This is a genomic window from Segetibacter aerophilus (assembly GCF_007991655.1).
GTDB lineage: Bacteria > Bacteroidota > Bacteroidia > Chitinophagales > Chitinophagaceae > Segetibacter > Segetibacter aerophilus.
This window is the reverse complement of record NZ_BJYT01000002.1, coordinates 288,358-519,043: the sequence shown is the minus strand read 5'-3', so window position 1 is coordinate 519,043 and position 230,686 is coordinate 288,358. Positions and strand designations below refer to the sequence as shown.

213 protein-coding genes (2 of these 213 running past the window's edge) are annotated in these 230,686 nt (G+C 40.2%); 114 read left to right on the top strand and 99 right to left on the bottom strand.

Annotation, left to right across the window (positions count from 1 at the left end):
• From SAE01_RS05725 to SAE01_RS05690, 8 genes are all read left to right on the top strand, one after another.
• Positions 1-282: the 3' portion of a DoxX-related protein gene (locus tag SAE01_RS05725; protein WP_147202693.1), read on the top strand. It extends 102 nt beyond the left edge of the window; only the last 282 of its 384 coding nucleotides appear in the window; the start codon falls outside the window, past its left edge; it ends in the stop codon at positions 280-282.
• Positions 283-589: 307 nt separating this feature from the next.
• On the top strand, positions 590-2,014 hold the full coding sequence (gene miaB / locus SAE01_RS05720) for a tRNA (N6-isopentenyl adenosine(37)-C2)-methylthiotransferase MiaB (RefSeq protein WP_147202692.1): 1,425 nt from the start codon (positions 590-592) through the stop codon (positions 2,012-2,014).
• Between the two features lie 145 nt (positions 2,015-2,159).
• Complete coding sequence (locus SAE01_RS05715; protein WP_147202691.1) at positions 2,160-3,437, top strand: sigma-54 interaction domain-containing protein; 1,278 nt, start codon at positions 2,160-2,162, stop codon at positions 3,435-3,437.
• A 176-nt stretch (positions 3,438-3,613) separates the two neighbouring features.
• Entirely contained in the window at positions 3,614-4,150 is a 537-nt protein-coding gene (lptE, locus tag SAE01_RS05710; RefSeq protein WP_147202690.1) for an LPS assembly lipoprotein LptE, read from the top strand.
• 19 nt (positions 4,151-4,169) lie between these two features.
• Entirely contained in the window at positions 4,170-5,285 is a 1,116-nt protein-coding gene (locus SAE01_RS05705; RefSeq protein WP_147202689.1) for a DUF8458 domain-containing protein, read from the top strand.
• A 1-nt stretch (position 5,286) separates the two neighbouring features.
• Positions 5,287-5,640 (top strand): preprotein translocase subunit SecG, encoded by a 354-nt coding sequence (gene secG / locus SAE01_RS05700; protein WP_147202688.1) that lies wholly within the window; start codon positions 5,287-5,289, stop codon positions 5,638-5,640.
• 80 nt (positions 5,641-5,720) lie between these two features.
• On the top strand, positions 5,721-6,767 hold the full coding sequence (gene mltG, locus SAE01_RS05695; RefSeq protein WP_170234086.1) for an endolytic transglycosylase MltG: 1,047 nt from the start codon (positions 5,721-5,723) through the stop codon (positions 6,765-6,767).
• The gene (locus SAE01_RS05690; protein ID WP_170234085.1) at positions 6,764-7,732 is read left to right on the top strand and encodes a YihY/virulence factor BrkB family protein; all 969 of its coding nucleotides are present in this window, start codon (positions 6,764-6,766) and stop codon (positions 7,730-7,732) included. The genes mltG and SAE01_RS05690 overlap by 4 nt, the downstream gene beginning before the upstream one ends.
• A gap of 84 nt (positions 7,733-7,816) precedes the next feature.
• Here the strand turns inward: SAE01_RS05690 and SAE01_RS05685 are convergent, their stop codons facing one another.
• Positions 7,817-8,905 carry an App1 family protein phosphatidate phosphatase gene (locus tag SAE01_RS05685; RefSeq protein WP_147202685.1) on the bottom strand — a complete coding sequence of 363 codons (1,089 nt, stop codon included), beginning with the start codon at positions 8,903-8,905 and terminating at the stop codon, positions 7,817-7,819.
• Positions 8,906-8,934: 29 nt separating this feature from the next.
• Here SAE01_RS05685 and SAE01_RS05680 point away from each other — a divergent pair, with 29 nt between their 5' ends.
• Positions 8,935-9,822: a diacylglycerol/lipid kinase family protein gene (locus SAE01_RS05680; RefSeq protein WP_147202684.1), complete on the top strand. Its 888-nt coding sequence runs from the start codon at positions 8,935-8,937 to the stop codon at positions 9,820-9,822.
• A gap of 158 nt (positions 9,823-9,980) precedes the next feature.
• Positions 9,981-10,733 carry a YdcF family protein gene (locus SAE01_RS05675; protein WP_147202683.1) on the top strand — a complete coding sequence of 251 codons (753 nt, stop codon included), beginning with the start codon at positions 9,981-9,983 and terminating at the stop codon, positions 10,731-10,733.
• Positions 10,734-10,807: 74 nt separating this feature from the next.
• On the opposite strand, the gene SAE01_RS05670 is transcribed toward SAE01_RS05675, so the two are convergent.
• Both SAE01_RS05670 and SAE01_RS05665 read right to left on the bottom strand, forming a co-directional pair.
• The gene (locus SAE01_RS05670; RefSeq protein WP_246113167.1) at positions 10,808-11,251 is read right to left on the bottom strand and encodes an acyl-CoA thioesterase; all 444 of its coding nucleotides are present in this window, start codon (positions 11,249-11,251) and stop codon (positions 10,808-10,810) included.
• A gap of 9 nt (positions 11,252-11,260) precedes the next feature.
• On the bottom strand, positions 11,261-12,289 hold the full coding sequence (locus tag SAE01_RS05665; protein ID WP_147202681.1) for a potassium channel family protein: 1,029 nt from the start codon (positions 12,287-12,289) through the stop codon (positions 11,261-11,263).
• Positions 12,290-12,376: 87 nt separating this feature from the next.
• Between SAE01_RS05665 and bamJ the strand changes: the two genes are divergently transcribed.
• From bamJ to SAE01_RS05630, 7 genes are all read left to right on the top strand, one after another.
• Complete coding sequence (gene bamJ, locus SAE01_RS05660) at positions 12,377-12,811, top strand: BamJ family beta-barrel-assembly machinery protein (RefSeq protein ID WP_147202680.1); 435 nt, start codon at positions 12,377-12,379, stop codon at positions 12,809-12,811.
• 34 nt (positions 12,812-12,845) lie between these two features.
• The gene (locus tag SAE01_RS05655) at positions 12,846-13,331 is read left to right on the top strand and encodes a hypothetical protein (RefSeq protein WP_147202679.1); all 486 of its coding nucleotides are present in this window, start codon (positions 12,846-12,848) and stop codon (positions 13,329-13,331) included.
• Positions 13,332-13,363: 32 nt separating this feature from the next.
• Positions 13,364-14,305, top strand: coding sequence for an SMP-30/gluconolactonase/LRE family protein (locus SAE01_RS05650; RefSeq protein ID WP_218029098.1), 942 nt, complete (start codon positions 13,364-13,366; stop codon positions 14,303-14,305).
• 44 nt (positions 14,306-14,349) lie between these two features.
• The gene (locus tag SAE01_RS05645) at positions 14,350-14,910 is read left to right on the top strand and encodes a DUF1003 domain-containing protein (RefSeq protein WP_147202678.1); all 561 of its coding nucleotides are present in this window, start codon (positions 14,350-14,352) and stop codon (positions 14,908-14,910) included.
• A 67-nt stretch (positions 14,911-14,977) separates the two neighbouring features.
• The gene (locus tag SAE01_RS05640) at positions 14,978-15,676 is read left to right on the top strand and encodes a Mut7-C RNAse domain-containing protein (RefSeq protein ID WP_218029097.1); all 699 of its coding nucleotides are present in this window, start codon (positions 14,978-14,980) and stop codon (positions 15,674-15,676) included.
• A gap of 180 nt (positions 15,677-15,856) precedes the next feature.
• Positions 15,857-16,396, top strand: a complete 540-nt coding sequence (locus SAE01_RS05635; protein WP_147202677.1) for a hypothetical protein — start codon at positions 15,857-15,859, stop codon at positions 16,394-16,396.
• 92 nt (positions 16,397-16,488) lie between these two features.
• On the top strand, positions 16,489-17,376 hold the full coding sequence (locus SAE01_RS05630) for a 3-hydroxybutyryl-CoA dehydrogenase (RefSeq protein ID WP_147202676.1): 888 nt from the start codon (positions 16,489-16,491) through the stop codon (positions 17,374-17,376).
• A gap of 72 nt (positions 17,377-17,448) precedes the next feature.
• Here SAE01_RS05630 and SAE01_RS05625 read toward each other — a convergent pair whose 3' ends face one another.
• Both SAE01_RS05625 and ribD read right to left on the bottom strand, forming a co-directional pair.
• Positions 17,449-18,087: an IMPACT family protein gene (locus tag SAE01_RS05625; protein WP_246113166.1), complete on the bottom strand. Its 639-nt coding sequence runs from the start codon at positions 18,085-18,087 to the stop codon at positions 17,449-17,451.
• Positions 18,088-18,092: 5 nt separating this feature from the next.
• Positions 18,093-19,145: a bifunctional diaminohydroxyphosphoribosylaminopyrimidine deaminase/5-amino-6-(5-phosphoribosylamino)uracil reductase RibD gene (gene ribD, locus SAE01_RS05620; RefSeq protein WP_147202675.1), complete on the bottom strand. Its 1,053-nt coding sequence runs from the start codon at positions 19,143-19,145 to the stop codon at positions 18,093-18,095.
• A gap of 47 nt (positions 19,146-19,192) precedes the next feature.
• On the opposite strand from ribD, the gene prmC reads away from it, so the two are divergent.
• On the top strand, positions 19,193-20,053 hold the full coding sequence (gene prmC / locus SAE01_RS05615) for a peptide chain release factor N(5)-glutamine methyltransferase (protein ID WP_147202674.1): 861 nt from the start codon (positions 19,193-19,195) through the stop codon (positions 20,051-20,053).
• A gap of 24 nt (positions 20,054-20,077) precedes the next feature.
• Here prmC and SAE01_RS05610 read toward each other — a convergent pair whose 3' ends face one another.
• The 5 genes from SAE01_RS05610 to pepT form a co-directional block, all read right to left on the bottom strand.
• Positions 20,078-20,485, bottom strand: coding sequence for an ExbD/TolR family protein (locus tag SAE01_RS05610; RefSeq protein WP_147202673.1), 408 nt, complete (start codon positions 20,483-20,485; stop codon positions 20,078-20,080).
• Between the two features lie 197 nt (positions 20,486-20,682).
• Positions 20,683-21,381, bottom strand: coding sequence for a MotA/TolQ/ExbB proton channel family protein (locus SAE01_RS05605; protein WP_147202672.1), 699 nt, complete (start codon positions 21,379-21,381; stop codon positions 20,683-20,685).
• Positions 21,382-21,741: 360 nt separating this feature from the next.
• Positions 21,742-22,671 (bottom strand): SPFH domain-containing protein, encoded by a 930-nt coding sequence (locus tag SAE01_RS05600; RefSeq protein ID WP_147202671.1) that lies wholly within the window; start codon positions 22,669-22,671, stop codon positions 21,742-21,744.
• A gap of 135 nt (positions 22,672-22,806) precedes the next feature.
• Positions 22,807-23,373, bottom strand: a complete 567-nt coding sequence (locus tag SAE01_RS05595; protein WP_147202670.1) for a Uma2 family endonuclease — start codon at positions 23,371-23,373, stop codon at positions 22,807-22,809.
• A 43-nt stretch (positions 23,374-23,416) separates the two neighbouring features.
• Positions 23,417-24,664: a peptidase T gene (gene pepT, locus SAE01_RS05590; RefSeq protein WP_147202669.1), complete on the bottom strand. Its 1,248-nt coding sequence runs from the start codon at positions 24,662-24,664 to the stop codon at positions 23,417-23,419.
• 314 nt (positions 24,665-24,978) lie between these two features.
• On the opposite strand from pepT, the gene SAE01_RS05585 reads away from it, so the two are divergent.
• Both SAE01_RS05585 and SAE01_RS05580 read left to right on the top strand, forming a co-directional pair.
• Positions 24,979-25,845, top strand: a complete 867-nt coding sequence (locus SAE01_RS05585) for a CPBP family intramembrane glutamic endopeptidase (protein ID WP_147202668.1) — start codon at positions 24,979-24,981, stop codon at positions 25,843-25,845.
• A gap of 53 nt (positions 25,846-25,898) precedes the next feature.
• The gene (locus SAE01_RS05580; RefSeq protein WP_147202667.1) at positions 25,899-26,459 is read left to right on the top strand and encodes a hypothetical protein; all 561 of its coding nucleotides are present in this window, start codon (positions 25,899-25,901) and stop codon (positions 26,457-26,459) included.
• Between the two features lie 163 nt (positions 26,460-26,622).
• Here the strand turns inward: SAE01_RS05580 and SAE01_RS05575 are convergent, their stop codons facing one another.
• Positions 26,623-27,081: an FKBP-type peptidyl-prolyl cis-trans isomerase gene (locus tag SAE01_RS05575; RefSeq protein ID WP_147202666.1), complete on the bottom strand. Its 459-nt coding sequence runs from the start codon at positions 27,079-27,081 to the stop codon at positions 26,623-26,625.
• Between the two features lie 183 nt (positions 27,082-27,264).
• On the opposite strand from SAE01_RS05575, the gene SAE01_RS05570 reads away from it, so the two are divergent.
• The 4 genes from SAE01_RS05570 to SAE01_RS05555 all read left to right on the top strand — a co-directional run bounded on the left by SAE01_RS05570 (position 27,265) and on the right by SAE01_RS05555 (position 37,107).
• Complete coding sequence (locus SAE01_RS05570; RefSeq protein ID WP_147202665.1) at positions 27,265-28,590, top strand: exo-beta-N-acetylmuramidase NamZ family protein; 1,326 nt, start codon at positions 27,265-27,267, stop codon at positions 28,588-28,590.
• Positions 28,591-28,649: 59 nt separating this feature from the next.
• Positions 28,650-29,621 (top strand): methionyl-tRNA formyltransferase, encoded by a 972-nt coding sequence (gene fmt, locus SAE01_RS05565; RefSeq protein ID WP_246113164.1) that lies wholly within the window; start codon positions 28,650-28,652, stop codon positions 29,619-29,621.
• A gap of 288 nt (positions 29,622-29,909) precedes the next feature.
• Positions 29,910-32,108: an SdrD B-like domain-containing protein gene (locus tag SAE01_RS05560; protein ID WP_147202664.1), complete on the top strand. Its 2,199-nt coding sequence runs from the start codon at positions 29,910-29,912 to the stop codon at positions 32,106-32,108.
• Positions 32,109-32,556: 448 nt separating this feature from the next.
• Positions 32,557-37,107, top strand: coding sequence for an SdrD B-like domain-containing protein (locus SAE01_RS05555; protein ID WP_147202663.1), 4,551 nt, complete (start codon positions 32,557-32,559; stop codon positions 37,105-37,107).
• Between the two features lie 103 nt (positions 37,108-37,210).
• Here SAE01_RS05555 and hxpB read toward each other — a convergent pair whose 3' ends face one another.
• A complete protein-coding gene (gene hxpB, locus SAE01_RS05550) occupies positions 37,211-37,867 on the bottom strand; it encodes a hexitol phosphatase HxpB (RefSeq protein WP_147202662.1) in 657 nt (218 codons plus the stop codon).
• Between the two features lie 90 nt (positions 37,868-37,957).
• Positions 37,958-38,680: an SIMPL domain-containing protein gene (locus SAE01_RS05545; RefSeq protein WP_147202661.1), complete on the bottom strand. Its 723-nt coding sequence runs from the start codon at positions 38,678-38,680 to the stop codon at positions 37,958-37,960.
• 130 nt (positions 38,681-38,810) lie between these two features.
• On the opposite strand from SAE01_RS05545, the gene SAE01_RS05540 reads away from it, so the two are divergent.
• Positions 38,811-39,581 carry a lysophospholipid acyltransferase family protein gene (locus SAE01_RS05540; protein ID WP_147202660.1) on the top strand — a complete coding sequence of 257 codons (771 nt, stop codon included), beginning with the start codon at positions 38,811-38,813 and terminating at the stop codon, positions 39,579-39,581.
• Between the two features lie 52 nt (positions 39,582-39,633).
• Here SAE01_RS05540 and SAE01_RS05535 read toward each other — a convergent pair whose 3' ends face one another.
• Positions 39,634-40,149, bottom strand: a complete 516-nt coding sequence (locus SAE01_RS05535; protein WP_147202659.1) for an acyl-CoA thioesterase — start codon at positions 40,147-40,149, stop codon at positions 39,634-39,636.
• Positions 40,150-40,489: 340 nt separating this feature from the next.
• Between SAE01_RS05535 and SAE01_RS05530 the strand changes: the two genes are divergently transcribed.
• The 6 genes from SAE01_RS05530 to SAE01_RS05505 all read left to right on the top strand — a co-directional run bounded on the left by SAE01_RS05530 (position 40,490) and on the right by SAE01_RS05505 (position 46,721).
• The gene (locus SAE01_RS05530; RefSeq protein WP_147202658.1) at positions 40,490-41,677 is read left to right on the top strand and encodes a proline dehydrogenase family protein; all 1,188 of its coding nucleotides are present in this window, start codon (positions 40,490-40,492) and stop codon (positions 41,675-41,677) included.
• A gap of 162 nt (positions 41,678-41,839) precedes the next feature.
• Positions 41,840-42,661 (top strand): thymidylate synthase, encoded by an 822-nt coding sequence (locus SAE01_RS05525; protein ID WP_147202657.1) that lies wholly within the window; start codon positions 41,840-41,842, stop codon positions 42,659-42,661.
• Between the two features lie 124 nt (positions 42,662-42,785).
• Positions 42,786-43,277 (top strand): dihydrofolate reductase, encoded by a 492-nt coding sequence (locus SAE01_RS05520; RefSeq protein ID WP_147202656.1) that lies wholly within the window; start codon positions 42,786-42,788, stop codon positions 43,275-43,277.
• 73 nt (positions 43,278-43,350) lie between these two features.
• Positions 43,351-44,148 carry an O-methyltransferase gene (locus tag SAE01_RS05515; RefSeq protein ID WP_147202655.1) on the top strand — a complete coding sequence of 266 codons (798 nt, stop codon included), beginning with the start codon at positions 43,351-43,353 and terminating at the stop codon, positions 44,146-44,148.
• Positions 44,149-44,229: 81 nt separating this feature from the next.
• Positions 44,230-45,597 carry a methyltransferase RsmF C-terminal domain-like protein gene (locus SAE01_RS05510; RefSeq protein WP_147202654.1) on the top strand — a complete coding sequence of 456 codons (1,368 nt, stop codon included), beginning with the start codon at positions 44,230-44,232 and terminating at the stop codon, positions 45,595-45,597.
• Positions 45,598-45,647: 50 nt separating this feature from the next.
• On the top strand, positions 45,648-46,721 hold the full coding sequence (locus SAE01_RS05505; protein WP_170234083.1) for a LysM peptidoglycan-binding domain-containing protein: 1,074 nt from the start codon (positions 45,648-45,650) through the stop codon (positions 46,719-46,721).
• Positions 46,722-46,790: 69 nt separating this feature from the next.
• On the opposite strand, the gene SAE01_RS05500 is transcribed toward SAE01_RS05505, so the two are convergent.
• Both SAE01_RS05500 and SAE01_RS05495 read right to left on the bottom strand, forming a co-directional pair.
• Positions 46,791-47,483, bottom strand: coding sequence for a cell division ATP-binding protein FtsE (locus tag SAE01_RS05500; RefSeq protein WP_147202652.1), 693 nt, complete (start codon positions 47,481-47,483; stop codon positions 46,791-46,793).
• A gap of 254 nt (positions 47,484-47,737) precedes the next feature.
• Positions 47,738-48,907: an AIR synthase-related protein gene (locus tag SAE01_RS05495; protein ID WP_147202651.1), complete on the bottom strand. Its 1,170-nt coding sequence runs from the start codon at positions 48,905-48,907 to the stop codon at positions 47,738-47,740.
• A gap of 165 nt (positions 48,908-49,072) precedes the next feature.
• Between SAE01_RS05495 and SAE01_RS05490 the strand changes: the two genes are divergently transcribed.
• Entirely contained in the window at positions 49,073-50,011 is a 939-nt protein-coding gene (locus SAE01_RS05490) for a bifunctional riboflavin kinase/FAD synthetase (protein ID WP_147202650.1), read from the top strand.
• Here the strand turns inward: SAE01_RS05490 and SAE01_RS05485 are convergent, their stop codons facing one another.
• The 6 genes from SAE01_RS05485 to SAE01_RS05460 all read right to left on the bottom strand — a co-directional run bounded on the left by SAE01_RS05485 (position 50,012) and on the right by SAE01_RS05460 (position 59,481).
• The gene (locus SAE01_RS05485) at positions 50,012-50,494 is read right to left on the bottom strand and encodes a YkgJ family cysteine cluster protein (protein WP_147202649.1); all 483 of its coding nucleotides are present in this window, start codon (positions 50,492-50,494) and stop codon (positions 50,012-50,014) included.
• Between the two features lie 165 nt (positions 50,495-50,659).
• Positions 50,660-53,065 carry an endopeptidase La gene (gene lon, locus SAE01_RS05480; RefSeq protein ID WP_147202648.1) on the bottom strand — a complete coding sequence of 802 codons (2,406 nt, stop codon included), beginning with the start codon at positions 53,063-53,065 and terminating at the stop codon, positions 50,660-50,662.
• A 175-nt stretch (positions 53,066-53,240) separates the two neighbouring features.
• Entirely contained in the window at positions 53,241-53,825 is a 585-nt protein-coding gene (locus tag SAE01_RS05475) for a porin family protein (RefSeq protein WP_147202647.1), read from the bottom strand.
• 151 nt (positions 53,826-53,976) lie between these two features.
• Positions 53,977-57,519: a S8 family peptidase gene (locus SAE01_RS05470; RefSeq protein ID WP_147202646.1), complete on the bottom strand. Its 3,543-nt coding sequence runs from the start codon at positions 57,517-57,519 to the stop codon at positions 53,977-53,979.
• A gap of 65 nt (positions 57,520-57,584) precedes the next feature.
• Entirely contained in the window at positions 57,585-57,974 is a 390-nt protein-coding gene (locus SAE01_RS05465; RefSeq protein ID WP_147202645.1) for a hypothetical protein, read from the bottom strand.
• A 256-nt stretch (positions 57,975-58,230) separates the two neighbouring features.
• Positions 58,231-59,481, bottom strand: a complete 1,251-nt coding sequence (locus SAE01_RS05460; protein WP_147202644.1) for a metallophosphoesterase — start codon at positions 59,479-59,481, stop codon at positions 58,231-58,233.
• A gap of 243 nt (positions 59,482-59,724) precedes the next feature.
• Here SAE01_RS05460 and SAE01_RS05455 point away from each other — a divergent pair, with 243 nt between their 5' ends.
• The 5 genes from SAE01_RS05455 to dapB all read left to right on the top strand — a co-directional run bounded on the left by SAE01_RS05455 (position 59,725) and on the right by dapB (position 63,818).
• Positions 59,725-60,405, top strand: a complete 681-nt coding sequence (locus tag SAE01_RS05455) for a metal-dependent hydrolase (RefSeq protein ID WP_147202643.1) — start codon at positions 59,725-59,727, stop codon at positions 60,403-60,405.
• Between the two features lie 36 nt (positions 60,406-60,441).
• Positions 60,442-61,242: a ParA family protein gene (locus SAE01_RS05450; RefSeq protein ID WP_147202642.1), complete on the top strand. Its 801-nt coding sequence runs from the start codon at positions 60,442-60,444 to the stop codon at positions 61,240-61,242.
• 204 nt (positions 61,243-61,446) lie between these two features.
• Positions 61,447-62,364, top strand: a complete 918-nt coding sequence (locus SAE01_RS05445; RefSeq protein WP_147202641.1) for a ParB/RepB/Spo0J family partition protein — start codon at positions 61,447-61,449, stop codon at positions 62,362-62,364.
• Between the two features lie 18 nt (positions 62,365-62,382).
• Positions 62,383-63,036 (top strand): DUF5683 domain-containing protein, encoded by a 654-nt coding sequence (locus SAE01_RS05440; RefSeq protein ID WP_147202640.1) that lies wholly within the window; start codon positions 62,383-62,385, stop codon positions 63,034-63,036.
• Positions 63,037-63,098: 62 nt separating this feature from the next.
• On the top strand, positions 63,099-63,818 hold the full coding sequence (gene dapB / locus SAE01_RS05435) for a 4-hydroxy-tetrahydrodipicolinate reductase (protein WP_147202639.1): 720 nt from the start codon (positions 63,099-63,101) through the stop codon (positions 63,816-63,818).
• A 63-nt stretch (positions 63,819-63,881) separates the two neighbouring features.
• Here dapB and SAE01_RS05430 read toward each other — a convergent pair whose 3' ends face one another.
• The 3 genes from SAE01_RS05430 to SAE01_RS05420 all read right to left on the bottom strand — a co-directional run bounded on the left by SAE01_RS05430 (position 63,882) and on the right by SAE01_RS05420 (position 65,786).
• On the bottom strand, positions 63,882-64,853 hold the full coding sequence (locus SAE01_RS05430) for an NAD(P)H-quinone oxidoreductase (RefSeq protein WP_147202638.1): 972 nt from the start codon (positions 64,851-64,853) through the stop codon (positions 63,882-63,884).
• Positions 64,854-64,923: 70 nt separating this feature from the next.
• Positions 64,924-65,163: a hypothetical protein gene (locus SAE01_RS05425; RefSeq protein ID WP_147202637.1), complete on the bottom strand. Its 240-nt coding sequence runs from the start codon at positions 65,161-65,163 to the stop codon at positions 64,924-64,926.
• Between the two features lie 44 nt (positions 65,164-65,207).
• Positions 65,208-65,786: a hypothetical protein gene (locus SAE01_RS05420; protein ID WP_147202636.1), complete on the bottom strand. Its 579-nt coding sequence runs from the start codon at positions 65,784-65,786 to the stop codon at positions 65,208-65,210.
• A 154-nt stretch (positions 65,787-65,940) separates the two neighbouring features.
• Between SAE01_RS05420 and SAE01_RS05415 the strand changes: the two genes are divergently transcribed.
• On the top strand, positions 65,941-67,647 hold the full coding sequence (locus tag SAE01_RS05415) for a M28 family metallopeptidase (protein WP_147202635.1): 1,707 nt from the start codon (positions 65,941-65,943) through the stop codon (positions 67,645-67,647).
• A 29-nt stretch (positions 67,648-67,676) separates the two neighbouring features.
• On the opposite strand, the gene SAE01_RS05410 is transcribed toward SAE01_RS05415, so the two are convergent.
• Positions 67,677-68,318 carry an META domain-containing protein gene (locus tag SAE01_RS05410; RefSeq protein ID WP_170234082.1) on the bottom strand — a complete coding sequence of 214 codons (642 nt, stop codon included), beginning with the start codon at positions 68,316-68,318 and terminating at the stop codon, positions 67,677-67,679.
• 131 nt (positions 68,319-68,449) lie between these two features.
• On the opposite strand from SAE01_RS05410, the gene SAE01_RS05405 reads away from it, so the two are divergent.
• Positions 68,450-69,052 carry an HD domain-containing protein gene (locus SAE01_RS05405; protein WP_147202633.1) on the top strand — a complete coding sequence of 201 codons (603 nt, stop codon included), beginning with the start codon at positions 68,450-68,452 and terminating at the stop codon, positions 69,050-69,052.
• A 28-nt stretch (positions 69,053-69,080) separates the two neighbouring features.
• Here SAE01_RS05405 and SAE01_RS05400 read toward each other — a convergent pair whose 3' ends face one another.
• A complete protein-coding gene (locus SAE01_RS05400; RefSeq protein WP_147202632.1) occupies positions 69,081-69,509 on the bottom strand; it encodes a CBS domain-containing protein in 429 nt (142 codons plus the stop codon).
• Positions 69,510-69,728: 219 nt separating this feature from the next.
• Here SAE01_RS05400 and SAE01_RS05395 point away from each other — a divergent pair, with 219 nt between their 5' ends.
• From SAE01_RS05395 to SAE01_RS05385, 3 genes are all read left to right on the top strand, one after another.
• Entirely contained in the window at positions 69,729-69,941 is a 213-nt protein-coding gene (locus SAE01_RS05395) for a hypothetical protein (protein ID WP_147202631.1), read from the top strand.
• A 99-nt stretch (positions 69,942-70,040) separates the two neighbouring features.
• On the top strand, positions 70,041-70,328 hold the full coding sequence (locus SAE01_RS05390; protein WP_147202630.1) for a hypothetical protein: 288 nt from the start codon (positions 70,041-70,043) through the stop codon (positions 70,326-70,328).
• 560 nt (positions 70,329-70,888) lie between these two features.
• A complete protein-coding gene (locus SAE01_RS05385; RefSeq protein ID WP_147202629.1) occupies positions 70,889-71,131 on the top strand; it encodes a hypothetical protein in 243 nt (80 codons plus the stop codon).
• Between the two features lie 33 nt (positions 71,132-71,164).
• Here SAE01_RS05385 and SAE01_RS05380 read toward each other — a convergent pair whose 3' ends face one another.
• The 4 genes from SAE01_RS05380 to rpsO form a co-directional block, all read right to left on the bottom strand.
• Entirely contained in the window at positions 71,165-72,205 is a 1,041-nt protein-coding gene (locus tag SAE01_RS05380; RefSeq protein WP_147202628.1) for a dienelactone hydrolase family protein, read from the bottom strand.
• A 66-nt stretch (positions 72,206-72,271) separates the two neighbouring features.
• On the bottom strand, positions 72,272-72,442 hold the full coding sequence (locus SAE01_RS24380; protein ID WP_170234081.1) for a hypothetical protein: 171 nt from the start codon (positions 72,440-72,442) through the stop codon (positions 72,272-72,274).
• A 245-nt stretch (positions 72,443-72,687) separates the two neighbouring features.
• Positions 72,688-74,862, bottom strand: a complete 2,175-nt coding sequence (pnp, locus tag SAE01_RS05375; protein ID WP_147202627.1) for a polyribonucleotide nucleotidyltransferase — start codon at positions 74,860-74,862, stop codon at positions 72,688-72,690.
• Between the two features lie 169 nt (positions 74,863-75,031).
• Positions 75,032-75,301 (bottom strand): 30S ribosomal protein S15, encoded by a 270-nt coding sequence (gene rpsO, locus SAE01_RS05370; protein ID WP_147202626.1) that lies wholly within the window; start codon positions 75,299-75,301, stop codon positions 75,032-75,034.
• 198 nt (positions 75,302-75,499) lie between these two features.
• On the opposite strand from rpsO, the gene SAE01_RS05365 reads away from it, so the two are divergent.
• From SAE01_RS05365 to mnmA, 8 genes are all read left to right on the top strand, one after another.
• A complete protein-coding gene (locus SAE01_RS05365) occupies positions 75,500-75,967 on the top strand; it encodes a DoxX family protein (RefSeq protein WP_147202625.1) in 468 nt (155 codons plus the stop codon).
• Between the two features lie 193 nt (positions 75,968-76,160).
• The gene (locus SAE01_RS05360; protein ID WP_246113163.1) at positions 76,161-77,249 is read left to right on the top strand and encodes a glycosyltransferase; all 1,089 of its coding nucleotides are present in this window, start codon (positions 76,161-76,163) and stop codon (positions 77,247-77,249) included.
• A gap of 135 nt (positions 77,250-77,384) precedes the next feature.
• Positions 77,385-78,515 (top strand): glycosyltransferase family protein, encoded by a 1,131-nt coding sequence (locus SAE01_RS05355; RefSeq protein WP_147202624.1) that lies wholly within the window; start codon positions 77,385-77,387, stop codon positions 78,513-78,515.
• 87 nt (positions 78,516-78,602) lie between these two features.
• The gene (locus SAE01_RS05350) at positions 78,603-79,925 is read left to right on the top strand and encodes an MATE family efflux transporter (RefSeq protein ID WP_147202623.1); all 1,323 of its coding nucleotides are present in this window, start codon (positions 78,603-78,605) and stop codon (positions 79,923-79,925) included.
• Between the two features lie 157 nt (positions 79,926-80,082).
• Positions 80,083-80,535 (top strand): Hsp20/alpha crystallin family protein, encoded by a 453-nt coding sequence (locus SAE01_RS05345; RefSeq protein WP_147202622.1) that lies wholly within the window; start codon positions 80,083-80,085, stop codon positions 80,533-80,535.
• 118 nt (positions 80,536-80,653) lie between these two features.
• The gene (locus SAE01_RS05340; RefSeq protein WP_147202621.1) at positions 80,654-81,646 is read left to right on the top strand and encodes a polysaccharide deacetylase family protein; all 993 of its coding nucleotides are present in this window, start codon (positions 80,654-80,656) and stop codon (positions 81,644-81,646) included.
• Positions 81,647-81,859: 213 nt separating this feature from the next.
• Positions 81,860-82,084, top strand: a complete 225-nt coding sequence (locus tag SAE01_RS05335) for a hypothetical protein (protein ID WP_147202620.1) — start codon at positions 81,860-81,862, stop codon at positions 82,082-82,084.
• Between the two features lie 132 nt (positions 82,085-82,216).
• The gene (gene mnmA / locus SAE01_RS05330) at positions 82,217-83,317 is read left to right on the top strand and encodes a tRNA 2-thiouridine(34) synthase MnmA (RefSeq protein WP_147202619.1); all 1,101 of its coding nucleotides are present in this window, start codon (positions 82,217-82,219) and stop codon (positions 83,315-83,317) included.
• Between the two features lie 22 nt (positions 83,318-83,339).
• Here mnmA and bshC read toward each other — a convergent pair whose 3' ends face one another.
• The gene (gene bshC, locus SAE01_RS05325) at positions 83,340-84,944 is read right to left on the bottom strand and encodes a bacillithiol biosynthesis cysteine-adding enzyme BshC (RefSeq protein ID WP_147202618.1); all 1,605 of its coding nucleotides are present in this window, start codon (positions 84,942-84,944) and stop codon (positions 83,340-83,342) included.
• 160 nt (positions 84,945-85,104) lie between these two features.
• Positions 85,105-86,448, bottom strand: coding sequence for a 30S ribosomal protein S12 methylthiotransferase RimO (gene rimO, locus SAE01_RS05320; RefSeq protein WP_147202617.1), 1,344 nt, complete (start codon positions 86,446-86,448; stop codon positions 85,105-85,107).
• Between the two features lie 131 nt (positions 86,449-86,579).
• Here rimO and SAE01_RS05315 point away from each other — a divergent pair, with 131 nt between their 5' ends.
• Both SAE01_RS05315 and SAE01_RS05310 read left to right on the top strand, forming a co-directional pair.
• Positions 86,580-87,323, top strand: a complete 744-nt coding sequence (locus tag SAE01_RS05315) for a nucleotidyltransferase (RefSeq protein WP_147202616.1) — start codon at positions 86,580-86,582, stop codon at positions 87,321-87,323.
• 1 nt (position 87,324) lies between these two features.
• Complete coding sequence (locus tag SAE01_RS05310; RefSeq protein ID WP_147202615.1) at positions 87,325-88,062, top strand: metallophosphoesterase family protein; 738 nt, start codon at positions 87,325-87,327, stop codon at positions 88,060-88,062.
• A gap of 231 nt (positions 88,063-88,293) precedes the next feature.
• On the opposite strand, the gene SAE01_RS05305 is transcribed toward SAE01_RS05310, so the two are convergent.
• The 4 genes from SAE01_RS05305 to SAE01_RS05290 form a co-directional block, all read right to left on the bottom strand.
• Positions 88,294-88,875 (bottom strand): RNA polymerase sigma factor, encoded by a 582-nt coding sequence (locus SAE01_RS05305; RefSeq protein ID WP_147202614.1) that lies wholly within the window; start codon positions 88,873-88,875, stop codon positions 88,294-88,296.
• Positions 88,876-89,227: 352 nt separating this feature from the next.
• Positions 89,228-90,292 (bottom strand): oxygen-dependent tRNA uridine(34) hydroxylase TrhO, encoded by a 1,065-nt coding sequence (gene trhO, locus SAE01_RS05300; RefSeq protein WP_147202613.1) that lies wholly within the window; start codon positions 90,290-90,292, stop codon positions 89,228-89,230.
• Between the two features lie 186 nt (positions 90,293-90,478).
• Positions 90,479-91,420, bottom strand: a complete 942-nt coding sequence (locus SAE01_RS05295) for an NADP-dependent oxidoreductase (protein WP_147202612.1) — start codon at positions 91,418-91,420, stop codon at positions 90,479-90,481.
• A 158-nt stretch (positions 91,421-91,578) separates the two neighbouring features.
• The gene (locus tag SAE01_RS05290; protein WP_262713356.1) at positions 91,579-92,367 is read right to left on the bottom strand and encodes an alpha/beta hydrolase; all 789 of its coding nucleotides are present in this window, start codon (positions 92,365-92,367) and stop codon (positions 91,579-91,581) included.
• 579 nt (positions 92,368-92,946) lie between these two features.
• Here SAE01_RS05290 and SAE01_RS05285 point away from each other — a divergent pair.
• Positions 92,947-93,420, top strand: coding sequence for a hypothetical protein (locus tag SAE01_RS05285; protein ID WP_147202610.1), 474 nt, complete (start codon positions 92,947-92,949; stop codon positions 93,418-93,420).
• 99 nt (positions 93,421-93,519) lie between these two features.
• On the opposite strand, the gene SAE01_RS05280 is transcribed toward SAE01_RS05285, so the two are convergent.
• From SAE01_RS05280 to SAE01_RS05270, 3 genes are all read right to left on the bottom strand, one after another.
• Complete coding sequence (locus SAE01_RS05280; RefSeq protein ID WP_147202609.1) at positions 93,520-94,095, bottom strand: hypothetical protein; 576 nt, start codon at positions 94,093-94,095, stop codon at positions 93,520-93,522.
• A gap of 370 nt (positions 94,096-94,465) precedes the next feature.
• Positions 94,466-97,456, bottom strand: coding sequence for a flagellar hook assembly protein FlgD (locus SAE01_RS05275; protein ID WP_147202608.1), 2,991 nt, complete (start codon positions 97,454-97,456; stop codon positions 94,466-94,468).
• A gap of 366 nt (positions 97,457-97,822) precedes the next feature.
• Complete coding sequence (locus SAE01_RS05270) at positions 97,823-99,649, bottom strand: glycoside hydrolase family 9 protein (RefSeq protein WP_147202607.1); 1,827 nt, start codon at positions 99,647-99,649, stop codon at positions 97,823-97,825.
• Positions 99,650-99,724: 75 nt separating this feature from the next.
• Here SAE01_RS05270 and SAE01_RS05265 point away from each other — a divergent pair, with 75 nt between their 5' ends.
• The 4 genes from SAE01_RS05265 to SAE01_RS05250 all read left to right on the top strand — a co-directional run bounded on the left by SAE01_RS05265 (position 99,725) and on the right by SAE01_RS05250 (position 103,986).
• Positions 99,725-100,708, top strand: a complete 984-nt coding sequence (locus tag SAE01_RS05265) for an aldo/keto reductase (RefSeq protein ID WP_147202606.1) — start codon at positions 99,725-99,727, stop codon at positions 100,706-100,708.
• A gap of 340 nt (positions 100,709-101,048) precedes the next feature.
• The gene (locus SAE01_RS05260; protein ID WP_147202605.1) at positions 101,049-102,401 is read left to right on the top strand and encodes a vanadium-dependent haloperoxidase; all 1,353 of its coding nucleotides are present in this window, start codon (positions 101,049-101,051) and stop codon (positions 102,399-102,401) included.
• 17 nt (positions 102,402-102,418) lie between these two features.
• Positions 102,419-102,829 carry a hypothetical protein gene (locus SAE01_RS05255; RefSeq protein ID WP_147202604.1) on the top strand — a complete coding sequence of 137 codons (411 nt, stop codon included), beginning with the start codon at positions 102,419-102,421 and terminating at the stop codon, positions 102,827-102,829.
• 98 nt (positions 102,830-102,927) lie between these two features.
• The gene (locus tag SAE01_RS05250) at positions 102,928-103,986 is read left to right on the top strand and encodes an SGNH/GDSL hydrolase family protein (protein WP_170234080.1); all 1,059 of its coding nucleotides are present in this window, start codon (positions 102,928-102,930) and stop codon (positions 103,984-103,986) included.
• Between the two features lie 42 nt (positions 103,987-104,028).
• Here SAE01_RS05250 and SAE01_RS05245 read toward each other — a convergent pair whose 3' ends face one another.
• From SAE01_RS05245 to SAE01_RS05230, 4 genes are all read right to left on the bottom strand, one after another.
• A complete protein-coding gene (locus tag SAE01_RS05245; protein ID WP_147202602.1) occupies positions 104,029-104,343 on the bottom strand; it encodes a hypothetical protein in 315 nt (104 codons plus the stop codon).
• 238 nt (positions 104,344-104,581) lie between these two features.
• A complete protein-coding gene (locus SAE01_RS05240) occupies positions 104,582-106,324 on the bottom strand; it encodes a PKD domain-containing protein (RefSeq protein WP_147202601.1) in 1,743 nt (580 codons plus the stop codon).
• Positions 106,325-106,532: 208 nt separating this feature from the next.
• The gene (locus SAE01_RS05235) at positions 106,533-106,721 is read right to left on the bottom strand and encodes a CsbD family protein (protein WP_147202600.1); all 189 of its coding nucleotides are present in this window, start codon (positions 106,719-106,721) and stop codon (positions 106,533-106,535) included.
• 120 nt (positions 106,722-106,841) lie between these two features.
• The gene (locus SAE01_RS05230) at positions 106,842-107,570 is read right to left on the bottom strand and encodes a ribonuclease H-like domain-containing protein (RefSeq protein WP_147202599.1); all 729 of its coding nucleotides are present in this window, start codon (positions 107,568-107,570) and stop codon (positions 106,842-106,844) included.
• Between the two features lie 38 nt (positions 107,571-107,608).
• On the opposite strand from SAE01_RS05230, the gene SAE01_RS05225 reads away from it, so the two are divergent.
• A complete protein-coding gene (locus tag SAE01_RS05225) occupies positions 107,609-108,604 on the top strand; it encodes a DUF8428 domain-containing protein (RefSeq protein WP_147202598.1) in 996 nt (331 codons plus the stop codon).
• A 224-nt stretch (positions 108,605-108,828) separates the two neighbouring features.
• Here the strand turns inward: SAE01_RS05225 and SAE01_RS05220 are convergent, their stop codons facing one another.
• From SAE01_RS05220 to proS, 5 genes are all read right to left on the bottom strand, one after another.
• The gene (locus SAE01_RS05220; protein ID WP_246113162.1) at positions 108,829-112,311 is read right to left on the bottom strand and encodes a DUF8818 domain-containing protein; all 3,483 of its coding nucleotides are present in this window, start codon (positions 112,309-112,311) and stop codon (positions 108,829-108,831) included.
• 211 nt (positions 112,312-112,522) lie between these two features.
• Entirely contained in the window at positions 112,523-112,948 is a 426-nt protein-coding gene (locus tag SAE01_RS05215) for a type II toxin-antitoxin system VapC family toxin (protein ID WP_147202597.1), read from the bottom strand.
• The gene (locus tag SAE01_RS05210) at positions 112,948-113,205 is read right to left on the bottom strand and encodes a DUF6364 family protein (protein WP_147202596.1); all 258 of its coding nucleotides are present in this window, start codon (positions 113,203-113,205) and stop codon (positions 112,948-112,950) included. The genes SAE01_RS05215 and SAE01_RS05210 overlap by 1 nt, the downstream gene beginning before the upstream one ends.
• Before the next feature lie 138 nt (positions 113,206-113,343).
• A complete protein-coding gene (locus SAE01_RS05205; RefSeq protein ID WP_147202595.1) occupies positions 113,344-114,969 on the bottom strand; it encodes an ABC-F family ATP-binding cassette domain-containing protein in 1,626 nt (541 codons plus the stop codon).
• Between the two features lie 239 nt (positions 114,970-115,208).
• Positions 115,209-116,687, bottom strand: a complete 1,479-nt coding sequence (gene proS / locus SAE01_RS05200; RefSeq protein ID WP_147202594.1) for a proline--tRNA ligase — start codon at positions 116,685-116,687, stop codon at positions 115,209-115,211.
• A gap of 141 nt (positions 116,688-116,828) precedes the next feature.
• Between proS and SAE01_RS05195 the strand changes: the two genes are divergently transcribed.
• The 3 genes from SAE01_RS05195 to ypfJ all read left to right on the top strand — a co-directional run bounded on the left by SAE01_RS05195 (position 116,829) and on the right by ypfJ (position 120,293).
• Positions 116,829-117,596, top strand: coding sequence for a hypothetical protein (locus SAE01_RS05195; protein ID WP_147202593.1), 768 nt, complete (start codon positions 116,829-116,831; stop codon positions 117,594-117,596).
• An 88-nt stretch (positions 117,597-117,684) separates the two neighbouring features.
• On the top strand, positions 117,685-119,271 hold the full coding sequence (locus tag SAE01_RS05190) for an OmpP1/FadL family transporter (RefSeq protein WP_147202592.1): 1,587 nt from the start codon (positions 117,685-117,687) through the stop codon (positions 119,269-119,271).
• A 173-nt stretch (positions 119,272-119,444) separates the two neighbouring features.
• A complete protein-coding gene (gene ypfJ / locus SAE01_RS05185; RefSeq protein ID WP_147202591.1) occupies positions 119,445-120,293 on the top strand; it encodes a KPN_02809 family neutral zinc metallopeptidase in 849 nt (282 codons plus the stop codon).
• 39 nt (positions 120,294-120,332) lie between these two features.
• On the opposite strand, the gene SAE01_RS05180 is transcribed toward ypfJ, so the two are convergent.
• From SAE01_RS05180 to SAE01_RS05150, 7 genes are all read right to left on the bottom strand, one after another.
• Positions 120,333-121,505 (bottom strand): THUMP domain-containing class I SAM-dependent RNA methyltransferase, encoded by a 1,173-nt coding sequence (locus SAE01_RS05180; RefSeq protein WP_147202590.1) that lies wholly within the window; start codon positions 121,503-121,505, stop codon positions 120,333-120,335.
• 52 nt (positions 121,506-121,557) lie between these two features.
• Positions 121,558-122,469: a tRNA (adenosine(37)-N6)-dimethylallyltransferase MiaA gene (gene miaA / locus SAE01_RS05175; protein WP_147202589.1), complete on the bottom strand. Its 912-nt coding sequence runs from the start codon at positions 122,467-122,469 to the stop codon at positions 121,558-121,560.
• A 56-nt stretch (positions 122,470-122,525) separates the two neighbouring features.
• Entirely contained in the window at positions 122,526-123,116 is a 591-nt protein-coding gene (locus SAE01_RS05170) for an IS1096 element passenger TnpR family protein (protein WP_147202588.1), read from the bottom strand.
• A gap of 286 nt (positions 123,117-123,402) precedes the next feature.
• Positions 123,403-124,821: a CCA tRNA nucleotidyltransferase gene (locus tag SAE01_RS05165; protein ID WP_147202587.1), complete on the bottom strand. Its 1,419-nt coding sequence runs from the start codon at positions 124,819-124,821 to the stop codon at positions 123,403-123,405.
• 95 nt (positions 124,822-124,916) lie between these two features.
• Positions 124,917-125,129, bottom strand: a complete 213-nt coding sequence (locus SAE01_RS05160; protein ID WP_147202586.1) for a hypothetical protein — start codon at positions 125,127-125,129, stop codon at positions 124,917-124,919.
• 100 nt (positions 125,130-125,229) lie between these two features.
• Positions 125,230-125,799, bottom strand: a complete 570-nt coding sequence (locus SAE01_RS05155; RefSeq protein WP_147202585.1) for an L-threonylcarbamoyladenylate synthase — start codon at positions 125,797-125,799, stop codon at positions 125,230-125,232.
• Positions 125,800-126,951, bottom strand: a complete 1,152-nt coding sequence (locus SAE01_RS05150; RefSeq protein ID WP_147202584.1) for a glycosyltransferase family 4 protein — start codon at positions 126,949-126,951, stop codon at positions 125,800-125,802.
• Positions 126,952-127,135: 184 nt separating this feature from the next.
• Here SAE01_RS05150 and SAE01_RS05145 point away from each other — a divergent pair, with 184 nt between their 5' ends.
• The 3 genes from SAE01_RS05145 to SAE01_RS05135 all read left to right on the top strand — a co-directional run bounded on the left by SAE01_RS05145 (position 127,136) and on the right by SAE01_RS05135 (position 129,679).
• Positions 127,136-127,753, top strand: a complete 618-nt coding sequence (locus SAE01_RS05145) for a TlpA family protein disulfide reductase (RefSeq protein ID WP_147202583.1) — start codon at positions 127,136-127,138, stop codon at positions 127,751-127,753.
• 69 nt (positions 127,754-127,822) lie between these two features.
• Positions 127,823-128,635 carry a 2,3,4,5-tetrahydropyridine-2,6-dicarboxylate N-succinyltransferase gene (locus SAE01_RS05140; RefSeq protein ID WP_147202582.1) on the top strand — a complete coding sequence of 271 codons (813 nt, stop codon included), beginning with the start codon at positions 127,823-127,825 and terminating at the stop codon, positions 128,633-128,635.
• Positions 128,636-128,740: 105 nt separating this feature from the next.
• Complete coding sequence (locus SAE01_RS05135; protein ID WP_147202581.1) at positions 128,741-129,679, top strand: DMT family transporter; 939 nt, start codon at positions 128,741-128,743, stop codon at positions 129,677-129,679.
• Positions 129,680-129,700: 21 nt separating this feature from the next.
• Here the strand turns inward: SAE01_RS05135 and SAE01_RS05130 are convergent, their stop codons facing one another.
• Together SAE01_RS05130 and SAE01_RS05125 are read right to left on the bottom strand one after the other, a co-directional pair.
• Positions 129,701-130,333: a thrombospondin type 3 repeat-containing protein gene (locus tag SAE01_RS05130; RefSeq protein WP_147202580.1), complete on the bottom strand. Its 633-nt coding sequence runs from the start codon at positions 130,331-130,333 to the stop codon at positions 129,701-129,703.
• A 32-nt stretch (positions 130,334-130,365) separates the two neighbouring features.
• Complete coding sequence (locus SAE01_RS05125; RefSeq protein ID WP_147202579.1) at positions 130,366-130,758, bottom strand: septal ring lytic transglycosylase RlpA family protein; 393 nt, start codon at positions 130,756-130,758, stop codon at positions 130,366-130,368.
• A 41-nt stretch (positions 130,759-130,799) separates the two neighbouring features.
• Between SAE01_RS05125 and SAE01_RS05120 the strand changes: the two genes are divergently transcribed.
• From SAE01_RS05120 to SAE01_RS05095, 6 genes are all read left to right on the top strand, one after another.
• The gene (locus SAE01_RS05120) at positions 130,800-131,534 is read left to right on the top strand and encodes a M15 family metallopeptidase (RefSeq protein WP_147202578.1); all 735 of its coding nucleotides are present in this window, start codon (positions 130,800-130,802) and stop codon (positions 131,532-131,534) included.
• Between the two features lie 25 nt (positions 131,535-131,559).
• Positions 131,560-132,285: an EcsC family protein gene (locus SAE01_RS05115; protein ID WP_147202577.1), complete on the top strand. Its 726-nt coding sequence runs from the start codon at positions 131,560-131,562 to the stop codon at positions 132,283-132,285.
• A gap of 68 nt (positions 132,286-132,353) precedes the next feature.
• Complete coding sequence (locus SAE01_RS05110) at positions 132,354-133,982, top strand: acyl-CoA carboxylase subunit beta (RefSeq protein ID WP_147202576.1); 1,629 nt, start codon at positions 132,354-132,356, stop codon at positions 133,980-133,982.
• Between the two features lie 74 nt (positions 133,983-134,056).
• Entirely contained in the window at positions 134,057-134,842 is a 786-nt protein-coding gene (locus SAE01_RS05105; RefSeq protein ID WP_147202575.1) for a PhzF family phenazine biosynthesis protein, read from the top strand.
• Positions 134,843-134,844: 2 nt separating this feature from the next.
• Positions 134,845-135,327, top strand: a complete 483-nt coding sequence (gene rnhA / locus SAE01_RS05100; protein WP_147202574.1) for a ribonuclease HI — start codon at positions 134,845-134,847, stop codon at positions 135,325-135,327.
• Positions 135,328-135,439: 112 nt separating this feature from the next.
• The gene (locus SAE01_RS05095) at positions 135,440-136,090 is read left to right on the top strand and encodes a Dph6-related ATP pyrophosphatase (protein WP_147202573.1); all 651 of its coding nucleotides are present in this window, start codon (positions 135,440-135,442) and stop codon (positions 136,088-136,090) included.
• Between the two features lie 23 nt (positions 136,091-136,113).
• Here the strand turns inward: SAE01_RS05095 and SAE01_RS05090 are convergent, their stop codons facing one another.
• Both SAE01_RS05090 and recQ read right to left on the bottom strand, forming a co-directional pair.
• Positions 136,114-137,499, bottom strand: a complete 1,386-nt coding sequence (locus tag SAE01_RS05090) for a YeiH family protein (protein ID WP_147202572.1) — start codon at positions 137,497-137,499, stop codon at positions 136,114-136,116.
• A gap of 85 nt (positions 137,500-137,584) precedes the next feature.
• Positions 137,585-139,750, bottom strand: a complete 2,166-nt coding sequence (recQ, locus tag SAE01_RS05085) for a DNA helicase RecQ (protein WP_147202571.1) — start codon at positions 139,748-139,750, stop codon at positions 137,585-137,587.
• A 73-nt stretch (positions 139,751-139,823) separates the two neighbouring features.
• Between recQ and SAE01_RS05080 the strand changes: the two genes are divergently transcribed.
• A complete protein-coding gene (locus tag SAE01_RS05080; protein WP_147202570.1) occupies positions 139,824-140,459 on the top strand; it encodes a 5'-methylthioadenosine/adenosylhomocysteine nucleosidase in 636 nt (211 codons plus the stop codon).
• A 100-nt stretch (positions 140,460-140,559) separates the two neighbouring features.
• Here the strand turns inward: SAE01_RS05080 and SAE01_RS05075 are convergent, their stop codons facing one another.
• Positions 140,560-141,537 (bottom strand): LuxE/PaaK family acyltransferase, encoded by a 978-nt coding sequence (locus SAE01_RS05075; protein WP_147202569.1) that lies wholly within the window; start codon positions 141,535-141,537, stop codon positions 140,560-140,562.
• Between the two features lie 52 nt (positions 141,538-141,589).
• Here SAE01_RS05075 and SAE01_RS05070 point away from each other — a divergent pair, with 52 nt between their 5' ends.
• From SAE01_RS05070 to SAE01_RS05050, 5 genes are all read left to right on the top strand, one after another.
• Positions 141,590-142,036 (top strand): hypothetical protein, encoded by a 447-nt coding sequence (locus tag SAE01_RS05070; RefSeq protein ID WP_147202568.1) that lies wholly within the window; start codon positions 141,590-141,592, stop codon positions 142,034-142,036.
• Between the two features lie 165 nt (positions 142,037-142,201).
• Positions 142,202-142,954 carry a UbiA family prenyltransferase gene (locus tag SAE01_RS05065; RefSeq protein WP_147202567.1) on the top strand — a complete coding sequence of 251 codons (753 nt, stop codon included), beginning with the start codon at positions 142,202-142,204 and terminating at the stop codon, positions 142,952-142,954.
• 2 nt (positions 142,955-142,956) lie between these two features.
• Entirely contained in the window at positions 142,957-144,075 is a 1,119-nt protein-coding gene (locus tag SAE01_RS05060; RefSeq protein ID WP_147202566.1) for a M42 family metallopeptidase, read from the top strand.
• A gap of 53 nt (positions 144,076-144,128) precedes the next feature.
• The gene (locus SAE01_RS05055; RefSeq protein ID WP_147202565.1) at positions 144,129-144,647 is read left to right on the top strand and encodes a hypothetical protein; all 519 of its coding nucleotides are present in this window, start codon (positions 144,129-144,131) and stop codon (positions 144,645-144,647) included.
• Between the two features lie 146 nt (positions 144,648-144,793).
• Positions 144,794-145,483 (top strand): hypothetical protein, encoded by a 690-nt coding sequence (locus SAE01_RS05050; RefSeq protein ID WP_147202564.1) that lies wholly within the window; start codon positions 144,794-144,796, stop codon positions 145,481-145,483.
• Between the two features lie 119 nt (positions 145,484-145,602).
• On the opposite strand, the gene SAE01_RS05045 is transcribed toward SAE01_RS05050, so the two are convergent.
• Positions 145,603-147,768: a S9 family peptidase gene (locus SAE01_RS05045; RefSeq protein ID WP_147202563.1), complete on the bottom strand. Its 2,166-nt coding sequence runs from the start codon at positions 147,766-147,768 to the stop codon at positions 145,603-145,605.
• 135 nt (positions 147,769-147,903) lie between these two features.
• Between SAE01_RS05045 and SAE01_RS05040 the strand changes: the two genes are divergently transcribed.
• The 6 genes from SAE01_RS05040 (at position 147,904) to SAE01_RS05015 (ending at position 152,805) form a co-directional block, all read left to right on the top strand.
• Positions 147,904-149,268 (top strand): flavin monoamine oxidase family protein, encoded by a 1,365-nt coding sequence (locus SAE01_RS05040; protein WP_147202562.1) that lies wholly within the window; start codon positions 147,904-147,906, stop codon positions 149,266-149,268.
• A gap of 160 nt (positions 149,269-149,428) precedes the next feature.
• Complete coding sequence (locus tag SAE01_RS05035) at positions 149,429-150,604, top strand: glycoside hydrolase family 1 protein (RefSeq protein ID WP_147202561.1); 1,176 nt, start codon at positions 149,429-149,431, stop codon at positions 150,602-150,604.
• A gap of 39 nt (positions 150,605-150,643) precedes the next feature.
• On the top strand, positions 150,644-151,234 hold the full coding sequence (locus SAE01_RS05030) for a hypothetical protein (protein ID WP_147202560.1): 591 nt from the start codon (positions 150,644-150,646) through the stop codon (positions 151,232-151,234).
• 30 nt (positions 151,235-151,264) lie between these two features.
• Positions 151,265-151,411 carry a twin-arginine translocation signal domain-containing protein gene (locus tag SAE01_RS05025; RefSeq protein WP_147202559.1) on the top strand — a complete coding sequence of 49 codons (147 nt, stop codon included), beginning with the start codon at positions 151,265-151,267 and terminating at the stop codon, positions 151,409-151,411.
• Positions 151,412-151,620: 209 nt separating this feature from the next.
• The gene (locus tag SAE01_RS05020) at positions 151,621-152,376 is read left to right on the top strand and encodes a DUF72 domain-containing protein (RefSeq protein ID WP_147202558.1); all 756 of its coding nucleotides are present in this window, start codon (positions 151,621-151,623) and stop codon (positions 152,374-152,376) included.
• 114 nt (positions 152,377-152,490) lie between these two features.
• Positions 152,491-152,805 carry a hypothetical protein gene (locus SAE01_RS05015; RefSeq protein ID WP_147202557.1) on the top strand — a complete coding sequence of 105 codons (315 nt, stop codon included), beginning with the start codon at positions 152,491-152,493 and terminating at the stop codon, positions 152,803-152,805.
• Between the two features lie 170 nt (positions 152,806-152,975).
• Here the strand turns inward: SAE01_RS05015 and SAE01_RS05010 are convergent, their stop codons facing one another.
• Complete coding sequence (locus SAE01_RS05010) at positions 152,976-154,559, bottom strand: M28 family metallopeptidase (protein WP_147202556.1); 1,584 nt, start codon at positions 154,557-154,559, stop codon at positions 152,976-152,978.
• 180 nt (positions 154,560-154,739) lie between these two features.
• On the opposite strand from SAE01_RS05010, the gene SAE01_RS05005 reads away from it, so the two are divergent.
• Positions 154,740-155,339 (top strand): TMEM175 family protein, encoded by a 600-nt coding sequence (locus SAE01_RS05005; protein WP_147202555.1) that lies wholly within the window; start codon positions 154,740-154,742, stop codon positions 155,337-155,339.
• An 83-nt stretch (positions 155,340-155,422) separates the two neighbouring features.
• On the opposite strand, the gene SAE01_RS05000 is transcribed toward SAE01_RS05005, so the two are convergent.
• The gene (locus SAE01_RS05000; RefSeq protein ID WP_147202554.1) at positions 155,423-155,812 is read right to left on the bottom strand and encodes a hypothetical protein; all 390 of its coding nucleotides are present in this window, start codon (positions 155,810-155,812) and stop codon (positions 155,423-155,425) included.
• 122 nt (positions 155,813-155,934) lie between these two features.
• Here SAE01_RS05000 and SAE01_RS04995 point away from each other — a divergent pair, with 122 nt between their 5' ends.
• The 5 genes from SAE01_RS04995 (at position 155,935) to SAE01_RS04975 (ending at position 159,943) form a co-directional block, all read left to right on the top strand.
• A complete protein-coding gene (locus SAE01_RS04995; protein WP_147202553.1) occupies positions 155,935-156,540 on the top strand; it encodes a phosphatase PAP2 family protein in 606 nt (201 codons plus the stop codon).
• Between the two features lie 2 nt (positions 156,541-156,542).
• Positions 156,543-158,204: an ArnT family glycosyltransferase gene (locus tag SAE01_RS04990; RefSeq protein ID WP_147202552.1), complete on the top strand. Its 1,662-nt coding sequence runs from the start codon at positions 156,543-156,545 to the stop codon at positions 158,202-158,204.
• Between the two features lie 163 nt (positions 158,205-158,367).
• On the top strand, positions 158,368-158,796 hold the full coding sequence (locus SAE01_RS04985) for a DUF1810 domain-containing protein (protein ID WP_147202551.1): 429 nt from the start codon (positions 158,368-158,370) through the stop codon (positions 158,794-158,796).
• A gap of 70 nt (positions 158,797-158,866) precedes the next feature.
• Entirely contained in the window at positions 158,867-159,439 is a 573-nt protein-coding gene (locus SAE01_RS04980) for a DUF1572 domain-containing protein (protein WP_147202550.1), read from the top strand.
• Positions 159,440-159,457: 18 nt separating this feature from the next.
• Positions 159,458-159,943, top strand: a complete 486-nt coding sequence (locus tag SAE01_RS04975) for a hypothetical protein (protein ID WP_147202549.1) — start codon at positions 159,458-159,460, stop codon at positions 159,941-159,943.
• A gap of 216 nt (positions 159,944-160,159) precedes the next feature.
• Here the strand turns inward: SAE01_RS04975 and SAE01_RS04970 are convergent, their stop codons facing one another.
• Entirely contained in the window at positions 160,160-161,656 is a 1,497-nt protein-coding gene (locus SAE01_RS04970) for an NAD(P)/FAD-dependent oxidoreductase (protein ID WP_147202548.1), read from the bottom strand.
• A 65-nt stretch (positions 161,657-161,721) separates the two neighbouring features.
• Between SAE01_RS04970 and SAE01_RS04965 the strand changes: the two genes are divergently transcribed.
• Positions 161,722-163,068 (top strand): hemolysin family protein, encoded by a 1,347-nt coding sequence (locus SAE01_RS04965; RefSeq protein ID WP_246113161.1) that lies wholly within the window; start codon positions 161,722-161,724, stop codon positions 163,066-163,068.
• Between the two features lie 132 nt (positions 163,069-163,200).
• Here the strand turns inward: SAE01_RS04965 and SAE01_RS04960 are convergent, their stop codons facing one another.
• Genes SAE01_RS04960 through SAE01_RS04950 form a run of 3 tightly spaced genes read right to left on the bottom strand, consistent with a single transcriptional unit; the run spans position 163,201 to position 165,005 of the window.
• Complete coding sequence (locus SAE01_RS04960; RefSeq protein ID WP_147202546.1) at positions 163,201-163,737, bottom strand: hypothetical protein; 537 nt, start codon at positions 163,735-163,737, stop codon at positions 163,201-163,203.
• 17 nt (positions 163,738-163,754) lie between these two features.
• Positions 163,755-164,498, bottom strand: coding sequence for an ankyrin repeat domain-containing protein (locus SAE01_RS04955; protein ID WP_147202545.1), 744 nt, complete (start codon positions 164,496-164,498; stop codon positions 163,755-163,757).
• 39 nt (positions 164,499-164,537) lie between these two features.
• On the bottom strand, positions 164,538-165,005 hold the full coding sequence (locus tag SAE01_RS04950; protein WP_147202544.1) for an NUDIX hydrolase: 468 nt from the start codon (positions 165,003-165,005) through the stop codon (positions 164,538-164,540).
• A gap of 421 nt (positions 165,006-165,426) precedes the next feature.
• On the opposite strand from SAE01_RS04950, the gene topA reads away from it, so the two are divergent.
• Positions 165,427-168,009, top strand: a complete 2,583-nt coding sequence (gene topA, locus SAE01_RS04945) for a type I DNA topoisomerase (RefSeq protein ID WP_147202543.1) — start codon at positions 165,427-165,429, stop codon at positions 168,007-168,009.
• Positions 168,010-168,071: 62 nt separating this feature from the next.
• On the opposite strand, the gene SAE01_RS04940 is transcribed toward topA, so the two are convergent.
• The 11 genes from SAE01_RS04940 to trxB form a co-directional block, all read right to left on the bottom strand.
• Positions 168,072-168,713 (bottom strand): HD domain-containing protein, encoded by a 642-nt coding sequence (locus SAE01_RS04940; RefSeq protein WP_147202542.1) that lies wholly within the window; start codon positions 168,711-168,713, stop codon positions 168,072-168,074.
• A gap of 1 nt (position 168,714) precedes the next feature.
• Positions 168,715-170,409, bottom strand: a complete 1,695-nt coding sequence (locus SAE01_RS04935) for an amino acid permease (protein ID WP_147202541.1) — start codon at positions 170,407-170,409, stop codon at positions 168,715-168,717.
• 61 nt (positions 170,410-170,470) lie between these two features.
• Positions 170,471-171,439, bottom strand: coding sequence for a polyprenyl synthetase family protein (locus SAE01_RS04930; protein WP_246113160.1), 969 nt, complete (start codon positions 171,437-171,439; stop codon positions 170,471-170,473).
• 329 nt (positions 171,440-171,768) lie between these two features.
• On the bottom strand, positions 171,769-173,823 hold the full coding sequence (gene rnr, locus SAE01_RS04925) for a ribonuclease R (protein WP_147202540.1): 2,055 nt from the start codon (positions 173,821-173,823) through the stop codon (positions 171,769-171,771).
• Complete coding sequence (gene lpxK, locus SAE01_RS04920) at positions 173,807-174,901, bottom strand: tetraacyldisaccharide 4'-kinase (RefSeq protein ID WP_147202539.1); 1,095 nt, start codon at positions 174,899-174,901, stop codon at positions 173,807-173,809. The genes rnr and lpxK overlap by 17 nt, the downstream gene beginning before the upstream one ends.
• Positions 174,891-175,463, bottom strand: a complete 573-nt coding sequence (locus SAE01_RS04915) for a 5-formyltetrahydrofolate cyclo-ligase (protein WP_147202538.1) — start codon at positions 175,461-175,463, stop codon at positions 174,891-174,893. Before SAE01_RS04915 ends, lpxK begins: the two co-directional genes overlap by 11 nt.
• Before the next feature lie 296 nt (positions 175,464-175,759).
• Positions 175,760-176,335, bottom strand: a complete 576-nt coding sequence (locus SAE01_RS04910) for an RsmD family RNA methyltransferase (RefSeq protein ID WP_147202537.1) — start codon at positions 176,333-176,335, stop codon at positions 175,760-175,762.
• Positions 176,332-177,177: a DUF3822 family protein gene (locus tag SAE01_RS04905; protein WP_147202536.1), complete on the bottom strand. Its 846-nt coding sequence runs from the start codon at positions 177,175-177,177 to the stop codon at positions 176,332-176,334. The genes SAE01_RS04910 and SAE01_RS04905 overlap by 4 nt, the downstream gene beginning before the upstream one ends.
• Before the next feature lie 69 nt (positions 177,178-177,246).
• On the bottom strand, positions 177,247-177,999 hold the full coding sequence (locus SAE01_RS04900) for a tetratricopeptide repeat protein (protein WP_147202535.1): 753 nt from the start codon (positions 177,997-177,999) through the stop codon (positions 177,247-177,249).
• 10 nt (positions 178,000-178,009) lie between these two features.
• Entirely contained in the window at positions 178,010-178,372 is a 363-nt protein-coding gene (locus SAE01_RS04895) for a dihydroneopterin aldolase (protein WP_147202534.1), read from the bottom strand.
• Positions 178,373-178,532: 160 nt separating this feature from the next.
• On the bottom strand, positions 178,533-179,477 hold the full coding sequence (gene trxB, locus SAE01_RS04890; RefSeq protein ID WP_147202533.1) for a thioredoxin-disulfide reductase: 945 nt from the start codon (positions 179,475-179,477) through the stop codon (positions 178,533-178,535).
• Positions 179,478-179,910: 433 nt separating this feature from the next.
• Between trxB and SAE01_RS04885 the strand changes: the two genes are divergently transcribed.
• A complete protein-coding gene (locus SAE01_RS04885; RefSeq protein WP_147202532.1) occupies positions 179,911-180,744 on the top strand; it encodes an OmpA/MotB family protein in 834 nt (277 codons plus the stop codon).
• A 140-nt stretch (positions 180,745-180,884) separates the two neighbouring features.
• Here the strand turns inward: SAE01_RS04885 and SAE01_RS04880 are convergent, their stop codons facing one another.
• Positions 180,885-181,742: a sigma-70 family RNA polymerase sigma factor gene (locus SAE01_RS04880; RefSeq protein ID WP_018615655.1), complete on the bottom strand. Its 858-nt coding sequence runs from the start codon at positions 181,740-181,742 to the stop codon at positions 180,885-180,887.
• Positions 181,743-182,083: 341 nt separating this feature from the next.
• Here SAE01_RS04880 and ltaE point away from each other — a divergent pair, with 341 nt between their 5' ends.
• Complete coding sequence (gene ltaE, locus SAE01_RS04875; protein WP_147202531.1) at positions 182,084-183,097, top strand: low-specificity L-threonine aldolase; 1,014 nt, start codon at positions 182,084-182,086, stop codon at positions 183,095-183,097.
• Positions 183,098-183,141: 44 nt separating this feature from the next.
• Positions 183,142-184,800: a glucose-6-phosphate isomerase gene (pgi, locus tag SAE01_RS04870; RefSeq protein WP_147202530.1), complete on the top strand. Its 1,659-nt coding sequence runs from the start codon at positions 183,142-183,144 to the stop codon at positions 184,798-184,800.
• 156 nt (positions 184,801-184,956) lie between these two features.
• Here the strand turns inward: pgi and SAE01_RS04865 are convergent, their stop codons facing one another.
• Entirely contained in the window at positions 184,957-186,117 is a 1,161-nt protein-coding gene (locus tag SAE01_RS04865) for a prolipoprotein diacylglyceryl transferase (RefSeq protein ID WP_147202529.1), read from the bottom strand.
• 186 nt (positions 186,118-186,303) lie between these two features.
• Positions 186,304-186,717, bottom strand: a complete 414-nt coding sequence (locus tag SAE01_RS04860; RefSeq protein WP_147202528.1) for a BrxA/BrxB family bacilliredoxin — start codon at positions 186,715-186,717, stop codon at positions 186,304-186,306.
• Positions 186,718-186,939: 222 nt separating this feature from the next.
• Here SAE01_RS04860 and SAE01_RS04855 point away from each other — a divergent pair, with 222 nt between their 5' ends.
• The 3 genes from SAE01_RS04855 (at position 186,940) to SAE01_RS04845 (ending at position 189,793) form a co-directional block, all read left to right on the top strand.
• Positions 186,940-187,371, top strand: coding sequence for an Hsp20/alpha crystallin family protein (locus SAE01_RS04855; RefSeq protein WP_147202527.1), 432 nt, complete (start codon positions 186,940-186,942; stop codon positions 187,369-187,371).
• Between the two features lie 177 nt (positions 187,372-187,548).
• Entirely contained in the window at positions 187,549-188,409 is an 861-nt protein-coding gene (locus SAE01_RS04850; protein WP_170234078.1) for a TraB/GumN family protein, read from the top strand.
• Between the two features lie 115 nt (positions 188,410-188,524).
• Entirely contained in the window at positions 188,525-189,793 is a 1,269-nt protein-coding gene (locus SAE01_RS04845) for a hypothetical protein (protein ID WP_147202525.1), read from the top strand.
• Between the two features lie 46 nt (positions 189,794-189,839).
• Here SAE01_RS04845 and SAE01_RS04840 read toward each other — a convergent pair whose 3' ends face one another.
• The 6 genes from SAE01_RS04840 to SAE01_RS04815 all read right to left on the bottom strand — a co-directional run bounded on the left by SAE01_RS04840 (position 189,840) and on the right by SAE01_RS04815 (position 193,916).
• Entirely contained in the window at positions 189,840-190,292 is a 453-nt protein-coding gene (locus SAE01_RS04840; RefSeq protein WP_147202524.1) for a nuclear transport factor 2 family protein, read from the bottom strand.
• A gap of 23 nt (positions 190,293-190,315) precedes the next feature.
• Positions 190,316-190,621 (bottom strand): hypothetical protein, encoded by a 306-nt coding sequence (locus tag SAE01_RS04835; RefSeq protein WP_147202523.1) that lies wholly within the window; start codon positions 190,619-190,621, stop codon positions 190,316-190,318.
• A 279-nt stretch (positions 190,622-190,900) separates the two neighbouring features.
• The gene (locus SAE01_RS04830) at positions 190,901-192,298 is read right to left on the bottom strand and encodes a type III PLP-dependent enzyme domain-containing protein (protein WP_147202522.1); all 1,398 of its coding nucleotides are present in this window, start codon (positions 192,296-192,298) and stop codon (positions 190,901-190,903) included.
• Between the two features lie 136 nt (positions 192,299-192,434).
• The gene (gene rplT, locus SAE01_RS04825) at positions 192,435-192,779 is read right to left on the bottom strand and encodes a 50S ribosomal protein L20 (protein WP_147202521.1); all 345 of its coding nucleotides are present in this window, start codon (positions 192,777-192,779) and stop codon (positions 192,435-192,437) included.
• Between the two features lie 88 nt (positions 192,780-192,867).
• Positions 192,868-193,065 (bottom strand): 50S ribosomal protein L35, encoded by a 198-nt coding sequence (gene rpmI / locus SAE01_RS04820; RefSeq protein WP_147202520.1) that lies wholly within the window; start codon positions 193,063-193,065, stop codon positions 192,868-192,870.
• 206 nt (positions 193,066-193,271) lie between these two features.
• On the bottom strand, positions 193,272-193,916 hold the full coding sequence (locus SAE01_RS04815) for a beta/alpha barrel domain-containing protein (RefSeq protein WP_147202519.1): 645 nt from the start codon (positions 193,914-193,916) through the stop codon (positions 193,272-193,274).
• 468 nt (positions 193,917-194,384) lie between these two features.
• Between SAE01_RS04815 and secDF the strand changes: the two genes are divergently transcribed.
• The 6 genes from secDF to SAE01_RS04785 all read left to right on the top strand — a co-directional run bounded on the left by secDF (position 194,385) and on the right by SAE01_RS04785 (position 204,010).
• Positions 194,385-197,486 carry a protein translocase subunit SecDF gene (gene secDF / locus SAE01_RS04810; RefSeq protein WP_147202518.1) on the top strand — a complete coding sequence of 1,034 codons (3,102 nt, stop codon included), beginning with the start codon at positions 194,385-194,387 and terminating at the stop codon, positions 197,484-197,486.
• Positions 197,487-197,878: 392 nt separating this feature from the next.
• The gene (locus SAE01_RS04805) at positions 197,879-199,015 is read left to right on the top strand and encodes a bile acid:sodium symporter family protein (RefSeq protein WP_147202517.1); all 1,137 of its coding nucleotides are present in this window, start codon (positions 197,879-197,881) and stop codon (positions 199,013-199,015) included.
• Positions 199,016-199,040: 25 nt separating this feature from the next.
• Positions 199,041-199,979: an RraA family protein gene (locus SAE01_RS04800; protein WP_147202516.1), complete on the top strand. Its 939-nt coding sequence runs from the start codon at positions 199,041-199,043 to the stop codon at positions 199,977-199,979.
• A gap of 116 nt (positions 199,980-200,095) precedes the next feature.
• The gene (locus tag SAE01_RS04795) at positions 200,096-201,376 is read left to right on the top strand and encodes a mandelate racemase/muconate lactonizing enzyme family protein (protein WP_147202515.1); all 1,281 of its coding nucleotides are present in this window, start codon (positions 200,096-200,098) and stop codon (positions 201,374-201,376) included.
• A gap of 221 nt (positions 201,377-201,597) precedes the next feature.
• Positions 201,598-202,434, top strand: a complete 837-nt coding sequence (locus SAE01_RS04790; RefSeq protein ID WP_147202514.1) for a fumarylacetoacetate hydrolase family protein — start codon at positions 201,598-201,600, stop codon at positions 202,432-202,434.
• A gap of 1 nt (position 202,435) precedes the next feature.
• Positions 202,436-204,010, top strand: a complete 1,575-nt coding sequence (locus SAE01_RS04785; RefSeq protein WP_147202513.1) for an aldehyde dehydrogenase (NADP(+)) — start codon at positions 202,436-202,438, stop codon at positions 204,008-204,010.
• 144 nt (positions 204,011-204,154) lie between these two features.
• On the opposite strand, the gene SAE01_RS04780 is transcribed toward SAE01_RS04785, so the two are convergent.
• Positions 204,155-204,499 (bottom strand): HesB/IscA family protein, encoded by a 345-nt coding sequence (locus SAE01_RS04780; protein WP_147202512.1) that lies wholly within the window; start codon positions 204,497-204,499, stop codon positions 204,155-204,157.
• Between the two features lie 134 nt (positions 204,500-204,633).
• Between SAE01_RS04780 and SAE01_RS04775 the strand changes: the two genes are divergently transcribed.
• The 4 genes from SAE01_RS04775 to SAE01_RS04760 all read left to right on the top strand — a co-directional run bounded on the left by SAE01_RS04775 (position 204,634) and on the right by SAE01_RS04760 (position 208,915).
• Entirely contained in the window at positions 204,634-205,146 is a 513-nt protein-coding gene (locus SAE01_RS04775) for a DUF7935 family protein (protein WP_147202511.1), read from the top strand.
• Positions 205,147-205,178: 32 nt separating this feature from the next.
• Positions 205,179-206,741 (top strand): acyl-CoA mutase large subunit family protein, encoded by a 1,563-nt coding sequence (locus SAE01_RS04770; RefSeq protein WP_147202510.1) that lies wholly within the window; start codon positions 205,179-205,181, stop codon positions 206,739-206,741.
• Positions 206,742-206,744: 3 nt separating this feature from the next.
• Complete coding sequence (locus SAE01_RS04765) at positions 206,745-207,560, top strand: DUF2971 domain-containing protein (protein WP_147202509.1); 816 nt, start codon at positions 206,745-206,747, stop codon at positions 207,558-207,560.
• 107 nt (positions 207,561-207,667) lie between these two features.
• Positions 207,668-208,915: a hypothetical protein gene (locus tag SAE01_RS04760; RefSeq protein WP_147202508.1), complete on the top strand. Its 1,248-nt coding sequence runs from the start codon at positions 207,668-207,670 to the stop codon at positions 208,913-208,915.
• A gap of 106 nt (positions 208,916-209,021) precedes the next feature.
• Here SAE01_RS04760 and SAE01_RS04755 read toward each other — a convergent pair whose 3' ends face one another.
• The 3 genes from SAE01_RS04755 to SAE01_RS25185 form a co-directional block, all read right to left on the bottom strand.
• Positions 209,022-210,017: a helix-turn-helix domain-containing protein gene (locus tag SAE01_RS04755; RefSeq protein ID WP_147202507.1), complete on the bottom strand. Its 996-nt coding sequence runs from the start codon at positions 210,015-210,017 to the stop codon at positions 209,022-209,024.
• A gap of 211 nt (positions 210,018-210,228) precedes the next feature.
• Positions 210,229-211,218 (bottom strand): helix-turn-helix domain-containing protein, encoded by a 990-nt coding sequence (locus SAE01_RS04750; RefSeq protein ID WP_147202506.1) that lies wholly within the window; start codon positions 211,216-211,218, stop codon positions 210,229-210,231.
• 14 nt (positions 211,219-211,232) lie between these two features.
• Positions 211,233-211,454, bottom strand: coding sequence for a PspC domain-containing protein (locus tag SAE01_RS25185; RefSeq protein ID WP_147202505.1), 222 nt, complete (start codon positions 211,452-211,454; stop codon positions 211,233-211,235).
• 151 nt (positions 211,455-211,605) lie between these two features.
• Between SAE01_RS25185 and SAE01_RS04740 the strand changes: the two genes are divergently transcribed.
• Together SAE01_RS04740 and SAE01_RS04735 are read left to right on the top strand one after the other, a co-directional pair.
• Positions 211,606-213,885 carry an aconitate hydratase gene (locus SAE01_RS04740; RefSeq protein WP_147202504.1) on the top strand — a complete coding sequence of 760 codons (2,280 nt, stop codon included), beginning with the start codon at positions 211,606-211,608 and terminating at the stop codon, positions 213,883-213,885.
• A 219-nt stretch (positions 213,886-214,104) separates the two neighbouring features.
• Positions 214,105-214,770 (top strand): DNA alkylation repair protein, encoded by a 666-nt coding sequence (locus SAE01_RS04735; RefSeq protein ID WP_147202503.1) that lies wholly within the window; start codon positions 214,105-214,107, stop codon positions 214,768-214,770.
• 52 nt (positions 214,771-214,822) lie between these two features.
• Here the strand turns inward: SAE01_RS04735 and SAE01_RS04730 are convergent, their stop codons facing one another.
• Entirely contained in the window at positions 214,823-215,206 is a 384-nt protein-coding gene (locus SAE01_RS04730) for an SET domain-containing protein (RefSeq protein ID WP_147202502.1), read from the bottom strand.
• Between the two features lie 79 nt (positions 215,207-215,285).
• On the opposite strand from SAE01_RS04730, the gene mgtE reads away from it, so the two are divergent.
• Positions 215,286-216,677, top strand: a complete 1,392-nt coding sequence (gene mgtE / locus SAE01_RS04725) for a magnesium transporter (protein ID WP_174834602.1) — start codon at positions 215,286-215,288, stop codon at positions 216,675-216,677.
• A 790-nt stretch (positions 216,678-217,467) separates the two neighbouring features.
• Here mgtE and SAE01_RS04720 read toward each other — a convergent pair.
• The 3 genes from SAE01_RS04720 to SAE01_RS04710 all read right to left on the bottom strand — a co-directional run bounded on the left by SAE01_RS04720 (position 217,468) and on the right by SAE01_RS04710 (position 224,704).
• On the bottom strand, positions 217,468-220,224 hold the full coding sequence (locus tag SAE01_RS04720; protein ID WP_147202501.1) for an outer membrane beta-barrel protein: 2,757 nt from the start codon (positions 220,222-220,224) through the stop codon (positions 217,468-217,470).
• 186 nt (positions 220,225-220,410) lie between these two features.
• Positions 220,411-221,835 (bottom strand): DUF1501 domain-containing protein, encoded by a 1,425-nt coding sequence (locus SAE01_RS04715; RefSeq protein ID WP_147202500.1) that lies wholly within the window; start codon positions 221,833-221,835, stop codon positions 220,411-220,413.
• Positions 221,836-221,998: 163 nt separating this feature from the next.
• On the bottom strand, positions 221,999-224,704 hold the full coding sequence (locus SAE01_RS04710) for a DUF1549 domain-containing protein (RefSeq protein WP_147202499.1): 2,706 nt from the start codon (positions 224,702-224,704) through the stop codon (positions 221,999-222,001).
• A gap of 316 nt (positions 224,705-225,020) precedes the next feature.
• On the opposite strand from SAE01_RS04710, the gene SAE01_RS04705 reads away from it, so the two are divergent.
• A complete protein-coding gene (locus SAE01_RS04705; RefSeq protein ID WP_170234077.1) occupies positions 225,021-225,719 on the top strand; it encodes a DUF4184 family protein in 699 nt (232 codons plus the stop codon).
• A 173-nt stretch (positions 225,720-225,892) separates the two neighbouring features.
• Here SAE01_RS04705 and SAE01_RS04700 read toward each other — a convergent pair whose 3' ends face one another.
• A complete protein-coding gene (locus tag SAE01_RS04700; protein WP_147202497.1) occupies positions 225,893-226,363 on the bottom strand; it encodes a hypothetical protein in 471 nt (156 codons plus the stop codon).
• Between the two features lie 205 nt (positions 226,364-226,568).
• On the opposite strand from SAE01_RS04700, the gene SAE01_RS04695 reads away from it, so the two are divergent.
• Together SAE01_RS04695 and rpe are read left to right on the top strand one after the other, a co-directional pair.
• Complete coding sequence (locus tag SAE01_RS04695; RefSeq protein ID WP_147202496.1) at positions 226,569-227,363, top strand: tetratricopeptide repeat protein; 795 nt, start codon at positions 226,569-226,571, stop codon at positions 227,361-227,363.
• A 119-nt stretch (positions 227,364-227,482) separates the two neighbouring features.
• Entirely contained in the window at positions 227,483-228,133 is a 651-nt protein-coding gene (rpe, locus tag SAE01_RS04690; protein WP_147202495.1) for a ribulose-phosphate 3-epimerase, read from the top strand.
• A gap of 14 nt (positions 228,134-228,147) precedes the next feature.
• Here rpe and SAE01_RS04685 read toward each other — a convergent pair whose 3' ends face one another.
• Positions 228,148-228,597, bottom strand: coding sequence for a DUF4258 domain-containing protein (locus SAE01_RS04685; RefSeq protein ID WP_147202494.1), 450 nt, complete (start codon positions 228,595-228,597; stop codon positions 228,148-228,150).
• A 108-nt stretch (positions 228,598-228,705) separates the two neighbouring features.
• On the opposite strand from SAE01_RS04685, the gene mtaB reads away from it, so the two are divergent.
• On the top strand, positions 228,706-229,977 hold the full coding sequence (gene mtaB, locus SAE01_RS04680) for a tRNA (N(6)-L-threonylcarbamoyladenosine(37)-C(2))-methylthiotransferase MtaB (protein WP_147202493.1): 1,272 nt from the start codon (positions 228,706-228,708) through the stop codon (positions 229,975-229,977).
• A gap of 59 nt (positions 229,978-230,036) precedes the next feature.
• Positions 230,037-230,294: a hypothetical protein gene (locus SAE01_RS04675; RefSeq protein WP_170234076.1), complete on the top strand. Its 258-nt coding sequence runs from the start codon at positions 230,037-230,039 to the stop codon at positions 230,292-230,294.
• Positions 230,295-230,534: 240 nt separating this feature from the next.
• Here SAE01_RS04675 and lipA read toward each other — a convergent pair whose 3' ends face one another.
• On the bottom strand, positions 230,535-230,686 hold the 3' end of the coding sequence (lipA, locus tag SAE01_RS04670; RefSeq protein ID WP_147202491.1) for a lipoyl synthase. The gene runs 784 nt beyond the window's last position; only the last 152 of its 936 coding nucleotides appear in the window; its start codon lies beyond the right edge, outside the window; it ends in the stop codon at positions 230,535-230,537.

Genomic DNA, 230,686 nt, shown 5'->3' with positions numbered 1-230,686 from the left:
TTCGTACCCGACTTTCTACCCGGAAAAAAATTGTTGGTTTACATAGTGGGTTTAGCGTTTATTCTTACCGGGTTTGCTTTCATTGCCCATAAGTTTGTGCAGGCTGCAGGCTATGTTCTCGCTGCATTGCTTGTCATTTTCGTTCTATCAATACATGTTCCCAATTACATTGGTGCCGCTGACGCAGACATGAAAACTATGGCGTTTGTAAATATCTTAAAAGATACTGCTCTTGCCGCCTTTGCCATGTATATAGGGAGTGAGGCAAGAAACCTGGACTAACAAATCCTTACAATAGAATTACTACAAGTCAAACGGAGCGTCGCAACGATGCCGAAGGTATATTTGTTGCCCAACTCCAAACCCTTACAAACCTTATCTTGAGTATAAAGTAGCAGGTTTCTAACAACCTCAATCACCTTTCTATACCTACAAGTAGCATTATTCCTTTTTAGAAAACCGGTCAAAAAACGTTCATAGTAGAAACGTCAAATGTCGATTTACAAAAAGTGAAAATATTAAAATACTTCTCTGCCAAACTGGCATTTTCCCTTAATAATCCTATTTTTGCGGCCTAATTTTTTGTTTCATGGAAACCCTTGAATTAATAGACAAAGTTCATGATGAGGATCGTCAGGGTGAACCTTTTGCTCCAATTGCTATAGAGCCTAATATTTATAAAAAGAAGTTTTATATAGAGAGCTATGGTTGCGCGATGAATTTCGCGGATAGTGAAATTGTTGCTTCAATATTAAGTAACGAAGGTTTTGGGGCGACTAAGAATTTTGAAGAGGCTGATTTGGTTCTGGTCAATACATGTTCTATCAGGGAAAAAGCTGAGGCAACTGTCAGAAAAAGATTGACTGAATTTAAAAAGGCTAAACAGGCAAAGCGCGGAATGCTTGTAGGAATATTGGGGTGCATGGCGGAAAGATTGAAAGGCAAACTGCTTGAAGAGGAAAAACTGGTAGATCTTGTCATTGGCCCTGATGCTTACCGAACCCTGCCTGCTTTGATACAGGATGCAGAATCGGGTCAAAAAGGCGTGAATGTTCTATTAAGCCGCGAAGAAACTTATGGGGACATCGCCCCTATTCGTCTTGATAGCAACGGCGTCAACTCCTTTGTAAGTATTATGCGTGGTTGCAACAATATGTGCAGCTTTTGCGTGGTGCCGTTTACTCGGGGACGTGAACGCAGTCGTGATGCTTTTAGTATTATAAATGAATGCAAGGACTTATTTGACAATGGCTACAGGGAAGTAACGCTTCTCGGGCAAAATGTTGATAGCTACTATTGGGTGGACGAACAGAAAGACATGGTTGTAACTTTTGCGAAACTACTCGAAATGGTTGCCAACATTAGCCCTTTATTACGCGTCCGGTTTAGCACCTCTCATCCGAAAGATATTACAGATGAAGTTCTATTTACAATGGCTAGATACGAGAACATTTGTAAATACATCCATCTACCTGTTCAAAGTGGCAGCACAAGAATGTTGCAGTTGATGAATCGCACCTACACCCGGGAATGGTATATGGCAAAGGTTGATAGAATAAGAGAAATAATGCCTGATTGTAGTATCACCAGCGATATAATTGCCGGCTTTTGCACCGAAACAGAAGAAGATCACCAGGATACACTTTCGATTATCGAGTACAGTAAATATGACATGAGCTATATGTTCTTTTATAGCGAAAGACCCGGAACACTTGCGGCTCGACGCTTCACAGACGACATTCCCTTAGAAGTAAAAAAGAGAAGGCTAAACGAAATTGTAAAGCTTCAAAACAGGTTATCTCAGCACAGCAACTTTGCCGATATCGGTAAAACTTTTAAAGTACTTATCGAAGGCAACTCTAAGAAAAGTGAGAACGACTGGGCTGGCAAGAGCAGTCAAAATAAAGTAGTCGTATTTCCCAAAGCAAGCTATAACGTAAACAAGGGCGACTATGTGAATGTAAAGATAACGAGTGCTACAGGAGCTACGTTACTAGGTGAAATCGTAGAATAAAGATCAGCTGAAATTTTGCCAAAAAAACATACGTTGTTTTTTCTTCTATGCCACTTTAGACTTTTTTCTTCTACAAAGCTTTAAAGCAATTCAACAACTTAACAGGTAAGTATAAGAGAGGAATTTTTTTATTTAAACGGACATAATGGATCTTCAAGTAATTAAAAATAGGTTTGGAATTATAGGAAATAGCGCGGCTTTAAATCATGCATTAAGTGTTGCTGTACAAGTGGCTTCAACGGATTTAAGCGTGCTGATTGTAGGTGAGAGTGGCGTTGGTAAAGAAGCCTTTTCACATATCATCCATGCGCTTTCATCAAGAAAACACAATTCTTTTATAGCTGTTAACTGTGGCGCCATTCCGGAGGGAACTATTGACTCCGAGTTGTTCGGGCACGAAAAAGGATCTTTTACGGGTGCCGTTGATAGTCGCAAAGGCTACTTCGAGACGGTGAGCGGTGGAACTATTTTCCTGGATGAGATTGGCGAAATGCCAATAGGTACACAAGCCCGGCTTCTCCGGGTATTGGAAACGGGCGAATTTATCAGGGTTGGTTCGTCTAAAGTTCAGAAGACCGATGTGAGAGTAATCGCCGCAACGAATCGCGAATTGCTCGAATTTACCCAGACCGGAAAGTTCCGGGAGGATTTGTATTATCGCTTAAGTACCGTGCCTATCAGGGTGCCGGCACTAAGAGACAGGCAGGAAGACATCATCTTATTGTTTAGAAAGTTTGTAATAGACTTTGCCGAAAAGTATAAAACAACCCCGGTACAATTGGATGAAGAGGCAAAAACGCTATTGGTTAACTACCCTTGGAAAGGTAATGTGCGGGAGCTAAAGAACATTGCAGAACAGATTTCTGTATTGACGACAGAAAAATTAATTACTGCGAAACAGCTGAGACAATTTTTGCCGGAGTCAAACATTAACAGGCTTCCCGTTTTAGCAAGCACTTATAATGGCACTTCGCCCGCGCACGAATTTGCTAACGAGCGGGAAATCTTATACAAGCTGTTCTTCGACATGAAGAAGGATGTGACAGAGTTGAAGAAAATGTTTCTCGAAATGCTGCAAAACCCTTCGTCATCAAATGCAGCCGTTGCTTTTGCCCGCGAGTCTTTGCTGCACGATTATAGCCCTGTAAACGGCGATTATCAACAACACCCGCAACATCACCCGCAGCACCAGCAACCTGCTATTCAATCCAACGTTATAAATCATCCGCAGCCGGTAATTTTCGACGATATACATCACCACGAAGAGGTGGAAGAATCTTTGAACATTATGGATAAGGAAAAAGAGTTGATCATTAAAGCTTTGAAAAAGCATAAGGGCAAAAGAAAAGATGCAGCGAGTGATCTTGGCATAAGTGAACGCACCTTGTACCGGAAGTTAAAAGAGTACGACATTGACGAGTGATGTAAGAACCAGTTGCAGCAGTAGAGCGTTGTTCTATTTAGATAGCAGGCATTAATGCTTCTCTCACCTTCGTTGTGTCACTCACTTATACTTTATGTTTTTCATAGCAACGAAGTTTTCTCAAATCCTCTACCTTGACGCCCAGTTTAAACGTTTTTCACACAAGAAATTAGAAAATGAAAATTCAAACTATATACTCTGTCACAGCAGCGAAGCAGAAACTTGTAATTCTTTTTTCATCAATTCTAATAACACTGTTTGCGTCGTGCCACGTATATTCCTTTAAAGATGTAAGCATTCCTCCCGAAGTAAAAACTGTAAAGATTGGCATGATCGAAAACAAAGCAAGGTATGTTGATCCGCAACTTGCGCCGCAGTTAAGAGACAGGGTAGAACAAAAAATTACCGGGCAAACAAGGCTTACAAGAACTAATAACGACGACGCTCACTACCAGATCAGCGGCTACATTTCTGAAAACAATATTACGACTGCAGGTATTTCCAGCCAGCAAGCTGCAACCAACCGTCTTACAATAGGAGTTCATATTGTTTTTCGAAATACACTCACAGCTAAAACAGAGGAATATGATGTGAGTAGAAATTTTGACTTTTCGGCTAACCTAACCCGGCAACAAGCAGAGAACCAGCTTCGTGATGAAATCCTTCGAAATCTAAGCGATGAAATTTTCAACCGCATATTCTCCAATTGGTAGGTAATTGTATTTTCACCGAATGAACAAAACCTCTGAAAAAGTTCTAAACTACCTCACTGGCGCTAATCACTTAGATGCGGTAACAGTTGATGATCTACAAAGACTTGTAGCAGAGAGTCCCTATTTTCCCGTTACGCAGTTTTTATTGGCAAAAAAGCTAAAAGACGAAAACGAGCAAGAGTATTTATTACAGGTTCAAAAGACGGCCTTATATTTCTCGAACCCCTATTGGCTGGAATATCAATTAACGGAGGAAACTGCGGCCGGGGAAAATGTAGAGCAAACCTTACCTGAGAGCCCTATAGAAACGATTGAAACACCTCAGCCTTTAGAATTAGAAAATCAACCAGATCAAGAAATTGCTCCAAATACATTTAAAGTAGCCGAAGGAAATGAAGTATTGGAAGCCCCGACCGAAATACCAGAAAACGCAACTGCTGTAACGGAGGATAAGGTAGATGAAAATATTTCTGAAGAATCTACCACTCTATTTAATGGAACCCAAGCTGCTGAACAAACGGCATCAGTTTTAGAAGAACATCTTTCCCCCGCAACTGAATTGGAAGTCATCGAGCTCGAAGAAGAAATGGCAGGAGTGACTCATGGGACTGATGAATTCACTGAGAAATTTTTAGAGGAAACAGGAAATGGCTTGCAAAAAGATCAAACTGTGGATGATGAGCATGACCGGATGTTTCAAAATATTAAAGCAATGCTCGATGCTTCAAGCGAAGAGGCTGACGCCGATACCAAGAACGCTACCATCGCGATTGACCCATATTACACAATTGACTATTTCGCTTCGCAGGGCATTAAGCTCGAACTCGATCAAAACCCGCAGGATCAATTGGGGCAAAATCTGAAAAAGTTTACCCAATGGTTACGGCACATGAAGAAATTGGGACCTGAAGATGCAACGGAAGCTATCAATCGAACAGAGACTGAAGCAGACATTCAACAGATTGCAGATTCATCAAATACAGTTCGCGAGGTGGTTACAGAGGCTATGGCGTCGGTGCTGGAGAAACAAGGAAAAAAGGATAAAGCGATCGAATTGTATAACAAATTAAGTTTTTTGAATCCCCACAAAAGCGCTTACTTTGCCGACAAAATAAAAAAATTAAAAGGTTTCTGAGATGACAATTTTATTTCTAATTCTAATAGTGCTGGCTAGTGTAATCCTTGGTTTTATCATTTTAGTTCAAAATCCAAAAGGTGGTGGACTTTCAGGAAGTATAGCAGGTTTTAACAACCAGTTTATGGGCGTAAAACAAACGAACGATGTACTTGAAAAAGGAACGTGGATCTTTTCGATACTGATAGCTTTGCTATGCATCTTCTCTACTTTTTTTATGACTAGCAGTGCTGGTAGCAATGACAACGATATCTTAAATAAAATCAACACAAGCCAGGGAACCTCTCCATCAAGGCAAGCTGTACCAACTACACCACAACAAACAGCGCCGCCAGCTTCGAGTCAAACAAAATAAAGGTTAACAACCTCTTTTAATATATTTGCCCTGTCTCAATGTTGACGGGGCTTTTTATTTATTTTAGTTCAGCTTTCGTTATGAAAAAAATCCTCATTCTCCTTTTTATTTTATTTGTTTTGGTAGCAGGAGTTGCTGCGTACATGGTAATGGGAAGCGCAACGGCTTTTAATGAAAACAAGAAATACTTGCTGGTTTACACAGGCAAATCTGATGAAGCCTCGGTGATGAACTATATCAAGGAGCATGACTTGATAAAACACCCGGGATTGTTTGAGCTACTGGCTGGGAAAACAGGCGTTTGGAAACGGTTAAAGCCAGGAAGATTTGAAATAAAAAAAGGTGAAAGCCTTTTGAACATAACAAGAATGCTAAGAAATAACAGGCAAACCGCTGTTAAGCTCGTTATTAATAAACTTAGAACAAAAGGAGATCTTGCCTCAACTATTGCGAAAAATTTCGAAGCTGACTCGAGCGAGGTCAGCGAGTTTATTAATAATCCTGATAGTGCGGCTAAGTTGGAAGTAAATGAGAATACGTTCATGACGATCGTCATACCTAACACTTACACATTGTACTGGAATACTTCACCGAGCAAAATTTTCAGAAGGCTTAAAAGTGAAAGCGAAAGCTTTTGGAAGAAAAATAATCGATTGGATAAAGCTGAAAAATTAGGTTTTACTCCTGATCAAATTTATACCATTGCTTCGATTGTGGAGGAAGAAACCAATCAACAGGATGAGAAGGGAAATGTTGCCAGTGTGTATATAAACAGGTTTAGATCCGGGATGCCTCTTGGTGCAGACCCGACCATTAAATTTGCTTTAAACGATTTTAGCCTGAAAAGAATTTATGAGAAACATCTCCAGGTAGTTTCTCCTTATAATACTTACCGAAACAGGGGACTGCCTCCCGGGCCAATTTGTACCCCTTCATCAAAGACGATTGATGCTGTTTTAAATTCCCCTAAAACAGATTATATGTTCTTTGTCGCCAAAAGTGATTTCTCCGGTCACCATACCTTTAGCACTAACTATGCTGAGCATTTACAACATGCAAAGGAATACCAGAAAGCGCTCGATGAATTGATTTTGAGAAAACAGAATGCTGCCAAAAGTGCGATGTGACAAAGCTTGAACGGATAATAATACAATCGAAACCTGCCTCATTTATTGGCCGTACCAGTAAAAAAATTATTCTTCCAGGTTTTCATGGTGTGCCTTTGTATGATGCTTTTGTTTTTTTTATTGAGCAAATAAAAAAATCAGGACTTAATAACAGGGCAAAGTCTATATCGTTTGACTTTGCGATGGCCATTCCAGCCGTGTTGATATGCATTTTTACACTCATCCCCTATATGCCTATATCAAAGCAGTTTACAAAAGAATTGCTTCGATTAACAAGAAGTATAACGCCTAATCAAAACTCATACAATTTCGTAAATAGCTTTTTGCAGGACTTCCTTAATACGCCGCGCGTAGGTTTAATGTCTTTTGGTTTTGTGCTGGTAATTTTTTACGCTTCCAATGCCATGCTAAGTATCATTCGAACTTTTGACAATGCCATATATCAGCAACACCGTAGAAGAAATTTTATACGCAAAAGAATAAAAGCAATCAGGCTCACCATAGTTGTTTTAGGACTACTAATGGGGACAATCTTATTGCTGATAGGCCAGGGAATTCTATTTGACCATATTATCAAATGGCTAAAACTGAAAGGTTCAGATGTTTTATGGATAGCAATCCTGCGATGGATTTTCACGGTTACACTGTTTTTTTACTCCATTTCGTTTATTTACAAATATGCTCCTTCGGTTAAAAAAAGATGGCCGTTGGTAACTCCCGGGTCTGTTCTTGCAACTTTCCTTATGATCGCTACTACGTATGCATTTTCTTTTTGGGTGAACCATTTCAACAACTACAACAAAGTGTATGGCTCGCTTGGAACAATCTTGATTTTTATGCTCCTTATTTACCTAAACTCATTGATCTTATTGATAGGCTTCGAACTGAATCTAAGCATCACGTTTTTAAAGTCGCATGTAGAAGATAAGAACCAGAAGGAATTGAGAAGAGTTTCGAAAGTGTAATTGTTGAAAAGTGAGATACGGTATAAGAGTGTGACACAACGATGTTGAAGAGGGAGGGTATGCAGGCTAAAAAAATCTTCCTCATTACACTGACACCTGCGACGTAGTATGCTCCTCATTTTTTTGGATCAAACCAATCCGATAAGAATGTTCAATCGCCTCTTTACTATGCACAAAGTGACAAACTTGTACCCCGGCCGCCTCTATCTTTCTAATTTCCTCTTTTACGTTCGTCAGGTTTTTCTCATACACGTGCCGGAGGTATACGCTAATTACACGACCAGGAAAATGCGTAACAATACCGGCATAAATTATAGGGTCTTGCTGAGAGTCATCGCCTAACAACACAAACCTTTGTGTTGGATATGCTTCGAAAATACGTGCGATACGCATAAACTTCGTACTGTGCTTTGTAGCACCTGTCTTCCAAACTTCTGCAAGTCTTTTTATCTGGCTCAAAAGGAAGACACCTTCGGGTAGTTCATTTTTTCGTGTAAACTCTTTTATGAAATCATATAAGTTCCACTCGCTGCTGGAGACATAAAAAAAAGGATTGGGATTGGTGACAGTAGTCTGTGCAAGCGCGAGGAGTTTGTAGTGGCTAACAACGCCTTCAAAAGGTTTGCGGCTGTGAGCGTTCTTGGTGAGCAGCACGTACAAACGCTTCCTTATGTTGGAAGAATGTGAAACCAAAAATGTATCGTCGATATCCGAGATAAACGAGTACTGGTTTACGAAAGGGATGATAACAGAGCCAATACCTGTAGCAAATACTGCATTGGTTTCCTTTGAATAATATTGCACCTGTATCTTATAACTACCGGGAGCCATTGCCGCCTGGTGCTTCCATTCGAAACGAAAGAAACCATCTTTTGCAGTCGTAGTTTCACATACAGTTCCTCCCCACACCATTCGCACATTTGCATCGGCTATCCGAACTACCATAAAGGACCTGAGTAAGGCAAATGTATTCGTCCAAAAATTCTTTCTGTATCTTTTGCGAGGCAAAGGACTTAAACTAAAAACATGGCCAAAGACAATCATTTGTGATACATTTCCGTATCCATGATATACTTTTACCACCGGCTCGTTGGTGAGTCTGAATATATTAAGTAACTTCTTTTCTAATCGATCAAAAAAAGAAATCTTGGCTGTAGGTGGAGCAATTGGCATAATGACTAAACTATGAAAATTAACACAAAATGACTCAAACAACAATAACTACAATCTTGTTTGTTGTCAATCCAATCTCAGGCGGGAAAGACAAAAAAGATCACCAGGACGCCATCGAAAAATACTTCGTGGCACTTCCACATAAAATTGATCTCTTTTTAATAAGCGACAAAAATAATGCGCAGTGTTTGGAGAAACACATTGAGAAGTTTAAACCACAGATAGTAGTTGCTGTCGGCGGTGATGGAACCGTAAGCATGGTTGCCAAAAAAATTATAGGTACAGATATTATTTTGGGGATTGTTCCGGCAGGCTCTGCTAATGGTATGGCGAGAGAATTAAATATTCCCGAAGCTGTCGATCAAGCTTTAAAAATTATAGAAAATGGCCGGGTCAAAAAAGCTGATGCGATCTCGATTAATAATCAACTTTGCCTCCACTTGAGTGATATCGGGTTAAATGCCCGCCTTGTAAAATATTTTGAAGAGGGAAATATGCGGGGCAAACTGGGCTACGCGAAGGTTGCGCTCAGGGTTCTTTTTAATACCCAGAATATTCGTGTGATCATAAAATCAAAAGAGGGCGAGATAAAGAGGGATGCATTTATGGTTGTATTAGCCAATGCAAGTAAGTACGGAACGGGTGCTGTCATTAACCCTAATGGAGATTTATACGATGGTCTTTTTGAAGTCGTAATCATCAAACATATTGGTATTGGAACGCTGTTAAAAAGATGGATCACACCGAAAACGCTTGATCCTAAAAAAATAGAAGTTATACATGCTGAGGCTGTTCGCATACACACAAGTAGAAAAGTACACTTCCAGGTAGATGGCGAATACATAGGCAAAGTGAAAGAAGTGTCGGCCCAAATACTTCCGGGCCAACTAAATATTCTCGTTCCCGAAGAGGGTTAACGATACCACTAAAAATTTTTTTTTACCAACTTCATATTTCTATGGTGCATTCTTGCGTCGCACTCTTATAGATTTCATTCATCGCGCATCATATTTACCACTTAAAGACGTTCTGTGTAGTTGAGCCTAAAACCTTACTTTCTTTTTAAAGCCCCGGAATGTATAACCTCATTTCAAAACTTGCATACTTTCTCATAGCTCCCCAAAACTGGATCATCTTTTTTTTGATTTGGATATTTCTTACAAAATCAAAAACCATTAAAAAAAGGCTTATTGTAACAGTAGTGCTGATGATCTTATTTTTTGGCAATGAGTACATCTATGTCACGTTAGTTAACGCATGGCAGCCAAAGCCGGTAGACCTGGTCAATAGGGCACCGTATGAAGCGGGAATTGTATTAGGCGGCAGTTCGAGTTTTGATAAATATGGGAGAGGCTATTTCAACATGTCTTCGGACCGTTTTATTGAAACGTGCATCTTATATAAAACCGGAAAGATAAAAAGGATCATTGTCAGCGGGGGAAGCAATGGGCCTAACCAGCCGAGAGATGCAGATTTCCAGTACAAGAAAATGATTGAGCTTGGTATTCCTGCTGGCGACATTTTGGTTGAAAATGCTTCAAAGTCTACGTTCGAAAACGCCCTGTTCTCGAAAAGAATTATTGACTCTTTACGTCTACATCCTCCCTTTGTTTTAGTTACTTCAGCTATGCATATTCCAAGGGCAGAAAGAGTTTTTAGGAAAGCAGGACTTTCTGTTATTCCCTTCCCCTGTAATTATTATGTTTTTGAGAGTAAGTTTGATTTTGCCGATTATTTCGTTCCTGCAGTCGGCACCATCTTTAGCTGGAGTACTTATTTGAAAGAGGTAGTTGGGCTTATTGGGTACAGGGTTTTTGGAAAAGTGTAATCCACAGAGCTAGCGGCATTGCTGCGCTTGTGCTACCTACTACCTTATCAATTGAATTACTACTATCGACCATTTCAAGACTTTCTTTCAATTAATCTAAAATCTTCAGCTCTTGGTATTTTATCCATAACCGATATGATAAAGTCAGGTGGGACTGTTAGTTTACGTTTTACAATGTCCATCCAGGCCCCATCAACGGTAACGATTGCTGCAACCGTATCCCCGTTTTTAATTATTTCATGTTGCATTGTCCAGCGACTATAGGTAGCAGTACATTGCTTTAAAACAACATTGATGGAAACCTTGTCTTGAAATTGAATTTCTCTTTTAAATAAACATTCTTCTCTAAACAAGATCGGTCCTAGCTGGTGTTGCATCAATACCTCTGTACTAAGACCTACCTCTGTTAACAAACTCATTCTCACGTACGCACCAAAATCATAATAGGCCGAGTGTTTTACATGAAAATTTGGATCAAGATCACTCCATCTTATTTCTACGGGTTTGCTATAACTCATTATTACTTATCAGTTCGTTTTAGTGATAGTTCTACTAGCCTCCACATTTCCTTTCATCGCCTGTATTTGTTCCTTAGTTCCAAGTATAATTACCTTCATGCCCACCGTTATCGCCGTTGCCTCCGGTGGATTGATCACAAATTTTCCTTCCGCACTTTTCACGCCTAAACAATTTACACCAGTTTTGCGCCAGGCCATTATTTCATGGAGCGATTTATCTTTCAGATCAGTTGGCAATACTTCGTATCCGACTGCTTCAAGATGAATTGACTCTCCATCAGCGCTGGAGAGGTAATCTATAAATTCTATTACATCAGGTTTAGTAACCAGCGTTGCCATGTGCATACCGCCGATTTTATCAGGAAGGATAACATTATCAGCTCCCGCCTTTCTCAGTTTCGGCGCTGAACTCGCATGCGACGCGCGACTGATAATTTGAATTTTGCTGTTAGCTGTGCGTGCTGTTAGCACTATAAACACGTTGTCGGCGTCAGCAGGTAAAGCAGTAATTAATGCCTTAGCCCTTTTTATCCCCGCACGTATCAGCGTTTCATCTTCCGTTGCATTCCCCTTAACATACAGCAGCTTTTTTCCGTGCAAAATATCTTCCTCTATTCGATCAACGTTTATTTCTATCACCACAAACTGCACCTTATGCTGGCACAGCGTGGCGGCCGCCTGTTTTCCATTGCGTCCGTAACCACAAAGAATTACATGGTTCTCCAGACTATTAATTGCTGTATTCATTCGGCGATGTTTAAAGTAAAGATTAATTTCTCCATCTACCACATATCGGGTCAACATTGTAATGGCAAATGCGGTTGTGGTAAGGCTTGACCCAATCAGCAGAATGTTGAATATACGGCCGGCATTGCTTAGGTGATGAACTTCATTATATCCTATTGTACTAATAGTTATAATGGTCATATACAGGGCATCAAGAAAACTATAATTTTCAATATACATGAAGCCCGTTGTACCGATTACAATTACAAATACAATTATAGATGTTAGAAAAATTAATCTTCTAAAATTCACTCACATTAGTTTCAACTAAAATATAACCCCCTTCTCAAACTTCCAACAAAGGTTTTTCGATACATTGCACCCTCTAAAAAATCAACTATGTCACTATTCGATAAACTTAACCAGGCCAAAGGCGACAAGCTTTCTGCTAACTTAAAAGCAGGCGAAGATTTTCTTGAAGAGAATAAGAAAAGAGACGCGGTGCACACTACTGCAAGCGGTCTGCAATATGAAGTCTTAACTGAAGGAAGCGGCCCGAAGCCGAAAGCTACAGACAAAGTAAAATGTCATTATCATGGTACTTTGATAGATGGAACTATTTTCGATAGCTCGGTGCAAAGAGGGCAACCTGCAACTTTCCCTTTAAATATGGTTATTAAAGGATGGACAGAAGCGCTTCAATTAATGTCTGTCGGCAGCAAGTACAGGTTGTTTTTGCATCCTTCCCTTGCTTATGGCGAAAGACAAACCGGCGCTGTTATCGGTCCAAACAGTACTTTAATATTTGACGTTGAGTTGCTCGGAATAGGTTAGCGTTAGTTTGCAGAGATTTTTTAAATTGAGCAGAATGGCCGTAAAAAGATTGATAGTAGTAGCTTGTTATATTTCAACCATTATTGCTTGTAGTGGTCCCCGGCAAGCTACTTCTTCAACTATCGGATTTGTCACTTTGTATAACTATTTATTAAATCCTCAGCAGACGTTTAAGGACGATGTTAGCTATGCCTTCATTCGAAATCAGAATGAATTCGAGAAGATGTTTTACATGACCAAGGCTTCACCCGGAACTGCTGTTGTCCCAGATTTTTCGAGCCAGTCTGTTGTTGCCATCATCTTTAAACCAACCCAAAAAGTTGTTTCTCCATACATACAAAAAGCAGCAATAGCAGGCAACGAACTAAGAATTTATTACTCAATAGCAGACACCTCCGCTGGTAGGACTTATGAACAGACACCGTTCGTCGTAGCAACAGTTCCTAAAAGTAGTAGTATTACTGTTGCTAGCTTTTATAAAGATGGCATTAAAGAAAAGACAATAACGCCTGGCTTATAGGTATCAACCTTTTTACTAGTAAAATTCTTGCAATGAAATATCGCTACCAGTTCTTTTTTCTCCCTTGCATCCTTGCTTCGATGTCTATTTCGATTGATGGTTGGTGTTTTCAAAATTCAGACACCTTGAAAAATAACAAGGAAACAAAGATTGTAGCTGACGGTGCTACACCAAAATTAATTTCAAAACAGTTTTCTTTTACTGAGGGTCCGACAGCAGACAAAAAAGGAGATATTTATTTTACCGACCAACCCAACGATAAAATATGGAAGTACGATACAGAAGGAAACCTCTCCTTATTCATGGATAAGACAGGCCGTTCTAACGGAATGTATTTTGACAAAAAGGGAAATTTGATTTCGTGCGCAGATGAACGAAACGAAATGTGGTCAATAGACCCGCAAAAGAAAGTAACGGTTTTGATGTCTGATTTTAAAGGACAATTACTAAATGGACCGAACGACGTATGGGTTCACCCCAAAGGCGGTCTTTATTTTACCGATCCCTTATACAAACGGCCTTGGTGGACGAGGCCAGGGGAACGTATAGCGGCTGAACGAGTGTATTATCTTCCTAAAAATGCCACCCAGCCCATTCCCGTTGATTCAACTATCAAAAAGCCAAATGGTATAATTGGTTCCCCCAATGGAAAGACTTTGTATGTAGCAGACATTGGTGGCAATAAAACTTATAAATACAAAATTGAAAAAGACGGTTCATTAAGCAACCGGGAGGTTTTCGCCGAACAAGGTTCCGATGGAATGACAATTGATAAAAAAGGAAACATCTATCTCTCAGGCAACGGTGTGACTGTATATGATAAAAACGGAAAGAAAATTGAACACATAGATATTCCTGAAAAATGGTCCGCAAATGTTTGTATCGGCGGAAAAAATAAAGATCAATTGTTCATTACTGCTTCCCAGGCAGTGTACACAGTGCCGTTAAAAGTTAAAGGTGTGGGTTCAAAATGAACACTTTTACGACCGTTTTGTTCCTATAATTAAATTCATATTGTATGGGAGATCAAAATAATAATTCAGATGTCTCAAATAAAGAGATGGCTGGAGTGATGGATCGCAACATTAAGGAGCTAGTAAAACTTAGGCAAAACGAAGAAAAAGAAAAAACCCGCGACGAACATATAGCAGACAAGATTACCGGGTTTACCGGTTCAATGCGTTTTGTATACATCCACCTCATTCTTTTTGGTCTCTATGTAATTTGGAATGCGGGTTTAACAAGCATAAAACCAATTGACCCAGGCTTTACAGGGTTGAGTACAATAGCTTCTGTAGAAGCTATCTTTTTATCAACTTTTGTATTGATCCGCCAAAACCGGATGAATAAGCTGGCCGATAAAAGAGCTAACCTCGACTTACAGGTGAGTCTACTTGCCGAACACGAAATAACAAGGCTGCTGACGCTGGTTTCAGAAATTGGACGAAAATTGAATATTGAAGAAGCGAACAATCACGACTACGACGACCTTACCACAGAAATTACTCCTGAGAAAGTTTTAGATACGATCGACAAACACAAACAAGAGATCGTTAGCCAAAATGGAATAGAGTACTAGGTAGCCTTTCTAACTACGATTATTATTATGGAAAACGCTGCGGTTTTTCGTTTTTACAATTCCCTCAGTGATTTCCTTTCACCTGCTCGTAAACTCCAACATCGAATATTGGTTTAATGGCAGCCCGTCCATTAAAGATGCAATTGAAGCGAACGGAATTCCTCATACGGAAGTAAATGAAATTATTGTCAACGGCGCTCCCGTTGATTTTTCCTACACGCTACGCAGAAATGATCGTGCAGATGTTTTTCCCGTCGTAAATATTGCCAGCCTTTCAACGGACTCTGTTATCCCTCCCCTACCCAATCCTGTTAGTTTTATTGCAGATGTTCACTTGGGTAAACTTGCCCGCGAATTGCGAATGCTCGGCATCGACACCTTTTACGAAAACAATTGGAACGATCAACAAGTAGCGGACATTGCACAAAGGGAAAACTGTGTTGTACTTACCCGGGATATAGGACTACTGAAACACAAGAAAATAAAATGGGGATACTGGCTGAGGTCGCAACTCATACAGGAACAGCTGTCAGAAGTTATTGGCCGCTATAATCTTGCTGAGAGCATCCATCCATTTAAAAGGTGCATTGATTGTAATGGCATTATAGAACCAGTGGAGAAAGAAAATATACTGTTACAACTGCCTCCAAAAACAAAAGAGTATTTCAATGAGTTTTATCAATGCAAGGGCTGCGGAAAAGTGTACTGGAAAGGCTCGCATTACGAAAACATGCTAAAGAAGATAAAGACTTATTATACTGATTAAAGTCTTTTTTTGTAGCCGGCATTTGTTCGTCTTGCTACTTTCGTTGTGTCACTCCCTTGTACATCAAATTGTATAGCAGCTACTTTAAAACTAAAACTTACCTTTTCCGCCAACAGCTTAAATTGTTACTACCGTCTTTATGGTATAGCTATTGCAAATTAAAGAGCAAAGGAGTCAACGATGAAAAATGCGGGTGCTGTTCTACTTATTTTAATGCTGTTTGTAAGCTGTACTTGCAACGAGATTAAGCAAAAGCTTCTGCCGGCATTTAATGTCAATATTCCTGATATAAATCTAACAGTTCCTCCCCTGCCAATTGTAACTGATAAAGAAATTCCTGTTGGTGCACTGAAGACGCATATCAATATGGATAGTACGATCAAGGCAAACACAGCGAATACTTTTGGAGCAGATGCAGTGCATTTTGTAAAAATCAAAAAAATGGTTATTAAAGCTTTAAACGCAGATGAAAGTACCAACCTTTCTAATTTTGAAACCGCCCGCATGCGCATTTATACCGACACAGCTTCAACCGACATTACTACCATAAATTTTCCTGAAACTTATTCTGACTCCATTACAGTTACTCCCGCCAACACCCCCGACATCAGTAACTATCTAAGAGGTTCCGATTTATCGTACAACCTTTTCTGGAAGAACAGGAAACCGACCAAAAAATATTTAAAACTAAACGTCAAGATTAGTATAAGTGTACAGTAGTGTAGGAATTTTTAGATGGTAAAAAAATCCCGTTCAAGAGGTCAATTTTCCTATTTTCAATTTTCAACCTTAAATCATTTAAAGCTTAGATCATGCAAAATATTTCTGTCATAGGCGCCGGCACTATGGGCAACGGCATAGCACACGTATTTGCCCAAAACGGCTTTACTGTAAAATTGATTGATGTATCGCAGGAGCAACTTGAAAAAGCTTTACAGACTATTAGTAAAAACCTCGACAGGCAAATATCAAAAGGCACCCTTACGGAAGAAGCAAAAAAAACTGCTTTAAACAACCTTGCCTCATCAACCTCTATAGCCGAAGGTGTCAAAGATGCTGAGCTGGTAGTAGAAGCAGCAACCGAAAATGTTGATTTGAAGCTGAACATTTTTAAGCAACTCGACGAACTTGCTCCTGCTAATTGCATACTTGCCAGCAATACCTCATCAATTTCCATAACTAAAATAGCTGCAGCAACCAAAAGGCCTGAACAAATTATTGGGATGCATTTTATGAACCCAGTACCACTAATGAAACTGGTGGAGATCATAACAGGTTATTCTACCAAACAGGAAGTAACAAATACCATAGTTGAACTGAGTAAAACACTAGGTAAAGTCCCGTGCGTAGTGATCGATTACCCCGGTTTTGTTGCTAACCGTATACTAATGCCAATGATAAATGAAGCGATTTACAGCTTGTACGAAGGGGTTGCTGGAGTAACAGAAATAGATACAGTGATGAAACTTGGGATGGCACATCCGATGGGTCCGCTGCAACTCGCAGATTTTATTGGTCTGGATGTTTGCCTTAGTATTCTCAACGTGCTGTACGAGGGATTTGGTAATCAGAAGTATGCGCCCTGTCCCTTGCTGGTCAATATGGTAACTGCCGGTTTCAAAGGCATAAAATCCGGCGAGGGATTTTATCACTACAGTGCAGGAAGTAAAGAACTGGTGGTAAGCAAACGCTTCAGTTGAGACACATACTTAGAAAGGAACTTGACCCAACATGGTTAGTAGTTATAGTTTGAATGATTTAAGCTGCAAAAATCAAATAGCCCGAACCTCTACCGACTGCAATTCTTTCAACTTAAACTCAACTTCGTTAATCCTGGCTTTAGGTACGCCTATTTCGAGTGAACAAAATAACTGGCTTTCCTGCTTTATAACTTCACACCCAAATTGGCGGACAATGATCATTACGTCGTTCATTTTCGTATAGTCAAACTGTAAAGTATAATTTACCAGTACCTGCTTTTGTATAACTGGAGTTAGTTGAAGTGCAAGAGCGGTTGCCGTTTTATAAGCGTTTATTAATCCTGGTACTCCCAGTAGTGTCCCGCCAAAATACCGCACTACTACTACCAACACGTTTACTATTTGCTTGCTGTCTATCTGCCCTAGTATTTGTTTGCCCGCTGTTCCCGAAGGTTCTCCGTCGTCACTTACCCTAAAATTATTTCCGTCTAACCCTAGTCTATATGCAAAACAGTGATGTACAGCTTTAGGATGTTCTTTCTTCAAAAGCTGCAAATACTTCTTAAAATCTTCAACCGAACGTATTGGATAAGCATAAGCCAAAAACTTGCTTCCACGTTCTTTGTATTCAGCAGTTGAGGGCTTTTCAATAGTATGATAATGTGAGGAGTCAATCATGGGGAGCGACAAGCTGCTCGCTGCAAGCTGCAAGCTTTTTAAAGTTTGTTGTGGAGATTTTTATAATAAGAAATAACGTCTGTTGAAATTGCATCCGAAGAAACGAGTTGATGGTTTGACAGAAGCGGTGCACGCAAACCATTATCGATAATTAGTTGTGTGTTTTCTATTACCCGTGCTTCATCCCATGCGTTTTCATTGATGAACGACTCGGCCAATTTGTTTCCGCCTTCAATTAAAATGCTTTGAATATTAAGTTTATAACAGGCGTTTAATAATGATTGTACAAATGAAGGCTCTTTTTCTATTTTATAATAAGTTACGTTTTGCAACTCCTCGTTCTTTACGCCATTAAAAATGATTGTTTTTTGATTTCCATCAAAAACCTTTAAAGTAGATGGTAACCTCAAGTTCATATCAACTACCAGTCTCGTAGGTGATGGTCCTGTCCAGTTCCTGGTATTAAGAGCGGGGTCATCTTGTAACGCAGTATTTGTTCCAACCATAATTGCCGCCTCTTCACTCCGCCACTTATGCACCAGGCGATTGCTATAACCATTACTGATTAAAACCCTTGAAAAATCTGCATTTGCAATTCTATGATTTTTACTTTGTGCCCATTTTAAAATGATGTGGGGACGTTTCTTAGTATGAAAAGTAAAGAACCTTTGATTCAAGCTTTTACAATCATTTTCTAAAACACCTTTAATTACTTCGATCCTCGCATTTTCAAGTTTCTCGATTCCTTTTCCATCCACTTGCTCAAAAGGATCTCTGCCTCCGACGACGACAGTTTTGATTTTATGTTTGATGATTAAATCCGCGCAAGGTGGTGTCTTTCCAAAGTGTGCACAAGGTTCTAATGATACATACATTACCGAATTTTCAATCAAACCCTTATCCTCATCTCTTACACTGTTTATACAATTAACTTCAGCGTGCGCCTTTCCATATTGCTGGTGATATCCCTCCCCGATGATCCTGTCCTCATACACCAACACAGCACCTACCATAGGATTAGGCGCAACATGCCCTGCTCCCAATCTTGCCAGTTGAAGGCAAAGGCTCATGTATAATTCGTGTTTTTGCATAGCTGAAAGGCTGCAAAAGTAATTTAAAAAAACAGTAGCATTGCAGTATGACTATACAGCTCGCCTACCAACAATTGCTAACACAGTTATACGAGGTATACGAAACCCGGGAGGCAGCAAATATTGCTGATATGGTAATAGAACACGTGACAGGGCAACGAAAAATTGACAGGATCTTGTACAAAGACATTCCCGTATCTCAGGATCAACAAGTACAGATTGAAAAAATAACAAGTGAATTATTACAGGACAGACCCATTCAATACGTGTTGGGAGAAGCGTGGTTTATGGAGATGAGATTGAGAGTTAATGAAAACGTACTAATTCCAAGGCCCGAAACGGAAGAGCTGGTAGAATGGATATTAACCGACATAAAAAAAACAGGTAATAAAGAGATTTCTCTATTTGATATTGGCACAGGTAGTGGATGTATACCTATTGCTGTCAGAAAAAAAATACCGGAAGTAGCAGTTTCAGCGATTGATGTCTCTGGCGACGCTTTACAGGTAGCTATTTTAAATTCGATTGAACAAAAGGTTCTTGTTGATTTTCTTCACCTTGATTTTTTAAATGAGGAAGAATGGAACCAATTAGGCAAGTATAATATTATTGTCAGCAATCCACCATATGTAAAACAGAGCGAGCAAAACTCAATGCGTAATAACGTGTTGAAGTTCGAGCCCACAATTGCTTTATTTGTTCCTAATGAAGACGCACTTTTATTTTATAAAGCAATAGTAAAATTTGCGAAGGCACATCTAAAAACCGAAGGAAGTGTGTATGTCGAAATTAATGAAGCGTTAGGAAAAGATGTAGTTAATCTGTTTAAAGGAAGTGGTTTCACAGAAGTGATCCTTAAAAAAGATATGCAAGGCAAAGATAGAATGGTAAAGGCGACTGGACCATAACGTCTTCAACGACTTTGATAACACTTACTTCACCCCATTATTATCAACAGCCATTACCGGCGTAGCACCCAGCCTCTTTATAACCTGCATTACTTTAATTGCAGTTCCGAGGTGAGAAGTACTGTCTCCATTTATAACAACAGAAGCTTTTGTAGTAGTGTCTTTTGCCAAGTAAGCTCTTAAGTCTGTTTCCAATTGATCCATACCGATCTGTCGCTGCCCAAGGTAGATGTTCTGATCCTTGTCAACCGTCACCACTACTGTCTGCTTAGACTTAGTGTCACTTTTCGCTTTCGGATTTGAAACTTTAATAACATTGGGATTAGCCAAAGTAGATACAATAAGGAAAAACAATAAAAGGATAAACAATATATCGTTCAGTGCGCCAGTGTGCACTTCGGGATGTCTTCTAAATTTGCTACGAATGTTCATTGTAAAAAACAATATTTAAAACAGTATATCCTCAATGTTGCTAATACCTTAGACCTCTTTCAGACTTCCAACCTCGCTTCAACAAACATGAAACAGTTGAACGGAGCGTCGCAACAATGTTTAATAAGAATTACGAAAGAAGGTCTCAAAAGCCTTAAACCTTACACCCTATACATTACACGTTAAACCTAACAACCCTACCTCGTCGGCTCCTGAAGTACATCAATAAAATCTGAGCTGGCGACTTCCATTTTATTGGCTGTTTTATCTATTTGTGCAGTCAAAACATTGTGACCAATGTATGCAAGTAAACCGATGATCAGACCAGTACCAGAAGTAATCATTTTTACATAGATACCACCGGCTATGTCGTTCAAAGTAAAGTTACCAGTGCTGGCGATACCATAAAACAACTGTATCATACCTACGATAGTACCAAGGAAGCCAAACATCGGCGCAATACCCGCAATGAGGGAAAGGATGCTAAGGTTTCTCTCCATTTTATACATTTCAAGCTTTCCAACATTTTCCATGCTTTTCTCAATTGCGTCAATAGGCTTACCAATTCGCTGAATGCCTTTGTCAATAATTCTTGCAACAGGGTTGTTGGTATTTTTTGCAAGCGTGCGGGCTGCGGAAAGATTACCAGTCATAATGTTGTCGCGGATCATACTCATAAAATTATCCTCGATCTTGCTTGCTTTCCTGATAGCGATTAACCGTTCGAAAAAAACGAAGATTGCTCCTACCAACAGCAGGTACAAAGGATACATTATAAAACCGCCCTTGTCTAATAAACTCCACAAAGAAATTTGTGCAGGAGCTGTTGTTGCCGCTGCCACGGTGGCTGTAGAGTCTGCTAGTTGTGTATTAATCTGAAGTAATAACCACATCATTCTTTAGAGTTGTTTTCGAGTGAAAATGTAAAAACTACAATTGCACTTTTAAGGATAAATATGTTAAGTAACAGTTGAACGAATGTAATCGCTTTGATTTCATCCTGCTGCTTGCGGTGCTGTTAAAGTTTTGCAGTTTATTAATTGCGAAGTATCACTTCGCTCAGTACGATAAGTAAAAAGGCAAAAGGAAAAAAAAGAGACCTCTTCCTTTTTAATTTTTACTTTTTATTTTTTACTTCGACTGCATCACCTCTCACCAGTAAAACTATTATACACTTTTATCATAATTAATCTATGTGTATAAAAAGAAAAAAGCGCCGGAAAATGCCGGCGCTTTTACACAAATGAGCATATAGTTTAGTTCTTGTCTGAACTCTGTTTTACCATACCCATAATCTGTTTCATTGTATTTTCCATACCTGACGGACTGCCATCAAGAAACAGCATATTTCCTTTTCCATATTCTGCAAAGTTCTTTACAGCTTCTGTCCACATACTAAAAAGGATAACATTCGTATCAAGGTTAGCTTGCTTCATTTGTTCTGCAGCCTGGCTCATACCTTTTGCAACTTCCTCCCGGAACAGCGCAACACCCTGACCACGTAAACGAGCGGCTTCTCTTTCAGCTTCGGCCGCGATCTTTATTGCGTTACCTTCTGCTTCGGCGCCTTTTGTTTTTGTAATCAATAAGGCCTGGCCTTCGTTTTCAGCAGCAGCTTTCAGGTTATTACTTGCTACAACCCTACTCATACTGTCCATGATCTGCTGATCAAACCTTATATCGTTCACCTGTAAATCCTGCAAATGATAACCCCAGTCTTCCAAAGAACGGTCAATCTGCTCTTTAACAAACTCGATAATTTCGCGGCGAAGTAAAAGAATTTCTGCCTGTCTTTTTGTAGCTACAAAAGCCCGTATCGAACCCTCAACTGTTCGGATTAGTGCCTGCATTAAATCTTTTTCGCTAATGAATTTAAAGGCCACTCTTTTAATGGTTTCCTCATTTTCATTTTGTACAGAGTACAACAACATGCATTTGAAATAGACGTTTGCCTGGTCAACTGTTACAGCCTGGAACTCCAGTTCTACTGATCTGTTTTGAATACTCACCCGCTTATAAATCTGTTCGAGCAAAGGGATCTTAAAACCAAGTCCCGGACGAAGAATGCGGCGGTATTTTCCAAACATGATTATTACGGCAACTGTTCCCTGGGTTACAGTAACAAGGCCGCTAAAAATAATAATGAGAATAATAATTAACCACCAATAAGAAAACAAGGTCTCCATAATAATTATTTGTTTTTAAGTGATGTATGAGGTTAACGGGTAAATGTAATTATAATAGTATTGCAAACGGAAAAATTTGCTACAATGAAAGCCGGCTGTTTTAGATTGATGGAAACGACGAAGGTGTAAAAGCATTTATTCGACTCCTGCATATACGTCCGATAACTGCAATTGCAGGGCGATTGCAGTAACCTCAAATGTATCTGCCAGGTTTTTAGCTTCAGACAAAGTCCACGTTAGATCAGCATTTTTCAAGTAATGGATACAATGAGTGGAGGTAGAATCAATAAGAATATATTCCTTCAACGATTCAATCTCGCGGTACAAATCGAATTTAGCTCCACGATCATAGTTGCCTGTAGACGGAGATAAAATTTCGATAATGACTGCAGGATTGAGGAGCGTATCAAATTCATTATCTACAAAGACGGGTTTGTCACAAACGATTAAAATATCAGGATAAGTGTATAAAGTATTCTTTGGAATATGGATACGCAAATTGCTGCCAAACGACCTGCATTTTTTGCCTTTTAAAAATCCTCCTATAATAACCCGAAGATTATCTTCAATTATATTGTGTTTAAAAGAAGCGCCGCTCATTAAAAAAATTTCGCCGCGATAGAACTCATGCCTTTCCTGCGACGTGCGCTCAAAAGCAAGGTATTCCTGGTCAGTGATATGTTTAACAGCGGGTTGAGACATATAATAAAGATACAAAATCGAACTTTATTAGTAATTGCAATTATCAGCTCTTTTCGGCCCAAACCTGTACAAGGTTCACCATTACCTCAACAGCTTTCTTCATATCTCTCACTCCTATCCATTCTTTTTTGCTATGAATTGCTTGCATGCCCGTAAATAAATTGGGGCAGGGCAAACCCATAAAATTTAGCCTACTCCCATCTGTACCGCCACGAATACTTTGCTTACGAACCCCAACATTACTTCTCCTGTAAGCCTCTTCTGCAAAATCAACAACTTGCGGATGTTGCTCTATTATCTCTTTCATATTTCTATACTGCTCCGTCACATTGAATTCCATTCTTGCTTTAGGATGCTGCTTCAAAACTTGTTCAGCAATACTTCGAAGCCTCGCCGCATTTGCCTGTAATCCATCTCTGGTAAAATCGCGAACGATAAATTCAATTGTGGCTTTTTCAGCCAGTCCATCTACCCGAACCGGATGCACAAATCCCTGGCGTTTTTCTGTTGTCTCAGGACTGAATTCATCTTTTGGCAGTGCCGCCAATATTTCTCCTGCTATTTTAAGTGCGTTAACCAAAGTATTTTTTGCGTAACCGGGATGGGCAATTACGCCATGTACAGTTATAACGGCGGCATCTGCACTGAAAGTTTCATCTTCCAATGTACCCAATTCGCCTCCATCCAACGTGTATCCAAAGTCGGCAGCAAGTTTACTCATATCCAGTTTAGCTGTTCCTTTGCCGATTTCTTCATCCGGTGTAAATAGTATTCTTATTGCACCATGCTTCACCTCCGGATGTGTCATGAGGAAGTTAGCAAAGTCCATTATTTCCGCAACCCCTGCTTTATCATCAGCGCCTAACAACGTTGCTCCGCTTGCAGTTATAATGCTATCACCCGCATGTTCTGCCAGATATTTACAGTCATTTACGCTCAAAACCTGGGTTGCATCATCAGGCAGTACAATGTCTTTTCCATCGTAATTTTTGTGCAAAATAGGTTTCACATTTGTGCCACTACAGTCGGGTGCAGTATCTACATGACTACAAAAACAAACCACCGGAACTTTCTTATCTGTATTAGATTGGATGGTAGCATACACGTACCCAAACTCATCTACATAGGCATCTTCCACACCCATGGCTATTAATTCTTCAACTAAAACTTTACTTAAGTTTCTTTGCTTTTCTGTTGAAGGTGAAGTAGAACTTTGAGGATCACTTTTAGTGTCGATCTGAACGTAACGCAAAAATCTTTCAACACAAGTGTATTCGTATGTATCAAACATGATAGTTTTTTTTGGCAAATTAGCTTAATCAATTCAAGCTTTTAAAACATGTCAACCTCGAGTTTTTAAATTTTTTATACCCGGCATTCGTCTTTCGTTTCGCCTCTGTTGTGTCACTCACCTGTACCCCATCTTTTCATGGCACCGCATCAATTCCTTATGCTTTAAAGTAAATAAATTGAATGTTTGAAAATTCCGGAAGGTGCATGTATTTCATTCAAAGTAATAAGTGGGCTGCATCCCGAATCAATAACTGTTGGTACAAAGAATAAACTTACTTATCCTTGTATTACTAATCTTATAAATACATTTTGATGGAAGCAACGCGTACGCCAATAATCAAACAAGGATGGATCAGAGCTTTGATATACATCATCGTTGTTTCATTAGTTGTGTATGCTTTCACGGTGTTTGGGGATGAAATCATGAATCAGTTTAAAGTGGGTACCGAGAGCAGTGATGCAAGCATTTTAAACTTTGGGATTTTATATGGCCTAATGGGTCTTTCAATTTTCATTGTTACCTGGCTTATGAGAAAGTTTGTAGATAGACAATCTTTCGAAAGCCTGGGATTTAAATGGAATGGTTACAGCAACGAAGCAGGACTTGGATTCTTTGGTGCACTTGCCATACTGGGTATTGGCTCGCTAATTTTGGTTGCCACCGGCTATATTTCTTTCCTTTCAGCAACCTTCGATATAAACCCATTATTGCTAGAAGTCGTGATGATGATTGTTGTTGCTTTTGTTGAAGAATTGTTGTTTCGTGGGTATATTCTGAACAATCTTTTGCAGTCAATAAATAAATGGTTAGCCCTGGCTATATCCTCTATTTTGTTCGCCCTGTTTCACCAGACAAATCCCGATGTCACTGTTTTTGCCATCGTAAATATTCTTTTAGCCGGGCTCTTATTAGGCCTGAATTACATTTTTACGAAGAACCTTTGGTTTGGTATCTGCTTCCACTTTGCATGGAATTATTTCCAGGGACCAGTATTAGGATACGACGTTAGTGGTTTAAAACTTACCAGCATACTTCAGCAAACAGTTACAGGCCCGGAAGTTTGGACCGGGGGTCCCTTTGGCTTCGAAGGTTCATTGCTTTGCCCGCTTTTATTCGTTGTGGCGATTGCGGTTTTTGCGTTTCTTTTTTTAAAAAGATACCAATCGTCAGCCATCTAGTCTTCTTTTGATTTTCAGCGAGTTAATTATTAAATTGTCTTTAAATTCCCCATATGAAAAAGGCAATTATAGGTGCTATCGTTGGCGCTATTATCTTATTTGGGTGGCAAGCAGTTTCCCACATGTTTATGCATCACCAGGAGTCGGCTTACAGACAAGTTGAGAACCAGGAAAAGGTTATTCAGGCTCTTGCCGGTATGTTTAAAGAAGATGGACAATACCTCGTTCCCAGGAGCAACCCCAAATCCTCGCAGGAAGAAATGGCAAAATTCGATGAGGGGAGACAGGGAAAGCCTTTTGCAATCGTCACCTATCATACTGCTGATAAGTCAAACATGGGCATGTCTGCTATTCGCAGTTTTACAACAGCCTTTCTATCCGTACTGATTTTTATCTGGCTCCTTGGCAAAAACCGCGGATCATTTGCAACTATCTTTCTCAAAACTATCGGCCTTGCCATTTTGATTTTCATCTTCGTCTACTATAATAGCAACATTTGGTTGCAGACACCATGGGACGTGATAAGGCCCGAATTAATTGACTTATTAGCCGCATGGGGACTAACGGGCATCTGGTTGGGTTGGTGGTTAAATAAAGGAAGAGAAAGGAGGTGATTATAGTGGAGGAACTATTAGCGTACAGATGCTTTTTTGGCGAATGAACAATGTATTGTACAAGTGAGTGACACAACGATGTCAAATGGAGGGCTAAAGTTTGTCACAAAAAAAAGGTTGGCAACAACAGTGGCCAACCTACTATCAGTATTTTCAGAAATGTCTAAGGCATTATTATAAGTGGACTTTTTCCACCCTTAATTTCTACCAGTTCAAGATCAAAAGTTAGTTCTTCGCCAGCCAGGGGATGATTTGCATCCAGCACGACTGAGTCCTCACGAACTTCCCTTATCACTACGGGAAAATTTTGTCCTGCACCGTTACTCATGTTTAACTGCATACCTACCTCTGGCTGCATATCTGCAGGAAAACGGTCGAGAGGGAACTCCATCAAAAGGTCGTCTTGTTTCTGTCCATAAGCTTCGTCTACCGGAATGTTTATGGTCTTCTTCTCTCCTACCTGCATACCGGTCACGCCACTATCAAAACCCGCAATAACGTTGCCGCTACCTACCTCAAATTCAAGTGGTTCGCGGCCTTCGCTACTGTCGAAAGTAGTGCCATCATTTAATTTTCCGTGATAGTGAACCCTGACAGTGTCACCATTTTTTACTTGTTCCATATTGTTACTGTTTAATTGTAAAAACCTTACTATATCTTTTTCCGCACAACAATCTTGCCACTGGAATTCTACATATCCCTAAAAAGCAAGCTCAGAAAACGCAAAGGAAATGCGGGCCAAAATAAACTGTTTAAAAAAGAATTGTCAAATTAAATTTGATGATTACTTATACAAACAGGAACCATGAAAAAAGCATCTTTGCCTTTAGTTATCAGCCTTTTTTGCATGATAATTACGTCTGCTCAAAAGACTAAGCAAAGCACTGCAAAGCTTTCACCTGCTACTTCGCCAGCTAAAAAAATTCTGCCTGGCGCCTACCAGGTAAGTGAATATTTGCCCTTGCTAAAAGGCAAGAGAGTTGCCATTTTTGCAAACAATACGGCTACCATCAACAACACTCATTTGGTTGACACTCTCAAAAAATTGGGCATTACTATCAGCAAAATTTTTGGTCCAGAACACGGCTTCAGAGGAGACGCAAACGCAGGGGCGCATGTTGATAATTACACGGATGCAAAAACCGGTATTCCTGTTATCTCGTTGTACGGATCAAAAAGAAAGCCTTCTGAAGAAGACCTGGCAAACGTGGACGTCCTGCTTTTTGATATACAGGATGTGGGGGTGCGGTTCTATACATACATTTCTTCGTTGCAGGACTTTATAGAAAGCGCGATGGAGTTTGATAAACCCCTCATCATTTTAGATCGTCCAAATCCAAACGGATTTTATGTCGACGGCCCTGTGCTTGACACTGCTTTTAAGAGTTTTATAGGTATGCAACCTGTGCCTGTGGTGTACGGAATGACCATTGGAGAATACGCGAATTTTCTTGTAGGGGAAGGACTATTTGATAAAAATATAATGGCATCTTGGATGATGAGAATTGTAAACAATGCTTCTGACACCGCTAAAAGAAAAGGCAATGGATTGAACATAACCGTTATCAAATGCCGCAACTATACTCATAAAAGCAAGTATATTTTGCCCATAAAGCCTTCACCCAACTTGCCTGACGCGGGCTCCATTTATTGGTACCCTTCCACCTGCTTTTTTGAAGGAACTGCATTGAATGAAGGACGAGGCACCGACAAGCCATTCCAGATTTTTGGCCATCCTTCGTTACCAAAAAATTTATACGCTTTTACCCCTGTAGCAAATGCGGGCTCAAATAGTCCAAAGCTGAAAGACCAACTTTGCTACGGCTGGAATCTGTCAGGAACGAACGAGCAAATACTGCAACAGATAGATAACAAAATCCAACTAAAATATTTGTTGAACGCCTACAAATTGTTTCCTGATAAAGCGAATTTTTTCCTGAAGGCAAGCAAGGCGAATCCGAAACCTGCAGACTTTTTCTTTAATAAACTTGCGGGCAATGCAGAACTAATGCAACAGATAATAGACGGGAAATCTGAAAAGGAAATAAGGGCAAGCTGGCAACCAAAACTGGAAGCTTTTAAAAAGAAAAGAAAAAAGTATTTGATGTATCCTGATTTTGAGGCCACCTAATTTCCTAAAAGAAAATTTACCAAGCTAATTTAAAAAACTTCATCTCTTTACATTTACGCATGTCAGAAAATTATACCTCTCCACTAACAGAACGCAATGGTTTAAAGATTGTCTTTATGGGAACACCGGAGTTTGCGGTTGCCTCACTAAATGCATTGGTGGAAGCAGGATTTAACATTGTAGGAGTAATCACCGCACCTGATAAACCTGCAGGCAGAGGAATGAAAATGACTGAAAGCGCGGTAAAAAAATATGCAGTTGAAAAAGGTTTGCATATCCTTCAGCCACTGAAACTTAAGAACCCGGAATTTCTTGCAGAATTAAAAGCCCTGAACGCCGACCTCCAGGTTGTGGTTGCCTTTCGCATGCTACCTGAAGTTGTTTGGAAAATGCCGCCTCTAGGCACTATCAATCTTCATGCGTCACTTTTACCGCAATACCGTGGTGCCGCTCCCATTAATTGGGCCATTATCAACGGTGAAAAACAAACGGGCGTAACTACTTTTAAACTACAGCAAGAGATTGATACAGGAGATCTTTTGTTGCAGGAAAAAATACTGATAGGCGAGAATGACACCACCGGCCAGTTGCACGATATAATGAAAGAAATCGGGGCAAATTTACTGGTAGAGACAGTGAAGGGAATTGAAGACGGCTCGCTGCAGGAGACGGCGCAATCAAAAGCGCTCGAGCAGTTTACCGGGGAACTAAAACATGCACCAAAGCTTTACACGGAAACTTGCACGATTAACTGGAATAAGACCTGTGACGAGGTGTATAACCTGGTAAGAGGCTTGTCCCCCTACCCCGGCGCACTCACGCACCTAAATGGAAAGATTTTGAAGATTTATCAAAGCGGCAAGGAAAAGGTCAATACTAACATGACTGCCGGCCAGTACGAAACAGACGGCAAGACTTTTCTAAAGTTTGCTTGTGTCGACGGTTACATCCACGCTCTGGACGTTCAGCTTGAGGGCAAAAAAAGAATAGGAATTGCAGAGTTTTTGCGAGGGTATCGTTTTGAAAAGTAAGTAAACGAAATATTTTTCTTGCCCAGCTTTCGTATTTCATAGCGCCATCGTTGTGTCACTCACTTCGACAGTATTTCCTCTTGCGGCCAGCACTCCCCAAATCTTTTTACTATTATTTGAGATGTTTCTTGTTTTGTTAAAAGTTTATTCCACTTTTGATTCTACCGTCAAAAATAGAAGAGCGTTATTTCTATTTAATCCGTTCAGTTTCTAATAATCCATCCCCTGAAAAGCAAGCTCTTTTTACCTGGAGCTACACTTTTATCTACATCTTTAAAAAATTACCCAATGAAAATTTTTACACGTGGTGTGTTATTGCTTCTTCTTACCCCTGTTTTTCTTACTTCTTTTGGACAAACTGTTATTAGCACTGAAACTTTCCCAGCTGCGTTTAATGCTACTTATACTACGCCCATGAATACCGGCTTTTATGAGTCGATAGGAAAATGGATTGGCTATACGTCTGATGCGCGTTCTGTTATTGCGGTCGATAACAAGCAACACTTTTCCGGTCCTTTTGCGTTGCGATTGCAGAATAACACCACTACAAATCTTACTGACGAGTCTACTAACAGGGCTACAGGTCCAATAGTTAACCTTCCATGCGCAACAGCTGCCACGTTCAATTTTAAAATATTTAATCTAAACGTTAATCCGGCCAATACTTACTTCTATTTATTCGTGCTTCTATCGAAGGATAATGGTTCGACCTGGACGCCTATCATGAAGAAATCCGCCTCGGAACTTATTAACTCCTATGGTACCAACCAATGGAGTGATGTGAGCCTTCAGGTACCCAGCGAGTTTTTCAACTCCTCTGTCCGATATCGGTTTATAGGCTGTCATCTTCCCGGTAGCAGTTTTGAAAACACTTTATATATTGATGATATAAAATTGATTTCTACCCCATGCGCTACAACTTCCAACCTGAAACTAGGCAACCAGATATGGAACGACTTTGACGGAGATGGCAAAAGGGATTTAAACGAACCTTCCATTGCCGGTGCCGCTATCAGTTTATATACTGATAACAACTCAGACAACTTGCCCGATGGCGCTGCTTTTAAGACTACCACATCTGATGCACAGGGCCGCTATCTTTTTTCTGACTTGGCTCCTGGCAGATACATCGCTTCAATGCCTATTTTGCCGGGTTACCAGCAAAGCCCTAATTCTTCTACCCAGGAGATCAGCCCGTTTCCTGATTTGAATATTGACGATGTAAACAAGTTGGTAAGGTTGATTGGACCAAATGGTCCGGGTGGAATATTGTACACAAATGCTATCACCCTTTCTGCAGGCGATGAGCCTACAACAGATGGCGATGACGGTAACGGCAACCTCACTTTCGATCTTGCAGAATGTGGTAATGGTTATATCGGTGATTTTGTTCGGAACGATCTAAATGGAAATGGTATTCAGGAGGCTAGTGAACCAGGTTTAAACGGAGTAGAGGTTACTATCACTTTCCCTGACGGAATAACTTCCACCACTAACACCGGAACTTACAACGCTGCAAATAACTCAAATGCTCCGCATTATGACGGTTATTACAACTTTCCTAATCTCGGCCCGGGTACTTATAAAATAACCTTTGCTACTCCTGCGGGATTTAATGCAAGCCCCGCTAATGCTGGCTCTAATGATGCAAAGGATAGTGATCCTGTAAACGGAGCGCCTGTGTTAGTTACTCTTGAAGCCAATCAAAGTGACTTTACCATTGATGCAGGATTTACGAAGTTTACTCCGCCACCTGTTGCAACCTGCATAAATCTCAGCGTAGGAAATCTGGTGTTTAGTGATTTAAACGGCAACGGTATAAAAGAATTAAGCGAACCAGGAATAAGTGGATTGACTGTAAAATTGTATGCAGATGATGATGGTAATAACGTACCTGATGGAGCCGCTCTCTCAACTGTTATGACTGATGAAGAAGGTACTTATCTATTCAGTAACCTTGCTGCAGGCAAATACATTGTTGGTGTAACTACCGGTAGCACGTATACACTTGGAACAATTAACAACGCAAATGCTGATGACAATAAGAATAATGACAACAATGGTGTAAGAACCGTAAGCGGCGAAGTTAGAAGCAACTTCATCACTCTTTCAGCAGGTGACGAGCCAATCAACGATGGCTCTGATAACAACAGCAATCTTTCTCTAGACTTTGGTTTAGTGATGGCTGGCGCCAGGATTAGCAACATGGTAAATACAGATGCTGTCGGAACTACCTCAATCTCTGTTTTCCCTAACCCAACGAGTGACTACGTAACAGTGAAGGTAGATGCTACAGCATCCGGGGCAGGCATTGTAAGAATCACAGATGGCCTGGGCCACTTAATTACAACCAAAAACATAACGTTGAGGAATGGAGCAAATACGATCACATTTACCGATTTCGGAAAATTAAATGCAGGAAAATATAACGTTCAGTTACTTTTTAACTACCACGTTTACAACCAGCAAATGATACTGGTTAAATAAGATCAACTCCTTAAATCAGAGTAAGCTGCCCTTGAAAAACGAGGGCAGCTTTGTTTTATAAATTGCTTATAAGTCAATGATTCGAAAAATTGAACCCGCAGATACACAAGAATGTGCTGACGAATGATGCGAGGTAAGAATGGTGTACATAGTTAGAAAGCCGGCACAAATCAAAAAGTAAAAATTTTAAAAACATGTAGTCATTCAAATAAAACTTGATACGGTCACGAATAATAAACGGATAGCAAATAAAATCTGAAAGAAAGGGGCTGTTTGCAACCTATTCAATCTTGCATTCATCATATTACCGTTGCGCTAAAGCCATTACTACGGCAAGCTGCAATTAATCCTCCCCTATCCAAATTTTTGCGTAATGCAAACCGGTTTTTAATAAACCTGCGGATCTAATTATTTCTGAAAATCTTTTTTTATTTAAAATTCCAAGACTATGAAAATTTTTACCAGGCTATTGTTTTTGGTATTAATGCAACTGGGTTTTATCAGTGGCTTCGCCCAAAGCTCCACTAATTTTTGTTTTGTAAGTCCCGACGCAACCAAATCAGGGATTGTTTTTGCAAACTCAACAGTTACTTACAATGCAGACAAAACTGTTACTATCCGAACAACGCTAGCAAAAACGTTTGTTGATAACTCTTATGGTACTGGCGTTGTTGGCTGGCCTGGCGACAACCACAAATTCAATCATCTTGTTACATCTGACATGCTTCAATTGGCTTTGTTAAGTAGGTCAGGAGCTAAAGTGCTTGAATTTAAAATAGATTATTTTAGTCTAAACAGTAATAATCCTTTATATCCTAATCATTATGGAACTACCGGCGTTACTTCTAACGACGGAGAAATGCTTGCAGGCAATGCAGGAGAAATTTTGAAAGTAAAAACTTCAATCAGTGAAAACTTCAAAAACTACTGGCACTCAAATGATGATAACATTCTTACAGTAAATTCTCCCAATGCTAATGGTAGTTACGCCATAACCAATTCTAAATACGCGGGATGGGACTTTGACGTGTGGTACGAGGTTACAGTTGCTAATCTATCTTCATTTGAAGGATCGGTTATACCAGTAATTTCAGGATTACATGCGAGCCCAAGCAAAACAGGTAAAGACTCTGAACCACTTGTAAGCTGCGTATCACCTAACAAAGGAATTATCGGTGATTTTGTTTGGAACGATATAAATCAAGATGGTATTCAGGATGCAAATGAAAGTGGTCTGGCTAATGTTATTGTAGCTATTGCAGGGGCAAATGGTTTCTCAACAACTACAACCACAAATGCATCAGGTAAATACCAATTTACTGGTCTTGCTGCCGGAACATATACCATTAGCTTTTCTACTCCTGCTGGTTTTAGTCCATCGCCTGCTAACCAGGGGAAAAATGAAGAAAAAGACAGTGACCCTATAAACGGAAGTGTATCAGTAACCCTTACATCTGCCCAAACTAATAACAGTATTGATGCAGGATTTTGCAAAAAACGTGTGGCAACTAACCTTACTTTAGGCAACCAGGTTTGGAATGATTTTGACGGGGATGGTCACCGTGATGCTAACGAGCCAGGCATCCCTGGCGCTACTATCAGTTTATACCCAGATAACAACGGTGATAATAAGCCTGATGGAGCAGCTATCAAAACAACTACCTCTGATGCAAATGGTAGATACTTTTTTACTAATCTTACAGAGGGGAGGTACATAGCTTCTATGCCTGTTCTTTTGGGATTTTCACAAAGCCCTAATACCTCAACCCAGGCAACAAGTTCTGACCCCGATAACAATATAGACGAGGATAACAATTTAGTGAACCTTATCGGAGATAACGAAGCAGGTAAAGGTGTTTTGTATACCAATGCCATTACTCTTACTTCCGGACAGGAACCTAGTACCGACGGTGATGACGCAAACGGCAATCTTACCTTTGACCTTGCACAGTGTGGTAATTATTTTATTGGCGATTACGTTTGGAATGATAAAAACGGCAACGGTATCCAGGAGGATGGTGAACGCGGTATAAATGATGCTATTGTTACCATTACTTTCCAGGACGGTCGCACCGCTACTACTAAAACCCTTAATTATAATCCAAGCCACAATGCTGACGTCGCCAAATACGATGGCTACTATGATTTCAAAAATCTTGGTCCAGGCACTTATACTATCACTTTCACTACACCGGTTGATTATACTTCAAGCCCCGCAAACGCAGGAACAAATGATGAAAAAGATAGTGACCCTGTAAACGGATCGGTTAAAGTAACGCTTGTAAGCGCAAGTAACTTTACTATTGATGCAGGTTTCAAACCTAAAACTACAACGACCACACCTCCGGGCAGTTGTCCTGGTGCAATGACTTTTGAGGGTTTTGAAAATGTGTCCGGAAAAAATTCAGACTTATACGAGGGTTTACCAAGAAATGGCTCTTATCAAATCGTACAAAATGTGGGTCAGCTTGGCGGTGGAGGTTATCTTAATATACAACCTCGTTCAGGTAACTCTTTCCTTGCGGCTCATACCAGCAACACAGAAACTGACAGGGTTTATTTTACCACAATAGATGTGAAGCCTGGAGCAACTTATAACTTTTGTGCAAACGTAACACTGTTAAAAAACCTTGGAGACGGAGCAAATTACATTTTAGGGGTGTATGCAAATGGAGTACAAATTGGCGAAGGCCGCGTAACTTTTGATTGGACGCAGATCTGTGGTAGTTATATCGTTCCCTCAAACACCAAATCAGTTACTTTCTCTATCCAAGATCCCCAAAAAGGACTGTTCTTTGTAGCTCTCGACGGCATTTGCATTACAAAAGCAGATAACCTCTCAATAGGTAATTACGTATGGAACGACTGGAACGGAAACGGGGTTAAGGATAAAAAAGAATATGGCATTCCAGGTATAGATGTAAAATTGTACCGTGTGAAAGATGGGGTAGCAGTAGATAGTGACATCAATACCAACCCAACTTTCGGCTTGCAAGTAGCTACCACTAAAACTGATAACAAGGGATTTTATGAATTCAGCAATTTACCTGAAGGTCAATATTACACCTCTATTACCATATTAACTGGTTATTCAAGAAGTCCAAATCTTTCAAATGGTCTATTCAGAGCATCCACTTTAGATCCTGACAATAATGTTGATAATGATAACAATGCAGTACGACCTGTAACTGCTGAAATGGGTGAAGAGATTTACTCTAATGTAATTACGTTAAAAGCAGGTACCGAACCGACTTACGATGGAGACGGAGCAGATAACAATCTTACATTAGACCTCGCTCTATGTGGTAACCTCTGGATTGGTAATTTTGTTTGGAAGGATGATAATGGTAATGGTATTCAGGATGCTGGAGAGAAAGGGATTAACGGAGCTTCTGTTACTCTTGAATTGCCTGACGGAAGTAAAATAGAAACACAAACTGCGCCTTATGATGATTTGAAGCACCCTTCTGTAGACACGAACGGATATTATGATTTCCAGCGTTTAGGCCCAGGAAAGTACAAATTAACTTTTAAACTTCCTGCAACAGAAGAGTACGTGCAGTACTGGTCTCCGACAACTATACATGCAGGTCCTAATAATATAGACAGCGATATTGATGCAAAGGGTTATGTTGAAGTCGTTTTATCTGGGAATGTAAGTAACCTTAATATTGATGCCGGATTTATGTTAACCGCCGCGTCACGTAACACAAATACTACCGGAGAACAATCAACTTCCACGTCTGCTCAACCTGGCTGTAACTTAAAAATTGCGCTTGAACCTAAAAACCCTGGTTGTTTTAACAATAGAACTGGAAGCATATTAGCGACAGTAACAGGTAATACTAGTAAGCTTTCTTATACATGGAGCAATGGTTCAACCGGCGCTAATTTGATGAACGTGGGTGAAGGAAAATATACACTGACAGTAAAAGATAAAGAGACAGGTTGCGAGGTTACTTCTGGCGAGGTTACCCTGGCATACCCCGCAAAATTGGAAGCAAGTGTAAGAAGTGCTGAAACAAACGGATACAACATTCTTTGTAAAGACTCTAAAACAGGATTGATAGACTTAGAGGTTACAGGTGGGAAAGGGATCTATACTTACTTGTGGAGCAATGGAGCTACAACTCAGGATTTAGGTGATGTGACTGCGGGAAGATATACTGTTACAATTAAAGATGCAGCAGGTTGCGCGGTGAAAACCGAGATCAGTCTAAAAGAACCAGAAACAAAGCTTGAAGTAACATCTAACGTTACCCAACCTGGTTGTGATATCAAAATCGGTTCTATTAACCTTACAGTTGCAGGTGGTGTTGCACCTTACACATATAACTGGAGCAATGGTTCAACCGGCAGTAACCTTAAAAAAGCTGCCCCCGGCCTTTATACAACAATTGTAAAAGACGCTGTAGGTTGCGAAGTGTCAACTCAGTTTGAAATAAAAGAATACAATCTGTCAGTAACAGCAGAGGCGTCTAACGAAACATTAAACCGTTCTAACGGAGAAGAAGCTACTACTCTACGTGCTGTAGCAACAGGTGGTTCAGGCGACGTAACGTATACATGGAAAGGCACTGAGTCTGTAAGCGAAAATGACCGCGCTAATGCCATCGTTAGCCCTAAAAATTCAACTGAATATGTTGTTACTGTGAAAGACGCTGCTGGCTGTACTGCTTCAGCTAAAGTATCAGTTAAGGTGGTAAACGAAGCAGCTAAACCATCAGTGAGTGTTGAACTACCAAGTGAAAGAGTTCGTGTAACGCCTAATCCATCAAATGGCAACTTCAATGTCATACTAAATGGTTTTACAGGAAAAGTTGACATCAGGATTTTAGATGCAAGCGGAAAAAACGTTGCAAGCAAGCCAGTGTTGGTTGATGCCAAACAAATGGTAATACCTTTCAATCTCACTAAATCGCCCATTGGTTTTTACATTGTAAATGTTGTTGCCGCCGAAGGAAGTTTTAAAGAGAAAATGATCATCAGGCATAATTAGTATTAGTTTACTTAACTGGAGATCTTGAATTAATAATCCCTATGAACATCAAAAGGCCCTCAAAAAGAGGGCCTTTTACTTTCAATGATTTACCGATATATTTTTAAAGAAGGTTTATATGTAACTCACTGAAGTTTTTCAATGAAGAAATTTTTAGATCAGCGATACTCCACTTTTCATCTTTCTGCTGCGAGTAGGTAGGAACAACCACACATTTCATTCTAGCTGCTTTTGCAGCAATCATACCGTTGACCGAGTCCTCAAAACAAATACATTCAAGTGGAGAAGATTGTAAAGCCTTTGCACAATCAAGATACACCTGCGGATGGGGCTTGCCATATTCGAGCTTCTCAGCAGAGGTTTTTGCTCCCAAATATTTTTCGATTCCAAGCATATCGATAATAGTATCCGCAACACTCATAGGCGAAGACGTTGCGAGACCTACCTTATATCCCCTGCTCTGAAAGAAGTCGAAAATGTATTGCATGCCCGGCATAGCTTTCCCTTCCAGCCTGATCTTCCTCGTTACCAGTTCCACAATTCTTGTGGCTACCTTTTCAAGCTCAGTATCATCGAATTTATAGTCACGCAACCACCATGCAACGAATTCGCTTGTACGCAAACCCGTAGTTGATGCAAAATCTGCGGGAGTTAGCCTTTTTCCATAAGTTTCGAAAACTTCTGCCGCCGCAAGCGTCCACAACGGTTCGCTATCTATCAGCAAACCATCCATATCAAAAATCACTGTATTTAAATTCATCGGGTATTTTAAGCCGGCAAAGATAGTATTAGCAATTCTTATAATAATTCTAGGGGAATTAAAAGAAGCTAAGGCGGTGTTACTAACACATTATTTCAGTGCAAAAGTTGCATTGACTTCAAATTGAAGCTTTATCTTTTTAAAATCAATATTCGGTGCTTGCTCACCATCCGCTGCACTGGCCGCTTCTGCTTTCATCATCCTGTTAGCATACATCGGCTGGGGGTAAGAGCTTATTTCATTAGGTTCATTTATCGAAATGGCTTCACCCGCCTTTTCATTGATGGCATCGGCTAGATAGATTGCCTTGTCCCTTGCAGCTTTTACAGCCTGCACTTTTAATTGCTTTTTGAACTCTTGCAATTTGCTGTGGCTTACTCGGGAGATAAAGAAATTCTGTGTGGCCTCGTCGTCGAGCTTTTGCACCAGTTCATCCATTTTTTTTGTTGTGGCTAATTTTACCTGGTATGTGATGCTTGCTTTTAGGTCAGGGTTCTTTTTTTTGTTCTTTCTATAAATCCACAAGTTGCCATCCCAACCCTGGTAGCCTTGTACACTTATATCGCTTTCATTTACTCCAATGCTTAAGGCTGCTTTAAGGAAGTTATTTTTTATTGCATCTATGTCCACCTTGCCTCCACCTTTTTTATCATACTCGCGCAGATCTACCTGTACGTAAATTTCGTCTGGAACAACTTCCATTTCAGCTACTCCTGATACGTTGATCGTTCTCTGCTTTATTGGTTCCTGGCTTATGGCATTAATACTTATCAAACTAAACACAGCGATCAAACAACTAAATATTCTTTTCATAGTTTTATTTTTTTAAAGGAGTAATATTTTCAACGATTACACAAAATAAAAATTAATTTACTCTGGTCTTAACATTGCATTTACATTCCTTATTTTGCACTCGCTCTAATTGCTTGGCTAAATAACTATAATGAGTTCAGTCGTTGATAAATTTAAAAATATAAGGCTATTTAGATCAGTGTTGTACGCAATGGTAGGTGTAGTATCGTACCCAATGCTGGCAATGATAAATAAGCTGAAAATCGAAGGAACAGAACATATTGAAAACCTTCCTAAAGGCAACGTTCTTTTTGTAAGTAATCATCAGACCTATTTCGCAGATGTAATTACTTTTCTCCATATTTTTTGTGCCGTAAAGTGGCGTAGACATAACAAGCTTGGCTTTCCGGTGTATTTGCTAAATCCCTTCACCAATGTTTATTATGTGGCCGCCGAGGAAACAATGAAAGGTAGTTGGATAAGTCGCTTTTTTGCGTTGGGTGGGGCGCTTACAGTAAAACGGACATGGCGCGCGGAGGGCAAAGAGGTTCGCCGCGGCCTCGACCCTTCTGACACACGAAAAATACAAAGGGCCCTTGCCGATAGTTGGGTAATTACTTTTCCCCAGGGAACAACAAAGCCTTTTGCCCCTGCAAGAAAAGGTACTGCTTACATTATCAAAAACCACAAACCTATAGTTGTTCCTGTCGTCATCAACGGTTTTTGGAGGGCTTTTAATAAAAAAGGACTTGCTTTTAAAAAGAAAGGATCACTGTTATCGGTTCGGTTCAAGGAACCTTTGGTAATAGATTATGACAAACCTGTTGACGCAATTTTAGAGCAGGTAATGGATGCAATCGAACAAAGCAAAAGGTTTATGTTAAAGGGAAAGCACCACGCGATTACTGCGGCAGATAAATGATAGTTTGAAGCTTTTAAGAGCACAATTACAAATTCCACAAATAACGTAAATACTACTCTTTTATAAATAAAGCTTTCAGTTCATTAGCATCATCTGGTTTCATTTTTCCACCGAGAATTAATCTAAGCTGTCTTCTTCTCAACGCACCATCAAACAGTTGTTTTTCCTGTTCTGTTTCTGTAATCACCGGAGGTACCGATCTTGGCTTTCCTGTCGGATCGAGAGCCACAAACGTAAAGTAGGCTTCGTTGCTTTCATACCGGTATTGGTGCAACATATCTTCGCCCCATACTTTTAAATGGATCTCCATTGATGTATTAAAAGCCCTGGTAATCTTAGCTTCAATATGAACTACATTTCCAAGCTTTATAGCATTTTTAAAACTAAGGTTATCTACGCTTGCTGTCATGCAAGGAAAGTTACAGTGTCTCGCAGCAGCCATGCTCGCAGCAATATCCATCCAATACATAAGTCTTCCCCCCATCAGGTTTCCGAAAGTATTGGTGTCGTTCGGCAACACCAGTTCATTCATGATGATAAAACTTTCACTCGCTTTCCGTCCTTCCATTAAAAAAATTTTTGCGAAGGTAAACTGCAATCTTTCAAACCGGCAAAAAACAACATTCGTCGGAAAAGTAACTTAAGTAAAACAATAACTGCCCCTCCTTGTACTTTGAAACCTTTAAAGGATGATTTTACAAATGCAAAAAATTAATCAATTAAAACTATCGATCTTTATACAACAAAGTATTAGTGACGCACGTTGATATCGCAAAAAGAAAGCAACTTATCGGATGAAGAGATAAAGAATTAAAATTGACTGGTAAAAGCGAAAGCCCTTTATACTTCCATAATTTTTTACTTCTGCAAGCTCTACCGATATTCGTTGCGAAATTTGGTGTAATTCTATGAATATCTCATTTGACAATAGTGAAAATGCATTTGCCTACAAAACAGACAAGGAGCTGAAGATGGCTCGTTTTCTTTTTTCGTCAATGGGTTTTCAATGGGTAGTAAATGCAGGTGTAAGGCTCACTCCATTTGCAATGAAAACAGGCTTGCCTGTAAGAGGATGGATACGCAAAACAATCTTTAAGCAATTTGTAGGTGGTGAAACGCTTGAAGAAACAGGCGTTGTTGGTGATGTGCTGAAAAAATATGGTGTAAATGTTATTCTTGATTACGGTGTAGAAGGCAAACAGGGAGAAGCCAGTTTTGAGCATGCAACAGAAGAATTTATTAGAGTAATTAATTATGCCGCTACCCGTGATAACATTCCTTACATCAGTATAAAGGTTACAGGTTTTGCCCGTTTCAAGTTACTTGAAAGACTTCATGAAGCTCCCCGCTTGCGATCAGGGATACACGATAATGAAGCTGAGATAGATGAATGGCAACGCGTTAGAGACAGGATGTTTCGTATTTGTAGTATTGCAGCGGAGAAAAATGTAGGCGTATTAGTCGATGCCGAAGAAAGCTGGATCCAGGATCCGGTTGACCGGTTAACGATTGAAATGATGGAGATTTTCAACAAAGAAAAACCCATTGTTTACAATACGATTCAATTATACCGACACGACCGTTTAGACTTTTTAAAGCTCTCTTACCGCATAGCGCAACAAAAGAAATTCAAACTTGCAGTTAAACTGGTACGCGGCGCTTACATGGAAAAGGAAAGATCACGCGCAGCATCAAAAGGTGTGCAATCACCTATTCAACCCGATAAGCAAAGTACCGACAATGATTACGACGCTGCAGTAGAATTCTGTATTTCTAACGTCGACAACGTTGCATGTATAGTGGCAACCCACAACGAGAAAAGCAACTTAACTGCCGTACAACTAATGGAGGAAAAAGGGATACCATTCAATCATCCGTACATTCATTTCTCGCAGTTGTATGGCATGAGCGATCACATTACTTTCAACCTTGCAAAGGCAGGTTTGTCTGTAAGCAAATATTTACCCTTTGGCCCCATTACCGATGTGATCCCCTACCTCATGCGTCGGGCTCAAGAAAATAGCAGTGTTAGTGGACAAACAGGCAGAGAACTCGCTTTAATAAAAAAAGAATTGAAGCGAAGAAAGCAAAAGTAAGTTGTTTTGTTCCCGGCATTTGATCCCTGGTTACTCATTGTTGCGTCGCAGTCCGTTCATCTATCCATTACTATTTAGCTTTTTCCACAATTGATTTTAGATTTCTCCCCATTACACACTATGGCCTTTACGGTTACAGCCGCTTATGCGTAATTTGCGGCCATGCAGCAGTATCATCAACTTCTTCAACACATATTAGATAACGGCGTAACAAAAACCGACAGGACTGGCACAGGAACGATTAGTGTATTTGGCTACCAGATACGCTTCAATCTTTCTGAAGGCTTTCCCATGGTGACGACGAAAAAACTTCACTTAAAAAGTATTGTGTACGAGTTGCTTTGGTTTTTAAACGGTGACACAAATATTAGATACCTCAATGATAACGGAGTAAGAATATGGAATGAGTGGGCGAATGAAGATGGAGAACTGGGCCCGGTCTATGGTAAACAATGGAGAAGTTGGGAAGGTGCAGACGGCAAAGTAATTGATCAAATTTCAGAGGTAATTAACCAAATTAAAAACAATCCTGACAGCCGCAGAATGATCGTAAGCGCCTGGAATGTTGGAGAACTGTCCGAGATGGCGCTCATGCCATGTCACGCACTTTTCCAGTTTTATGTTGCCCCTGCAAACGCCGAAAAAGGAGAAACAAGAGGTAAACTTTCTTGTCAGCTATACCAGAGAAGTGCGGACGTTTTTTTAGGCGTTCCTTTTAATATTGCCTCCTACGCTTTATTGACCATGATGATTGCCAATGTTTGTGATCTCGACTATGGAGATTTCATCCATACTTTCGGAGATGTTCATATTTACACCAATCATCTTGAGCAAGTGAAGTTGCAGCTTAGTAGAACGCCCTATGCTTTGCCTATGATGAAAATTAATCCTAATGTAAAGGATATTTTCAGTTTTAGTTTTGAAGATTTTTCCTTAGAAAATTACGAATACCATCCCCATATTAAGGCTGCGGTAGCAGTGTAAGAGTTTAAGGTTTTATTGAGCAAAAATTATACAGGTAAAAGAGTTTTGGGTAAAACAGGAAATAAACAATTAATCATTAAAAGCTTGCAGCCGGTAGCTAACGGCGTGAAGCAAAAACAACATCATGTCGCTCTCCCTAATAGTAGCCGCCACAACAAATAACGTGATTGGAAAAAACAATGATCTGCCATGGCGTTTACCAAACGATATGAAGTATTTCAAAAATACCACGTGGGGTATGCCGGTTATTATGGGAAGAAAAACTTTTCAGTCAATGACTGAGCCTTTAGCCGGAAGAACAAACATTGTCATCACCAGGCAGACCAACTGGAAACCCGAAGGCGCAGTGGTAGTAAACAATTTGAGTGATGCACTATTTGTTGCTAAAGATGCCGACAGTAAAGAAGTCTTTGTAATTGGAGGAGGTGAAATATTTAAAGACGCAATCAAAAAAGCGGATAGGATTTACATGACCAGGATTCATACAATTTTAGATGGCGACGCTCATTTCCCTGAGATCGAAGAAAAAAAGTGGAAATTGATTTCTAAAAGAGATTGTTTTGCAGATGAAAAACACAAATTCGATTATTCATTTGAAGTTTGGGAAAGAGACTAAAAAGCTCCCTTCAAATAGTTAACTGCAAACCTTTTTCTTCCCTACATCAATCTCAAATCGAATTCACGGTACTATGTACTCAGCCGTTAAACTCGCTTCAAAGTACCTCTCTTATTATCTCACTGCTTCCAATGGCAAAGGCCACGGCGTTCATTCACCATTTGTTTTTGATTTTATAACCAATGTCTTAAATGACCGCCGTACATTTTATGCCTACCAGGAATTAGAGGAACTAAGGCACCAACTACTGGCAGATAAAAGAGTTCTTACAATAGAAGATTTTGGCGCTGGTTCTGCAATAACAAAAAGTAAACAAAGAAGAATTAGCAGCATCGCCCGTTCAGCTTTAAAACCAAAAAAATATGGGCAGTTGATGTTTAGAATGGTTGACTATTATAAGGCGAATACAATTGTTGAATTAGGAACCTCGCTCGGTATAACCACGAGCTATCTTGCTTCCGGAAATTTGAAAGGCAAGGTGTACACCTTTGAAGGCGCCAGGCAAGTTGCTGAAGTAGCAAAGCAAAACTTCACACAACTTTCATTAGAAAATATAGAATTGATAGAAGGTAGCTTCGATGATACTTTGAAGCCTTTTCTTACCAAAATTGATAAAGTCGATATTTTATTTATTGATGGTAACCATCGGAAAGAACCAACGATTGAATATTTTGAACAATTACTGTCAAAAGCATCGGAGAGCTCCGTGTTCGTCTTTGATGATATTCATTGGAGCGAGGGAATGGAAGCTGCGTGGAGTCATATAAAAAATCATCCTTCGGTAACGCTTACAATCGACCTTTTTTTTATAGGATTGGTTTTTTTCCGAAAAGAACAGAAGGTTGCACAGCACTTTAGTATCAGGTTTTAGAACCTTGGTTATAAAAAATACTCTTCCTATTCAATCTCGCATAAGCCTGATATTTGCATCATCTAAAACATAAGTAAAGTTTTGCAACAGGTCTTACCACAAAGTTTTATTGACTCTCTTGCCGGCTTGCCCGGTTTCGAAAAGGACAAGTTTACTGATGTTCATGAGAACACGGAACAGGTTACATCAATACGCTTAAACCCGTTAAAACCGACGCCTGCTACAAATGATTTACCTGTCGCAAACACTGTCCCATGGTGCGGAAGCGGAAGGTATTTATCGGCAAGGCCTTCATTTACTTTAGACCCTGTTTTTCATGGCGGTGCATATTACGCGCAGGAAGCAAGCAGCATGTTTGTTGACCATATTGTAAAAGAGATTTACAGAAACCAAGCTCCGCCTAAACGAGTTTTAGATCTTTGCGCCGCGCCCGGCGGCAAGAGTACTTTGCTAGCTGCGGCTTTACCTGGAAGCTTCATTGTCTCTAACGAGGTGATAAAAACGCGGGTTGGAATGCTTTCAGAAAACATCAGTAAGTGGGGCAGCGATCATGTGATTGTTACTAATAACGACCCCAAAGATTTTAAGAAACTTCCCGGCTATTTTGATTTGATGGTGGTTGATGCACCTTGCAGTGGCAGTGGGTTGTTTAGAAAAGACGTAGCCGCAATAAACGAATGGAGCGAAGCCAATGTAGAGATGTGTAGCCTGAGACAGCAACGCATTCTTACAGATACGATAGGTTCACTAAAGGAAGGTGGATTTTTAATTTATAGCACCTGCAGTTACAGTATGCAGGAAGATGAGGAAATATGCGACTGGATAATTAACCAATTTCAGCTGCAACCCGTGAAGATTAACATAGATCCCTCATGGGCCATTGTAGAAACTATCTCTAAAAAGAATGCTGCGACAGGTTATCGTTTTTATCCCGACAAGGTGCAGGGAGAGGGTTTTTTCATTGCATGTTTTAGGCAAACAAATCCGGTAGATAATTTCTATGGTTATCATAATAAGGTAGCAGTTGCACCGAAACAAATTCAATCGATAGTTAAGCCTTTTCTCAAGAATTTCGATGATTACCTAATCAGCGATCAGAAAGAGATTGTAATAGCTTCTTTAAAAAAATGGGAAGAAGAAATTGCAACAATCTCCAACACTTTAAACGTGAGAAAATCGGGAGTAGCAATTGGAACGGTAAAAGGAAAAGACCTTATACCCCATCACGAACTTGCTTTATCTCATTTATTGTCTAATGATATTCCTGCTGTTAATTTGGCAAAAGAGGATGCGCTGAAGTACTTACGAAGACAGGATTTAGTCTTTGAAAATGAGAAAAAAGGATGGACCATTTGCCGCTTTGGGGATATTAATTTAGGCTGGATGAAAGTTTTGCCCAACCGTGTTAATAACTACTACCCTCCTAACTGGAGAATTTTAAAAGCTTAACTTTGGCCGTCACTTTAATGGCTATTTCTTACTCTGAAAACCCATTTATTATGAAAAAAATCATTGTCATTTTTTCCTTTGTTTGTTTGACGTTGGCTGCACAAAGTCAAAACCTGACAGTCGAAGGAAGTGCTCCAAATTTATACATCACTCATACAGTTGCTCCTAAAGAAAATTTTTATAGCATTGGCCGGCTATACAACCAACCTGCAAAATCTATTGCTTCATTTAATAACGTTGTAATGGAGAAAGGGCTTGCAATTGGACAACGGATAAAAATCCCTCTAAATGCCCAAAACCTTGACTTAAATGGAACTTCTGGAGAAAACGTTCCGTTGACCCATATAGTAGGAAAGAGCGAAACACTTTCTAAAATTGGTGCTGACCTTAATGTTTCTGCGCAATCAATTAAACAGTGGAATAACCTTAGTTCCGATAATATTGCTCCTGGTACCCCACTTGTTGTCGGTCACTTAAAAATGTCGTCATCTTCAGGCGCTTCCAGAGTTGCAGCTACTCCTGCGGTTAATCAGCCAGTTGTTAAGCAAGAACCTGTCGCAGAGGTAAAGCAAGTTGTGCCTGAACCGAAAAAAGAGGAAGTGTCTATGGCATCTGCACAAACTACTGCGCCTGAAAAAAAGGAGCCCGTACCTGCTATAAAACAGGAGCCGGTTAAACAAACTGAAACATTGGCAAATACGCTAACTAAAGAAGCGCCAGTTAAAGAGGCGACACAAACAAAAGCAGAGGATGTCAAAAAACCAGAAGTATATAGTTATTCGGCGACAAGTAGTGTCGGTTCTATTGAAGGTGTCTTTGCAAATGTTTTTACCACGGAAGCAGGGCAAAAATCAATAAGCAATAAAAGTGGTGAAGCAGCTACATTTAAATCAACCAGCGGGTGGCAGGATAAAAAATATTACGTTTTGATGAATGATGTAGCTCCCGGAACAATCGTAAAAATCGCCTCAACCGAGAATAAGGTTGTTTATGCGAAAGTGTTAGGCAGCATGCCCGATATGAAAGAAAACAATGGTCTTTTGTTGCGCATCAGTAATTCAGCCGCGTCTTATCTGGGTATTATAGATCCTAAGTTTCCTGTGCAAATAAGCTACTATCAATAATTTCTTATACTGAATCGAAAAAAAGCGGAATTGTGATGACAATTCCGCTTTTTTATTTTAAAGAAAGGCTTAATAAGTAGAAGTTACTGAAGCGCTATCGTACACATGTCCTCTTTCTGTTTTCAGCATGCGGGCAGGATAACGATTGATGACGATATAGTCGTGGGTTGCCATGATAACTGAGGTATTAAAATCTTTAGCGATCTGGAATAGAAGCTGCATAATTTCATCGCTTGTTTCCGGGTCGAGGTTACCTGTAGGTTCGTCGGCTAGAACAAGTTTAGGTGAATTCAACAACGCCCTGGCTATATCAACTCTTTGCTGTTCTCCTCCGCTCATTTCAAACGGCATTTTAAATCCTTTGCTTCGTAGACCGACTTTATCTAAAACGTCATTTATCTTTTCTTCCATCAACTTATTGTCCTTCCAGCCAGTGGCTTTAAGCACGAACTTTAAATTTTCATGAACGTTCCGATCAGTTAATAGCTGAAAGTCCTGGAAGACAACGCCTAAAGACCGACGCAAAAAAGGAACCTTTTTCCAGTTCATTTGGCGTAAATTATAACCTGCTACCATCCCATTTCCTTCTTTTAAAGGAAGGTCACCATACAACGTTTTTAGCAAACTACTTTTACCTGTACCGGTTTTTCCTACGAGGTATACAAACTCACCCTTATTTACATTGATGTTGACATCCTGTAAAATCAAATTTTCACCCTGGAAGATTTTAACGTCAGATAATGAAACTATAGATTCAGCCATTGAAATTATTGTTGTTGTCACAAAAATATTGTTTCGAGGCAGTACTGCCTAACAATAATATTTATCAGTGGGGAAAAAAGCTGTTAATGTTGATTACCTATAAATTAAAATGCGGAAGCTCCAAAATGTGCTGTCGTTTTTATTCAAATGTTCTATTAGCTAATTATGAAAAAAGCCGATAAAAAGATCGAAAGTACAAGTGTGTGACACAACGATGTTGAAGGGAGTTTTAGTGCCGGCTACAAAGCATATCGCTAAAACAAAAGTTCTCCAAAGTTTCCCTTTAACACAAGCTCTTTTTTATCAGACTCTTCTGCCCTGCCGATTACTTTAGCCTCAATACCAAACTGTGTGGCTATTGAAATGATGTCACCAGCCTTGTCTTGTGGAGTGAAGATTTCTAATCTATGGCCCATATTGAAAACCTGGTACATTTCGTTGTAGGTAGCCTTCGACGCTTGCTGAATGATATTAAAGATAACAGGCGGCTCAAACAGGTTGTCTTTTACAATCCTCATATTGCCGGGAAGATATTTCATACACTTTGTCTGACCTCCGCCACTGCAATGCACAAGGCCATGGATGTCATCGAATTTCTCCTCTAACAACTGCTTGAGAACCGGTGCATAAGTGCGGGTAGGACTAAGGATGAGTTTTCCAATATTTGTTTTTACCCCGGCTACATCGATTGCATCTTCTAGCCCGTGCTTGCCTATGTAAACAACGTCCTCATTCAAATACGGCTCGTACGTCTGCGGATAATCTTTAGCGTAACTTTTATTGAGCACATCGTGGCGGGCGCTGGTTAAACCATTGCTACCAATGCCGCTATTGTATTCACTTTCATAGGAAGCTTGTCCTGAACTTGCCAGTCCTACAATGACATCGCCGGGTTGTATTTTGTCGTTTGTTATAAGTTTAGCTTTAGGCCATCTTGCCGTCATCGTTCCATTGACGGCTATCGTACGAACAACGTCTCCTACATCAGCGGTTTCTCCACCCAGGTAATGAATATTTATCCCGAATGTTTTTAACCAATCAAAAATTTGTTGTGTACCATTTATAATTACTTGGAGGACCTCCCCCGGTATGTGTTGTTTGTTTCGATCAATTGTTGATGAAAACAGGAAATTGTCATAAATACCTACGCAAAGCAAATCGTCAATATTCATTACAACCGCATCCTGTGCTATTCCTTTCCACACGCTGATGTCTCCTGTCTCTTTCCAGTACAAGTACGCCAAAATGCTCTTAGTACCCGCGCCATCGGCATGCATGAGGTTCACCCACTTTTCATCGTTTCCAAGAAAGTCTTTATAAATCTTACAAAACGCGTTTGGGAACAAGCCCTGGTCAAGATGTTTTGTAGCAGCGTGTACTTCCTCTTTTTGTGCAGAAACCCCCCGTTGAGAATATAAAGACATTTGACAAAAACGATTTAGTTGGCTGCAAATGTACGGGAGAAGAGCTTTAGTTACCGGTTACCCTTCTCTATTAGCACATGCGCTAATGTCAACTGGTAAGAGGTGTTTAGCGTCGGCTCATAGTCTCTGTAACTCGTCACTTTCTCTTAGCTTTGCGCGATAATTATGATACAGGTTCACAGAGATTTAGACAAACTGCCGAAGTTTAAAAACGCTGTTATTACCATTGGCACTTTCGACGGTGTTCACTTAGGTCACCAGCAAATAATAAAACTGCTTAAACAACACGCGGCCTCCAACAACGGAGAAACTGTTATCATTACTTTCCACCCCCATCCACGCAAAGTAGTAGCACAAGGAAAGACTGACGTTAAAATACTGAACACGCTACCGGAAAAAATTGAGCTATTAGATAAATTAGGAATTGATCATTTGGTTGTTGTCGCTTTTGATGATGCCTTTGCAAATCAAACAGCGGAGGAATATGTTACCAATTTTCTTGTAAAGAAATTTGCGCCTCAAATCATTATTATTGGCTACGATCATAAGTTCGGGAAGAACAGGTCAGGCGATTATCATTTGCTTGAAAAATTAGGGGAAAGGTTCGGTTACGAGGTGAAGGAAATTCCTGAACACGTGTTAAATGAAATAATTATTAGCTCAACTAAAATTCGCGAGGCCTTATTTAAAAGCGATGTAAATACGGCCAATAATTTTCTGGGATATCAGTATTTCTTTGAGGGGAAAGTGGTTGTAGGAAATAAACTGGGAAGAACAATCGGCTACCCTACTGCTAACCTGGCTATTGAAGAGGAGGAAAAGTTAGTACCGGGAAATGGTGTTTATGCGGTAAAATTAAAAATTGAAGGCACGACCACTATACATGGAGGAATGATGAACATTGGGGTGAGGCCCACTGTGGACGGATCAACAAGAACTATTGAAATAAATATATTCGACTTCGACCAAGATGTCTACGGACAGAAAATGCGCGTCTCTGTCTGCGCATATCTTAGAGGGGAAGTGAAGTTTGCAGGATTAGACGAATTGAAAAATCAACTCGCAAAAGATAAAATCGAGGCGCAACAAAAATTGTCGGCTTAGTTATTTCTCGGCAATCAGCTTCTCAAGAACAAAATGAACAATCGGGCAAAAGGTAGAATTCTTAAGGGTCAACTGCTGCCTTTTTAGTAACACGTCTTCGTCGGTATAGGGAAACCTTGAGCAGTCACTGGGCCGGTCTTCATAGATACTACAATAATTATCTACACCTAGAAAAGGGCAAGGCGCAGTTTTAGCAACGTAGTCTCCATCACCGTCCAGGTTTAAATAAGTGTTTATAAAGTCGCCTTCTTTCATTTTAAGGCGCTTACTTATTCTCTTTATGTCAGTGGTTTTAAACCTGGGCGAATAGCCCTTGCAACAGTTGCCGCACTGCAAGCAATCAATTTTCTCAAACGCTTCTTCGTTCAGGTCCGGCAGCCTTTTTAAAACCTTGTTTTTATCGGCCCTTTGCAAAAATTGCTTGTACTGCTTCTGATGATCAGCGGATTGCTTTTCCCAACTTTCGGTAATATTAGCGGCCATTTTAAAAATTAGACGGCCAAAGGTAAATTGATTGAATAGAAGGTTTACAGGAGTAATCGTTAATCTTCTAAGAGTAGCATTAGAGGGAATTTAAGTATTGAATATTGAACATCATAGTAACAACTCAATAGTTAATACCGATGCTCAATATCCAATGGTCAAATTTTATTGGGTTAGGGCAAGGTCAAGCACCTGCTGCATATTTTTCACGTAGTGAAAGTTCACGCCTTTTATAAATTCCGCATCGATTTCGTTTACATCTTTTTCATTCTGCCAACACAAAATAATTTCTTTCAATCCTGAGCGTTTGGCTGCTAAGACTTTCTCCTTGATACCTCCTACCGGAAGGACTTGTCCCCTGAGCGTTATCTCGCCCGTCATAGCTAAGAAAGGCTTTACTTTCCTGCCCGAGAAGGCACTTGCTAACGACGTAAACATGGTTATGCCCGCGCTAGGCCCATCCTTTGGAACAGCTCCCTCCGGCACGTGCACATGAATAGTTTTCTTCTGAAAAAGTTCGGGGTCGATATTAAATTTCTTAGCGTTTGCCTGCAGGTAGCTCAATGCAGTGGATGCGCTTTCTTTCATCACGTTGCCGAGGTTGCCCGTAAGTGTAAGGTTAGGTTTGCCATCGCTTAAAATGGTTTCAATAAACAAAATGTCGCCGCCAACATACGTCCATGCAAGACCCACGGCTACGCCGGGAAGGTTGATAGTTTTATAGATTTCATTGCTATATTTTGCTGAGCCCAAAATCTTCTCTACATCCTGAATGGTAAGCGTTGCTTTCACCTTGCCCTTGACAGCCATCTCTTTGGCCTGGTAACGCATGATAGATGCTATCTGCCTATCCAGCTCACGAACGCCACTTTCACGGGTATAGGTTTCAATGATTTTTTCTAAAACTTTGTCTCCTATTTTAAAGCTTCCGTTTTTTAAGCCATGAGCCTCGAACTGCTTTGGTAATAAATGCACTTTAGCGATCTGCACTTTTTCTTCAATTGCATAACCACTTAAATCAATTATTTCTAATCTATCTCTTAGCGCAGGTTGAATTTGATTGATGTTATTAGCAGTAGCTATGAATAGCACTTTGCTTAAATCATATTCCAGTTCCAGGTAGTTGTCGTAGAATGTATTGTTCTGTTCAGGATCTAAAATTTCTAACAATGCACTGCTTGGATCGCCGCGCTGATCACTTCCAACTTTATCAATTTCATCAAGAATAATAACCGGATTGCTACTTTTTACCTTTCGGATACTTTGAATGATTCTACCAGGCATTGCGCCTATGTACGTTTTCCTGTGTCCCCTTAATTCACTTTCATCATGAAGGCCACCAAGGCTGAGACGGACATATTTTCTTTCAACTGCATTTGCAATGCTGCGACCAAGAGAGGTTTTACCAATACCTGGAGGGCCGATAAAACAAAGTATCGGGCTTTTCATATCCCCCTTTAACTTGAGCACAGCCAAATATTCCAAAATCCTTTCTTTGATTTTGGTCATTCCATAATGGTCGTTATCAAGTACCTGTTTAGCTTTCTTCAGGTCATAACTGTCTTTGGTATATTCTTCCCATGGAAGATCAAGCAGAAGATCGAGATGATTGTAGACAACGGAATAATCAGGAGTGCTGGGATGCATTCTTTCCAACTTTTCGATACTGCTCTTAAAAAGGTTCTTAGCAGCTTGCGGCCATTTCTTGCCCTCACCTTTCTTGCGCATTTCAGCAAGTTCCCGATCGTTTAAATCGCCACCTAGCTCCTCTTTAATACTTTTCAACTGTTGCTGTAAAAAATATTCACGCTGCTGCTTGTCTAGTTCAGTTCGAGTCTTATTGGTAACCTTATTTTTTAACTCAGCAAATTGTAGTTCTTTTTGTAAGATCTGCATCAGCTCTTCAGCTCTTGCTTTTACATCTTCAGTTTCAAGCAACCTTTGTTTTTCACCAATCTCGCTATTCAGATTACTACTAACGAAATTGATTAAAAAAGAAGGGTTTTCTATATTCTTTAAAATGATGGAAGCTTCTGTGGGAATGTTCGGAGACATGGAGACTATCTGGCTCGCTACATCTTTGATGTTGCTTACGTAAGCTCCAAAGTCTTCGTCAACCGGTATAACGTCTTCATCAAGCAGCTTTACTTTTGCTTTAAAGTAGGGATCTTCTGTTGTTATCTCCTCCAGAAAAAAGCGCTTCTTGCCCTGGATGATAATAGTCGTTCCGCCATCCGGCATCTTTATCAACTTCACTATCTTGGCTATCGTTCCAATCAGGCACAAATCCTTTACTTCCGGATCTTCTATCGTACTATCTTTTTGTGCAAGTACCCCTATTAATTTGTTTGTTTTGTAAGAGTCATTTACAGCTTTGATGCTTTTATCGCGTCCAACTGTTATTGGCAAAACTACCCCAGGGAAAAGAACGGTGTTTCGTAAAGGAAGAACGGGAAGATTATCAGGAACATCAGTTATTTTATCGCTTTCGTTCTCGTGTTCATTTATAGGAATTATCGGAATAAAGTCAGTATCATCTTCAGGATGTAAAAAGTAATTCTTCTGAATCATAGTTAATTTTTAGTAGACAAATTGTCGCTACCGAACATCATTTAAAATATTGGAAGAGCGGTATTAGAACTTTCAATATTAATGCCACTTGAATAAAAAGTTGTTGAAGGTAACAAACTGACATAAAAAAGCATTGCCGTAAGACAATGCTGAAAAAATAATATTATCAATAGTTCTATAAACTAATACCAACACCCATCTGAACTTGCTGACTTTTCCACTTGTCTTGAGTACCAACATCGTTGAGGTTGTTGAGGCCAACATTATAACGGCCGTAAACCCGAATCATTTTTAAATTTACCGTTGCACCCCCTGTTAGAGAAAAATCACCGCTTTTGAAAGCTTCTTTACCATTGCTCCAAAGCGATTCGTTTTTATTTAATAAAATGCCAAACTGTGGACCAAGGTTGAGTGTCAGAAGACTGCCTACATTATAGCGAAGTAATACCGGAATAGTGAGATAGTTTAATTGTATATCTTTTGTATTTTCCTGCCAGTTGCCAGTAATATCCCCAAAATTAGAACTAGGCTTGGTATTGCTTTGATTCCATAAAACTTCTGGTTGAATACCCCACTTGCGCGTCACATCAATTTCAGCAAAAGCGCCTACATGATATCCAAGTTCGTATCCTTCTTTAAAAGCCTTTCCTGAGATCTTTGTTAAGTTAGATCCAAGCTTGCCACCGAAGTTAAATTTTTGGGCATTAGCTGCACCTATCATAGTAAACAGTGCAACAAAAAATCCGGCTACCTTTTTCATATTCTTTGGGTTTTTTCCTCGAAAGTTCAATTGTTATGCCAGAAACTTTTGCCACTTCCATTACTAATTGAGCCTGAATGTTATTAGTAGCACTTTAACAAGAAGAAGGTTTTTTCTTCAGTCTTATCATTATAAAAATTTATGCAAAGTTCTATTGAACAACAATCTTATCTGTTACAATAACGGTGTTGTCATCCGTGATAGTATAAAAATAAACGCCACTACTCGCCAATCTTACATTGATGCTTTGAAGACCATTAACCAGTACCCTTCTAAATACTTGTCGCCCTACTGCATCATAAACAACCAGGCTGCCTTTGGTACCTGTAAACCTTACATTCACACTTGAACCTCTGGCAAAAATGGTAGGATAGAGTTTAGTTACAGGTTGACTATTATTTTGTAGTTGAACTAAGTCTGAATAAACCGAACTACCGCCAGTGGTAACTTTTAAACGATAGTAATTATTACCATTAAGCGGAGAAGGGTCTTCGAGACTAAACGGTTGTAAACAGCGGTCAAGAGAAGAGCTTATAGTTCCAATAGAATTGAAATCGATTCCGTTGCTGCTTCGTTCAACATCAAAATTTGTATTGACACCAGTGCAATTAACCTTCCAACTTACAACATTGGTTGCGCCTTGATTAACACCCCTAAAATATTCGATGAGGCCAGGCGTAGTGGTCGCAGTGTTTGTTTGTACAACAAAGCCACCAAAACCCGTTACATCAAACGTTACTTCCCATCGATTTAGTTCTGCGTTCCAAACAATGTCCCCGTCGGCCGGATCTATAATAGTTGGGCTTCCCGTGTACGTAGCAGGTAAGCCGGTATTATCACTGCTTGTTCCGAAATATTTTACAACCCTCAAATTGGCTTTTCCTGTGACGTCGGTGGGATTAGCAGGTAAATCTAAAACGCTTGCGGGATCATTATTATAGGCAGTAAACTCTGCCTGGGTAAAGTATAAGGTAACGCTGGCTGTAGTAGCTGTACCAATAGCCGGTGTTATTTGATAGTGACGTGATACGTAAGGAAGTGCACCAGAGCGAGGAACAGAACCTTCTAGCCATACACGGCTTGTTATAGAACCCGTAACAGGATTAAGGCCGGCGGGAATTACCTGTGCAATTAACTGGCAGTTCGCGTTTATAAACCTGTTACTGCTGATGATATTTCTCGTATCGGCCGAAGTAGCAGTAGCAATAGCACCTGATGATTGAAGATTGTTATACACTACAGACCGAATCTTAAAATCAGCATTTACGATACTCCAGCTTGATCCATTGTTAGTTGAAGTAAGCGACCTATTGTCAAGAAACAATCTTTCTGCTCCTACGCTCCAATCTTCGCTACTTGCAGGATCTCTATAGATAACTACAAAATAGTCTACACCACTTGTAACTGTCACATTAAGGGTGCTGACGTCATAGTAATTCCATGAATACTTTTGAATAAGGTTTGAAGGAATACTTAATGTTCCCAACAAACTCCCGGGATTTCCTGCATTACTACTTCGGATTTCAATTATTATACTTGTTGAAAATCCTAATGTTTGATAATACACTCCGCCTAATTTTCCTGATATGTCAGGACTAAACCTAACTCCAATTCTTTCCGTTGTTCGTTTAAATCCAGTCTGCTCTGAATTCCTGGTAGACGAGTCGTATTTGTAAGTCCTTCGTTCGGCAGGACCGCAATTGAACAACAAGGAAGCTGCTTTGAAAACATCCAACTTACCATAGCCCCAGGTAGGATTAGGTGTCGGTCCAGTTAGTTCTGTCATCCCTCCCTTAGCGGCTGTAGAAGTTATCAAAGTTTTCAATTGAGGAGCAGTTGCTGCGGTATTTGCTTGCAGTAACAGGGCCAATGCGCCCGAAACTGCAGGTGTTGCCATGCTGGTTCCCTGGTTAAGAAAATAAAGACCTTTCTCTATAACAGTACTAGAGTCTAGTTTAGTTATAGTGGATGATAAACTCGAAATTACTCCCTGCCCGTCGGCTGAAATCTCAGGCTTTAGAACATTGTCCCTCCTGGGACCGCGCGAACTGAAGGACGATATGCTGTCCTCTCTTTCTCTCGTGTATCCAAGGGAAGTATTAGAGGCGGTGTACCACGCGTTTCTAGCAACATAAGATGCAACTGTAATTGCAGAGGCAGCATTTCCAGGGGAGCTGATCATGTAGTCGTTATCTCCGTTTACCAAAACAGTGGGACTGAAAGCCGAATTCAACCTGTATAACCAACCATCCATCTTCAAGGTAGTAGCGGTCAAATTGGTAAGATTTAACGAGTAAGTTCCGGCAGCAGAGCTGGTGTTAGAGCCGCTTCTTTCCACCCTTACCTGTATGTAACGGTTGTTATTGTTATTGTCGATACTATTAGTAAGGAAAACAGTGAAATTATTATTCAGAATACTACCACTTACAGATTGTCCTGCCAATGCTGTTACAGAACCTCCTCCCGGTGTCGTAAAGGTGGCGTTGATAGCAGCATTAGTGTTAGCATAAATTACATAAGAAAATACGTCGGTGCCTGATGTAATAGCCGTTGCATTGAAAGTGACGGTCGCGGAAAGGTTAGCACCTAAATTCAATTGATTGTGTCTGTTGGTGCCGCCGTCGTTACCCGCAGAAACTGCCACAGCCCTTCCAGGTGCTGATGCTGTAAAATTATCAATGGCTTGTTCTACGGGACGAGTTCCATCATGCGGACCAAACAAACTGCCGGAACTTAGATTTACTACAACCGGTTTTCCTAAAGTAGTTGACAGTGTTTTAAGATAAGTGAGCGCATCAATAATCCTGTTGTCATCAAATGTGCTGTCACCTCCTTTTATTACAATAATATCTGACTCCGGCGCCATTCCCGCGTATTTTCTTGATGGCAGTGCGCGCCCGTTTCCAACTGCCGTACCAGCCACGTGAGTACCATGACCATCGGTGTCTCTCTCCCTTACAAAATTTGCCGGCGTTCCGTCGATCTCATTATTGATTTGGGTTTGCGTGTATTCGACACCATAACTAAAGCCAGTAGGAGGTGTTTCGCCTGACGTTGCTGTTATCGTTTGATCCCAAATTCGTAGTATCCGACTTTTGGTAGTATCGTCAGGATTTCTAAAGTCCAAATGTTTCCAATCTATCCCGGAATCAAAAATTGCCACCAAAACATTCTTTCCTTTGTAAACCGTGTTGTTCAACTTTCCCTGGTGTAATAAAGATGCACCGGAACTGCCCACTACTAAATCATTTACTTTATGCAAGGTTTGTGGTGCCTCTACATATAAAACCTGCGGCAGTGCGGCCATTTTGCTAATTTGATCTAACGTAGCCCAAGCAGTAGCGAAAGTGGGTAGAACCGAATTGAACACTATCCCGCTATCAGATAACTCCTTTGCATTTCTAGTGTATACGATGCACTCGTATCGCTCTTCGATGGTTGAATTAGGGAAGGAAAAACCTTTTGTTGGGCGGACCCTTTTTACAAAAGCAGGCAAGCTATTAATATCGGAAGTTTTCGATTTTGCAGCTTCAATGAGAAATCTATAAACAGGGTCAATCTTGTAATCCTGCCGGCTTTGCCCAAATGCTGACAACTGCGCCATTAATAGAATTACATAAAAAACCGGCGTTTTCAAATTAGGAAAATAACCAGAATTATGCTGACTTGGGTGTTTAAAAATAAATGTCTTCATGCTCTCGGAGTTGTTAACTACTGTCTGCTACTGGATGCAGAAACGGATTTATAAGCCGTTTTCTTCTAGTGTGAATAATTTGTTTTTGACGCTTCGATATAGGTCACTTCGTCCATTGCTGCCAGTTGCTCAATTTGCTGTAAAGAGACCCTGGCAGTTACAAAAGTTGGCAGTGTTGAACCTACCACTATTCCTTTATCTTTTAAAGCTTTAGCATTTTTTGTATAAACTATGCAATCATAAAGTTTCCCCTTAATCTCTCTTTTTTCAATGGTTCCTTTAGTCCGCCGCTTGCCGGGTACACACTTTTTATTTGCGGATATGGTTTTTGTGTTTTCACCCGAAAGAAGCAACCTGAAAACCGGATCTATCTTGTCTTCATTTTTTACACTCTGCGCATGCGTTAAAGTGCAAAAAAATAGCAAGACAAGTATTAGTATAGTTTTATTTTTCATGCACTTAAGATATCATTCTGCTTATTGGCAACTAACAGGAACGGTTGGTTAACAAGGTAACGACAGACTTTTAACTTCGCCCTATTTTCGTAATATTTCCAGACGAGCTGTTTAAGTAATTGTTAGTAGATACGTGTGTCCACACAAAACCGTTCAAATTTCGGGCTGAAATCGTGAGAATGATTTTTCCTGGTTTAAAGAATCTGCCCTAAATATGTCAATAGCTGATAAATGATTTTTTACAAAACAATTTAAACTAGACCAGCTCAATCACTGTGATTTCCGGCATAATACCTACACGACCGGGATAGCCGAGAAAACCATAGCCCCGGTTTACATATAGTTTCTGATTTCCTTCCTCGTACAATCCCGCCCATTGCCGGTAAACCCATTGAACGGGGCTCCATTTAAAAAAAGGAGTCTCAAGGCCAAACTGCATCCCGTGAGTATGGCCGGCCAAAGCCAGATCAATATCGCCGTATTTAGGCCGTACTTCTGCATCCCAATGTGTCGGGTCGTGACTCATTAAAATTTTAAACGGATATTTTTCTGTACCTGCATGAGCCAGTTCCATTTTGCCATGTTTCGGAAATCGTTTTAGTGCACTCCAATTTTCTATACCCAATAAAGCTATGCTATCTCCATTTCTTTCAAGGGCCACGTGCTCATTCATCAACAAACGCCATCCCATTTGCCTGTGAATACCTTTCAGTTTCTCAAGGTTTTCTTTCTTTGCCTGTAACGAAGGCCATTCAACATAATCTCCATAGTCGTGATTGCCTAACGTACTATAAACACCAAGGGGCGCTTTTAGCCTGTTGAAGACATCAATATAGTTGTGCATCTCAGTGGAAACGTCGTTTACCAGGTCTCCTGTGAAAAGTATGATGTCAGCGTTTTCCTTAAGAATCATATCGATGCCTCGACTTACAGCTGCCTTGTTCGCGAAACTGCCTGAGTGTACATCGCTGATTTGAACAATTTTGAGGCCTTTAAATCCAGCCGGCAAATTGTTATATGAAAGCTTTACTCTTTGTATATCATAATTGTATTTATTGCTAAAGCCATAAATAAAGCTCGTTAAGAAGGTACCACCAACGCCTACACCTAACCAGCTAAGAAATGCAGAGCGACTCATATTCCATGCCGCATTGTTGTTGGTACTATCAATGTTTTCAGGGAACATTTTGCTTAACACCCAGGTAATTCCTCTCCTGATATCATCAATCAGAAAAAATATAGTCGCCAATAATTTTGCGATAAAGAGACCGGCAATAGTGGCAAAAAGATAATTTCTAACGTTTTTTGGCCAACTTTCGGTATTTAAATAAGGCAGCAATAACAGGAAAGCAATAGATGAAACCGAAAGCGCCCAGTAAACGACGTAGATAACAAGTCTCGTTTTTTCGCTTGCTCCTGATGCCAGTGCTTTCAGCACCTGGAAAACATACAGGTCAAGCATTAGCATAATGACAATAATAATCCACCAACTACTCCGGTTGCGCATATCCTTATTTTTTGCAAAGTAAAGTGAAGTGGGTCGTACTCTTAATCATCAAGTGTTGAAAACTTCGAGTGAGCTATTAACTGTTTATAAAGCAATTTGTTTAAGTATGCCGTATTTTTGCGGCACTCTTGAATAAGAGAGTAGGGCAATGGAAGCCACTAATTACTGTAGTCGTACATTCATAATTTACCGCTGGCATTCTAGAAAAATAACTTTAGTAACAATTAACTTAAAAAGTAGAACATGCTTTTAACAAGTTTCGGACACGCTTGTTTTTCAGTAGAAATTGGGGGTAAAACCATTTTATTCGACCCTTTTATCACCCCAAACGAACTGGCAAAAAGTATAGATATCAATACTATTGAGGCAGATTATATTTTTGTTTCTCACGGACATAGTGACCATATTGCTGATTGCGCCACCATCGCAAAACGCACCAGGGCACAAGTTGTTTGTGGCTATGAGGTGGCGGAGTGGCTAAAGAAACAAGGTGTCGAAAATACTCACCCAATGAACACAGGTGGAAAGTGGTCCTTCGATTTCGGAACCGTTAAATGTGTTGTAGCTCATCACAGCGGCGGCTTGCCGGATGGCTCTTATGGTGGCAACCCTCTTGGCTTCCTTTTTATGACGCCCGAGGAAAACTTTTATTACGCAGGAGATACCGCCCTAACGCTCGATATGCAGTTAATTCCTAAATGGGCGCAACTTAACTTCTGCATTTTACCTATTGGCGACAACTTCACAATGGACGTAAAAGATGCTATAATTGCTGCTGACTTTGTAAAGTGCCATGTGGTAGTTGGAGTACACTACAATACTTTCGGATTTATTAAAATCGATACTGAAAAAGCGATCGCTGCTTTTAAGGCTGAGGGAAAAACACTACTATTGCCTGAAATTGGACAGACAATCGAATTATAAGTAACCTTTCAAAAAGAGAACACGAGAATAACTGAAATGGGAAGAATTATCGGTGTGGCAAATCAAAAAGGCGGAGTTGGTAAAACAACTTCTGCTATTAATTTGGCGGCAAGTTTTGCTGTTTTAGAGTATAAGACATTATTGGTAGATGCAGACCCACAAGCGAACAGCACCACCGGCGTTGGTTTTGATTTACATAACATAACAAGCAGTCTGTACGATTGCATGGTCAACAATACTTCTTCACAAGACGTAATTTTAAAGAGCGAGATCCCTTTTTTAGACGTTATCCCTTCACACATCGACCTTGTTGGCGCCGAGATAGAAATGATCAATTATCCAAACCGCGAGAATGTAATGAAGCATTTACTTCAGTCGGTTAAGGATCAATATGATTTTATAGTAATTGACTGCTCCCCTTCTCTTGGCCTGATCACTGTCAATGCTTTGGTTGCGGCCGACAGTGTAATCGTTCCTGTTCAGTGCGAATTTTTTGCGCTCGAAGGTTTGGGCAAATTATTAAATACTATTAAAATTGTTCAAAACCGGCTAAACCCCGGTTTGCAGATTGAAGGCATTTTAATGACCATGTACGATGGACGACTTCGCCTTTGCAACCAGGTTGTGAGCGAGGTGAGACGACATTTTGATGAAATGGTTTTCAGCACCATCATCCATAGAAATACAAGATTAAGTGAAGCTCCCAGCTTTGGAAAGCCGGTAATTTTATACGATGCTGATAGTAAAGGAGCTGTTAATTATCTCAATCTCGCCAAAGAAATATTACAAAAAAACGATCTTACACGCATTACCCAGGAAGAAAGGATGTTAGACTGATCAAGGTTTAAGTGCGGAGTTTGGGTTAAAAGTTTGGGTTGACTGTCTGTAAGATTTTTTTAGCCTGGCATTTACGCCCAGTTTCTACAGCCGTTGCGTCGCACCCTTGTACTGAAACTCTTTATTGAGCTCGTACAGCAACTTCAACTCAAACCCTAAACCTGAAACCAAAACCTCCAACCTTCTTCCAAACACGAAACGACCATGAATCAGCCCAATAAAAAAGACGCTCTAGGAAAAGGAATCAGGAGTCTTTTACAAAATATAGACTCAGATTTAAAGACGACTGCAGGCACTTTAAAAGCGCCGGTAGTTGAAAATGTTACCGGCATCAACAGGATTGCGATGGATAAAATATCTATCAATCCAAAGCAGCCGCGCCGCGACTTTGATGAGCAGGCGTTAAACGAACTGGCAGCTTCTATTAAGCTGCACGATATCATTCAACCCATTACTGTTACTCAGCTTGAAGGTGGAAAGTACCAGCTAATTAGTGGCGAAAGAAGATGGAGAGCCGGCAAGCTTGCCGGACTTAAAGACATTCCGGCGTATGTAAGGCATGCAAACGATCAGCAATTACTGGAGCTTGCTCTTTTAGAAAATCTGCAACGTGAAGATCTGAACGCAATCGAAGTTGCCCTCAGTTACAAACGTATGATGGAAGAACTTGACTATACGCAAGAGCAGGTCGCCGAAAGAATGGGAAAAGAAAGAAGTACTGTTACTAACTATATCCGCTTGCTAAAACTTCCACCAGACATTCAGCTTTCGGTAAGAAATGGAAGTTTAAGCATGGGACACGCAAGAGCCCTGGTAAACGTAGACACAGTCGACCGACAGCTATTCATCTACAACGAGATAAAAGAAAAAGGATTAAGCGTAAGACAAACGGAAGAGCTCGTTAGGCAATTATACAAAAACGAGGAAAAAAGTGCCAAACCTTCTGCAAAACCAACATTGCCTCCCGCCTACAAGCGGATCGAAGATAACCTTGCTTCTCATTTTGCAACAAAAGTGAAACTGGCACACAACAAAAACGGTTTTGGAAGCATTAGCATAGATTATTATTCGCTGCAGGAATTGAACAAAATTTTAGAGCAAATGAATGTGCCGACTTCTTAAAGGTTGGGACAAGTTATTATGACAGGTGTAAGGAGACTAATATTATTTCTTATTTCGTTCATTGCCTATAGTGCTTATGCACAGACAGGTAATCCAACTGTTATTCGTACAGACTCGACTACACAAACTAAAAATCCGGCATTTACAAGAGATACTTCCATAAAGATTGTAAATAAGGATACTATTAAAACTGCCTCCAAACACAATCCTGGTACAGCCACATTACGTTCACTTATTTTACCAGGGTGGGGACAGGCTTATAACAGGGAGTACTGGAAAATTCCCATCGTATACGCGGCAATTGGAACCATGGCTGGTTTTTGGATTTTTAATAACATGTGGTATAAACGCACTAGAGATGCTTATGACATCCGCGTTAATCGTCCACAAGATTCCCTGCAAATAAACCCCAAACTTCAACCGTTGGCGACAACGTCGCTTCAATTCTACCGTAATTCTTACCGCCGCGACAGGGACTATTCAACTCTATACTTCATACTTACATGGGGGCTTAATATTGTTGACGCAACTGTGTTTGGACATCTAAAAGAATTTGATGTAAGTGAAGACTTGTCTCTTAAAATAAATCCTGTCATTAATAAAAATGCAAAAGGCTTTAGCCTTGTTCTTGGATTTAAATCTCCTACACATAAGGTATCTTTGATCCCTTAGCATTCAACTTCTACTATCAACATTTTAGAGGGTTAAAATCAAAAACGCTGTAAACATCGTTCATGAAAATTGCACTAATCGGCTACGGTAAAATGGGTCATGCTATTGAAGAAATAGCAGTAAAGAAAGGGCATGAGATTGTACTAAAAATAAATATTGACAACGTAGAAGAAATGATGCCGGAGAATTTGCAAAGGGCTGACGTTGCAATAGAATTTACCGGTCCTGAAAGCGCGGTGGAAAATTTAGAGAAATGTATTAACGCAGGAGTGCCTGTAGTGTCTGGCTCAACGGGTTGGTTGAATAAATGGGAGGACATAAAAAAGCTTTGCAACGATAGAGGTGGAAGCCTTGTGTATGCAAGTAACTATAGTATTGGAGTTAACCTGTTTTTTGAATTAAACAGTTATCTATCGAGTTTGATGAAAGAATATGGTGAGTATGATGTTGTAATGGAAGAGATCCATCACACACAAAAAAAGGATGCACCCAGTGGTACCGCCATTACGCTTGCCGAACAAATCCTGCAGAACGTTAAAAGAAAAAAGAATTGGGTTAATGAGCAAAGCAATAGCAAAGAAGATTTGGTGATAATTAGTGACAGAGTTGACCCCGCACCTGGTACCCATAAAGTAAAATATACTTCAGCAATTGACGATATTGAAATCATTCATACAGCTCATAACCGTATTGGCTTTGCAGGAGGTGCAGTGAAGGCTGCAGAATTCGTAGTCGGAAAGAAAGGAATTTTCAATATGAAAGATGTATTGGGATTAGGTTAGAACCGCGATGAAAGGATTGAATGAATTTTAAGGAGATTTCGAAAAAAGATAAAACGTTGCAAATCATTTATTGATCAAAACAATCTTCCCAATGTGTTCACTGCTTTCTATTAACTGGTGTGCTTGTGCAGCATTTTCAAGGGGGAACTGCTTATAAATAACTGGTCTCAGCTTTTTGCTCTCAATCAGCGGCCACACATTTTTTTCAATTTCTGCCGCAAGCTGTGTTTTAAACTCCGGCTCCCGATTTCGAAGGGTGCTACCTGTAATGGTTAAACGACGGCGCATGATATCCGAAACATTGAAAGCAGATTCGCCTCCTTTCATTGCATTTATAAAAACGAGGCGCCCTTCCGTTTTTAGAAGGCGAATGTTTTTTGGAATATAATCCCCTCCTATCATATCAAGTATTACATCTGCGCCTTCACTTTTAAGGGCTTCTTCAAAATCCTCTTTTTTATAATTAATGCATCGTTCTGCGCCAAGTGAAATACAGGCATCACATTTTTCATTTGAGCCCGCGGTAGCATATACTGTAGAGCCAAATGCTTTAGCCAACTGAATGGCAGTAATGCCGATTCCACTACTTCCACCATGTACGAGAAAACGTTCGCCTCGTTTTAGTTGACCACGTTGAAATACATTGTGCCAGACGGTAAAAACAGTTTCGGGGAAAGAACAGGCTTCAGCAAAAGTGCAATCACCGGGAACAGGCAAGCAATGACCTGCATTTGCTAGGGCATATTCTGCATAGCCACCTCCAGCAATAAGTGCGCATACAGCATCTCCTTTTTTCCACCGTGTCACTGCCGGGCCTACTTCTTCTATCACCCCCGCGACCTCAAGCCCGGGAACATCGACGGGCGCACCGGGAGGCGGAGGATATGAGCCTTTTCGCTGCGCAACATCAGGCCTGTTCACGCCTGCTGCAAACACTTTGATCAACACCTCTTCTGAAGCTGGTTTCGGAATAGGCTTGTCGCCAAGTCGCAAGACATCAGCTGACCCAAATTCACGAATTACAATAGCTTTCATTCGAAGTATTAAAGAAGATTAGTGGAGAGCTACGAGGGTGTATTTAAAAAAAAGAACATGGATAGAAATCTTAAGGCAGTAACTCTTTTTGCTGCTCTTCTATAAGTTTGCCTAATTCAGTAGCTAAATTAGACTCACCTTTACCTGTCTCGTGCCAGTGGGTTGTGCCGGCCTCATCGATGAACTTCAATAACTTTACCTCCTGTTCTTGTAAATACACCTTGTAGTGCATATTGCTGCTTTCGCAAAAAGGCTTCACCTTAACAAAAGTCTTATCAAAGCGGACGTAAAAATCATTGTCGCAATTCATAATGTAGTGAATGATGGTATGAGCAATGGGTGTGAATGAGTATGTTATTTAACCTTCATGGTAACCTTTACGCTTATTGAAATTGCCTTTGTAGTATATCTTCTAAGTTTACCATAAACATTATACGTAAGCTTGGTTCCGTTTAAATAAGGCCTAAGTTCAGGAGCATTATCAGGGGCAGTGTAAGTTACAACGGAGGTGTTTGTTTGAGGGAAAGTCAGAGACGCCACTTCTATTTCAGGGGTATTTTGACTAGCGTTAGACGCAAAGGTGAAGCGGGCGCTTTCGAAGTTTGAAAAGTTATTAAGCTCATCGGCATTAGACATATTGAAGATGATCTGTTTTATCTTCACTGATGTAACATCTCCTGCACCAAACTGTCCGTTTGTCTTTGCCTTAACTGCACTGTCTAAATTAAAACTTTGTGATAACGAGCCAATGGCTTGCTCGCTTGTTGGTACAGGGAAACCGGGAGGTAAGGGAGGCGGTGCAGGAACGGTAAAGACCACTTCCGGAACATCTACATCTACACCCGGGAATACAGAATTTATAATTTTCTTGCAACTTGTAATCGCACTTATAATTAGCACTAACAATAAAACAGATCCGGCTACTTTTTTCATTTGTTTTTTTCTTTTGACTTGTATACAATAGGTATGCCATGCAGGCACTAAGATTTCTACTTTTTTATACTTAAACGAATAATTAGATTTGACTTGTATCTTATTAAATACTTATTTTCCTTTTCGTTATACTTTTTAAGAAATATACTTTTTTATGTTTCAATCTTCTTCAAAGAAATCAGAAATAAAACCTGGGCAGCAGAGACAAATAATTGTTCTGCTTTTTCCCTTCCTGCTTGTTTTACTATCCTTGAAAATACATGGTCAAAAGATTAATAGTAATGAAGGGCTATCTACTTTCAAAACTGACAGCATTATAAAACACATTAAGGTGCTAGCTTCGGATGAATTCGAGGGAAGAAAGCCTTTTACGAAGTCGGAGACAAAAACAATTAATTACTTAAGAGATCAGTTTAAGAGGCTCGGTTTAGAACCGGGAAATGGAAGTAGCTATTTCCAGGATGTACCCATGGTAAACATTGCCACTAAAGCTTCACCTGAAATGCAGGTAAGTTCTTCTAACAGCAATTTTACTTTGAAGGGATTTGTAGACTATGTTATCTGGACGGATAAAGCTGATCCAAAAATCTCGTTAGAGAACAGCGAACTTGTTTTTGCAGGCTACGGCGTTGTCGCCCCTGAGTATAATTGGAACGACTATGCGGGGCTCGATGTAAAAAATAAAGTAGTGCTGGTTCTTGTCAACGACCCTGCATTTAACAGCGGTGACACAACACTTTTCAAGGGAAAGACCATGACCTACTACGGTAGATGGACTTACAAGTTTGAGGAGGCAGCTCGGCAAGGAGCCAAAGGATGTTTGATTGTACATAACACTGCCGGTGCTAGTTATCCTTTCTCGGTTGTACAAAATAATTGGAACACAACCAGGCTTCACTTAGATAATCGCGGGAAGAATGAAAAAAATTGCGACATGATTGGTTGGGTATCAGCTGATGCTGCTAAGAAGTTACTTGCAGCTTCTGGTAATGATTCTACTCTTTTTGCCAAAGCTGATATTGCGGGTTTTAAACCTGTTTCACTTAATGTGAAAATCTCAGCTAGCCTCGAAGTAAAGGCTAACTATAACCAATCTCATAATGTCATTGCAAAAATTACCGGCACAAAAAGGCCGAACGAATACATTATTTACTCTGCTCATTGGGATCATTTGGGGATTGGCAAACCGGACGAGAAAGGGGATTCTATTTACAACGGCGCCCATGATAACGCAAGCGCAACTGCCGGCCTTCTTGAACTTGCAAGAGTTTTCAAGAGGCTTACAACAAAGCCAGAAAGAACAATTGTATTTCTTAGTGTAACAGCAGAGGAGCAAGGTCTATGGGGTTCGGCTTATTATGCTCAAAACCCAGTTTATCCTACAGCTAAAACAGTTGCCAATATTAATATGGACGGATTGAATGCATTTGAAAAGACCAAAGACATTATTGTAGTTGGAGCAGGTCAGTCAGAATTAGAAGATTACCTTAAGGACGCTGCAGAAAAAGCAGGTCGATACATTTCTTTTGAGGCACGCCCCGAGGCAGGTAGTTACTTTAGGTCGGATCATTTCAACTTTGCAAAAGTTGGTGTACCGGCTTTATATACTTCAGCAGGTATAGATGTAGAGGGTAAAGGGCCCCTCTATGGTAAGCAGCGGCAAGACGAATACATACTCCAACATTATCATCGGCCATCTGACCAATACGATCCTAAAACATGGACCCTTGCAGGAGGACTTGAAGATTTGAAACTACTTTTTCAAGTTGGCAAAAGATTATCAATGGAGTCGACCATGCCACAATGGAAGCAAGGTTCAGAGTTCAAGGCTATCAGGGAAAAGTATATCAAGGGTACTTAGTGGAAAATCTTTAAGCGAATTCTTAAATTCTACTTCCTTGAGAATGTAAGTACAACGTCGTTTCCATTTAGTAATTCCAATTTTCCGTTATTTGCTCTGAAAGCGTTTATTCTCTTCAAGCTGTTTAAATAATCCTGTTCATCATACTCCCCTAAACACACCATTTTAGTCGAAGCAGCTCCGTTTAGCAATAGTATCTTATTTCCTGTAATTCTATAACGGCCCGAGTATTTGTTGCAACCGGTAAAGCCTGAGAATGTTTCGTTTGCCCCATAAAAGCTGATGCTTGGTTTTTCAGCTTTGTGCAAGTTGTCTTTTTGAGGAGGAGTAATCTGTTTTACCGGCGTAGCCATTCTTTCTATGTTCACTTCTGTGGTCGTATGTGTTTCCCCGTTTACTGTTGTTGTCGTGGTTACACTATCGCGCCTGATCTCTGTACCCGGTGCTAGTTTCTTTGTTCCGGCAGGGGCACTTGCTTTTAACTTTTGTATGCCTGAGGTCAATACCCATGTTCCCTGTAATTCTTTAGGCACCCCGGCTTCACTCCTCCCTTCAATGGGAATATATTCACTCTGTGTCGAGGTATCTTTGCCAGTGTTTTTTTCCGCTTGCGAATAACAAGCGCCTGATAAAACGAGAAGGCCAGTTATAAGAAAATAAATCTTTTTCATGGATCGCATTTTTACTTAGGTCAATAATTTCATGCCACCTTCATTAGCTTTTTCTTTTAAGAAGTCCGTTAGTGGTTTTAATCTTTTCTTGACCTTATTTGATATTTTACTAATGACCTAATTTTGAATTTATGAGTTTATTATTAGGTAGAACAAGTTTCGGAAATCCTGCTAACAAGGGAAAGGTGCTGTCAAGACAAGATGCAGAGCTGCTGCTAAATCAGTGGGTTTTAAACGAGCGACTGAAACTGCATATGAAACAAGTTGCCAGGTTGATGCATGATTGGGCAGAAGAAAAAGAGCAACTTGGTGAACACGACCAGTGGCGTTGGGAAATGGCCGGGTTACTGCATGATGCAGACTGGGATCAATGGCCCGACCAGCATTGCAAAAAAATTATAGAAGAACTGGAAACTAGAAACGTAGACCCAGAAATCCTTCGGGCTATCGCTTCTCACGGCCCGCTACATTTTGGTGTTGAGCCGGAAACTAAAATGGATAAAATGTTATTTGCGTTTGATGAATTAAGCGGATTGATTCATGCTTACTCTTTAATGCGTCCTAACGCTTATGATGGTATGGACGTAAAAGGAGTAAAAAAACGTTTAAAGGATAAAGCATTTGCAGCGAACGTTTCACGTGATGATATAAATGACGCAATTACCCGTGCAGACTTAACGATAGATGAGTTAATTCAATTCATCATCGCCAGGCAAGCAGTTGTTACAATTTGATTGAATATTATTACCAACTCCTACAACCTTAAGATTGTATATAGTTCTGCAGGTGCGAAATTGTCTCGTATTGGCTAAGAATAGTTTCTGTTACCACATCGTTTATAGATATAATCCCAGCTAATTCCTCGTTTTCCATTACAGGCAGATAGCGTAAGTGATGTGCAGATAAGAGTTTCATACAATGCTCAATTGAGTCTTTTGGCGTAATAACAGGAAAAGATGAAGACATGATATCTGACACAGTAGTATCATCAGAAGACCGCCCTTTTAATATTACTTTTCTCGAATAATCTCTTTCGGTCATAATCCCTTTAAAAGCTTTCCCTTCCATCACTACGACAGAGCCGATATTTTTATCAGCCATTGTTCTTAAAGCATCAATGACAGGGGTGTTAGGTTCAACAGTTATAACTGTGATACCTTTTCGTGCAAGTATTTGGGCGACTGTTCTCATAGAAGCAATTTTATTATTAATCTAAATATAAGAAAACATTGTTTCAATTTTCAATTTTTATCACATAATATTCCATAGTGTTAGCGGCGTTTTTTAGTGCTTTTTATTTTCCTCCCAAGAATTTATGTTATAGCAATCAAATGAGTAGATCGTATATATTTGCAGCGACGGTAGACATCGTAAAATCTAAATAACAAACTGTAAAAGTCTTTTAATCGTATGGACATTGATAATTTTAAAACGTTGACACTAGAGCAAAAGCTTTCAGAAATTAAATACAACGGGCAGATACTTGGGCCATACGAACGCAATAGCGAAAATGGCGGTGCAAAAGTTCCAGGGGATATATACGAGTTATATGACTTCTTTGTTTATTTAAGTGAAGATGAGAGCATTGTTGTACCATCAAGAAGAAATCCTCTACCCATCTAATCACTTATCTCTCTTCTACAAAATTTCAGGATAAACTCGTCGAATTCTTCTTTATTAAAACTGGTAAGCTGTTTGCTTTAACTAATAAAAAAAGAAGAAATGAGTAAACAACAACCTTCCCTAATCCTTTGCATCCTGATGGATTTACTCGGCTATGCATCTTTTGCAATTCCAGGATTAGGCGAATTGTCAGATCTTGTTTTTGCACCCATATCCGCTTTTGTTTTTTATAAGATGTTCGGTGGTTTAAAAGGCACTTTTGGAGGAATTTTTAATTTCGTTGAAGAAATACTGCCTTTCTCCGACTTCATTCCCTCATTCAGCATTATGTGGTTATGGCAATACTTCACCGCAAATAGCAAGACTGTTCTAAGTAAACAGGTTTAATTTAATAAGACCTACTGTTTCATCTAATTCTCGCCTTTATTCTAGCTGCGTCAGTTTTTACTACCGATCCGGCTTTTATGCTGGAACACGATTTTAGTTATGTGAAATGTTGATAAATCCCGCCTTTTCTCTCTTGACTTTTTTGGGATAACCATCTACCTTTAAGTATACTTTTTCTCATTCATTTTACATTAGTTTAAAAATCGGTTTTTCCGCCAAACAGATTACAAGTTTGTTTGTAGCTAGCTTTTCAACCCGAGTTACTTTTTGCGTTAAAATAGGAAATCAGGAAAAGCTTTTCGATGGTGACAATGCCCGGGAGGGCGTGGAACAAATCACGGACTTCAATTATTAAATGGGTAGTAAGTACGAAGCCGGAGAAATAGTTTCAAGACAAATGCTCCCTTTCTTACAGGCCGCCGGTATCTGGAGATGTATCAGTAAACCGACAGCCTGTTTTTTTTACAACCTACATTTCTCCTTGTTGATCTCCTTTCCACAGTGCTTGCCACACTTCCCCCAGTTAAATAACTTGTTATTTTCAATAATTTTCAAGAACAATGTTAGATAAACTCGGGGACAAATTGAACAACTACCCTTTTGATGATGCGGCTGAAAAAGTTATATTTGTTGAATCTAAAAAGATAAACATGTCATTACCAACAAACAACAAAAAGAGCGAAACCCAGGGAAACAAAAATCTAAAAGAACAGGGAAAAGGTTCAAAATTTATCAAAAGCTCGGCAAAGCCTGCAGCAGTTACTAAAAAGGTCAGGTCAACCGGTGCCAATAGAGGTAGCTAGAAGTCTCTGCTTCCCTTTATTTGATAGTTTCTGCTACAGCCACTGTTTAAAAAAATCCATTATATCCTTTCGCATCTCGGCTGTTTCCAGGTGTCCGACATTGTATAGTTTCAACTGCCATGCGTCTGAAGCTCCGTCGTGCTTATAGATTTCTTTTAAGTTACGGTCAATTTTTTCCAATCCTTTTAGCGGAGTTAACGGGTCTAGCTTGCCAGCTAGGCCAAAGTGAGGCCTGGGAGAAATAAGGCCATTTATTTGGGACGTAGTAAAATGATTTAGTAAGTCTGGAACATAGTAATAAATACCATGCAATGCCAGTCCTTTTTCTGCTATTAATTCCTGGTAGTCGGTTAAGCAGCAGAGGTCAATACAAACTTTAATGCGATCATCTAGTGCAGCGAGCCACCAGGACATGGTGCTTCCCATAGACATACCTATTGTACCGATTCGTTTAGTATTAACATCGTCCCTTGTCGTTAAATAATCCAAAGCCCTCAGGTTATCATAGACCATCATGCCGAACATAACCTGGCCTTTCCATAACATTTCTTTGAAAATATCAGCCTCTGCTTTTCCATGCCGTTCGCCGAAGCCCCACATGTCAAGGCATAAACCAGCGTAACCGGCGCGAGCTAGCGCCAAAGCATAAGGAGGTTTTTGCATCTCGTTCCTACCCTTTACAAATTCATCTTTGCCAACCTCGTATTGTCCAAAATGAGAATGATTAAATAAGATTACAGGTACTTTCCCTATAGTATTTTTAGGTTTGGTGAAATAAGCGGGAACAAGCTCTTCACCGTTAATATCAAACAACAGCTTTTCGATCGTCATCTCATCAGTCTCCTCTCTTGAAATCAGCTTTACGAATATCGGTCTGTTTCTGTCTGGAAGCCTGCCAAGCAACCCATACAATTCTTTCCGCCTGCTTTTCTTGTCTTGAATTAGCTCTTCTTTAGAACCTGCTGTAATCATAGAGGTTTGAATGTTTTTGAAGGCTTTTTGACGGATAGCACAACTGTTGCATGCAACAACAATGACTGAAAAAATTATTGACTGCACGACTTTATGCTTCATTTGTTTTGCTGATTTTTTGTAGAAGTTTTACAGTTCAACTACATAAGATGGAACTGCCAACTATTGTCAATTGTCGTCGCCGCAATCTATGTAACCGCAGTTAAAGCATTCATAGCATTGTTCATCGTCGTTCCCGACAAGAACAGCATCGCAGTTAGGACAAGGCCTCTCAGTTGATTTTACCCGAACTCCTACGCTCATAACGGGTGCAGCTTCTGCCAAATTTTTTTGTGTCATTTTGCAATCTTTTAATTATAAAAGCTCTATATCAAAATTAAAATTCAATGTACCTGAGACAATAGAGGAGTTAATAACAGGTGTAGATAAGTTGCGTAGAAATTTAACAGTACAAGAGTGTGACACAACGATGTAAAAACTATATTCTACTGTCTGCAAAAAAAGACCGCAAAACATTCAAACTATAATAAAGCAAAAATGACCTGTTAAACAGGCCATTTTGTACTTATAATTCAATTAATTAATCATCCCCTGTTATTGTCAGAACTAGGTCTTCTGTCCTGTTGCTGCTCTCTCGGTTGAAAATCCGGTTTAGGCATAAGCGCCTTACGGCTCAACTTGAACTTTCCTGTTTTAGGGTCAAGTCCAATCAATTTCACTTTTACCACGTCGCCTTCATTCAAAACACCTTCCATTGTTTCCAAACGTTTCCAGCTTATTTCACTAATGTGCAATAAACCTTGTTTGCCTGGCATAAACTCAACAAAAGCACCGAATTCCTTGATACCCTTTACTGTTGCCTCGTACACATCGCCGACAGCGGGCACTGCAACAATACTTTTGATCCATGCAACAGCTTTATCAAGACCTTCTTTTACTGGCGAGAATATACTTACTTCACCTACGTTTCCAACTTCTTCGAGATTAATGGTAGTACCTGTTTCACGTTGAATTTCCTGTATCACTTTACCCTGCGGCCCGATAACAGCGCCGATAAATTCCTTGTCGATAAACAACTTCTCCATTCTTGGAGCATGTGGTTTAACATCAGGACGGGCGGCAGGCATGCAAGCATACATTGCATCTAGTATATGTAAACGACCGCGACGAGCTTGTTGAAGTGCCTGCGTCATTACTTCCATGCTTAATCCGTCAACCTTAATATCCATTTGAACACCACAAATTCCATCACGGGTACCGGTAACTTTAAAATCCATATCACCGAGATGATCCTCGTCACCTAAAATATCTGTAAGGATTGCATATTTACCATCTTCACGGGTTATTAGTCCCATGGCAACGCCACTAACATGCTTTTGAAGAGGGACACCAGCATCCATTAATGCAAGCGAACCAGCACAAACAGTAGCCATAGATGATGAACCGTTACTTTCAAGAATATCGCTTACCACGCGAACAGTATAAGGATAGTCGTTGCCCGGCATCATTTGTTTCAAACTACGCATAGCAAGATTACCATGACCCACTTCGCGACGTCCTACACCTCTCATCATCTTTACTTCACCTGTTGAGAAAGGAGGGAAATTATAGTGCAAAATGAAATTGCTATAATCAGATTTTGCAGCACTTTCTATTAAAAGCTCGTCGAGCTTTGTACCAAAAGTAACTGTTGTAAGAGACTGAGTTTCACCCCTTGTAAACAGTGCTGAACCGTGCGGGGTTGGCAATGGATCAACTTCCATTGTTAACACACGAACGTCTTCAAGACCACGACCATCTAACCTGATCCTATCTTCAAGCATCATGTTTCTTACTTCCTCCCACTGAAGATCGGCGTAATACTTTTTTGCTAGCTTTTTTTGCAGGTCAGTTGCTTCTTCACCTAAACTTGCAACTAGTTCATTTTTAATTGTTGTAAAAGCCTCACTTCTTGCATGTTTGCTAGAACCGCTTCTTGCAATAATTCCAATTCTGTCTTTTGCAAAATCAATTACTTTTTGCTTGATTTCTTCGCTTTGCTCTGGCTTAGCATATTCCCTTACTCCAGGTACGCCAACTTTGCTCCTCAGCTCCTGTTGCGCCTTAATATGAACTCTAATCGAGTCATGAGCAGTCTGTAACGCACTGACGAGATCTTCTTCTGAACATTCTTTCGCTTCACCTTCAACCATCATCAGGTTTTTATCAGTGGCAGCTATGATAAACTCGAAGTCTGCTTTTTCCAACTCTGAACGGGTAGGATTAATAACAATTTGGCCATCTACCTTAGCAATTTTTGCCTGGCTAATAATTTCTTTAATGGGAATATCAGAAACAGCTAATGCAGACGAGGCAGCAAGACAAGCTAACGAATCGGGCATCACTTCAGGATCGCTGGAAATTAGACTAACCAACACCTGCACCTCGCAAAAATAATCTTCAGGAAATAAAGGACGAAGTGAACGGTCAATCAGTCGACTGGTTAAAATTTCATAATCGTTCAAGCGTGCTTCTCTCTTGAAGAAAGATCCAGGAATGCGTCCTGCAGACGCAAATTTCTCTTGGTAGTCAACGGACAAAGGAAAGAAGTCTTGTCCTTCCCGGGCTTCGCGATTTGCTACAACCGTAGCCAATAAAATGCAGTTTCCTTGGCGAACGGTGACAGCACCGTCGGCTTGTCGGGCAAGTTTTCCTGTTTCAATTGTGACTTCGCGTCCGCCACCAATATCGAAAGTAACGTTAATAGGTTGGGATAACATATAGATTTACAATGTTTGAGTACGGAGCAACAGGAGGTGCAATAAGGAGGGACAAATCGCTGAGGTTCCGGTTAAAAATAAAATGATTGACCAATTGGTACAATCACAAAAAACTATTCCCAACCGTGATTGTAATCAGTTGGGAATAGCTAATATCATGAGGAAAAAATTATTTTCTTAAGCCAAGTTTCTCGATCAATCCGCGATAACCTTGCAGATTGTGCCTTTGCAAATAAGTGAGTAAGCTCTTACGCCTACCTACAAGTTGCATCAAACCGCGATGCGTAGAAAAATCTTTTTTATTTGCCTGTAAATGTTTTGAAATCTGGCTGATACGTTCAGTTAATAAAGCTACCTGACCTTCAATAGAACCAGTATTTTTTGCTTCCCCACCAAATTCAGTAAAAATGCTTGCTTTTTTTTCAGTTGTTAAAGACATCTCGAAATTTTTAAATAGACACCAATTTTTTATTTTCTTCTAATTGGCTGCAAAAGTATGGTAATATTATAAAAAGCCGAAATTATAAAATCAATTTTTTGGTAATTATTTGTAGGTGTCAAAGCGTTAGAAGTGTTTGAATTGAAAGAAAATCGAAGTAAATTAGTAGTAGCTCTTACTAAATAAAAAATTACTACCATGAACACTATAGAACGTCTTGAACATTGGGGCGATACTCACCATCCAAAATGGGTAGATATAGTTCGTATCGGATTAGGAATTTTTCTTTGTTATAAAGGAATAGACTTCCTCCGCAATATGGGAATAATGAATGAGCTAATTTCCAGTCATCTCTCCTACGGTTCGTTCTTTACTGTAATGCTTGGGCATTATATCGTTTTCGCCCACATTCTTGGTGGTATCTTTCTTGCTCTAGGTGCTTTTACCAGATTTGCTTGCCTTATACAAATACCAATATTATTAGGTGCTATTATTTTTGTCAATTTTTCTCATGACGTTCTTCGGCCTTACTCGGGCTTAATAATTTCTATATTAGTACTTCTCTTACTAGTATATTTTTTAATAGCGGGAAATGGACCTCTTGCATTTAGTTTCGATGAAAAAGAAGAAAAAGTAAAAAATCGTGGACCTGAAACAAAGGTTTAATTAGTTATGGAAAAGTTTCTCTGGGTTCAGTGTGCACCAAAGTTTAAGCTTTAACTCGGACCCCAACGTATTAGAGAATCTAATTGCCATATATAATTAGCCCATTTCCTCCGAATTATTTCATTTCTTCGACTGATCAAAGACTCCCTTCATTTGACAAGTTCAATGCTATATTTGCCTTTAACCTACAGCATTGAGAAGCCTCACCTTCACAGTTATTAATGACCTTACTTATGATCAACGAATGCAACGTATTTGCAGTTCCTTATCAAGTGGAGGCTATCATGTTAATTTGGTAGGCAGAAGATTAGCACGATCCCTACGACTTAAAGAAGAACCCTACAAACAAAACAGGCTTTCTTGTTTTTTTTCAACGGGCAAGTTGATGTACCTCGAGTTTAACTTAAGACTATTTCTACATCTTTTATTTATTTCCACTGACTGTTACGTAAGTATTGATCTTGACACAATTATTCCAAATTACTTTGCCTCCGTATTACGAAAAAAGAAGAGAGTATACGACGCTCATGAATTGTTTACAGAGCTAAAAGAAATTGTAATACGACCAACAATTCAAAAGGCCTGGTTAAAGATAGAACGGTTTGCAGTACCAAAATTTACACATGGATATACTGTAAACGAGTTTATTGCTGCAGAACTGGCAAGGAAATATAGAGTTGAATATGGGGTAGTAAGAAATTTACCTAAACTGATGAAAGCTGAGGTCGATGGAAAAGAAGATCGTCTTATAATTTACCAGGGGGCAGTTAATGAAGGAAGAAGTTTTGAGACCCTGATTCCAGCGATGAAAGATGTAGATGCAAAAATGATCATTTGCGGGGACGGAAATTTTTTTAATCAGGTTATAGAACTGATTAAAAAAGAAGGAGTTGAAGAGAAAGTAGAACTTCTGGGAATGGTTCCACCAGATGAGCTAAAAAAAATTACACCTACTGCTCGCGTAGCCGTTATGTTATTTGAGGGCACAGGATTGAACCAATACCAATCGCTAGCTAACCGGTTTTTTGATTATATAATGGCTGGTGTTCCCCAAGTTTGTGTTAACTATCCGCAGTACAAAATACTCAACGAGCAATACAACGTCGCTAGTCTCATTAGTGATACTAGCCCTGCTACAATAGCCCACGCTTTAAACAATGTGCTTGATGACGACGTTTACTACAATACTCTCCGTAACAACTGCCTGATCGCAAGAGAAGATTTAAACTGGCAAAACGAAGAAAAAATATTGCTGGATTTTTACGAGAGACTTTTCAGCTAAGTTTTATTATAATTTGAAGATAACAGTTTGAGTACGTAAGGAAATTGCTGTAGGCCAAGTCGCGGCAACGCTAAAATGTACAAGAGTGCGACGCAAGGATGGCGATAAAAGAACCAATGATCGGTTAACAATAACATGGATAAGCACCTTCACATAGTTTGCCTAAACGTTCCATACCCAGTTAATTATGGTGGTGTCTTCGATCTTTTTTATAAGCTTTCTGCACTACAGCAAAATGGAGTGAAAATACACTTGCATTGCTTCGAATACGGTAGAGGTGAACAGCCCACTCTTAATAAGTATTGCGCATCGGTCAATTATTATCAACGAGAAAAAGGACTGCGGTCATTATCAATAAGTTACCCGTTTATAGTTAAAAGCAGAAATAGTAAGAAATTGCTTGAAAGCTTGAGCAAAGACAACTATCCTATCTTGATGGAAGGGATACATTGCACTTACCTCTTAAACGATAAAAGGTTCACGCAGCGAAAATGCTTTGTCCGCTTACACAACGTAGAGCATGTTTATTACAGGCACTTGGCATGTTTTACAAAGTCGGCCGCTAAAAAGCTTTATATGCTATGGGAGAGCTATTTGCTGAAGCGCTACGAAAAAAAGATTGTTAATAAAGCCACTTTTCTTACTGTAACTGAAAGGGATGCGGATCTTTTTAAAAAATTAGGATGTAAAAACGCGACGTTTGTTCCGTTATTTCTTCCCGATTGGAAATTGGACAACAGAGACGGTAAAGGCTCCTTTTGCTTATACCATGGAGATTTAAGCGTGGCTGAAAATGAGCAAGCTGCCATATGGCTGTTAGAAAAAGTCTTCAACGACTTAGCAATACCATTTGTAGTCGCAGGAAAAAATCCACCCCAAAATCTTATAAAGCTTGCACATAGTAAGAATTCTACGTGCTTAATTGCTAACCCCGGCGAGCAGGAAATGCAGGACCTTATTACTAAAGCTCACATTAATATCATACCGTCTTACAACTCAACAGGTATTAAACTGAAGTTATTAAATGCTTTATACAATGGACGCCATTGCCTTGTAAATGAAGCAACTATAGAAGGAACAGGTCTTGAAGCAGCATGCAATATTGCTTCTACCGAGCAGGAGTTTAAAAATGCTATAACTGAACTTTACGACAATCCTTTTCCCACAGAAGAAATACAAACAAGAAAGCAACTGCTTGAAAACGTGTTTAATAGCAGAAGTAACGCAATTAAAATAGTAGAAGCAGTTTGGGGGAAGATGACTTGATTTCCTGACTTGTCCGGGCTTTGGCGTTGAATTCTACTTATTGAACTACTACTTCTTTTCTAAGTTGAAATCTTACTTTTGCCGTCCATGTTTAAAGAGTTTTCAAGGACCATAAAGATCTCGGCACCGCTCATTATTAGTAATATTTCGCAGGTTGGATTAGGATTAATTGATAGCGCGATGATCGGCGCTGTTGACTACAAACAGTTGGCTGCATCTTCCCTTGTTATAAATATAATTTCGATTGCGCAGGTTCTGGGGATGGGTATAGCTATCGCAATGTCGCCGCTTACCGCGATAGCAAACGGACAGAAAAATATTCACGAGGCATCAAAGGTTTTATACAACGGCTTCCTTCTTTCAACCCTTGTCGCCATCCTGATTGCCGTTACTTTAATTTCTTCAAACCATCTTTTGTTTCACCTTGGGCAGGATAAAAATGTCGCTGCTCTAGCCGTTCCATTTTACAAACTGCTTGCATGGTCACTTATCCCAATGTTAATGTTTGCTTCTGTAAAACAGTTTTGCGATGGCCTTGAATACACTAAAACAGCCATGACTTTATCACTGCTGTCTTTACCTATTAATGCTTTTTTAAACTGGATATTCATTTATGGGAGATTTGGATTTCCAAGAATGGAATTAGCCGGCGCAGGTTTGGGCACTTTAATTACAAGGTGGTTAATTGCCATTATCTTAATCATCATTGTGTGGCGGCATCGTATTTTTCAGCCTTATATAGCTATTAGGAGACAAGCGTGGAAGGTAAATGTAAAAACCTGGAAGGAACTTCTGCATTTAGGCGTACCAACCAGTCTTATTTACGGAATGGAAGTCGCCGCTTTTTCTGTCTCAGGAATCATGATTGGTTGGTTAGGTGCCACGTCACAAGCTGCTCATCAAATTGCGCTTAACCTCGCTACGGCCACTTTTATGGCTGCAGCTGGTCTGTCTTTAGGCGGATCTATTCGGGTTGCCAATGCTTTCGGAAGAAATGAAAAAGGATTATTAAGAAGCATCGGAGTTAGTACTATTTCAGGAGGGCTCATTTATGGCTTCATCTGCGCTGTTCTGTTTATTCTACTAAAAAATCAACTGCCTTCCCTATTTACAAATAATGCTGAAGTTGCTGCTGTTTCATCTTCGTTGCTTGTGTTCGCAGCTCTATTTCAAATCTCGGATGCAACCCAATCAATAGGTGTCGGGCTATTAAGAGGAATGAAAGATGTGAGAATGCCCACTGCTTTTGTTGCCATTGCTTATTGGTTAATTGGAATTCCGGTCGGCTATTTTCTTTCCTTTAATTTACATATGGGTGCATCGGGTATTTGGTTGGGATTTGTTACCGGGCTGTCGGCCTCTTCTATACTTTTAAATAGTAGATTCTTAAAGAAGAGTAAACTGATTTAAAGCAATTAAGCAAATACCCATTCTTGCCATTTTTTCCTTCAAACTGACATCGCATCCTTCTTTTCTGAAAAAATTACAGCAGGAAAAGCGCTGGCATTTTGCTTGATTTATTGCTGTCGTAAACCTTAATTAAATAAATATTCAAAAGGAGGCTACTATGACACTCGCAAAAAGAAACGGAAACCTGATTAACTCTTTGCCTGGATTATTTGACGACTTCTTTACCAGGGATTTATTTGATTGGAACAATTCTAACTTTTCAATGGCCGGTACTACAGTTCCAGCTGTAAACGTAAAAGAGACTGCTGAAACTTTCGAAGTTGAAATGGCTGCGCCCGGAATGAAAAAAGAAGATTTTAAAGTTGAATTAAACAACAACGTACTAACCATAAGCTCAGAGCTGAAACACGAAAACCAAGACAAAGATGGTGAGCGGTGGACCAGGAAAGAATTCAGTTATCAAACTTTCCAAAGGAGTTTTCAATTATCCAGGGAAGCTGTTGACGCCGATAACATCCAAGCTAAATACGAAAATGGTGTTCTTCACTTAATCATCCCTAAACGTGAAGAAGTAAAACAAAAACCAGCTCGATTAATCAATATCTCTTAATCTAATTTGCAGCAGAGCAAAAAGCCATCAAAGAACTTGATGGCTTTTTTTATTACTTTCAAACACAAAATTATTTCTACTACACCCACGTGTAATAACCAGTCTCAAAACCTTGCTTATGAAGTTTTTCTTTCTACTTTTCTTTTGTTCAACCTTCTGCAACGCCCAAACCATCGACAGCACCTATGCAGTTAAATTGGGTTACCCGAAAGGGGCCAAAGTCCTCATTCTACATGTGGATGATGCGGGCATGAGCTTCGACTCAAATGAAGGCACCATTGCGGCAATAACTAAAGGCGTTGCCAATTCGTGTAGCGTGATGATGCCTTGTCCGTGGGTGCCTGCCTTTGTTCATTATTGGCAGGAGCACAAAAATTTAGATGCAGGGTTGCACCTTACGCTTACCTCTGAATGGAAAGATTACAGGTGGGTGCCGTTGGCGGGCAAGACTGAAGTACTAGGTTTAACTGATACAGAAGGTAATCTGTGGCGTGGAGTTGCCGACGTAGTGAAACACGCATCAGCAGATGAAGTAGAAAAAGAAATCCGGGCGCAAATTGACCGGGCAGTTACAATGGGTTTTATCCCGACGCATTTAGATTCTCATATGGGAACTCTTTTTGCCACGCCTGCATTCTTAGAAAGGTATGTGAAGGTTGGTATCGAAAAGCAAATTCCCGTAATGTTACCGGGAGGGCACAATACTTTGATACAAAGTGAAATGAAATCTCCGGACTCGCAAGTGCAACAACTAAGGCAAATCGGAAAGATGCTTTGGTCGGCGGGCTTACCAGTTTTAGACGATTTGCACAACGAAAGCTACGATTGGAAAATTCCTGATAACATCAGCAATGATGACAAAAAGATCCAGGCTTTTAAGACCGAAAAATACATTTTGGCAATAAAATCGTTGAAACCTGGAGTTACAATGATGATAATGCATTGTACCGCCCCGACCTCCGTCTTTCCTTATATCAGCAATAGCGGCCCCGTTCGCAAAGGAGACTTGCTTGCGATGACAGACCCAATTTTCAAAGCTGCTCTCAAAAAAGAAGGCATCATATTGACCACATGGAGGGAGTTAAAAGAAAGAAGAGATAAATTAAAGTAGGCGATCTTCTGAATAACGTATCGGTTCGTTTTTTAGAAAGCATTCTTTTGGTACGGGCATAAGTTTTTTATAGCAGCATCGTTGCGTCGCAATTCGTTTATCCTTTAGTCCAGCAGGGGCCTTTAGTTTTAGTTGTAGATAGCATAAAAAAAACAAAAACAATTTGCCGTAGGTGCCAAAAAAACTTTTTGCGCTTCTCACAAAATATAAGAAATGACAGAATTTATAATTAACGTAAACGAAGTGGAAGACCTTCAAATGACAACAAGTACAGTTGAACTCGAGCAGATGTTTACAAGGGCAAAAAGCGTTGTCATCCAGGGAGGAACCGTCATACTCACCAGGAAGTATTCAGATGGAAGATTAGAAAATTTCGATGAACTAACCACAGAGGCGGACCTTGAAGAATACAGGCAGACCGTATTCAAATATCTCTAAGACTATGGTTTTAACCTTTTTACCTGCTTTCAGAATTATTTCTTAAAACCCGCTTTATTGCACTGTCGTGACCGTACACCTTCAAACCCTCCGGAATGTTTGCGTAATTTTGGCCGCTAAAATATTTCAGAAATGAGCCGTAAGGGAAAAGTTTTGGTGGCAATGAGTGGCGGTATCGACAGTACCGTTACGGCTCTCATGCTGCACCACGAGGGTTACGAAGTTGTGGGTATTACCATGAAAACGTGGGATTATGCCAGCGCGGGAAACAGTAAAAAGGAAACTGGTTGTTGCAATCTTGACAGTTTCAACGACGCACGCGCCGCAGCCGTACATAATGGCTTCCCTCATTTTATATTAGATATTCGTGAAGAGTTTGGAGGTTTTGTAGTAGAAAATTTCGTTGACGAATATCTCGCGGGTCGCACACCCAACCCTTGCGTCATGTGCAATACTCACATCAAGTGGCGCGCTTTATTGAAAAGAGCTAATGCGTTAGACTGCGAATATATTGCGACCGGGCACTATGCAAAAGTTCATTTGCACGACAACAATAGGTATGTAATCAGCAAAGGTAAAGACGCTACTAAAGATCAAAGCTATGTGCTATGGGGCCTCGACCAAGAACTGTTAAGCCGCACTATTATGCCTTTAGGAGTATACCATAAATCAGAAATCAGGCAAATGGCGCACGACATGGGTTACCCTGAGCTTGCCAAAAAAAGTGAGAGCTACGAAATTTGCTTTGTACCCGATAATGATTATCGCGGTTTCTTGAAAAGAAAAGTTGAAGGACTTGAAGACCGAGTGGCCGGAGGAAATTTCGTAAACAAGGAAGGAAAAATTTTAGGGAAACACAAAGGCTATCCTTTCTATACAATTGGTCAAAGAAAAGGTCTTGAAATAGCGATGGGCAGACCTGTGTTTGTGACTCAAATAATTCCCGAAAGCAACACCGTAGTTTTAGGCGATGCAGAAGACCTGGATGAAAGCTCTATGTTGGTGATCAAATTGAATATGGGAAAGTACGATACCATTACACCGGGGATGGAAGCCATTGGGAAAATAAGGTACAAAGACGCAGGAAGTTTATGTAATCTATATCCAGAGAACGAAGGTTTACGGGTGAATTTTTACGAAAACGTAAAAGGAATTGCTCCCGGACAAAGCGCTGTTTTTTATGAAGGTGATGATGTGATCGCTGGTGGAATTATACAAAAGAGCAGACTATAACAACAGAAGCAAGTCGCAATCTCTACTTGTCCAAAAGCTCAATGATGCCGAACTCCTGCTCCAGGCTAAGGGATGCATCATACATTTTTTGTAACAACTGTCTACCGTACTTCCCGTAAAAAAGAGAAAAGTTTTCCTGCCTTTCCTGGAGGCTATTCGATGGAAAAAGTTGATTTCTAAGTTTTGATATTTGCCTTTGTTGAGCTTCAAATTTTCTTTTCTCCGCCCGCAGCATTTTCCTTTCAAGCGCTTCTACTTTTTCCAGCGCTTTAGTTTGTAATGCCACAGTATGTTGTGAAAGTGTAGGATCTATTTTATTGGCAATTTCTGATAATTGCCCGTAAAAGCTTCGAAGTTGTTCTTTCTCCTGGCCAAGGCTAAGCTGAAGGGAACTTTCCCTGGTGACAAGCGTATTTACCAGTTTTTCTGTTGCCTGGAATAAATCTGTTGTTTCAAAACCAAGCCTGTCAGCAGCTTCCCTGTCTTTTTCTTCAGTCAGCAAAAAAGAATTACGAATAATTAATAACGGGTAAGGAACATTGCAATTTTCGAATAACTGCTTTAATTCAAGCCAGTAAGCAATTTCTCCCCCTCCTCCTATAAAAGCAATATTCGGTAAAATACTTTCCTGGAACAGACCACGTAAAATAACATTTGCGCTGAACCTTTCGGGGTGATTGTTCAGCTCTTCCATCATTTCTTTGTGGTTCCATGCTAAGCCAAGACCTTCGACTTTATATCCGACCCCGTCTTTCTCTATCCGCTCTCTTTTAGTTTCCGTCAGGTAGAACAAATTAATTTCTCTTCCACTCGCCTGGACTTTATAATGTTCGCCTAATTGTTCAGTTGTTTTTTCAACTACCTGATGTGAAAATTGTTCGATTAATTCCCTTTTTACAATTGGTTGAAATTGTCTTTTTAATTCAGCGTTATCGGGTATCAGCACTACAAGACCAAAGTCTTTAAATAGTTCGTTTACCAAGTGTAAGGTTGCTTGTTGAATTGAAACTCCTTCTTTATAAGCCTCTTTAAATAGCAAGACCAGTTCTTTTCCAAATGGGGCTACTTCAACTTGTCCGGCTATTCTATCTAATAGTTTTATAAGCAGCTTGTCGACCTTCATTCTTCCAACAGCACCTGTTTGTTTCGTTTCCCACTCCAGCTTTTCACCATCGAGATAGATGTGACCTAGTTCATCCAAATCTGCATCCTCGCTCCCCATGTAATACACCGGCACGAAGTTGCTATTAGGAATTTGACTATTTAAATGATTTGCAAGCTTTATAGTATGCAAAATCTTATAGATAAAAAAGAGTGGACCTGTAAAGATGTTTGGCTGATGAGCGGTACAAATAGTGAAAGTGTTGCTTTTTAATAAAAGTCCTAAATTCTGCTCCTGGCTCTGACTTAACGGGAGGTCACTGTATTGTTTTCTTAGTTCTGTAACAAGAAGATCGCGGGGCGTATCAAATTGATTTCTTGCTTCAATGGAAGCCTGAATTCCGTCTAAGGAAACAGGATGTTTGTAAAAAGGTTTTAATTTTTCATCGCTCTTCACATAGTCAATCATCATCCTCGAAAAATAACCCGTGCTCTCGTAACTTATATATTCACAGCTAGCTTCCATTCAGATTTATTGGGCTGCAATTTAAGCGATTATCAATGAGGCGTTGTCAATTATTATCACGCAAAAAAATTAGTACGACCTAAGGTGGCTTCTAAAATGATTGCTCGAAATCAGAAAATATTTATTAACCAAAGTTGGGGCTCAAACAAAAAAGCCTTTTTTAAAAAAGGCTTTTAATTTTTTCAATTATTCCTTCCTCAACCACTTCACCTTCGAGATCATAATCGTAAGCTTTAGTGATTTTTACGTTTACAAACTCACCTATAGCTAAACGCTTCGTTGTGTTAATCACTACTTCGTTATCCACCTCCACACTATCAAATTCTGTTCGGCCGAGATACCGGCCAGACTCTCTTTTATCAATTAATACTTTGAATGTTTTACCTACCTTTTCCTGGTTCTTCTCAAGACTTATTTCTTGTTGAACTTCCATGATGTCCTGTGCCCGGCGTTCTTTCTCTTCTGCAGGAACATCATTAACTAAATCGTAAGCGCTAGTATTTTCTTCATGGCTGTAGGTAAAAATACCAACCCGATCAAACCGTGTCTCCTGTAAAAAACCTTTCAGCTCTTCTACATCAGCTTCGGTTTCTCCCGGGTAGCCCGTAATCAAGGTAGTACGCAAACAAATACCGGGAACGCGCTCACGAATATCATGCACCAACTGGGTCATCTCTTCCCTCGTTATCTGCCTGCGCATCGACTTCAACATATTGTTACTCGCATGCTGAAGCGGCATATCTATGTACTTGCAGATGTTGTCTCGTTCTCTTATCACATCCAATATCTCCATTGGGAACTTGCTGGGATAGGCGTAATGCAGCCTAATCCATTCGAGGCCTTTTACGTCTGCAAGCGCATGTAACAATTTTGGTAATTCGCGTTTTTTATAAAGATCTAATCCATAGTAAGTCAGTTCTTGCGCTATCAGCATTACCTCTTTTACGCCACGTTTCACGAGCCCTTCGGCTTCAGCCACCAATTGTTCTATAGGTTTACTAACGTGGTTTCCGCGCATTAAAGGGATTGCACAAAAAGAGCAGGTTCGGTTACAACCCTCACTAATTTTTAGATAAGCATAATGGGATGGCGTGCTCAGCAAACGTTCGCCAACCAGTTCCGCCTTATAATCAATGTCAAATTTCTTAAGTATCTGGGGAAGCTCCATTGTTCCAAAATAAGCATCCACCTCAGGAATCTCCTCCTCCAAATTTTGCTTATACCTTTCGCTCAAACAGCCCGTTACATACACTTTATCAAGCTTGCCTTTTTTCTTCAGATTGACCTGGTCTAAAATCGTATTGATACTTTCTTCTTTGGCTTTATCTATAAATCCGCAAGTATTTACAATAACAATATTATGGTCTCTCTTGCCGCTCTCATGAACTACGTCCACTTCATTAGCCTTCAGCTGACCACTTAGAACCTCACTGTCAACCATGTTTTTGCTGCAACCAAGTGTAATAATATTGACCTTATCCCTTTTAAGTGTTCTTGCTTTCATAACGAGCGGCAAAGGTAATAAGATTGATTTTGTGTTAGGAGATTTAACCTTTTGTTGCCTCCCCTCCCGGCAATGACAACAGGAACTCGTGGCACGTTCTTTTATTCTGCATACATCACAAAGCCATATTTATGATAGAGACGGAAGAGCAGAAAAGAGAAGCCCAGGAATTTTATAAAGAAGCACTGGATCTGTTGGAAGAAAGCGGCGCAAAATATATGTTGGGCGGTGCATTTGCCATGTTTCACTACACCGGGATTTACAGGGATACCAAAGATTTGGATGTTTTTTGCAAGTCAAGTGAATATCCTAAAATCCTAAAATTCTTTGCAGAAAAAGGATACCGAACCGAACTGACAGATGTACGGTGGCTGGCAAAAGTGTTTAAAGGAGAGTATTTTATTGACATCATTTTCGATACGGTCAATAACATTTGTCGTGTGGATGAAACCTGGTATCAAAGGGCCGTACCGTGCGAATTTGTTGGCAAACAGGTTCGAATGATTCCGCCAGAAGAATTGATTTGGTGCAAATTGTATGTACAAAACAGGGAACGATTTGATGGCGCTGACATCAACCACATCATGCTGAAATATGGTCAGAAGATCAACTGGAAACACCTGCTTTTTCGCATGGATCAACATTGGCATCTGCTGCTCGCGCAGATCGTTATGTTCCAGTTTGTGTATCCGTCTGACTATCGTGAAATCGTTCCAAAGTGGCTGTTTGACGAGTTGATATACAGGGCAAACGAACAGTACGACATACCCGCTGCCGTTGAGAAAGTATGCCGCGGACCTATCGTTGACCAGACACAATATTCTACAGATATCAAAGAATGGAACTATAAAGTTTCCACCATTAAAACCACTTAGTATGGAAGAAACGAAAAGAACACGAATAGCAGCAGTTGCTGATATTCATGTAAAGGAAACTGACAAAGGAAAATGGGTTAACTGGTTTAAAGAAATATCTAAGCAAGCTGACGTGGTACTGATTTGTGGAGACCTTACTGATACCGGCGACGAGGTCGAAGCGCAGGTATTGTCCGAAGAATTGAAATCTTGTACAGTGCCTGTTGTTGGGGTTTTAGGTAACCACGATTATGAAAAAGGCCGGCATAAATTGATCAGGCAAATTGTGCAGAACGAAAAAGTACACATCTTAAATGGAGAGTCTGTGGTAGTTGCAGGCGTTGGTTTCGCCGGGGTAAAAGGTTTCGGCGGAGGCTTCGATAATCATATGCTCTCAATGTTTGGTGAAGGTGCTATGAAAGCGTTTGTGCAGGAAGCTGTCGACGAAGCTCTGCATTTAGACCGCGCACTTGCACGTCTCGATGGCGACTATCCTACAATAAAAAAAATTGCAGTGTTACATTATTCTCCCATTAAGGCGACTGTAGTGGGTGAGCCTGAAGCTATTTTCCCATTTCTGGGATCTTCGCGATTGGCCGAGCCCCTTGCCCGGCGTGGTGTGATCGCTGCTTTTCATGGCCATGCCCACGTCGGTACGTTGGAAGGTGAGGCTGCCGGAGGTGTAAAAGTTTTCAACGTAGCCAAACCCATTTTACAAAAAGCTGGCTATACACTTCCCTTCTATATGTTTGAGGTGTAAATTTTTAGCAGGCAATTACTCTCTACTCAGCTTTTGTTGTGTCACTCACTTGTACTTTATCAAAAGACGCAGCCGTTGCTCCAACTTCAAAAGCGCTCAAAAGTGCTTCGGTAGTTTGGACTTTTTTGATACTCTTTTCACATAAATTAAAAAACCTCCGATTTCTCGGAGGCTTTTTGTGTAATGGATACAACTTGGGTACGAAGCTTTTTAGATATAGAACCAGTTTTATTATAAAGACATTTGTTTTTCAATCATCATTTTTCTCATGCTCAGCAAACCATAACGCATACGTCCTAATGCAGTATTAATGCTACAGTTGGTCATAGTTGCAATCTCCTTAAAACTAAGATCAGCATAATGACGAAGTACAATAACTTCTCTCTGCTCTTCAGGTAACAAGTCTAATAGTTGGCGAACTCTATCGTGACTTTGACTTTTCATAATTCCTTTATCAGCGCTATCCGCTCCTACGTTGATCACCTCAAAAATATCAGTGTCATCGCTTGTAGTGATAGTTGGTGTACGTTTAACTTTCCTGAAATGATCAACACAAAGATTGTGTGCGATACGTACTGCCCAAGGCAAAAACTTTCCTTCTTCATTGTAGTTGTTCTTCCTAAGCGTATCAATGATTTTGATAAAAACATCCTGGAATAAATCTTCAGCCAGGTACTTGTCTTTCACTAAAATGTTGATCGAAGTAAAAATCTTGTCTTTGTGACGGTTCACCAATACTTCAAGTGCGTTGTTGTTGCCCTGCTGAAATGATTGTACGAGTTGGTTGTCGGTTGCCTGAGTAAAAACGTTCATAGTTAGGGGGTCTTGGTTAAGGATGTTGGATAAGTTAATTGGGTTGCGGATTCTTTTGTTATTCTTCAATCCGGGACGCCTTCCCTTTTTTGGATCGTTGTTGATAACATAACAAAGAAAGGACTGTTTCTAACAACAACATAAGTGTTTAAGGTAAAAGGATAACCGTATAAGACACTTTCCCAAATCTGCCTGTTTCCCATTTAGGGCCAATATTTATTCAAAGTACGAACGTATGAGGGCAAGAGACACCGACAAAATGGAACTTATAGTAACTAAAAAACCTCCTGTCTAAAGGAGGTTTTTTGTTAAATGATATTAAGGGTACTATTAAAGCGGCAAATATAGCAGATCAATTTGTAGGTTCTGAAGAAACAAAAGTTAATTCGTCTAACCGCGGTCTCAACCGCTGCTTAGATTTATTGAAAACCATGATCCCGTTTTGCTTGCCTTCACGCAGTTTGCGTTGCTCTTCTAAAGGAAGATTATAAACTGTCTGGCATTCCACCGTGCAGCAGCCATCGTACTTTTTTGCGCAATCATCGCACTGTATAAACAGCAGGTGACAAGAGTCATTCTTACAGTTTGTGTGCGTATCGGCAGGCTTACCACATTGATGACATTTTGCAATTACATCTTCCGTTATTCGCTCGCCCAGCCTGTTATCAAAAACGAAATTCTTACCTATAAACCTGCTTTCTAATTCGTTTGTCTTAACCTCTTTTGCATAGTTGATGATGCCGCCTTCCAAATGAAAAACATTGTTGAAACCATTGTGAAGCATGTACGCACTTGCTTTTTCGCAACGTATTCCTCCCGTGCAATACATGATAATGTTCTTATCTTTTTTATCTTTTAACAGCTCTACGGCCATAGGCAATTGTTCTCTAAAAGTATCGCTCGGAACCTCTAAAGCTTTTACAAAATGACCTACCTCGTATTCGTAATGGTTGCGCATGTCGACAACTATTGTGTCTTCATCCTGGAGCAAGTCATTCATTTGTTGTGCATTCACGTACTTGCCTTTTCGCTCCATACTAAACTCGGGATCTTCGATGCCGTCGGCAACAATTTTTTCGCGCACCTTTATTTTTAAGACCCAGAAGGACTTTCCGTCATCATCTACCGCAATGTTTAATCTTATTCCGTCGAGGAAAGTGTACGAATACAAAAAGTTTTTAAAAGCCTCAAAGTTGGAAGCAGGTACACTTACCTGTGCATTGATCCCTTCTTTAGCGACATAAATACGACCAAAAACTTTCAAAGGATCAAGGCGTTTGTATAACTCATCTCTAAACTCCTGGGGATTTTGAAGTGGATGGTACTGGTAAAAGCTTACTGTAGTGCGAGGCTCGGGCTCCTGGTATAAACGTTCTTTTAGCTCCTTTTGCGAAACTCTGTTATGTAATACTGCCATAGTTCATTTACATTTTCAGACATCCACTATTTCCTTTTTTTGAAAAAAGGTTCGTAAATGTTCCATTCTAGATGGACCTGCTTGCATTGCAGGCAAAATTGTGTGGCAAAAATAGGAAACGCTTTTTCTTTAGAAAAGAAAGCCCAGAAGTTTAAGAGTTTCTTGCAGCCTGGAAGCTACTTTCTCTTACAATACAATTACCACTTTACCCCTGGTTTTTCCTGTTTCAATTTGTTTATGCGCTTCAGCTATTTGGTCAAAAGAATATTCTTGAGATACGTGGGATTTCAGGGTACCTGCTTCAAGCAGCTCAGCAATCTGTTCCATATCATCACCGTTTGAATGAACGAGATAAGCTATCGCCTTTATGTTCCTTTTCTCTGCTAACTGAGTTAATTCATCTGTTATTCCTCCCGCGATAGCGACAAGCCTACCACCATCTTTTAAGATCTTGAGAGAACGAAGCGGGTTTGATCCTCCAACTGTATCAAACACAACGTCTACATCTTGGATCGCATCTTCAAATGCTCCTTGTGTATAATCGACAAATTCGTCGGCACCAAGCTCTTTCACAAAATCATAATTGGCATCGGAAGCCGTACCTACCACGAACGCGCCAAGATACTTTGCAATTTGTACTGCGAAATGCCCTACCCCACCAGCAGCTGCATGGATCAACACCTTTTCGCCCGGCTGTACATTTGCCTGGTCAATTAGTACCTGCCACGCAGTTAACGCCGCAAGCGTACCTGCTACAGCCTCTTGTGGAGTAAGTAACTCCGACATTTCCGCAAGATGATTTGCCGGAGCCGCTACATATTCGGCATAAGCCTTTCCGTGACCCGGAAAGTTTACCATTCCAAAAACCTCATCACCTTCTTCAAGGTTGGTTACGCCGGGGCCCACTTCTACAACTTCGCCCGCAATATCCCAACCCAAAATAACAGGACCTTCTTCCTTTAATTTATTGTACAGGGCCAGCCCTTTTCGTGTTTTTATATCTACCGGATTTATGCTGATCGCTTTTACTTTCACCAACACTTCACCTTCCTTTACAACCGGCATTGGTATTTCCGTGACTACAAGATTCTCAGTACCACCTGCTTCGTTCAATATAATAGCTTTCATACATTTAATTTTTGTCCGTACTAACGTGCCTATCTGCGTTCAAAATTAGCGCAAGAAATTCCTCCACCGAAGAATAAGTGCAAATTGTATGCGCTTTGTTTACCCTACAAATGAAACTTGCCGCAAATTTTTGCCCTCAAATGTTGCACTTGGACTAGCTAAAATTGGTGAAAGCTGCGGGAAATAAATTCAAGCACATCGACTAGCGAAGCGCGCCAGTAAGTCCAGTTGTGTGCTCCATCGCGCGTACGAAATTCGTGAGGAATTTCCTTTTTTCTCATAGCTATGTGCACCAGGTTGTTTCCTTCATACAAGAAATCGTCGTCGCCAATGTCAATATACCAACGCACCGCTTTTTTCATACTATCAGGAACATTGTTTATCAACGACAAAACACTTTGTCTTTTAAAATATGAAGTGATGGTTGTATCAGCAAGCTGAGGATTAGCTTGGGCAAAACGTGTTTTTGCTTCTTCTATCGACAGCGGTCCTGTAGCTGCCCTTAAAGGGCAGGCAGATGAGAACAACTCAGGATGGTGTAATGCATAAGTAAATGTGCCGCCGCCGCCCATTGAAAGCCCGGAAATTGCCCTGAACTTCTTTTCTCCTTTAATTCTATAAGTCTTTTCTACGTAGGGCATAAACTCCTGGAAGAAAAAATCTTCGTACCGCCATTTATTAGTTACGTCATTTTCAAAACCGCGCTTGCCCGTGTTCGCATCGGGCATTACAATAATCATTGGCGTGGCAGATCCTTCCTTTATAGCTTTATCAGCAATATTTAGCACTTCGCCAAATTGCACCCAGCCTGTATGATCATCTCCGCCGCCATGAAGCAGGTATAAAACAGGATAACTCCGCTGCGATGTTTCATAATCAGGAGGAAGATAGATCGCAAACTTCCGATCCATGTTCAAAATCTTACTTTTCAAAGAAAGGTTGTCCATGACCTTTCCGGTTTGTGCTTGAAGCATTGAGCAAACGCAGGAAACAATTAAGAGACAAGTGAATTTTCTCATAGTCAAGTTTATTAAGTGTTTTTGTTATCGTCTTTAGTGCTTTTTCAACATTGTTGCGTCGCACTCTTGTACCCATTCAACAACTTCGGCTAGTTACGAAGATAGCTAGTAGGTGTTATAATTTGAAGTAGTCTAAAAGCAGTTCGTCCTGGCAAAAAAATATTGCTAATAGCAAAAAATGCACTTTAAAAAAGGCAAACTAATACAGATAGCGTAATCGGGTGCTACACAGATTAGACACCGGCACAAATGGAAATAAGATTGGAGTGGTTCATCTAAGAATGATTGAGCGAAGCTACTTACTCCCTAAGTGAAATTTTCGCCTCAGCTCTTGATTGAATTAGATTTTTTAAGGCGAAATCAATCACAAATCAAACAAAAACCTAAAGTTCTATCGGTTCTTGCACGGGCATTGACTGGTGCAGATTGTGGGAACAACTTTTGCTTTATTTGTAGAAAGGCATGATGTTTTAATAGGCCTTTTACTACATGATAAAAACAAAATTTATGAAAACGAAAGTCTACCAGATTGTTGCCTTATTATGCCTGACCTTAGGACTAAGCCTACAGGCTTCTTCTCAGAAATACAAAAAAGCGGAAGACACACTTAAACTAAACAAAGAGTACGCTGAAGTTAATAAAGACATTGCTGATCTTAATTTAAAGCTAGCCGAAGCAAAAAATGAGTTGCCAAATCTTCAGGAAAAAGTTGCGTCGGAAAATATCCAGGCCCAGCGTGCAGCAATTGAAAGCAGTGAGGAGGCAAACAGAGCTACTGCCGGAGATTTAAATGATGCGAAAAAAGCCAAGAAAAAAGCCAATAAAGCGGTAGACGAAGCAGAGGATGTCAAGAAAGCAGAAGAGAAAATAAAGGATCAAAACAACAAGATTAAGAAGCTGACTTCACAACTTGAAAAAAAACAAAAAAGAATACACGAGCTGGACGAAATGAGAAGTAAGATAACTGGCCTCGCGTACTAATCGCCCTAGTGAATGCTAAGACGATCTTGAGGGAATCGAAAAATTTGGGAAGCTTTATATGATTTTGGATTTGATAACCTCTATACGTAGGCATTAAGACTACAACGCTCCTATTGATAATTTAAGGCACGGTCCCACAGAGGTTAATTTTATTCCATTTTGGGTTCCTTTGACTACTTCCCTTCCTGAAATGACGTAGCCGTTTTCTCTCAGGAACTTGGCAATTTTGTGACCATTGTCGGCGTTTATGCGATTTACTATTTGTATCGAAACACATTTAACAGCAATACCACTCTCCGTTTTTTCCTGCCTGATCTCAGTAAGTATTTCTAACATTTTTTCGTCGCTGACTTCCTTAACTTCCACCGTTCTTTCAGCTGTAGCAACTGAAAGAACGGTGGAATCTTTCTTTGGCCTGGAGGTCAAGGTTTGAATGTTTTCGACACTAATTTTTCTTTTATTAATAGAATTTTTTTTAGCTGCAACTGCCGCTGGTTTGTTTTCCGGAACTATTGTAGGTACATTTTTGTCTGCGACTCTGAATGTGTCTTTTTCAGCTTCCCCAGTAACGTCATTCGTTTTTTCCTCAACTTTTGCAGCCTCTTTATTTCCGTTCTTAAAGTGCATGACAACCAATATAATGACTTCGATGAAGGCAAGTATAGCTGTTACCACCAACACCCTTTTTAAAATAGTGTATGTTCTGGCCGGCTTTTTATTCCGGTTCATCACAATAGGTCTATACTTTCTTGAAGCCATAGTTTTATTTAGGCAGGAGAAATAAATGGATTCTTATAATTCTGTTCTAAAATTAATGAATTCTTTCTTTGCCTCTTTTTCGCTCATTGGATTAAATTATTACGCTTCAGCATAATTGTCTTCTTTTTTGTTCAAACCTTTTTTTAGTTATTAGGTCTCGTTTCGGTGATGTTAATTGGTATAAGCCCAGAACCAGACATAGTTATTTTGAAACAAAACATATACTTCTGTAACAACACGTGAAACCACGTTTAATAGTCTTTAAACTTTACCTGGTCTGGCTTAGCTAGTTAGTGAAAAATCTGAACTGGTGAAGTGATCCTTTCTTGCCTTGCCCCCCTCCATCGTTGGTGCATTTCACTTGTAATTTTGCCGGGCTCCGAATGTCTGCTGTTGGATCGAAAGCGGCAACCCTGACTGCTCGCTGTCCTGCGTAGGTTACTATTATATTGCCTCCTGATTTTGCAATCTTAATCGGCTGCAGATGAGATGTGAACTTTCGTGATACCTCGTCAGGCTGGGATAGTATGGCGGTATTGTTCGCATACTGAGTGGTGTAGAAATTTGTGTAGCTAATTTTTCTGTAAATTCTTACAATTATTTTTCCGGCATTATCTAAAACATCGAGGTATTGATTAGTTCCATTGTTATCCGGGGAGTTAGCGCCTGCTCCTGCGTAAGAGATTTCTCCGGTAATGCTCCAATTTGCCAAGCTTGAGTTCTTACCCAAATTAAAATCAATCGTGCTGTTTGACTTATTTGTTTCGGAATACTCAAAATACACATCGTAGCTATTACGCTTTTGATAAGTAAAAGAATTTGTTTTTACCTGCCAACGCCTCGTTTCTGTTGCGGGTGTCCGTGTTATTGCGCCAACTCTTCCTGGCAGTACACTTCGATAGGGCAATCCCGCCATTAAATCAACACCGGGCAAAGCAGGAGTTTCGCTTGTTCTTACAAAGTTACTTGTAATAGGAATTGTTTGTAGAGTTACGGTATTGAGGCCGCTTATCTTCCAACGGTGTGTGCCGCCATGATAACTTTCGTCATTATGATATATATAATAATCTTGTCCAACTTTTACTACTACCGGCGAAAAAGCATTACCAGCCATCCCGGCTGCAGCTTTTTCTGTAACATCATCCGAAGTTGTTCCAAATTGTCCTACAAAGAGCCCGTTTTCATAATAATGATTGAAGATATTAGTCTGCCCATTTTTCCAGAACTCACCGTAATAGTGAGTGAAAATGCTCTTCTCAATTGCCATAGCCGCATCGCCTTGACCGCCATCATTTCCACCAAAGTTACCCACCTCAAAGTCGCCGTTGTGAGGGAAAGGCCCTTGATATTCATCGAACGTCGGTAGTGCAGTTTTCCATTTTACTGCTTCTGTACTCACATCCAAACCTCCCAGGTGATAGCTGCTTGTTTCGCCAACCGTTCTTCCACCTTTATAAAGCGTAAGAATGCCAGAAGATGTGATTTCAGTCGGGTATATGTTTATGCTTGCATTTCTTGGTTCGTTTCTAGCTGTGTTTGTGTGAGTTGCAATTGTCGTTGCGCCACTATAAACAGGGTCTCTACCAACAAATTCTATAAGTGTTCTCTTCTTAAAATACTGCCTTTCATTTACACCACTATTTTGCATTTCACCAATTGAACCATCTGCATATATTTTGGCTGTACTCGAAAAAATAAGTCCTGTATATCTAATGCCCGTTGCCGGATCAAGCTCTACTAGTTCGGCTCTACCATCTGACTTACGTTTCATCATTGCATATGTTCTACCATTACTCAAAGTCGCCATGTGTCTTATTTGATAAAGCATGTCGTAGTTACTTGTGACATTGCCCTGCCAATTATACTTGTAGGTCCAACTACTTTTAATAGGACTCGTGTAATCTACCTTGTACTCGTGCATGCTATTAATCACCCTGGTATGATTTACAACGTCAACGGCAAGACTGTAGGACCGGCCGGTATATAGAATGCCTTCTATGTATGTTCGATTGGCGGCAAAATGAGCAATCTTATAATTAGCAGGATCACACACCCAAAAAGAACCATCAGGAGCAAAAGCTACTGCGCCAAAACCTTGCTTTGAAGCATTTTCGGGGTCAAATTTCCAGAAGCCAAATCTATCATTTGCCACCACTGGTGAACTAATATGACCTCCAACCTGCCCAAGGGTCCACAAAGCGCGGCCACTATTTACATCAAAGGCTTTTATTTGTTGGCTGCTTCCACCATCGACGAGGGCAACAATGTTACCGTTATTAGCCATTGTTATAGGCGAAATAAAACCGTCTATAACTGTACCCGAAGCTGTCAGAGATCCGTCTGATTTGATTGTGTACTTAGAAACAGTGTTCGTGCCAGTACAGAGCCACAATGTTGTATTAGATATGGTTATTGCCGATGGTGTAGTATAAGTAAGCCTTTGGGCTACAGCCCCCGTTACTTTGTTCAGTACCAACACTTCGTTAAGTGTTTTCCTGCAAATAAAAATATAGCCACTACTTACTGCAAGCCCTGATATTTTTCCGTTCGCATCATCTCGATAACCAATTGCACTTGCATAAGTGTGAGCATATTTAACAGGGGTATTTATACCCTTCGAAAACTTCACTTCACTCCTGTCGTTTACCTTAGTTGCAAAAACGAAAGAATGATGGGGTTGAAAGGCGTCGTACCCCGCCCAATAAATCATGGTTCCATCAGTTGCCATGAAGTCGCTATTTTGCCCCGACGTTTCAAAGGGCATTGGGTTGTTTTTTTCCTGTATGTTATTTAGCGCAAACATTCCATTGCCACTCTCACCCTCACCATACCCGACACAGTAATAAGCCTTGTTGTTTACAACTACTATCCCAATAGCTGGATCAAGTGATCTATGCACTCTATTGCCCGTCTGAAAGGTTGAAGTGTTGCCTATTACGCCCTGCCAATCGTAGGAAACATGGTTGCTGAGCACCTTTACATTGTATTCATCTATAGGTAATGTATTAAAGAGATCATCTGTACCGTCCCATTTGACCGCGTAAGTTCCTGCCGGTTTCGTCATACCACTCCAAAGCGTTCTAACTAAAGTACCGTCTGTTTTGTAAACCCCCGCACTTGTTCTGACAGTAGAAGCGAGCGTAAAGCTGTTGGGATTGTGCCCGTTTACCGGTGATCCTTGCCCTGCGGGAGAATTTAATTTTTCAAGCCTTTTTACAACTTGCGCCCCTACCTGGAGAGACAAGAAGATTAACAATAAGGCTGTTATATTTTTCATTTTCATGATATATTACTTGCCAACCAAATGTAATATTATTTGATCCTGACGGCGAGCGCGGAGAAATTTAAAGCGAAATCTTAATCCCATTGTCTACGTACTTTCATCCCGATCGTCTAATGATCTTACAGATAAATATCTTTCGACCATTATGTGAAAACCAAACTTTATAGTAAACTGTGTGGTTGTACCATCAACAGAAATTGTAGCACGTCCCGTTTTGCAGCATAGCCGGGAACAACTGATAATGGTGGAACTGGACTTAACTTCCGCTTTATATAATCTAGAGTCAAGCTTAATAAAGATTAAAAAGTACAAGTGTGCGACGCAACAGAAGATTCAATTTAAAAAATGCCGGCCCAAAAATTACTTCCTGCTACTATAATTTACGTTGTATTGCAAAGCCTCAATTGCATTCGATAAATAAACAAAAGGCGAGTTCCAATTGATGGCTATTTCGTTGGTTGAATAGGAACAATCCTGGTCAAGAAAAGTAGTTTCGGGTTCAGAAAATTCGTAGCCGGCACACTTATCCTGCTTTCCGGGATTTGGTCCGCCAGATAACAAGCCGGGGACAGGTTCTGTAACTCCATCAGCCACTGACGGCCGGTGATGAGGATACATGATGGACTTACTGCCGACACCCGAAAGAAAAGAGTAGCCGGTGGCATTTCGTCCAAGAATATAATCGAGATTGGTGAGCGCATTGTCGATATATTTTTTGTCTTTAGTAAGCAGGTAGGCATTGATTAAAACAATGCCCTGGTTTGCTGCATTTGAATTGCTTCCCCAGTTAAAATCTCTTGCCGACTGACCCATTATTGTCCGAAAGGCATTACTTGAAACGTTTGAAATATATCGATCTGCTAACCTGGTTATTTGAGCTGAAACTCCTTGAACATTGCTTTGAACATAAGCAGGTAATTTCTTTTGAAAACGTGCTAATGTGTAATGGCCAAGCAACTCTACACTGGCCCATGACGGTAAAGAAATGCTGTCTTTCTTCTGCTTTATATAAACGTCGTAGTACTTCTTGTCTCCAGTTGTTGTAAACAATTCCGCTGCGGCCCATGTCCACTCATCAGTAAACGATCGGTCACCGTAACCTCCGGTTGTTATTTTCGGCTCATACTTTTGGTTGTTTGCATTTTGATTGTACTCCATGGCCGGGTTACTCTCCGACCACTGCCATGCTTTTACCGAGGCCCTCATACAACTATCAGCTAAACCAGGTAGTTGCTTCTGAAACTTTTTTAAGATCCGCCCTGCCTGTGCAGTTACTGCAGCAAAGTCGAGTGTGGCACCCGTTCCTTTCTTAACAACGTAGCGAGGCGCTGATGTTATCCCCGGCATTACCATTCCATCAAAAGAGGCGTTCGTGCATTTGTTATACACTCCTCCATCGTTTGGATCCTGCATTGTCAGCATCCAACGGAGGTTGTAGATCAGCTCGTTTAATAGATCGGGAACCTGGTCGTTGCTCTCAGGAATGTTTGTTTTCAATGTATCAAAATAGGCCGCAAAATCTTCATAGGCTGACAACATCGTTCCCATCGTGATACCGCTATTTACAATGTATTTATTGTAGTCTCCTGCATCATACCATCCACCCGGAGTAGCTATTTTAGTTCCTTCAGGACGTTCTTTGCTTGCAGCCGAAGGATGGATAAAAACAGCATTATCTGCATGACCGGCTGAACGATGCCACTTACCTGCATACTTCTCTTCGAGCGGCATCGAAACTCTTTGGAAATAATAACCCTTCAAACCTGCAACTGCGGCTGAATGATTTACGTTTTGACGAACCTCAAAAACATAAGAGTGACCAATACCCGGAACAAACACGACATAAGTTCCGGGAGTATGAAATGAAGAAAAATCGGCAATTTTTGTTTTGGTAGATGAATTTTTTGATTGCATTTCAATGCCCAAATTTCCTCTGAACAAAGTATCCTTTAGGTTTGTATTTGTAATAAAGAAACGTTGACTGTTTGTTTCCCTGGTGATAACTGCGACTTTAGGAGCATTGGTATAAAAGCCTAGTTGGTTCAACTTAATGCGATCGCTTACTGTTATCGATTGGGAAAATGAAACAACAAAACCGGCTAGTATAGAAAGTAAAAGGAATAATTTTTTTGCTTGTTGGGTGAACAGTAAAGTGATGGCAAAGCATCGGGTGGAGAAATGTCTCATGATGTTGAAGTTGTGACGAAGATATATTGGTTGTCGTTTAAGTATTAATTCAATTTCTAATTTTAAAATAAAATCATGCAGTACCGTTCGTTTAGAGGAACAAAGATATCAGAGGTTGGTCTTGGCACCTGGCAATTGGGAAGCGCAGATTGGGGAGTTGTAAATGATGAAGAAGCATTTACAATCTTGCAGGCATTTGTTAAGGCGGGCGGCAATTTCATTGATACCGCCGACGTATATGGGATGGGCATCAGCGAAAAAGTAATTGGCAGATTTAAAAAAACAGTCAACGAGAGCCTGTACGTTGCCACGAAGCTTGGTCGAAGGAGCGACGAAGGTTTTGGCTGGCCTGCAAATTTTTCTTATGATGGCATGAAGCGCCAGGTAGAAAGTTCTTTAGAGAATCTTGACGTTCCGCAATTGTTTCTTGAGCAACTGCATTGCATTCCAACTGAGGAGTTGCGCAAGGGAGAAGTGTTTAATCACCTGCGCAAGTTGCAAACCGAAAAGTATATAGCTCATTGGGGTGTAAGCGTGGAGACCAGTGAAGAAGCACTGCTCTGCCTCGAGCAGGAAGGATTGGCTTCTTTACAAATTATTTTCAACCTTTTCAGGCAACATGTTGCAGATGAAATATTCGCGAAAGCGAAGGAAAAAGATGTAGCCCTAATCGTTCGCGTACCTCTTGCCAGCGGCTTATTAACAGGCAAATTTAATGAGCATACGAAGTTTGAAGAAAAAGATCACCGCAACTTTAATGCTAATGGAGATGCATTTAATGCAGGCGAAACATTCTCAGGTATCGAGTTTTCAAAAGGTGTAGAATTGTCACGCGAAATAAAAAATTTATTACCCGATGATCGGATGGCCCAGTGGTCTATCAGGTGGATACTTGATCATCCTGAGGTGACCACTGTTATACCCGGTGCTTCAAAGGTTTCGCAGGTCGAAAGCAATGTAGCTGCATCGGCTCTGCCCCGCTTGCCGCAAGACGTACATGGTAAGCTGCGCAGCTTGTATGATGAGAAAATAAAACCAATCATTCGCGGCCATTATTAACCAAACAGGAAGTTTATTAAAAAGCTTTTTTAATAAGTTTTAACCAAAAGCTCTGACACAAAAGTTGGAGCTTTTTTGTGTACAAACATTTGTTCTTTACTAAACATCCTTGTGTCACTCACTTGTACTTTCACTTAAAAAGGCAGCTTTTGTAGAAGAGTGCTTACAGGTTTTTCAACAACAATTTTCATTAGATCTACTACAAGTTTTTATCTGAATATTTTATTAATAGCCTGAAGGTTTAAGTGTTTTTAAAACGAATTTTCATAAGCAGGTAAATGCCTTGCAACGTGCAACCTCACCAAAGTAAAAGCAGTCATAAGGGTATTAATATTCTATTATGAAAAAACTTTTACCCTGTCTATTATTGTTATTTATTTTCTCTGCGTGTACAAAAGAATACTATGGCAACGATGAGTATTCAGCAGGGGCCACTTATACTTACTCAGGCAAATACGTCCGCAATTACTTCACCTTACTTTGTAAAATCTCTAAATCCACTCCCGGCTTCTTTCCTCCTGAAGTAGCACGCGCCTATGGATATGTTGGGATTGCAAATTATGAAGCAGTTGTAAAAGGTATCCCAGGTGCACAAAGCCTAGGGGGACAATTAAACGGGTTAGCTGCCAGCGATATTCCGCAGTTACCACAAAATCTTCCTTGCAACTGGGGCATCGCATCAAACGCTGCAACAGCAGATATGATGAGGAAAATGTTTTCTAAAAAAATAACCGCTGTTAACGCAGCTTCCATAGACAGCACTGAACAGGCAAATTTGAAAGAAATGTCTGTGGGCTCTACTCCCGAAATGGTTAGCCGATCAATACAATTTGGAAAGCAGGTTGCAGAAGCTATCTACAATTATTCATTGAACGATGGTGGGCACGAAGCGTATTTAGATCCGTTTCAATTGCCTTATAATATGCCTCCTGATCCTTCATGCTGGGTACCTACAAATGCTACGTTGCATCCCATCAGTCCGTATTGGGGCAACAATCGTCCGTTTATCCAAGCAAGTACAGCAAACACTCAACTATATCAACCTACACAATTCTCTACAAGCCCAACATCTGATTTTTATAAAGGAGCTTTAGAAGTTTACAACCAGGTAAAACGCAACACCCCTCAACAGGTTGAAATAACAAAATACTGGTCTGATGATCCTTTTAATACGTGTACTCCGACTGGCCATACGTTTAACATCATTACGCAGTTATTAGAAGAGAATAATGCAACGCTGGAAAAGTCATCAGTCGCGTATGCAAAATTGTGTATAGCCGAAAACGATGCCTTCGTCTCTTGCTGGAAATTAAAGTACAAATCAGTTCTAATCAGGCCTGTAAGCTATATCAAGCAATACATCGACCCTTCTTTTGCTACTGTTATTGGCACCCCGGCCTTTCCTGCATTTACTTCGGGACATTCTGTTGAAATTGGTGCTGGCTCAAAAGTGTTTAACGAAATGTTTACCAACGGAAGCGGCGACTACAACTTTACCGACTATAGCCAATTGCAATACGGTTTTGCTGCTCGCCACTACAACAATTTCAATGAGATGGCTGAGGAATGTGCGAACTCCCGTTTGTACGGCGGAATTCATTACGCAGAGGATAACGTCAAAGGATTAGAACAAGGACGTGCAGTGGGAAGCTTTGTTATCAATTCGCTTAATTGGCCTAAAAACATTCGTTAGTATTACCAGTAATATTTATGAAAGCCATCCAACGTTTTTTACTACTAACAACATTATTAACTGCTTTTTCCTGCAAAGACGAAAAGACTAATGTAAAGGTGCTTGTTAACAAATTTGCTGATTTAGAATGCAGGGCAATGACGTTAAGAGAACAAAGATTTGAACTGGCGAATCAACTCCGTTTTACACAAGACACGCTGATGCAAAGAAGTAAGCAGGCAGATACAACAAGGCTACAATCAAGACTCATTGCTTTTAACCAACAGAAGGAGATAATGTTGAAACAAAGTCTTTTGCTTGCTGATAGTATTCATACCAGCCTGGATGATATAATGAAAAATCAACTGGCTTCCAAAAGTGAAAAGCAGGCTTTTAATGACATGCTCAACGAGGCTTTAGTGCAAAGAGGTTGTATCAAAAAGTCTTGATTCAATGGGCTCGAAATTTTCCTAATCTTGCATAACAAGATTATAATTTGAAATATGATACGAGCAAGAAATAACGTTGCCATAGTTTTTTGCCTTCTATGCTTTGGCTGTGCCTCTTCCAAATAAGCAGTAACAAGAACACTTTAGACCCTTCAGCTTTGAAGGTTTATGGCAGGTATTCTATAAACAACGAACAGGGCCTTGAATTGATTAGTTCCGCTGTGCATTTCGGTTTTAGTTTCGACGGAACTGAATGTAGTATTGATGCTTCCATTCAGAATAAGCAAGGTCATAACTACCTGCAATACGAACTGGATGGACAGTATCAGAAAAGGATAAAAATTACAGGTAGCTCTACCGATCCTATATCTATCACAGCGCAAACAAATGGGCGCCACACAGTATGGATTTACAAAGCGACGGAAGCACATACCGGTGGAATATTTATTCGAAAAATAGCAGGTGACAATTTAAAGCCTGTTGAAGAAACCAAGGCTCCATTAATAGAATTTATCGGTAATAGTATCACTTGCGGTGCTGCTGCAGATGCATCCGAAGTTCCTTGCGGCAATGGCCAATACCACGACCAGCACAACGCCTACATGGCTTACGGACCAAGAGTAGCAAGATTATTGGGCACTGGTTTTATCTTAAGCAGTGTTAGCGGTATCGGAATGTATCGCAACTGGAACAGCGACTCTCCAACTATGCCGCAGGTATATGAGAAAGTAGACTTCCAGGATAAAAGCCAGCGGCAATGGAACTTTGCCTTATTTACCCCACAAGTGGTAAGTATTGCTTTAGGCACTAACGACTTTAGCAATGGTGATGGCATCAAGAAGCGCTTGCCTTTTGATAGTAGTGAGTTTGTAAATAGGTATGTAAAGTTTGTTGAATTGGTAAAATCAAAATACCCAAAGGCTCAAATTGCTTTGCTTAGTAGTGCTATGGTTAACGGAAACTCAAGGGCAATCCTTCAGAGATGCCTCATTACGGTAAAAGAAAGAATTAATGGCTCACATCCTGCGGATAAAAAAGTGGCGACATACTTTTTTCAACCTATGCAACCACATGGCTGTAGTGGACACCCAAGCGTAGAAGACCATGCAATATTGGCTAAAGAATTAGTTCCCTTCTTTAAGAAATTACTGCGATAAAAAGGGGCATTAAAGATGCAACTTGTCCGTCGTCTTATATAGTTAGAGGGGTTTCAATTTAGAAGGCGAAAACTGGTTTGCCTCATTTTGAAACGAGAAATTGTTATTAACGAAATTATTTTTTAGAGCCTTAGCTTTTACAATTCCTGCGGCAGTAATCGATATAGCTATTTTATCAAGTTGCTTGATAATAACAAGCTTTTCCGCTGCTAAAAACTCAAGATGTTTCTGGATAGACAACCAGTCGTGGGGTTGACTTAAAATTATCTGGTGAGGAGTACACAAATACGTATGTGGAGAGGGGTCAGATTTTACAATTTCATAAATAGTCGAAAGGGTTTCATAGTGTGCTTCCATAAATTAAAAATACTTAAATCCCCTTCATTTCAAATAGGCCATTAGAAATATTTGTCAACATCGTTACAGAAGATATTCACTATTTAAAATGGGTTACAATTTAAAATAACGGGTACTCGACAACAGCATGAAATAATGAGAAGAGCGCTTGATGGACCTATGGTAAAAAAGAAAAAACCAGGAAAGAGAAAATGCTCTATTCCTGGTTTTTGAAAACCTGCCCCAATTGTTCTAAACCTTACCGAAGAATTACAAAATTTGCCTCACCAATCTTTTCACTATTTGTAAAGATGATTGTCTTATACCTACCATTTGGTAAGTTAGAAGTGTTTACCTGTATAGAGCCACCAGAAGTAGTTTTATTAAGGTGCCAAACTTTTAATCCAAGTGAATTATAGACCTCCGCTGTGAAAGCTTTATTGACTATGTTTTTAGGGACTATTGTCAAATAATTATTGGCAGGTACCGGATAAACGGAAAGCGTAGTTCCTACATCAGAAAGTGCAATTTTAATTACCTCGCTAGAACTTGTTCTTCCGTCTTTATCCACCATAACCAATTTATAAAACTTTGCTTTTGCCGCGTTCACTTTGTCATCATTAAAACTATAGTTACTTTTTGATGTTAAGGATCCTCTCGCTTTTACCTTGCCTATACCGAAGAACGTTCTACCGTCTTCGCTCGCTTCAACATCATATCTATCTAAACCGATTTCTGATGACACAGTCCAATTCAATTTAACTCCACCACCTTCTGGCTTACCGGTAAACGATACCAGTTTTACTGGAAGTGTTTCATTGTTTTGTGTTACGCCCCCACTTCCACCACCCGAAAGATTTGTGACATTAAATTCTGCTGCATACGATCCTGCTCCGATATAATTATAAGTCCAATGAGTTTCATCTGGTTCAGAACCCGGAAAAATTGATGTTAGATCGGTAACGCCTGATAAGCTTGTCGAAGGATCAGGATTGCCATCTTTTGTTTTATAAAAAATCAGCTGTTGAAATTCGGCATCGTGTGTAGGATAAGATCCGTTAATATCCGCCATATCCTGGTTGTTGAAGTAAAAACGAACACCAACAGGAGAAGTAGGCTGCGTCGTTGGTTGTACAACCCAATACCTGTTCATCACATAATAGCCGCTCGGGTTAGAAATAGACGGTGTATTGAGAAGAATAGCTCCTGAACTTCCTGCCTTTTCCGTCGCTGCTACTTTTACGCTGAAAGTACCATCCCCGATCTTTCCGATATTGTTGCCGTTTTTACGGATTGACAAAAGGAGAACGTCATCCTTCGTATCTGCTGGCGTGTTATTGTCTGCATAATAGTTCGTCCAACCAAACTGGTCAGTACATTCTCTTGATGCTACCATTGCGCCCGGAGTAGTTGGTGGCACAGGAGTCACACAACCAAAACCAAGGGTTTCGCTCGCTTTTGCCGTACAACCGCTCGTGTCTTTTACTGTAAGATTTACGAAGTAGCTTGAAGCCCCTTTATAAGAATGGGTTACGTTTGAACTGATGGAAGAACTAGCCTTCCCATCACCAAAGTCCCAACTATACGTTAGAGGTCCTAAACCTGTTGCCTTCGAGCTAAATTTTATATTAATCGTTGAACAGGCGCTATCGAAGGTTTTTGTATACCGAACAGTTGGTCCCAAAACGACTACAGTAGAAGTAAACTCATCACTTTGTTGTAGTGCATCTTTTACAACTAAACTCACCGTATATCTTCCCGGCTTTGAATACTGGTGACTTGGATTGGCACTTTCTGAAGTCGACTGATCTCCAAAATTCCATTTCCATGATGTAGGATTGCCGGTTGAATTATCGGAAAAAGAAATAGGTTCAGTAGAACAACTAACCGTGCTTTTGTTTGGAGAAAAAGCAGCTTTTATTTGTGCGTTCGATTGTGTTGCAACTAGAAGCGATGCGAAGAAAAAAGTTGATCCTAATGCAATTTTTTGTAGAGCTCTCATCAAAAGTGGGTGTTTAAAGAGCTAGAACGGTACCCAAATTGAAATATTGCTATTGCTTGACACGGGCACAACGTGAAACACCTTTTACTAACTAGAAATGTAGATTACGGGTATGGCTATGGCTTTTAGGGTTAGTGGCGAATAGTTTTAGAGACAAAAAAAGGGACAGGCTTCTAAAACCTATCCCTTACATAACCTTCAATTTATATTATCCTAATGACCTGATCCAGGCTACAACTTCATCTTTTGTTTTTCCAAGTTTTTGTTGCAACCTTCCAAAAAATTCATCATCCTTTCCTTCTTCGTATTCAAGATCGTCATCCGTTAAACCACCATGAGCTTGTTTTAATTTCCCCTTAAACTCATTGATGTCTCCTTTAAACTCTAACTTATCCATAGTATTACATTTTATGGAAAGGGTTAAAAAACTATGCCAAAACCACTATCGTCAACCATGGTGTAAGTCTGTAAACCATTTGAAGCTTTTGTTATTTTTAAGGCAATTTCCTCGTTTCGACTAATCAACAAAAACAATATTTTCCTGCTCGATCAAAGGGAGATTTTTAAATCTTTGAATGATCCTCGCTACAACAACTACATCTTTTTCACAGTAGCTTACAATCCGTTTAATATTTTTTTCTTTGTAGTAAACATCTTGCACCATGCTGCCATCGATATCATCTTTCGATGTAGGAACGCCCAGTATTGAAGCCAATAAATGAAGTGAGGTGTAATTTTTATAATCCCCGAATTTCCACCATTGCATTGTATCACTCATACAAATTTCCCATGGCTTAGCGCCGTAAATATGTAAGCAGGCTGGTAGTGGTATCTGGTTTATCACCATCCTCCGGCATATATAAGGAACATCGAATTCGCGAATGTTATGACCGGCAAACTGAAACTTCGGTTTGTGTTTACAGAACTTATCTGTCAACTCAACAAACTGCTTCAATATGCTTACCTCGTCATCGCCGTAAATACTTTTTATTTTCAAATACGTATTGCCGTTAGCATCATTGTGAAAAAAGCCTGTGGATATACATATGATCTTTCCAAATTCTGCGAATATTCCAGCCTTCTGTTTATAAACTTCTTCGCTATCGAAGTTTTCTGGCACTGTTTTTGAAATTTTGTCGAAAAAAAGTTTAGCCCCTTCCTGTGGCAACGAAGTGTGATCAGGGTATTGGGGTACAGTTTCAATGTCAAGTAAGAACAAATCAAATAGCGCTTGTATATTATTCAAAATCTTCTTTATTATTTAAAAGTAAACCATCAAAAACTATGAGCTACAATCCTGAATACTCTGCAACAAACCCACAGCAGCCAACGCCTAAAAGAAGAGATGACCGTAAAATAATTTACGGAGTTTTGATTGCTGCATTGTTGGCTACCTGGGGATACATTATTTACGATAAAAGTAAATCTAATGAATCTATTAATCAATTGCAGACGCAATATTCAAACGTTGACTCTGCTCGTAACGAAGTTCAAAATCAGTACAACGAGGCGTTAGCAAGATTAGATTCTGCCACTGGTAATAACACCCAGTTGCAAGGGGCTTTGACAGAAAGACAAAGTGAGATCAACAATTTGAAGAAACAAATCACTTCAATTACCGGGCGCAAAAATGCAACTGCAGCCGAGTTGGACAGGGCAAGAGGTTTGATCAACCAACTGAACATGCGTATTGATGATATGTATGCCGAAATTCAGAGACTGAAGGGTGAAAATCAAACTTTAGCTAGTTCAAACAGAAGACTAAACAGCGAAAAGCAACAACTGTCAACTGAGAAAAGCCAGTTAGAGGAAAACCTTTCAAATACTGAAACAGCTCGTCAACAAGTTGAAGATGTAGCATCTACACTTCATGCAAGTAATTTGAACATTACTCCATTGCGCGTAAAAGGTAATGGTAAAGAAAAGGAGACCACAACTGCAAAAAGAGTTGACTTGCTTAGAATTTCTTTTGATGTAGATGAAAACAGAATTGCTACAACAGGTAACAAAGAGCTTTATGTTGCAGTTACTGCACCTGATGGTCGCCCTGTAACTATGGCAAGTGGAAGCGGTACATTTGATACCCGCGAGGAAGGAACAAAAACCTATACAAACAAAGTAAATATTCCTTACGAGCAAGGTAAAAGATCTGCTGTTAGCTTCGACTGGAAGCAAGAGGCTAAATACCAGCTAGGTCAATATAAAATCGAAGTTTACCACAACGGTTTTAAAATTGGTGAAGGCACAAAGACTTTAAAAAAAGGTGGATTGTTCGGATAGTCCCGATTTAAAAAAATATAACAAAAGGCAGGGGGAGTAATCTTCTCCTGCCTTTTTACTTTGAACCATTTTTAAAGGTTTATTAAAAAGATTGATATTTAGCGACCGCTATAACCCTTCTCAACATCGTTGTGTCACTCACTGCAACTTGCAGATTTCTATTCATCTTCAGGTGAGAGAGCGCTCAGTTTTACTCCTAGCGGTTGGAAAGTTGAAGACAACGTTTAAAGAATTGCCCTTAGCGAAGCATGCCCAATGTGAATCGTTCTTGTTTCAGCTGGTTTCCTTCCTTCATATTGAAAACTAAGTTCGAGATTATTCCCAAGCCTTTTCGTTAAGTCAAAATTCCATAACAGGTTTTTGCCGGGCAACAAGGCATCCAACATAATATAGCTGACCGTTGTGTTGGCGGCACCCAAGTAATCAATCTTCGTGTAGGTAAACTTTCCTGAAAAGCTGGTATTATTTACCGAATTAAACTTGCCCTCCAGATTAAGAGAATTACTCACAGATTTCTCTCCACCATACACAGCCTTATTTTTTTTCTGGTTAAAAAGGTAACTGGTTGACAAGCGGTAATTAGTTCCGCTTGTGTACGTAAGCTTAGGTTCTGTGTTGACGGTTTGAATGAAATAATTGCGATTATCAAATTTTGGTGTAAACAAAGAATTGTTTCCCGCTTTTTGAATAATCTCAAAAGAGTACTGCTTCGCCGGGTTCCATCGTCCTCTAAGACTCCACTCTTCTAAGCGGCGACTCTCAAAGCCATAAGTCAGCAACGCTTTGTTGGAGTTGGCAATGTTGCTCACATCAATCCCCCACTTCGTGCTAAACCTATTAAAAGAAACAGTGTTCGAAAAAATGTTGCTTAACGTAAGCAGAGAAGTATCATTGATAGCGCCTTTAAAAGGATTGAAAACAAGAGAGCCGGTAGCTAACTCCTTCTTGGCTAATTGAAGAGATGATTGAAAATTTATCCGTCCTATAAAATTTCCCAGCTTTTTATTTCTAAAACCTGCAGATAGCGTTCTTGGGTTTAAGGAGAAATTATAATTGAACTGGGTGTAGTTAGCTTTTACAAATTGGTTAGTTGGAGTAAAAACGCGGATGAATTTTGCCTGGTCAGGAAAGAGCGCAATTTCAAATTCATTCAATTGCGGTACGCCATCTTTATTGTAATCGTTCCATGCATACTCCCCACGCCCTGCCGGCACTTCGATATAACTAAAGTCTCTCCTTTGCTCCTGCCCTGCCCCGACTTCGTATAAAACATTGCCAACCGCAAAACCTTTAAACTCGTTTATGAAATATTCAGCGCGTCCCAAAATGCTATTCTCAGGTTGAAGATTAGAGAGCCGTTTATTGACTACCTGCAATTGGCGGTATGTGGCATTTAGGCGAAACTGGTGATGTGAGTTTGCTAATAACTCTGTACTTACCGTTATGTTGTGGCTGCGGTCAACTTGTTCCAGGTTTTTTCTATAGGGTACTTTATCACTCCTTGTAAAATATGTTATCCCCCACCTATTATCTTTTAACTGGTCCGACTTAACGTAGGCGGAAACCGTAGTAAATGCAAAACTTAGTGCAGAAACACTATCCGTTTTTCTATCGTGGATCTCATTATGCTCTACTGCATATGATCCACCTACCACATAGTTTTTGAGTTTAGGAAGTACTTTGCTAATGTCAATTGACGGTCGAAGAAAAAAGCCCCTCTTTTGGATAGAATTAATATTTGTAAGGTTAAAAACGTCCTTTAATTGCCAGCCCCCAATTTTCTGCTCATGCACCAATAGTTGTCGTAAACCTTTATATCCGTCACTCCTCAAGTAAGCCGATGATTGAAACTTGAAACTGTTATTAGCAGAGTCAGACAATTCAATATTTGCAAAAGGAAGTTGCTCAGTAGCAAGAGCAGGTTGGTATTCTAAGCCCCAGTCCCGATAAAACTCGACTGTCCTTAATCGTTCAACCGGATGAAAGTTTTTATCTACTACTTCGTAGCCTCCATTCGCTCTTAGTTGAAACGTTTTTCCGCCTCTATTTCTAAAATCCATAATTCGCCCCATGCTAATTCTACCTGCAAATCCTTTGTCGTCGCGCTTGTCCCTTGTTGACAGTGCGTTTACGTCGTAGTTGCTGGTGGCGAACTCAGAAGAAATGGTTGTTTTGGAGTTGAGCTCGTATACTGCTCCGACGGTAATCAACTGTTGTCTTTTTGGAGTGACGAGGTATGTTGCAGGTTCAAAGTTTCCCTGCAACGCTCCGTTTAATGGTTGTATCCATCTGTACACTTTACCATTTGCACCATTAAAATCAGGTATGTAATTTCCTTTGCCCTGGCCCACTTCAATAAAGCCTAAATTAAATTTAGCGCTATCCCTGCTGGTAGAATAAACATAGATCCTCTGTTTGGCTCCTGCAACGAGCGTGTCTACTTCAGCATATAATATTTTGCTCGTAGAAAAAGAGTCTAAAGAAGCTGTCGGGTAAAAAGCATTTTGAATACTATCTCCGATATTGTTTAAAAACTGTCGCTGCTTTTGATCGAGGGTTTGATTTATAGGAGAATTTTTGGCGTCAGCATTACTGTACGCAGCGATGTTGATCCTCAGCTTTTTATTTATAATTACCTCGTCGGCACCGTATAACATCGAGTTTAAAAAACTTCTCTCGGCATACTCAAACTCCACCTGTATACGACTGTCCTTGGTAATCATCCGGCGAGAGGTAAAAGTGACCTCTGCCGTATTATAATTGATAACATAGTCCTGGTCTTCGCCTCGTTGCAACATTTGCCCGTCAACAAAAACCCTTTCAGTGCCCGCTAAAACAATAAAAAAAATCTCGTTATTGACTCCCCTGAGCCTGTACGGGCCTTGGTTTCCTTCTTGCCCCTGGAAAATATTCCTGGTGAATTTACCCTTAGCAATAGCTCCGCTGAGTAGAATATTGTTTGAACTGTTTTTACCCAATTTTGATGTGGTACTATAAGAGATGCCTTGCAATCGTTGGTAGAAATTGAGAAAGTAAGATTTGTTTTGACGAAGGTCGATATCTCCAAGATTTACTTCCGACGCATTTTTTTTGAACTGAAGCCAGACCCTGTCAAACTCGTTGAGTTGTTGAGTTGTACCGTCCGGTTGGATTGGGATATTATTGTCTGTGATAGCAGCAGCTACGTGAATGCTGTCGCCTAGATATCCACTTAATTGTAAATTAAACTGCGAGTTCACCACTACATCCTGGCTATTTCCAAAACTCAAGGCGCGACCAAAACTTCCATTATAATTCATTGTGCCGAAATCAAACAAGCTACTGCTGCCGGTACCTGCCGGACGGTTGCCTCTGCCCATTGGCCCCGTTTGTGCTTTGAAATTGTTCATTACACTATCGTAGGTAAATCTCCTGGAGACGGCATTTAGCCTATATGGAAATACACGGTAAAAAATGTCAATACTATCAACAGCTAAATCTTTTTTAAAAGTAACCGTAGCGTTTACTGCATCTAACAGGTAATAAGAAGTATCAAAATTTTTAATAAAAAAAGTGTTAGGAACGATGCTGAGACTATCGACAGTAAAGGGTGACACAACGGGAATCCTTTTACTTCTAAGGTTAGAGTACTTATAGGGCTGCGCCTTTACAGTTTGCGCCAGTAAAAATCCAAAGAGAAAAACCGCTATATATTTTGTGAGGGTCAATTGAAAACTTCAAAGTAAAATTTATTCTATAATGATAGCAGGTTGTTTTGAGATGATTAATTAAGATAAAATATAAACGAATATAGCTGCTTGGGATTGTTGAACGTGACGATTTTACTCAAGGGCGAAGTTAAATCGAAAATCAAAAGATGAACGAAATGCGTCGCAACAATGGTTCAACCAAGATTTGCAGCTCGTACACAAAGCGTCCTTATTTTGATCGCGACATATACTTCAGAAAAAAGCCATCACTATTCAGCACCTCGATATCAGAAAAGTAAAAATCGTGAACGTCTTCAGTTACAATACAAACACACTTACTATTGAGAGCGCTATAGTACTGTAGTCCGTCTTCAAAATCTTTAACTGAAGCATTTTGCAGCGTTTGTTTCACTGACGAAGCATCAGTCGTAGTGATTTGAATATGTTCACTAAGCACTAGGATCTTTTGTTTCGCAACTTTTGCCTTATATTTTTTTTCTGCAAAATAATATGCAATAGCAAGGCAAACAGGCGAGGTAAAGATTTGGTAGTGTGAGGTATCTGCAAGACTTAAAATACGGGAAGTGTAGGTGAAAAGAGGATATTCCTTATTCAACACTGATACCAGTATATTGGCATCTACAAATACTCTCATTATTTTTTCGAAGCGAAGTACTCGTCCTTTAAAGACTTATTGCTTCTTTTTTTAGTTTGATAAGTAGCCTCGCCTTCTGCAACCTGGCTAACCCAGTCGGAAATAGGATAATCTTCGAGAGAATGATAACCGGATGTGGTTACTTTTTGTAATAGAAACTCGACGAGGCGAGACACACTTATATTATTTGCTTCGGCATACTCCTTTGCTTTATTGATAATATTAGCATCGAAACTTAATGTTATCTTATTGTCCATGTCTCACATTTTTACCAAAATTAAAGCTTTACTACAAGAAAAAAAATTTTATACGTACATTTTTTCTACCTGCAATAATTCACCCTCAAATAAAAAGCCACCCGAAAAGGTGGCTTAAGTTATACTATAAGAATACTGCTACTTGTACATTTCCTCTCTCAAACCTTTAACTCTCTCGTCTTCGACATATTCGTCGAAAGTCATCAATCGATCGATAATACCTTTGGGAGTAAGTTCGATGATCCGGTTGGCCACGGTTTGAATAAATGTATGGTCATGGCTGGTTAATAATACTATTCCCTTAAAGTTCGTACAGCTTTCGTTAAAGGATTGAATGCTTTCGAGGTCAAGGTGATTGGTTGGCTGATCCAGGACAATTACGTTTGGATTCTGAAGCATCATTCTACTGATCATACAGCGTACTTTTTCACCCCCGCTTAGCACCTTGGTCTTTTTCATGATCTCGTCACCGGTGAACAACATCTTTCCCAAAAAACCTCTTAAAAAAGGTTCATCTACATCCGTAACGTAGGACGGAACGTATTGACGAAGCCAATCCATCAGGTTCAAATCGTTCTGAAAGTATTCATTATTCTCTAATGGCAAATAGGCTGTTGTCACAGTCGTGCCCCACTCAAATTTGCCATTGTCAGGTTTAACAGCACTATTAATAATTTCAAAAAAGCTGGTGACGGCTAGCGGGTCTTTGCTGATGAACGCAATCTTGTCATTTTTGCTAATGCTGAAACTAACCTTATCAAATAGCTTACGTCCATCAACAGCTTTACTAAGGTTTTCAACGTTTAAAATCTGGTTACCAACCTCGCGCTGCTGCTGGAAAATAATTCCTGGGTACTTACGATTACTAGGTTCAATTTCCTCAATAGTAAGTTTCTCCAAGGCTTTTTTACGCGAAGTTGCCTGCTTACTCTTAGAAGCATTTGCACTAAATCGCGCGATAAAGTCAAGTAGATCTTTCCGCTTTTCTTCGTTCTTTTTATTCTTGTCACTCATCTGGCGAGCCATCAATTGGCTACTCTCATACCAGAAGGTGTAGTTACCGGTATAAATCTTAATCTTCGCACGATCGACATCAGCAACGTGCGTACAAACGGTATCCAAAAAGTGACGGTCGTGACTTACGACAAGTACAATATTTTGATAATCGGCGAGGAAATTTTCAAGCCATCCGATTGTTTCAATGTCTAAACCATTCGTAGGTTCATCTAAAAGTAAAATGTCCGGGTTTCCAAAAAGTGCCTGTGCCAGCAATACCCTTACTTTAAGGTTACCTGGAATGTCTCGCATTAAACTGTTGTGATATTCTTCCTTTACATCAAGACTGCTTAACAATGTTCCGGCACTGCTTTCTGCTTCGTATCCACCCATTTCACCAAATTCTCCTTCTAATTCACCTGCCCGCATTCCATCTGCTTCGGTAAAATCTTCTTTTGCGTAGATGGCATCTCTTTCATGCATAATCTCCCACATCTTCTGGTGGCCCATCATGACTGTATTGATAACCGTTTCTTCTTCGAAAGCAAATTGGTTTTGCTTCAAAATAGCGAGGCGCTCCCCGGGAGTTATCTCAATACTTCCTTTATTAGGTTCGATCTCACCACTTAATATTTTAAGAAAGGTTGATTTTCCTGCGCCGTTTGCCCCAATAACCCCATAACAATTGCCTTTAATGAAGTTTAGATTAACCTCATCAAACAACACTCTTTTGCCGTACGCAAGTGTTACATTTTTTACACTTATCATTCCTGATACTATTTTAATTACTGTTCGAGGTAAGAATTATTTGTATAGATTTTTGCTTTAATCTATTCCTCTTTCGCGCGCAAAAGTAGTAAAACAACATTAAGGGATGAAGAATTAAAAAGAAGATTAGAAATGCGGAAGGAAGTTCAATCACGCTCCAAGAATCGAAAAGAAATCATATTGAAAGCAAAAGCCGCCAGGGAAAAACTGACAGCTTCTTTATAAAAATTAAAATGGACTCAGTAGGCTCTTGCAAATAAAACCCTTTCATTAGAAGGTTGGCCAGTAAGAATGCATTTTCCTTCTTCCTGCGGATTATTCAGTGGGATGCAGCGGATAGTGGCTTTCGTCAGTTCTTTTATTTTATCTTCTGTTTCACCTGTTCCATCCCAATGCGCTGAAATAAATCCCGCTTTTTCATCAAGCAATCTTACAAATTCTTCCCAACTATCAGCGTTAGTAATATTTTGCTCACGGAAAGAGTTTGCCTTATTATAGATGCTTTTTTGAATTTCATCTAATAAGTCTGCAATGCTATCAGTAAGTCCTTCCATTGAATAGCTTTTTTTCTCTTTTGTATCGCGACGAGCTAGCTCCACAACATTATTTGCCAAATCTCGTGCTCCTATACCGATACGAAGGGGCACTCCTTTTAATTCGTATTCGGCAAACTTCCAGCCTGGCCTTGAGTTTTCGTTATCATCATATTTGACCCTGATTCCCTTTTGCTTCAGTTCGCTTACAATCCCGCTAACTTTCTCATCGATCGCCTTTTTCTGTTCGTCGCCTTTGTAAATTGGAACAATAACGACTTGGATCGGAGCTAGTTTTGGAGGCAGAATTAATCCATCGTCGTCACTGTGAGCCATTACCAGGGCACCAATTAATCTCGTACTTACTCCCCAACTTGTAGCCCATACGTAGTCCAGCTTATTTTCTTTATCGCTAAATTTTACATCAAAGGCTTTTGCAAAATTCTGCCCTAAAAAGTGCGAAGTACCAGCTTGCAGTGCTTTCCCATCCTGCATCAAAGCCTCGATGCAATAAGTATCAATTGCTCCCGCAAATCTTTCATTTGGGCTTTTTACACCTTTGATTACAGGCATTGCCATAAACTCTTCAGCAAACGTAGCGTATACCTCCAGCATTTGCTTTGTTTCTGCAATCGCCTCATTTGCTGTAGCGTGTGCTGTATGACCCTCCTGCCAAAGAAACTCAGCTGTTCTTAAAAACAACCGGGTTCGCATCTCCCATCGTACCACATTAGCCCATTGGTTAATTAGCAACGGCAGATCACGGTAACTTTGAATCCACCCTTTATATGTGTTCCAAATAATCGCTTCGCTTGTAGGACGAATAACCAGTTCTTCCTCGAGTTTGCTGTCTGGGTCAACCATCAAAGAACCCTTTTTTTCGGGATTGAGTTTCAAGCGATAATGGGTTACAACTGCACACTCTTTTGCAAAGCCTTCAGCATTTTCTTCTTCTTTTTCAAATAGACTTTTAGGCACGAAAAGCGGAAAATAAGCGTTTTGGTGGCCCGTATCTTTAAACATCTTGTCAAGCACATCGCGCATGTTCTCCCATAATGCAAATCCGTAAGGTTTAATAACCATACAACCCCTTACCGCGCTGTAGTCTGCAAGGCCTCCTTTAATTATCAAATCGTTATACCATTGCGAGTAATCTTCACTCCTCGACGCTATTTCTTTACCCATAAAATCAGTTTTATTCTTACCTTAACAAAAGCACCTCATACTTTTAACATTTGGAATAATGTTTGAGTATAATCAGGCAGATACAATAGCCGCAAAAGTAATAACTTCACATTAGATAAAAATTTTAAAAAACCCTTTGCCATGAGATACAAAATTCTACTTTATGGTTTGATGGCTGCTGTTATAACCAGTTGTTCATCAGCCTACAAGGCAAGTCAAACCCCAGATGATGTGTACTATTCCCCAGCAAGAGAAGGAGTACAAAAGAAGACAGTTAACAGAGATAGGTACGAAGACTATGTGGCTTCAGAAGACGACCAATATCTTCGGATGAAAATCAGGAATAGAGATCGTTGGGCGGGCATTGATGATTATACATATTGGAACGATAGCCGCTATGTTCCTTCTTACAATTATAACTACGACTATTACAGGAACAATGTCTATAACTCGTATGTCTGGAATAACTGGTATAGTCCTTATTCAACCTTTTACCATCCTTACATCAATGGCAGCTTTGGCTATTATAATCGCTATAATAACATCGGCCTTTATTACCCTCAGTATGGATACAATTCTTATGGATCCTCTTACATTAGTAAGAACCCGGCGAGAGTCATTTCACCTTCTGTAAGCAGGCCTAACCTAAACGGTTATAGAAATGGTCTTTACAATAATTCCAACAGTAACACTAACCGTAGTAACCAGGGAGTTGGCAATACTTTGAAGCGCGTGTTCTCTGCAAATGAAAACGCTCGTTCATACAGTAACGAAAATAATACTAACACTTACAGTGCACCGCAAAGAACTTACACACCTTCGTCGTCTTCTTCATCGTCATCATCTTCTTCCGGAAGCTCTTCTTCAGGAAGTTCAAGTGGTGGCGGAGTGTCACGGCCTCCAAGGTAATAGCTTCTTAAATACATTTAAGAGCCATTACAATTCTATAAATAAAAACCGTATTCTTCTGAATACGGTTTTTTAAATCATAAATACCATGAAAAAGTTTCTACTAACCGTTTGCTCAGCCTTTTGGCTTTTGTCGTCCTTCTCGCAAGCTCCTGAAGATATTTTACGTTACAGCTATTTCCCACAACATGGTTCTGCCCGTAACATGGCAATAGGTGGAGCGATGGGATCACTTGGAGGCGATATAAATTCTCTTTTTGTAAACCCGGCAGGATTGGGTTTGTACAAAACACGAGAAATTGTATTAAGTCCGGGTTTTAATTTTAATAATAACAAAGCAGATTTTAGAGGTACTGCAGCAGCAGCTAAAAAATCAGGTTTTGATTTAGGCACCACCGGACTTGTTATTGGTTTCAACAATCCATATAGTAAATGGACAAGCCAGGCCTTCAGTATAGGCATTAATCAAACAGCAAATTTCAATAATGCCATAACCTACAAAGGCACGAACAGTCAAAGTAGTTTCGCTGAGCAATATGCTGAAGAGATTTCAGCCAATAACATCGATATAGGTGGAACACTTAATAACCCACGTTATGCTTTTGGATCTTACCCTGCTATTTACACATACCTGGTAGATGTGTTTAAAGTTAAAAATCCGAATGGCGCTGATTCTATAAGTGTGATAAAAGCGTTACCTGAATTTCTTTTAGAAAAAGGTATTGGGCTAACTCAACAGAAGACAGTCACAACTAAAGGGGGAATTTATGAATTGGCGTTGGGCTATGCAGCAAATATGGATGATAAATTTTATGTTGGTGGTAGCCTTGGTTTTCCGATTGTGAACTATCAACGTATTACCAATTTTAGAGAATCTGATCCCACCACTGATCCAAACAATAACTTCAACTTTTTTCAGCACGATGACACCTTATCAACAAAAGGATTTGGTATTAATGCAAAGCTGGGTGTTATCTTCAAACCTGTTGAATATATACGCTTAGGATTATCGGTGCAAACGCCAACTTACTACAGTCTGACCGACAAAGAAAGTGCGGGTATCACAACCAATTCCGAAAAATATACAAGGTATGGTCAGCTTAGCGCAAGCTCTGGTTTATTCACTAATGGGCAACAGGGTGTTACCAAGTACACTGCTACATCTCCTTTGAAATTAATTATGAGTGCGTCGTATGTTTTTAGAGAAATTAACGACACGCGTAAACAAAGGGCTTTTATAACTGCAGATGTTGAATACGTTGGCTATAGCGGTTCAAACTTTAGGGCTGATGGTCAAACCATAACAACAGAAGATCAGCAATACTACAGCCAGATTAAAACAATAATTAATCAGCAGTATAAAGGAGCTTTGAATTATAGGTTAGGTGGAGAATTGAAGTTGCATACCATCATGTTTAGATTGGGCGGCGCGTATTATTCAAATCCATACAAAACTCAAACCGCTCCCGGTAGCGAGCAAATAAAGTCAAGCATCGTTCAAGGCACTGGTGGACTTGGTTATCGCAATCATGGAATGTTTATCGATCTCACTTATGTTCATAACATAACTAAAGACGTAAACTTCCCGTATCGTTTAACTGATAAACCAAACACTTTTGCTACGCAGCAAAATACGCGTGGAAATGTTGTGATGACTGTTGGTTTCAAACTATAAGTACTACAAAACTTTTAAAGAGGCGCTCGCATTAGCGGAGCGCTTTTTCTTTTTATTTCAGTTACTAATCAATTCAGCCTCATTGATATTTGTCATATTAATCTTATTTGTTGTGGCATAACAATTGAACATCTTCTGCTGTTTAAAATTAATTTACCCTAAAACTATTTTTTATGCTTTGGAGAGGCAGGGAAGGAAGTGGAAACGTAGAAGATCGCCGTGGAATGTCTGGCGGAGGAATGGCAGTCGGTGGAGGTATTGGTGGTCTTATTATCTATTTGCTTTATTCCTTTTTAGGTGGCAACCCTTCCAACATGCCTGATGTTTTGCCTGGCCAAAACCAGACAACACAGGGGAAACAGTACGATCCTAATAATGCTGCAGCAGACGATACACTTGCACAATTTGTTTCTGTAGTATTGAAGGATACAGAAGATGTTTGGGGAGATATGCTAGACGGATATAAGAAACCGAGACTTGTTTTATTTTCGAATGCGGTACAGTCAGCTTGCGGTTCTGCAAGTGCTGCTGTCGGTCCGTTCTATTGCCCCGGTGACGAAAAAGTATATATAGACCTGGCTTTTTTTAGAGAATTAAAGCAACGTTTTGGCGCTCCCGGTGATTTTGCAATGGCGTACGTAATAGCTCACGAAGTAGGGCATCATATACAGAACCTAATGGGAACATCTGATAAAGTACACTCGCTGCAACAAAGAGGGGGCGAAAGAGAAGGAAATAAATTGTCTGTAAAACTAGAACTTCAAGCTGATTTTTATGCGGGCGTATGGGCGCATCACGCACAGCAAATGAAAAACATTATAGAACCCGGCGATATTAACGAAGCACTTACAGCCGCTAACGCCATTGGAGATGATCGCCTTCAACAGCAATCACAGGGGCAGGTCGTTCCCGACGCTTTTACACATGGCACTTCTGCTCAACGGATGTATTGGTTTAAAAAGGGTTACCAAACCGGAGATTTAAAACAAGGCGATACATTCAACGACCCTCAATTGCAATAAGATTCACCAGGGGTTGTTGCAGAAGCGCTTGTTAATTCTCTATACATCAGTTCTACGAGTGCCTGAATACAGTTCATATTCCAATAACCTGCAATCGATTTTGCTTGTATAAAATTCAATCCTTCGTTTAGCTTTTAAACCAATCTTTTTAGCGAGATCGAGGTTACCGGTAAAAATGTAACCTGTGTATCCTTTGCACTTTTTTTTCATAAAATCTCCGATTCGGGAATATGTCTTCTCTAGCTCGATTTCCACTCCCAGCCTTTCACCGTACTCGGGATTAAAGAAAACAACACCACCTTCAACTTCAGGCACCTCGGTGGTTTCAAAGTCACCAACGGTAAACTCAATATAGTGCTCAACGCCGGCCGCAGCAGCGTTTATTTTTGAAATGTTTATTGCATCAGCACTTATATCAGAAGCTATGATTGTCAGTTCGCTAAGGTCTTTGATTTGTGCAAAAAGTAGTTGCCTTTCGTGTTCGTACACACCTTTATCATAACCTACGATATGCATAAAAGCATAATTGGCTCTAAAAAGGCCTGGAGCTCGATTGGTTGCAAGTAATGCCGCTTCTATAGCAATTGTTGAGGAGCCGCACATTGGATTTATAAATGGAGAAACTCTATCCCATTTGGTAGCAACCAAGGTTGCCGCGGCGAGCGCTTCAAGCATTGGCGCCTTTCCGGGAATTTTACGGTATCCATGTTTTGCAAGTGTTTCTCCCGAAGTGTCTAAAAATATTTCTGCTAATTCTTCACGCCAAAATAAATGAACTACAGTTTTGTCTAGTTCCGGCCCTGAATTAGGACGGCTTCCTGTGTTGTCTCTCATTCGATCTACGATTGCGTCCTTGACTTTTACGTTGGCAAATAAAGACGTCCTGATGCTCGGATGGTCAACGTTACTTGTGACAGAAAAGTGTCCATCCGCTGCGATTATTTTTTCCCATTCTATTGATGACAGCTCCTTGTATACATCGTCTGGTCCGTTTGCTTGAAACTCTTTCAATGAATACAATACCTGGCTGGCACAACGTAAGTTTAGGTTGAGCTTGATACAGTCGTTGATTGTCCCTTTTAATTCAATACCTGTTGAAAAAGTTCGAACCGGGGTAAAGCCTAGTTCAGTTACTTCTTGCTGTAGGTAAGGAGATAAACGTTTATTACAGGTGATTATAATTCTGCTGTCATTTGAAAAGAATGTAGTCATATAGCAAACTTAACTAACCTCACTTCCCGTGGGTTAATTTTTAAAAAAGGAATTAAACATTATGAGGAATCTGCTCTAAAATCATTTGAAGTAGATGGTCACTTCCAGGGTCTAGCCATTTTATTTCCGGATCTTTTTTGAACCAGGTTAACTGCCTTTTAGCATAACGGCGGGTATTGGTTTTTATGTTTTCAACAGCCTGTTGAAGCGAAACGTGCCCATCAAAAAAATCGAAAAGTTCTCTGTAGCCAACGGTTTGCAATGCATTTATGTTTCGTTGAGGCAGGAGTTGAGACGCTTCATCAACGAGTCCATTTTTTATCATCAAATCAACCCTTTTATTTATTTGGTAGTATAATCGCTCCCGAGGAATTTCGAGTCCAATTTTTACAATATTGAAAGATCTACTTTCCTTCAATCCCTGTCTGAAAGCAGTTATTGATTTTCCCGAAGACAACACAATTTCCAAAGCACGCATAAGCCGCTGCGGGTTCTCTTGTTCGGCAACCGCCCAAAATGTGGGGTCGTGTCTTACTACTTGTTGCTGTAAATATTCAAGGCCTTTTTCCTGGTAAGACTGCTGTATTTCGTGTCGTATCAGGGGATCGACAAAAGGCATTTCATCCATTCCTTCGGTAAATGCCTTAATGTATAAACCGGTGCCTCCGACCATTACCCCAATGGGTCGATTTTCAAAAATTCTTTCCGCAGCTTCCAGTGCATACTTTTCGAATACACCTGCATTTACCTCTTCGTGAATACTATGAGAATTGATAAAATAATGATGAATAGTATCAAGTTCCTCCTTTGAAGGTTTTGCTACAGCAATATTTAATTCCCTAAAACACTGCCGGGAGTCTGCAGAGATAATTTGTGTTTGTAATTCTTGTGCGAGTTGTACGGCTGCGGCAGTTTTACCAACTGCTGTTGGCCCACAAATAATGATAACTGTGTTTTGGTGCAAAGTAAAAATGCAGTAGTGTAAACTATAAGATTGGTTGAAGGAGTAAGCTTATCCAATTAATACTCTTCCTCGTGGGTGCCACCTTCCGACTCGTCGGTAAACGTTTCGTCTTCAGTTTCTTCAGCATCTACGCCGGTGTCGCTTACCCCTTCCCGTCCGAAACCTTCTGCCCCTGCACTTAGATCGTATTTCTCTTCAATATCTACAAACTTATCACCGAGTAGACTCTTAGTACCGTATTGAGCAGGGCCGATGCCTTCCGAGCGAGCTGTAGACGGATACGAAGTTTTTGGACTTTCTTCTTTGCTCACATTAATTAGCTCGACTAAAAACGTCCAGCCTTTTACGAAGTCATACGTGTATATAAATTTCTGATTAGGATCTTTTATTTCTGAGCCGATCGTCGTTTCCGACATGATCAGGGGTTCTGCCTTGTACTCTTTATCATACTTCTGCAAAGAAATTTCTCTTCCACGTTGCCAGTTATCGTTGCTACGATAGAATGTAGCAGCATGTTTATTATCGAACTCATAAGCTTTTAAAATAGCACTATGAAGGTCGGCAAATGTCTGAGTATGTTTTACAACGATATCACGATACACGCTTTCATCCTCTTCATAATAAGCCCTGAATTTTAAAACCGCCATTTTATTTGTCCTTTATTTTAGTCGTTAAAGCTAACGGGTAAATGAAAATAAATAATTTTTTCTCTTTCAATATCTGGTTGTACACTACTATGTAAATGTGTTCTATGCAACCATCAAGGGATGGTCACAACTTAACCAAAACACTCTGCTGATTTTTTTATTCCGTAAAAGTGTGCGACGCAACGATGTTCATTGATCGTCCATTGCTGGTTACAAACTTATTTCTACCAAATGATACATTGTCCAAATGCAAGTGCAAACTTCTTACCATACTCATTTTAGGAAATCAGGATATTGGAGCAAGGTTAAGCTCTTTGCCTTTTAACAACATAAACTGGAAAGCGTCTTCATAATTGTTCGGGATAACGCCATCTAAAATTGCTTCACGGATGGCATCTTTGATTATTCCTACGTTTCTACCTGGCTTCAATCCAAAGGTTTCCATAATTAATTCGCCTGTTATCGGTGGTTGCCAATTGCGGACTTTATCCTGCTCCTCCACTTCTTCCATCCGCTTTTTTACCATTTCAAAGTTCGCGAGGTACCGTTTTACTTTGAACTTATTTTTACTGGTTATGTCTGCGTTGCATAATAACATAAGCGCGTCGATGTCTTCACCGGCATCGAAAAGCAGGCGGCGAATTGCACTATCTGTAATGTTTTCTTTCGTCAGGCTGATAGGTCGTAGATGCAGTTCAACAAGTTTTTGTACGAACCTCATCTTTTCATTCATTGGCAACTTTAGCTTGTTGAATATTTTCGGAACCATTCGCGCTCCTACCATTTCATGTCCATGGAATGTCCAACCGTGTCCTTCTTCGAACCTTTTAGTAGCAGGTTTGCCAATGTCGTGTAATAGTGCGGCCCATCGCAACCACAAGTCGTCGGTATGCTTACAAATATTATCGATGACCTGCAAAGTGTGGTAAAAATTGTCTTTATGTCCCTTGCCGTCGATGTACTGTGCGCCGGCGAGGTCGACCATTTGGGGGAAGATAATGCTCAACAGGCCTGAAGTAAATAATAGATGCCAGCCAACTGACGGCTTAGCAGTAGCCATTATTTTATTCAGCTCATCCGTAATTCTCTCTTGCGAAACAATTCTGATTCTCTCTTTATTATCTTTTATAGCCTGGAAGGTAGTTTTGGTTATTTCAAACTGGAGTTGGGTGGCAAAACGGATCGCGCGCATCATGCGCAACGGATCGTCGATGAAAGTCTGAACGGGTTCTAATGGGGTTTGGATGTTTTTCGCCTCAATATCTGCAAGACCATTAAAGGGATCTATAAGTGATCCGTAATCTTGCTTGTTAAGACTGATAGCGAGGGTATTGATGGTAAAGTCCCTACGATTTTGATCCTCTTCTATTGTTCCCGGCTCTACAACGGGATTTCTGCTGTCAGAGCTGTAGCTTTCTTTACGTGCACCGACAAATTCAATTTCTAAGTCCTCTAACTTGATCTGGGCAGTACCAAAATTTTTAAAAAACGCAACGACAGGTTTGGGAGAAAACCGCTGTGCAACTTTTTCCGCCAGCAAGATTCCATCACCAAGGCATACAACATCTACATCTTTACTGGGACGCCCAATAATTTTATCGCGTACGAAACCTCCAATAATAAACGCTTGCATTCCCAACTCTTCAGCAGCGTTGGAAATTTTCTTTAGAACAAACAATTCCTTAGCCGAACAATCTATGTACATGATTGCGGCAAATATAATTGTTTATGTGAGTGGAATGAATGCGACACAACCTTTCAAGCTCGGCCAAAAGGTTACATAGAATATATAAATGTCCCCTATTCAAACTCTAACTCGTTGCTGTAATATTCCCAGCTAAAATATTTTTTAAATAAATAGTTTGCTGAATTTTTCACTGAGTTTGATACTCTTCTGTAAGAATATTTTGAAGGACGGCTTTGTAGATTTCTATTTTCAATACCTACAGTATTTAGGAATTCAGTTAACACCGGCAGCTTTTCCTGGGGTACTGAAAGAGTGACTTGGGTCATGATCTAATTGGTTTTGATGGTTTCGGTAATTAAGAACAATTACTCTGCCACCTCCGAACTGATCATAGTAGATTTAAAAATATTTAAATATGGGAAGGTTTTAATTGCGGATTGTTAAACACTTTCCATTCTTCCACTTTATTATTGCCGAAGCTGAGGCATTAAATTCCTCACTCTGCCGATATTTTACTACATACCCTACCCCACTTTTTATTTCTGCTGAAATATGATTGAAACTTTGAGGAGACGGTTGACCATGAATATTAGCCGAAGTGGAAACGATGGGCTTTTTAAACCTTTTTAAAAGATGCCGGCAAAAGTCCTCTTTAACGAGTCTAATAGCAATACTCCCATCTTCATTTAGCACTTCTTCTGCAACGCCTAATCCGTGTTCGTAAATTACCGTGGTTGGTTTGGTGGTTGTGGCAAGGTGATCAAAAACCTGCAGGTCAGGGTTAGCAGTGTATTGTAAGACATCTCTTTCAGACGCCAGTAGAACAATTAATCCTTTTTGTTGAGGCTTCCCCTTAAGCTGTATCAATCGCTGCACTGCTTTAGAGTTTGTGGCATCGCAACCCAATCCCCAAATTGTATCGGTAGGGTATAATATAACTCCACCTACATGTAGAATTTTTAATGCCTCTTCAATATCTTCTGAAAAATCTGTCATTTAGGTGCGAAGGTAAACCTGCATTACCCGGGCGGCACATTTTTCAGCAGTAAAATTTTGCGCATGCGCCCAACCTTTAAGTTTCATTTCCTCCACCAGCTTTTTATCGTTTACTAACCGCAACATTGCCGCAGCTATTTCATCAGGCGAGTGTGGGTCGACATAGTAGGCAGCATCACCGCCCGTCTCCGGCAAACAGGAAGTATTGGAGGTAATGACCGGCGTTCTGGACCACAACGCCTCTAGAACCGGAATACCAAAACCCTCGAAAAAAGAGGGGTAAATGAGCGCTTGTGAAAGTTGGTAAATAGCCGGAAAATCCAGCGAAGATCGAAACGTTGCAGAGCTTTTGGCCACATATGAATCAGAAAGAAAGATGACGTCCTTTTCCAATTGGTGTTTTGAAATATATTCTTTCACCAGCTTTTTATAATCGTTGCCCTCTCCTATCACAACCAAAGGAATATCCAGCTGGGCTTTCAGAACGTGCATAGCTTTGCACGTATTTAAAAGGTTTTTTCTTTCTATGATAGAACCAACATAGAGGAAAAAGTTCTCAGGCAAATCATAATACTTCCTCACACGGTTTTTTTCTTCGGGCGAGACAGTAGTGGCAAATGCAGGATTACAACTTTGATAGCAAATGCTAATCTTCTCCTCGGGTATCTTGTAAAAATTGATTATGTCATCTTTAGTCTGCCTGCTAATTGCGATAATCTTATCAGCGTTCCTGCAAGCGTAGCGAAACTTCTGCCGGTAGATTTGTACGTCGAGTTTGTTGTATTGCTCCGGGTTTCGTTCGAAAATTAAATCATGAATTGTAACCACTGAACGTATGCCTGTTTCCTGTATACCTACAGGTATCTCGTGGCTTAATCCATGATACAGGTCAATGCCGATTTTCTTCAAATCCTGTTTAACCAGGTTACTTCGCCACAATGACTTAAATTTTTTAGAGACAAATCCTGTCGGAGTAATATTTAAAACATTCGGAAAAGCATCGACATCATATCGATCGGTCACCTTTGGAGCACACAAAAAATAATCATTTTCAGGATACAAAGAAGCCAGCGATGAAATAAGAGACCGGCTGTAATGCCCGAGACCGGTTGCATTTTGGTAAGCTCTTTTAGCATCAAAAGCTATTTTCATTCTGACGTTTCTTTAAGGTTGTTTTTGGTTTGTAGCAGCTTTTGAAAAACTATTGAACATTGTTGTGTCACTCACTTTTACCGCAATACTAATTTCACCTCTCAAATGCTTCAAACCTTAGTTGTCCCTTTGCAAACTTATACGAAATTGGATTGGTTGTACCAGATGTACTATAATTGCAGAAATGAAGTCTTTTGTAGTCATCCTCATTTTAACCATCGTTTCCTCCAGCTGCTTTTGTCAAAAGCAACACCGCCGCTACGATTCGCTCATTGCTGTTTATAGCTACTTATACAACCAGCCCTTTCCGGAGCTTGAACTGGAAGATACCAGTGGAGCACTTATCAAAATCTCTTCGTTTACCGGAAAAACAGTGTATGTTGATTTCTGGTTTACTACCTGTCCTCCCTGCCTACACGAAGTTCCTTATTCAAAAGCCTTGCAGGAATATTTCAAAAAAGACACAAACATTGTTTTCGTAAGTATTTGCATAGAAGAAATTAACAGAAAGCCGGATTGGAAAAAGATGATACAGGAACAGGAGATGCAAGGAGTGCACTTGTTTTATGCACGCAATCGCCCTCAAAAAATCAACTTGTTAAGACGCTACGAAATTGCCTTTCCCACTTACCTGTTATTAAACAAAGAGATGAGGGTTATCGGGTACAACGCCCCAAGACCTTCAGAAAAAGGATGGGTTCATTATGCTATTGAACAGGCTACCAAAAACATCTCACTTGTGGAAGCATTTAAATTTTCAAATAAAAATCCGAAAGTACTGGAAGGGTTTAAATCATTTTGAGCAACGTTCTATTTTTCGCAATAACACAATCTTTTTCTCTAACCCATTAATTTCGCAAAAAATTTCATCATGCAATTACAATCCTTAATACAGGAAGCCTTTGGTAAGAGGGAGCTTTTAAAACAACCGCAATACGAGCAGGCGGTAAGAGAAGTTATAGAAGAAGTTGACAAAGGCCGGTTAAGAGTTGCAACGCCCGGAGAAAACGGATGGGTAGTAAATGAGTGGGTAAAGCAAGCGATTTTGATGTACTTCGGCATTCAACAAATGGAAACGTACACTTTACCGCCGTTTGAGTTTTACGATAAGATGAAATTGAAAAGCAACTATAAAGAATTGGGCGTTCGTGCAGTTCCACATGCTGTTGCGCGCTACGGTGCTTTTCTTGCAAAGAATGTTGTTCTAATGCCAAGCTATGTAAACATAGGTGCTTATGTAGATGAAGGCACGATGGTAGACACCTGGGCCACAGTTGGAAGCTGTGCGCAAATTGGCAAAGACGTTCACTTAAGTGGCGGCGTAGGTATAGGTGGTGTGTTAGAGCCATTGCAGGCAAGCCCGGTGATCGTAGAAGATGGTTGTTTTCTTGGTAGCCGATCCATTGTTGTAGAAGGTGTAATGCTTGAAAAAGAAGTTGTGCTTGGTGCGAACGTAGTATTAACCCAATCCACAAAAATAATTGATGTAAGTGGAAGCGAGCCAATTGAATATAAAGGGCGTGTACCAGCGCGAAGCGTAGTCATCCCCGGAACATACACTAAAAAGTTTCCCGCAGGAGAATACAATGTTAGCTGTGCTTTAATTATCGGTAAACGTAAGCCGAGTACGGACCTAAAGACGAGTTTGAATGACGCGTTGAGAGACTTTAATGTAGCTGTGTAGAAATTTACCAAAACGAGTTATGAGAGAAACTCGTTCGTTTTAATCCTAAAAAGTAAAAAGTTTCGAAGCCCTGGTACTACACAAGTTTACCGGGGCTTGATTATAATGGATGCACCAAAACTAAATAACAAGATAACATTAGCGGGATTTCTAATCACTCTCTGTGGGTCTATTTTATTTTCTACCAAGGCTATTATAGTAAAAATGGCTTTTAATGCCATACACATCGATGCCCTTACTTTACTTACATTAAGGATGGTCTTTTCACTGCCTTTTTACCTAGTTGCAGCTTTTATAACCAGCAACCAAAAAGGCAACACAAAGATGAATAGCAGGCAATGGATGTATGTAATCATTCTGGGCTTATTTGGCTACTATCTATCAAGCCTTTTTGATTTCATTGGCCTTCAATATATCTCTGCAGGTCTTGAGAGATTAATACTTTTCTTATACCCAACCTTTGCAGTATTAATCAATGTTTATTTCTTTAAGCAGAAAATGTCCGGCGGACAGAAAGTAGCGCTTCTACTTACCTATATAGGAATTGCCATTGCATATTACGGTGAACTTCACATTGATACCAGCAATCCTAACTTTTACTTAGGCAGCTTTTTAGTGTTTGTATGCGCCGTCACTTACTCAATTTACATTGCCGGTAGTGGAAAAATTATTCCTTATATCGGTTCCGCCAAGTTTACCGCGTATGCGATGCTCGCTGCAACCGCAGGTATTTTCGTTCATTTTACAATTACGGGAAATATTCAAACCCTGCATTCTGGTGCAGGTCTTTGGTACTATGGGTTATTGCTAGCTATTGTAGCCACTGTAATTCCTTCGTTTTTTGTATCTAATGGATTGAAAAGAATTGGTGCTAATAATGTAGCTATTATTTCTGCCATCGGTCCCGTTTCAACAATTATACAAGCCCATTACTTTTTAGGGGAGAAGATTTTTACTGAGCAAATTATAGGGACAGCGCTTGTAATTGCAGGGGTTCTTTTAACAAGTTGGAAAAGGCCTCCCAAAATTGCTGCTGCCCGTTAATTCGACAAGCTAAACCGTGAGTTATTTCTTCTTCTTCTTCTCGGGAGTGACTGTGGCCCGGCTCTTTTTGTTTTCCGGGCAACCTTCATTTTTCGAAGTTCCAGGTTGGTTGATGCACTTGTCGTCATCATCATTTACTCCGTCACCGTCCTTGTCACCAACAGGGCAGCCGCCATAGCGCGCTACTCCCGGTTCGCTGGAACACTGGTCATCTTCGTCGTTAATTTTATCTCCATCCTTATCAGGTGCAGGGCACCCTTTGTACTTGACCAAGCCTGCAACTGTAGGGCAGTTATCGGTATCGTCGGCAATGCCGTCATTATCCGAATCTGGAATAGGGCAGCCGTCATACTGTACTGCGCCTTTCTCATCAGGACATTTATCTAATGAGTCGACTACTCCGTCACCGTCCTTGTCTTTCTTTCGAACTGTATCAGAGACAGGCAAAAGAACATCAAAGGATGTCTGATAAACTTTGAATGAAATAAGATAAGAATTAAAGGAAACGGGAAGTGTAGAAGCAACTGATACTGTTGGAGGAACAGGTGGCAATTCCCTTAAAAAACTATGTTGTTCCTGTGCAGATACCCTTAAATACACTAAGATCGAAAACAAGAACAAGTAATACTTGACATTTCCTGTTTTCGATCTCATGAATAATGAAATAAAATAAATTTTCGAAAGTGTTAATCGTCTGAGGGGAGAATTGCTGCAATCTCTTCGACCTTGACTTTTACCATCCCATCAAAGCCGCCCAGTAATCTTGCCGCAGCTTGCGTAAGGTCTACTACCCTTCCCATTTTTGCCATGCGGGGATGCATCCTATCATTGATGCGAACGATAACTGATTTGAGATTTACAAGGTTGGTTACTTTAACCCAGGTGTTAATTTTGAAGTTGTTACTTGCCGCAGTTAAGTTCGTATGTTTGAAGACTTCGCCGGTTGCTGTTCTTAATCCCTGGAACCGTTTCGCGTAAATTGTTGCTACACCGTTAAGCTGCTTTCCATCGTTCTTGGAACTTTCCTGAGCCATCCCGAAGACCGGAATAAGCATCAAAATGAATAAGAGTTTTTTCAAGTTTGTGCAGTTTTAGTAGTTTCAAAAATAAAATACCAGTAATGCGAATACGGCACGAAAATAGGGTAAACTTTCTTTTCCCCATCTTTTTTATTGTTATAACTTCATCTCACATAGCCTGTTCACAGGTTTTTAGCACCTCTCGCAGCTCTATTTTACCGCCCGTCATTAATAACGTTGCAAGCTATAAAAATAGTACATCAAGCGATTCTTCAAAAAGACTAATATTGCTTCAACCTTTTATTTCTCAGTTAGTTATTGACTTAAAATACGCGACAAAAAATAATTTCACCGGTCGTGTTTTATATACTGAAGCTACTGCCTATGCGCGATTGCCTGTAGCTATTTTGTTAAAAAAGATAAACGAACAACTGAACAAGGCGGGGTTGGGGCTGAAAGTGTACGATGCTTACCGACCTTACCAGGTAACAAAAAAGATGTGGAAAGTTGTACACGACGAACGTTACACAGCGAATCCTACAAAAGGAAGTGGACATAACAGGGGCGCTGCTGTTGACGTAACGTTGGTTAAAATTTCGACAGGGGAAGAACTTGCGATGCCTACTGCTTTTGACGACTTTTCTGAAAAAGCTCATCACGGCTACAATAATTTATCCAAGGAAGTTTTAGATAATAGGGCACTTTTAAAAACAACGATGGAGAAGTTTGGGTTTGTATCATTAAGTACCGAATGGTGGCATTATTCACTTCCCAATGCCGCAGACCGTTTCGAATTACTGGATTTAAGTTTTAACCAGTTAAAACATTTAAACTGATAAATGCCTTCTTAAAAAAATTCCAATGAATGATTATGACTTAAAGGTTTATAGGGAAGTATCCATCTGGCAAAGGGCTATGTTGCGGCGCCCTGGCTATTTCAACCGGCTGTCAAAACGAATACAAGACAGAATAAATAGAATTATTCCGGAAAAGGTTCATAGTGCTATTACGACGGCAATCAAGCAAATGTTTAGAGTAGTACTTTTTGGATCGAAAGTCACTACAGCAAGCGCGCGAACAGAAGGTAGTCTTGAATTGCGTGAAGCCGTGGTACTTGAAAAAATCAAATTCTACAAGCATACTGCTGCAGCTGAAGGCGGGATAACCGGGGCCGGAGGAATACTACTAGGCCTTGCTGATTTTCCGCTGTTGTTAGGGATCAAAATAAAACTGCTTTTTGAAATTGCCTCCGTTTACGGCTTCGACACGGATGACTATCGCGAAAGGTTGTACCTGCTATATATTTTTCAATTGGCGTTTTGCAGCGATCAAAGGAGAAAAGAGATTTATGAGAAGATTCGTGATTGGGAAAATATCAGCAAACAGTTGCCGGAGGATATTCACGAGTTTGACTGGCGCACCTTTCAACAGGAATACCGCGACTATATAGATTTAGCAAAAATGGCCCAATTAGTTCCGGTGATCGGAGCACCAGTTGGAGCAATCGTAAATTATCGCCTTATAACTAAGTTGGGCAGAACTGCTATGAACGCCTACAGGCTTCGGTTACAGAAGAGGCTGAACTAATGCTTAGTGCGGGCCTATTACAGGTAACAATATTTCACTAACCTATCTTTGTTTCCAACACACTTATTATGAACCTGGAATTCAATAAAAACGAAGACGCCCTTAAAATGGCGGTAAGTATTAAGAGCCAACGGTACGAAAAAATAAAGGCAGGGGGTGGAGCAAAATCAATTGAAAAACAACACGAAAAAAATAAATTAACGGCCAGGGAGCGCATCTCTTACCTCGTTGATCCAGAAAAGCCGTTCATTGAAATAGGATCTTTTGCAGGTTTTGAAATGTATGAGGAACAAGGCGGATGCCCTGCAGGAGGAACGGTATCAGGACTTGGCTACATAAGTGGCAGGCAGTGTGTGATCATTGCAAACGATCAAACGGTGAAGGCAGGCGCCTGGTTTCCCATCACCGGTAAGAAAAATTTAAGAATGCAGGAAATTGCTATGGAAAACAATCTCCCTGTCATTTACCTCGTCGATAGCGCAGGTGTCTTTCTCCCCATGCAGGACGAAATTTTTCCTGACAAAGAGCACTTTGGAAGAATTTTCAGAAACAATGCGCGCATGAGCGCCATGGGTATCACGCAAATTGCTGCGGTAATGGGCGCATGTGTCGCGGGCGGAGCCTACCTGCCAATCATGAGCGATGAAACGCTGATGGTTGAGGGTAACGGCAGCATTTATCTCGCCGGTCCCTATCTCGTAAAAGCGGCCGTTGGTGAAGAAGTCGATGCCGAAACGTTGGGTGGCGCTTCAACACACAATGAGCTAAGCGGAATAGCAGATTATAAATTTGCAACAGAACAGGAATGCCTCGACCAGGTGAAACGCATTATCAGCAAACTTGCCTTTCCCAAAACAGCAGGATTTAATCGCGAGACTCCCATCCTACCAAAAAAAGAACCAAGAGAAATCTATGGTATGTTTCCACAGGGCAACGTAAAGCCTTACAACATGCTCGAAATAATCGAGCGGCTAGTCGACAACAGCGAATTCGAACAATTCAAAGAACACTACGGCAAAACAATTCTTTGTGGCTATGCAAGAATTGACGGTTGGGCAGTAGGTATTGTTGCGAACCAGCGCCTGGTAATAAAGAACAAAAAAGGTGAGTTACAAATGGGCGGCGTGATTTACAATGACAGCGCCGACAAAGCTGCGAGGTTCATCATGAATTGTAACCAAAAGAAGATCCCCCTTGTTTTCCTACACGACGTTACCGGCTTTATGGTGGGCAGCAGAAGCGAGCATTCAGGTATCATTAAGGATGGGGCTAAGATGGTAAACGCAGTAGCAAATTCTGTCGTACCTAAAATTTCTATTGTTATCGGTAATAGTTATGGTGCGGGCAATTATGCAATGTGCGGCAAAGCATACGATCCACGTTTTATCTACGCATGGCCAACAGCAAGAATAGCTGTAATGGGCGGAGAACAGGCAGCGAAAACTATGTTGCAAATACAGGTTGCAGGTTTGAAAGCGAAAGGCCAGGAAGTAACGCCAGAGGCGGAACAACAATTATTAAGCAAGCTAAAAGGTCAATACGAGAAGCAAACAAGTGCTTACTACGCCGCCGCTCGCTTATGGGTGGATGAAATTATTGACCCGTTAGACACCCGAAAAGTAATTTCAGAAGGAATAGCCGCAGCGAACCATCAACCTCACATGGCGGACTTTAATTTGGGACTACTACAAGTCTGATAGCCATAAGCAGGCATGTAAAAAAGTTTTTCTCATGTAATTTTACTGTTCTTTTGCCAACTAAAGCAAGCAACATGTCTAACCCTCTTAGCATATTCCAGGTCGATGCATTTACAAGCAAACTTTTTGGTGGAAACCCCGCCGCTGTTTGTCCGTTAGAATCCTGGTTGCCGGATGAAGTAATGCAAAAACTCGCAGCAGAAAACAACCTTAGTGAGACAGCTTTTTTCGTAAAAGAGGGCGAAGGCTTTCATCTCCGTTGGTTCACTCCTGAGTACGAAATAGACCTCTGTGGTCACGCAACGCTTGCTACCGCTTTTGTTCTTTTCAATTATCTGCATTTTGAAAAAGAGGTCATAAAGTTTCAAACTAAAAGTGGGATGCTTGAAGTGAGAAAAAAAAATGAATTGATTGAACTAAACTTTCCAAGCAGAATGCCGCAGCCTTGTCATGCGCCTGAAGCTTTGTTAAAGGGTATCAACTTTCCTCCTCTCAAAGTATTAAAGTCAAGAGACTACTTTTTAGTGTATGAAGATGAAGCACTAATAAAGCAGATCGTTCCTGATTTCAATTATCTAAATCGGCTAGACACCATCGGAGTAATCATTACCGCAGCTGCGAAAGAAGTCGACTTTGTTTCACGCTTTTTTGTACCAAATTCTGTTATTGGCGAAGACCCTGTCACCGGCTCGGCGCATTGCAATCTTATTCCCTATTGGGCAAAAGAATTAAATAAAACAACTTTGACAGCAAAGCAATTGTCGTCGCGTGAAGGCGAATTATTTTGTGAAGACAAAGGCGAAAGGGTGACGATGGCAGGCAATGCCGTTCTATATTTAAAAGGCGAATTTTACCTGTAACTATGTCAACCAACGGACACCAACTAATCATTTATACGGATGGATCAAGTCGCGGTAATCCGGGTCCCGGCGGTTATGGTGCGATATTGATGTGGGGCGATAAACTCAAAGAACTTTCCGCGGGTTATCGCAAAACAACCAACAACCGCATGGAGCTGCTTGGTGTAATTACCGCGCTTGAGAGCCTTACCAAAAAAAATATTCCTCTAACGATTTATACCGACAGTCAATACATTGTAAAAGCCGTCCAGCTGAAATGGCTCGATAAATGGATGAAGACCAACTTCGCCGGCGGCAAGAAGAACAAAGATTTATGGACCCGTTTTTACAATCTTGCTAAAGATTACCAGATTACCTTCCAGTGGGTAAAAGGGCACGCCGATAACCCGCTAAACAATCGCTGCGATGTGCTTGCAACGACTGCTGCAGACGGCACCAACCTCCTGATCGATGAAGGTTATGAGCGCGATTTAGCAAATGGATAGGATTTATTGTTCCGGCTTCAAGTCTTTGTAGAATCATTGTTGCGTCGCACTCTTGTACTTTTTCAATTCTTTCGGCAAAAGAAAATTCACCTAAAAAACATTCAAACTAAGCATGAATACTACCTGCAGTTGGAGCGGTGGAAAAGACAGTTGCTTTGCTTTAATGCACGCGATGAAGCAAGGCTATCAACCAAAAGCTTTATTGAACGTATTGAACGAACATGGCAAAATTTCAAGAAGCCATGGCATCCCTTCTGCGATCTTAAAAGCCCAGGCAGAGCGAGCAGGCTTACCCATGTATTTATTTCCAAGTAGCTGGCAAGACTACGAATCGAAATTTGTAAGCGCTTTAGTTCTGCTTACAAAAGAGTACCAATTGCAGTACGCTGTTTTTGGAGATATCGACTTACAAGGCCACCGCGATTGGGAAGAAATGGTTTGCGCAAAAGCAGGCATCCAAGCCGTACTGCCGCTATGGAAGCAAGACCGTCGAAAGCTCGTAGATGAAATGCTTGCGAGTGGAATTGAAACGATGATTGTGAGTTGCAATGAAACAATGGGAGAAAGATTTCTAGGTCGAATAATTACCCCAACCTTAGTTGATGAATTGGAGGCTTTAGGCATAGATGCATGCGGAGAAAACGGAGAATATCACACCCTCGTTCTGGATTGCCCCCTCTTCAACAACCGGTTAAGCGTCGTCGTGGAAGAAAAGACCTTGCATGAAAATTTCTGGTTCTGCAGCCTGAAGCTAGTCCACTAAGTTTACTTCTGCCCTGTCTGCAACTACTTGATATCGGGTGCAGGAAACAACACTCCTCCAAATAACAAGTAGGCCCACAAAAGGGTCCACGCAATATTGAAGAGCTGCGCAAGGATAAAGGTAAGTGCAGGTCTGCCACCTTGAATTTTGACCAGGTCAGCAAATCTTGCTTCTAAACCAATCGCTACAAAAGCAAGTGCAAACCACACCGTGCGGAGGCTATTAAGCATGCCGGCCACTTGTTTGGTTGTACCGGTAGGAACAAGAAACGAGAACAGCAGCGAAGCAGCCAAAAAACCCAATACGAACTTTGGAAAACGCTCCCAGACTATCGACACCCCTTTGCCTTCAGTAGAAGCTTTTGCCGAAGGATCTTTTTTTAGAGTCCACCACGCTGCAATAAAAATAGCGGCAACCCCAATTAATACATTCTGAGAAAACTTGACAATCACACCAGCCTTGATTGCTAACGGACCAACTAATTGTGCAGCAGCCGTTACCGACGCGGTGGTATCTAAAGTTCCTCCGAGCCAAGCTCCTGCTACAATATCCGACAAGCCTAACGAACGAATAACATAAGGCATAATAATGAGCATAGGGATAGCAACTAGCAACACCAAAGAGGTAACATACGACAGCTTCTTTTTATCGCCATTGATTGCACCAGCTGCAACGATAGCCGCCGAGACACCGCAAATGGAAACAGCAGACGCCAATATCACCCCAAACTCATCATCTACTTTGAGCAATCTCGATAACCACATCGAAAAGAACCAAACTGTTGACACCACCACAACCGCCTGTAAAATGCCCGGTATCCCTGCCTGGATAATATCAGTAAACAAGATACTCGTTCCTAAAATCACCAATCCTGTTTTGATAAAAAATTCAGAACGAGCGGCCTCTTTCAACCAGTCGGGCAGGGTGGTCAAATTCCCAATTAGCAAGCCTGAAAAGAGCGCAAAAACAACGTACTCTATACCGTAATAATTAATGGTTTTATTCCCGGCTACGATAAGCGAAAGAATGCCCAGCACAAATACTAAAGCAAAGCCTTTAACGAATTTTGGGGCATTTCCTCCAGACAAGGAAATTGATACAGATGAAATAATCATGAAGGCAACACCTATTCCAGCTATCATCAAAAGGTTATTTATAGTAAATACTTTGGTAACGAGATCGTTGGTATTAGCCCATTGATAAACCGGCGTGGTAAATTTAAAACCAGGTGATGCTATCGCAAAGGCAAGGATAGCGGCAATGATAATTCCTCCTATAATTACGGCCCACCAATCTTCTGTAAGCCCAGACCAAAATGTTTTTGGCCTCGAGTCGTTTACATCTTTTTCAACACCATCGACAGACTCGTCTATTACTACCGCGTTACCAGGAACATTTGTTGATGACATATGCAAGCTTTATTTGTTGAAAGTAAATTTTTTTGGTTAAAAACATTCGTTCTGTAAACGTGTAAAAATGGTAAGAAAAGGTACGCTATTCATTCGCGTCCATTGCAGCTAATACCATTCTGATATCTCCGTATCCAATCTCTTCAGGCAGACTTTCTTTTAAAACCTTCAAACTATTTCTTCCAAACTTTTCTGCTGATTTTTGTATCGCTATCCGCTTACTCCTTTCCACCAGATCATCTATTTGAAGCTCTTGTTTCGAAATATAAAAGCTTAAATGAGTTTCAATAGTCATGGCAGACAAGTTTCTTTCCTCTGCAATTTCAGCAATCGTTTTACCTTCTTTAAACATCTCAAATGTCACGCGTTTGGTATCAGACGCCCGTTCAGTACTCGACGTTGATTGTTTCCGCTCGCGCTTCGGCTGTTTTAAATTGATACGACTCTGCAACTTATACGCAATACAATAATCTTGTACCATCTCTAAAAATGCCCGTCCGTATTTTTCTGCCTTAAAAGCTCCAAACCCTGAAATCTTTAAAAGATCGCTTGAAGTGATGGGAAGATATGTTGCCAGGTCAAGCAAAGTGCTGTCGCTAAAGATGATATAAGACGGCACATTCTCCTCCCGGGCTATTTTGTTACGCAATAGTTTCAGGTTTTCGAAAAGCTCTTTTTCGTAAGAATGCTGCTGGTATATTTCCGGTTCGTGGGCAATTTCAATGCTGACCGGTGCTGACAAGTACACCTTTTCTTTTTGAAAGAGTACGGCCCTACCCTTTTCCGTTAATTGTAAAACCGGGTATTGCCCGTCGGATTGCACCAGGTACTCATAGTCAATCAACTCCTTTGTATAATGCAACCACTCCTCTTTTGAGACATCTTTACCAATGCCGTAAACGCTCAACGCCTTATGATCGGCACGCATCTTCTCGTTGTTACTTCCCCTTAAAACATCCACTACGTACCGCATTCCAAAACTTTCTTTCAACCGTACAACTGCGCTCAGAATTTTCTGGGCAATAATGGTAGTATCCTTTAAAACAGGTTTATTCAAACAGACATCACAACTGCCGCAATAGTCAGGCGCTTCATCACCAAAATAATTGAGTAAATATTTTCTTCTGCACGTTTTTGTTTCGCAGAACTTACTCATCTTATCAAGCTTTTGAAGCATAATTTTCGTTTGCGCCTCATTTCCTTCAACCTCGGCAAAACGTTTCAACTTTATCACATCGCCTGCTCCATAAAATAAAACCGCTTCGCTATGTAGCCCATCTCTCCCAGCCCGCCCCGTTTCCTGGTAATAGCCTTCTATGTTTTTTGGCAGGTCAACATGCACCACAAACCTCACATTGCTTTTATTAATCCCCATACCAAAAGCTATGGTCGCAACGATAATGTTGATCTCATCTTTCAAAAACTTTTCCTGTCTGTCGTCCTTTACACTTTTATCGAGGCCAGCATGATAAGCGGCTGCATTAAAGCCATCGGCTTTTAAATCTTCGGCAAGTTTTTCAGTAGACGTCCTGCTTAAACAATAGATAATTCCACTGTCTTTGCTATGTTGTTTGAGATAGCTAATCAGCGCTTCATAATAATTTTTTTTAGGCTTTACGTAATACCAGATGTTCGGGCGATTGAAACTGTTTTCAAAAACCCTTACAGCATCAAAATGTAGTTTATCAATGATATCTTTTTGAGTAAGCGCGTCCGCAGTCGCTGTAAGGGCTATGATCGGAATAGAAGGAAACCTCTGCTTAAGCTGTCCCAACACGAGGTATTCTGGTCTGAAGTCATGGCCCCATTGAGAGATGCAATGCGCCTCATCAATAGCAAAAAGGGAAACGTTTATTTGCTGCAGAAAATTGATAAACTGGGTTTCCTTTCCCATCAAGCGTTCCGGAGCCAGGTATAGCAGTTTAAGCTGGTTCAACTTTAACTGCTGAAAGATAGCTGCTTGCTCATTAGTGCTTTGCGAGCTATTTAAAAACGCCGCCTTTATCCCATTTACAACCAGTGCGTCTACCTGGTCTTTCATCAGGGCAATCAAAGGGCTCACGACAACGGTTACTCCTTCTAAACACAACGCTGGCACCTGGTAACACAAACTTTTCCCTCCGCCTGTAGGCATTAGCACCACAGCATCGTTTCCTGCAAGCACGTGCTCAACTATTTCCTGTTGATTGTGTCTAAAGGAATCGTAGCCAAAAATATTTTGTAAAACAGCCCGTGGATTAGCTAAAGACATAATAAAAACAATTCATACAATTTTAAATTTAAGCCCATATAACGGTCTATAAGAATGTTTTCTTTGTCCCGGCATAGGTAGTTCTATTTTTCATCGTTGCGTCGCACTCTTGTCGGGTATCGGCAAAGTGAACGCTGCATTGACAACCACCTTATTACTTGAACATTTTAGGCCCAAACAACTCCTATTTACAGGAATAGCCGGTGCAATGAACCCAACACTACACCCGGGAGATATTGTTGTTGGACAGCTGGTTGCCCATCATGACTATGGCGGGAGAATGCCGGAAGGCATGCTGCGAGTGCCTACGAAAAACCCTTACGTCTTTACCGACAATCCCATTTTCTTTCCGGCAGATTCAGGACTGGTTGCAATAAGCAAGGTGGCTGCCAAAGACATACAACTACAATCGATAGGAGAATACAAACCGCAGATCATCACAGGAACAATCATTACAGGAGATGTTTTTTTAGCTGACACAAAATTGAACCAACAGCTACAAAAAGAGTACAATTCTGATGCTGTTGAAATGGAAGGCGCAGCAGTTGCCCAGATTTGTTACCAGGAGAAAGTGCCGTTTATCATTATCAGGTCGCTTTCTGATTCCGCTGACGACACTGCGGTGCTGGATTTCAAAAAGTATGGGAAGACAGCGGCTGAAAATTCGGCAATGCTAATATTGGAGATGTTGAAGCTATTGAGGAAATAAGGGTGCTTTTTCCAAATTGAAAAACCAATAGATGAACGTACTGCGACGCAACAATGACGATCCGGAAATACACCGCCTGGAACAAAGGCAACAAAATACTTTACATAACCATCAAGCTACATCCCCTGATGTCGCTGTTGTCTCTTCGGCCCAATACCTCAAAACTACCGTCTTCGGATAGTCGCCCTACATCATCAGTCGCAATAAAACTGCAGCTGTAAATATTAGCGAGGTCAATCACATTAATCAATCCACGTCCCTTATCCGTTATCAGTAGCGGGTCATCTTCGTCTCTTACCAGGACCTTCATCCATGAAACGGTATTAAAAATACCGCCGCCCAAAGAATACCCTTGCGATAAAAGCTCCGTCATCCCATACTCAGAGTGGACGGCAGGAACCTTTAATTGTTGCTGTAAAAGGCCATGAACTTCTTCTCTTACCATTTCCCTTCGCCGCCCTTTCATACCACCAGTTTCCATGATCGTGGTGTGCTTGAGTTCCATCGGAAACTGTTCTGCTAAATCAAGCAGGGCGAAGGTGACACCAATGAGCAACGTCTTTTGCTGACGGGTTTCAAGATCTTGCAAAACCTTCGACAACTTATAGAATTCATTCAAATAAAAACCACTTTCTGTAAGCCCGGAAAGTTCTATCAGCTCCTTCACCATCATTATTAAAGATGACCCATCTCTTTCAAGGTAAGAGGGAAGCAAGCCAATAATACACCAGTCCTTTGGGTCTCCATAAAACGTGCGGAAACCTTCTGTAAAACTTTCCGTATATATATTAAGATCTTTCACAAAATGCCTGCTGTTGACGGTCCCGGTCGTACCACTGCTTTCGAATATAATTTGGGGGGCAAAGTTTCCGGTAATTACTTTATCTGTTTTGAAAAAAGAAACCGGTAAAAAAGGGATTTGGGAAAGTTCGGTCACGTTTTCAACTTCAACTTGTAAGGCGTCTACCCATTTTTTGTAGACGAGATTTTGCTGATATTGAAATCGAAATTGGGCGAGTGCACGTGCTTTAAAAGTGTCGGGAGACACTGACAAAATATTGTTAACAATCTCTTTCACTACTGCTTATGCATCAATCGTTTTAGCTAAATTTGGAATGTAAAAGAAAATCATGAGTACAAAGATATTGGTTACAATTTTTGCGTTGGGCATTTTGGCGGGATGCGGGAAAGATAAATATGCGACCAAACCACAATTAACATATAAAAAAGTCAACACTAAGTTTTTAAACAGCAATGAAACTTTGACATTCACTCTTGGCGTAACTGATGCCGAAGGAGATCTGCAGGATAGTTTGTGGGTACAGGAAATTGTGAAAGGATGTCCATCAGGAGGCTTTATTTCTAAATATAGAATGCCCGACTTCACAGGAACGAAAAATTTGCAGGGCGACATTCAAGTATGTTATTCTTACGGTCTGAACCTTGACTGTCCTCCCATAACTCACTCGAGCTGTGTGAACAGGAATGACACAGCAACATTCAAATTTTGGATACAGGATAAAGCAAAGAATAAAAGCGATACAGTTGTAAGCGAACAAGTTGTGATCTCTAAATAAAGGCTATTGATTAGCAAATTTATAAACGCTTTTTTTTATGGTAATATATACTTGGGCGTTTGTGCCGTAGCTCTTTGTATTGAAACCAATTTGCTCAATCATCTCTCTTTAAATATTTTCCCGTTTTATTTTCTGATCTTTTTGTGTACGATCATTTATTATACGATGATCTATGCACGAAGTGTAAGATCTAAAACCTTCAACGAGCGCAGCCGTTGGTACCTCAATCATCTTTCTACCATAAAAACTGCGCTTATAGTTGCTATTGTTTTAACTGTTTCTTCCCTTATTTTCCTTTTAAGCGTAAATGTTCATAGGCTACTTTCATTATCGCCGAGCCAGTTTTTATTAATCTCGGCTTTTCCCATAGCTGCTGCATGGTACACGTTTACCCCAAAGGCCTTAAGACTTACCAAGATCAGGCAGGTTGGATGGATGAAACCTTTTGTTGTAGGGTTAACCTGGGCCGGATGGGTAACCATTTATCCTTTAATTATCTGGCAGGTGCAGAGAAATGAAAGTTTGCATGCGCCATTAGTTCCGCTCGCATTGTTGTGCCTGCAGAATTTCCTCTTTTTTTCTATCAATGCTATCATTTTTGATATCAAGGATTATCGGACAGATTCTTATTATCACCTAAAAACTTATCCTGTAATCTTTGGCGTTAAAAAGACCATTCGCTTTATTGTCTTACCCCTAGTACTCATAAACCTTGTCGTATTTTTTCTTTTTCAAAGGCAGCAGAACTTCTCCTTTTTGCAAACCTCTATTCAGCTTATCCCCTATATCTTACTCGTTTTAATTATCCTTCGGTATCGGCAGGGGCGAAAAGTTTTATATTATCTTGCGGCGGTTGACGGCCTGGTATTTTTGAAAGCTTTCTGCGGAATAACAAGCATCCTATTAATAAAAAAGTAATAATGTCGAAATCAAAAAAAGAAAAGAAGAGCCAGGAAACAATATTGACTGAAGCATCTCATTCCTTCCTGCGTAACTATTTGAATAATCCTTCGCCTGTAGGATTTGAATCGGGTGGTCAAAGAATTTGGCTGGATTATTTGCAACCCTACATTGACGAACAATTAGTTGACCCTTATGGAACCGCAGTTGGTATCATAAATCCTAATCAGCCTTTTAAAGTCGTGATCGAGGCGCACGCCGACGAAATAAGTTGGTTTGTAAACTATATCACCGATGCTGGCCTTATTTATTTAAAAAGAAATGGTGGTGTCGACCACCAGATCGCTCCAAGCAAGCGGGTAATCATCCACGGCAAAAACGGACCTATAAAGGCTGTATTTGGGTGGCCCGCTATTCACACCCGTCTTTCTAATCCTGAACAAAAAGAACCTCAACCAAAAGTTGAAAGCCTTTGGCTTGACTGCGGTGCAAGAAATAAAAAAGAAGTCGAAGATCTTGGAATTCATATCGGCGCCGTTGTAACGTACGATGAAGGTTTTGAAGAGCTTTCTTACGATCACTACATCTGCCGTGCAATGGATAATAGGGTGGGTGGTTTTATGATTGCCGAAGTAGCGCGTTTACTGAAAGAAAACAACGTCCAACTTCCCTATTCGCTTTACGTCGTAAATGCTGTGCAGGAAGAAATAGGTCTTCGCGGTGCTGAGATGATTGCACGTCGTATAAAACCAAACGTAGCCATCATAACAGACGTTACCCACGATACAACGACGCCAATGATCAATAAGATGATAGAAGGCGATTGCGCTTGTGGGAAGGGACCTTCACTTGCTTATGGACCAGCAGTGCACAATAAACTTTTGACCCTCGTGCAGGAAGTTGCACAAAAATCTGAAATACCGGTGCAGTTAAGAGCCATTAGCCGCAGCACCGGAACTGATACAGATAGCTTTGCTTATGCAAACGACGGCTGTCCATCGGTGCTAATATCAATTCCTTTGCGGTATATGCACACAACCGTCGAGATGCTGCATAGAAGCGATATAGAAAACACTATTAAACTTATGTATCAAACGCTGTTGACGCTAACCCCTGAAACCAACCTGAATTATTTATAGGCACTGAACATAATTTTTGTAACTATGCGGGGAGTAACATCTCCGCATTTTTTATGTTCTTGAGGGAATTGCAAACACATAACCGATTACTGTCTGCACTGGTCATCATTTTTATATGCGGGCAACTGTTTGTAATTCTTATATGGGGCATTGTCAGCACGCCTTTTTATAACTACGGGATGTACAGCGAGAAAATTGCTATACAGAAGAACTACAACGTTTTTGAAGTTGAGCTAAATGGGAAAAGACTCGAGGGGAGAAATTTTTCGGCCACTGAGTGGGATAAGATTATGGTGCCGTTACAGTTTTACGCAGGCATAAAAAGCAGCAATGCACTATATAAATCACAAATACAACGGTTGCTAAATAAGATGCAGATCAACTCAACCGAAGCGCACTTTATTCAATCTTGCAACTACGAACAATTTGAAAACTGGTATAAGAATTACCTCGAGGCCGTGACGAATCAGAAGACAGAATCTCTCGCTGTAACTTATCGTAATTATGAACTTCGTTCAAATAAGCTGGAGGCTACGCCTTCCTTCATTCCGCTGTCCCAGCTATGCCGTTAACCGAACAACATAGGAAGCAAATCATCTATGCCTACTGCATACTATTTTACCTATTGATGTTTTACAAAATTTGGAATGGCCTCCTTCTCTTCCAGGTCAAACCGTTTTTATTTAATAATAGGTTCGACTTGTTTACATGGATAATCATGGAAACGGGCTTACATCAATCACTGCTAGACAATCCCTCCGGCTGGATTGTTTTTGATGTTCTATTCTATTCGATGCCACTCTTGTACTTGCTGGCTTTCAAAAAAAATGTAAGAGTTGCTAGTGCTGTAGCAGTTGTGATGATGATAGTAAATTTCATTTACATCCAATGCTACACCTTGTATCCCACGAGCAGCATTGAAGGCTTCATAGCATGGTTGCTTTTCCCATTTTTACTAATGTGCACAGAGCTAAGAAGCTTTTATTTTATTCTGCATGCCCTCCGCTATTTCTTCCTGTTCTTTTTTGCTTCTGCTGCTGCCTGGAAGTTTGTTCAGGGAGGCATTTTTAGTATCGAACAAATGAGTGGCATTTTGTTGTTTCAGCATAAAGAGTATCTGGCATCCTCACCCCATTCGTGGTATGCATCATTCATTTATTGGCTAATTAGCCACACTTACATTAGCTACTCGTTATACTTGGCAGCCACCATTCTCGAACTGTCTTTTGCTATTGGTTTTTTTACAAAAAAGTATGACTGTTTTCTAATTATCGCATCTATCATTTTTCTTTTGACCGATGTCTTTTTTATGAGAATACCTTATTGGGAGGTCACTCCTTTTTTACTCACGCTCCTTTTCTCAAAATACCATCTACCACAGCCAACAAAGAGCTTAGCAGTTAGTTGATGTTGAATGATAATTCGTAGCAAAACATACAAAAAGCAAAATAGAATTCCTGCAGACGAATGGAGCGTCGCAACGATGATGCTATGAAAACTAATGTTGGTTAGAAAAAGCCCTTCTGCTTACCTCGCACCCCCAGGGCAATGTTCTTTTAGATAAGTAGTAAATAAGTTTGATAAATGTCGCCTTGTGCCCTCGCCTTCCGAAATACTATGGGTACGGTTTGGATAACTCATCATCTGAAAATTCTTTCCCTGTTTTACCAGTTCGTTTATCAAAATCTCGGTTCCCTGGTAATGCACATTATCGTCACCTGTACCGTGAATGACAAGCAGGTTTCCACGAAGATTTTTTGCATGCGAAACAGGCGACCCGTTGACGTAGTCCTCCATGTTTTCCTGCGGCAGACCCATATAGCGTTCCTGGTAAATATTGTCGTACAATAACTGGTTTGCGACAGGCGCAATCGAGATTCCAGTTTTGTATATTTCAGGATATTGAAACAAAAGGTTTAAAGTAGTGGAGCCACCACCGCTCCATCCCCAAACTGCGATGCGGCTGGTATCGACAAAGTTCCAGTTGCTTATTTTCCTGGCCGCCATCGCCTGGTCACGAATATTCACCATACCTATTTTTCGATAAATTGCTTTGCGCCAAGCCGCGCCTTTAGGAGCAGGCGTACCACGACCATCAAGACCAATTTGTATGTAACCATCAGCAGCCATGTCGCCTGAATACAAAAAGGTTCCCGCACTTCCTCTCGCATCTCTTACCGTCATCGAAGCCGGCTCAGAATATACCTGGAACAGAACGGGATATTTTTTCGTACTATCGAAATTCTTCGGTTTTATCATCCATCCGTCCATGGTAACATTGTCCTCGGTAGTTACCTGGAACATTTCAGGGACACTTGATCCAGCGCTTCGTGCCTCGGATTTTCCGTTGGTAACAAAACTAGAATGATTGGGAAGGCTTACCCAATCTGCCACCCATTCTCCTGAAAGGTTAGAAAAATAATGACTAGCATATGTAGCAGCTGGTGAGATGTTATAAGCATGAGTTCCTTTTTCAGAACCGGGGGATAATAGTTCGGCATCACCCTCGCCACTTAAAGAGACTTTATACAAATATTGCTGTGTAGCGTTATTGGGTGAAGCCATGATGTAAACAGTGCCATTCTTCTCGTCAATTGCCTCTAGGCTAATCATGTCATAATTGCCCTTGGTGATTTTTGTCTCCTTACCATCGCGTCCCATTCTATAGATGTGCCTCCAGCCGTCTTTTTCAGAAATCCATAAAAACTCTTTTCCCCCATTGATCCATTCCCAGCCGGTTGGGTCTTCGCTCCACCTGCTTTTGACATCTATCCAGGCCTTATCCTGCTCGGTATAGATAGCGTTTGAAGCACCGGTTGCTATATTACAGAGAAAAATTTTCGCCTCGTTTTGCTTCCTGTTTAATTGCTCCAGAATGACTTGCGAGTTATTCGCTGCCCACTCCATTCGGGGAATATAATGTTGTACAGGATCGCCGGGCAGAGTCATCCAGGTAGTTTTTGCAGTAGCCACGTTTACAACACCGATTCTTGCCGGCGAAGGATTTTGACCAACTTTTGGATACTCAACAGGTTTTGTAAAAGAGTATAAAGAATCGGTATTATCAATCAGCAAAAAGTTCTTGATTTTAGTTGCATCAATTTGCCAGTAAGCAATGTTCTTACTATCGGGGCTCCAGCGAAATCCGTCCCTGCAATCAAATTCCTCTTCGTATGCCCAATCAAAAGTTCCGTTGATTAACCTTAGCGTTCCGTCTTTGGTTAATTGCGTTATTTTATTCGTCCCGAGATCTTCTACATAAATATTGTGTTCACTTACATAGGCTGCCTTAGTACCGTCTGGAGATATTTTCGCAAACATCAATGAAGATGTGGGACGGCCTTTACCTAATTGCACAAGCCCCTTATTGTTCATATCCAGAACCCAATAATCTCCCCTCGTATCTCTACGCCAGACTTTTTTCGTATTCGTAAAAATCAAGACTTTTTTGCCATCGTCGCTAAAAGAAAAGCTCCGGACATTCAACCCTTTGCTTTGACCTTTTGGGACAAGGCTCGCTGCTTCAACAATGGTTTTTTTAGTGAAAGAAGGAAGCTGAATTTCTGCAATTGAACTGGCTTCAATGTTATAAAAGCTGTTGCCATTTTTTGACCATTGAATGTCTTGTCGCGATTGACAAAAAACTGAAACAGATACATAAAAAGCAATGATAGTAAGAGAGACAATTTTCATTCTTGATGACTTTTTTTAAACTGATAAAGCTGGCACTTTTAAACAACAATTATAGTATTAATAATATAACGAGCTGCTAAAACTATAAAATGGTTTTTGCGAAATCTTGCCATTATTTGTTTAAACCTATGGAAGGTGGAACTGCGTAAGAAAAACCTGTTTGAAAGTTTAATCCTTGTTCTTTCCAATTCTTTTGAAGATTATTGCGCCATGGACGTAATTATTGTTGGAGCAGGGGCTGCAGGATTGATGGCTGCGAAACAGCTGTCAAGTGCAGGTTTACAAGTATGTGTGTTAGAAGCAAGAGAACGTTTAGGTGGGCGTATTTACGAGTATAACGGTAAAGAAGGAGGTGCTGAATTTATTCACGGAAACCTGGAAGTGACGCTGGATTTATTAAAAGAAGCGGGAATAGAAAAGCAGGAATTAACAGGGGAAATGTGGCAAGTAACAAAGGGTAGGTGGAGCCGGGAAACAGAATTTTTTCAACATGCAGAAACAGTGATTAAAAGGTTAAAAGAGATTGAAGAAGATATCAGCATTGAAACATTTTTGGGCAAATTTTTTAAAAGCGAAAAATACCAGGATTTAAGATATTCTCTTACCTCGTACGTAGAAGGATATTATTCTGGAGAGATTTCAAAAACCAGCGCAAGGTCTTTTTTAGAGGAACTGACAAGCGAAGATGAGCAGCAATACAGGTCGATAGGAGGATATGGAAATTTGATAAAATGGTTGGCAGAGGCAAGCCGTAAAGCAGGAACAATTCTTAAGCTGTCTACCATAGTTAAAGAAATCAGGTGGCAAAAAGGTGAGGTAGAAATTGTTGACGAATTGGGAGAAACTTATACTGCGGGTAATGCACTCGTCACGGTGCCGCTAGGCGTTTGGACAGCTGACAAAGACGCAAAAGGTGCTATTAATTACATACCAAAACTTTCAGCAAAAACAGAGGCTGCTTTGCAAATGGGCTTTGGATCGGTGATCAAGATTTTGCTCAAGTTTGAGAAAGGATTTTTTAAAGAAGCCCTTCTAAAAAAACAGGCTGATACCGATCTTTCAAATTTGCATATGGCTTTTTCTGACCAATCAATTCCTACATGGTGGACGCAGCATCCGAACGATACGCCACTATTAACAGGATGGCTGTCTGGACCGAAAGCAGATCAAATGAAAGATGAAACCGATGAAGAAATTTTATCAAAAAGTCTTTATTCCTTGCAAGAAATTTTTCAAGTCGATATCCACGAGTTAAAGAACAATTTAGAATGGTCGAAAGTTTTCAATTGGACTATTGACCCATTCACAAAAGGTTCCTACTCCTACTCTACTTTACACACTGCAACAGCCAGAAAAATTTTGTTAGAGCCGGTTGAAGACACGCTATTTTTTGCCGGAGAAGCTTTGTATGACGGACCGGAAATGGGTACAGTAGAAGCTGCGCTTAAAAGTGGAAAAGATGTGGCCGCGCAATTATTGTCAAGAAAAGCAACGAGCTAATAACGCTTCTGATTTTACGTCCCTGGTACCTTTTGACTCTTACAAGCAACACTTACAAAAGTTATAACATACTAAATTTGATAAGTAATTACTTTTGCCGGTGTTGCTGTTTACCAAATTTTGATATTAATAAAAATTATGGCGCTGCCTTAAATACTGTATGTCTACTAACCCTTTCAGTTCTTTTTGGATGGCTGGTTACGAATGCACAGACAAGCTAAATGCTTTCGGTGACCGGGTTGATTTTTTAAACGAAACAGGTCATCTTCAGATGATCGATGATGACTACCAGTCGCTAGCACCCTTTAATATTCGAACCGTTCGTGAAGGTATTCGGTGGAGCCAGGTAGAAAAACGCCCTTACCAGTATGACTGGAGCACTGTAAAATTTATGCTCGAGCGCGGAAAAGCAAACGGAATACAACAGGTTTGGGATATTTGTCATTTCGGCTTTCCCGATGACCTTACTCCCCTGCATCCAATGTTCGCAAGACGATTTGCTGCTCTTTGCAAGGCGTTTGTAAAAATGTACCGTGACTTTGATCCTCACGGCACCCTGATCGTTACACCTATAAATGAAGTAAGTTTTCTGTCGTGGTTGGGCGGAGACAGGTGTGGAACTTCTCCCTACTGTGTCAATTACGGCTGGCAGGTTAAGTATGCTCTGATGCGAGCTTATGTAGAAGGTACAGCTGCTTTGAAAGAAGCAGATCCCTCAATAAAAATACTCACCACAGAACCGCTGATCAATGCGGTTCCCGAACTAAATGCGCGACCTGAACGTATCGAAGAGGCTCGTGTGTGGCATAATTACCAATACCAGGCGGTTGACATGTTGTGCGGCTACGTGAGCCCCGAACTGGGCGGACAACCACACTTCCTCGATATTGTTGGCGTGAACTATTACTACCAGAACCAATGGGAAATTGATATCTGGCAGCCGCTGCAATGGAAGAATGAAAATGGTGATCCGCGTTTTGTTCCGCTTAGAAATTTGTTCATGGAAATATATGAACGCTACCAGAAGCCAATAGCGCTGACAGAAACCAGTCATCCAAAAGAAGACCGCCCCGATTGGATAAATATGATCGCCGAAGAAACGGCCGCAGTGATAGAGGAGGGAGTTCCTTTTTATGGTATCTGTCTTTATCCTATTATTGACAGGCCAGATTGGGATCATCTAACGCCCTGGCACAATGCGGGTTTGTGGGATGCTGAGTTAAGAGAAAACAAACCGCCGGCAAGAGTTTTATATGAACCTTATGCCGAGGCCCTCCTGCAGTGCCAGGATTTAATTGAGGAAGTGCAGGCAGAAGTGAACATAAAGGTTGCTTAGAGTGGCATAAGTTTTTTACTCGTTGTGCTAAATTAGATTATGAGTACCAACGACAATGAAGCAGCGCAAAATGATGCTACCAATAACAGGAGTGCAAATAAGTCCATGAAGAGTATGTTGGCAGATGACATTCATGATTCGCCACAGGATGAAGAAAAGATGAAGTCTGAAACTGTCATTATTGATCTTCCCGATGTTAGTGATATTCCAGGCCAGGAAAATATTGTAGTTCCAAATATTGGCGAAATGCAGGACACCACTATTTCATCAGACGATGAAGAAGGACTTGGTCTTTTCGGCGATGATGAGGGTGATGAAGATACAGACCTGGTGATGGGAACCGAAGCGGACGTTTCGGAAACAGAACAAACAATGTTGAAAAGGGCTGATGAAGATATGCCCGACGAAGACGATCCATTGTTGCGGCAGGCGGAATTAGATAACACAGATGACGAGGGAGACGTATTGAATGAAGGAAGTCTTGCAACAGACGTTGGAGGTGGAGATTTAGACACTGCAACAAACGAGGAAGACCTCGACAACGATGCTTTAGGACAAGGTGACGAAGAAAACGCGAGTTACAGCCTTGGTAGCGACAGTAATGATGATGTTACCGAAGGCACGCCTTAAAATCTCAAACGGTCTAGCAGATTTCCCGTAATGATTATTGCAAATGAAGAGATCAACAAACGCCGCTCGTTTTTGAAAAATACTACCATTGGCTCTGTAGGTGCTGCCCTGGCACCTACATTTTTATTAGAGGCAAAGGCGGAAGAAGCAGTTGTCCCCTGGCTGCAAAAAGCATGAATTATTGTACTGGAGTCGGGTGTCCTAATAGGAAAAGCCTTTGGAACGCTTCAATAAAGGTTGGAAAGCCAACTTGAAAGTTACGTTTGGTAAGATTAAAGCTTAAAAGACAGTGTGTTGGCGCTTGAGGTAAGGGAGTGGACCCATCCATGTATTTCATTCTGCTCATTTCTCGTTATTGCAAAATCTAGGTCAGAAATGTCAATACTATGAACAGTCCGGAGAGAGGTACTTTTAGAATAGGAACAAGTGGAATAGTGGTGCCTGGAACAAAAGAATCTTTTCCTCCTGAGTTTCAACAAAGCAGTCGCCTGAGCTACTACAGTTCATTGTTCAATACGCTGGAGATCAACAGCACCTTTCATAAACTTCCCATGACGTCTACTTTTGAAAGATGGGCTGCAGAAGTGTCCCAAAACTTCCAACTAACCATCAAGCTCTGGAAGGAAATTACCCATATAAAAAAACTAAAAGTAGACCTCGAAAACATACCCCTGTTTTTAAAAGCAGCGGAGCGTATTGGAGATAAAAAAGGGTGTTTACTTATCCAATTTCCCGGCAGTATTACTTTGGAGTTTTACAATGAAGTGGAGCAAATTTTATTAAAGGTCCAGGAAGTTGATAGTGATAATGTATGGAGAAAAGCTGTTGAACTCAGAAGCGAAACATGGTATGTCGGTGAAGGCTATGAATTGCTAAAAAGCATTGATGCATCACTCGTTTTGCATGACATGCCCAAGTCAAAAGTTTTGCAACCCCTCGTGTCAGATAAATTTATTTACTTCCGCTTTCACGGTCCAACGGGTAATTACAGAGGGAGTTATAGTGTTGAATTCTTGCAGGAACAAGCAGAGAAAATGCGGGCATGTCTTGAACAGGGCAAAGATGTGTACGCATACCTTAATAATACTATGGGGACCGCATTTGATGATGCTATGAGTTTAAAAGCGATGGTAGAAAAATGACGGCTCACGCAGCCGTTTACTATTATAAAGACACCAAGGTCTTATACTTCAAATGGCATGATAATTTAACCAACACTAAAAATCATTCATTTATCATTAATAGTAGGAGGCTTTATGTTAACTATAGAAGGAATTACTTTACCAGTATTATCACCAGAAACAGAGGATGTAGCTATTGCGGAAAATGATCTGCTACCAACCGAGGCCCAGGTAACGGGCACAGGAAAACTAGTAATTACAAACACTGGCGGCTCCAGTGCTTCGGAAGGTGGTATGGGTAGTGGCAGTGAAGATGACAGGGAAAAAGGTAGTCTGACTCAGCCTGGAGAAAAGGGTGGATCAGCAAGCACAGATGACGACGACGACACTACTTTTGATCCGATAAAAAAGGGTGCAAAAGAAGCAGAGAAAGCAAAGGACAAAGAATAGAAGACTGGAGTTAAAAAGTCAGCTAAGGCATACTTCACAAACCGCCCATGAAAGAAATACGGTACAAGTGTGCGACGCAACAATGTTTGGAAGAAATATATCGCCTGGACAACAAAAAATAATGAGGTAAAACAAGAAGCCGACTAAAACGTCGGCTTCTTGTTTACTATTTAAAAGCCCCTTTGATTGCCGCCAACTTTTGGCAATTCTTTCCTGGGAAGTTTCTCATCACGCATGGCAGCATTGTACACGAACGCAGCTACAATTGCAGCGGAATTTTTTAGATCATTCTCAATAAGGTGATCGTAAGTATCCATATTGCTATGGTGAGTACGGGTGTTGTATTCAATAGGGTCTTGAATAAATTGAAAACCGGGTAAACCAACCGCATCAAAAGACAGGTGATCCGTACCGCCCGTATTGTTTACAGTGATGGTGCTGGCTCCAGAGTCTTTAAAAGGTTGAAGCCATGATGCAAAAATGTTTTTTACATTCTCGTTGCCCTGTAAATACACGCCCCTGATTTTACCTGTACCATTATCAACATTAAAGTAGCTTGAAAACTTTGTGTGTGCAGGAAGGAGCTGCATAGTTGCCGGATCGCCAAAAGTCTTTTTTACATAACCTCTGGAGCCAAACAACCCTTCTTCTTCACCGCTCCATAGCGCAATACGAATGGTACGCTTAGGTTTAACTCCTGTAGCCTGTATCAGTCTTACCGCTTCCATCATAATAGCGCAACCTGATGCATTGTCTGTTGCACCGGTTCCGCCATGCCAGCTGTCGAGGTGGCCGCCCAACATTACTACCTCGTCTTTCAGATTTTTATCAGATCCTTTTATCTCTGCAATAACGTTGTAACCTTTGGTATCATTTGTTGTAAACTTTGTTTTTACATCAACTTCCATTTTTACAGGTGTGCCTGATTTTGCAAGACGAAGCATGCTCATATAATCTTCATAAGCCATAGCAAGGTCAAGGAAATTTTCAGGATCTGATGCTTTAAAGCCGCCGCCGCCCTGCACGAAAACGGTTCCGTCGTGACTGCGACTATTCGTACTAAGGATCGCTACGGCTCCTTCCGCTTTGGCGATAGTTTTAATGATATTAGGCAATGTTGCCTGTATTCGCAATTGTGCAAATTGCTCCCTTCGCGCCCTCATTGCTGCAGAGTCGGGAGGACCTGGTCTGCCTGGTTTTGCTTCTGCCATTTTTTGTAATGCATCGGCATCATACCGTGTAGCGTCTGCAGAAAAGCTCTGTTTATAATCCTCGCTTCTATCCATTATAATAATCTTTCCGGCGAGCTTGCCTCTATACACATCCAATGAAGCAGAGTCTTTGGCAGACACAACAATTACTTCTGCATTTTGCAAACCATTTGTGCCACTACACCATGCTTTAGGTAAAGCAATCACAGACTTATAATAAGGAGCGCTCATAGCAACATAAGATCGTTGCAGTTCCCAACCCTTTCCAAACTCTCCCCACGGATCAAGAGTGGCATCCGTTAATCCCCAGCTTTTCAATTGCTGGATAGCATAATTAGCAGCCTTTGTAAAACCGGGAGACACTGTAAGGCGTGGTCCATTAACGTCGGTAAGGTGAAAGGCAATGTCCATTACTTTTGACCTTTGCGCCTCCTCTTGTCTTATTTTCTGTATGGCATTTAAATCAATTTTTTCATCCTGTGCTGACAGGAAAAGGGGCGCTGACAGTGCTAATACAAAGCAAAGCGGGGTAAATCTTTTCATAAGTTTTTATTATTGTTTCAGAGATGTACATGTGTACCGGTACAATTTATGAAATTTAGGTGCTACTTATTATAGTTATAGGTAAGCATTGAGTTTATATAGTTGTGATTGTAAAACGTGCCATTGAATTGATGCTAAAAAGATTAATACTATATTGTTTTTTAAAACCATTACAACTGTATGCACAAAGGACGTCTTGAAGCATTTAGCGACGGAGTAATTGCAATCATTATCACCATTATGGTGCTGGAGATGAAAGTACCTCATAGTGCTGACCTCGCCGCCCTCAAACCAATGGTCCCGATATTTATCAGTTATGTTCTCAGCTTTGTTTATGTAGGTATTTATTGGAACAATCACCATCACATGATGTCTGCTGTAAAGTCGGTGAACGGGAAAATTCTTTGGATGAACCTACACTTACTGTTCTGGCTGTCGCTGATACCTTTCGTAACAAGTTGGATGGGTGAAAATCACTTTGCCCAGTGGCCGGTAACCCTATATGGATTTGTCTTACTCATGAATGCAATATCTTATTCAATACTTTCAAGTACCTTAATTCGCATACATGGCAAAGACTCTCCTCTAGGTGAAGCTGTTGGAGATGGTAAAAAGGGAAAGATTTCTGTAGCTATTTACTTAAGCGCTATACTTCTCACGTTTGTACATCCCCTTATCGGTTTCGCCCTATACTCTGTAGTCGCCATCATCTGGTTTATTCCTGATAAAAGAATTGAGAAAAAGTTAGAACACGAGGTTTTTCATGAACCCCGAAATTAACCGCATGAAAAAGGCACCGATGACAGGCGCCCTTTTAAACTTTTTACTAGTGTTTTACCGAATCAACAAATTTATCAACAGCCTTATTCGCCCGGTTTTTTATCACCCTTTTTAAGCAAAGGAAGATTGCTCTTGTCCAGCTTTTCCATTCCTAATACAGGCATGTCAGAAGCAAAACTTTTACCCGGAACAAGGCATGGCATGTTATCAGGTTGCATTGCATAAATCTCATCCCCTTTTCCATTTTCACCAATATACACACCGGTTATAGGAATTTGGTAAACACCGTTTTTAATTTGTTGAGGCATAACCGATTTATAGTTAGGAACAGGATTTATCTTACTTAGCGTATCACGTAAAAGCATCCTTAGTTTGGCTTCTTCCCAAGGCTTCCTTTTCAAGAAATTACCAGACTGTGCGTTTACAGCGGCTGAAGATCCCGTGAGGATGATGAGTAAGGCAAGAAGTTTCATAAACTAATTTTTACATAATAAATATACTAACTAAAGAACAATTTTCAAGGGAAAGTGCTGCTTCGGTAATTGAAAATATAGGAACGTTGCAGCTACTTATCTTTGACCCACAATTGATACATATGCAAATATTAGGAAGCCTGAAGGAAGCAGACAAGGCTTTGTTTTACCTGATAAATAAAAGACTATCGTTAGGCGCGCTTAATGACATAATGCTGTTATTACGTAATCAATACACGTGGATACCTCTATATTTATTCTTCCTCCTCTTCTTTTATTTTAACTGTCGAAAATACCTTTTGCCCATAATTGCGTTGTCCCTCGTAACTTTTGCCATTACCGATTTTACAAGTGCCAGCCTTATCAAGCCTTTTGTTCAAAGGCTCCGCCCCTGCCAGGATCCTACTCTAGTATTTAGCATCAACAATCTTGCTGGCTGTGGTGGCATATTTGGGATGCCCTCTTCGCATGCTGCTAATCATTTCGGCCTGGCAACTTTCTGGTTTATGGTGATAGAAGATACAGTCAATCAAAAGTGGTTCTGGCTGTGGGTGTGGGCCTTTATCATCTGCTACGCCCAGGTTTATGTAGGCGTACATTTTCCGGGCGATGTAATTGTCGGAGCGCTACTAGGTACAGCAACAGGCTTCCTTTCGTCATACGTCTTTCGTAAAAGGATGGCACAGATAGACTCAATTAAAGCTGATGTTCAAAATTCCGGTGTTTGACTATGAAAGCTTTTGAGAAATATTTCCCTTATTTTTTATTTGCCGGAATTCTAATCAATGCCAATGGTTTATTGATTGACATATTGGAACCTGACGGAGCTCTATACGCTACCATTTCCAAGCACATAGCGCTAACAGGTGATTGGATGAACCTGTTTGGAGATGGTCACGATTGGCTTGACAAGCCCCATTTTCCGTTTTGGATTAGCGCCCTTAGTTTTAAAATATTTGGCATTACTGCGTTTGCTTATAAACTACCTGCATTTATCTTTTGGCTGGGTGGCATTTGGTTTACTTATCAACTAGCCTCGAAGTTATATAACTCGTATACAGCCAAGATCACAGTCATCATTTATGTCTTTTCACTGCATGGTTTGCTCAACAATTTTGATGTTCGGGCAGAGCCTTATTTAACCACGCTCATCATCGCGTCGATCTATTATATTTATAAAGCGGACCTGACACACAAGTGGCTGCACATCATTTTAGCGGCCTTTACCGCCGCATGTGCAATCATGACGAAGGGCATTTTCGTATTGATCACAATTGGTGCAGGTTTCATTGTTTATTGGATCATTATTAAAAAATGGAAAGAATTTATTAACTATCGTTGGTGGGTGATGATCGTATTAATCCTGTTATTTATCACCCCCGAATTATACAGCCTTTACAACCAATTTGATCTTCACCCCGAAAAGATTGTGTTTGGAAGAACAAACGTTTCCGGCCTGCATTTCTTTTTTTGGGATAGCCAGTTCGGCCGTTTTTTTAATACAGGCCCCATCAAAGGTCACGGCGATCCTTCTTTTTTTCTACATACTACACTTTGGGCTTTTTTGCCTTGGTCAATCGTTCTATACATAGCTGTTTATAGCCTCGTGAAGAGACGGAATGAGGATAAGAATGCAGCTTTAAGGTGGATCGTTTACGGTAGCGGACTGGTTACTTTTCTTCTTTTTTCCCTGTCTCGTTTTCAGCTGCCACATTATATCGTTATCCTGTTTCCTCACTTCTCCATTATCACCGCTGCTTACCTGGTATCTATTATTAAAGACATTACTTTTTGGCGATTAACTGTCTTGCAAACAACGCTACTAGTAATTGCTACCATAGCTGTAACCCTGCTTGCCTGGTACTCAAAAATGGGCAATCCAATAGTAGTTTCCTTTATCTCTGGAGCAGTCCTACTGTCAATCGTTTTACTTTTTACAAGGCCTGATCTTAATAAACTAATTGCTGTAAGTAGTGCAATTACAGTTGTTCTTTTCCTGTTCCTGTTTAACTTTTTTTATCCCCGCCTTTTGCAATACCAGGCAGGTATGATGGCCGGAAAATATTTGACCAACAATAAGATCAACGCAAGAGCGGCAACCTTAAATGCCTGGTCATACTCCTTCGAATTCTATTCGCCAGGATTTGTACAGTATGTTGATAGCGTGAAGGACGTGAATAATTTTATCGGGAAAGATAGTGCCGCCGCTTTTTATACTTCAACAAATACGTTACCGCTTCTTGCAGAAAAAGGCTACCAGTTTAATGTGCTGAAAGAGTTCGGATACTTCCACATCAGCATGTTGACGGGCCGTTTTCTAAACCCTAAAAAGAGAGACCAGGAACTGGAGAAAATGGCTTTAATATTAGTGAGAAAGAAACGAAATTTGTAGTCGATAGTGGTACAGGCATTGGTTCTTTGTGACACATCCTTGCGACGCATTTCGTTCATCGTTGGATTCTTTCTGCAACCACATTGTTCTTTTGCTTGTAGCCTTTGAATGATGGTTGGACTTGGCGTTAGTATGAACGTTTTTTAAATAGAAAATCAAAATCATGAATAAAGAAGCCAGCCTGAAAAGATTCGTAGATGCCCAGGAAGGAGATTATAAAAGAGCCTTATTAGAAATAAAAAATGGTAGAAAACGAAGCCATTGGATGTGGTACATTTTCCCGCAAGTTGAGGGACTAGGATTCAGCGAGACTTCAAAGTTGTACGGTATAAAAGACATGGCGGAAGCCAGGGAATTTTTATCGCACCCAGTGCTAGGAAGCAGGCTCTTAGAAATCTGTAACGAGCTATTAAAACTCAATTCAAATGACGCACACGCCATATTTGGAAGTCCCGATGATATGAAGCTACAATCATCTATGACCTTGTTTAATTCACTAAACACCAATGACGTCTTTCAGCAAGTATTAGACAAGTTTTACAATGGGGAAAAAGACAATAAGACGTTACAAATATTGGAGCGTAAGAAATAAAATAGCAAAATCGTGAGAGGCGGTCGCAACATGTAATTGACTGTTTATGACGAAACCAAAAATAGTAACCATGATAACTGAATTTATAGAAAGTGCGAGAAAGCAATTTGAGTTTTATAAGCTACTCGGCGAGAAGACTTTCAGCCAATTATCGGATGAGCAGCTTTTTTGGCAATACAACGAAGAAAGTAACAGCATAGCCACCATAGTTAAACACCTATCAGGAAACATGCTTTCCCGCTGGACCGACTTTCTTACAACCGATGGAGAGAAGGAATGGCGCAACCGCGAGTCTGAATTTGAAAATGATATCAAAGACAGGAATGAAATGATGCAGCGTTGGGAGGATGGCTGGATTTGTTTGTTCGTTGCCCTAAATTCCATTACCGAGGATAATTTCGATACCGTTATCTATATAAGAAATATGGGCCACACAGTTACCGAAGCAATCAACAGGCAACTGGCTCACTACCCTTATCATGTCGGACAAATTGTGTTTATTGGTAAGATGCTTTTGAACGATAAATGGTCGTCGCTCTCCATTCCACGTGGAGCATCAAAAACGTACAATGATGAAAAGTTTACGGAACCAAAAAGAATGGCTCACTTTACTGATGAGTTCCTCAGCAAGAAAAAAGAATAACATTAACTGAGAAGAAATATGAAGATGATTACAGCAATATTGATAACCATTGTATTTGTAGTCATTTCTTTTTATACCGTAATGTATGTTGCCTTAATTATTAGTTCTTACATTGAGAACGGTGAAAGAAAATATAGAAGTAGGACGACTCACATGGAGGAGTCAAAAGAACTAGGTGTTTTTGTAAAGGAATTAAATTTCAAAGTGGACAGTTTTTCCGGAAAGCTCTACAACTTTCATCCCTATATAGAGAAAGGTTATAAGTACGGCAAGTTTCTTTCTACTGGAATTAAGCCTTTAACCAACAGTAAGTTTCCCTACCAGTTTGGATTCAATGAGGTACCACAAAGAAGCATTTCTATAGCAATGAGAAAAGAAGAATTAGAGAAGTTTGACAGTGCTAATAATTCAACCGGTTATCTTAAGCTCCCCCAACTTCCCGACACAATAACCCTGAATATTACCCTCTACCCGCACGACCACGGCATCATTAAGGTTTGGTGAATTACGAGCAACTTTTGTTTTTCCGGTTAAAAAAACCTCTTCGAAAAAGACAAGTACCATTGAAGCTGAGACAAGTTGTGGTTATGAAAGTAAAGTAGGAAACAAAAGATGAACGAAATGCGTCGCAGCGATGCTGCTGGTTAAACCCGAGTTAGTACCATAAAAAAAGACCAGCATTGTCGCTGGTCTTTTTATAAAAATAATATTTGCAAATTTTTATTTAGCAGGAACGCTGCTGCTCTTCTCGACTTTTCCGGGGACCAATCTTCCACCCTCTTCAGCACCTCTGTCGCCACTCTCATGGTATTCTGCGTCGCCGTTTACATTCCACAGGTCAAATAGCTCCTGGCCCGCTTCTATATTTTTTGCAGCAAGCATAGCAGTCATCATGCTATGATCCTGGTTGTTGTATTTGTGCATCCCGTTTCTACCAACAAGGTAAAGACCGGGATAACTTTTTAGTTCATCTTTTATGACATCTACGTTGTCTTTATAAACGTCATCATAAACAGGATAAGCTTTTGGCTGACGAACAACATATCCATCAACAACATCTTCAGCTTTACCTAAACCAATCTTTTGAAATTCCTTCTTACCTAATTCAAGCAAGGCTTCGTTGCTGCTTGTCCAAAGACCATCACCTTCAAAACAAAAGTACTCGAGACCATAACAAGCCATGCTGGGGTCAGGGATCATATAAGGACTCCATGATTTAAAGTTTTGGACACGACCAACAGTAACGGATGGATCGTGAATATAAATCCAGTTGTCAGAAAATACGTTCCTATCCTTCATTATAAGTACAACAGTTAAGAAGTCCCTATACTTAAGATCCTGTGAAGCTTTAAGGGCTTTTGGAGAAACCTTAGGATTAAGCGTTGGTATAAATTCTCTTATAGGAGCAGATGAAATCACATAATCAAAACCTGTTTCTGTAGTTCCATCAGTAAGATTTACACTCCAGTTACCAGCTGCATACTCAACAGAAGAAACGCCGGTGTTCATACGAACTTCGTTGCCCATTCCCTGAATTTTCCTTACACACTCTTCCCACATCATACCGGGACCATTCTTTGGATAACGGAAAGTATCAATCAAAGTTTTGATCACTTTATCTTTATTTCCACTTGTATTCTTAGGCTTGAAAAGAGCGTTTTTAATTGCAGACGACAGTGATAAACCTTTAATACGCTGAGCTGCCCAGTCAGCAGAAATCTCAGTACAAGGTGTACCCCAAACTTTTTCTGTGTAAGTTTTAAAAAAGATGTTAAAAAGTCTTTTACCGAATTGGTTACTTACCCATTCCTCGAAATTCTTAGGGTCTTTAATAGGAAACGCTTTAGCTTTTAAATAACTAAGCACGCAAAGCGCAGACTCAAAAATACCCAATTTTGTTAAGGCTTCCATTCCCTCAAGAGGATAAGAAAAGAATTTGTTGTTGTAGAAAATTCTTGAACTTCTTGGCCTGTCAATTAACTCGTCACCTAAAATCTCTGTCCAGAAGTCTTCTACTTCCTTTGATTTAGAAAAAAAACGATGTCCACCGATATCGAAATTGTATCCTTTGTAAGACTCGGTCCTCGAGATTCCACCCACATATTTTGGATCTTTCTCAAAAACGACCACATCCTGGTTTGCCTTACTTAAGAGGTAAGCAGCAGTTAACCCAGCAGGGCCGGCACCTATAACTGCTATTCTTTTTGCGTTTGCCATAAAGGGCGCAAATATAGTTTATTTGGTGAAATCTGCCTGAGTTTCATTGGCGTGCTTTTTATAATATGATATATAACACACGCGAATGCGTAGATTTGCAGCAACAAAATAAAATGACGGAAGTTTTTATAATTCTTGGATTAATCTTATTGAACGGGGTATTTGCGATGGCTGAGATTGCGGTTGTATCATCGCGCAAAACGAGACTTGAGGTACAGGCAAACAAAGGCGATGTCAACGCAAAAAAAGCACTGCGTCTTGCAAATCATCCGGATAATTTTCTCTCTACTGTACAGATAGGCATCACTTTAATGTCAATTTTAACGGGTATTTTTTCAGGGGATAATATTAAAAATTCACTTATTGAATTCCTAAAAGGCTTTCCCGCACTCAATCCCTACCAAGGCTCAATTGCAACCGTGATCGTTGTTTTTTGTATTACCTATTTGTCACTTATAAGCGAACTAACGGCTAAAAGAATTGGTTTGTCGAGGCCTGAAGCCATTGCTAAATGGGTAGCAACGCCAATGCAGCTTATTTCTAAAGTAGCGTATCCTTTTGTCTGGTTTTTAAGCAAAAGCACTGATCTCATTTCAAAGCTTTTTAAGACGACGCCAAACGACACGACAGTTACCGAAGAGGAAATAAAAGCGATCATAAATGAAGGAACTGAAACCGGCGCTATCGAAGAAAAGGAGCAGGAAATCATCGAAAGGGTTTTTCATCTTGGTGACCGCAACATCACATCTCTGATGACCCATAGGAGTGATATTGTTTGGATGGATGTCAACTGCAAGGTAGCAGACATCAAGCAGAAAATGCGCGAGGTGGTACATACAAGCTACCCGCTGTGCGAGGGCGTAATAGATAATATTAAGGGCATCATTTCTATTAAAGACATCATGTTGGCGGACGACAACATTTTACTGAAAGACCTGATGAAGCCCGGTTTATTTGTGCCTGAGAATAACTCTGTCTACCAGGTGTTGGAAAAGTTTAAGCAGGTGCAGGCGACTTCGTGTTTTATTGTTGACGAGTACGGTAGCGTGGAAGGAATGATGACTTTAAACGACATTCTTGAGGCGATTGTCGGTGACATTGGACCGACAGATGAGGATGACTACGAAATCACTGAAAGAGAAGACGGCACCTATTTAATAGATGCTCAAATTCCTTTTTACGATTTTCTAAGCCGTTTTGAAAAAACGGAATATATGAACGAAGGCGAGCACGACTTTAATACACTTGCCGGTTTCATTCTTCACCAGTTGCGCACTATCCCAGAAACCGGGGAAACATTAGAATGGAACGGCTTCCGCCTAGAGATTATGGATATGGATGGTAATCGTATAGATAAAGTTTTGGTCACGATTTCAGAAGAGATGAAAACTGAACTCGAGGAAAATGAATAATCCCTGGGGATACTAGCAAAGAGAGCATCAACTATTGTTTGTCTTTCAATACCAGCATCAATTCACAAGCATCATTGTTGCGTCGCAAGCACTTTTACATTTGTGCTACTCTAAACTTCAGTCTCACTATAATTACCCCGACAATCTCTCAGAATAGTCTTTTGGCAATTTGTCAATTTGCTGTAAAAAAGCTTCTAACTGTACAGGCTTTTGTGTTCCTAAAACGACGCGCCCTCCTGATTTTAAAGTTAACTGCAGTCCTTTATTTCCCGCTACATTGTGGACAGTTCCGTAAGAGGTGAGCCTTAATCCGTACCCTACAAACCCGTACTTTATTATTTCAGCCTTTATTATATTCTCCCATGTATAATGCGAAAATGCTCTCTGAAACGGAACCCACCTAAACTTTACGCCTTCCTCCGAAATAATTGTCTGGAGCCTAGCCACATAAAATAGCACGAGCAATGCCAGTATAAAAAATGTGATAAACACCAGCACAACAATTGGAGCAGGCTTGCTGCCAAAAGGGCGATCTAAAATTATCTGTTGAACATCCGCATAAATAAACAGTCCAAGAAGGGCCAGCAAAATAAAGTAAACAACGAACAACCCTTTTTGCCGGAAGGACTGGCTTTCTTCAAACTTAGTTTCGTATACAGTGTCTTGCATTCGTTTTTCTTAATTGATCATTTTCTTATGTATAAGTTAGGAACATTAGGCCGCGAATAATCAATGCCATAAGCAGTCTTCATGAGTATAGATACCACTTCATAAATTAAAACTTCATTCCGTTGAAACTGCGGAAGTAGTCCCATCATTGCATAGCTAATTGGGTTGACCGCAGGAATAAACGTTTCCCATTCATAACCTTTCCCCCACCTTAATCCTTTAACTGTTATTTCGAGATCAGCACCTTTTGAAAGAAGGAAATTCATAGCATCTACACAAAGATTTTCGTTTTGATTTACGGTATGAAAGACAGGAGTCTGACCGCCGAAGCCATATTCGTCGACGCCTGCTGCAGCGTTTACATCAGCGCCATGACTAACAAGAACATCTGCACAAGAAACATGATTAAACTCAGCACAAATGTGCAGCAGCGTAGCTTCAAACAAAGGCGTAAAGTCACATCGTAGAGAATACCTTTTTTCTACCAGATCCCTGTTATCACCTAACTCATTGCTTAGTGCGTTGGGGTCGTCTAACAGCACACTTAGTAAGGCTTTGTCTTCGAAATCTAATCCATAGTCGACAAAGACTCTAACACGCTCCTTAAACTTTGGACCTCTTGGATACTCACTTATCAGTTCCTCAATAAGCGGCCTGTCATTATAACGATCATTGGGATGAATGCCGTTTTCAAAACATTCTCTAATTCGCTTAGGCGAATGAAGCTCAATCTCTGTAATTAGCTTTTCGAGGTAATCCATGAAAGGATTTGATTGGCGGTATTATAAAATAGAACTTTCCTACTGGCTGGTTATAGCAATTAGTTGATCCAAAAAAGTCATTTGTCCGGCGTTGATTTTTACTCGTGCTTCATCCATCGTGAACCATCCGGCTTTGTCTACTTCAGGAAATAATTGCTTCTTTCCTGAACGTGGCGGCCATTCCATTTCAAACTCATTGCTCTTTATAAATGCAAGATCAAATGCTGCTTTTGTCGCCCATGCCGTAATCACTTTTCCTGATTTAATTTTTAGAGGTTGCAGCGGTATACATTCACTATCCGGCAAAACATTTCCGGTCTCCTCGGTAAATTCTCTTTTTGCTGCTAGTAAGGCATCCTCCCCTTCTAAGTATTCACCTTTCGGGATGCTCCAGGCACCTTCATCTTTATTCTTCCAGAACGGTCCTCCGGGGTGTACCAGCAGAACTTTTAATTCTCCTTTTGGTGATACGTTATAAGCTAGTATGCCTGCGCTTAGTTTTGACAAATTGCATAGGTTTATGATAAAAAGCTAATATTTAACTCTGGCTTAAAATTACTACCGTCCTTTTAGCAAAATGGAACAATCGGCAGTTAAAGCTTTAAACCTTTCTTGAATAATTATTTCTGCAGACAATAAGAGTTCGGTTTTTTATGTTCTGTAGCTTACTATTACTGTGGTCACGGCAACCATCAAAGTCTTTTTACTACTTCCGCGGAAAGGGGGTAGTTTAAAGGTTAATTAACCACCTGTAAATGCTGGTTAAAACTATTGTCGAACGTATCAATTATTTTGCTATTTCAACTTATGCTGTAATATTGCAACAGTCAAAGCTAGTTGCTGCATATGTAATTATTAGTAAAAGTGAGTGACACAACGATGCTGAAAAAAGGTTTACAGCCCGTATCCAAAACCTTAAAAAACCAGAATGAGTAAGAATTTATTAATAGTGGAGTCTCCGGCTAAAGCGAAGACGATTGAGAAAATACTGGGAAATGACTTTGAAGTAAAAAGTTGTTACGGCCATATCAGGGATCTTGAAAAAGATGACATGGGTATCGACCTGAACAACAACTACCAGCCGCGATATAAAGTTCCTGAGGAAAAGCAGAAAGTTGTAAAAGAACTGAAACAACTTGCCAAAAAAGCCAAAGAGGTTTGGCTTGCATCGGATGAGGACCGCGAAGGAGAAAGCATTAGCTGGCACCTTGCGGAAGAACTAGGCCTTGATCCTAAGAGTACAAAGCGAATTGTTTTTCATGAAATTACCGCTCCCGCGATAAGAAAGGCTGTTCAAAATCCCCGCTTTATTAATATGGACCTTGTGAATGCTCAACAGGCTCGCAGGGTTTTAGACAGGCTTGTCGGTTTTGAACTGAGCCCTGTACTATGGCGTAAAATAGGAATGCAACGTAGCCTAAGTGCAGGCCGTGTGCAAAGCGTTGCCGTAAGGTTGGTTGTTGAACGTGAAAGAGAGATCAACAATTTTGCAACGGAGAGCAGCTATAAAATTGAACCGCTATTTTCTGCAAATGATATAAACGGTAAACAAGTAACCTTTAAAGCTGAAGGCCCCGGAAAAATTTTACAACAAGAGTTTGCACTACAATTTTTAGAGAGCTGTAAAGATGCAGAATACAAAGTAACCGATGTAACCGTTAAGCCGGCAAAACGTTCGCCCGCTGCGCCGTTTACCACCTCTACCCTACAACAGGAAGCTAGCCGTAAACTTGGCTATAGCGTAAGTAAGACAATGTTGATAGCACAACGTTTATATGAAAGTGGTAAGATCACTTACATGCGTACCGACAGCATCAACTTAAGTGAAACTGCCATGAACGCCATCCAGGCGGAAATCAAAAGTAGTTACGGGGATAAGTATTACCAGGCGAGAGAATACAAAAATAAAAATGCAAGCGCTCAGGAAGCACACGAAGCTATTCGTCCAACCTATATGGAAAACCATTCGGTGGACGATGAAGAGGGACGACGCTTGTATGAACTGATTTGGCGACGCACCATTGCCTCTCAAATGGCTGATGCAGCTTTTGAGAAAACAATTGCAAAAATCAATATTTCGACAAACAGGGATAACCTTACTGCAACAGGCGAGGTAATGAAGTTTGATGGTTTTTTGAAAGTATATAATGAAGGCAAGGATGACGAGGATGGCGAAGAAGATGGCGAAGGGGTACTTCCGCCACTAAGAGTTGCACAAGTTCTTGACTTTAGAGAAATGCGGGCAACACAAAGATTTACCCGTCCGGCGCCAAGATATACTGAAGCGTCTTTGGTGAAAAAGCTGGAAGAGTTAGGAATAGGCCGACCTTCTACCTACGCTCCTACCATCACCACAATTATGAAGCGTAACTATGTTGAGAAGCGTGATAAGGAAGGTGTGAAAAGAGAGGTAAATGTTTTAAAGCTGAAAAAAGACAACTCGGTACAAAAGGAAGTGGTTGTTGAAAATACGGGTGCTGAAAAGTCGAAGTTATTTCCAACGGACCTGGGAATGGTTGTAACAGATTTTCTGAAGCAGCACTTTAAAAGTGTAATGGACTATGGCTTCACCGCACAGATAGAAGAAGAATTTGATGAGATAGCTGATGGCAAGATGAAGTGGAGCAATATGATTGATGGTTTCTACAAACCTTTTCATAACAATATTGAAATAACACTTGAAACGGCTGAAAGGGCTAAAGGCGAAAGGATTTTAGGCGCGGAGGCTGAAACAGGAAAAAGAGTTGTTGCGAGGATGGGCCGTTTCGGTCCGATGGTACAAATCGGCGAGTCAAATGTCGAAGAAGAAAAACCTCGGTTTGCGAAATTAAAAGCTGACCAAAGCATCGAAACAATTACCATGGATGAGGCCATGGAGTTATTTAAGCTTCCATTGGTGTTAGGTGAATATGAAGGTAAAGAAGTGGCCGTAAACGTTGGAAGGTTTGGACCATATGTACGGTGGGGTGATGAATTTATATCATTACCACGAGGTGAAGACCCTTTAACGGTAGATATGGAACGTGCTATTGAGGTGATTGGTGGAAAGCAGGTAGCAGATGCTCCTATCGGGATGTATGAAGATAAGCCGGTGACAAAAGGGAAAGGACGATTTGGTCCTTTTATCAAATGGCAGGATTTGTTCATAAATGTTCCAAAGGGCTACAACTTTGATGAGCTGACTCAAAAAGATTGCGAGCAACTGATAGAGAAAAAATTAGAGAAAGAAGCCAACCGTTACATACAGCACTGGCCATCTGAAAAAATATCAATTGAAAATGGCCGTTGGGGTCCTTTCATCAAATTTGGCAAAAAAATGTTGAAAGTAGTTGGCAAAGGAGAGAAAGGAAAATACACTGCAGAAGAACTTTCAACCATCTCTCTCGATGAGGTCAAGAAAATGATTGAGGCACAAGTGCCGGGTGCGTTTTCAAAAAAGGCAGCGGCCAAAAAAACAGCTGCAAAGAAAACTGCAGCTAAGAAAACCGCCTCGAAAAAGGCGGTCTCCTAGAATGATAAATTGAGTGGTAGAATATTTCGACCGGTGCGCAAGTCTCAGTACGATGTTGGAGGTTACAACTGTCCTACTTCGCTATTAATGTTTTTACGAGCCGTCTCTTCCATCGTTTCTACAAAGTCATTTGTTATAAAGATCTTCTCGGATTCAAGCACTTTTTGAAGCGCTTGTTTCCGGCCGGCTTTGTACACGTCATCGGGATACTTTAAATATTCCTGGCGTATTTTTTCACTGTAAGCTTTGTACGTTTCAGCCTCTGCTCCAAGAATCGCGATATCAAAATCAAGAAATAAACCAAGATCATTTTTCAAAGCAAATCCTTGTGGCACTTTGTGATCTTTGGTAGCTATTATAAATGTTTTGATATTTTCAATTATCCTTGAATTTACATTCAATTGCTTCAGGTGACTTTCTGCCAGCGCAGCACTCTGCTCTTCGTTATCAGGACGATATGTATCGTACACGATATCATGATATAAAATAGCAAAACCTGTAACTGCAGGATTTAAGATTCTATCGAGATGTTGATCACATAAGCTATATAAAAAAGCGATGTGAGTTAAGTTATGATAATGCCTGTGTTGCTCAGAATAACGATAAAGAATCTCTTCCCACAGTTGCTCCTTAATTTCTTCTTTGTTTGAGAAAGCGGTCAATTGCTTCCATTTCTTTTTCACGTAATCTAAAATATTATCCATTTTATACAGTATTTAAAGCAAGCTTGCTTTTACGAATTCCATAACTGAAGTAAACAATCAAGCCAACGGCTAACCAGATCAAAAAACGTAGCCAGTTGGTATGACTCTCCTGTGCCATTAAATAAAAACAACTAATTAATCCAAGTACAGGTATTAACGAAAATGAATGTTTAAATGAAAAGATGCTTACCAACAATGCAACAATCCAAAACAGTAACATTGGAAAACCTTCTTTCGAAAAAATATTTACAAAATGAGCTGGTGCATACAAAACAACCAATGCCACAGAAATGATAAAAACTGCCGGAACAATCAGCTTACCATTTACATACGGCACTTTAAATTTTGAAGCAGCCTGCTTCTTTCTTTTTTGCAAAACCAGCACTCCGCCGCAAACGAGCACGAACGCAAATAAAGTTCCGATACTTGTTAAAGCAAGCACAACATCCAGGTTTAGGAAAAGGGCAGGGATTGCAACTACACAACCAGTTAGAATTGTGGAGAATGACGGAGTCTTATAAACAGGATGAAGCCGCGAGAAGATTTTTGGAAGCAGTCCATCGCGACTCATGCTCATCCAAATTCTAGGTTGTCCTAATTGGAAAATAAGTAACACGCTTGCGGTGGCAATGATAGCGCTAACGCCAACAATTCCAGAGATCCATTTCAGTCCTCTTGCTTCAAAAATCAAAGCGAGTGGATCACCTACGTTTAGCGTTGTGTAATGAACCATGCCTGTCAGCACCAAAGCAAGCAGCACATATAAAATGGTGCAGATGATCAGCGAGTAGATCATTCCACGCGGAAGATCTCGTTGTGGATTTTTACATTCTTCAGCAGTTGTAGAAATTGCATCGAAGCCTATATAGGCAAAGAATACCGCTGAAACACCCTTCAAAATTCCTGAAATACCATTTGGTGTAAAAGGGCTCCAGTTCTGTGGCTGCACATAATAAGCACCTAAAACAATGACAAGGAAAATAACAGCAAGCTTTATAATTACCATAATGTTGCTCGCAGATTTAGATTCCTGTATGCCTATAAAAACGATATAAGTAATAAGGGCAACGATCATTAAAGCGGGCAGGTCCATTATCACATGCATTCCAAAAAGTTGTGGAGCATGCAGCCATGCGTCGTATTTATTTGACATCGCCGGATCAATAGAGGCTAGTGCCTGTCCACTCGAAAGTAGTCCCGTTGCTTCATCAAATCCTGCATGGGCTGTAGTGTAATCCATGGTGAGCCACGACGGAATGTGAATACCAGCTTTATCAAGCAAGCCTGTGAAATAGTCGCTCCACGAAATGGCTACCGCAATGTTTCCGATGGCATATTCCATTAACAAATCCCACCCAATAATCCAGGCAAAGATTTCGCCGAAGGCAACGTATGAATAAGTATAGGCGCTCCCCGAAACAGGAACGGTTGATGCAAACTCAGCATAACACAAAGCAGCAAAGCCACAAGCAATGGCAGTAAAAATGTACAGGAAAATAACTCCGGGTCCACCATCAAAACACGCTTTACCAATGCTACTGAAAATGCCCGCCCCTATTACTGCAGCAATACCCATAAGGGTAAGATCCTTTACTCCCAATACTTTATTCAGCATTCCATGACCATCATGCAATCCCGCTTCAGCATCTGCTAAAATCTTATCTATTGATTTTTTCCGGAGCAATGGATTTGCCATGAACAGATTTTTTTGATAGAGTTATAAATTATGAAGGTGATTTTTTTTCAATGGCAGACAATCAAAAATCTCTTTGAACAAGAAAAGAGGTAAGTTCTTTTAAAGGCTTTTTCCGTACTGATAAAACTGCAATGTCTTCAAGATGTTGAAAGGCTACAGTTACATATTTTTCTTTGAGGCTTCTTGCCCATTCATCCACTCCGCAGCTTCTATAAATAGCTAGTACTTTTTCCACTTTGTCATCCTCATTTTGTTTTAGCAAATTCTGCAGCTCTTCTTTTTGCGCTCCCGTCGCTACATCTAAGGCATGAATTAATAAGAAGGTTTTTTTATTAGCAACTATATCTCCACCTACCTGCTTCCCAAATTTTTCAGGGTCACCAAAGGCATCGAGGTAATCATCTTGTACCTGGAAGGCTATTCCGAGGTTTAATCCAAATTCGTATAAATGTTTTGCGTTGCTATCTCCTGCGCCACCTAAGATGGCACCAAGTTGAAGACTAGCCGCCATTAGCACCGACGTTTTTAATCCGATCATTTCAATGTAATCATCCAAATCAACTGTCTCTTTCTTTTCAAAATCCATGTCCAGTTGTTGTCCTTCGCAAACCTGTGCAGCCGTCTTGTTGAAAAGTGTAAGAATTCTATGAATTGTATTTGTCCTGACCTTATTAATGTATTCGTAAGCCTGTATCATCATCACGTCGCCACTTAGTAATGCCGTCGGCTCGTCGAATTTTGTATGTACAGTTTGCATTCCGCGGCGAAGCGGCGCCTTGTCCATTATATCATCATGTATCAGTGTGAAGTTGTGAAAAAGCTCAATGGCATTTGCGACATGGTACGCATCAGGAGTAATCTTATCGAACAATTCGTTGCCCATTAAACACATTACAGGTCTTATCCTTTTGCCACCTAATCCTAAAAAGTATTCACAAGGATCATAGAGAGTAGACGGTGCCATTGGAAAATGACGAACATTGAAATAAGAAGTAAATTTTGTAACAAGCTCTCCGAACGAATGCATCATAAGCTTTTCTGTGTGGGCAAATATAGTGGCAAAAAAATAGTCACGTTATAGACACCCCGAAAGTGTATATTTTTTATGAAACAAGCATTTGTTCGTAATGAGCGTTCGTTGTGTCACTCCCTTGTACTGCAACTTTTTATTGCAGCGCTTATGAGCACGCAGTACCTAAACTGTTAAATAACAAGATGTAGCTTTTTATAGAATAAGCTAAAGAACTTTTTACGGTCTTTATTTAAAAAGCAGAAAAAGCTGCAAAAAGATGCAAAGTACCAGCGTGCTATGCAATGAGATCTTAATAGTGTTATTTACTTGACTACCTACAACTATCACTACTCAATCTTCCGCTTTTTCTTTTCGCTGCCTTTGGCTTTGCTTCTGGTGCGCGTGGGCACTGGTTTTACTACCGTTTCCTCGTTTAGCTTTTCGTCAACTTCAGGTTTCAAAACCCAATCAAAATCCAACTGACGCTTCGCCAAATTAGCAGATACAACTTTGATATATACCTTGTCGCCCATCCTGAATTTGCGTCCACTTCTACGCCCAACAAGACTGTATTCTGATTCAATCAAACGGAAATCATCGTAATCGGAAAGACCTGTTATCGACACCAATCCTTCACACTTGTGTTCAACAGTTTCGACCCAAAACCCAAATCCCGATACTCCGCTGATCACACCTAAGAATTCCTCTCCAATATGTTCTTTTAAAAACTCGACTTGCTTGTATTTATTTCCAGCTCGTTCACAATCCATGGCACTGCGTTCCATCTCGCTGCAGTGCTTGCACTTCTCTTCCATCTTTTTGTCAAAAACAGGAGCACCTTCAAGGCAACTCTCCAAAACTCTATGCACCATTACATCGGGATAACGACGGATGGGAGAAGTAAAGTGGCAATAATGCTCGAAAGCCAAACCATAGTGGCCGATATTATCAGCAGAATAAACAGCCTTAGCCATGGTACGAATACCGAGCGACTCAAGAACATGTTGTTCAGGCTTTCCTTTCACATCTTCCAACATCTGGTTGAAACTGGAAGCTATTTTTTCAGGGGTAGAGGTATCGAACTTATGGCCATATTTAGCTGCAAAAGCTATAAACGGAGTCAACTTCTGCTCATCAGGAACATCATGTATTCGATATGGAAAAGGCACTTCCTTCTTGTTCACTTTTACCTTCGAGACATACTGAGCGACTGTTTTATTAGCCAGCAGCATGAACTCTTCTATCAACTGGTGCGCTTCCTTACTTTCCTTCACAACGATACCAATGGGCTTACCCTTTTCATCCAACTTAAAACGAACCTCAGTAGATGAGAAGTTGATGGCACCATCACTAAATCTTGCGGCTCTAAACCCTTGTGCAAGATCATTCAGCAACAAAACTTCTTCGCTGTATAAACCTTCTTTTTTTTCGATGATCTCCTGCACATCTTCATAAGTATATCGGTGATCGCTATGAATAACTGTTCTTCCTAACCAGAAGTCTTTTACGTTACCTTTTAGGTTAATCTGAAAAACTGCAGAAAAAGTTAGTTTATCTTCCTTTGGCCGCAGTGAACACAATTCGTTTGAAATTCTTTCCGGCAACATTGGGTTAACCCGGTCAGGAAGATATACCGAGGTTGCTCTTTGATAAGCGTCATCGTCCAGAATAGATCCGGGAGTTACATAATGACTTACATCAGCTATATGAACGCCGATCTCATACAAGTCGATCTTCAATTTTTTTATTGAGATGGCATCATCAAAGTCTCGCGCATCAACGGGGTCGATAGTAAACGTAAGTACATCCCTCATGTCTTTACGTTTCTTGATTTCGGAGGCAGATATCACGTCAGGTAATCTCAATGCCTCTTCCATTACATCGTCCTCAAAAACCAACGGGAAACCATTTTCCACGAGGATGCCTTTCATAGCAATGTCGCTCTCTTGCTCAGCCAACAACACCTGAACAATCTCACCTTCAGGCTTTTTATTAGTTGTATCCCACTTAGTAATTTTTGCCAGTACCCTGTCCTTATCTTTTGCACCATTCAATTTATCAAGTGGTATATAAAGATCAGGCATCGGCTTATCGGAGTCGGGAATAAAAAAGGCAAAGTTTGAGCTAACCTGTATGTGCCCAATAAACTCACTTTGTTTACGGCTTACAACTTCTGTAACACGTCCCTCTCTTTTGCCATTATTTAAATTTTCTCGTACCACTTTCACGCGAACGGTATCACCGTTTAAAGCAGTATTAAAGTCATTTGGACGAACAAAAATATCTCCACCCTCACTATCTGTTACTACATATCCTACCCCGCTTCGTGTTATTTCCAGTACCCCTTTCGCAAGATCCGAATCGTGTTTCTTTCCTCTTGAGGACTTATCTTTTTTGCTCATGTTTTTTATTGTCTTGAAAGGTTTCTATAAAAGTATTTACAATTTCATCAAATTGTGTGCCCCTGCCAAAAAGAAAACGGTGCTGTATAGGCAACACATACATTGGCATTTCTTTCAGTTCATCTTTGAATTTCATTAGCCTCACCGCATCTTTTTCGGTAGTAACAATCATTTTTTGAGTTGCCTGAATTTCTTCAAACTTTTTTCTCACTTCATTGAGATCATCAATAGTAAAAATGTGGTGGTCAGAAAAAGACAACTGGTAATAAGTCTTTGACTGCTGTACGAGGTAATTTTTCAATGGTGTAGGATTCGCGATGCCGCAAACAAGCAGCACTTCGTCTTCTAGTGAAAGCCTCTTTTTTTCTTTTGTAACAATGTGATAAAGATCTGTATACTGTATAGTTGAAAATAAAACATGCTGGTTCGGCAAGGGCCGTATTTCCTCTTTGATCCTTTCCGCTTGCTCCATAGAAATTTCAGGAGGGCATTTAGTGACAACAATAACGTTGGCTCTTTTGTAAGATGATTTCTGATCTCTTAAATCACCTGTGGGCAAAAAAAAATCGCGCGTAAATAAATCGCCGCACTCAGTTAACAAGATATTGAAACCGGGATGAATACTTCGGTGTTGAAAAGAATCATCCAGTATGATAACCTGAGTTTCGGGTCGGTCGTGAAGCAGTTGGGGTATTGCCACTATTCTTTCCTCACCAACAGCAACTGCCACCGAAGGAAACTTGCTATAGAACTGCATAGGCTCATCTCCTATTTCAAGTGCAGTAGTTTCGGCATGAGCCAGTGTGTACCCTTTTGTTTTTCTTTTATACCCCCTGCTCAAGGTGGCTATTTGATATTTGTCCTGCAGCATTCGAATGAGGTATTCTACCATTGGTGACTTACCTGTGCCGCCAACAGACAGGTTGCCAACGCCTATAATTGGCAGATTAAATGAAACGGACTTGATTATTTTTTTATCAAATAAATAGTTTCGGATGATAACGACCAATCCATAAAGTAACGAGAAAGGAAAAAGTAGAATTCTAACAGACTTAAGCAGGTAGAAATTAAAATTCATAAATTCTTGAAGGAGTGATACAGAAATTTAAAGGTACATCATATTGATTTCTATCCTCTATTTTGTCCACCGGATCGAAGTAGGAGAAGCCAACAGTAATTACATCATTTCGGCATTTTTGTAAAAACCTGTCATAAAAGCCCTTACCATAGCCCACCCTAAAACCCTCTTCATCAAAGGCCAGTAAAGGAACAAATACAAGGTCTATTTCTTCAGCCGTAATTTCATCGCCTTCTTCAGGTTCGGGTATACCATATTCGTTTTCTACAAAATCTGTTTCCTCATGCACCAGGATCGCCTGCATTTGTTTTGTCTCCATATCGACCAGTGGAAACGTAACCTTTAAACCAGGAATGGCGTGTTCAAGATAGCGGGTGTATAAAAGAGTATTCATCTCGCAATGTTGCTCCAGCGGCCAATAACTTAGAAGTACCTCTATGCTACTTTCAAAAGCAAGGTTTTGCAGCTGGATTAATAGTAAATCATCCAACTTCATTCTCTCCGTTGTCGGCAAAGCGGTTCTTTTCTCCTTATAAATTTTCCTTAAGTCCTGTTTCAGCATTTGAACTAATTACGACTGTTTTTTATAATAACGGTAAGTTTTGCTATACGAGCTTTTAAGTTTCATAGCATCATCGTTGCGTCGCAAGCACTTCGGCAGTAACTCTTTTATTGATCTTTTAATAAGTTCTGCTAAAAAGAAAGTAAACTAATACTCGCTTTAAAAAGTGCCGTCCAAAGATGTATAGTTGAATGAAATGCGACGCAACGATGTAAAATCACGGAACAGATCTATGGTTTCAAAAACATCTTTAGTTGCTTAAAAAGACAGCAGTAAAACTAAAGCACGCTTAACTCCTAATTCCCCAAAGCCTCGCCCTTTGCATCTTTTTCGACCCCATTTGTAAAAAACGAAAAAATGGTAGAACCGTAGTTTCGCTGAAAACTGAAGCCCCGAAATTTTTCATAATCATTACGCGGCGTATGTTCGAGAACAAAATAACCACCTGGTGCGATTAACTTTTTGTTAGTGATTATTTTAGGTAATTCATCTATCGTTCCCAGCGCATACGGAGGGCCGGCAAAAATGAAATCAAATTGCTCGTTACACGTCGATAGGTAAGAAAATACATCGAGACGAAGTACTTTATAATTTTCAACCTTTAGCATCTCGAGGTTCTTCTTTATAAAATCGTGCATTGCTGCATCTTTCTCAATAATGGTAAGATCGCCGGCACCTCTTGAAGCAAGTTCATAACTAATGCTACCTGTACCGCCAAACAAATCGAGCGTCTTTATTCCTTCAAGATCAACGCGATGTTGCAGAATATTAAATAAACCTTCTTTTGCTATATCCGTTGTCGGCCTTGTATGAGGCATGTTTGCGGGAGGGTTAATTTTCCTTCCTCGAAATTCACCTGATATTATTCTCATAATGCAAGGTTGAAAAATGGTGTGAAATAGTGAAGCGGGTGCTCGCCCAGCTCGGGTATTGAAGCAGGCACAGTCTCGTTTTCTACAATCACCTTTTTAAAGTAGGTGATCAGTTCGCGATACAATTTAAAATCGAGGTCTATCATTCCTGAAATCTTAATTGTAAGCGTTTCACTGAAAAGCTCAAACCGTTGAGTGATATTCAACAAATAGTACAAGACGTCTTCAGGAGTTTCATAAGCAAAAGTTTGTATTAGTTGCAGAACGCCGTTCTTCATTACGGCTGCAATTAGGAAAGTATCGTAAAATTGTACGGCAATAAACTCATCGGAGACAAGAGCGGCACTGCTCGTAACTCTCCTGATGATATTTGTGTAAGAATGATGAAAAGTAGCTTTATTAAAACGTTTATCTAAGTAATTGTAAAGGTCTTCATTCACTCGATACACGTTCATCATGCCCGGTTCAACGGGTACATGTTGGAAATTGATTTTCGAAGAAAAGTCTTCGCCGTACACAAGGTTTAAATATTCCGGGGCTATTTCTTTACTAAACTTAAAAATAGGAACAGGTACACAAAACTCGTTGTTTATAAAAATTTTAGCGGAAGCGGGAGTAGACGATAAAATTTTGGAGTCGCGAGAAATGTCGGTAAAAAGCTGGTCTAACTTTTCGGCTTCTCCTTCGGCAAAAGTGAAAAGCTCACACGCTGCAATAACTCTTTTATTGTCTTTTGTTACTAGGCATGCAACGTGAGAATTTGCAATCTCAATAATTAGTTGATCACCTTCTTCAACGGCAAAAACTTCAGAACTAAAAATACTAAAACGCTTATTTGGCATCAATTTGAAATTGCGAGTGCAATTATACTAAAAAAATATGCCCTCGCCGTGATAAGCGTTTTATCTACATTACTGCATTTCTGAAAGCATTTTTTTACCTTCTGCTTTTATTGCCACATCATCGGGAGTGCGGGTTGGAAGCTTTACCATCTGATTAAGTACCGGGATTGCTTTCGAAGGCTGGTTGTCGTATTTGTATGCCTTTGCAAGGTCGAGAAAATTCAAAACATAATAAGGTTCCAGCACTTTGCACTTTTCCATGTACTTAAAAGCGTTTTCGAGGGAAGCATCAGGAATACCACCGAACAAAACTTTTAGCGCAGCCTTTTTTGCCCATGGAAAAGTGGCCATATCGAAGTTAAATTTGCCCAAAACATAATTTGCCTTGCCATGGTTAGGATCAATTGCAAGCGCTTTATCAGCATATAACTTTACCTCCTTTATGTCATTTGCTAGCTTCTTATTTTCTGTTTCAACCTCACTTAATTTGCTTGCTGCCACTGCCCTCACATAATTAGCATCTGCACTATTTGCATTAAGGGCAACAGCCTTGTCTGCATACTCTCTTGCCCGCTCGTAGTACTCCTGCCTTGCTTTCTTATCAACTTGCCTACCGCCAACAGAAGAACTTATTTCGCTGGCTCTAACAAGTGATTGAAGATTAGAAGGATCAGTTAAAAGAACGCTCTTGTATTTATCCAGTGCCTGCTCATCCTTCAATGACCGTTCAAGATTGGAAGCCTCCTTTAGTAGCACTTCAACATCTTGAGCAACTACTTTTCCTGCTAAAAATATAAACGCTATAACTAATAACCTTTTCATTTACTGTTATTTATCTTTTTACTTTATAAGTAACTCCCACTGATCCCTGGAAATTTTCTATCGGCGGATGCAATTTATAAATTGAAATCTCCACCGCTGTAACTATTGAAAATTTTGCAATTATTTCACTAGCAATCTCTGTTGCCAACGTTTCTAAAAGCAGCGTTGGCCTTTCCATTCTTTGCTTTACCACTTCTAATAAAACAGTATAATCTATGGTCTCTTCAATCTTGTTAATTACTATATCTACTGGTATATAACTAGTTAGGATATTTACTTCGTATTCTCCTCCTACTATTTCTTCACCTGCATCGAACCCGTGGTAGCCGTACAGTCTTATTTTTTGTAGCTCGATTTGCATTACTGCCTCCATGCACTATAGTTGATTGATTAAATAGAAAAGTAGCAGGAAAAAGTCTTTTTATAGCTTTTGATGAAATAGAAGGAATAATCTAATATTGGTAAAATCACCATTACTATTCCCTTATATAAAGCAGGCGTTCCTGAATTAATTAATAAACTAACAGACTGAACTACAGCTCACCTTTCATCATTAAATATTTTTCTGCATCAAGAGCTGCCATACATCCACTACCTGCTGCCGTTACTGCCTGGCGGTAGTGCTTGTCCTGCACGTCACCAGCGGCGAAGACGCCATCTACATTTGTTTTAGAAGTGCCAGGTATAGTTAGCAGGTATCCACTATCATCCATTTCTACCCAACCTTTAAAAATATCACTGTTTGGAGTATGTCCGATAGCAACAAAAAAAGCACTTAATTGTAAATCAGTCACTTCTCCCGTTTGATGATTTTTTATTCTAACTCCTTCTACTTTAGTTTCGCCCAAAACCTCTTCGGTAGATGAGTTCCAATGAACCTCGATATTAGGAGCTTTCAATACGCGGTCCTGCATAATCTTTGAAGCCCTCATTTGGTCGCGTCTTATAAGCATGTGAACTTTACTGCAGAGTTTGGACAGGTATAAAGCTTCTTCAGCCGCCGTGTCGCCTGCACCTACAATAGCTACTTCCTTTCCTTTGAAAAAGAACCCGTCGCAAACTGCGCAGGCGCTTACGCCGTATCCGTTTAAACGCTGTTCGCTTTCAAGGCCAAGCCATTTGGCTGAAGCACCCGTGCTAATGATGACAGTGTCTGCCACTATAAGTTTTTCGTCATCAATCCATACTTTATACGGAGCCTCCATAAAATCTACTTTGGTTGCAAGACCGTACCTAATGTCTGCCCCCATACGGGTCGCCTGTTTCTCAAAATTGATCATCATGTCCGGCCCTTGAATACCTTCGGGATAGCCGGGATAGTTTTCAACCTCTGTAGTAATTGTTAGCTGTCCTCCTGGTTGAATGCCTTGATATAAAACCGGTTTTAAATTGGCCCTAGCCGCGTATATGGCTGCGGTGTATCCTGCAGGTCCAGAACCTATTATTAAGCATTGAACCTTTTCCGTATTATTTTCCATTTTTCTCTAAATATTTTGCTCTTGGTGCTTGTTATAAAATGCAAGAATGCTTTAAACCTAAACACCTGGTTTTTAAAAAAGTTACCAAAAATAGATAACAAAGTGTAAAGGCGTGGAGCTTTCTACGGCAAGACCTAAGACTCTTAAGTAAACAAACGTTGCGCACTTAATTGCACAAAAAGTGCCTAAGTGATTAGTCATCTTTTTCTGCCATTTCTGTCAATAAACTTAATAGGATGCGGCAAAGTCGGCAGGTTGCGTGCTAGGAAAACCAGTTGCAATATATTCAGTATGTCACGAATACGAAACGCGACTAATCTTGCCTTTAAAATCCTTGGTCGAAATGGTCTAATTTCTTCTTATATAGTTGATTGTCATTATATAGTAAGAAATGTTGGCATGGTAATTTCTCTTTTTTTAAAAACTTAACCTTATGCTAAAAAATCTAAACTCATTACTTACGTTGCTGACCGTTTTAATATTATTTACCAGTTCGTGTGTGCCAAAAAGACAACTTTTGTCGGCCGAAGAAACAATCGATAAGCTTCGGTCAGATAGTACTCAATTTGCAAATAGAATCAGCAAACTAGAAGGTAATCTTAGTGATTTAGAAAGTAGAAGAACAGCTTTGCAACAACAATTAGAAGCAACCCGTAAAGAAGCAACGAGCCGTTTACAGGATGCTTCTTCGCGTTTAAATATGAGTCAGGAGCAAATAGCGGATCAACAACGACGGCTCGAGCAATTGCAATCACTAATAGATCAGCAAAAGAAAAATACCGAGTTGCTGCGGTCTAAAATTACCGACGCATTGGTTGGCTTTAATTCTAATGAACTTACAGTATCAACAAAAAACGGGAAGGTGTATGTAAGCTTACAGGAGAACCTCTTGTTTCCGTCTGGTAGTGCAGTAGTTAATCCAAAAGGTAAACAGGCATTAGGCAAACTTGCAGATGTTTTAAACTCGAACCCAAACATAAATGTCAATATAGAAGGTCACACCGACTCTATACCTATGAGAGGTAAGTTCGAAGACAACTGGGCGCTCAGTGTAGGCCGTTCTACAGCAATAGTTCGAATTCTCACCGATACTTATAAAGTTGATCCTACGCGTGTAACTGCCAGCGGTAGAAGTAAGTACGTTCCTGTAGATAGTAACTCTACTGCGGAAGGACGAGGAAAAAATCGTCGTACTGAAATTATCCTGGAACCTAAGCTGGATGAATTAATGCAGTTAATTCAAAATGGCAATAGTACGGGCCAGTAAAATCTTTAATAAAATTCTTTGAAGCAGCCAATTCGGCTGCTTTTTTTATTATAATCTTTACTGATCTGCGACCGGCTAACGGCTATAAACAAAAGAGCCGCTTCAAAAAGAAGCGGCTCTAATAATTTAAGCTATAATTATTAACCTAAGTAAGCTTTAAGCGCATTGCTATAACGCGCCTTTTGTAAACGTTTAATCGCTCTTTCCTTGATCTGGCGGATACGCTCTTTAGTCAAATCGTATTTTTGTCCAATTTGTTCAATAGTAACGCCATTCTCCCCATCAAGACCAAAGTAAGCATTAACAATTTCAGCTTCTCTTGGTGATAACGATTTAAGTACCCGACGAATCTCTTCTCTAAGGCTATCCTTCATTACATCATCGTCAGTATCATCGCCACCTTCAAGCAGGTCACCCATAGCCACATCTTCTGCCTCGTGTACTGGAGCATCTAAAGATGTATGACGAGTGTTGCTTTGAAAAATGTTATTAATTTCTGTCTCACTCATTTCAAGAATATCCGCAAGTTCTTCCGTGCTAGGTTCTCTTTCATGCTCCTGCTCAAAAGCCATATAAGCCTTGTTCGCTTTGTTATAAGTACCAATCTTATTTTGAGGTAAGCGCACAAGACGACCTTGTTCGGCCAATGCCTGTAATATCGATTGACGTATCCACCATACAGCGTAGGAAATAAATTTAAATCCTTTTGTTTCGTCAAAACGCTGAGCTGCTTTAATTAAACCCAGGTTTCCTTCATTTATTAAATCACTTAACGACAATCCCTGGTGTTGATACTGTTTAGCAACAGATACAACGAAACGGAGATTAGCAGTAGTCAATCGCTCCAATGCCCTCTGGTCCCCCATTTTTATTTTTTGCGCCAAGATCGTTTCCTCTTCAGGAGTAATCATGGGTATCTTCGAGATCTCCTGAAGGTATTTTTCTACCGCCTGGGAGTCACGGTTGGTAATCTGGGTCGCAATTTTGAGTTGCCTCATACTGTAAATATTATTTTAGAATTATAACACCTTAAAGATCATAGAAGTTCATTGTAGTATAATAGACGTCTCTAAGTGGAGCAAAGTTACGTTTCAACATTGATTTTTACCAGCTTTTGTGAAGAAACGTACCTGTTTTGTCTATAAATTAACCTGATCTCACCCTATTTTAAACTTATTTTTTACTTTTTCTAATCCCACGACTTCGGTATTGGGAGAAACAATTATCGTCACGTGAACGTGTTCCCTTACTTATCAATGCGCACATTATTTAAAAATATTATTCAAAAAGCATACCCCCACCTTCACAATAACTTCTTATTCTCTTAATTTCGCGGCTTATGATTGATTACAGATCAGACACCTTTACCAAACCTTCACCAGGAATGTTGGAGGCGATGTTCAAAGCGGAAGTTGGTGATGATGTGTATGGAGAAGATCCTACAGTTAACAGGCTAGAAAAGATGTTGGCTGAAATGTTTGGAATGGAATCGGCGATTTTTTGTCCTAGTGGTACAATGACCAACCAAATTGCCATAAAGTGTCATACAGTGCCGGGAGATGAAGTTATTTGCGACCACATGTCCCATGTGTATATTTACGAGGGTGGTGGAATAGCCCTAAATTCTGCCAGTTCTGTTCGTGCTGTACTTGGTGATAATGGAAGGTTGACAGCAGAGCAGGTTGCCGACTCAATTAACCCAGACGATATTCATAAACCCCGAACAAGCCTGATTAGCCTGGAAAATACCGCTAATCGCGGTGGTGGGAGTTGTTACAACTTAACTGAATTAAAGAATATTAGGGAAGTGTGTTTTAAAAACAATCTTGCATTGCACCTCGATGGGGCTCGATTATTTAATGCGATTGTTGCAAAAAATGAAAAGCCTGAAGAATATGGTCAAATCTTCGACAGCATTTCAATCTGTTTAAGCAAAGGTTTAGGTACACCTATCGGAAGCGTTTTACTGGGAACAAAAGACTTAATTAAAAGAGCAAGAAGGATCAGGAAAGTTTTTGGTGGGGGGATGAGGCAGGCGGGATATCTAGCCGCCGCCGGAATTTACGCGCTGGAAAATAATATAGCCCGGCTTGAAGAGGATCACGAACATGCGCGCCTGATTGCTGCTGCATTAGCAAAAAAGGACTTTGTTGCCGTTATTCTGCCAGTCGAAACCAACATCATTATTTTTGAAGTAAGTGGAAGAATACACCCTGTTGAGTTTGTCGAAAAGATGCGGGAAAATGAAATAAGAGTTACTGCAATTTCAAAGACGCAGGTGAGAATTGTTTTACATTTGGACGTAACGAAAGAAATGGTATCAAAAACAATTAAAGTGATCGAGCAACTTTAAGTATTGACAGCAGTTTTAAACGAAGAAAAAACACAAGCGAAACAATGTTTCCAAAAAATAACCCAACTAATACGCAGGCATGGCTTCTGTTGAAAAGACATTACGATGAAGAAATGCAGCGCACACATCTTCGCAAATTATTCGCTGCTGACGCGGAACGTTTTAAAAAGTTTTCTACTTCGTTCAATAATATTTTGTTTGATTACTCGAAAAATATTATTAACAATAAAACACTTCAACTATTATTTCAACTTGCTGAGGAATGCCAGGTGAAAGAGGGTATCCAGGCAATGTTCAACGGAGAAAAAATAAACGAGACCGAAAACAGATCTGTCTTACATGTTGCATTACGGAATTTCTCGGACATGCCCTACAATTGTGATGGCCAAAACGTGATGCCTGAAGTAGAAAAAGTGCGAGCGCATATGAAAGCTTTCACAGCAAAAGTGCACTCAGGTGAATGGAAGGGATATTCAGGCAAAAACATAAAATTTATAGTCAATATTGGGATTGGTGGCAGCGATCTTGGACCAGTGATGGTAACTGAGGCGCTGAAACCGTATTGGAAAGAAGGCATTCAACCTTACTTCGTCAGCAACGTAGATGGGACTCACATAGCCGAAACACTTAAAAAAGTAACTCCCGAGGAAACGTTGTTTCTTATAGCCTCAAAGACTTTTACTACCCAGGAAACGATGACCAATGCGCATACTGCAAGAGATTGGTTTTTGAAGACAGCAGTAGATGACGCACATGTCGCTAAACATTTTGTTGCTTTAAGTACAAATGAAAAAGAAGTAGTATCGTTTGGAATTGCACCAGAAAACATGTTTGTCTTCTGGGATTGGGTTGGAGGAAGATATTCACTTTGGAGCGCTATAGGTCTTTCTATTGCATTAACTATAGGATACGAAAACTTCGAAGAGTTGCTGAAAGGTGCCTACCTGGTGGATGAACATTTTAGAACTGAGAAGTTCGCGACGAATATCCCGGTAATAATGGCTCTTATTGGCGCCTGGTACACCAACTTCTTTGGAGCACAAAGCGAAGCCATTTTGCCGTACGATCAATACATGCACCGTTTTGCTGCATACTTTCAACAGGGAAATATGGAAAGCAATGGAAAAAGCGTTGACAGAAACGCTTACGAGGTCAACTACTCTACCGGGCCAGTTATTTGGGGTGAGGCAGGCACAAACGGACAGCATGCTTTTTACCAGCTCATTCACCAGGGCACTTTAATTATTCCCTGCGATTTTATTGCTCCTGCTATCAGCCACAACCCTATCGGTGATCATCATGTAAAACTGTTAAGCAATTTTTTTGCACAGACAGAAGCTCTGATGAATGGAAAAACTGAAGAAGAGGTAACTGCCGAATTAGTGAAAGCCGGTAAAACCAAAGAAGAAATTAAGAAACTGTTGAAGTTTAAAACCTTTAAGGGAAATAAGCCTACAAACTCTTTCTTAATTACACAAATAACTCCCGGAACTCTTGGAAGCTTGATAGCAATGTATGAACATAAAATCTTTGTTCAGGGAATTTTATGGAACATTTTTAGCTTTGACCAATGGGGAGTTGAGCTTGGTAAACAACTAGCCAGCAAAATACTTCCCGAACTTGAGAACCAGGATGAAGTTAAAGACCACGACTCTTCTACAAATGGTTTAATTAATTACTTCAAGCAAATACGAAAAGCCTAAAGGGATATTACTAGCTCCTTGCAAAGAACATTTTTGAGCAACTTTTGCGGAAAGCCAAATAATGCTACAAACGATGAACGGATTGCGACGCAACGATGCCAGACACGAGCTATCCGGCTGGTACTGGATAATAATATAATAGCAATAAGGATTTTATTAAGTCGTGTGCAGTTGGCGCTTGTTTTTGTTTGTGAAAATTACCAGTAAAACAATACCACTTATTACCAGAAAAGTTGCAATCAACTCCGCTTGTGTCGGGCTTATTCCGAAGAAATGGTACTTGGTATTTACTCTTATTAATTCAATACAGAACCTTTCCACTCCATTTACTATGAGATAAATGGCTGTTAGGACACCGGGAGTTTTAACGTTTTTGCGAATACTCCATAAAAAGGCAAATAGTAGCAGACATGCGATAATCTCATATAATGGTGTCGGAAAAACTGCCTGTGGTAGTTGCGCGCAATATTGGCCAACACAGTCCGGAATGCGGACTCCTTCGCTTACTACATTATGTGGGTAGGTATAAGCCCACGCCCAATCTGGCAACCACGAAAAAGGTTTAGGGTGCACATTTACGATACCCCAGTCACCATCTCCCGCAACCTGGCAGCCGATACGACCAAGGCCATAAGCGAGCATCATAGCAGGTGCGAAACAGTCAGCAACATGTATTGGTTTTAGGTTGTGTTTTCGACAATACCTCCAAATAGCAATCGTAGCGCAAATTAATCCACCGTAAAAAGTTAATCCGCTAAATGATATAAGAGAACCTATGGGATCTCTCACCAGGTCATTTATATTTTCAAGATTATGAAAAATCTTAGCACCCAAAAAGCCAAATACAAACGCATAGACAATCATATCTCCTACCCTTTCATGAGGCCATATTTTTACCAATCTTTCTTCAGGCTTTGCGAGTTTCGTTTTGTTTTTTTCTTGCCATTTCAGAAAGGCAAATAGAAGTCCCATAAAAATGCCGGCGCCCCAGTTACCCTGGCCTGAGAGGATATATGTTTGGGTGTCCACTAGTTTATCGCGATCTAAAAAAGCACCGATCAATTTAAAACCCATCAAAAAACCAAGAATAAAATTTATGAGAAGCTCTACTGCAGATGCAGGCTGGCCAACGAGAACTTTTTCTTCTTTGTAAGGAAGTAGTCCTTCTCTTGTTTTCCTTTTTAATTCAGCGGTCAATACAAGTGCAGCTCCCATGAAAGACAAGGCTACAAAAAAACCAAAAGAATTAATGAGTTTAAGACCTGTCCATTCAACTCCAAACAAGTCTTTAAAAGCGTAGTATAAATTGGGATACATTGATAGTAATTCGGTTCTGGGAAAGTATAAAAGTGCAATGTTAAAGAGAATTTGCCAGTAATAACTTATAGCGAATGTTGCTATAAATAAAAACCTCCCCCATTGAAATGGAGGAGGGTATTTACTAACCCATCCACGGCAAAGGCAAATAAGCCCGGATGAAAACTTATATATCTTTAATTGCTACTAGCAATGTTCTTCAAAGGCTGCAATAAGGTTACGTGCGATCATTTGAGCCGGACGACCTTCTATCATATGTCTTTCTATAAAATGAACCAATTCACCATTCTTAAATAATGCAATTGCCGGAGAAGACGGTGGATAAGGCATTAAATGCTCACGCACTCTTTGAATTGCTGCAGTATCGAAACCAGCGAAAGTCGTTGTTAAGTTTTCAGGCTTTTTAGTTGCATTAGCGACAGCCATTAAAACTCCGGGACGTGCTGAACCCGCGCTACAACCACATACACTATTAATCATTACCAACGTAGTTCCCTCTTTGTTTACATACTCATCTACAAGCTCAGGTGTATCTAAATCTTCAAAGCCATTATCGGTTAGCTCGGCTTTCATTGGTAATACTATTTCTTCAGGATACATTTATTTTTGTTTAGATGTGAGTTGATATTTATGAGCTACAAAAATACGTAGAAATGCAATTAATATTCGAAAAAGGAATGTTAATGGTAATTATGTCAGTACAAACGAAAGAAATAAGACTTAATGTCATGCATTTAGTACAATTGCTGACTTTTTGAAATTTTTTTATTGAAAGGAACGTGGTTTGATCTAGGGTAGTCAAACAAATAAAAAATACAAATTATGATACTTACAAAGTCTTACCCCGCGGCCAAAAACTTAAACAACGTTTTTGAGGAGCTATTCAACGCATTTCCAACAACATGGGGAAATGATATAACCAATAATACAACAGCACCAGTGAACATCAACGAAACTTCAGAGGGATACGACCTTCAGTTTAATGTTCCCGGAAGAAACAAAGAAGATTTTAAAATCAATGTTGAGAATGGTTTGCTAACCGTTAGCTACGAGAAGAAAGAACAAACTGAAGCCAAAGAGGTTAGGTCTGTTAGAAGAGAATGGTCATACCAAAGCTTCAAGCGTTCATTTACGCTAAGTGACAAGGTGAATGCAGATGGAATCGAGGCAAAATATGAGAACGGTATTTTGAAAGTTTATCTTCCTAAAAAAGAAGAAGTTAAAAATTCGCCTAAACAAATTTCAATTCAATAATCGATTAAACCTTTCTTACAGAAAGCAGTTTAATACAGTATAATAAAGATTGTTTCATAGCAGTTGGTTTTGGTTTTGTGAAACCCGGTGTTTTTACACCGGGTTTATTTTTTTATAACATTTCCACCTCCCTGATTTCATATAATTTACTGTTGTACTTTACAAACAAATATGGTCATGCAAAAAGCTGCACTCATCTTATTGTCGCTATTCACTTCTCTCACTACAATAGCGCAAGCTCCTAAAGAAAAAACTTTGCTGTGGCAGGTTTCAGGAAAGGGCATCACAAAGCCGTCTTACCTTTTTGGCACTATACACTTAATGTGTTCAGGTGAATTGAAAATGCCGGAGATGGTAAAAGAAAAGTTTAACTCAACATCAGAGCTATACCTGGAAATTGATATGGATGACCCTAACATGATGACAGAGATGATGGCGGGAATGCAGATGAAAGACTCATCCACCCTTGAAAAACTAATGGGTAATAAATTTGAAAAGGCAAACTCTATTTTTACAACATCTACGGGAATGCCTTTAAAAATGCTTAATACTGCCAAGCCCATGTTGGTTATGTCTATGATCTATCCTTCCTTATTAGGCTGTACACCTGTTAGCTGGGAAAGTGTTTTTCAAACAATGGCTAAAGAAAAAACAATAGAAGTAAAAGGTTTGGAAAAGCTGCAGGACCAAATTGATGTGTTTGAAAAAATCCCCTACAAAGTACAGTCAGACATGCTTGTAAAGACACTCTTAAATATAGACAGCGCAAAGATTGAGTTCCATGAAATGCTCGACGTGTATAAGAAGAAAGACATAGACAAGATGAATATATTGACCAACAAACAAGAAAACTTTGGCGAATACACAGATATCCTTTTAAGCGATCGTAACCACAACTGGATTCCTGTCATTGGGGAGGAAGCAAAGAAGCGGCCCACGTTTTTCGCCTTTGGTGCAGGCCATCTTGGTGGCGAAAACGGAGTTATCAATTTATTGAGAAAGGCCGGTTTTACAGTTAAACCTATTTTTTACGAATAACCCGCGTTCTAAACTTTTTTGTGTTCCGACATTTGTTTTCATAGCAACTTCGTTGTGTCACTCACTTCTAATATAAACCTTTATTGAACTCTTTTCCTAACTACCTTAATTACACTTGAAAAAGTATAGATTTCTATTTCTAAGTCTGATAACGGTATTGTTATTTATCAATGTATATATACTTGTAAATAGAAATAAAGGCTTTAAATACTTTCCTTTTAAATCGTACAGTCAACTGTATGTAACCGACTCTACATTGTATCTTGAAAATGTGCAGTTCAACAATGATACTCTCGCTCTTTTATTTTCTCTAAAGCTTCCTGCAACCAACTACAGACTTATTGTTGATGAAATTACTAACGCCGGCTTGATTAGTTCAGACAACAAACAGCTTCATATTCCACTTTTAAAAAACATTCATTCTTATCAATTAATTCCTGCTGATACGAATCAATTAGAAATTACTTTACAAATAGATCACTCTCAAAACACCGACGGGAACTTTACAAACGAGTTTATCTACTGTAACCTTCCAGGGCCACAAATAAAAGTTTCGGACTACAACCTGTGGACAAGAGGGATATCTTCTCTCAATTCAAATGAAGTTGAAAATGGGAACGAGTTACTGGCTGAAAATACCTCAGCATTTTCTGCATTAACAGACTCAGCCAGGTTAGTTGAAGTATGCAGACTAATCTCAAAACTTCGACCGAATAAAAATGGAATAAAAGCTTCTACGGTTTCTATGCAGCCGGCTTATGACCAACTGAAGTACGCAATGCAGAACAAAATAAATCTCGACTGCGGAAACTATTCAGTCATGATACATTACTTATGTAACCTGCTCGGTTTGCCCAGCCGCGTGATAACTTTTTCGGGTCCTGCAGGTAATTGGCAATATGGAGTGCATTATTATAATGAAGTTAACCTACGCGAAAAACAGCAGTGGGTTTTATGCGATGGCGTAAGCAATGCTTACATGCCTCATGACACTATTCGTTTTTATAACGCTGCTGACGTTTACAAAATGGCTCATGTAAACAGTTTCAACAACAAATCTGCTTACACCTTTGAGGGAAATAGTTTAAAGGAAGTTAGGTATGATAGTCTCAGCTACTGGCATTCGTACTACAATAGAAACAATGCAAACCTTTGTTATTTACATCCCGGCACTGGCGTACAAGATGGCAAGCTGAATTACGTTAAAGATTTCTATTCCTTCGACCGCAACTTCGATTTTTACAGCGACATCAATCAAAACGATTGGATGAAAATTTGTATAAAATTGGCGGCTTTTTACCTGATGCTGATAGTAGCACTTACCTACTTTGTATGGGAAATTAACAGAAATCGAAAAATCGACAAAAACATAGTACATCGATAGTTTCAACCTTTTATACCATATAATTAAAAAACCAACAATCCTCATTCTAAATACAATTATCCTTTCTCCTGGTATCAATTAAATACTGAATTTTCCATTGACCGTTTATTCTAACAAGATGGAAAGAGTTTACGCCGCAATGACTAAAGTTTCCCTTGTAATAGAATTGGTAAGGCGTCCATACAATTGCCAGGTCAGCATCAACTTTCACCATATCATAAGTTATCCGTTCGTCTGCATCACCTTTTGGCAATTTTGAAATCTGCTTCGCGAAATCATGAAAATCTTCATTTCGTATAGAAACTTTGCCTTCTTTGTTTTTGGCTATTGTCTGCATAATAGCACTGTCGGCAAAACATTGAGTAAGCATTAAACTATCACCGTTTTTCATGGCGGCAAACAACTTGTTGACTACCATCTTAACTGAATCAGTAGGAGTTTGACTGAACCCTTGAAGGCTAAACAACAGGCAAGCTGTAACAAAAAAGTATTTTCTCATATTCTAAATGTAGGGACAATCCTTTATACCGAAGCCTTTCCTTCGAATTCCAATCCCCGGTCATTTTTATCTAAAGCTTGCTTTATTTCCATTAACTCCGCCTGTGGCGCAGCAGGCAAGGCGTAATGAGTTGCGATATCAAGAAAGGCACTCATAAACGCCGTAGTATTATCTTGCAACGTTGAAAACATAGAACCGAGGTATTCATAATAAGCCTTCCCTTCACGTACATGTTGTTTTAAAAAAACATACAACCTGCCACCGACTACACCAATTGAATTGTTCAATTCATATACATACTGAACCTTACCTAGAATTTCGACCATCATAATCATTAATAATTTCTGTGTTAATAATAAGAATAACTGAAACTGTACAAGCAAAAGCTACGCCTACGTAAAGATTAATGGAACCTCCACAAAGGAGCTGTTGTTGAACCGAGCGTGGCAAGGATGTTCTTTATTTTGTTGCTGTTGGTAGCCAAAATAAATCTCACAACGAACGCCTAAAAAGCGATTGAGGGTCAAGCTTGTGATGCAAATAGGGAGTTATGGCATAACTAAAAAAGCCACCAAAAAGGTGGCTTTCAAAATATATTTTTATCAAGATTACATATAGCCAAGGATCTTTAACATGCTCTGGGCCGTCTGCTCCTTTGCGTACACCCAATCTTTTAGCTTACCGTCTTTATCGTGCCCAACAATAATATGCTTTGGACTTGGAATTAAACAGTGTTTGATACCTCCGTAACCGCTGATCTGATCCTGGTAAGCGCCAGTATGAAAGAAGCCAACATACAAAGGCTCTTCACCCGCTAACTTCGGCAGAAACACTTCATTAATGTGTTCTTCACTATCATAATAGTCGTGACTGTCACACGTGATACCGCCTAAAACCACACGGTGATATTCTTCATCCCACTTATTTATGGGCAACATGAGGAACTTCTCCCCGATGCCCCATGTATCAGGCAATGTTGTAATGAAGGATGAGTCAATCATGTACCAGTTCTCCCTGTCATTCTGCACTTTTTGACCTAATACGCTGTAGATATGCGCCATGCTTTCACCAACGGTAAAACTTCCAAACTCGGTGAAAATATTCGGCATTGGTACTTTGGCATTTTTACAGGCCTTTTTAATATTTCCGACAATTTCGTTGATCATAAACTGGTAATCGTAATCGAAGCCCAACGAATGTTTAATCGGGAAACCGCCACCAATATTTATACTATCAAGTTCAGGACAAATCTTTTTTAACTGGCAATAAAGATTGATGACTTTGTTTAATTCACTCCAATAATATATGTCGTCCTTGATGCCTTTATTCAAAAAGATATGAAGCATTTTTAAAGTGAACTTGTCTTCATAGCCTTCTATATGATCAACATAAAACTCAAGGATATCTTTCGGCCTTATTCCTAAACGTGATGTATAAAAAGGAAATGATGGCTCTTCTTCAGCTGCCACACGAATACCCAATTTGAAGGGCACTTTCACTGATTTTCTATAAGCATCCAATTCTTCCACATTATCCAGAACAGGAAATACATTCTTAAAACCAGTATTCAATAAATTGGCAATACGCTTTGTGTAGTTTTTTTGTTTGTAACCATTGCAAATGATAAAAGTATCCTTTGTGATTTTCTTTCTTTGATAGAGTTTTTTAATTATCTCGATATCGTAAGCATAAGAGGTTTCAAGGTGAATATTATGCTTTAAGGTCTCTTCAACTACAAAGGAAAAATGAGAGCTTTTTGTACAATAGCAATAGTTGTAGGCACCTTCATACTTATGCTTTTTAAAGGCATTCGCAAACATCTGCTTCGCCTTATTAATCTGCATACCAATCTTAGGCAGGTAGGTTAACTTAAGCGGCGTACCGTACTTGTCTATCAAGGCTTTGATGTCAAGGTTATTGTATTGCAGGTAGTTGTTTTCTAAATGAAATCCTTCTTGGGGAAAGTGGAAGGTTTGCTTCACCAGGTCGGTGTAAGAATTATTCATTGATGTATATAGGACCTTCTTTTAAATTGAATGAAACAGAATAATTGGTAAAATTAATTGATTGCATTATAATAAAAATAAAAAACCGGGAGCGAATAGTGCTCCCGGTAGTTAAAATTATTTTTCGTGCTGTTAATTACTTTACTGAAGCAACCAAAGCTGTGAAAGACGCTGGTTCGTTCATAGCGATATCAGCCAAAACTTTACGATTGATATCAATTCCTTTAACGGATAAAGCATTGATAAATTCGCTGTAAGTCATCCCTTCTGCTCTAACAGCAGCGTTGATACGTGCAATCCACAAAGTGCGGTATTCACGCTTTTTAAGTTTACGACCTACATAACTATAAGTCATACCCTTTTCAACAATATTCTTTGCTACCGTATAAACGTTTTTACGCTTACCATAGTAACCTTTAGCCTGGTCGAGAATTTTCTTTCTTCTGGCTCTCGATGCTACCGCATTTTTAGAACGTGGCATAAATTTTCAAATTTGGATTCCGTTTTCCGGAACAGTTTTTTTAATGAGATTTTCTTTCTTGAGTCTCCAATGTTGGAGGAACTACGACCTACTTAAGACCGAGTAAACGTTTTACAAAGTGCAGATTAGCTGGTGCTACCATTCCTTTTTGACGAAGAGAACGCTTACGCTTTGTAGATTTTTTAGTCAAAATGTGACGTTTGAAAGCCTTCTGGAAAGTAATTTCTCCTGATCCGGTTACTTTGAACCTTTTTTTTGCGCTTGAGTTTGTTTTAACCTTTGGCATTTAATAATCTTGATGATTACACCCTGCTGGCGTTCCCGAACTGACGGGACTCTTATGGAGCCGTGTGGGTAATGTCTGCTCTTCAAAAACTTTTACATTTTTTACAAAGCGGGTGCGAAGGTAACGGAAAACAAGGTAAAAAGAAATATTAAAGTATATTTTCTCTAAGTAGAAATTGCAAAATTTTAGCTGTAATGGCGTGCCTGTTATCTTAAATAGCCGAAGCAATCAGCAACAGATTCTTCAAACGCTTTGTAATTTCCTCTTTCCAGCAAATCCGCTTTAAATAGTTGCGAACCTAGACCAACTGCACTAGCGCCTGCGTCAAACCATGATCGTATACTTTCCCGAGTTGGAGATACTCCTCCTGTGATCATTAGCTTTACATTTGGTAATACCGCCTTTACGGCTTTCACAAAAGAAGTTCCCAACACCTCTCCAGGAAAAACTTTAATTACCTCGCAGCCTGCTTCTGTGGCGTAAAAAACTTCTTTAACGGTCATACAACCAGGCATGTAAGGAATTTTATTTTGATAACAAACATCAGACACCGTTTCGATAAAACAGGGAGAGACAATAAAAGAGGCGCCAGCTTCAATAAAAGCTTCTGCGTCTGCATCTTTCAAAACGGTTCCTGCACCTATTATATATCCTGGATAATTGGGAAGGTGGCTTTTGAGTAGTTTAAAGGTTTCCAAAGCATTTACTCCCCGATTCGTAAATTCAAAAGTCCTTATTCCCCCTGAATAACAGGCATTAAAAACACCGAAACTTACATCAGCACTTGAATTATAAAATACCGGAACCAGCGGATAATCTAATACGGTTTGAATAGTTGTTTGCTGACTCATGTTATTGTTTACAATCTTACTTTTGTTATTCAATTTGGTACCGAGCTTCTAGAACAGACCCTGACATCCTTGCGTCACACTTTTGTACATCATCTGGAGGAGCATCCTTTTTTAAATTGGTACCTGCATTTTTACTTCAATAATCATCAACCTTCACCTTTTGCACGTCCACAATTTTTCCAAAATTACCTCGTTTTACCTGAAACTTCGTGCAAAACCGGATCGCATAATTTGTGTGTAAAAATTTCTACTCCCTATAAAATCTAGTAGCTTTTTTTGCTCACATAGATTCGTTAAAAGTTGCCGGAGCATCAAAAAAATGAACGAAAATTTTGCTTCAAATGGTTGATAAAGAAGTTATTATTAGTAGTTTCTGGAAAGGCCTTTTTGTGTATCTTTTTAACCTTCAAACCATTATCTTTGCCTCCCGAAAAAATCGGGACTAAAAAATTGTAAACCCTTACTAGTATGCAACTGAAAGGTTTGGTAAAGATTTTCGCGATTGCGTTAATCTTGATTTGCTTGTACCAACTTAGTTTTACTTGGTTCGTCCACAACCATGAAAACAAAATGGAAGAAAGAGCTGCGAAATGGCTTAGTGCTAATTTCCCATCTCCTGAGAAAAAATACCCCGGAAACAAAGAGCTCCAGTCTTTATATGGTGACACGCTTAACAACCTCAAAAGAAGCCGTCTTCAACGCTTGCTGGATAGCACAAAAAGCGAAAAGATTGTGTTTGGTTTGGGTACTTATCAGTATGCAAAAGACCAGGAGTTAACCTATGGTTTGGATTTGCAAGGTGGAATGAACGTAACGATGGAAGTGGGTTTAGACGGTCTTATCAAATCTTTGTCTGGTTATAACCGTGACGCAAATTTCAACAAAGCGTTGGATGCGGCTAACGCAAGAAAAGCAAACAGTGGAGCGGACTATATTACGTTGTTTGCAGAGGAATATAAGAAACTAAATCCTAACGGAAACCTTGCTTCAATATTCGCCGCTACCAGCAACAAACGTATTACCTACCAAAGTAGCGACAATGCGGTAATGGATTATATACGTGGAGAGGCGAAAGGCGCGGTAAAAAATACTTTCAACATTCTTCGTACCCGTATTGATAAGTTTGGAGTTACCTCTTCAAACATCAACCTTGATGAAAATAAGGGAATAATTACTGTCGAACTACCAGGCGTTGCGGATCCTGAAAGAGTTAGAAAATACTTACAAGCAACTGCTAACCTGCAGTTTTTTGAAGTGTATAATATCGGTGATATCTATCCTTCATACCAGGCTGCAGAAAAATCGTTGGCCGCTGTTTTAAATGGCACGAAGGATACTACGGTCGCTAAAACTGACACTGCTTCTGCAGTTAAAACAACCAACGTTGATACTACCAAAGTAGCTAGAATAAGCGAACTTGATACTGCTAAAACAGTTAGCACTCCTAATGCGGCAACTGTAAAAAATCAAAATCCTATCAGTTCCATCATGCAGCTTATTCAGCCGCAACAGGGCAAAGATGGGCAAACGCAGTTTCCTGCTGCAATTGGTTACATACAAACAAAAGATACCGGCACTTTCAACAGCTACATGCAGATGGAAGCAGTTAAAAGCAAGTTTCCTGCTAACCTTGTTTGGATGTTTGGAAAGCCAGAATCTGAAGATCCTAAAGCAGCAGGTATTTTACCTGTTTACGCAGTCAAAACTGTTGAAGGCGGTGGAGCTCTGGCTAAACTTGAAGGTGAGCACGTAAGTGACTCTCGTCAAGACTTTGATGAAAGAGGCCGCGTTGCTATCAAGATGACCATGGACAAAGTCGGTGAAAGGATCTGGGCTAAAATGACCGGCGATAACATTGGTAAGCCAATTGCAATTGTAATGGATAATCTCGTTTATAGTGCACCTTTTGTAAACGGTGTTATTCCTAATGGTAGCTCAGAAATTACCGGAAGTTTCTCCCTTACAGAAGCGCAAGACTTAGCAGACATCTTAAAGAGTGGTAAACTTCCCGCTCCTGCAAAGATTGTTCAGGAGCAAGTTGTCGGACCAACGCTCGGACAAGATGCTGTTCGTGGCGGTACCACAGCCTTTATCGTTGCATTTATTATCATTTTCGCCCTGATGCTTATTTACTTTAATACAGCAGGATGGGTTGCTAACATCGCCCTAATCTTAAACCTATTGTTTACCATTGGTATTTTGGCTGCCTTAGGTGCATCATTGACTGCTGCGGGTATTGCAGGTCTTGTACTTACCATTGGTCTTGCCGTCGATACTAACGTAATTATATTCGAGAGAATTAAAGAAGAACTTACCCGCGGTAAAAATTACCAGTTGGCTGTTAACGATGGTTACAAGCGTTCTTATGCGCCCGTACTTGATGCGCACGTGACAGTTTTAATGACTGCATTAATTCTGTTCTACTTCGGATTAGGACCCGTGCTAGGCTTCGCTACAACTCAAATTCTAGGTATCCTTCTTTCATTGTTTTGTGGTATCCTGATTTCAAGACTAGTATCTGACTGGTACACTAATAAGAACCGTCACTTTGAATATTTTACGGGAATAAGCAAAAAAATCTTCAAGCATGCTGCTTTTAAATTTATTGAATATCGCAAAATTGCTTATGGTATTTCTATTGTTGTAGCCCTGCTTGGTATTGGTTCGTTTTTCAACGGTTTCGACGAAGGTGTTGAGTTTAGTGGTGGTCGTAGCTACACTGTCCAGTTTGACAGGCCGGTAGAACACGATGCGCTAATGAATACTTTGAAACAGGAATATGGCGAATACCCTGTCGTTAAAAGTATTGGTAACAACCGTCAATGGAATATCACCACGTCTTACAAAATCAAAGAACCCGGTAGCAACATTGACTCTCTTGTCGAACTTAAGTTGTTCAATGGTTTGAAGAGTTACCTACCGCAGGGACTAACCTATCGCGAATTTGATACTCGTTATAAAAAAGCTTCGCAAACAGTTTTACCAACCATTTCTGATGACTTGAAAACAGGTGCTAAAACAGCTACAATCGTTTCTCTGTTAGCTATCTGTTTGTATATCTTCCTTCGTTTCCGTGATTGGAGATATTCATTGGGAACTATTATAGCATTGTTGCACGACGTATTTGTAACATTAGCCGTATTTAGTTTCTTAAAAGGTGTCGTTCCTTTCCCTTTAGAAATCGATCAACACTTCATTGCTGCTATTCTAACAGTAATTGGTTTCTCGATGAATGATACGGTTATTGTATTTGACCGTATTCGTGAAGACAGCCGTTTGATGAAAAATACTGACAAAGGAACAATCATAAACAAAGCGATCAACGAAACATTAAGCCGTACTATAATGACCTCGTTAACTGTGTTCCTAACGATCCTATCACTCTTCATCTTTGGTGGTGAAGTAACGCGGGGATTTGCTTTCGCAATGTTGATAGGTGTTGTTACAGGTACTTACTCTTCGATTTTTGTTGCCGCACCAATATTGATGGATTTTGCTAAAGACAAACCATTAGGACAAGCCGATACAGTTGCGCCTAAAGCTGCGCCTGTAAGAGCGAGAGTGGTTTAAGATATATAATGTAAACTTCAAAGAGAGCTGCATGATAGTGCGGCTCTCTTTTTTTATGCTCCTATTTGAAATGCTGTTTTAAAGGCGCCTCCCCTAACAAATAGTGTATGGTTGCCAAATATTTCTGTTTTCCTAAAACTTGCCTCTAATTGCTTCAAACCTAGGCACCATTAGTTGCTCTTGGTACCCGCACTACAACTTCATTGAAGCATCGTTGCGTCGCAATTCGTTCAACTTTTTTACGCTATTCATCTTTTTTCCAGTTTTGCTATTCTTCACTTAAAGCCGTTGCATAGCAAATAAGAAATTACAGAACGACAAAAAATTAAAAGCCTTTCTGTCAATCTAACAATTGTTATCTTAGTCATGCATATACAAACCATAGCTTGCTTATGACTTCTACCAGGAGATCACCCTATAGTATATTTTATCTGTTGGCGGGATTGTTTTTGATTGCCTATATTATTGTTACAATACTCCGCTTTACTAATTCCGCCGGCCTGCTGCTAATGTTATTTTTTACAACGCTTGCCATTGCATTTAGAGGAAACAAATTTTTAAAGGGTTTATCATTTACAGTTATCATTCTTGCAGTAGTTAGCCTCGCAATGTACTACCCGCAGTACTTTGTTACTATTGGTACTTTCAAGCTTTCTGCCCTCATTGTTCCTTTACTTCAAATTATTATGTTTGGTATGGGAACCGAACTGAGCCTTAAAGACTTTGCACAGGTATTAAGTATGCCAAAAGGAATTATTGTAGGCATCGTCTGCCATTACACAATTATGCCTTTGATCGGTTTTACCATTGCAAGTCTTTTCAACTTCCCCGGGGAAATAGGCGCAGGAATTATTCTAGTGGGATGCTGTCCTAGTGGTCTGGCTTCAAACGTAATGTCTTACCTGGCCCGGGCCAACCTTGCTCTTTCTGTTTCTGTTACTACCATCTCAACCCTGCTTGCTCCTTTCCTTACTCCTTTATTAATGAATCTTTTAGGGGGTAGCTTTGTTGAAATACACTTTTGGGCAATGGTGTGGGACATTACTAAAATTGTTATTATACCAATTGTAGCAGGCCTCCTTTTTCACTACCTGGTGCATGGAAAATTTAGTTGGCTGGATAAAGCAATGCCAATCCTGTCTATGGTTGGCATCGCCTTAATTCTTACAGTGATGGTAGCCGCCGGAAGGGACAATCTTTTAAAAGTGGGTGGCCTGCTAATTATCGCCACCTTCATTCATAACTCCGCTGGCTTTTTCCTCGGCTATTGGTCTGCGCGAGTGCTTAAGTTTCCTGAACGTGACTGCAGAACGATTGCACTTGAAGTAGGAATGCAGAATGCAGGTCTCGCCTCAGGACTAGCACTAACAATGGGAAAAATCGCTACCGTCGGATTAGCACCTGCCATCTTCGGACCGATGATGAACATCACCGGCTCATCTGTTTCAAGCTGGTGGCACAACAGGGTGCCGAAGGATGAAGAGACGGAAATTAAAACAACCCAGGGCGAAAAGTTACAAGTTCAATAATTACCAATTACTCTAACTGTAATCTATGTCACGATTAAAATTTCTCTTATTTATTTTCCTGTTGTGGATTATTCGCAGCGACGTACAATCTCAACAAATATCAAAAGAAGAACTGATTTTCTTAACCCCCGAATGGAAGGGTGAACGCTTCCCGGACGGCAGACCCAAAGTACCGGACAATATTGTTAAGCGCATGAAAAGCGTAAGCCAGGAAGAAGCCTGGGCTGTAATGAAAAACGCTGGGTACGGCTACCAGGTAGCAGAGGGCTGGCAACTAATTAACCCCGATAGTGTGCTAGTAGGGCGCGCCGTTACCGCCACCTTCATGCCTGCACGTCCGGATGTTTGGGGAGCTATTGATGCCCGAGGGAAAAAAGCTGGAAAAAAGGGTCAAAACAGCTGGCCTGTAGATCTGTTGGTAAAAGGCGATGTATACGTAGCCGACCAGTTTGGAGCACACCGAAATGGTCCGACGATAGGGGACAATGTAGGAAACGCTATCTACGCAAAGTCAGGAAATGGTATTGTGTACGACGGGGCGCTAAGAGATATTGAAGGCTTAAAAGAGATAGGTGGGTTTACCTCCTTCTACAGCAGTTATGATCCCTCCTACCACAACCCTCCCGGAGATTTAAATACAATGATCATTGGTATTAATCAACCTACCCGTATTCGTACAGTTACCGTAATGCCTGGCGATATTGTGCTGGGCAAGCAAGGTATTGTGAGTTTTATTCCACCTCATTTAGCAGAGAAAGTGGTAAAGACCTCAGAGGTTGTAAGGCTGCGAGACATGTTTGGACATTTAAGACTACGAGAAGGCAAGTACTCAGCAGGACAAATCGACGCGAAGTGGAGCGACGAAATAGAGAAAGATTTCTCTAAATGGCTAAACGACCATATCAACGAGCTTCCCGTTCCCAAAGAGCAGATACAGGAATTACTTAAAGACCGCACCTGGTAAGAAGAGTGAGTTGTGAGTTGTCAGTAGTGGGAAGTACCGACCACCGCTTACCCCTCATCACTCACAGCTGACCACTTACGACTCACAACTTACAACTCATTCTTAAAACCTTTTACATGTCAACTTCAAACTCCAGAAGATCTTTTTTATCGAAAGCTGCAATTGCTGCTGCCTTTGCTCCCATAGCACCTATAGCTACTTTTGGACGTGGAATCGAAAACGCGGTGGAAAAAACTCCCATAAGTTCTCCCCCATCTGATTTAAAAATTACTGATATCAAGTGTGGCTACATCAAGGGCAGCTTGTTTGTAAAAATTTATACCAACCAAAGTATTTGGGGTTGTGGCGAAGGTGTTGATGCCATACCAGGCACTTATTACCTGGTAAAAGACTTCGGTCGAAGGCTGATCGGCAAAAGCCCCCTAAACGTGCACCGGCTATTTGAAGACATCCGCAAGGGCGGTTTTTTCCAAGGCGCGCAATCCGGTATGTACATCGCTGTTCTGTCTGCTATTGAAACTGCTTTATGGGATCTTACTGGTAAAGCACTTGGATTACCGATCTATCAGTTACTAGGTGGAAAATTCCGTGATAAAGTACGGGTGTACTGCGACACAGCCCTCTATCAACGCAACCTGCCCGTTCCAAAAGATTTTGCAGATGCTGCTACCAAAGCAGTTAAAATGGGTTTCAATGCATTAAAGTTCGATCTCGACCAGGCACAGGACCCCAATAAATATGACCAGTATAACTGGACGGCCAGCCCTGCAGAACTAAAGCGAATGGTTGATCAAATCACTGCAGCGCGACAGGCCGTAGGACCTAATGTTGACATATGCGTCGACATGCATGGCCGCTATGATGCAGTAACTGGTCAGCATGTTGCCAGTCTACTTGAACCACTTAATCTGATGTGGCTCGAGGAACCCATTCCTGCAGAAAATGTTGAAGCTTACAAACTCATCACAGAGTCTACCAGCACGCCAATTTGCGCCGGTGAAAATCATTACCTCGCTTATGGCTTCAGAAGATTGCTTGAAATTGGAGCGGTTGATATCGTAATGCCTGACTTGCAGAAGGTGGGTGGTCTGGGCGAAGGACAACGCGTTGCTAACCTCGCTAATTTATATTACGTTCCTTTTGCCCCGCACATGGTGGCGTCGTTCCTTGGCGCTATGGCATCGGCCCATGTCTGTGCCTCTGTTCCAAATTTCTTAATCCTCGAGTGGCAGTCTTATTTTCATACCGACCCAATGTTCAAAGAAATTATTACCTATGATGGAAAATGGGTTGAAAATAGTTTCATGACCGTTTCCGACAAGCCGGGCATCGGCGTCGAAATAAATGAGGAGGGAATGAAAAAGTATGCAATTCCAAATGTTCCCTTTTTCGTCTAAAGTTCTATCGCAAGTGATTAGAGTACTATTATTTTTCGATGCCAGGCAGTTGCTTTTCATGTCATCATCGTTGTGTCACTCACGTGTACTTTAAACCTTTTATTGATCTTTTTTCAGGTTTTGCTAAGTCGATAGATGGTATTAAAAAGTAGAAAACAAGCATTAAAAACTGTCATTAACTATATCACAAAACATAATTTTATACTTAGTAAAAATTGATCATGAAATTGTACAAAACAAAAAAAGGAATAGTTATAGAAAACGAAGAGAACTATTATTTGGTTGACAACGAAGATTGGGACAGCTACGTAAATGATGATAGTCTTTATTCGAAATTGGAAAAAGCAACAAAAGAATTGAGTGCCAGCTCCGAAGCAAAAAATTTAATCACATCAGAAATACAGGCACCTATTCAAAGCCAGGAGATCTGGGCGTGCGGCGTAACTTATTGTAAAAGCAAAGTGGGTAGACAGGAAGAATCTAAGGACTCGGGCGGAGCTGATTTTTATGCAAGAGTTTACGAGGCTGAACGACCTGAGATATTTTTTAAAGCAACGGCTTATCGTACAGTTGGCCATGGAGATAAAGTGGCTATCCGTAAAGACTCCACTTGGGATGTACCCGAACCGGAACTCACCTTGGCAGTAACCTCTTCGGGAAAAATAATTGGTTATACAGTCGGCAACGATATAAGCTCACGGAGTATTGAAGGCGAAAATCCTTTATACCTTCCGCAGGCAAAATCTTATGATGCAAGTGCGGCTGTCGGACCTTGTATTTATGTGACCGACAAACCTTTACCGGCAGACACGCAAATTCAAATGCAGATACTGCGTGAAGGCAAAGTAGTATTCGAGGGAGAAGTAGGCATCGATCAGATTAAGCGAAAGTTTGAGGAACTGGTTTCCTATCTCTACCGCGAAACCTCGTTTCCATATGGTTGCCTGGTCATGACCGGGACAGGAATTGTACCTTCAAGCGATTTCACCCTCAAAAAAGATGACGAGATTCGCATTACCATTCAACACATTGGCACACTAGTTAACACCGTCAAATAATATGAACCTTACAGGAAAAAATATCATAGGAAATACACTTTCCCAATCAGGCCAAGCAACATTTTATGGCGAAAATCCTTCAAACGGCAAAAGGATAGAACCGGCCTTTTACGAAGCTTCTCCTGCTGAAATAAATGAAGCCATAGAAAAAGCAAGCAAAGCTTTTCAGCAATACCGAAACAAATCTGGTAAGGAAAAGGCTGCTTTCCTGGACGCAATTGCTGAAGAAATTCTTGCTATAGAGAACCTAATAATTCGGGCGTGTGAAGAAAGCGGCTTACCTGAAGCAAGAATTACCGGAGAACGGGGAAGAACCGTCGGACAATTAAAATTGTTTGCACAGTTACTACGTGAAGGATCATGGGTGGATGCACGAATAGACAATGCAGATCCTGAACGAAAACCACTTCCTAAAGCTGACATTCGCGCCATGCAAAAAGCTTTGGGACCGGTCGGCGTTTTTGGTGCTTCGAACTTTCCGCTAGCATTTTCGGTTGCAGGAGGCGATACAGTTTCGGCGTTAGCTGCTGGCTGTCCTGTTGTCTTCAAAGCTCATCCTGCTCATCCCGGTACCAGCGAGTTGGTGGGTTTGGCTATACAAAGGGCAGCTCAAAAAACTGGAATGCCGGATGGAACTTTTTCGATGGTAAACGGTAGAAGCACAGAAGTCGGAATGGCGCTTGTTCGACACCCGTTAATTAAAGCGATTGGATTTACAGGTTCATTTGTTGGTGGAAAGGCCTTGTTTGATGAAGCCAATAAAAGACCGCAACCAATTCCGGTGTATGCAGAAATGGGCAGCACAAACCCTGTCTTCATTCTTCCAGGTGTATTAAAAGAAAGGAGAGAAAAGATCGCCCAGGACTTAGCAGCATCTGTAACACTTGGAGTAGGACAATTTTGTACCAATCCGGGATTGGTGTTTACGGAGCAATCGCAAGATGAAAATAATTTTAGAAATGATCTCTCAAAACAATTAAATGAAACTCCAGCAGGAGTAATGCTTACCGAAGGGATCCGAAATAATTTTCAAAAAGGGATTGAGAGACTAAAAAATATCGCTGGGGTTGAGATTTTGGCTGCCGGGCTAAATGAAGGTGAAGGTGTGAGAGGGACAGCATATCTGCTGCACTCCAAAGCAGCCTTATTTCTCGAAAAACATGAATTAGAAGAAGAGGTTTTTGGACCTTCAACGTTGGCTGTTACAGCGGACAACAAACAGCAGCTTTTACAAGCTGCCGAGAAACTAGGTGGACATATAACTGCCACCATTCTTGGAACCGAAGAAGACTTACAAGAGTACACCGAACTTATAAATATTCTGGAACAGAAGGTTGGCAGACTACTACTAAACGGATATCCAACGGGTGTCGAAGTATGTCATTCAATGGTGCACGGCGGCCCCTTCCCGGCAACAACTGATAGCAGAACAACGTCAGTTGGTACACTGGCCATTCATCGTTTTACGCGACCCGTATGTTACCAAAATTTCCCTAAAAGCTTGTTACCGGCAGAACTAAAAGATGACAACCCGTTAGGGATTTGGAGATTAGTTGATGGAGAAAGAACAAAGTGAAACACTGCTCGCTTGAAAAATGCTGCTATACAAAAAATAGTACAAGTGAGTGACACAACCGGAGATCCACAAATAACAAATGTTGGCAACATAAGAAAAGCAGACCCAAAAGTCTGCTTTTCTGTTTATTCAACAAGAGTGTGACTAAACCGCGAACGAGGTTCCGCAACCACAAGTCTTACTTGCGTTAGGATTACTAAAAGTAAAACCGCGGCTATTTAACCCACCCTGAAAATCAACTTCCATCCCCATCAAATAGATCTCATGAGAGCGAGACATTACGCAACGAATTCCTTCTATTTCGAATTCATCATCGTTATCCTGCTTTTGATCAAATCCTAAGACATACGTCATTCCGCTACATCCGCCACCCTTCACTCCTACTCTTAAATATTGACTATTATCAAATCCTGGCTCGTTTATCAGCTTTTTCAATTCTGCTACAGCTCCTGCTGTTAAGGTAACCGGTGTATCAATTGCTGTTTGCATAGTTTCTTTTTTACAAAAATACTAATAATCAAATTTGTGACCATCCGCTCCACTTTCGAATGCAGGAAAACGTTAACTATTATAGCTTTCAATAAAAAGACAGCCTTTCCTGTATTTTTGCCAAAAGACACCGAATGGAGAATTCAACTGCAGTTTTGATAACAATTATTGTATTGCTGATAGGAATACTAGTTGCTTTTGTGCTGATGAAGGACAAGAAGAAAAATGGGAAAGCGGAAGATGGAGAAAACCTGGATGCATCAACAAGAACAATGCGTTTGCAGGCGTATGAAAGATTGACATTGTTGGTTGACAGGATCGCCCTGCCCAACCTAATTAGCAGGGTAAATCAAAATGGAGTGAGCGCAAGAGAAATGCAAATGTTGCTTACGAGGGGCGTGAAAGAAGAATTTGACTATAACATTACGCAACAGATATACGTTTCTCCCGAAGCATGGAATGCACTTAAAAATCTAAAGGAACAGAACATGCTGGTAATTAACCAGCTTGCAAGTGCGCTCCCTCCCAACGCCACTGGTCTTGATCTGAATAAGTTGCTACTTGAATACTTAATGACTGATAAAAAAGGACAGCTTCATGAAGTGGTAAGTGAGGTGTTGAGTTATGAGGCCAAGAAACTGTTGTAATCCCAACCCCTAGTGGGGACATGATCGCTAAAATGAGCACTGAAAAAAAATACACTGACTCTGGCATCGAAATAAAACCAGTTTACACCGCCTCTGATCTTCCGTCATCTAATCTCTCTGAGCTTCCCGGTTCTTTCCCGTACACCCGTGGTGTTCAACCCGACATGTATCGGGGTCGTCTTTGGACCATGCGTCAATATGCCGGCTTTTCAACTGCTGAAGAAAGCAATAAACGCTATCACTATTTGCTGTCACAAGGAGTGAGCGGACTTAGCGTTGCTTTTGATTTACCTACACAGATTGGTTATGATAGTGATCATGCTTTATCCGAGGGTGAAGTGGGAAAAGTGGGTGTTGCAATTGACAGCCTGGAAGACATGGAAATCCTGTTTGACAATATCAAATTGGAAGAGGTAAGTACTTCAATGACGATTAATGCAACGGGTTTTATTCTGCTGGCTTTCTATGTGGCGCTGGCCAAGAAACAGGGTGCAGATCTTTCAAAGATTACGGGAACAATTCAAAACGACATTCTGAAAGAATACGCTGCAAGGGGCACATACATTTATCCGCCTAAGCCCAGCATGCGAATCATTACAGACATCTTTGAATGGTGCAGCAAAGAGTTGCCAAAGTGGAACACAATCTCTATTTCAGGTTACCACATCCGGGAAGCCGGCAGTACGGCTGTACAGGAAATTGCTTTTACCTTAAGCAATGGAAAAGCGTATGTAAAAGCTGCGTTGGACAAGGGTTTAGATATTAACGTTTTTGGAAAAAGGCTTTCTTTTTTCTTCAATGCTCACAACAACCTTTTTGAGGAGGTTGCCAAATTCAGGGCAGCAAGAAAAATGTGGGCAGTAATGATGAAGGACCTTGGGGCGACAGATCCGAAAGCAATGATGCTACGTTTTCACACTCAAACCGGGGGAAGTACTTTAACTGCACAACAACCTTTAAACAATATCAGCCGTGTAACTATCCAAACATTAGCGGCTGTACTTGGTGGTACTCAAAGTCTACATACAAACGGCTATGATGAAGCATTGAATTTGCCAACTGAAGAGGCGGCGCGAACAGCACTACGAACGCAGCAAATTGTAGGTTTTGAAAGTGGCATTGTAGATACAGCCGACCCTTTGGCAGGCTCTTATTTTGTTGAAAACCTAACAAATGAAGTTGAGCAACAGGCGTGGGAACTGATAGAACAAATAGATGGATTAGGCGGAAGTGTAGATGCCATCGAACAGGGATTTATCCAGGACGAAATAGCTAAAAGTGCTTACGAATATCAACGAAATATTGAAACAGGGGAAAAAATAATTGTCGGCGTAAATAAGTTTCATATAAAAGAAACAAATAATACAAATGGCTTTAAAATTGATGATAGCATAAGAGCAGTTCAGACAGAAAAATTAAAAAGTTTAAAAGCCCGTAGAACCGAACAAGTAGCCAAACAATGTCTCGCAGATATTTCGAATGCTGCTACTGATGGAAGAAACCTTATGCCGTTTGTGATAAATGCAGTTGAGCATTATTGTACTCTTGGTGAGATTTCGGATGTTTTGAGGAAGGTTTTCGGGGAGTATTCTTAGGCTATGCAAATTGAAAAGAACAAAGACTACAGCTTCCAGGACGACCAGTTTTTATGGCGGTATATGGATCTTCACCGCCTCATCTATTTCCTGAATTCAGAAAATATTTTCTTTTCTCCACTTAATAGTTTTTTTGATCCGCTGGAAGGAATAACAGAAAAGCATCTTCACGACAAAGAATTCCTGGACGCATTGGACCAGGAAAAAGAAAAGGACGAAGGATTATCAAAGAAAAGCAAAGAACAGCTGACTGAAGAAAAGCAGGAAGTAAAAGAACGTTTTAAAAGTAACCTCGAGGAAATTCAAAAAACTTATTTCGCAAGTTGCTGGTATGTCGGAGTAAGAGAGTCGCTGGCGATGTGGGATACCTATTCTAATAAAGACAGTGTTGCTCTAAAATTTAATCCCGACGGTCTTTGTAACACCATCATAGAATCTTGCCGCAACTTAGAGAATCAAGACTTTGATTTGTTGGTTCATGGAAAGGTAGAGTACTTCAAGATCTCTCCTTTTGACCCTAACGATTCGGGTTTAAAAAATGCAGGTCATCGTTTTAAAGGTTTTCTAAAGGACCTTAGTTACAAGCATGAGGAAGAGTTCCGGTTTCTTGCCATGCAAAACAACAATAATAAGACTTATTCATTTTTTGAGCTCTCCCTTAAAAGTCTTCATGACCTTGATTTTTCCATCGTAACACATCCTTACATGGAGCCATGGAAGCACCAGAACATTTACAATATTCTAAAAACAAAAGGCTGGGAATGTAAGTTGGTCAAATCCGAAATCCCTACCCGAATGCAAGTTTTTGATACTCCGTAACAACCAACGCTGCCTGTTCTTTTTCTAAAACAGATTTCATTTATTCGGACTATAAACCTTAACTGTTCTTTATACCCTAATTGCGCAATGCAGGTTACATTTGTTTTATGAAGTTAATTTTTACTCTGTTTTCAATTTTACTCCTTACTATAAATTCACTGGTTGCTCAAACAAAGAGTACCCAAAAGTTGGGTCTAACTTCAAAAAATAAAAGTAGTTACCCGCCTAAAAAAGGAACTACTTTAAACAGCAAAAAGCAGGGTAGTCCAAATGCAAACAAGAGCAACTTAAGCTCTGTTACGGACGATGTGTCGACAGAGTCGAGTGCTAAGAATAACGTTACCGGCATCTGGAAAGGGTATTTCGTTTCAAACTCTTTTGGCTTTATTGAAGACCGCTATCGTTTCGAAGTACAACTAGCACAGTTGCCAAATGACGCTTTGAATGGAGTAACCTACTCCTACAAAACAACCGTCTTCTACGGTAAGGCCGAAGCCAAAGGCATCAATACAACAAAGACCAATAATATTATTTTGAACGAGCTGAAGTTGGTGGACTTAAAGATTACCGAGAAGAGCGAACCATGCCTCATGACTTGTTACCTGGAATATAATAAAATGGGTGAGCTTGAAACTTTGACGGGAACCTATTCAAGTCGTAATGCGAATGACAAAGGCGATTGTGGCACTGGTAAAGTGTACTTGGAAAAAAAGCCTACAAGCGATTTTTATAAAGAGGAATTTGTTATCAAGCGGGAAAATGAGTTGAAGAAAAGAACTAAGTCTGCCGCAGTTAAGGCTCCAAGTTCAAACAAGCCTTCTCTTGCAAAAGCTCCCGCTCCTAAAAAGCCTGCGATAAAACCTGGTGCTGAACAAAACCTAATACCAAAACCAGAAAGAAAAACGCTTCCTTCTGCGCCAGAAACCGTCGTGATTCCAAAAAAGGAACAGCCGGCTGAAGCCATAAAGCCTCCTGTTATTAAAAATATTCCAAAGCCTGAAATCTTAAAAAGCAGGGAAAATGAAATTGTAAAAACAATTACTACCCGCGCGAAAGAGTTTAAAATAGATTTATACGATAACGGAGAGATTGATGGCGACCGGATAACTGTTTACCACAATAACCAATTGATTGTTTCAAATAAGACCCTTACCGATAAACCCATCAGTTTTACAATAAAGGCTGATGAAGGTACAGCGGTTCACGAATTTGTTATGGTGGCAGAAAACCTTGGTTCTATCCCTCCAAATACTGCCCTGATGATTGTTACAGCAGGCACTCAACGATACGAGCTCTTCGTTACTTCAACCGAACAGAAAAATGCCGTAGTAAGGATTGTTTATCAACCAGAATAATATGTGGTTAAGGTTTATAAAAGCTTGAGAGACTTTAGTCGGTACAAGAATATGCCTCCAAAAGGTCTAAACCTTTAAGACCACATTTCTGTACAACAAACCAGGTTTATTTACTATAAACTAACACCCCATCTTTTGCCGCGATTTCACTTGGCAGGTAACCAAACTCTTTTTTAAAAGTATTTGCAAAATGGCTGAGGTTTGAATATCCTACCCTGATACCAACTTCCTTAATAGTGTATTTCGCAAGTACCAATAAAGACTTAGCCTTTAGGATTCGGTTTTTTTGGTAATACTCGTAGATAGGTAAACCGTAAAGAGCTTTAAAATCATTTTTAAGTTTTGTTGGACTCATGGCTGAAATCCTTGAAAGCTCATCGATGGTAGGCGGGGCAACAGCAAAGTTCTTCACCAGCAAAGCTTCGACTTTCATCAGCCGTAGCGTCTCATCGTCACTTCGCTTCACTTTTTTTCCTTTCAGATCTCTTCGCTCGTACAACTTCACAATGTACTTTTCCAATAATAACAGCACCCTGTTCTGAATGTAGTTCAACCTTAGCGGCTGGTTCAATTTATCAGTCCAAAGGTCATCCAGCATTACACGATATTCGGTCGCAATTGGCTCGAGGTTCTCAGTACTCATCACCACGGGAAAGTATTGGCTAAGCACCTCTTCAAAAGCCTGCTTGCCCACAAGTGTCGACAAATGTTCTTTGTTGAAAAAAAACTTTACCGACCGCAATCGTTTAGTTTTTGGAAATACAAAAGTCTCGGGAATGAGGGTGTGACTTAGTTTCACGAACGACTCAAACTCTTCCACGTTGCGACGAGGTTTGGTGGCTACGTCAGTTTCGTCGGCCGCTTCTTCGTTGAACTGCAGGGTAAAATAATGCTCTTCTCCTTCTGGTCGTTCTACAACTACACTTTCTTTTAGGCATGTATCAGAAACTAAAATAGTGATCCCCGAAGGAAGTTTTTCTGCCCAACAATACCCCTTTCCAATCTGGGCGTTTACAGCAATCTGGTTGTTTGCAACCCTCGCTTTAAAATCTGGGGCAAGCAAATGCAATAACTCAACAAAGTCTGGCTTTTCCAACTGCATATAGGATTTTTACTAGTAGTGAACTATTCTTTTAAGACGCTTTTTAAAACTTATTTCCCGGTACCAGCATTAAAAAATGTGGCGGCATCGTTGCGTCGCAAGCACTTCGTCTGCAGATCTCTTTGCAACGTCGTTTAATGCTACAGCTTTCAATAAATTTTAAACAAGTTCTATATTTCAACAGATTTTTTTATCTCTATCAACTATCACTTTACCTGTCCAAAAGATCGCTCGGCAACTGGTCAAATGATTTTTTGAAAGCCTTGGCGAAATTACTTAGGTTGCTGTAGCCCAGTTCTATACCTACTTCTCTTACCGAATACTTTCTGCTCAGCAGCATCGCCTTTGCCTTGTTCATCCGGTGCTTCTGAAAATATTGATACACCGGCAAACCATAAATCTCTTTGAAACTGTTTTTAAGTTTACTAGGGCTCATCGCAGCTAGCCTGGCAAGTTTAGTTATTCCCGGAGGTTCAATTGAAAAGTCTTTAACAAGCTCCTTTTCTATCATCTTTAGCCGGTTGATATCCTCGTTGCTCAGCTTCACGTCGAAGTGCATATCACTCATCTTGTAATAGATCCTCGTAAAAAACCTCTCAAGCAAGAGCATTACTCTATTCTGGATAATCAATGTTTCAAAAGCCGGGTCAACGTTAGTTTCAACTATTTCAGCCAGAATTCTCTTATACTCCATATCCATGGGCTCGTAATTAAACGCGCTCATCTTCAAACTCAGGTACTTCTTTATTAAGTCTCCAACGCTTTCTACTTCTAAAAATTGCTCAAGCCACTCTTTACTAAATAAAATATTTACGCCCTTCACCCGTGTTCCTTTTGTGCTAAGAAACATCCAGTCAAACTTTGTACTTCCTAAAAACACAGCAGAGCGAACAGGATTTATTTCAGGCATTGACGCGTCTACTGTGTCGATAGCAGCAGCATCTGGAATGATGACTTCGTCGAAGCGTAGAGTAAAATAATCCTTATTAATTTTTGAGCGGGTGAGCAGCATATCCTGACTCACTGTGTAATCAGAAACAAGGCCCTGGAGGCCATTAGGAAGTTCAATAAGTTTTATAAAGCCTGTACCTACATCTGAAGGTAATTCGAGTTTATTGTTCTTTACTTTTGTTTTAAATGCTGCTGCGTAGTAGTCTAATAACTCAGCATAGTCTGTATGATCAAATTCAATTTTTACCAACGCACTTAATTTTGCTACAAATAACGTAAAGGATTTCTTTTCGCGGAGTAAATATAGTTTTTGATATTAATCCAGAAGGCAAGAACCATATAGATAATCAGGGGGGAACCTAAGGTCAAGAAGGAGATATAAATAAACCACATACGGATTCTTGTAGATGCTATTCCCATCTTCTCTCCTATGGCTGAGCAAACACCAAATGCATGTACCTCTATTATTTCCCTTACACTTTTCATAGCATGAGTTTTTAATCCTTTGCCGTATTCAGATCTGCCCTGCAATTTAGAGAAATTAATAATCACGGAGATAGAAATCTATTTCGCTTGAGAGTAGTTTTGACGTAATTTTGCTGAACTTTTTTTTCACACCTTAAAATCATCTTTAGACATGGCATTTGACATAGAAATGATTAGAAAAGTCTACGAAGAACTTCCCGGCAAAATTGAAGCAGCGCGCACGGCGGTCGGAAGACCACTAACCCTCGCAGAAAAAATACTCTTTGCACATTTGCATACGGATATGAAGCTGGAAAATTTTGAGCGTGGTGTCCATTACGTAGATTTTGCTCCAGACCGTGTTGCCATGCAAGATGCCACTGCCCAAATGGCTTTGCTGCAATTTATGCAAGCAGGTCGTCCTCAGGTTGCTGTGCCTAGTACTGTTCACTGTGATCACCTGATACAGGCGAAAACAGGAGCAGCTGAAGACTTACATACCGCATTAAATACGAATAAAGAAGTTTACGAATTTTTAGCCTCCGTTTGTAATAAATATGGCCTTGGTTTCTGGAAACCCGGTGCAGGCATTATTCACCAGGTTGTTTTAGAAAACTATGCTTTCCCCGGGGGAATGATGATTGGTACCGACAGTCATACGCCTAATGCCGGTGGGTTAGGAATGGTCGCCATTGGTGTAGGTGGAGCTGATGCGAGCGATGTGATGGCAGGTCTTGCATGGGAACTTAAATGGCCTAAATTAATAGGTGTTAAACTTACTGGTAAGATGAGTGGCTGGACCGCTCCTAAAGATATTATTCTTAAAGTTGCAGGTATCCTTACCGTAAAAGGTGGAACAGGTGCGATCGTCGAATATTTTGGTGAAGGTGCTGACGCAATCAGCGCAACGGGTAAAGCAACTATTTGCAATATGGGTGCTGAAATTGGAGCTACCTGTTCAATTTTTGGATACGACGATAGAATGAGCGCTTATTTGAAATCAACAGATAGGGCTGACATAGCTGAATTGGCGGATGGCATAAAAGAACATCTTCGTGCTGATACGCAGGTTATTGCTGCTCCCAAAAAGTACTATGACGAGGTCATAGAAATAAATCTAAATGAACTGGAGCCACATGTAAATGGCCCTTATACTCCTGACTTAGCATGGCCTATCAGCCGTTTTGCTGAAGCGGTAAAAGCAAACAACTGGCCTGAGAAACTGGAAGTAGCATTGATTGGATCTTGCACTAACAGTTCTTATGAAGACATTAGCCGTTCTGCATCAATTGCTCAACAGGCTGTAGACAAAAACCTGAAAGCAAAAGCTGAGTTTACAATTTCTCCCGGTAGTGAGTTGGTAAGATATACTGTAGAAAAAGATGGTTGGTTAAAAGCCTACGACAATATGGGCGGACTTGTATTAGCTAACGCCTGCGGTCCGTGTATCGGACAGTGGGCCCGTCATATTGATGATCCTACCCGTAAAAACTCTATCATCACTTCTTTCAACCGGAATTTTGCAAAGCGTAACGATAGCTTTCCCGGCACACATGCGTTTGTCGCCTCTCCTGAAATTGTTACCGCCTTTGCACTCGCAGGCGATCTTACTTTCAACCCGTTAACCGACACTTTATTAAATGAAGATGGAGAGCAGGTTAAGTTAGATGAACCTAAAGGATACGAGTTACCTCCAAAAGGCTTTTCTGTAGAAGATCCAGGCTATCAGGCTCCGGCAGAAGATCCAAGTAATGTGCAGGTTTTGGTCAGTCCCGACTCTCAGCGCCTTCAGTTACTCGAACCGTTTCCTGCATGGGAAGGAACTGATATTAAAGGTTTGCGCCTGTTAATAAAAGCAAGAGGAAAATGTACTACTGACCACATCTCTATGGCTGGTCCATGGTTGAAGTTCAGGGGACATCTTGACAACATTTCAAACAACATGCTGATTGGTGCTTTAAACTATTTCAATGATAGCACTGATAAAGTTAAAAACCAGTTGACCGGAGAATACGGACCAGTGCCTGCAACTGCACGAGCTTATAAAGCTGCAGGTTTAGGAAGCATTGTCGTAGGTGATGAAAACTACGGTGAAGGATCTTCAAGAGAGCATGCTGCCATGGAACCACGTCATCTTGGTGTACGTGCGATCCTGGTAAAATCTTTCGCCCGTATTCATGAAACAAACCTGAAGAAGCAAGGTATGTTGGCTTTGACCTTTGCGCACAAAGAGGACTATGAAAAAATTCTTGAAGATGACACTATTGACATTGAGGGATTAAATCACTTCGCACCCGGCACACCGTTAACGCTTGTGTTGCATCATGCGGACGGATCTTCTGAAAGCATCATAGTAAACCATACTTATAACGAACAACAGATTGAGTGGTTTAAGGCAGGGGCTGCACTAAATATCATTCGCAAAAATGCTTTGGCTGCTGCTAATTCCTAATAGAACTTATTCTTGATTGTTACCAGAGGTTATCCAAAAGATAACCTCTTTTATTTTCACCAATTTCCTCTTAATTTGAACATTACACTTCCCAATATTGCTATTTAGAAATTCTCTACAAAAAACATTAAAACAATGAACTGAAGTTGAACGGAGCGTCGCAACAATGCTACCAGCTTAACCAACTGCCTGTAAACTTAAAATAACTCTTACTGCATCATGCATCCTTACAACACATTTTTAGCAGCTGAACTGAATGAAATTAAAGATGCTAAGAAAGCTGTAGCAATGAAAGCGTACCTAAAAAATCAATTTGAATTTTTAGGAATTCCAACACCTGAAAGGCGGGAGATATTTAAAATACATCTTAAGCAGCACGTCATAAAAGATAGTCACGACTTAGTTGCTATTGTAAAAGAATTGTGGGGATTAGCGGAACGAGAGTTTCAGTATTGCGGATTGGAAACATTGTTGCACTACAAAAAGCTTTGGGACGAGCAAACAATAGAAATAATTGAGTACTTAATCACAACGAAAAGCTGGTGGGATACCGTAGATCCGTTGGCCTATGATTGCGCAGGTAGCTATTTTAGAACCTTCCCTGAATCTATTAAAAGTATAACCGGGGAATGGAACACTTCGGAAAATATTTGGCTTCAAAGAAGCAGTTTGTTGTTTCAAAAATCTTATAAAAACGACACAGACTGTACGCTACTCTCCTCCTACATATTCCAGCTTGCTTCGTCGAAAGAATTTTTTATACAAAAAGCGATTGGCTGGGTGTTAAGAGAATACGCAAAGTCAAATCCACAGTGGGTAAGAATATTTGTAAACGAACACGAACTCGCGCCATTAAGCCAAAAAGAAGCAATGAAGCATCTGTGATCAGGAAGCTAAACCTAGCGACTTTCGACAACAACTTGCGATTTCCGACCCCTTATACTGTCTTAAACCACAAGGGCGATTGGTCATTAGGATCTCCATTGTAACTAAAGCACAGCTCCTCTCCTTTTCTTACTGGTTTAATCGTACGCACAGTCATATTGCCATTTTCATAGTCCATTTCGTATTCGCAATTTGGCTGAAAAGAGTGGTTGTACATAGATACGTAACCAAGTGCCACTGCAGCTTTGCGCTTACTTTTGCCCCATTCAAAAATGTAGTGAAAAAGCTTCGTACCCTCAATCTGCTTTCGGTCTTTGGGAGACAATTCTATAATAGGAGAAATTTCAATAACTGTATTTGCAGGAATATTTTTAGTTGTAAAAACACCCCTTCCACGATTTTCGGAAGGTGCAATAACAAGGTGGGGTAACAGCATATTAAATTCTTGCGGGCAAGTTAAAGAAATTGAAACACAGTAATAAAATTTAAGCTTTCAAAATACTTAATTTGCAGCCATGGCAATTGAGAATATTGAAGAGCAAAGTATACAGGAACAGTTTGAACAATTGATAGCAACTGAGGACAAATTAGCCATCCGGGAATTTTTAGATGATCAGAATATTGCAGATGTCGCCGACCTAATAAACGAATATCCTGACTACGAATCTCAAATCATTGCTAATTTATCTATACATCGCGCTGCCAGTACTTTTAAGATTTTAGACTTCCCAACGCAAAAAAGCATTGTATCGCAGCTTCCTTCCTTTAAAACTGCTGAGTTACTAAATGAGTTGCAGGCCGATGACCGTACGGACTTTTTGGAAGACTTGCCTAAAGAGGTTTTAAGAGATTTAATAAAACTTCTCGATCCTGAAGAAAGGTTGGTTACACTTTCTTTACTTGGTTATCCCGAGGATAGTGTAGGCCGTTTGATGACACCGGATTACGTGTATGTATATGAACACAATACGGTGGAAGAGGTTTTTCAAATCATTAGAAAATTTGCCAAGAACACAGAAACCATCGATGTTATCTATGTGATCAACGACAAGGGGCAGTTGATGGATGACCTGAGAATAAAGGAATTTATTCTTGCAGCACCTAACACCCTGGTAAATGAACTGATGGATGGAAGAGTAATTGCTCTAAATGCAAAAGACGACCAGGAGCACGCCAACCAGGTCTTTAAAATGAACAATCGTTATGCCCTTCCGGTAGTTGATGATAACAATGTTTTACTGGGCATCATTACTATTGACGATATTCTTTGGGTGGCCACAGAAGAGTTCAGCGAAGACATGCAAAAGATGGGAGGTACTGCTGCCCTCGATGAACCTTACCTTGAAATGCCGTTGCTAAAACTCTTTCGAAAAAGAATAGGTTGGCTGGTTGTATTGTTTATTGGTGAAATGCTAACAGCTACTGTTATGCGTTATTTTGAAGATGAGATAGCAAAGGCAACAGTTCTTGCACTTTTTATCCCTTTAATTATATCAAGTGGTGGCAACAGCGGATCACAGGCATCTACACTTATTATACAGGCAATGGCGGTAGGCGAAATAACGGTTGAGGAATGGTGGCGGGTTATGAAACGGGAATTGTTAAGCGGGGTAATGCTTGGATCTATATTAGGAGTAATCGGTTTCATAAGAATTTTAATATGGCAACAGTTTTCTCACATCTATGGAGAACATTGGGCTCCCATAGCTTTAACCGTCGGCCTATCGTTAGTTGGAGTTGTCTTATGGGGAACTCTAAGTGGATCTATGTTGCCGATGCTTTTAAAGAAACTAGGCTTTGATCCCGCGGTTTCTTCTGCACCATTCGTTGCTACCCTTGTTGACGTGACCGGCTTAATTATCTATTTCAGTTTTGCTTACATGTTTCTTAAAGGATTGCTATTGTAAGCAGTAATGATTTGTAATTTTTTTGGAGCAAGCATTTAAATATTAGTCAACATCGTTGTGTCACTCCCTTTTACTACAAATCTTTATTGAGCTTAATTAGCGTACACCTAGTTGTGGCAGCATAGTGAAAACTAGCTGTTGGTTAAGCAACCAACAACGGCGGGCAACGGCATCACCATTTGTATTGGCCACCGATCGAGCGCGACAATCTCCGTGAACGCCATAAATTAAGCTCGAATAGAAAATGAGAAAGTAAACTGCACGAAAATTCGCTAATGATTCATAATCTATTAAGTTTTTTTTAAGCTTGGCGATAATAGAGGAATGTGTAGAAAATACACTACCAGCAAGGGTTTTAAGAGATTCCGAAGGAATTAGCGATAATTAAATAACCAATTATTAGATTAAAACGCTTGATAGAAGCTTTTACTTTTGAGGAATAATAACAGGATATCATTACTAATTGATAACACGCTATTACAAGAACAAGAAATTAAGAGGCTTTTAGCCGATCAAGATATTTAAGATTTTCATATGGCAAGCAATCGTTAGAGGCTGCTCCGTTTCTACGGAGGAGCCATTTTTTTTATAGCTCCATCTCAAACTGTTACCTGCCTTCTATCTCCTTCGCTAGCAACAAACGAAACGCGCTGTAAAAGCAATCATCACAAAGCTTGATAGGCTGACTGATTTACTGACAGTTGAACTGAGCGTAGCAACGATGATGCTATGAAAAGATTGGCTGGCTACAAAAAGGTCTAATACCGTATAAATTATATACGCCGGAGGCCTAGCGATTTCCACCCCTGCTCTCCTGGTAGCGCTGTAGGGCCTTCCCCGTAAATTTTTGCAGCCTGATATTAAACGTCAACAGCAGGTATCGACCCAACCGGTTATTTTGAACATCGGTGACTGTCGTACCATTTACATCCCTTGAGATGCCTGTGTTTTGATTGAAAAGATCAAAGGCCTGCAGGCGAATAGTAGCCTTGTTGTTTTTTAAGAACCTGCGTTCGGCAAACATATTCAGCAACGTAGGATTTGAATTCTTAGTGTTCAGATAACCACTATTCATAATCTTCGTAAGGTCGTAGCCAATTGTCCAGTTCTTAAAGAAATAATTTTTACCATTCAGGCCGATGGTTAAAGATTTAACCTGGGTAGAGATAGCCGTATCAATATACTGAGTAACCGTTTTGTTGATGTTGTAGTTTGAGTTGACATCAACGTCAATTATATTTTCAAGATCGAGACGAAGGCGTGCTCCTGGTCGTATAACCCAGTTCTGCCCATTATTCCTGAAATTGTCTGTGTAAGAAATGTTGTTGTCAAAACTTGCAGAGGTGCTAATGGTTGCGTAAAACTTGCGTTGGGCGAATGGCTTTGTAAACGCAAAGTTTCCGTTGAAACCATAAAAACCGTTCGTGTTTAGATAGGTAATCGTTCTCCCCGTTCCCCTGGGATCGTTGAAGCGTGCTGTAACTATCCTGTTCTGCGACTGATCGAAAGATACGTTTGCAAAAAAAGAAGTGCCTGTTAGTATTCCCACCTTATTGTATTGTGCTCCTAACCTGTTAGTAAATTCAGCCTTCAGATTCGGGTTTCCAATAACAATGTTCCTCAGGTTAGTACTATCACTAATTGGCTGCAACTGTAGAAAATTAGGCTCTCGGCTTCCTCCACCATATGTAATGGTAAGGTTGTTACTACGGGCAAAATTGTAAACGAATCTTGCATTTGGAATAATGTAAAAGTTGCGATTGGTCGTGGTTATTTTTCGTCCCAGATCATTACCAGTTAGGTTAGTAGGCTGGGCAACAAAGCCAAGCACATAATTGTATTTCTGCTTGAATGTTCGAAGGCTAATGCCATAGCGGTTGGTCGTGAACCCGTAGTTATAGTCGTTACTCTGCTTTAAGTTTCTCACTTTTCCACCAAAGATTGGATCGACGTCATCCACGTTTTTCAGGCTCTGCGTAACAGAATTGTTCCTGTTATAACTCACCTCAACAGATGAAAATTTAGATATAGGTTCTGCGTAAGATATGCGCACGTTAGTAGTTGTATTACGGCTTTCGTTTACAATAAATTGTACCCGGTTGCTATCCTTCACCAGGTAATTCGGCATCGTCGAGTCAATGTCATGATAATTGTTATTCGAATTTCTATCCTGGCTTCGTTCTGAGTAGTCAATGTTGGTGTTTAAGCTAAAGTTTCTCCCGCGTTTTCCAAACTTATGATTGAAGAAAAACTCAGTACCCCCGGATGGTGAAGTCGAGTTATTGGAGTAGACGCTATTGTTTAGGGTGTAATACTTCTGCCTGCTAATTTCAGAGATACTCTTGCCACTATTTTGAGAAGTGCCGTATGAGAAATAAGGCGAGATCTTGAAAAAGTTCGCAGTATCCATATTGTACTCAACATTCCAGGTGACCCTATGATTGCTATTGCTGGTATTGTTCGTACTGCTGCGACCGGTAGTACTGATATTTTTAGGATTGAAATCTTGTTGAAAAGAAGTGCCGGTCAGATAATTACTGTTGCCTGAGAAACTGTAGCTACCATATGAGGTAATCTTTTTACCCCATTTATTTCTGTAGTTTAAACCGAGCGATTTTACAATGTTGATACCGTCTCCGCCTATTGTTCGTTCAGCACCACCAAAGTTCGCGCCCCTGGCACCGCCACCCCTTCCTCCTCCGTTGAAGTTAAAAATATTGGCGTTCGTGTTATTAACTGAACCTAAGACAGAGATTTGACGGTCTTCATTAAAGTTGTTTGCAGATAATCTGGCAACATAACGGCTTTGGGTACCGGCACCGAGTGTTGCATTACCAAAGTTGCCTTTGTTCTTACCTTTTTGAATAGTTATGTTTAAGATCTTTTCCGGCTCTCCCTCCTTTATACCTGTCACATTTGCCCTGTCACCATAGTCATCTATGATCTGGATGTTTTCGATCATATCGGCGGGCAAGTTTTGTGTAGCAGTTTGTACATCGCCTCCAAAATAGTCCTTACCATTTACCCTAATCCTTGCCACCGCCTTCCCTTGTGCTGTTACCTTGCCGTCTTTGTCAACGGTTACACCCGGTAGTTTTTTTATCACGTCCTCCACCGGTGCGCCTTCCCTCACTTTATATGCGCTTGCTTTATACTCAACGGTATCTTCTTTTACAATTACAGGATTGATTGCAACCACTACCACATCCGTTAGACGATTATCTTGTGTAGCCAATCTTATAGTCTCAACAGTGTAGGTGTTATTGTCTTTTGCTGTTATTGAATAATTGTGTGAAAATGTTTGAAAGCCTATCCTTGTTACGCTTAAAGTAAAATTAGAAAAGGCAACTTTTGCAAAGTGAAAGACACCACTTGCATTGGTCGTTGTGGTAATGCTGTCTTTTCCTGCAAGCAGTTTTACATACACATCGTTTAATGCCGCACCTGCTGTATCAGTAACAGTACCCGTGATTGTCCTGGTTTGTTGGGCAAAAGAAGAAAAGGAGATTATTAAGCCAAAAATGGCAGAAAGTAGAAATCTTATCATTAAAAAGAATTAACCTTAAAAAAGCATTAACAGGCCGGCAAAAGTAATTTTGAAATTTCGAACTGCCCCAATAGATCGGTAAAAAGAATTAAAGACAGGATAAAGGCCTACCTAAGTTTAATAAAATATCAGACCGTGTAAAGTTGAAAGGATGAAGGAAATTTGTCAACCGATACGAGCACGTCATTACGAGAACAGTTTCAGCTCAGCTTTACCAAGCCCGTCTTGTGTAGTGTAGAATGGACGTTTCTCAATCACATAATGCGCATCTTCAGCAATGCCAAGAGCGTGATAAATCGATTGATGAATTTGATCGATGACGATAGGACTTTCAATTGTTTTACAAGGACGTTCATCGGCAGTTTTCCCATACACATGTCCTTTTTTAATTCCCCCTCCAAACATTAGAACCGAACATCCATCAGTAAAATGCCTGTGCATACCGTAGTTCTTTATGTCCTGTATGACATCCGGTTGTTGAACCTGCTCCTGCACCTTTAAATCCGGGCGACCTTCCACCATCATGTCACGGCTAAATTCACTTGCGAGAATTACAATAGTGCGATCAAGATGACCTGAGCGATCAAGATCTTTTACCAATTGAGCTACCGGCGCATCTATTAGTTGTTTCATCTCCTTAGCCCTCGTGTTCCCGTTCTCATGGGTATCCCATCCCTTAAAAGGTTCATACTCTGTTGTTACACTAATAAACCTTGCACCCTGCTCCACTAGTCGGCGAGCCATTAAACATCCCAATCCAAATTTGCCGGTATTATAAATGTCATAGCTTTCTTTAGGTTCTTTCGTTAAGTCAAACGCTTTTGCTTCGGGAGAATTCAGAAGTATATACGCTTGCTCCATCGATCTCTGGAGCGATTCCTTTTGATAGTCGCTGCCATATTCACCTAACGGACTCTGGTTCACCAACTCCTTATATAACTGGTTGCGCTTCTCAAATCTTTCGTACGACATCCCAACCGGAGGCTTTACGCTATCGAGACCTGCAGAGGGATCAGGTATCATAAAAGGTCCGTATTCATTTCCCAAGAAGCCGGCGCTATGAAAAGCTTTCAATTCCTCTCCCTCACCTAAAGTCAAGCGTTGGCCAATGTCAATAAAAGCAGGTATAACCGGGTTTTTAGGCCCTAATTCTTTTGCAATCCAGGCTCCTAGGTGCGGAGCCGCAACAGACTGAGGCGGCTTGTAGCAGGTATGCCAATGGTACTGGTGGCGGGAATGCAAAATAAAACCCATGTCTGCCGCTACATATGATCTTATCAAAGTTCCCTTATCCATCACCTTCCCTATTGACTGTAGCCCTTCGGAAAAAGAAATTCCATCAAGAACAGTAGGCACTGGTTTAAAGGTGCTTAGGACACTATTTGCATCCATGCCAGTTGTGAAGGGAGTATATCTTTTAGGATCAAAAGTGTCTGTGTGCGCCATGCCTCCAGCCATCCAAAGCAAAATAACAGAATCGGCCTTTGCATTATTTCTCTTACTGTTGCACGAGGTTAACAAGCTGGTCATGGGGGTACCAGCAGCCATGGCAGCAAGCGTTGCTGCGCTCGTATTCTTTAAAAAATCTCTTCGGTTCCAATTCGTAGCCATAAGATCTTATTTAGATCGAAAAGGGAATAAGTAGTATTGGCCTTTTGTAGCGAGCGGTAAAACATTGCTTAACATCGTTGCGTCGCACCCTTTTACTTTCATTCTTTTTTCGACAATTTTTCTTTTTTGGATAAATTATTCATCAGTTCGACCTCTACAAGACCTAGTATATTATCTGGAATTCAGGAAGCAACAAAATTGACCAGAATAGATCTTGAATGCTTTCTGTACCCGGCGTTGGTCCAAGCATTTTTTTAGCGACTGCAAACTCCTTTTGTTGTGGTTCACGTCCCAAAGTTTTCCTGTACATCTCTTTAATTAACACATCTCCATTTCCGTATTTCCTCTTCCAATTTTCTGCTCCTGTTTTTAAAGTAGCATTAAACCGGTCACCATTCGTTAACTCTAATGCCTGCAATAAATTCGCCTGCGACTCCCGGCTGGTAGATACAGTTTCCCTGTTAGGCCTGCCCAGTGCCGTAAGGAATTTGTTATTGATTACTAAAGATGCGCGAGGATAAAGAAGAATGGATTTGTTTGTAAACAACTTGTAAGCAACTAATCGCCCCGCCTCTGCTCTTTCTTCAGCCAATTTTTTTGCAGCTTTCCTTTTTTCCGCAGCTATCTTATCTGCTGCTGCTTTTTGAGCAGGGGTTAGAGTAGGCGCAGCTTTTTTCTCAACGGGTTTCGCCTCTACACTTTTCTCCGCAGGAGTCTCAATAAAAGGAACAAACTTTACCAGTGAATCAGGATACATGGGCGCTACAATAGAACTGACGGCATCAGCGAATTGCTCCGCACTTAACCGCCGCTTCAACATTCCTTTAAACTTGTAATCTTTTGCAAACAACTGGTTTGGTTCTTTAAAACCAACAGAAGGCAATTGGTATGTTTTAGATGTAGCAATTAGAAAGATCAGTTCTTTTATATCAGCTCCCCGCTGCTCAAAATTAAAAGCCAACCAATCGAGCAAGTCCTGGCTCCACGGTTCGTTATCCATTAAATCTACTGGTTCAACAATACCTCGTCCCATCATTTGCGCCCATATTCGATTTACGAGGGTACGATACAAACGTCCATCTGCAGGCTTTGTCATCAACTCCGCAAGTTGCTGCTGTTTTATAGCCGCGGCGGCTGTGCTGTTGATAGTTCCCAGTTCTTTCCAGAGCAGTCTGGCACTAGTAAACTTACCCGAAGGCTTATCACAACGATTTATTTCAAGAGAAGAATCTGCGAATATATTAGCGAAACCATAGGCATCATCCAGCTTCCAATCGCTTATAAAACTATTATGGCAGGAAGCACACTTTAAGTTCAAACCAAAAAAGACCTGCGAAACGTTCTGAGCTGCCTGCATCTCGGTTCGCTGGCTTGCGTTGATTACTCCACGCCATTTAATACCTGCAATAAACCCTCTCGAATCTTTGCCCGGACTTACCAACTCTTTTACGAATTGATTATAAGACTTGTTAGTCTTTAAAGAATTATACAGCCAGTTGGAAATATCAAAGCGCCCTCCTGTAATATACCCAGTCCCCGTGTAATCGTTGCGCAAGGCATCGTTCCAGAATGTCAACCAATTCATTGCATAATCATCATTCCTGTTCAAAAGTTGCCTTACCCACACTGATCTTTTATCCGGTCTTGGATCTCTTGCGAAATTATTTAAGTCTTCAGGAGAGGGAAGCAACCCAAGTATGTCGAGGTAAATCCTCTTCAGATAAGTTCTATCATCAACTACAGCAGTCCAGCTTATTTTATTCTTTTTAAAGTACTCGTTTACCCATAGATCGATTGGATTTTGCAAGTCCGTGGAAGCCTGGGGAAGCGATGGGTTTCTAGGTTCTAATTTAGCAACGCGATAATTGGTCTCCTCATTCTTTCCCTCAGAATAAGGTGCACCTTTTTGGATCCAAAATTTTATGGTGGCAATATCTCCCTCAGATAATTTTTTTCCTTTTGAAGGCATTACATCTTTGTGATTTGCCGGCAAGCTAATTCGTCTGAACAAATCGCTTTTTAAGGGGTCTCCTGCAACAATCACCGGCCCATCTTCACCTCCCTTAAAAATCATTTTTTTGCTATCCAAACGCAACTCGCCTTTTATCTTTTCAGGTCCGTGGCACTTATAGCAATTATGGGCCAAAATGGTCTTTACCTGCATGTTTAATTCCTGCTCCTCCTGCTTACTAAGTTTTACAGTATCATTTTTGTAGGAAGCAAAATCTACGTTTTTTACAGGCGTAGCTTCATAGTCTTTGCTCCATGGAAGTGTAGATGAAAGATAATCGCTGCCATGTGTCAATGCAGCCCCAAGGTGGCCTGCGACACAAACCCCAATTGCAGAAACGATGAGTATTGCGCGGTAGGGTTTGATTAATTTGAGCTCGTTATTTCGTGATATCTTAAAAAGAAGAAATAGTGCAACAGCACCCAATGTAGCAGTGGAAATACCGGTCCATTGATGCAGGCTTAACGTGTCTTCGTTATAGTCTCCACCCCGACCAAGGAGCAAGCCAAATATAATTGAAACAGTTGCTGTAGCAACTCCTGCTGCCAGCAGTATATTTATTCCCGGTCTTAGTTTAGAATGAAAATTTTTAAGCGTGAATAATTCTAAAATAGCCGCAAACAGAAGGAGACTTACCGGAAAGTGTACCGTTAGCGGATGAAGGCGCGCTAAAAAATTCCAAAGCCAGAAAGAATTAGATGCAGTTGAAAGTGGTGCTTCGCCCGAGGCAGCTAAAGGTGCATCGCCGGCGTAAGAATTTAATATGAAAAAAGGATTGAGAACAAATACTAAAACAATAACCAGTGCAACAACCAGCAATCTTTTTTTAGATGCAACTTTTTTAAACTGCTTTTTCATCTGGCTTTAGCATTCTTTTTTTCAAAATAGATTAAACCAAAAATGAGATAGCTCTCTTCATAGGTCTTGTTTTCCAAACAACGGTTTTTGGTCTAAAAGCTTTCACTAAAAGTAAATCAAATAATTTTAATTTTTAGAGTCTTAAAGGCGCTAGATTCCACCTTACTTACTTCTTTATAAATAAGTCTACTGATTTTGCTTTACTAGACATACACCAAAGCTTTGTTGGAAATGTGTTGAATTGATAAACGAAAAACGGAATCATAATAAATGAATTTATATCTTCATTTTTGCCGGAATTTTTCAAACCAACACAGTGCCCTTTACCTTTTCACATCCTGCGGTTGTTCTACCGCTTACATACATAGACAAAAGAAAGTTTTCGGTAACCGCGCTTACCATTGGAAGTATTACCCCTGACTTTGAATACTTTGCTAACTTCCAACAACAAAGCAACTATAGTCATACTTGGCTGGGAGTTTTTTGGTTCAATCTGCCGGTATCAATTCTACTTTATGTTACCTATAATAGAATTGTAAAGAACGAATTGATCGATAGCTTACCGCGAATTATAAGAAGTAGAGTTAACAAGTTCAGAAGACCGGAGACAACGATCTACTATAAGGAAAAGCTTCTCATCATTTTTACGTCTTTGTTGATAGGTATCGTATCTCACCTATTCTGGGATAAATTTTTACATCGAAGCGTCCGACTGATAGAAGAGCCGATGGACTACTATCCCATTTACTGGGACGTAAATAGTATTGCCGGTGCAGTGGTAATTGCATTTATTATATGGAAACTACCAAAAAGCTCGGTACCCAGACAAAACATTTTGTCCTTTTGGTTTCTCACCCTTGCAGTTACAATAATTGTTTTAATGATACGATCTACTTACTCAAGGGGAGGTAGGGCAATGGAAGTTTCTCTTATTTCGGGCATTTTAATAGGCGTGTTTATTTCTTCACTTGTCAACTTATTTTGGCAAAAAAGAACAAGAAGAAAAAGGTTGTGAGCACTTCGTAAATCTCCTTCAATTTGCTGCTGTTGTTGCAGTTTCTGAGCTATAGCAAAAAGGCTAAAAAATGAAAATGGCTGAATAAACAATTAAAGTACAAGAGTGCGACGCAACAACTGCTGCGCGTGTTTATTCTGCCTGGTACAGAATCATTCACTACGTTTTAAAAACTACTGCATACCTGGGAACAGCGGTCTGGCTACTTCCCTAAACGGCCAGGGAACTGTAGCAAGAATGATTACTAAGGCAATAAAATAAAACCAGAACGAGCGCCTGTGCTTTGCCTTATCGCTGATGTTTTTCTTAGCGGAACCCTTCCCAATCGTTATCAAAATGATTGCAATGAGCATTCCGGTAATGTGCTCGACGGCCCAAAATCTAAACACATTGTCTTGCATGATTGCCTTCATTCCTTTACTCTGTATATTTTGTAAGCCCCACGGTCCGGCAAACCATTGGTATAAACCAATTAGCAGCATTATGTGTGCAGCGATCATTAAGAATAATCCTACTTTTTTGTCACCCGATGTAAAAGGTTTGTCTCCAGACAAACCTGATATTGCCTTTATAAGTGCAGTCAATAATAAAATGATAACAACCCAACGACCAACATTGTGCAAATGCAGTAGACCCTGGTACATAACTAGATATTTAAATTTCGCCAAAATTAGGGTTTAAAGACTTTCAACAGTTTGCATTTCGATTACAAGGAGAAATTCTATTTACATATCATAATAAGAATGGCGCTGCTTCATTAAGGTTAGAATGTTTATTAAAAGATTGTTGCAATTTCACTGCTTTTTAAAATTTATGTTGAAAGCAGGCTGACGCATTTATTTTTGTCGAATGAAAAAATCTCTTTTCATTTTCGCTGTAGCTTCTTTCATTGTTTCATGTAATGGAGATGACAAGAAAATAAGTCCCGTGAGTGAGGCCCAACTCAAAGTGATAGGCGACCTGACTGAAAGAGTTAAAGAACACCCTGATAGCGCGGGACTAAGAATGAAACTCATTAATACCTATGATAGCCTGCACATGTATGAGGAAGCGATTATCCAAACAGATAGCCTCATAAAAAGGGATAGTGTCAACAATGGTTTATGGTTTACAAAAGGGCAATTACAGGAAGATAGTAAAGATACGGTTGGAGCCATACGGAGCTATGAGAGGGCGTTAAGTATATATCCTTCTGTCGAATCGCAATTAAGTCTCGCAAACCTATTTGCCGAAACGAGAAATGCAAAAGCCTTGATGATATGCAAAAACGTAATGGCAATGGGTCTTGGGAGAGAAGCTGATGCTACTTGTAATTTTATCGCAGGTGTGTACTTTGCGAGAGTTGGGGATAAAAAACAAGCGCTGCAATTATTTGATAAGGCAATTAACGACAACTATACATTGATGGAAGCCTATATGGAGAAAGGATTTATCTATTACGACAGTAAAAATTATCCCAAGGCTTTGAATGTTTTTGAGACTGCTTTAAGTGTGAACAAAACTTATGCAGATGCCTATTATTGGAAAGCTAAATGCAATGAAGCGATTGGAAATAAGCAAGAAGCCCTGATAGACTATAAACGATCTTTAGGTCTCGATAAACAATTGAAAGAAGCTGCAGAGGCAGTTAAGAGATTGGAGTAATTAGGCTCTGTTGATTGTATTATTGTTTCTTCAATTACGAAAACAATGTTCAAAAGTTTCAAAACGCGCAAGTCATCTCCAACATACTAGTTCTACAATAAGACAATTAATCATCCACCATGCCCATTATCGCTCCTTCATTACTAGCTGCTGACTTTTTACACCTTGCTGATGAATGTACTATGCTAAATAAGAGTGAGGCTGAATGGTTTCATCTGGATGTAATGGATGGAAGGTTTGTTCCCAACATTAGTTTTGGGTTGCCAGTAATTGAACAGATAAGAAAAACAACTACAAAGGTCTGCGACGTACACCTGATGATTGTAGAACCTGAAAAGTATATTGAAGCTTTTAAGAACGCTGGTGCAGATATTTTATCGGTACATATAGAAGCGTGCCCTCACCTCCATCGGAATATAGAACAAATTAAAAGCCTGGGGATGAAGGCTGGCGTTGCCGTGAATCCACATACGCCCATATGTTTTTTAAGCGACATTCTTCATGATATTGATGTAGTAAACTTAATGAGTGTAGACCCGGGTTTTGGTGGACAAAAATTTATTGAGTTTACCCTTGAAAAAATAAGACAGTTGCGTAGAATAATTGACGAACGAGGCTTGAAGGTGCTGATTGAAATTGACGGCGGTGTAACGCTTGAAAATGCAGCCACGATTGTTGAAGCTGGCGCTGATGTGTTGATTGCGGGCAGTACTGTTTTTAAGTCTGCTGATCCGATTGGTGCAATAGCCCAGTTGAAAGCAACCACTTAAGTTTCGAACAATGCTTACGTACAATTGCATTTATATTCTTCATCCAGATCTATCACTGTTACTACTGTTAGATGTTGTTGTTTGGGGGCGAAAATAATTCTCACATGTTGGCGATCATCGGTCATTCCTTCCACTGCATATGTTGGCCCTTTCGGATCTTGCAAATCGCTTTTGTTATAGTTCACCGTTCCTTTCGATAAAATGTCTTTTACTTCCTGCTGTGTTATGTGCCTGCACTTCATGCGACACTTGGCGTGTTTTGTAAAATATAGATTTGTTGTATTCCGGTCGAAGTTTACATCTTTTTCGAGGGGTTTTCTTGAATTGGAAACAGGGGGCGTTCTCCTTTGTGATGGACTGGTTTGACTACTATTGGTGCTGGTAGTATTACACCTTCTCATTGAAATCGCCATTACCGCCATTATAGCTAATAGCAGCACAGGAAGTATTTTCTTCAGTTTCATAAGCGAAAGTTAAATCACCAGCTTTAAAAACATAAAACAGTCTTACCCTGTGTCTGGTCTTCTTTAACGTCCACCTTAATTCTGCACTTGCACTATCTTTGCCCGCTTATGGAAAAACGTTCAGTTGCATTTCACACGCTAGGTTGCAAACTCAACTTTTCAGAAACTTCTACCCTATCAAGGTTACTTGAAAACGAAGGTTTTGAAAAGAAAGAATTTGATGACAAGGCGGACGTGTATGTCATTAACACTTGTTCCGTTACCGATAACGCTGACAAAGAATGTCGTCAATTAGTTCGACGCATTCAGCGTAAAGCTCCTGAAAGTTTGGTGGTAGTAACAGGTTGTTATGCGCAACTAAAGTCTAAAGAAATTGCTGAAATTGAGGGTGTGGACCTTGTTTTGGGAGCTGCAGAAAAATTTAACATTGCTGAACATCTGCGGGAGTTAACTAAAAATGACAGTGCAAAAATTTGCAGCTGCGACATTTCGGAAGTGACGGGTTTCAATACATCTTTTTCTATAAACGATAGAACACGTACGTTTCTGAAGGTTCAGGACGGGTGCGATTATAATTGTTCCTTCTGCACAATTCCAATGGCTCGAGGCAAAAGCCGCAGCGATAATGTTGAGAATGTTGTCAATAATATAAACAAGATAGCAAGTACAGGTGTTAAAGAAATAGTTCTAACGGGAGTGAATTTGGGCGATTTCGGTAAAGGGCCGGATGGAAACAAAAAACATGATGAAAACTTTTTGGAGCTGGTTAAGGCTTTGGAAAAAATTGAAGGAATTGAACGCTATCGGATCTCTTCCATCGAACCAAATTTGCTAACAAACGAGATTATTGAGTTGGTAGCAAATAGCGACAAATTCATGCCTCATTTTCATATTCCGCTACAGAGTGGCAGCAATACTATTCTTGGTTTAATGAGAAGACGGTACAAAAGAGAACTGTATGCAGAAAGAGTAAAGCTGATAAAGACGCTAATGCCGCATTGTGCTATAGGAGTGGACGTAATTGTAGGCTTTCCGGGAGAGACCGACGGACACTTTACTGAGACATTTGAGTTTTTACATGATCTTGATATTTCTTACCTGCATGTTTTTACGTACAGCGAAAGACCTAACACCTTAGCTGTAGAGATGAAAGAGATTGTACCAATTCAGGTGAGAAATGAAAGAAACAAGAAGCTTCGTAACCTCAGTTATATGAAGATGAGCGAGCATACGAGACGCCATATTGGCGAAACAAGAAAAGTTCTTTTTGAAGCAAATTCAAAAAGTGGAATGATGGAAGGCTACACTGATAATTATATTAAAATTAACGCCCCTTACAATAAAGATTGGGTTAATCAAATCGTAGATTGGAGAATATAATTCATTACAAAATGGAGGACTCAAACCTTAAAAAATTTATTGTCACCATAAACTTTTTTATGGATGATCAATTTATGACTTTGGTTCCTCCGCATCGCACCTACATTAATTACTTAATTAATAAAGGCATTATTGACTCCTACGCCGTTAGTATGGAAAGCTATCGTAGCTGGATAATGATGACTGCTGAAAGCAAGGATGAAGTGAGAGAGTATCTCCGCAAGTCTCCCCTCTTTAAATACTGGACTTTTGAAATAGACGAGTTGTTCGTGTACGATGGACAGACTTATCGCCTCCCGGCGTTACAGATGAATTAATTTTTTGGGGATAAACCTCGAATTTCTACTCAACATCGTTGTGTCACTCACTTCAACCGCACCTTACTATTGAGCTTTTTAGGCACCAAACTTAAATTCCGGCAAATACTCATTTTAGTTTGACGTCTTAATAAAACTGTGCTCCAAAGGTTTAAAGCTTTCAACAACGATAAAGCACAAAATAAAAAAGCGATAGATCTAGGGATCTACCGCTTTTTCAAATATTACTTGAAACGTTACTTAAGCCAACATCATCTCTTTTTCTTCCTCATACTTTTTGCGGCCATAACCTTTGATAACATGCTTTTCACTGTGGTATGAAGAACGTACGAGCGGTCCGCTCTCTACATAATCAAATCCTAGTTCGTACCCGATCTCCCTTAGTTCAGCGA

Bases quoted from the DNA above. Each gene is read 5' to 3' on its own strand.
- miaB (WP_147202692.1), top strand. From the start codon at position 590: ATGGAAACCCTTGAATTAATAGACAAAGTTCATGATGAGGATCGTCAG.
- SAE01_RS05715 (WP_147202691.1), top strand. From the start codon at position 2,160: ATGGATCTTCAAGTAATTAAAAATAGGTTTGGAATTATAGGAAATAGC.
- lptE (WP_147202690.1), top strand. From the start codon at position 3,614: ATGAAAATTCAAACTATATACTCTGTCACAGCAGCGAAGCAGAAACTT.
- SAE01_RS05705 (WP_147202689.1), top strand. From the start codon at position 4,170: ATGAACAAAACCTCTGAAAAAGTTCTAAACTACCTCACTGGCGCTAAT.
- secG (WP_147202688.1), top strand. From the start codon at position 5,287: ATGACAATTTTATTTCTAATTCTAATAGTGCTGGCTAGTGTAATCCTT.
- mltG (WP_170234086.1), top strand. From the start codon at position 5,721: ATGAAAAAAATCCTCATTCTCCTTTTTATTTTATTTGTTTTGGTAGCA.
- SAE01_RS05685 (WP_147202685.1), bottom strand. From the start codon at position 8,905: ATGCCAATTGCTCCACCTACAGCCAAGATTTCTTTTTTTGATCGATTA.
- SAE01_RS05680 (WP_147202684.1), top strand. From the start codon at position 8,935: ATGACTCAAACAACAATAACTACAATCTTGTTTGTTGTCAATCCAATC.
- SAE01_RS05675 (WP_147202683.1), top strand. From the start codon at position 9,981: ATGTATAACCTCATTTCAAAACTTGCATACTTTCTCATAGCTCCCCAA.
- SAE01_RS05670 (WP_246113167.1), bottom strand. From the start codon at position 11,251: ATGAGTTATAGCAAACCCGTAGAAATAAGATGGAGTGATCTTGATCCA.
- bamJ (WP_147202680.1), top strand. From the start codon at position 12,377: ATGTCACTATTCGATAAACTTAACCAGGCCAAAGGCGACAAGCTTTCT.
- SAE01_RS05655 (WP_147202679.1), top strand. From the start codon at position 12,846: ATGGCCGTAAAAAGATTGATAGTAGTAGCTTGTTATATTTCAACCATT.
- SAE01_RS05650 (WP_218029098.1), top strand. From the start codon at position 13,364: ATGAAATATCGCTACCAGTTCTTTTTTCTCCCTTGCATCCTTGCTTCG.
- SAE01_RS05645 (WP_147202678.1), top strand. From the start codon at position 14,350: ATGGGAGATCAAAATAATAATTCAGATGTCTCAAATAAAGAGATGGCT.
- SAE01_RS05635 (WP_147202677.1), top strand. From the start codon at position 15,857: ATGAAAAATGCGGGTGCTGTTCTACTTATTTTAATGCTGTTTGTAAGC.
- SAE01_RS05630 (WP_147202676.1), top strand. From the start codon at position 16,489: ATGCAAAATATTTCTGTCATAGGCGCCGGCACTATGGGCAACGGCATA.
- ribD (WP_147202675.1), bottom strand. From the start codon at position 19,145: ATGCAAAAACACGAATTATACATGAGCCTTTGCCTTCAACTGGCAAGA.
- prmC (WP_147202674.1), top strand. From the start codon at position 19,193: ATGACTATACAGCTCGCCTACCAACAATTGCTAACACAGTTATACGAG.
- SAE01_RS05610 (WP_147202673.1), bottom strand. From the start codon at position 20,485: ATGAACATTCGTAGCAAATTTAGAAGACATCCCGAAGTGCACACTGGC.
- SAE01_RS05605 (WP_147202672.1), bottom strand. From the start codon at position 21,381: ATGATGTGGTTATTACTTCAGATTAATACACAACTAGCAGACTCTACA.
- SAE01_RS05600 (WP_147202671.1), bottom strand. From the start codon at position 22,671: ATGGAGACCTTGTTTTCTTATTGGTGGTTAATTATTATTCTCATTATT.
- SAE01_RS05595 (WP_147202670.1), bottom strand. From the start codon at position 23,373: ATGTCTCAACCCGCTGTTAAACATATCACTGACCAGGAATACCTTGCT.
- pepT (WP_147202669.1), bottom strand. From the start codon at position 24,664: ATGTTTGATACATACGAATACACTTGTGTTGAAAGATTTTTGCGTTAC.
- SAE01_RS05585 (WP_147202668.1), top strand. From the start codon at position 24,979: ATGGAAGCAACGCGTACGCCAATAATCAAACAAGGATGGATCAGAGCT.
- SAE01_RS05580 (WP_147202667.1), top strand. From the start codon at position 25,899: ATGAAAAAGGCAATTATAGGTGCTATCGTTGGCGCTATTATCTTATTT.
- SAE01_RS05575 (WP_147202666.1), bottom strand. From the start codon at position 27,081: ATGGAACAAGTAAAAAATGGTGACACTGTCAGGGTTCACTATCACGGA.
- SAE01_RS05570 (WP_147202665.1), top strand. From the start codon at position 27,265: ATGAAAAAAGCATCTTTGCCTTTAGTTATCAGCCTTTTTTGCATGATA.
- fmt (WP_246113164.1), top strand. From the start codon at position 28,650: ATGTCAGAAAATTATACCTCTCCACTAACAGAACGCAATGGTTTAAAG.
- SAE01_RS05560 (WP_147202664.1), top strand. From the start codon at position 29,910: ATGAAAATTTTTACACGTGGTGTGTTATTGCTTCTTCTTACCCCTGTT.
- SAE01_RS05555 (WP_147202663.1), top strand. From the start codon at position 32,557: ATGAAAATTTTTACCAGGCTATTGTTTTTGGTATTAATGCAACTGGGT.
- hxpB (WP_147202662.1), bottom strand. From the start codon at position 37,867: ATGAATTTAAATACAGTGATTTTTGATATGGATGGTTTGCTGATAGAT.
- SAE01_RS05545 (WP_147202661.1), bottom strand. From the start codon at position 38,680: ATGAAAAGAATATTTAGTTGTTTGATCGCTGTGTTTAGTTTGATAAGT.
- SAE01_RS05540 (WP_147202660.1), top strand. From the start codon at position 38,811: ATGAGTTCAGTCGTTGATAAATTTAAAAATATAAGGCTATTTAGATCA.
- SAE01_RS05535 (WP_147202659.1), bottom strand. From the start codon at position 40,149: ATGGAAGGACGGAAAGCGAGTGAAAGTTTTATCATCATGAATGAACTG.
- SAE01_RS05530 (WP_147202658.1), top strand. From the start codon at position 40,490: ATGAATATCTCATTTGACAATAGTGAAAATGCATTTGCCTACAAAACA.
- SAE01_RS05525 (WP_147202657.1), top strand. From the start codon at position 41,840: ATGCAGCAGTATCATCAACTTCTTCAACACATATTAGATAACGGCGTA.
- SAE01_RS05520 (WP_147202656.1), top strand. From the start codon at position 42,786: ATGTCGCTCTCCCTAATAGTAGCCGCCACAACAAATAACGTGATTGGA.
- SAE01_RS05515 (WP_147202655.1), top strand. From the start codon at position 43,351: ATGTACTCAGCCGTTAAACTCGCTTCAAAGTACCTCTCTTATTATCTC.
- SAE01_RS05505 (WP_170234083.1), top strand. From the start codon at position 45,648: ATGAAAAAAATCATTGTCATTTTTTCCTTTGTTTGTTTGACGTTGGCT.
- SAE01_RS05500 (WP_147202652.1), bottom strand. From the start codon at position 47,483: ATGGCTGAATCTATAGTTTCATTATCTGACGTTAAAATCTTCCAGGGT.
- SAE01_RS05495 (WP_147202651.1), bottom strand. From the start codon at position 48,907: ATGTCTTTATATTCTCAACGGGGGGTTTCTGCACAAAAAGAGGAAGTA.
- SAE01_RS05490 (WP_147202650.1), top strand. From the start codon at position 49,073: ATGATACAGGTTCACAGAGATTTAGACAAACTGCCGAAGTTTAAAAAC.
- SAE01_RS05485 (WP_147202649.1), bottom strand. From the start codon at position 50,494: ATGGCCGCTAATATTACCGAAAGTTGGGAAAAGCAATCCGCTGATCAT.
- lon (WP_147202648.1), bottom strand. From the start codon at position 53,065: ATGATTCAGAAGAATTACTTTTTACATCCTGAAGATGATACTGACTTT.
- SAE01_RS05475 (WP_147202647.1), bottom strand. From the start codon at position 53,825: ATGAAAAAGGTAGCCGGATTTTTTGTTGCACTGTTTACTATGATAGGT.
- SAE01_RS05470 (WP_147202646.1), bottom strand. From the start codon at position 57,519: ATGAAGACATTTATTTTTAAACACCCAAGTCAGCATAATTCTGGTTAT.
- SAE01_RS05465 (WP_147202645.1), bottom strand. From the start codon at position 57,974: ATGAAAAATAAAACTATACTAATACTTGTCTTGCTATTTTTTTGCACT.
- SAE01_RS05460 (WP_147202644.1), bottom strand. From the start codon at position 59,481: ATGCGCAACCGGAGTAGTTGGTGGATTATTATTGTCATTATGCTAATG.
- SAE01_RS05455 (WP_147202643.1), top strand. From the start codon at position 59,725: ATGCTTTTAACAAGTTTCGGACACGCTTGTTTTTCAGTAGAAATTGGG.
- SAE01_RS05450 (WP_147202642.1), top strand. From the start codon at position 60,442: ATGGGAAGAATTATCGGTGTGGCAAATCAAAAAGGCGGAGTTGGTAAA.
- SAE01_RS05445 (WP_147202641.1), top strand. From the start codon at position 61,447: ATGAATCAGCCCAATAAAAAAGACGCTCTAGGAAAAGGAATCAGGAGT.
- SAE01_RS05440 (WP_147202640.1), top strand. From the start codon at position 62,383: ATGACAGGTGTAAGGAGACTAATATTATTTCTTATTTCGTTCATTGCC.
- dapB (WP_147202639.1), top strand. From the start codon at position 63,099: ATGAAAATTGCACTAATCGGCTACGGTAAAATGGGTCATGCTATTGAA.
- SAE01_RS05430 (WP_147202638.1), bottom strand. From the start codon at position 64,853: ATGAAAGCTATTGTAATTCGTGAATTTGGGTCAGCTGATGTCTTGCGA.
- SAE01_RS05425 (WP_147202637.1), bottom strand. From the start codon at position 65,163: ATGAATTGCGACAATGATTTTTACGTCCGCTTTGATAAGACTTTTGTT.
- SAE01_RS05420 (WP_147202636.1), bottom strand. From the start codon at position 65,786: ATGAAAAAAGTAGCCGGATCTGTTTTATTGTTAGTGCTAATTATAAGT.
- SAE01_RS05415 (WP_147202635.1), top strand. From the start codon at position 65,941: ATGTTTCAATCTTCTTCAAAGAAATCAGAAATAAAACCTGGGCAGCAG.
- SAE01_RS05410 (WP_170234082.1), bottom strand. From the start codon at position 68,318: ATGAAAAAGATTTATTTTCTTATAACTGGCCTTCTCGTTTTATCAGGC.
- SAE01_RS05405 (WP_147202633.1), top strand. From the start codon at position 68,450: ATGAGTTTATTATTAGGTAGAACAAGTTTCGGAAATCCTGCTAACAAG.
- SAE01_RS05400 (WP_147202632.1), bottom strand. From the start codon at position 69,509: ATGAGAACAGTCGCCCAAATACTTGCACGAAAAGGTATCACAGTTATA.
- SAE01_RS05395 (WP_147202631.1), top strand. From the start codon at position 69,729: ATGGACATTGATAATTTTAAAACGTTGACACTAGAGCAAAAGCTTTCA.
- SAE01_RS05390 (WP_147202630.1), top strand. From the start codon at position 70,041: ATGAGTAAACAACAACCTTCCCTAATCCTTTGCATCCTGATGGATTTA.
- SAE01_RS05385 (WP_147202629.1), top strand. From the start codon at position 70,889: ATGTTAGATAAACTCGGGGACAAATTGAACAACTACCCTTTTGATGAT.
- SAE01_RS05380 (WP_147202628.1), bottom strand. From the start codon at position 72,205: ATGAAGCATAAAGTCGTGCAGTCAATAATTTTTTCAGTCATTGTTGTT.
- SAE01_RS24380 (WP_170234081.1), bottom strand. From the start codon at position 72,442: ATGACACAAAAAAATTTGGCAGAAGCTGCACCCGTTATGAGCGTAGGA.
- pnp (WP_147202627.1), bottom strand. From the start codon at position 74,862: ATGTTATCCCAACCTATTAACGTTACTTTCGATATTGGTGGCGGACGC.
- rpsO (WP_147202626.1), bottom strand. From the start codon at position 75,301: ATGTCTTTAACAACTGAAAAAAAAGCAAGCATTTTTACTGAATTTGGT.
- SAE01_RS05365 (WP_147202625.1), top strand. From the start codon at position 75,500: ATGAACACTATAGAACGTCTTGAACATTGGGGCGATACTCACCATCCA.
- SAE01_RS05355 (WP_147202624.1), top strand. From the start codon at position 77,385: ATGGATAAGCACCTTCACATAGTTTGCCTAAACGTTCCATACCCAGTT.
- SAE01_RS05350 (WP_147202623.1), top strand. From the start codon at position 78,603: ATGTTTAAAGAGTTTTCAAGGACCATAAAGATCTCGGCACCGCTCATT.
- SAE01_RS05345 (WP_147202622.1), top strand. From the start codon at position 80,083: ATGACACTCGCAAAAAGAAACGGAAACCTGATTAACTCTTTGCCTGGA.
- SAE01_RS05340 (WP_147202621.1), top strand. From the start codon at position 80,654: ATGAAGTTTTTCTTTCTACTTTTCTTTTGTTCAACCTTCTGCAACGCC.
- SAE01_RS05335 (WP_147202620.1), top strand. From the start codon at position 81,860: ATGACAGAATTTATAATTAACGTAAACGAAGTGGAAGACCTTCAAATG.
- mnmA (WP_147202619.1), top strand. From the start codon at position 82,217: ATGAGCCGTAAGGGAAAAGTTTTGGTGGCAATGAGTGGCGGTATCGAC.
- bshC (WP_147202618.1), bottom strand. From the start codon at position 84,944: ATGGAAGCTAGCTGTGAATATATAAGTTACGAGAGCACGGGTTATTTT.
- rimO (WP_147202617.1), bottom strand. From the start codon at position 86,448: ATGAAAGCAAGAACACTTAAAAGGGATAAGGTCAATATTATTACACTT.
- SAE01_RS05315 (WP_147202616.1), top strand. From the start codon at position 86,580: ATGATAGAGACGGAAGAGCAGAAAAGAGAAGCCCAGGAATTTTATAAA.
- SAE01_RS05310 (WP_147202615.1), top strand. From the start codon at position 87,325: ATGGAAGAAACGAAAAGAACACGAATAGCAGCAGTTGCTGATATTCAT.
- SAE01_RS05305 (WP_147202614.1), bottom strand. From the start codon at position 88,875: ATGAACGTTTTTACTCAGGCAACCGACAACCAACTCGTACAATCATTT.
- trhO (WP_147202613.1), bottom strand. From the start codon at position 90,292: ATGGCAGTATTACATAACAGAGTTTCGCAAAAGGAGCTAAAAGAACGT.
- SAE01_RS05295 (WP_147202612.1), bottom strand. From the start codon at position 91,420: ATGAAAGCTATTATATTGAACGAAGCAGGTGGTACTGAGAATCTTGTA.
- SAE01_RS05290 (WP_262713356.1), bottom strand. From the start codon at position 92,367: ATGGACAACCTTTCTTTGAAAAGTAAGATTTTGAACATGGATCGGAAG.
- SAE01_RS05285 (WP_147202610.1), top strand. From the start codon at position 92,947: ATGAAAACGAAAGTCTACCAGATTGTTGCCTTATTATGCCTGACCTTA.
- SAE01_RS05275 (WP_147202608.1), bottom strand. From the start codon at position 97,456: ATGAAAAATATAACAGCCTTATTGTTAATCTTCTTGTCTCTCCAGGTA.
- SAE01_RS05270 (WP_147202607.1), bottom strand. From the start codon at position 99,649: ATGAGACATTTCTCCACCCGATGCTTTGCCATCACTTTACTGTTCACC.
- SAE01_RS05265 (WP_147202606.1), top strand. From the start codon at position 99,725: ATGCAGTACCGTTCGTTTAGAGGAACAAAGATATCAGAGGTTGGTCTT.
- SAE01_RS05260 (WP_147202605.1), top strand. From the start codon at position 101,049: ATGAAAAAACTTTTACCCTGTCTATTATTGTTATTTATTTTCTCTGCG.
- SAE01_RS05255 (WP_147202604.1), top strand. From the start codon at position 102,419: ATGAAAGCCATCCAACGTTTTTTACTACTAACAACATTATTAACTGCT.
- SAE01_RS05250 (WP_170234080.1), top strand. From the start codon at position 102,928: ATGCTTTGGCTGTGCCTCTTCCAAATAAGCAGTAACAAGAACACTTTA.
- SAE01_RS05245 (WP_147202602.1), bottom strand. From the start codon at position 104,343: ATGGAAGCACACTATGAAACCCTTTCGACTATTTATGAAATTGTAAAA.
- SAE01_RS05240 (WP_147202601.1), bottom strand. From the start codon at position 106,324: ATGAGAGCTCTACAAAAAATTGCATTAGGATCAACTTTTTTCTTCGCA.
- SAE01_RS05235 (WP_147202600.1), bottom strand. From the start codon at position 106,721: ATGGATAAGTTAGAGTTTAAAGGAGACATCAATGAGTTTAAGGGGAAA.
- SAE01_RS05225 (WP_147202598.1), top strand. From the start codon at position 107,609: ATGAGCTACAATCCTGAATACTCTGCAACAAACCCACAGCAGCCAACG.
- SAE01_RS05215 (WP_147202597.1), bottom strand. From the start codon at position 112,948: ATGAGAGTATTTGTAGATGCCAATATACTGGTATCAGTGTTGAATAAG.
- SAE01_RS05210 (WP_147202596.1), bottom strand. From the start codon at position 113,205: ATGGACAATAAGATAACATTAAGTTTCGATGCTAATATTATCAATAAA.
- SAE01_RS05205 (WP_147202595.1), bottom strand. From the start codon at position 114,969: ATGATAAGTGTAAAAAATGTAACACTTGCGTACGGCAAAAGAGTGTTG.
- proS (WP_147202594.1), bottom strand. From the start codon at position 116,687: ATGGGTAAAGAAATAGCGTCGAGGAGTGAAGATTACTCGCAATGGTAT.
- SAE01_RS05195 (WP_147202593.1), top strand. From the start codon at position 116,829: ATGAGATACAAAATTCTACTTTATGGTTTGATGGCTGCTGTTATAACC.
- SAE01_RS05190 (WP_147202592.1), top strand. From the start codon at position 117,685: ATGAAAAAGTTTCTACTAACCGTTTGCTCAGCCTTTTGGCTTTTGTCG.
- ypfJ (WP_147202591.1), top strand. From the start codon at position 119,445: ATGCTTTGGAGAGGCAGGGAAGGAAGTGGAAACGTAGAAGATCGCCGT.
- SAE01_RS05180 (WP_147202590.1), bottom strand. From the start codon at position 121,505: ATGACTACATTCTTTTCAAATGACAGCAGAATTATAATCACCTGTAAT.
- SAE01_RS05170 (WP_147202588.1), bottom strand. From the start codon at position 123,116: ATGGCGGTTTTAAAATTCAGGGCTTATTATGAAGAGGATGAAAGCGTG.
- SAE01_RS05165 (WP_147202587.1), bottom strand. From the start codon at position 124,821: ATGTACATAGATTGTTCGGCTAAGGAATTGTTTGTTCTAAAGAAAATT.
- SAE01_RS05160 (WP_147202586.1), bottom strand. From the start codon at position 125,129: ATGACCCAAGTCACTCTTTCAGTACCCCAGGAAAAGCTGCCGGTGTTA.
- SAE01_RS05155 (WP_147202585.1), bottom strand. From the start codon at position 125,799: ATGACAGATTTTTCAGAAGATATTGAAGAGGCATTAAAAATTCTACAT.
- SAE01_RS05150 (WP_147202584.1), bottom strand. From the start codon at position 126,951: ATGAAAATAGCTTTTGATGCTAAAAGAGCTTACCAAAATGCAACCGGT.
- SAE01_RS05145 (WP_147202583.1), top strand. From the start codon at position 127,136: ATGAAGTCTTTTGTAGTCATCCTCATTTTAACCATCGTTTCCTCCAGC.
- SAE01_RS05140 (WP_147202582.1), top strand. From the start codon at position 127,823: ATGCAATTACAATCCTTAATACAGGAAGCCTTTGGTAAGAGGGAGCTT.
- SAE01_RS05135 (WP_147202581.1), top strand. From the start codon at position 128,741: ATGGATGCACCAAAACTAAATAACAAGATAACATTAGCGGGATTTCTA.
- SAE01_RS05130 (WP_147202580.1), bottom strand. From the start codon at position 130,333: ATGAGATCGAAAACAGGAAATGTCAAGTATTACTTGTTCTTGTTTTCG.
- SAE01_RS05120 (WP_147202578.1), top strand. From the start codon at position 130,800: ATGCGAATACGGCACGAAAATAGGGTAAACTTTCTTTTCCCCATCTTT.
- SAE01_RS05115 (WP_147202577.1), top strand. From the start codon at position 131,560: ATGAATGATTATGACTTAAAGGTTTATAGGGAAGTATCCATCTGGCAA.
- SAE01_RS05110 (WP_147202576.1), top strand. From the start codon at position 132,354: ATGAACCTGGAATTCAATAAAAACGAAGACGCCCTTAAAATGGCGGTA.
- SAE01_RS05105 (WP_147202575.1), top strand. From the start codon at position 134,057: ATGTCTAACCCTCTTAGCATATTCCAGGTCGATGCATTTACAAGCAAA.
- rnhA (WP_147202574.1), top strand. From the start codon at position 134,845: ATGTCAACCAACGGACACCAACTAATCATTTATACGGATGGATCAAGT.
- SAE01_RS05095 (WP_147202573.1), top strand. From the start codon at position 135,440: ATGAATACTACCTGCAGTTGGAGCGGTGGAAAAGACAGTTGCTTTGCT.
- SAE01_RS05090 (WP_147202572.1), bottom strand. From the start codon at position 137,499: ATGTCATCAACAAATGTTCCTGGTAACGCGGTAGTAATAGACGAGTCT.
- recQ (WP_147202571.1), bottom strand. From the start codon at position 139,750: ATGTCTTTAGCTAATCCACGGGCTGTTTTACAAAATATTTTTGGCTAC.
- SAE01_RS05070 (WP_147202568.1), top strand. From the start codon at position 141,590: ATGAGTACAAAGATATTGGTTACAATTTTTGCGTTGGGCATTTTGGCG.
- SAE01_RS05065 (WP_147202567.1), top strand. From the start codon at position 142,202: ATGATCTATGCACGAAGTGTAAGATCTAAAACCTTCAACGAGCGCAGC.
- SAE01_RS05060 (WP_147202566.1), top strand. From the start codon at position 142,957: ATGTCGAAATCAAAAAAAGAAAAGAAGAGCCAGGAAACAATATTGACT.
- SAE01_RS05055 (WP_147202565.1), top strand. From the start codon at position 144,129: ATGTTCTTGAGGGAATTGCAAACACATAACCGATTACTGTCTGCACTG.
- SAE01_RS05050 (WP_147202564.1), top strand. From the start codon at position 144,794: ATGGAAACGGGCTTACATCAATCACTGCTAGACAATCCCTCCGGCTGG.
- SAE01_RS05045 (WP_147202563.1), bottom strand. From the start codon at position 147,768: ATGAAAATTGTCTCTCTTACTATCATTGCTTTTTATGTATCTGTTTCA.
- SAE01_RS05035 (WP_147202561.1), top strand. From the start codon at position 149,429: ATGTCTACTAACCCTTTCAGTTCTTTTTGGATGGCTGGTTACGAATGC.
- SAE01_RS05030 (WP_147202560.1), top strand. From the start codon at position 150,644: ATGAGTACCAACGACAATGAAGCAGCGCAAAATGATGCTACCAATAAC.
- SAE01_RS05025 (WP_147202559.1), top strand. From the start codon at position 151,265: ATGATTATTGCAAATGAAGAGATCAACAAACGCCGCTCGTTTTTGAAA.
- SAE01_RS05020 (WP_147202558.1), top strand. From the start codon at position 151,621: ATGAACAGTCCGGAGAGAGGTACTTTTAGAATAGGAACAAGTGGAATA.
- SAE01_RS05015 (WP_147202557.1), top strand. From the start codon at position 152,491: ATGTTAACTATAGAAGGAATTACTTTACCAGTATTATCACCAGAAACA.
- SAE01_RS05010 (WP_147202556.1), bottom strand. From the start codon at position 154,559: ATGAAAAGATTTACCCCGCTTTGCTTTGTATTAGCACTGTCAGCGCCC.
- SAE01_RS05005 (WP_147202555.1), top strand. From the start codon at position 154,740: ATGCACAAAGGACGTCTTGAAGCATTTAGCGACGGAGTAATTGCAATC.
- SAE01_RS05000 (WP_147202554.1), bottom strand. From the start codon at position 155,812: ATGAAACTTCTTGCCTTACTCATCATCCTCACGGGATCTTCAGCCGCT.
- SAE01_RS04995 (WP_147202553.1), top strand. From the start codon at position 155,935: ATGCAAATATTAGGAAGCCTGAAGGAAGCAGACAAGGCTTTGTTTTAC.
- SAE01_RS04990 (WP_147202552.1), top strand. From the start codon at position 156,543: ATGAAAGCTTTTGAGAAATATTTCCCTTATTTTTTATTTGCCGGAATT.
- SAE01_RS04985 (WP_147202551.1), top strand. From the start codon at position 158,368: ATGAATAAAGAAGCCAGCCTGAAAAGATTCGTAGATGCCCAGGAAGGA.
- SAE01_RS04980 (WP_147202550.1), top strand. From the start codon at position 158,867: ATGATAACTGAATTTATAGAAAGTGCGAGAAAGCAATTTGAGTTTTAT.
- SAE01_RS04975 (WP_147202549.1), top strand. From the start codon at position 159,458: ATGAAGATGATTACAGCAATATTGATAACCATTGTATTTGTAGTCATT.
- SAE01_RS04970 (WP_147202548.1), bottom strand. From the start codon at position 161,656: ATGGCAAACGCAAAAAGAATAGCAGTTATAGGTGCCGGCCCTGCTGGG.
- SAE01_RS04965 (WP_246113161.1), top strand. From the start codon at position 161,722: ATGATATATAACACACGCGAATGCGTAGATTTGCAGCAACAAAATAAA.
- SAE01_RS04960 (WP_147202546.1), bottom strand. From the start codon at position 163,737: ATGCAAGACACTGTATACGAAACTAAGTTTGAAGAAAGCCAGTCCTTC.
- SAE01_RS04955 (WP_147202545.1), bottom strand. From the start codon at position 164,498: ATGGATTACCTCGAAAAGCTAATTACAGAGATTGAGCTTCATTCGCCT.
- topA (WP_147202543.1), top strand. From the start codon at position 165,427: ATGAGTAAGAATTTATTAATAGTGGAGTCTCCGGCTAAAGCGAAGACG.
- SAE01_RS04940 (WP_147202542.1), bottom strand. From the start codon at position 168,713: ATGGATAATATTTTAGATTACGTGAAAAAGAAATGGAAGCAATTGACC.
- SAE01_RS04935 (WP_147202541.1), bottom strand. From the start codon at position 170,409: ATGGCAAATCCATTGCTCCGGAAAAAATCAATAGATAAGATTTTAGCA.
- SAE01_RS04930 (WP_246113160.1), bottom strand. From the start codon at position 171,439: ATGATGCATTCGTTCGGAGAGCTTGTTACAAAATTTACTTCTTATTTC.
- rnr (WP_147202540.1), bottom strand. From the start codon at position 173,823: ATGAGCAAAAAAGATAAGTCCTCAAGAGGAAAGAAACACGATTCGGAT.
- lpxK (WP_147202539.1), bottom strand. From the start codon at position 174,901: ATGAATTTTAATTTCTACCTGCTTAAGTCTGTTAGAATTCTACTTTTT.
- SAE01_RS04915 (WP_147202538.1), bottom strand. From the start codon at position 175,463: ATGCTGAAACAGGACTTAAGGAAAATTTATAAGGAGAAAAGAACCGCT.
- SAE01_RS04910 (WP_147202537.1), bottom strand. From the start codon at position 176,335: ATGAGAATAATATCAGGTGAATTTCGAGGAAGGAAAATTAACCCTCCC.
- SAE01_RS04905 (WP_147202536.1), bottom strand. From the start codon at position 177,177: ATGCCAAATAAGCGTTTTAGTATTTTTAGTTCTGAAGTTTTTGCCGTT.
- SAE01_RS04900 (WP_147202535.1), bottom strand. From the start codon at position 177,999: ATGAAAAGGTTATTAGTTATAGCGTTTATATTTTTAGCAGGAAAAGTA.
- SAE01_RS04895 (WP_147202534.1), bottom strand. From the start codon at position 178,372: ATGGAGGCAGTAATGCAAATCGAGCTACAAAAAATAAGACTGTACGGC.
- trxB (WP_147202533.1), bottom strand. From the start codon at position 179,477: ATGGAAAATAATACGGAAAAGGTTCAATGCTTAATAATAGGTTCTGGA.
- SAE01_RS04885 (WP_147202532.1), top strand. From the start codon at position 179,911: ATGCTAAAAAATCTAAACTCATTACTTACGTTGCTGACCGTTTTAATA.
- SAE01_RS04880 (WP_018615655.1), bottom strand. From the start codon at position 181,742: ATGAGGCAACTCAAAATTGCGACCCAGATTACCAACCGTGACTCCCAG.
- ltaE (WP_147202531.1), top strand. From the start codon at position 182,084: ATGATTGATTACAGATCAGACACCTTTACCAAACCTTCACCAGGAATG.
- pgi (WP_147202530.1), top strand. From the start codon at position 183,142: ATGTTTCCAAAAAATAACCCAACTAATACGCAGGCATGGCTTCTGTTG.
- SAE01_RS04865 (WP_147202529.1), bottom strand. From the start codon at position 186,117: ATGTATCCCAATTTATACTACGCTTTTAAAGACTTGTTTGGAGTTGAA.
- SAE01_RS04860 (WP_147202528.1), bottom strand. From the start codon at position 186,717: ATGTATCCTGAAGAAATAGTATTACCAATGAAAGCCGAGCTAACCGAT.
- SAE01_RS04855 (WP_147202527.1), top strand. From the start codon at position 186,940: ATGATACTTACAAAGTCTTACCCCGCGGCCAAAAACTTAAACAACGTT.
- SAE01_RS04850 (WP_170234078.1), top strand. From the start codon at position 187,549: ATGCAAAAAGCTGCACTCATCTTATTGTCGCTATTCACTTCTCTCACT.
- SAE01_RS04840 (WP_147202524.1), bottom strand. From the start codon at position 190,292: ATGAGAAAATACTTTTTTGTTACAGCTTGCCTGTTGTTTAGCCTTCAA.
- SAE01_RS04835 (WP_147202523.1), bottom strand. From the start codon at position 190,621: ATGATGGTCGAAATTCTAGGTAAGGTTCAGTATGTATATGAATTGAAC.
- SAE01_RS04830 (WP_147202522.1), bottom strand. From the start codon at position 192,298: ATGAATAATTCTTACACCGACCTGGTGAAGCAAACCTTCCACTTTCCC.
- rplT (WP_147202521.1), bottom strand. From the start codon at position 192,779: ATGCCACGTTCTAAAAATGCGGTAGCATCGAGAGCCAGAAGAAAGAAA.
- rpmI (WP_147202520.1), bottom strand. From the start codon at position 193,065: ATGCCAAAGGTTAAAACAAACTCAAGCGCAAAAAAAAGGTTCAAAGTA.
- SAE01_RS04815 (WP_147202519.1), bottom strand. From the start codon at position 193,916: ATGAGTCAGCAAACAACTATTCAAACCGTATTAGATTATCCGCTGGTT.
- secDF (WP_147202518.1), top strand. From the start codon at position 194,385: ATGCAACTGAAAGGTTTGGTAAAGATTTTCGCGATTGCGTTAATCTTG.
- SAE01_RS04805 (WP_147202517.1), top strand. From the start codon at position 197,879: ATGACTTCTACCAGGAGATCACCCTATAGTATATTTTATCTGTTGGCG.
- SAE01_RS04800 (WP_147202516.1), top strand. From the start codon at position 199,041: ATGTCACGATTAAAATTTCTCTTATTTATTTTCCTGTTGTGGATTATT.
- SAE01_RS04795 (WP_147202515.1), top strand. From the start codon at position 200,096: ATGTCAACTTCAAACTCCAGAAGATCTTTTTTATCGAAAGCTGCAATT.
- SAE01_RS04790 (WP_147202514.1), top strand. From the start codon at position 201,598: ATGAAATTGTACAAAACAAAAAAAGGAATAGTTATAGAAAACGAAGAG.
- SAE01_RS04785 (WP_147202513.1), top strand. From the start codon at position 202,436: ATGAACCTTACAGGAAAAAATATCATAGGAAATACACTTTCCCAATCA.
- SAE01_RS04780 (WP_147202512.1), bottom strand. From the start codon at position 204,499: ATGCAAACAGCAATTGATACACCGGTTACCTTAACAGCAGGAGCTGTA.
- SAE01_RS04775 (WP_147202511.1), top strand. From the start codon at position 204,634: ATGGAGAATTCAACTGCAGTTTTGATAACAATTATTGTATTGCTGATA.
- SAE01_RS04770 (WP_147202510.1), top strand. From the start codon at position 205,179: ATGAGCACTGAAAAAAAATACACTGACTCTGGCATCGAAATAAAACCA.
- SAE01_RS04765 (WP_147202509.1), top strand. From the start codon at position 206,745: ATGCAAATTGAAAAGAACAAAGACTACAGCTTCCAGGACGACCAGTTT.
- SAE01_RS04760 (WP_147202508.1), top strand. From the start codon at position 207,668: ATGAAGTTAATTTTTACTCTGTTTTCAATTTTACTCCTTACTATAAAT.
- SAE01_RS04755 (WP_147202507.1), bottom strand. From the start codon at position 210,017: ATGCAGTTGGAAAAGCCAGACTTTGTTGAGTTATTGCATTTGCTTGCC.
- SAE01_RS25185 (WP_147202505.1), bottom strand. From the start codon at position 211,454: ATGAAAAGTGTAAGGGAAATAATAGAGGTACATGCATTTGGTGTTTGC.
- SAE01_RS04740 (WP_147202504.1), top strand. From the start codon at position 211,606: ATGGCATTTGACATAGAAATGATTAGAAAAGTCTACGAAGAACTTCCC.
- SAE01_RS04735 (WP_147202503.1), top strand. From the start codon at position 214,105: ATGCATCCTTACAACACATTTTTAGCAGCTGAACTGAATGAAATTAAA.
- SAE01_RS04730 (WP_147202502.1), bottom strand. From the start codon at position 215,206: ATGCTGTTACCCCACCTTGTTATTGCACCTTCCGAAAATCGTGGAAGG.
- mgtE (WP_174834602.1), top strand. From the start codon at position 215,286: ATGGCAATTGAGAATATTGAAGAGCAAAGTATACAGGAACAGTTTGAA.
- SAE01_RS04720 (WP_147202501.1), bottom strand. From the start codon at position 220,224: ATGATAAGATTTCTACTTTCTGCCATTTTTGGCTTAATAATCTCCTTT.
- SAE01_RS04715 (WP_147202500.1), bottom strand. From the start codon at position 221,835: ATGGCTACGAATTGGAACCGAAGAGATTTTTTAAAGAATACGAGCGCA.
- SAE01_RS04710 (WP_147202499.1), bottom strand. From the start codon at position 224,704: ATGAAAAAGCAGTTTAAAAAAGTTGCATCTAAAAAAAGATTGCTGGTT.
- SAE01_RS04700 (WP_147202497.1), bottom strand. From the start codon at position 226,363: ATGTACCAGGGTCTACTGCATTTGCACAATGTTGGTCGTTGGGTTGTT.
- SAE01_RS04695 (WP_147202496.1), top strand. From the start codon at position 226,569: ATGAAAAAATCTCTTTTCATTTTCGCTGTAGCTTCTTTCATTGTTTCA.
- rpe (WP_147202495.1), top strand. From the start codon at position 227,483: ATGCCCATTATCGCTCCTTCATTACTAGCTGCTGACTTTTTACACCTT.
- SAE01_RS04685 (WP_147202494.1), bottom strand. From the start codon at position 228,597: ATGAAACTGAAGAAAATACTTCCTGTGCTGCTATTAGCTATAATGGCG.
- mtaB (WP_147202493.1), top strand. From the start codon at position 228,706: ATGGAAAAACGTTCAGTTGCATTTCACACGCTAGGTTGCAAACTCAAC.
- SAE01_RS04675 (WP_170234076.1), top strand. From the start codon at position 230,037: ATGGATGATCAATTTATGACTTTGGTTCCTCCGCATCGCACCTACATT.